The 169,464-nt window shown below is 72.3% G+C and carries 174 protein-coding genes, 1 tRNA gene, 1 rRNA gene and 2 pseudogenes; 79 read left to right on the forward strand and 99 right to left on the reverse strand.

The genetic code is table 11. The features are described 5' to 3' along the window. Positions 1-709: 709 nt before the first annotated feature. Entirely contained in the window at positions 710-1,708 is a 999-nt protein-coding gene (gene trpS, locus ACFV3E_RS20885) for a tryptophan--tRNA ligase (RefSeq protein WP_500535975.1), read from the forward strand. Between the two features lie 48 nt (positions 1,709-1,756). Here the strand turns inward: trpS and proC are convergent, their stop codons facing one another. The 3 genes from proC to ACFV3E_RS20900 form a co-directional block, all read right to left on the reverse strand. Next, positions 1,757-2,566, reverse strand: coding sequence for a pyrroline-5-carboxylate reductase (gene proC / locus ACFV3E_RS20890; RefSeq protein WP_499513254.1), 810 nt, complete (start codon positions 2,564-2,566; stop codon positions 1,757-1,759). 67 nt (positions 2,567-2,633) lie between these two features. Further along, complete coding sequence (locus ACFV3E_RS20895) at positions 2,634-3,371, reverse strand: ABC transporter permease (RefSeq protein ID WP_500535976.1); 738 nt, start codon at positions 3,369-3,371, stop codon at positions 2,634-2,636. Further along, a complete protein-coding gene (locus ACFV3E_RS20900) occupies positions 3,368-4,156 on the reverse strand; it encodes an ABC transporter ATP-binding protein (protein ID WP_500535977.1) in 789 nt (262 codons plus the stop codon). Before ACFV3E_RS20900 ends, ACFV3E_RS20895 begins: the two co-directional genes overlap by 4 nt. A 200-nt stretch (positions 4,157-4,356) precedes the next feature. Here ACFV3E_RS20900 and ACFV3E_RS20905 point away from each other — a divergent pair, with 200 nt between their 5' ends. From ACFV3E_RS20905 to ACFV3E_RS20915, 3 genes are all read left to right on the forward strand, one after another. After that, positions 4,357-4,707 (forward strand): hypothetical protein, encoded by a 351-nt coding sequence (locus tag ACFV3E_RS20905; protein ID WP_500535978.1) that lies wholly within the window; start codon positions 4,357-4,359, stop codon positions 4,705-4,707. Positions 4,708-5,061: 354 nt separating this feature from the next. Beyond that, the gene (locus ACFV3E_RS20910) at positions 5,062-6,540 is read left to right on the forward strand and encodes a SulP family inorganic anion transporter (protein ID WP_500535979.1); all 1,479 of its coding nucleotides are present in this window, start codon (positions 5,062-5,064) and stop codon (positions 6,538-6,540) included. A gap of 142 nt (positions 6,541-6,682) precedes the next feature. Further along, positions 6,683-7,120, forward strand: a complete 438-nt coding sequence (locus ACFV3E_RS20915) for a hypothetical protein (RefSeq protein WP_500535980.1) — start codon at positions 6,683-6,685, stop codon at positions 7,118-7,120. Positions 7,121-7,159: 39 nt separating this feature from the next. Here ACFV3E_RS20915 and ACFV3E_RS20920 read toward each other — a convergent pair whose 3' ends face one another. The 5 genes from ACFV3E_RS20920 to ACFV3E_RS20940 all read right to left on the reverse strand — a co-directional run bounded on the left by ACFV3E_RS20920 (position 7,160) and on the right by ACFV3E_RS20940 (position 9,391). Further along, a complete protein-coding gene (locus ACFV3E_RS20920; RefSeq protein WP_500535981.1) occupies positions 7,160-7,936 on the reverse strand; it encodes a class I SAM-dependent methyltransferase in 777 nt (258 codons plus the stop codon). Between the two features lie 52 nt (positions 7,937-7,988). Continuing rightward, a complete protein-coding gene (locus ACFV3E_RS20925) occupies positions 7,989-8,300 on the reverse strand; it encodes an SH3 domain-containing protein (protein WP_500536105.1) in 312 nt (103 codons plus the stop codon). 100 nt (positions 8,301-8,400) lie between these two features. Beyond that, positions 8,401-8,778 (reverse strand): SH3 domain-containing protein, encoded by a 378-nt coding sequence (locus ACFV3E_RS20930; RefSeq protein WP_500535982.1) that lies wholly within the window; start codon positions 8,776-8,778, stop codon positions 8,401-8,403. Positions 8,779-8,809: 31 nt separating this feature from the next. Then, complete coding sequence (locus ACFV3E_RS20935; protein WP_500535983.1) at positions 8,810-9,031, reverse strand: peptidase; 222 nt, start codon at positions 9,029-9,031, stop codon at positions 8,810-8,812. A 39-nt stretch (positions 9,032-9,070) separates the two neighbouring features. Next, the gene (locus ACFV3E_RS20940; RefSeq protein ID WP_500535984.1) at positions 9,071-9,391 is read right to left on the reverse strand and encodes an SH3 domain-containing protein; all 321 of its coding nucleotides are present in this window, start codon (positions 9,389-9,391) and stop codon (positions 9,071-9,073) included. A 109-nt stretch (positions 9,392-9,500) separates the two neighbouring features. On the opposite strand from ACFV3E_RS20940, the gene ACFV3E_RS20945 reads away from it, so the two are divergent. Beyond that, positions 9,501-11,690 carry a serine/threonine-protein kinase gene (locus ACFV3E_RS20945; RefSeq protein ID WP_500535985.1) on the forward strand — a complete coding sequence of 730 codons (2,190 nt, stop codon included), beginning with the start codon at positions 9,501-9,503 and terminating at the stop codon, positions 11,688-11,690. 51 nt (positions 11,691-11,741) lie between these two features. On the opposite strand, the gene ilvD is transcribed toward ACFV3E_RS20945, so the two are convergent. From ilvD to ACFV3E_RS20965, 4 genes are all read right to left on the reverse strand, one after another. After that, positions 11,742-13,595 (reverse strand): dihydroxy-acid dehydratase, encoded by a 1,854-nt coding sequence (gene ilvD / locus ACFV3E_RS20950; protein WP_500367452.1) that lies wholly within the window; start codon positions 13,593-13,595, stop codon positions 11,742-11,744. A gap of 195 nt (positions 13,596-13,790) precedes the next feature. Then, complete coding sequence (locus ACFV3E_RS20955) at positions 13,791-14,423, reverse strand: TetR/AcrR family transcriptional regulator (protein WP_500535986.1); 633 nt, start codon at positions 14,421-14,423, stop codon at positions 13,791-13,793. After that, positions 14,423-15,226 carry a sugar phosphate isomerase/epimerase family protein gene (locus tag ACFV3E_RS20960; RefSeq protein WP_500536106.1) on the reverse strand — a complete coding sequence of 268 codons (804 nt, stop codon included), beginning with the start codon at positions 15,224-15,226 and terminating at the stop codon, positions 14,423-14,425. The genes ACFV3E_RS20955 and ACFV3E_RS20960 overlap by 1 nt, the downstream gene beginning before the upstream one ends. A 177-nt stretch (positions 15,227-15,403) precedes the next feature. Continuing rightward, entirely contained in the window at positions 15,404-16,342 is a 939-nt protein-coding gene (locus ACFV3E_RS20965) for a Ppx/GppA family phosphatase (RefSeq protein ID WP_500535987.1), read from the reverse strand. A 101-nt stretch (positions 16,343-16,443) separates the two neighbouring features. Between ACFV3E_RS20965 and ACFV3E_RS20970 the strand changes: the two genes are divergently transcribed. Continuing rightward, entirely contained in the window at positions 16,444-17,283 is an 840-nt protein-coding gene (locus ACFV3E_RS20970) for a DUF3109 family protein (RefSeq protein ID WP_500535988.1), read from the forward strand. On the opposite strand, the gene ACFV3E_RS20975 is transcribed toward ACFV3E_RS20970, so the two are convergent. Beyond that, positions 17,280-18,959 (reverse strand): BACON domain-containing protein, encoded by a 1,680-nt coding sequence (locus ACFV3E_RS20975; RefSeq protein ID WP_500535989.1) that lies wholly within the window; start codon positions 18,957-18,959, stop codon positions 17,280-17,282. The two genes, ACFV3E_RS20970 and ACFV3E_RS20975, sit on opposite strands and share 4 nt — an antisense overlap. Before the next feature lie 215 nt (positions 18,960-19,174). Between ACFV3E_RS20975 and radA the strand changes: the two genes are divergently transcribed. Continuing rightward, complete coding sequence (radA, locus tag ACFV3E_RS20980; protein ID WP_499513239.1) at positions 19,175-20,563, forward strand: DNA repair protein RadA; 1,389 nt, start codon at positions 19,175-19,177, stop codon at positions 20,561-20,563. 66 nt (positions 20,564-20,629) lie between these two features. Further along, positions 20,630-21,760 carry a DNA integrity scanning diadenylate cyclase DisA gene (gene disA, locus ACFV3E_RS20985; protein WP_500367461.1) on the forward strand — a complete coding sequence of 377 codons (1,131 nt, stop codon included), beginning with the start codon at positions 20,630-20,632 and terminating at the stop codon, positions 21,758-21,760. A 57-nt stretch (positions 21,761-21,817) separates the two neighbouring features. Here disA and ACFV3E_RS20990 read toward each other — a convergent pair whose 3' ends face one another. Beyond that, positions 21,818-22,657 carry a hypothetical protein gene (locus tag ACFV3E_RS20990; RefSeq protein ID WP_500535990.1) on the reverse strand — a complete coding sequence of 280 codons (840 nt, stop codon included), beginning with the start codon at positions 22,655-22,657 and terminating at the stop codon, positions 21,818-21,820. Between the two features lie 171 nt (positions 22,658-22,828). Here ACFV3E_RS20990 and ACFV3E_RS20995 point away from each other — a divergent pair, with 171 nt between their 5' ends. The 5 genes from ACFV3E_RS20995 to ACFV3E_RS21015 all read left to right on the forward strand — a co-directional run bounded on the left by ACFV3E_RS20995 (position 22,829) and on the right by ACFV3E_RS21015 (position 27,076). Next, entirely contained in the window at positions 22,829-23,716 is an 888-nt protein-coding gene (locus ACFV3E_RS20995) for an HhH-GPD family protein (protein ID WP_500535991.1), read from the forward strand. Positions 23,717-23,859: 143 nt separating this feature from the next. Then, the gene (locus ACFV3E_RS21000; protein WP_500367465.1) at positions 23,860-24,429 is read left to right on the forward strand and encodes a SigE family RNA polymerase sigma factor; all 570 of its coding nucleotides are present in this window, start codon (positions 23,860-23,862) and stop codon (positions 24,427-24,429) included. Next, positions 24,414-25,118, forward strand: a complete 705-nt coding sequence (locus ACFV3E_RS21005; RefSeq protein ID WP_500535992.1) for a hypothetical protein — start codon at positions 24,414-24,416, stop codon at positions 25,116-25,118. Before ACFV3E_RS21000 ends, ACFV3E_RS21005 begins: the two co-directional genes overlap by 16 nt. Further along, entirely contained in the window at positions 25,111-25,794 is a 684-nt protein-coding gene (cseB, locus tag ACFV3E_RS21010) for a two-component system response regulator CseB (protein WP_500535993.1), read from the forward strand. Before ACFV3E_RS21005 ends, cseB begins: the two co-directional genes overlap by 8 nt. Beyond that, positions 25,715-27,076, forward strand: a complete 1,362-nt coding sequence (locus ACFV3E_RS21015) for a sensor histidine kinase (protein ID WP_500535994.1) — start codon at positions 25,715-25,717, stop codon at positions 27,074-27,076. The genes cseB and ACFV3E_RS21015 overlap by 80 nt, the downstream gene beginning before the upstream one ends. Positions 27,077-27,208: 132 nt before the next feature. On the opposite strand, the gene ACFV3E_RS21020 is transcribed toward ACFV3E_RS21015, so the two are convergent. After that, a complete protein-coding gene (locus tag ACFV3E_RS21020) occupies positions 27,209-28,753 on the reverse strand; it encodes an MDR family MFS transporter (protein WP_500535995.1) in 1,545 nt (514 codons plus the stop codon). Positions 28,754-28,877: 124 nt separating this feature from the next. Here ACFV3E_RS21020 and ACFV3E_RS21025 point away from each other — a divergent pair, with 124 nt between their 5' ends. Then, complete coding sequence (locus ACFV3E_RS21025) at positions 28,878-29,462, forward strand: TetR/AcrR family transcriptional regulator (RefSeq protein WP_500535996.1); 585 nt, start codon at positions 28,878-28,880, stop codon at positions 29,460-29,462. Here ACFV3E_RS21025 and ACFV3E_RS21030 read toward each other — a convergent pair. Next, entirely contained in the window at positions 29,444-30,154 is a 711-nt protein-coding gene (locus ACFV3E_RS21030) for a M23 family metallopeptidase (RefSeq protein WP_500535997.1), read from the reverse strand. The genes ACFV3E_RS21025 and ACFV3E_RS21030 overlap by 19 nt on opposite strands. Positions 30,155-30,517: 363 nt before the next feature. Here ACFV3E_RS21030 and ACFV3E_RS21035 point away from each other — a divergent pair, with 363 nt between their 5' ends. Continuing rightward, positions 30,518-33,265: an NACHT domain-containing protein gene (locus ACFV3E_RS21035; RefSeq protein ID WP_500535998.1), complete on the forward strand. Its 2,748-nt coding sequence runs from the start codon at positions 30,518-30,520 to the stop codon at positions 33,263-33,265. Here the strand turns inward: ACFV3E_RS21035 and ACFV3E_RS21040 are convergent. Together ACFV3E_RS21040 and ACFV3E_RS21045 are read right to left on the reverse strand one after the other, a co-directional pair. Next, complete coding sequence (locus ACFV3E_RS21040; protein WP_500535999.1) at positions 33,253-35,010, reverse strand: ricin-type beta-trefoil lectin domain protein; 1,758 nt, start codon at positions 35,008-35,010, stop codon at positions 33,253-33,255. The genes ACFV3E_RS21035 and ACFV3E_RS21040 overlap by 13 nt on opposite strands. Positions 35,011-35,343: 333 nt before the next feature. After that, on the reverse strand, positions 35,344-37,860 hold the full coding sequence (locus ACFV3E_RS21045) for an ATP-dependent Clp protease ATP-binding subunit (RefSeq protein WP_499513226.1): 2,517 nt from the start codon (positions 37,858-37,860) through the stop codon (positions 35,344-35,346). A gap of 432 nt (positions 37,861-38,292) precedes the next feature. Here ACFV3E_RS21045 and ACFV3E_RS21050 point away from each other — a divergent pair, with 432 nt between their 5' ends. Next, positions 38,293-38,820: an SCO3374 family protein gene (locus tag ACFV3E_RS21050; protein ID WP_500536000.1), complete on the forward strand. Its 528-nt coding sequence runs from the start codon at positions 38,293-38,295 to the stop codon at positions 38,818-38,820. Here the strand turns inward: ACFV3E_RS21050 and ACFV3E_RS21055 are convergent. The 12 genes from ACFV3E_RS21055 to ACFV3E_RS21110 all read right to left on the reverse strand — a co-directional run bounded on the left by ACFV3E_RS21055 (position 38,751) and on the right by ACFV3E_RS21110 (position 48,488). Then, positions 38,751-39,092 (reverse strand): histone-like nucleoid-structuring protein Lsr2, encoded by a 342-nt coding sequence (locus ACFV3E_RS21055; RefSeq protein WP_499513224.1) that lies wholly within the window; start codon positions 39,090-39,092, stop codon positions 38,751-38,753. The two genes, ACFV3E_RS21050 and ACFV3E_RS21055, sit on opposite strands and share 70 nt — an antisense overlap. Positions 39,093-39,257: 165 nt before the next feature. After that, on the reverse strand, positions 39,258-39,776 hold the full coding sequence (locus ACFV3E_RS21060; protein WP_431962047.1) for an amino-acid N-acetyltransferase: 519 nt from the start codon (positions 39,774-39,776) through the stop codon (positions 39,258-39,260). A 9-nt stretch (positions 39,777-39,785) separates the two neighbouring features. Then, on the reverse strand, positions 39,786-40,190 hold the full coding sequence (locus ACFV3E_RS21065; protein ID WP_499513223.1) for a BlaI/MecI/CopY family transcriptional regulator: 405 nt from the start codon (positions 40,188-40,190) through the stop codon (positions 39,786-39,788). Between the two features lie 55 nt (positions 40,191-40,245). Next, positions 40,246-40,434 (reverse strand): hypothetical protein, encoded by a 189-nt coding sequence (locus ACFV3E_RS21070; protein WP_500367481.1) that lies wholly within the window; start codon positions 40,432-40,434, stop codon positions 40,246-40,248. 136 nt (positions 40,435-40,570) lie between these two features. Beyond that, on the reverse strand, positions 40,571-41,470 hold the full coding sequence (locus ACFV3E_RS21075; protein ID WP_500536001.1) for a hypothetical protein: 900 nt from the start codon (positions 41,468-41,470) through the stop codon (positions 40,571-40,573). 21 nt (positions 41,471-41,491) lie between these two features. After that, on the reverse strand, positions 41,492-42,286 hold the full coding sequence (locus tag ACFV3E_RS21080) for a hypothetical protein (RefSeq protein WP_500536002.1): 795 nt from the start codon (positions 42,284-42,286) through the stop codon (positions 41,492-41,494). 111 nt (positions 42,287-42,397) lie between these two features. Next, entirely contained in the window at positions 42,398-43,072 is a 675-nt protein-coding gene (locus tag ACFV3E_RS21085; RefSeq protein WP_499513220.1) for a hypothetical protein, read from the reverse strand. 104 nt (positions 43,073-43,176) lie between these two features. Next, positions 43,177-43,974 carry a type III pantothenate kinase gene (locus ACFV3E_RS21090; protein ID WP_499513219.1) on the reverse strand — a complete coding sequence of 266 codons (798 nt, stop codon included), beginning with the start codon at positions 43,972-43,974 and terminating at the stop codon, positions 43,177-43,179. After that, on the reverse strand, positions 43,974-44,978 hold the full coding sequence (gene nadC, locus ACFV3E_RS21095) for a carboxylating nicotinate-nucleotide diphosphorylase (RefSeq protein WP_500536003.1): 1,005 nt from the start codon (positions 44,976-44,978) through the stop codon (positions 43,974-43,976). The genes ACFV3E_RS21090 and nadC overlap by 1 nt, the downstream gene beginning before the upstream one ends. Then, the gene (locus ACFV3E_RS21100; protein ID WP_500536004.1) at positions 44,975-46,705 is read right to left on the reverse strand and encodes an L-aspartate oxidase; all 1,731 of its coding nucleotides are present in this window, start codon (positions 46,703-46,705) and stop codon (positions 44,975-44,977) included. The genes nadC and ACFV3E_RS21100 overlap by 4 nt, the downstream gene beginning before the upstream one ends. Next, positions 46,702-47,556 (reverse strand): pantoate--beta-alanine ligase, encoded by an 855-nt coding sequence (gene panC, locus ACFV3E_RS21105; protein WP_500536005.1) that lies wholly within the window; start codon positions 47,554-47,556, stop codon positions 46,702-46,704. Before panC ends, ACFV3E_RS21100 begins: the two co-directional genes overlap by 4 nt. After that, positions 47,553-48,488, reverse strand: coding sequence for a Rossmann-like and DUF2520 domain-containing protein (locus tag ACFV3E_RS21110; protein ID WP_500536006.1), 936 nt, complete (start codon positions 48,486-48,488; stop codon positions 47,553-47,555). The genes panC and ACFV3E_RS21110 overlap by 4 nt, the downstream gene beginning before the upstream one ends. A 102-nt stretch (positions 48,489-48,590) precedes the next feature. Between ACFV3E_RS21110 and ACFV3E_RS21115 the strand changes: the two genes are divergently transcribed. After that, positions 48,591-49,724, forward strand: a complete 1,134-nt coding sequence (locus ACFV3E_RS21115) for a threonine aldolase family protein (protein ID WP_500536007.1) — start codon at positions 48,591-48,593, stop codon at positions 49,722-49,724. 626 nt (positions 49,725-50,350) lie between these two features. Here ACFV3E_RS21115 and ACFV3E_RS21120 read toward each other — a convergent pair. From ACFV3E_RS21120 to cdgB, 3 genes are all read right to left on the reverse strand, one after another. Next, complete coding sequence (locus ACFV3E_RS21120; protein WP_500536008.1) at positions 50,351-51,043, reverse strand: response regulator; 693 nt, start codon at positions 51,041-51,043, stop codon at positions 50,351-50,353. 43 nt (positions 51,044-51,086) lie between these two features. Further along, positions 51,087-52,280, reverse strand: a complete 1,194-nt coding sequence (locus ACFV3E_RS21125) for a sensor histidine kinase (RefSeq protein ID WP_500536009.1) — start codon at positions 52,278-52,280, stop codon at positions 51,087-51,089. A gap of 134 nt (positions 52,281-52,414) precedes the next feature. Continuing rightward, the gene (gene cdgB / locus ACFV3E_RS21130; protein WP_500330202.1) at positions 52,415-54,061 is read right to left on the reverse strand and encodes a diguanylate cyclase CdgB; all 1,647 of its coding nucleotides are present in this window, start codon (positions 54,059-54,061) and stop codon (positions 52,415-52,417) included. A 436-nt stretch (positions 54,062-54,497) separates the two neighbouring features. Here cdgB and ACFV3E_RS21135 point away from each other — a divergent pair, with 436 nt between their 5' ends. Further along, entirely contained in the window at positions 54,498-54,971 is a 474-nt protein-coding gene (locus ACFV3E_RS21135) for a flavin reductase family protein (protein ID WP_500333838.1), read from the forward strand. 40 nt (positions 54,972-55,011) lie between these two features. Here the strand turns inward: ACFV3E_RS21135 and arfB are convergent, their stop codons facing one another. Then, positions 55,012-55,455, reverse strand: coding sequence for an alternative ribosome rescue aminoacyl-tRNA hydrolase ArfB (gene arfB, locus ACFV3E_RS21140; protein ID WP_500330255.1), 444 nt, complete (start codon positions 55,453-55,455; stop codon positions 55,012-55,014). Positions 55,456-55,614: 159 nt separating this feature from the next. On the opposite strand from arfB, the gene ACFV3E_RS21145 reads away from it, so the two are divergent. The 6 genes from ACFV3E_RS21145 (at position 55,615) to ACFV3E_RS21170 (ending at position 60,194) form a co-directional block, all read left to right on the forward strand. Further along, positions 55,615-56,190 (forward strand): TerD family protein, encoded by a 576-nt coding sequence (locus ACFV3E_RS21145; protein WP_499513210.1) that lies wholly within the window; start codon positions 55,615-55,617, stop codon positions 56,188-56,190. Positions 56,191-56,260: 70 nt separating this feature from the next. After that, positions 56,261-56,809 carry a GNAT family N-acetyltransferase gene (locus ACFV3E_RS21150; RefSeq protein ID WP_500536010.1) on the forward strand — a complete coding sequence of 183 codons (549 nt, stop codon included), beginning with the start codon at positions 56,261-56,263 and terminating at the stop codon, positions 56,807-56,809. Beyond that, on the forward strand, positions 56,806-57,300 hold the full coding sequence (locus ACFV3E_RS21155; protein WP_500536011.1) for a hypothetical protein: 495 nt from the start codon (positions 56,806-56,808) through the stop codon (positions 57,298-57,300). Before ACFV3E_RS21150 ends, ACFV3E_RS21155 begins: the two co-directional genes overlap by 4 nt. Before the next feature lie 55 nt (positions 57,301-57,355). After that, the gene (locus tag ACFV3E_RS21160; protein WP_500536012.1) at positions 57,356-57,757 is read left to right on the forward strand and encodes an SHOCT domain-containing protein; all 402 of its coding nucleotides are present in this window, start codon (positions 57,356-57,358) and stop codon (positions 57,755-57,757) included. A gap of 82 nt (positions 57,758-57,839) precedes the next feature. Continuing rightward, positions 57,840-58,814, forward strand: coding sequence for a zinc-binding dehydrogenase (locus ACFV3E_RS21165; RefSeq protein ID WP_500536013.1), 975 nt, complete (start codon positions 57,840-57,842; stop codon positions 58,812-58,814). Positions 58,815-58,979: 165 nt separating this feature from the next. Next, entirely contained in the window at positions 58,980-60,194 is a 1,215-nt protein-coding gene (locus tag ACFV3E_RS21170; protein WP_500536014.1) for a GDSL-type esterase/lipase family protein, read from the forward strand. Here ACFV3E_RS21170 and ACFV3E_RS21175 read toward each other — a convergent pair. Together ACFV3E_RS21175 and ACFV3E_RS21180 are read right to left on the reverse strand one after the other, a co-directional pair. Continuing rightward, entirely contained in the window at positions 60,181-61,524 is a 1,344-nt protein-coding gene (locus ACFV3E_RS21175; RefSeq protein ID WP_500536015.1) for an FAD-binding oxidoreductase, read from the reverse strand. The genes ACFV3E_RS21170 and ACFV3E_RS21175 overlap by 14 nt on opposite strands. Beyond that, positions 61,521-62,408 carry an LLM class flavin-dependent oxidoreductase gene (locus tag ACFV3E_RS21180; RefSeq protein WP_500536016.1) on the reverse strand — a complete coding sequence of 296 codons (888 nt, stop codon included), beginning with the start codon at positions 62,406-62,408 and terminating at the stop codon, positions 61,521-61,523. Before ACFV3E_RS21180 ends, ACFV3E_RS21175 begins: the two co-directional genes overlap by 4 nt. Positions 62,409-62,472: 64 nt before the next feature. On the opposite strand from ACFV3E_RS21180, the gene ACFV3E_RS21185 reads away from it, so the two are divergent. The 4 genes from ACFV3E_RS21185 (at position 62,473) to ACFV3E_RS21200 (ending at position 69,398) form a co-directional block, all read left to right on the forward strand. Further along, entirely contained in the window at positions 62,473-62,841 is a 369-nt protein-coding gene (locus ACFV3E_RS21185) for a winged helix-turn-helix transcriptional regulator (RefSeq protein ID WP_500367509.1), read from the forward strand. A gap of 82 nt (positions 62,842-62,923) precedes the next feature. Then, entirely contained in the window at positions 62,924-63,394 is a 471-nt protein-coding gene (locus ACFV3E_RS21190; RefSeq protein ID WP_500536017.1) for a hypothetical protein, read from the forward strand. A gap of 246 nt (positions 63,395-63,640) precedes the next feature. Then, complete coding sequence (locus tag ACFV3E_RS21195; protein WP_500536018.1) at positions 63,641-65,686, forward strand: glycosyl hydrolase family 28-related protein; 2,046 nt, start codon at positions 63,641-63,643, stop codon at positions 65,684-65,686. 553 nt (positions 65,687-66,239) lie between these two features. Continuing rightward, positions 66,240-69,398, forward strand: coding sequence for a phosphodiester glycosidase family protein (locus tag ACFV3E_RS21200; protein ID WP_500536019.1), 3,159 nt, complete (start codon positions 66,240-66,242; stop codon positions 69,396-69,398). 46 nt (positions 69,399-69,444) lie between these two features. On the opposite strand, the gene ACFV3E_RS21205 is transcribed toward ACFV3E_RS21200, so the two are convergent. Both ACFV3E_RS21205 and ACFV3E_RS21210 read right to left on the reverse strand, forming a co-directional pair. Next, positions 69,445-69,774, reverse strand: a complete 330-nt coding sequence (locus tag ACFV3E_RS21205; RefSeq protein ID WP_500536020.1) for a hypothetical protein — start codon at positions 69,772-69,774, stop codon at positions 69,445-69,447. A 226-nt stretch (positions 69,775-70,000) separates the two neighbouring features. After that, complete coding sequence (locus ACFV3E_RS21210) at positions 70,001-70,738, reverse strand: MerR family transcriptional regulator (protein WP_500536021.1); 738 nt, start codon at positions 70,736-70,738, stop codon at positions 70,001-70,003. A 54-nt stretch (positions 70,739-70,792) separates the two neighbouring features. On the opposite strand from ACFV3E_RS21210, the gene ACFV3E_RS21215 reads away from it, so the two are divergent. After that, entirely contained in the window at positions 70,793-71,062 is a 270-nt protein-coding gene (locus ACFV3E_RS21215; RefSeq protein WP_500536022.1) for a hypothetical protein, read from the forward strand. 94 nt (positions 71,063-71,156) lie between these two features. Here ACFV3E_RS21215 and ACFV3E_RS21220 read toward each other — a convergent pair whose 3' ends face one another. From ACFV3E_RS21220 to ACFV3E_RS21230, 3 genes are all read right to left on the reverse strand, one after another. Beyond that, complete coding sequence (locus ACFV3E_RS21220; RefSeq protein WP_500536023.1) at positions 71,157-71,888, reverse strand: hypothetical protein; 732 nt, start codon at positions 71,886-71,888, stop codon at positions 71,157-71,159. A gap of 88 nt (positions 71,889-71,976) precedes the next feature. Then, complete coding sequence (locus tag ACFV3E_RS21225) at positions 71,977-73,176, reverse strand: WD40 repeat domain-containing protein (RefSeq protein WP_500536024.1); 1,200 nt, start codon at positions 73,174-73,176, stop codon at positions 71,977-71,979. Further along, a complete protein-coding gene (locus tag ACFV3E_RS21230) occupies positions 73,173-73,739 on the reverse strand; it encodes a SigE family RNA polymerase sigma factor (RefSeq protein ID WP_500536025.1) in 567 nt (188 codons plus the stop codon). Before ACFV3E_RS21230 ends, ACFV3E_RS21225 begins: the two co-directional genes overlap by 4 nt. Positions 73,740-74,060: 321 nt before the next feature. On the opposite strand from ACFV3E_RS21230, the gene ACFV3E_RS21235 reads away from it, so the two are divergent. Together ACFV3E_RS21235 and ACFV3E_RS21240 are read left to right on the forward strand one after the other, a co-directional pair. Then, positions 74,061-74,483 carry a hypothetical protein gene (locus tag ACFV3E_RS21235; protein ID WP_500536026.1) on the forward strand — a complete coding sequence of 141 codons (423 nt, stop codon included), beginning with the start codon at positions 74,061-74,063 and terminating at the stop codon, positions 74,481-74,483. Positions 74,484-74,842: 359 nt separating this feature from the next. Continuing rightward, positions 74,843-75,211: pseudogene (locus ACFV3E_RS21240) on the forward strand (tyrosine-type recombinase/integrase); the annotation flags it as partial. A 78-nt stretch (positions 75,212-75,289) separates the two neighbouring features. On the opposite strand, the gene ACFV3E_RS21245 reads toward ACFV3E_RS21240, so the two are convergent. Further along, positions 75,290-75,365 (reverse strand) — tRNA-Thr (locus tag ACFV3E_RS21245). Positions 75,366-75,587: 222 nt separating this feature from the next. On the opposite strand from ACFV3E_RS21245, the gene ACFV3E_RS21250 reads away from it, so the two are divergent. From ACFV3E_RS21250 to ACFV3E_RS21260, 3 genes are all read left to right on the forward strand, one after another. Beyond that, positions 75,588-76,706 carry an ABC transporter ATP-binding protein gene (locus ACFV3E_RS21250; protein WP_499513192.1) on the forward strand — a complete coding sequence of 373 codons (1,119 nt, stop codon included), beginning with the start codon at positions 75,588-75,590 and terminating at the stop codon, positions 76,704-76,706. Positions 76,707-76,952: 246 nt separating this feature from the next. Next, on the forward strand, positions 76,953-77,366 hold the full coding sequence (locus ACFV3E_RS21255; protein ID WP_500536027.1) for a hypothetical protein: 414 nt from the start codon (positions 76,953-76,955) through the stop codon (positions 77,364-77,366). Positions 77,367-77,396: 30 nt separating this feature from the next. Beyond that, on the forward strand, positions 77,397-78,134 hold the full coding sequence (locus tag ACFV3E_RS21260) for a nucleotidyltransferase family protein (RefSeq protein ID WP_500536028.1): 738 nt from the start codon (positions 77,397-77,399) through the stop codon (positions 78,132-78,134). A gap of 141 nt (positions 78,135-78,275) precedes the next feature. On the opposite strand, the gene ACFV3E_RS21265 is transcribed toward ACFV3E_RS21260, so the two are convergent. The 6 genes from ACFV3E_RS21265 to ACFV3E_RS21290 all read right to left on the reverse strand — a co-directional run bounded on the left by ACFV3E_RS21265 (position 78,276) and on the right by ACFV3E_RS21290 (position 84,570). After that, positions 78,276-79,949: a DoxX family protein gene (locus tag ACFV3E_RS21265; protein ID WP_500536029.1), complete on the reverse strand. Its 1,674-nt coding sequence runs from the start codon at positions 79,947-79,949 to the stop codon at positions 78,276-78,278. 106 nt (positions 79,950-80,055) lie between these two features. Further along, positions 80,056-81,012, reverse strand: a complete 957-nt coding sequence (gene rlmB / locus ACFV3E_RS21270; RefSeq protein WP_499513188.1) for a TrmH family RNA methyltransferase — start codon at positions 81,010-81,012, stop codon at positions 80,056-80,058. Between the two features lie 67 nt (positions 81,013-81,079). Further along, a complete protein-coding gene (cysS, locus tag ACFV3E_RS21275; protein ID WP_500536031.1) occupies positions 81,080-82,474 on the reverse strand; it encodes a cysteine--tRNA ligase in 1,395 nt (464 codons plus the stop codon). A gap of 145 nt (positions 82,475-82,619) precedes the next feature. Beyond that, positions 82,620-83,144 carry a 2-C-methyl-D-erythritol 2,4-cyclodiphosphate synthase gene (gene ispF / locus ACFV3E_RS21280; RefSeq protein WP_500536032.1) on the reverse strand — a complete coding sequence of 175 codons (525 nt, stop codon included), beginning with the start codon at positions 83,142-83,144 and terminating at the stop codon, positions 82,620-82,622. Further along, the gene (gene ispD, locus ACFV3E_RS21285; RefSeq protein WP_499516900.1) at positions 83,134-83,859 is read right to left on the reverse strand and encodes a 2-C-methyl-D-erythritol 4-phosphate cytidylyltransferase; all 726 of its coding nucleotides are present in this window, start codon (positions 83,857-83,859) and stop codon (positions 83,134-83,136) included. The genes ispF and ispD overlap by 11 nt, the downstream gene beginning before the upstream one ends. Before the next feature lie 228 nt (positions 83,860-84,087). Continuing rightward, on the reverse strand, positions 84,088-84,570 hold the full coding sequence (locus tag ACFV3E_RS21290; RefSeq protein ID WP_018559600.1) for a CarD family transcriptional regulator: 483 nt from the start codon (positions 84,568-84,570) through the stop codon (positions 84,088-84,090). Positions 84,571-85,185: 615 nt separating this feature from the next. Here ACFV3E_RS21290 and ACFV3E_RS21295 point away from each other — a divergent pair. After that, the gene (locus ACFV3E_RS21295; RefSeq protein WP_500536034.1) at positions 85,186-85,773 is read left to right on the forward strand and encodes a DUF461 domain-containing protein; all 588 of its coding nucleotides are present in this window, start codon (positions 85,186-85,188) and stop codon (positions 85,771-85,773) included. 80 nt (positions 85,774-85,853) lie between these two features. On the opposite strand, the gene phoP is transcribed toward ACFV3E_RS21295, so the two are convergent. Next, complete coding sequence (gene phoP, locus ACFV3E_RS21300; RefSeq protein ID WP_475986601.1) at positions 85,854-86,534, reverse strand: two-component system response regulator PhoP; 681 nt, start codon at positions 86,532-86,534, stop codon at positions 85,854-85,856. Continuing rightward, on the reverse strand, positions 86,531-87,811 hold the full coding sequence (gene phoR, locus ACFV3E_RS21305; protein ID WP_499513184.1) for a sensor histidine kinase: 1,281 nt from the start codon (positions 87,809-87,811) through the stop codon (positions 86,531-86,533). The genes phoP and phoR overlap by 4 nt, the downstream gene beginning before the upstream one ends. A gap of 207 nt (positions 87,812-88,018) precedes the next feature. On the opposite strand from phoR, the gene phoU reads away from it, so the two are divergent. After that, complete coding sequence (gene phoU, locus ACFV3E_RS21310) at positions 88,019-88,699, forward strand: phosphate signaling complex PhoU family protein (RefSeq protein WP_499513183.1); 681 nt, start codon at positions 88,019-88,021, stop codon at positions 88,697-88,699. A gap of 167 nt (positions 88,700-88,866) precedes the next feature. Continuing rightward, positions 88,867-89,037 (forward strand): hypothetical protein, encoded by a 171-nt coding sequence (locus tag ACFV3E_RS21315; protein ID WP_158689751.1) that lies wholly within the window; start codon positions 88,867-88,869, stop codon positions 89,035-89,037. 90 nt (positions 89,038-89,127) lie between these two features. Here the strand turns inward: ACFV3E_RS21315 and ACFV3E_RS21320 are convergent, their stop codons facing one another. After that, a complete protein-coding gene (locus ACFV3E_RS21320; RefSeq protein ID WP_500536036.1) occupies positions 89,128-89,607 on the reverse strand; it encodes a VOC family protein in 480 nt (159 codons plus the stop codon). A gap of 181 nt (positions 89,608-89,788) precedes the next feature. Between ACFV3E_RS21320 and ACFV3E_RS21325 the strand changes: the two genes are divergently transcribed. Further along, positions 89,789-90,556: a CDP-alcohol phosphatidyltransferase family protein gene (locus tag ACFV3E_RS21325; protein WP_500536038.1), complete on the forward strand. Its 768-nt coding sequence runs from the start codon at positions 89,789-89,791 to the stop codon at positions 90,554-90,556. Here ACFV3E_RS21325 and ACFV3E_RS21330 read toward each other — a convergent pair. Beyond that, positions 90,495-91,214 (reverse strand): class I SAM-dependent methyltransferase, encoded by a 720-nt coding sequence (locus tag ACFV3E_RS21330; protein ID WP_500536039.1) that lies wholly within the window; start codon positions 91,212-91,214, stop codon positions 90,495-90,497. The genes ACFV3E_RS21325 and ACFV3E_RS21330 overlap by 62 nt on opposite strands. A 19-nt stretch (positions 91,215-91,233) precedes the next feature. Next, positions 91,234-92,142 carry a hypothetical protein gene (locus ACFV3E_RS21335; RefSeq protein WP_500536041.1) on the reverse strand — a complete coding sequence of 303 codons (909 nt, stop codon included), beginning with the start codon at positions 92,140-92,142 and terminating at the stop codon, positions 91,234-91,236. Between the two features lie 103 nt (positions 92,143-92,245). Between ACFV3E_RS21335 and ACFV3E_RS21340 the strand changes: the two genes are divergently transcribed. Continuing rightward, on the forward strand, positions 92,246-92,449 hold the full coding sequence (locus ACFV3E_RS21340; protein WP_500536043.1) for a hypothetical protein: 204 nt from the start codon (positions 92,246-92,248) through the stop codon (positions 92,447-92,449). 26 nt (positions 92,450-92,475) lie between these two features. Here the strand turns inward: ACFV3E_RS21340 and ACFV3E_RS21345 are convergent, their stop codons facing one another. Next, positions 92,476-92,811 (reverse strand): DUF6087 family protein, encoded by a 336-nt coding sequence (locus tag ACFV3E_RS21345; protein WP_500536044.1) that lies wholly within the window; start codon positions 92,809-92,811, stop codon positions 92,476-92,478. A gap of 74 nt (positions 92,812-92,885) precedes the next feature. Continuing rightward, entirely contained in the window at positions 92,886-93,059 is a 174-nt protein-coding gene (locus ACFV3E_RS21350) for a hypothetical protein (RefSeq protein WP_500536045.1), read from the reverse strand. 314 nt (positions 93,060-93,373) lie between these two features. On the opposite strand from ACFV3E_RS21350, the gene ACFV3E_RS21355 reads away from it, so the two are divergent. Further along, positions 93,374-93,583, forward strand: coding sequence for a hypothetical protein (locus tag ACFV3E_RS21355; protein WP_500536047.1), 210 nt, complete (start codon positions 93,374-93,376; stop codon positions 93,581-93,583). 1,213 nt (positions 93,584-94,796) lie between these two features. Here the strand turns inward: ACFV3E_RS21355 and ACFV3E_RS21360 are convergent. Then, positions 94,797-95,309 (reverse strand): hypothetical protein, encoded by a 513-nt coding sequence (locus ACFV3E_RS21360; protein WP_500536049.1) that lies wholly within the window; start codon positions 95,307-95,309, stop codon positions 94,797-94,799. Between the two features lie 305 nt (positions 95,310-95,614). Between ACFV3E_RS21360 and ACFV3E_RS21365 the strand changes: the two are divergent. Both ACFV3E_RS21365 and ACFV3E_RS21370 read left to right on the forward strand, forming a co-directional pair. Then, a pseudogene (locus ACFV3E_RS21365) lies at positions 95,615-95,827 on the forward strand (hypothetical protein); the annotation flags it as partial. Beyond that, positions 95,781-96,056: a ribosomal protein L7/L12 gene (locus ACFV3E_RS21370; RefSeq protein WP_500536051.1), complete on the forward strand. Its 276-nt coding sequence runs from the start codon at positions 95,781-95,783 to the stop codon at positions 96,054-96,056. The pseudogene ACFV3E_RS21365 and the gene ACFV3E_RS21370, both read left to right, overlap by 47 nt. A 103-nt stretch (positions 96,057-96,159) precedes the next feature. Here ACFV3E_RS21370 and ACFV3E_RS21375 read toward each other — a convergent pair whose 3' ends face one another. Beyond that, positions 96,160-96,921 (reverse strand): phosphoglyceromutase, encoded by a 762-nt coding sequence (locus tag ACFV3E_RS21375; RefSeq protein WP_500536053.1) that lies wholly within the window; start codon positions 96,919-96,921, stop codon positions 96,160-96,162. Between the two features lie 115 nt (positions 96,922-97,036). Here ACFV3E_RS21375 and ACFV3E_RS21380 point away from each other — a divergent pair, with 115 nt between their 5' ends. Further along, positions 97,037-98,347, forward strand: coding sequence for an MDR family MFS transporter (locus ACFV3E_RS21380; protein WP_500536054.1), 1,311 nt, complete (start codon positions 97,037-97,039; stop codon positions 98,345-98,347). Between the two features lie 131 nt (positions 98,348-98,478). Here ACFV3E_RS21380 and ACFV3E_RS21385 read toward each other — a convergent pair whose 3' ends face one another. Together ACFV3E_RS21385 and mshA are read right to left on the reverse strand one after the other, a co-directional pair. Then, on the reverse strand, positions 98,479-98,994 hold the full coding sequence (locus ACFV3E_RS21385) for a YbjN domain-containing protein (protein WP_500367549.1): 516 nt from the start codon (positions 98,992-98,994) through the stop codon (positions 98,479-98,481). After that, positions 98,987-100,339 carry a D-inositol-3-phosphate glycosyltransferase gene (mshA, locus tag ACFV3E_RS21390; protein ID WP_500367551.1) on the reverse strand — a complete coding sequence of 451 codons (1,353 nt, stop codon included), beginning with the start codon at positions 100,337-100,339 and terminating at the stop codon, positions 98,987-98,989. The genes ACFV3E_RS21385 and mshA overlap by 8 nt, the downstream gene beginning before the upstream one ends. 154 nt (positions 100,340-100,493) lie before the next feature. Between mshA and ACFV3E_RS21395 the strand changes: the two genes are divergently transcribed. The 3 genes from ACFV3E_RS21395 (at position 100,494) to ACFV3E_RS21405 (ending at position 104,170) form a co-directional block, all read left to right on the forward strand. Further along, entirely contained in the window at positions 100,494-101,294 is an 801-nt protein-coding gene (locus ACFV3E_RS21395) for a class I SAM-dependent methyltransferase (protein WP_500536055.1), read from the forward strand. A 264-nt stretch (positions 101,295-101,558) separates the two neighbouring features. Next, positions 101,559-102,587 (forward strand): C40 family peptidase, encoded by a 1,029-nt coding sequence (locus tag ACFV3E_RS21400; RefSeq protein ID WP_500536056.1) that lies wholly within the window; start codon positions 101,559-101,561, stop codon positions 102,585-102,587. Positions 102,588-102,901: 314 nt separating this feature from the next. After that, positions 102,902-104,170, forward strand: a complete 1,269-nt coding sequence (locus ACFV3E_RS21405; protein WP_500536057.1) for a PP2C family protein-serine/threonine phosphatase — start codon at positions 102,902-102,904, stop codon at positions 104,168-104,170. A 42-nt stretch (positions 104,171-104,212) separates the two neighbouring features. On the opposite strand, the gene ACFV3E_RS21410 is transcribed toward ACFV3E_RS21405, so the two are convergent. From ACFV3E_RS21410 to ACFV3E_RS21420, 3 genes are all read right to left on the reverse strand, one after another. Next, the gene (locus ACFV3E_RS21410; RefSeq protein WP_499513161.1) at positions 104,213-104,545 is read right to left on the reverse strand and encodes a DUF2516 family protein; all 333 of its coding nucleotides are present in this window, start codon (positions 104,543-104,545) and stop codon (positions 104,213-104,215) included. Between the two features lie 88 nt (positions 104,546-104,633). After that, the gene (locus ACFV3E_RS21415) at positions 104,634-105,266 is read right to left on the reverse strand and encodes a hypothetical protein (protein ID WP_500367561.1); all 633 of its coding nucleotides are present in this window, start codon (positions 105,264-105,266) and stop codon (positions 104,634-104,636) included. A 76-nt stretch (positions 105,267-105,342) separates the two neighbouring features. Beyond that, the gene (locus ACFV3E_RS21420; RefSeq protein ID WP_500536058.1) at positions 105,343-105,837 is read right to left on the reverse strand and encodes a helix-turn-helix domain-containing protein; all 495 of its coding nucleotides are present in this window, start codon (positions 105,835-105,837) and stop codon (positions 105,343-105,345) included. Between the two features lie 157 nt (positions 105,838-105,994). Between ACFV3E_RS21420 and ACFV3E_RS21425 the strand changes: the two genes are divergently transcribed. The 4 genes from ACFV3E_RS21425 (at position 105,995) to ACFV3E_RS21440 (ending at position 109,053) form a co-directional block, all read left to right on the forward strand. Continuing rightward, positions 105,995-106,453 (forward strand): bacteriocin immunity protein, encoded by a 459-nt coding sequence (locus ACFV3E_RS21425; protein ID WP_500536059.1) that lies wholly within the window; start codon positions 105,995-105,997, stop codon positions 106,451-106,453. Positions 106,454-106,548: 95 nt separating this feature from the next. Continuing rightward, positions 106,549-107,628 (forward strand): MerR family transcriptional regulator, encoded by a 1,080-nt coding sequence (locus tag ACFV3E_RS21430; RefSeq protein WP_500536060.1) that lies wholly within the window; start codon positions 106,549-106,551, stop codon positions 107,626-107,628. A 9-nt stretch (positions 107,629-107,637) separates the two neighbouring features. Then, positions 107,638-108,417 carry a 2-phosphosulfolactate phosphatase gene (locus ACFV3E_RS21435; RefSeq protein WP_500536061.1) on the forward strand — a complete coding sequence of 260 codons (780 nt, stop codon included), beginning with the start codon at positions 107,638-107,640 and terminating at the stop codon, positions 108,415-108,417. Positions 108,418-108,504: 87 nt separating this feature from the next. Next, positions 108,505-109,053 carry a DinB family protein gene (locus ACFV3E_RS21440; RefSeq protein ID WP_500367569.1) on the forward strand — a complete coding sequence of 183 codons (549 nt, stop codon included), beginning with the start codon at positions 108,505-108,507 and terminating at the stop codon, positions 109,051-109,053. 4 nt (positions 109,054-109,057) lie between these two features. Here ACFV3E_RS21440 and ACFV3E_RS21445 read toward each other — a convergent pair whose 3' ends face one another. The 3 genes from ACFV3E_RS21445 to ACFV3E_RS21455 form a co-directional block, all read right to left on the reverse strand. After that, complete coding sequence (locus tag ACFV3E_RS21445; protein WP_500536062.1) at positions 109,058-109,885, reverse strand: MerR family transcriptional regulator; 828 nt, start codon at positions 109,883-109,885, stop codon at positions 109,058-109,060. 129 nt (positions 109,886-110,014) lie between these two features. Beyond that, entirely contained in the window at positions 110,015-111,043 is a 1,029-nt protein-coding gene (locus ACFV3E_RS21450; RefSeq protein WP_500536063.1) for an aspartate-semialdehyde dehydrogenase, read from the reverse strand. Then, complete coding sequence (locus ACFV3E_RS21455) at positions 111,040-111,912, reverse strand: dihydrodipicolinate synthase family protein (protein WP_500536064.1); 873 nt, start codon at positions 111,910-111,912, stop codon at positions 111,040-111,042. Before ACFV3E_RS21455 ends, ACFV3E_RS21450 begins: the two co-directional genes overlap by 4 nt. A gap of 103 nt (positions 111,913-112,015) precedes the next feature. Here ACFV3E_RS21455 and ACFV3E_RS21460 point away from each other — a divergent pair, with 103 nt between their 5' ends. Continuing rightward, positions 112,016-112,435 carry a GNAT family N-acetyltransferase gene (locus ACFV3E_RS21460; RefSeq protein ID WP_500536065.1) on the forward strand — a complete coding sequence of 140 codons (420 nt, stop codon included), beginning with the start codon at positions 112,016-112,018 and terminating at the stop codon, positions 112,433-112,435. A gap of 27 nt (positions 112,436-112,462) precedes the next feature. Here ACFV3E_RS21460 and ACFV3E_RS21465 read toward each other — a convergent pair whose 3' ends face one another. From ACFV3E_RS21465 to ACFV3E_RS21485, 5 genes are all read right to left on the reverse strand, one after another. Next, on the reverse strand, positions 112,463-113,323 hold the full coding sequence (locus ACFV3E_RS21465; RefSeq protein ID WP_500536066.1) for a winged helix-turn-helix domain-containing protein: 861 nt from the start codon (positions 113,321-113,323) through the stop codon (positions 112,463-112,465). A 48-nt stretch (positions 113,324-113,371) separates the two neighbouring features. Further along, positions 113,372-114,016, reverse strand: a complete 645-nt coding sequence (locus ACFV3E_RS21470) for an HAD family hydrolase (protein WP_500536067.1) — start codon at positions 114,014-114,016, stop codon at positions 113,372-113,374. A gap of 58 nt (positions 114,017-114,074) precedes the next feature. After that, complete coding sequence (locus ACFV3E_RS21475; RefSeq protein ID WP_500536068.1) at positions 114,075-115,145, reverse strand: phosphotransferase; 1,071 nt, start codon at positions 115,143-115,145, stop codon at positions 114,075-114,077. A gap of 302 nt (positions 115,146-115,447) precedes the next feature. Further along, positions 115,448-116,197, reverse strand: coding sequence for an HAD family hydrolase (locus ACFV3E_RS21480; RefSeq protein ID WP_500536069.1), 750 nt, complete (start codon positions 116,195-116,197; stop codon positions 115,448-115,450). Positions 116,198-116,207: 10 nt separating this feature from the next. Then, entirely contained in the window at positions 116,208-117,065 is an 858-nt protein-coding gene (locus ACFV3E_RS21485; RefSeq protein ID WP_500536070.1) for a winged helix-turn-helix domain-containing protein, read from the reverse strand. A gap of 336 nt (positions 117,066-117,401) precedes the next feature. On the opposite strand from ACFV3E_RS21485, the gene ACFV3E_RS21490 reads away from it, so the two are divergent. Then, on the forward strand, positions 117,402-117,569 hold the full coding sequence (locus tag ACFV3E_RS21490; RefSeq protein WP_392614338.1) for a hypothetical protein: 168 nt from the start codon (positions 117,402-117,404) through the stop codon (positions 117,567-117,569). 58 nt (positions 117,570-117,627) lie between these two features. After that, positions 117,628-117,807 carry a hypothetical protein gene (locus ACFV3E_RS21495; protein ID WP_500536071.1) on the forward strand — a complete coding sequence of 60 codons (180 nt, stop codon included), beginning with the start codon at positions 117,628-117,630 and terminating at the stop codon, positions 117,805-117,807. A 6-nt stretch (positions 117,808-117,813) separates the two neighbouring features. On the opposite strand, the gene ACFV3E_RS21500 is transcribed toward ACFV3E_RS21495, so the two are convergent. Both ACFV3E_RS21500 and ACFV3E_RS21505 read right to left on the reverse strand, forming a co-directional pair. Beyond that, positions 117,814-119,055 carry a GNAT family N-acetyltransferase gene (locus ACFV3E_RS21500; RefSeq protein WP_500536072.1) on the reverse strand — a complete coding sequence of 414 codons (1,242 nt, stop codon included), beginning with the start codon at positions 119,053-119,055 and terminating at the stop codon, positions 117,814-117,816. A gap of 65 nt (positions 119,056-119,120) precedes the next feature. Then, entirely contained in the window at positions 119,121-119,693 is a 573-nt protein-coding gene (locus ACFV3E_RS21505; protein ID WP_500367593.1) for an RsiG family protein, read from the reverse strand. 171 nt (positions 119,694-119,864) lie between these two features. Here ACFV3E_RS21505 and dtd point away from each other — a divergent pair, with 171 nt between their 5' ends. Further along, on the forward strand, positions 119,865-120,290 hold the full coding sequence (dtd, locus tag ACFV3E_RS21510) for a D-aminoacyl-tRNA deacylase (protein ID WP_500367595.1): 426 nt from the start codon (positions 119,865-119,867) through the stop codon (positions 120,288-120,290). Positions 120,291-120,300: 10 nt separating this feature from the next. On the opposite strand, the gene ygfZ is transcribed toward dtd, so the two are convergent. The 7 genes from ygfZ to ACFV3E_RS21545 all read right to left on the reverse strand — a co-directional run bounded on the left by ygfZ (position 120,301) and on the right by ACFV3E_RS21545 (position 126,243). After that, positions 120,301-121,281: a CAF17-like 4Fe-4S cluster assembly/insertion protein YgfZ gene (gene ygfZ, locus ACFV3E_RS21515; protein WP_500536073.1), complete on the reverse strand. Its 981-nt coding sequence runs from the start codon at positions 121,279-121,281 to the stop codon at positions 120,301-120,303. Between the two features lie 10 nt (positions 121,282-121,291). Further along, entirely contained in the window at positions 121,292-121,744 is a 453-nt protein-coding gene (locus tag ACFV3E_RS21520) for a Fur family transcriptional regulator (protein WP_499513135.1), read from the reverse strand. A gap of 79 nt (positions 121,745-121,823) precedes the next feature. Continuing rightward, positions 121,824-122,387 carry a heme-binding beta-barrel domain-containing protein gene (locus tag ACFV3E_RS21525; protein WP_500536074.1) on the reverse strand — a complete coding sequence of 188 codons (564 nt, stop codon included), beginning with the start codon at positions 122,385-122,387 and terminating at the stop codon, positions 121,824-121,826. Between the two features lie 245 nt (positions 122,388-122,632). Continuing rightward, positions 122,633-123,706 carry a hypothetical protein gene (locus tag ACFV3E_RS21530; protein ID WP_500536075.1) on the reverse strand — a complete coding sequence of 358 codons (1,074 nt, stop codon included), beginning with the start codon at positions 123,704-123,706 and terminating at the stop codon, positions 122,633-122,635. Then, positions 123,703-124,632, reverse strand: a complete 930-nt coding sequence (locus ACFV3E_RS21535; protein WP_500536076.1) for a hypothetical protein — start codon at positions 124,630-124,632, stop codon at positions 123,703-123,705. Before ACFV3E_RS21535 ends, ACFV3E_RS21530 begins: the two co-directional genes overlap by 4 nt. Beyond that, positions 124,629-125,423: a hypothetical protein gene (locus ACFV3E_RS21540; protein WP_500536077.1), complete on the reverse strand. Its 795-nt coding sequence runs from the start codon at positions 125,421-125,423 to the stop codon at positions 124,629-124,631. Before ACFV3E_RS21540 ends, ACFV3E_RS21535 begins: the two co-directional genes overlap by 4 nt. Positions 125,424-125,496: 73 nt before the next feature. Beyond that, positions 125,497-126,243, reverse strand: a complete 747-nt coding sequence (locus tag ACFV3E_RS21545; protein WP_500536078.1) for a hypothetical protein — start codon at positions 126,241-126,243, stop codon at positions 125,497-125,499. A gap of 127 nt (positions 126,244-126,370) precedes the next feature. Between ACFV3E_RS21545 and ACFV3E_RS21550 the strand changes: the two genes are divergently transcribed. Beyond that, positions 126,371-126,733 (forward strand): DsrE family protein, encoded by a 363-nt coding sequence (locus ACFV3E_RS21550; RefSeq protein ID WP_500367610.1) that lies wholly within the window; start codon positions 126,371-126,373, stop codon positions 126,731-126,733. A 34-nt stretch (positions 126,734-126,767) separates the two neighbouring features. Here ACFV3E_RS21550 and ACFV3E_RS21555 read toward each other — a convergent pair whose 3' ends face one another. The 8 genes from ACFV3E_RS21555 to ACFV3E_RS21590 all read right to left on the reverse strand — a co-directional run bounded on the left by ACFV3E_RS21555 (position 126,768) and on the right by ACFV3E_RS21590 (position 131,540). Beyond that, the gene (locus tag ACFV3E_RS21555) at positions 126,768-127,001 is read right to left on the reverse strand and encodes a hypothetical protein (RefSeq protein WP_499516897.1); all 234 of its coding nucleotides are present in this window, start codon (positions 126,999-127,001) and stop codon (positions 126,768-126,770) included. Between the two features lie 122 nt (positions 127,002-127,123). Next, complete coding sequence (locus tag ACFV3E_RS21560; protein ID WP_499513128.1) at positions 127,124-127,414, reverse strand: DUF1416 domain-containing protein; 291 nt, start codon at positions 127,412-127,414, stop codon at positions 127,124-127,126. 33 nt (positions 127,415-127,447) lie between these two features. Continuing rightward, complete coding sequence (locus ACFV3E_RS21565; protein WP_500536079.1) at positions 127,448-128,293, reverse strand: sulfurtransferase; 846 nt, start codon at positions 128,291-128,293, stop codon at positions 127,448-127,450. A 144-nt stretch (positions 128,294-128,437) separates the two neighbouring features. Beyond that, positions 128,438-128,518 (reverse strand): putative leader peptide, encoded by an 81-nt coding sequence (locus ACFV3E_RS21570; protein WP_360910367.1) that lies wholly within the window; start codon positions 128,516-128,518, stop codon positions 128,438-128,440. A 160-nt stretch (positions 128,519-128,678) separates the two neighbouring features. Beyond that, a complete protein-coding gene (locus ACFV3E_RS21575) occupies positions 128,679-129,392 on the reverse strand; it encodes an LmeA family phospholipid-binding protein (RefSeq protein WP_500536080.1) in 714 nt (237 codons plus the stop codon). Positions 129,393-129,437: 45 nt separating this feature from the next. Beyond that, complete coding sequence (locus ACFV3E_RS21580; protein WP_500536081.1) at positions 129,438-130,319, reverse strand: hypothetical protein; 882 nt, start codon at positions 130,317-130,319, stop codon at positions 129,438-129,440. Positions 130,320-130,323: 4 nt separating this feature from the next. Then, positions 130,324-130,587 carry a MoaD/ThiS family protein gene (locus ACFV3E_RS21585; RefSeq protein ID WP_500330746.1) on the reverse strand — a complete coding sequence of 88 codons (264 nt, stop codon included), beginning with the start codon at positions 130,585-130,587 and terminating at the stop codon, positions 130,324-130,326. 110 nt (positions 130,588-130,697) lie between these two features. Then, positions 130,698-131,540, reverse strand: a complete 843-nt coding sequence (locus tag ACFV3E_RS21590) for an alpha/beta hydrolase (RefSeq protein WP_500536082.1) — start codon at positions 131,538-131,540, stop codon at positions 130,698-130,700. Positions 131,541-131,718: 178 nt separating this feature from the next. Here ACFV3E_RS21590 and ACFV3E_RS21595 point away from each other — a divergent pair, with 178 nt between their 5' ends. The 6 genes from ACFV3E_RS21595 (at position 131,719) to ACFV3E_RS21620 (ending at position 137,349) form a co-directional block, all read left to right on the forward strand. Further along, entirely contained in the window at positions 131,719-132,480 is a 762-nt protein-coding gene (locus ACFV3E_RS21595; RefSeq protein ID WP_500536083.1) for a response regulator transcription factor, read from the forward strand. A 66-nt stretch (positions 132,481-132,546) separates the two neighbouring features. Beyond that, positions 132,547-133,569, forward strand: a complete 1,023-nt coding sequence (locus ACFV3E_RS21600; RefSeq protein WP_499513121.1) for a LacI family DNA-binding transcriptional regulator — start codon at positions 132,547-132,549, stop codon at positions 133,567-133,569. Between the two features lie 182 nt (positions 133,570-133,751). Continuing rightward, complete coding sequence (locus tag ACFV3E_RS21605; protein WP_500536084.1) at positions 133,752-134,825, forward strand: S1C family serine protease; 1,074 nt, start codon at positions 133,752-133,754, stop codon at positions 134,823-134,825. Between the two features lie 29 nt (positions 134,826-134,854). Continuing rightward, positions 134,855-135,040, forward strand: a complete 186-nt coding sequence (locus tag ACFV3E_RS21610; protein WP_499513119.1) for a hypothetical protein — start codon at positions 134,855-134,857, stop codon at positions 135,038-135,040. A 72-nt stretch (positions 135,041-135,112) separates the two neighbouring features. Next, on the forward strand, positions 135,113-135,850 hold the full coding sequence (locus ACFV3E_RS21615; protein WP_500536085.1) for a response regulator transcription factor: 738 nt from the start codon (positions 135,113-135,115) through the stop codon (positions 135,848-135,850). Further along, positions 135,850-137,349: a sensor histidine kinase gene (locus ACFV3E_RS21620; protein ID WP_500536086.1), complete on the forward strand. Its 1,500-nt coding sequence runs from the start codon at positions 135,850-135,852 to the stop codon at positions 137,347-137,349. The genes ACFV3E_RS21615 and ACFV3E_RS21620 overlap by 1 nt, the downstream gene beginning before the upstream one ends. 27 nt (positions 137,350-137,376) lie before the next feature. On the opposite strand, the gene ACFV3E_RS21625 is transcribed toward ACFV3E_RS21620, so the two are convergent. The 4 genes from ACFV3E_RS21625 to ACFV3E_RS21640 all read right to left on the reverse strand — a co-directional run bounded on the left by ACFV3E_RS21625 (position 137,377) and on the right by ACFV3E_RS21640 (position 142,762). Next, the gene (locus ACFV3E_RS21625; RefSeq protein WP_500536087.1) at positions 137,377-139,032 is read right to left on the reverse strand and encodes an RICIN domain-containing protein; all 1,656 of its coding nucleotides are present in this window, start codon (positions 139,030-139,032) and stop codon (positions 137,377-137,379) included. Positions 139,033-139,338: 306 nt separating this feature from the next. Then, positions 139,339-140,523, reverse strand: a complete 1,185-nt coding sequence (locus ACFV3E_RS21630) for a glutathionylspermidine synthase family protein (RefSeq protein WP_500536088.1) — start codon at positions 140,521-140,523, stop codon at positions 139,339-139,341. Next, the gene (locus ACFV3E_RS21635) at positions 140,523-140,819 is read right to left on the reverse strand and encodes a hypothetical protein (protein WP_500536089.1); all 297 of its coding nucleotides are present in this window, start codon (positions 140,817-140,819) and stop codon (positions 140,523-140,525) included. The genes ACFV3E_RS21630 and ACFV3E_RS21635 overlap by 1 nt, the downstream gene beginning before the upstream one ends. A 143-nt stretch (positions 140,820-140,962) precedes the next feature. Beyond that, positions 140,963-142,762 carry a bifunctional metallophosphatase/5'-nucleotidase gene (locus ACFV3E_RS21640; RefSeq protein ID WP_500536090.1) on the reverse strand — a complete coding sequence of 600 codons (1,800 nt, stop codon included), beginning with the start codon at positions 142,760-142,762 and terminating at the stop codon, positions 140,963-140,965. Between the two features lie 216 nt (positions 142,763-142,978). On the opposite strand from ACFV3E_RS21640, the gene ACFV3E_RS21645 reads away from it, so the two are divergent. From ACFV3E_RS21645 to pstB, 9 genes are all read left to right on the forward strand, one after another. Beyond that, positions 142,979-144,175, forward strand: coding sequence for an MFS transporter (locus tag ACFV3E_RS21645; protein ID WP_500536091.1), 1,197 nt, complete (start codon positions 142,979-142,981; stop codon positions 144,173-144,175). Then, positions 144,172-145,116: a mycothiol synthase gene (gene mshD / locus ACFV3E_RS21650; RefSeq protein ID WP_500536092.1), complete on the forward strand. Its 945-nt coding sequence runs from the start codon at positions 144,172-144,174 to the stop codon at positions 145,114-145,116. The genes ACFV3E_RS21645 and mshD overlap by 4 nt, the downstream gene beginning before the upstream one ends. Positions 145,117-145,411: 295 nt before the next feature. Beyond that, entirely contained in the window at positions 145,412-147,736 is a 2,325-nt protein-coding gene (locus ACFV3E_RS21655; protein ID WP_500536107.1) for an RNA degradosome polyphosphate kinase, read from the forward strand. After that, positions 147,699-148,973, forward strand: coding sequence for a CHAD domain-containing protein (locus tag ACFV3E_RS21660; RefSeq protein WP_500536093.1), 1,275 nt, complete (start codon positions 147,699-147,701; stop codon positions 148,971-148,973). The genes ACFV3E_RS21655 and ACFV3E_RS21660 overlap by 38 nt, the downstream gene beginning before the upstream one ends. Positions 148,974-149,096: 123 nt before the next feature. Further along, entirely contained in the window at positions 149,097-149,474 is a 378-nt protein-coding gene (locus tag ACFV3E_RS21665; RefSeq protein ID WP_500372695.1) for an NUDIX hydrolase, read from the forward strand. 213 nt (positions 149,475-149,687) lie between these two features. Next, the gene (gene pstS, locus ACFV3E_RS21670) at positions 149,688-150,827 is read left to right on the forward strand and encodes a phosphate ABC transporter substrate-binding protein PstS (protein ID WP_500536094.1); all 1,140 of its coding nucleotides are present in this window, start codon (positions 149,688-149,690) and stop codon (positions 150,825-150,827) included. Between the two features lie 100 nt (positions 150,828-150,927). Beyond that, positions 150,928-151,917, forward strand: a complete 990-nt coding sequence (pstC, locus tag ACFV3E_RS21675) for a phosphate ABC transporter permease subunit PstC (RefSeq protein WP_500536095.1) — start codon at positions 150,928-150,930, stop codon at positions 151,915-151,917. Then, positions 151,914-152,987 (forward strand): phosphate ABC transporter permease PstA, encoded by a 1,074-nt coding sequence (pstA, locus tag ACFV3E_RS21680; RefSeq protein ID WP_500536096.1) that lies wholly within the window; start codon positions 151,914-151,916, stop codon positions 152,985-152,987. The genes pstC and pstA overlap by 4 nt, the downstream gene beginning before the upstream one ends. A gap of 43 nt (positions 152,988-153,030) precedes the next feature. After that, positions 153,031-153,807 carry a phosphate ABC transporter ATP-binding protein PstB gene (pstB, locus tag ACFV3E_RS21685; RefSeq protein WP_500367642.1) on the forward strand — a complete coding sequence of 259 codons (777 nt, stop codon included), beginning with the start codon at positions 153,031-153,033 and terminating at the stop codon, positions 153,805-153,807. Positions 153,808-153,949: 142 nt separating this feature from the next. Here the strand turns inward: pstB and ACFV3E_RS21690 are convergent, their stop codons facing one another. Together ACFV3E_RS21690 and ACFV3E_RS21695 are read right to left on the reverse strand one after the other, a co-directional pair. Further along, entirely contained in the window at positions 153,950-154,948 is a 999-nt protein-coding gene (locus ACFV3E_RS21690) for an inorganic phosphate transporter (RefSeq protein ID WP_499513103.1), read from the reverse strand. Positions 154,949-154,953: 5 nt separating this feature from the next. Beyond that, positions 154,954-155,574 (reverse strand): DUF47 domain-containing protein, encoded by a 621-nt coding sequence (locus ACFV3E_RS21695; RefSeq protein ID WP_026251102.1) that lies wholly within the window; start codon positions 155,572-155,574, stop codon positions 154,954-154,956. Positions 155,575-155,768: 194 nt separating this feature from the next. Between ACFV3E_RS21695 and ACFV3E_RS21700 the strand changes: the two genes are divergently transcribed. Beyond that, on the forward strand, positions 155,769-156,143 hold the full coding sequence (locus tag ACFV3E_RS21700; protein ID WP_500536097.1) for a metal-sensitive transcriptional regulator: 375 nt from the start codon (positions 155,769-155,771) through the stop codon (positions 156,141-156,143). Here ACFV3E_RS21700 and ACFV3E_RS21705 read toward each other — a convergent pair. Then, complete coding sequence (locus tag ACFV3E_RS21705) at positions 156,140-156,346, reverse strand: hypothetical protein (protein WP_499513101.1); 207 nt, start codon at positions 156,344-156,346, stop codon at positions 156,140-156,142. The genes ACFV3E_RS21700 and ACFV3E_RS21705 overlap by 4 nt on opposite strands. A 71-nt stretch (positions 156,347-156,417) precedes the next feature. After that, positions 156,418-157,272, reverse strand: coding sequence for an SCO4651 family lipoprotein (locus tag ACFV3E_RS21710; protein ID WP_500536098.1), 855 nt, complete (start codon positions 157,270-157,272; stop codon positions 156,418-156,420). 87 nt (positions 157,273-157,359) lie between these two features. Between ACFV3E_RS21710 and ACFV3E_RS21715 the strand changes: the two genes are divergently transcribed. Both ACFV3E_RS21715 and ACFV3E_RS21720 read left to right on the forward strand, forming a co-directional pair. Next, positions 157,360-157,515 (forward strand): hypothetical protein, encoded by a 156-nt coding sequence (locus tag ACFV3E_RS21715; protein ID WP_500536099.1) that lies wholly within the window; start codon positions 157,360-157,362, stop codon positions 157,513-157,515. A 103-nt stretch (positions 157,516-157,618) separates the two neighbouring features. Further along, on the forward strand, positions 157,619-159,178 hold the full coding sequence (locus tag ACFV3E_RS21720) for an FAD-binding oxidoreductase (RefSeq protein WP_500536100.1): 1,560 nt from the start codon (positions 157,619-157,621) through the stop codon (positions 159,176-159,178). Between the two features lie 39 nt (positions 159,179-159,217). Here ACFV3E_RS21720 and ACFV3E_RS21725 read toward each other — a convergent pair whose 3' ends face one another. After that, entirely contained in the window at positions 159,218-159,910 is a 693-nt protein-coding gene (locus ACFV3E_RS21725) for a phosphatase PAP2 family protein (protein ID WP_500536101.1), read from the reverse strand. Between the two features lie 200 nt (positions 159,911-160,110). Continuing rightward, entirely contained in the window at positions 160,111-161,049 is a 939-nt protein-coding gene (locus ACFV3E_RS21730) for a C40 family peptidase (protein WP_500536108.1), read from the reverse strand. A 391-nt stretch (positions 161,050-161,440) separates the two neighbouring features. Here ACFV3E_RS21730 and ACFV3E_RS21735 point away from each other — a divergent pair, with 391 nt between their 5' ends. From ACFV3E_RS21735 to ACFV3E_RS21760, 6 genes are all read left to right on the forward strand, one after another. Beyond that, positions 161,441-161,749, forward strand: a complete 309-nt coding sequence (locus ACFV3E_RS21735) for a DUF8827 family protein (protein WP_319140882.1) — start codon at positions 161,441-161,443, stop codon at positions 161,747-161,749. Positions 161,750-161,879: 130 nt separating this feature from the next. After that, on the forward strand, positions 161,880-162,701 hold the full coding sequence (locus ACFV3E_RS21740) for a DUF8175 domain-containg protein (protein WP_500367657.1): 822 nt from the start codon (positions 161,880-161,882) through the stop codon (positions 162,699-162,701). After that, positions 162,691-163,977 (forward strand): hypothetical protein, encoded by a 1,287-nt coding sequence (locus ACFV3E_RS21745; RefSeq protein WP_500536102.1) that lies wholly within the window; start codon positions 162,691-162,693, stop codon positions 163,975-163,977. The genes ACFV3E_RS21740 and ACFV3E_RS21745 overlap by 11 nt, the downstream gene beginning before the upstream one ends. Beyond that, positions 163,974-165,524, forward strand: coding sequence for an SCO6880 family protein (locus ACFV3E_RS21750; protein ID WP_500536103.1), 1,551 nt, complete (start codon positions 163,974-163,976; stop codon positions 165,522-165,524). The genes ACFV3E_RS21745 and ACFV3E_RS21750 overlap by 4 nt, the downstream gene beginning before the upstream one ends. Before the next feature lie 157 nt (positions 165,525-165,681). Beyond that, positions 165,682-167,067, forward strand: a complete 1,386-nt coding sequence (locus ACFV3E_RS21755; RefSeq protein WP_499516895.1) for a putative type IV secretion/conjugal transfer ATPase — start codon at positions 165,682-165,684, stop codon at positions 167,065-167,067. A gap of 14 nt (positions 167,068-167,081) precedes the next feature. Then, the gene (locus ACFV3E_RS21760; protein WP_500536104.1) at positions 167,082-168,650 is read left to right on the forward strand and encodes a type IV secretory system conjugative DNA transfer family protein; all 1,569 of its coding nucleotides are present in this window, start codon (positions 167,082-167,084) and stop codon (positions 168,648-168,650) included. A gap of 8 nt (positions 168,651-168,658) precedes the next feature. On the opposite strand, the gene ACFV3E_RS21765 is transcribed toward ACFV3E_RS21760, so the two are convergent. Together ACFV3E_RS21765 and rrf are read right to left on the reverse strand one after the other, a co-directional pair. Beyond that, a complete protein-coding gene (locus ACFV3E_RS21765) occupies positions 168,659-169,168 on the reverse strand; it encodes a GNAT family N-acetyltransferase (RefSeq protein WP_500367663.1) in 510 nt (169 codons plus the stop codon). 68 nt (positions 169,169-169,236) lie between these two features. Next, positions 169,237-169,353: ribosomal RNA gene (rrf, locus tag ACFV3E_RS21770) — 5S ribosomal RNA — on the reverse strand. Positions 169,354-169,464 lie beyond the last annotated feature (111 nt).

The following is a 169,464-nucleotide window of genomic DNA, read 5'->3' on the forward strand; positions in this document are numbered from 1 at the left end:
TCCTGAGCCAGGATCAAACTCTCCGTGAATGTCTTCACGAGAGCGGCACCATCGGGAGGAATAATCCCGACGTGCCCAGCGTCCTCGCTGTGTTTTTTACAAAGGAACCTCGTCCGAGATGGACGGGGTATCAACATATCTGGCGTTGACTTTTGGCACGCTGTTGAGTTCTCAAGGAACGGAAGCTTCCTTCGAGACCGTTTCACCGGCCCCTCCGGGCTTTCCCTTCGTTGTCTCCAACCTTACCAGATCCGTTTCGCGTTTCCGCTCTTCGTTTCCGGCCCCCTATTGGAGCGGGGTTTTTCGTTTCGCGCCTTCCGGCGTGTCCACTACGTTAGCGGATTTCCCCGGCGGTTCATAATCGAGCCATTCGGATCTGATTTCGGCATGCCGAAATCGTCCCCGAGGGGAAGTCGTGCAGTAGTGGTTTGCCGCCGGGCGGCTTGAGTGGCCACCTCTGGAAGGTGACCCGTCCGAGGCAGCTTGAGAACACTACACCACGCCCAGGGGTGCTTCAAACCTGTGGCCGTCAACAGGTTTGCGCGTTACCTTCGGGGCATGACCGAGCATGCGCACTCGTACCTGTGGTGGGCCGCCTGACGGCGGCCGACGCTCAGCGCATGCATCCAACGGCCGCCGCTTCGGCGGCCGTACGTGTTTCTGCTCCGGCTCGCCGACCGCGGTGGTCCCACAGCCGGGAGGAACAGCGATGACGAGGGTCTTCAGCGGGATCAAGCCGACGGGGCACCTGACCCTGGGCAACTACCTGGGCGCCGTGCGGCAGTGGGCGGCGGTGGACCAGCACCGGGCCGAGTCGCTGTTCTGCGTCGTGGACCTGCACGCGCTGACCGTCGAGCACGACCCGGCGCGGGTGCGGCGGCTGAGCCGCCAGGCGGCGACGCTCCTGCTGGCGGCCGGCCTCGACCCGGGGGTCTGCACGCTCTTCGTGCAGAGCCATGTGGACGAGCACGCCCGCCTGGCGTACCTCCTCGAATGCACCGCCACGGACGGGGAGATGCGCAGGATGGTCCAGTACAAGGAGAAGGCGGCCCGTGAGCAGCGGCGGGGCGGCAGTGTGCGGCTGTCGCTGCTGACGTACCCCGTGCTGATGGCGGCGGACATCCTGGCGTACGGGGCGGACGAGGTGCCCGTCGGGGACGACCACGCGCAGCACGTGGAGCTGACGCGGGATCTGGCGGTGCGGTTCAACCACCGTTACGGGCATGTGTTCACCGTCCCCCAGGCGGTGCTGCCGCAGGTGGCGGCGCGGGTGATGAACCTGCAGGACCCGGGGTCGAAGATGGGGAAGTCGGAGGACACCGGCCCGGGGATCGTCTACCTGCTCGACGAGCCCGACGTCGTCCGCAGGAAGGTGCTGCGGGCGGTGACGGACAGCGGGCAGGACGTGGCGTACGACCCGCAGGAGCGGCCCGGGGTGGCGAACCTGCTGGAGATCCTGTCGGCGTGCACGGGCCGGGCGCCGCAGGACCTCGCGGCGGGGTACGACTCGTACGGCGCCCTGAAGAAGGACACCGCCGAGACCGTCGTGGAGGAGCTGCGGCCGTTGCGGGAACGGCACGCGGAGCTGGTGGCCGACCCCGGCTACGTGGACGGGGTGCTCAGGGACGGTGCCGCGCGGGCGCGGGCCCTGGCCCGGCCGACGGTGGACGCGGCCTACCGGGCGATCGGGCTGCTGCCGCCGGGCTGAGGTCGTGCTGACGGCGGCCGGGGCCGCCGACCCCGGCCGGCCGGTCGGTCAGCCGTTGCCGGAGGCGAGCTCGCGGCTGCGGTCGCGGGCGGCCTCCAGGGCGGCGATCAGGGCGTGGCGCACGCCGTGCTTCTCCAGTTCCCGGATGGCGTTGATGGTGGTGCCGGCCGGGGAGGTGACGGCCTCGCGGAGCTTGACGGGGTGCTCGCCGCTGTCGCGGAGCATCACGGCGGCGCCGATCGCGGACTGCACGATCAGGTCGTGGGCCTGGGCGCGCGGCAGGCCGAGGAGGATGCCGGCGTCGGTCATGGCCTCGACCAGGTAGTAGAAGTACGCGGGTCCGGAGCCGGAGAGGGCGGTGGCGGCGTCCTGCTGGTACTCGGGGATGCGCAGGGTCTTGCCGACCGGCTGGAAGATCTCCTCGGTGCGCAGCAGGTGCTCCTCGGCCGCGTGGCTGCCGCCGGAGATGACGGACATGCCCTCGTCGACCAGGACGGGGGTGTTGGGCATGACGCGGACGACCGCGATGCCGTCCGCGAGGCGCTCCTCGAAGAAGGAGGTCGGGACGCCGGCCGCGGCGCTGATGATCAGCCGGTCGGCGGCGACGTGCGGGGCGAGCTCCTCCAGGAGGGCGGACATGTCCTGCGGCTTCACGGCGAGGATGAGGGTGTCGGCGGTCTTGGCCGCCTCCTCGTTGGAGACCGATTCGACGCCGTAGCGGGCGTGCAGCTCCTGGGCGCGCGCCGGGCGGCGGGCGGTCACGAGGAGGTTCTCCGGCTGCCGGCCGGCACGGAGCATGCCCGACAGAAGGGCCTCGCCGATCTTGCCGGTGCCGAGCACCGCGACTTTCTGCGTCATAGGGGTCATCCTCGCACCGTGGGCGGCCCGGAGGCCGTGCCGTCCACGGTGCGGTCACCCTGGGGGATCAGGCCGTACGGCGGCGGAGCGTGGCCGCGCCGAGGGCGAGTGCGAGCGCGGCGCTGCCGGCGACGACGGCGAGGTCGCGGACGAAGTCACCGGTGACGCCCGTGTGGGTGAGGACCTCCTGCATGCCGTCGACGGCGTACGACATGGGCAGGACGTTGGAGATGGCCTCCAGCACCGGCTGCATCCGGTCGCGCGGCATGAGCAGTCCGCAGAGCAGGATCTGCGGCAGCAGCACGGCGGGCATGAACTGCACGGCCTGGAACTCGCTGGCGGCGAAGGCGCTGACGAAGAGCCCGAGGGCGGTGCCCAGGCAGGCGTCGGCGAGGGCGACCAGGAGCAGCAGCCAGGCGGAGCCGGTGACGTCGAGGCCGAGGGCGAGGACGGCGAGCCCGGTGGCGAGGGCGGCCTGGACGACGGCGATGGCGCCGAAGGCGAGGGCGTACCCGGCCAGCAGGTCGCCCTTGCCCAGCGGCATGGACAGCAGGCGTTCCAGGGTGCCGGAGGTGCGTTCGCGCAGCGTCGCGATCGAGGTGACCAGGAACATCGTGATGAGCGGGAAGATGCCCAGCAGCGAGGCGCCGACGGTGTCGAAGGTGCGCGGGCTGGCGTCGTACACCCAGGACAGCAGGGTGAGCAGGACGCAGGGCACGACGACCATCAGGGCGATGGTGCGCGGGTCGTGGCGCAGTTGCAGCAGCACGCGGCGGGCGGTGGCGAGGGTGCGGCGCGTGCTCATCGGACGGGCTCCTCGGTCTGGTGGGGGAGCTTCCCGGCGGCCTCGTCGACGAGGCGGAGGAAGGCGTCCTCGACGGTGGGGGCGCCGGTGCCTGCGCGCAGCTCGTCGGGTGCGCCCTGGGCGAGGATGCGGCCCTCGCGCATGAGCAGCAGCCGGTGGCAGCGCTCGGCCTCGTCCATGACGTGGCTGGAGACGAGGAGGGTGGCGCCCCGTTCGGCGGCGAGGCGGTGGAAGAGCTCCCACAGGTCGCGGCGCAGGACGGGGTCGAGGCCGACGGTGGGTTCGTCGAGCACGAGGAGTTCGGGGGTGCCGAGCAGCGCCACGGCGAGGGAGACGCGGCCCAGCTGTCCGCCGGAGAGGTTGCCGGCGAGGGCGGTGGCGTGGGAGGCCAGGTCGACGTCGGCGATGGCGCGTTCGACGTGGTCGGGCGCGTCGCCGCCGAGGACGGCGGCGAAGTACGCGAGGTTCTGGCGGACGGTCAGGTCGAGGTAGACGGAGGCGGCCTGGGTCACGTAGCCGATGCGGGGGCGCAGGTCGCGGTGGCCGGCGGGCAGGCCGAGGACGTCGAGGGTGCCGGTGACGGCCGCCTGGGTGCCGACGACGGCGCGCATGAGGGTCGACTTGCCGCAGCCGCTGGGGCCGAGCAGGCCGGTGATCTCGCCACGGGGGACGGCGAACTCCAGGGCGTCCAGGACGGTGCGGCCGCCGCGGACGACGGTGAGCCCGGAGGCGTGCACGGCGGGTCCGGGGCCCGGTTCTCCGGGCTCCTCGGCTTTATTCATCATGCGGTGAATAATGCTCCGGGGCGCGTCGGGACGTCAAGGAGCGGCGGATGCATTCGTTTGAGTGACGGATCATTTACACTCCGTTTGCTTAAAGAGCTTGCAAAATGGAGTGGCTGTCTGCGCAAAATGGAGGGCGGCTACGCATCGGAACGGGGGCACCTGTGGTATCGGCCAAGGGAGTTGCGCGTGCTGTCGCCGGAATGGCGGCACTGCTGCTCTCCCTGTTCGCGGCGATAGGCTGCGCCGCCGCCGAGCCCGTTCCCGTCTCCGGCCGTGGCGCGGGCACGACGGTGGCGCGCGTGGAGCCCGAGACCCGGAACTGCCTGGCACGCAGGCACGGGAGCAACGGCATACGCCTGGTGCTGCCCGGGACCGTGAGCGTCCCGGCACCGGCACCGGCACCACGGGGCGGCACCGGGACCGATGAGACGGTCCCGGCGGAAGGCGCCCAGGTGTCCGCCGCCGTGACGGCGCCGCGGACCGCCCGGCAGGCGGTACCCCTCTCCAGATCCGGAGAACTACCGATCGCCCTCGGCGCGTTCCGCTGCTGAGGCACGGCCTGCCGCCAGCCCTTCCCTCCTGACCGCGGTCGTCGCCCGCGGCCCGGGCCCGACCCCGGCCCGAGCCCGCGCCGGCGCCCGCGCGTCCACGTGCACGCACATGCACTCGTACGCGGCGCCCGCGGTCCGGGAGAACCGTCCCCCCACACTGCTCGACCACGTACGCCCCCGCCCACACCGGCGCCGGGGCGCAATGGAGGACACCCGCGTGAAGACCTTCATCCCCCCATCCCCCACCTCTTGTTCCGCCCTCCCCCCACCAGCCGCCCTCCCCCCACCAGCCGTCCGGCCCCTCCGGCCCGTCCGCGGCTCCCTCACCCCCGCCCCCGCGCGGTGAGCCGCCTCATGCGCGCCGCGTCGCGACTGCCCCGCCCGCAGTCGCTGCGCGCCGACGTCACCGCCTCCCTCGTCGTCTTCCTCGTCGCCCTGCCGCTGTGCGTGGGCGTGGCCGTCGCCTCGGGGGTGCCGGCCGAACTCGGCCTGGTCACCGGCATCGTCGGCGGGATCGTGACCGGCCTGCTCCCCGGCAGCAGCCTCCAGGTGTCCGGCCCGGCCGCCGGACTCACCGTCCTGGTCTACGAGGCGGTCCAGGAGTTCGGACTGCCCTCACTGGGCGTGCTCGTGTTCTGCGCGGGCGGGCTGCAGCTCGCCATGGGCGTGCTCCGGCTGGGCCGCTGGTTCCGGGCCATCTCCGTCGCCGTCGTCCAGGGCATGCTGGCCGGCATCGGCCTGGTGCTGATCGCCGGACAGGTCTACGCGCTCACCGACACCGCGGCACCGGCAGGCGGCGTCGCGAAGATCGCCGGATTACCCGGACTGGTCGCGGGCACCGTCGCCTCGCCCACGGCGCTCACCGCGCTCGCGGTCGGCGGCGGCACCATCGCGGTCCTCGTGCTGTGGCCCCGCATCCCGCGTGCCGCGCGGCTGCTGCCGGGGCAACTGGCCGCGGTCGCGCTGGCCACGGGCGCGGCCGTGCTGTTCGGCCTGCCGGTCCAGCGCGTCGAGGTGGCCGGACTGCTCGACGTCGTCCAGCCGCCGGGTGCCGGACAGTTCGCGGGGCTGGCGAGCCTGTCCATGATCGGCACCGTGCTGGCCTTCACGCTGATCGCCTCCGCCGAGAGCCTGTTCAGCGCCGCGGCGGTGGACCGGCTGCACGACGGGCCGCGCACGGAGTACGACAAGGAACTCATCGCGCAGGGCGCGGGCAACGCCGTCTGCGGGGCGCTCGGGGCCCTGCCGATGACCGCGGTGATCGTCCGCAGCGCGGCCAACGTGCAGGCGGGCGCCCGTACGAAGGCGGCACGCGTGCTGCACGGCGTGTGGCTGCTGCTGTTCGCCGCGCTGATCCCCGGCGCCCTGGGGGTGATCCCGGTGGCCGCGCTGGCGGGTGTGCTGGTGCACGCGGGCTGGAAGCTCGTACCGGTGAAGGAGCTCGTGCCGCTGTGGCGCGCGCACCGGGGCGAGGCCGTCGTCCTGGTGGTGACCGCGACGGCGATCGTGGCCACCAACATGTTCGAGGGGGTCCTCATCGGGCTGCTCACGGCCGTGGTCAAGGCGGCCTGGGAGACCTCGCAGACGCATGTGGAGATCCACGACAAGGGCGAGGGCCCGATCGTCGTCCGCGTCCTGGGCAACGCCACCTTCCTGCGGCTGCCCAAGCTGCTGGACCAACTGGAGGCCCTGCCCCGCGACCGCCCGATGGAACTCGACCTGCGCCGGCTGCGGCACCTCGACCACGCCTGCGGCATGGCCCTGCTCGGCTGGGCCGAGCGGCACAACGAGGAGGGGGTGACGCCCGTCCGGGTGCAGGGCGCACCGGTGTGACGCGGCGGCCCGGGACCGGGCGGGACGGGGCGCCGCCCCTGACCCACGGTTCCGGGCCGTCTCAGGGTCATCCCCTATGGCTTCGGGAGCGGAGCGGAGTGACCGTGGCCATATGAGGCGTTCTACCGATGTATCCCGGGACGTGACCGGAGCCGAGAAGCGGCAGCTCGCGGTGGCCTCGGCCACCCTCGGCCCCTGGCGCCCGGCGGCGGCGGTCGGCGCGATCGGCGGCGGGGTCTCCCTCGCCGCCTCCGCCCTGAGCGGCGACTTCGGGCTCGGCGTCGTCGCCGGCGCCGTGTCCGTCGCGCTGATGCTCTTCTTCCTCGTCGGCGGCGCCGGCGCGGTGACCGGGCGCGGCCCGCGCGCCGACCGCCGCATCCGCCGCTGGGCGGCCGCCCACCCATGGCGCGTCGCGCTGGTCCCGGCGGGGATGCTGCTCGTCACCGACGTCGTGATGCGCCAGATCCTGACCTCCGAGGGCTTCTTCGGCAGCCTCTGGGACGGCCTGTGGCGAGGGGTCCTCGTCGCGGGCGTGGTCGGCGTCGTCGGTTCGGTGGCCGGGAGGCGGCGGGCCGGCTAGGGCCGGCCGCCGGGCCTTGCCCCCCTCGGTCCTTGACCGTCAGTCCTTGACCGCCACCGTGAGGTCGACCTTGTAGGGCTCGACCACGTGACCGTCCGGGAAGAGCGCCAGCAGCGCGCGCCGCTCGTCATCGAGGATGCGGCGGGCGGTGTCCGGGGCGAGCACGGCGAAGTAGGAACGGCTGCCGAGCATCGCGAGGTGCGTGTCCAGCGCGACGGTGCGCGTCCAGTGCAGGACGCGGGTCTCGGTGCGCATCCCCAGGCGGGAGCCGAGCGAGCGGAGGATGTCCTCCGCCGTCCCCGTCAGGCCGTTCTCGTGGTAGCGGGGGACCGCGCGGGCCAGCCGCTCCTCCTGCTCCCGCACCCAGGCGACGCCCATGTCCGGCACGTTCCACCACAGCGCGAGCGCACCGCCGGGCCGCAGCACCCGTGCCGCCTCGGGGGAGGACTTGGCCGCGTCCGTCCAGTGCCACGCCTGGGCGTACGTCACGAAGTCCGCCACCCCGGACGCGAACGGCAGCGCGTCCCCGTCCCCGCGTACGAGCGGCACGTCCGGCTGCCCCGCCCGCAACTGCGCGGCCATCCCCGCCCCGGGCTCCACGGCTGTCACGTTCGCCCCGCGCGCCCGCAGCAGCGCCGTGGCGATCCCCGTCCCGGCCCCCACGTCCAGGACCGCGGCCCCGGCGAAGGGACGGCCGCTGATCTCCTCGACGGCGTCGAACAGCTCCCCCGGGTAACCGGGGCGGGCCGCGGCGTACTGCGCGGCGACGGTGTCGAACGACTGGGCGAGCACGCGGTGGGCCGGGTGTGTGGTCATGGGGGTTGTCCTTCCCCGTGGGACGCGGGCGCGACCCACCGCGTGGGCTCGGTCAGACGCAGCTTCCGGCGACGTACCCGTCGCTGCCGGTGTGCACGTAGGTGTCGGAGACGTACTGCCCGGGACCGATCCGGTCCCAGATGTTGCTCGTCCCGTAGTAGCCGCTGACCGTCTCGCCCGGGGTCTGGCAGAAGATCGGCACCTTGACGTCATAGGGCAGGAGCCTGACGATCTGGTAGTTCGTGCCGGGGCCGGTACGGACGTTGAGCCGTACGTCGGGGGCGACCGGGTAGTACACGAGATCCGCGGACGCCGCGGTCGCTTCGGCGGCACCCCCCAGCACGAGGAACACCGCCCCGGCCATCGTGGCCGCACCGGCCGCCAGTGCGGCACGCCTGCTCTTGCTCAACACGTTCCTCCCGCGAGACGAATCCAAGGCATGGGCTTGACGAGATGTTGATGCGTCAGCTGCAGCGCGACGCGACGTACCCGTCGCTGCCGGTGTGAACGTAGGTGTCGGAGACGTACTGGTTGGTGCCGATGCAGTCCCAGATGTTCGAGGTGCCGTAGTAGCCGCTCTCCGTCGTGCCCGGGGTCTGGCAGAAGATCGGCACCTTGGCGTCGTAGGGAAGGACCTTCACGATGTGGTAGCCGGTGCCCGGCCCTGAGCGGACGTTGAGGCGCACGTCCGGCGCGACCGAGTAGTAGATGAGATCGCCCGAGGCCGAAGCCGTGGCCGCCGCGGCATCGCCGGCGCCCCCGAGCACGGGGAAGGCCGCCCCGGTCAACGCGGCCGCGCCGGAGAGGAGTAACCCGCGCCTGCTCTTGCCCTCGCTCAACATGCCCTCCTGATGGATGAAGAACCGCGGACGCTCATCCGCAGTGCGCAGCGACGTAACCGTCGCTGCCGGTGTGCACGTACGTGTCGGAGACGTATTGGCCGGGACCCATCCGGTCCCAGATGTTCGACGTCCCGTAGTAGCCGCTGACCGTCGTGCCGTCGGCCTGGCAGTAGATGGGGACACGCGCGTCGTAGGGCAGGACCTTCACGATCTGGTAGCCCGTTCCGGGTCCGTTCCGGACGTTGAGGCGCACGTCAGGCGCGACCGGGTAGGTGACACCGAAGGGCGGCGCTCATCCGCAGCGACCCGCCACGTACCCGTCACTACCGGTGTGCACATAGGCGTCGGAAACGTACTGGCCAGGAGCGATCCGGTCCCAGATGTTGGAGGTCCCGTAGTAGCCGTCGACCGTCGTACCCGGGGTCTGGCAGATGATCGGCACCTTGACGTCGTAAGGAAGGACCTTGACGATCTGGTGGCCGGTGCCAGGACCCGTGCGAACGTTGAGGCGGCAGCCCGGAGCCACCGAGTAGTACACAAGGCCGGATGCCGCGGTCGACCGCGCGGCTTCTGCCGAATCGTCGAGATTTTTCTCGTCCACTAGGCCCCCCATAACGGTTCACGCTCTGTTAGGTGCAGGCTAGCAATCCGAACCGCCGCCGTTACGGGGATCCACTAGGCTCACCAAGTTGCGGCTGCGGACGAACACACGGGGGTGGGTCATGCCGCCACTGCGGGGACCCGGGACCGACCCGGAAGCGGAACATCCGGAATACGCGGGGCAGTACCGGCTCGAGAGCCGGCTCGGCTCAGGTGGCATGGGCGTGGTGCATCTGTCGCGCTCCACCTCGGGCATGCGACTCGCCGTCAAGGTCGTGCACGAGGAGTTCGCCAAGGACCCCGAGTTCAGGGCACGTTTCCGGCAGGAGGTCGCTGCCGCCAGACGCGTGAGCGGGGCCTTCACCGCCTCCGTCGTGGACGCCGATCCCGATGCCGAGCGGCCGTGGATGGCCACGCTCTACATACCCGGGCCGACGCTCGCCGAGTTCGTGAAGCGGAACGGGCCTGTCTCGCCGGCCCAACTGCGGTACCTGGTGGCCGGCCTCGCGGAGGCGTTGCGGGACATCCACCGGGCGGGCGTGGTCCATCGCGACCTGAAGCCGAGCAATGTGCTTCTGGCCGCGGACGGTCCCAAGGTGATCGACTTCGGCATCTCACGGCCGTCGGACAGTGACCTGCGGACCGAGACCGGCAAGCTCATCGGGACGCCCCCGTTCATGGCACCTGAGCAGTTCCGCAGGCCACGAGCGGTGGGGTCGGCCGCCGATGTCTTCGCGATGGCCAGCGTGCTCGTGCATGCGGCAACGGGGCGCAGCCCGTTCGACTCCGACAGTCCTTACATCGTCGCCTACCAAGTGGTTCACGACGAGCCGCAGTTGGAGGGGGTCCCAGCGGATCTCCGACCGCTGATCGAACGATGTCTCGCGAAGGACCCGGACGACCGTCCGACGCCCGATGCGATGATGACGGAGCTGAGGTCGATCTCGGCTTCCTACGACACACAGACCTTCAGCGCCTTCGACATCGACACCGAAGCGGAAGGCCTGATTCCGACTCCTCGACGACCGCCGGGCGCAGAAGTCGTCATAGGGGCGTCCGGGTCGTATTCTCCCCTGCGACGACCCGAGAAAGGACGGACGACCGCCTCCTGGTGGCGCGCCCGGCGCCTTGTCGTGGCCGTCTCGACGCTGCTTGCCGTGGGAACGGCAACCGTATGGGGCGTCCAGCACCAGGGTCAGGGGGACACAGCGAGCGCCCGCGACCGGGGAGCCCAGTCGACTGCCGGGTTCCGTCCCTGGACCACCGTTCTCCGCAGCGACGAGCGGCCCAGTGACACCGCCGCCTGCTCGTACGCGGTCGGAGCCCTGTACTGCAGTCAGCGCGGTGTCGCGGCGGCAAGGATCAACCCCGGAAGCGGCGTCCTGCAGTGGTCGGTCCGCAGCCCGGACAGGGAAACCGACGCCTTGTCGAGTGCCCCGGTGGCGGCGGGAGGTGTCCTGCGCGTCACGAGCAAGGACGGCAACAGGTTGTCCGCGCTGGAGACATCCACAGGGCGAACCCGGTGGACACTGGACATCTCCGCTTACCAGGGCGCCTACTACAGCCTGGGCACAACGGTCCTCTTGGTGAGCAAGAGTGCCGATGTCACCGCGGTGGACGGAACGACGGGCCGCGAACGCTGGCACGCCAGGCTGAAGGGCGAATCGCTTCCGGTCTTCGCGGAGTACGACGGCTCCGGCATGGCCTACGCCATGTCCGGCGACGGCAAGCACACGACCGTGGCTGCGATCGACCTGGAAGACGGAACCGTCCGACGCAAGCACCGGTTCGACGGGGATCTCAGCCCCATCGGGGTTTCCGGGCACCACCTTTTCCTGACAGCAGCCGACGGGTTCTCCCGCGCCGCCTGGATCGTGCGCATCGACACCACCGACTGGTCGGAGCGTCGTGTGCGGCTCGTCGTTCCCATGGTGGGGGTGCAAGCAGCGATACGCGGGGACACCGTTTTCCTGCTCGAGTACGGAGGCGCTCTCGTCGCGGTCGACACCAGGCGCCGGGACATCGAGCCGACGGCCGCGCAGCAGTGGCGCGTTCAGACGTCAGTGACCGAGGCCTCGCGGCCCGTGCTCGCGGGTGAGCGCGTGTTCCTGACCACCGCGGACGGACGGTTGCTGGCGATCGACACCGCGCGCGGCGCACTGCTGGGCCAGACCGAGCCGCGGCCCGATGCGGACTCCAGTGTCACCACGGGGGCCCCGCCCTCCCCCGTCGTCGCCGACGGGAAGGTGTTCGCGACCGCGCCCGACGGCAGTGTGTTCGCCGTGGACGCGAAGGACCCCTCCCGCTGGTGATCGCGGGGATCGGCGGAAGGGGTCTCGGGGACGACGGGGCCGGGGCCGGGCTCAGCCCTCGAGCTTCGTGACGTCGCGGACGGCGCCCTTGTCGGCGCTGGTGGCCATCGCGGCGTAGGCCTTGAGGGCCAGGGAGACCTTGCGGTCGCGGTCCTTGGGGGCGTAGACGCCGCCGAGGGCGGCGCGGCGGGCGGCCAGTTCCTCCTCGGGGACGAGGAGTTCGATGCTGCGGCCGGGGATGTCGATGCGGATGCGGTCGCCGTCCTCGACCAGCGCGATCGTGCCGCCGGACGCCGCCTCGGGGGAGGCGTGGCCGATGGACAGGCCCGAGGTGCCGCCGGAGAAGCGGCCGTCGGTGACGAGGGCGCAGGCCTTGCCGAGGCCGCGGCCCTTGAGGAAGGAGGTGGGGTAGAGCATCTCCTGCATGCCGGGGCCGCCCTTGGGGCCCTCGTAGCGGATGACGACGACGTCGCCCTCCTTGACCTCCTTGCGGAGGATCTTGTCGACGGCCTCCTCCTGGGACTCGCAGACCACGGCCGGGCCCTCGAAGGTCCAGATGGACTCGTCGACGCCGGCGGTCTTCACCACGCTGCCGTCCACGGCGAGGTTGCCGTGGAGCACGGCCAGGCCGCCGTCCTTGGAGTAGGCGTGCTCGGCGGAGCGGATGCAGCCCTCGGCGGCGTCGAGGTCGAGGGCCTCCCAGCGCTCGGACTGGGAGAAGGCCTCGGCGGAGCGGACGCAGCCGGGGGCTGCGTGCCAGAGTTCCTCGGCCTCGGCGGAGGGGGAGCCGCCGCGGACGTCCCAGGTCTTGAGCCAGTCGGCGAGCGACGGCGAGTGGACGGAGTGGACGTCCTCGTTGAGCAGGCCGGCCCGGTGGAGTTCGCCCAGCAGGGCGGGGATGCCGCCGGCCCGGTGCACGTCCTCCATGTAGTATGTGCGGCTCTTCGCGACGTTGGGGGCGACCTTGGCCAGGCACGGCACGCGGCGCGAGACGGCGTCGATGTCGGTGAGGCCGAAGGGGACGTCGGCCTCCTGGGCCGCGGCCAGCAGGTGGAGGATCGTGTTGGTGGAGCCGCCCATGGCGATGTCCAGGGCCATGGCGTTCTCGAAGGCCTCGAAGGTGGCGATGGAGCGCGGCAGCACGGACTCGTCGTCCTGCTCGTAGTAGCGCCGGGTGATGTCCACGACCGTGCGGCCGGCGTCCTCGTACAGCGCCTTGCGGGCGGTGTGGGTGGCCAGGACCGAGCCGTTGCCGGGCAGCGACAGGCCCATCGCCTCGGTGAGGCAGTTCATCGAGTTGGCGGTGAACATGCCGGAACACGAGCCGCAGGTGGGACAGGCGTTCTCCTCGATGCGGAGGATGTCCTCGTCGGAGATCTTGTCGTTGACGGCGTCGGCGATCGCGTCGATCAGGTCGAGGGTGCGCACCGTGCCGTCGACGAGGGTGGCACGGCCGGCCTCCATGGGGCCGCCGGAGACGAAGACGGTGGGGATGTTGAGGCGCAGGGCGGCCATCAGCATGCCCGGGGTGATCTTGTCGCAGTTGGAGATGCAGATCAGCGCGTCGGCGCAGTGCGCCTCGACCATGTACTCGACGGAGTCGGCGATCAGGTCGCGGGAGGGCAGCGAGTAGAGCATGCCGCCGTGGCCCATGGCGATGCCGTCGTCGACGGCGATCGTGTTGAACTCGCGCGGCACGGCGCCCGCGGCCTTGATCGCCTCGCTGACGATGCGGCCGACGGGCTGCAGGTGGGTGTGCCCGGGCACGAACTCCGTGAAGCTGTTGGCCACCGCGATGATCGGCTTGCCGATGTCCTCGCTCGCTACGCCCGAGGCGCGCATGAGGGCGCGGGCGCCCGCCATGTTGCGGCCGTGGGTGACTGTGCGGGACCTCAGCTCGGGCACGGGGACCACTCCCTACGTTTCCATCTCGGAGCCTTCGAGCGTACGCCCCCGGTCGCGGTACGCGGCGGTGTGTCCGTATTGCGGACGGCGAGTCCACGGTGTGGATGGCGATCCGGTACCGGAACCGACGGGTCCGCAGCGGGCCGGCGACGGGGCTCTCTCCCCCATTGTCGACCCGTTTGCCATGCGGCCGGCTCATCCCGTGACGGGCCCCGGATCGGTCAGGTAGCGCTGGAGGGTCGGCGCGATGAGGGCGATGACGTCCTCCATGTCCGCCGACGCCAGCGGCTCGATCTTGATGACGTAGCGCATCATCACGATGCCGATCATCTGGGCGCCCGCGAGTTCCGCGCGGAGCCGGGGGTCGGGGACCTTCAGTTCCGACGCGACGCGCTCCAGCAGCCGCCGCAGGACGATGCCGCGCAGCACGCCCGCGGCGGTGTCGTTGGTCACGGCGGAGCGGACGATCGCCAGCATGGGGGCCCGGGAGACCGGGTTCTCCCATATGGCGACGAAGAAGCGGGCCAGCCGCTCGCCGACGCCCTCGGGACCGGTCGCGAGGACGTCGGGGACGCCGAAGGCGGCCTCGAAGCTCAACTCGATGGAGGCGGCGAAGACCTGCTCCTTCGCCCCGAAGTAGTGGTGCACCAGCGCCGGGTCCACGCCCGCGGACTTGGCGATGGAGCGGATCGAGGTCTTGTCGTAGCCGCGGGCGGAGAACTCCTGCCGGGCCGCGGCGAGGATCAGCTCGCGGGTCTCGGCGGTGCCCGAGCGGCTCCCGGCGGGGCGGCCGCGGCCGCGCCTGCCGGTCCCGTCCTCCGGAGCCATCAGCGCACCCGCGCGGCCGCGGCGAGGTGCAGCCGGGTGAAGGCCAGCGCCTCGGCGAGGTCCGCCTCGCGCTCGGCGGCCGACATCGCGCGCCGGGTGTTCACCTCGATCACCACATGGCCGTCGAAGCCCCGCGCGGCCAGGCCCTCCAGCACCTCCGCGCAGGGCTGGTTGCCGCGTCCGGGCACCAGGTGCTCGTCCTTGCCGGAGCCGCTGCCGTCGGCCAGGTGGACGTGACCGAGCCGGTCGCCCATGCGGTCGAGCATCTCCAGCGTCCCGGTCCTGGCCGTGGAGGTGTGCGACAGGTCGATGGTGAAGTGCCGGTAGTCGTCCTTGGTGGGGTCCCAGTCGGGGGCGTACGCGAGCATCTCCCGGTCGCGGTAGCGCCACGGGTACATGTTCTCGACGGCGAACCGGACGTCGGTCTCGTTCGCCATCCGCCAGATGCCGGCGACGAACTCCCGCGCGTAGCTGCGCTGCCAGCGGAACGGCGGGTGGACGACCACGGTCGAGGCGCCCAGCTTCTCCGCCGCCGTCTGGGCCCGCTGCAGCTTCACCCAGGGGTCGGTCGACCACACCCGCTGGGTGATCAGCAGGCAGGGGGCGTGCACCGCCAGGATCGGGATGCCGTGGTAGTCCGACAGGCGGCGCAGCGCCTCGATGTCCTGGCTGACCGGGTCGGTCCACACCATCACCTCGACGCCGTCGTAGCCCAGCCGGGCCGCGATCTCGAAGGCCGTCGCCGTGGACTCGGGGTAGACCGAGGCCGTGGACAGCGCGACCTTCGCGTCCGGTACGCGCACGGTGTGTCCGTTCGGGTCCACAGGGTCAGGGGCTGCCACGGGGAACAGCGTACGGCGGCCGGTCGGCCCGACGGCACATCGCACCCGGCCGACGTGACGCGATCGACACGCGGGGCGGCGCGGGGCGGCGCGGGGCGGCGCGGCGCCCGCACGGCGGCGTTACGCCGTGCGCCTCGTTCAGCCCCGGTCGCTCGTCATCAGGTCGAGGCGCCGCAGGATGACGCCCTCGCGCAGCGCCCACGGGCAGACCTCCAGCTCGGTGACCCCGAACAGGTCCATCGCCGCGTCCGCGACCAGCGCCCCGGCCAGCAGCTGGCGGGCCCGGCCCTCCGACACGCCCGGGAGGTCCCGGCGGGCGCCCTCCGTCATGGCGGCCAGCCGCGGCACCCACTCCGCCAGCGCCTTGCGGCTCAGCGTGCGCTGCACGTACAGGCCCTCGGCGGAGCGGGCCGCGCCCGCGATCCGGGCCAGTTGCTTGAAGGTCTTGGAGGTGCCCACCACGTGGTCGGGCCCGCCGAGCCGGCTGAACTCCGCCACGGTGCGGGCGATCTCGGCGCGCACGTGCTTGCGCAGGCCGCGCACGTCGTCGGGGGTGGGCGGGTCGCCGGGGAGCCAGCCGCTGGTGAGCCGGCCGGCGCCGAGCGGCAGGGAGACCGCGGCGTCCGGGTCCTCGTCCATGCCGTACGCGACCTCCAGGGAGCCGCCGCCGATGTCCAGCATGAGCAGCCGGCCGGCGGACCAGCCGAACCAGCGGCGGGCGGCGAGGAAGGTGAGCCGCGCCTCGTCCTCCCCGGACAGCACGGTCAGGGCGACCCCGGTCTCGGCGGCGACCCGGGCGAGCACCTGCTCGCCGTTGGCGGCCTCGCGCACCGCGCTGGTGGCGAAGGGCAGGACGTCCTCCACGCCCTTGTCCTCCGCGACGACCAGGGCCTCGGCGACCTGGGCGACCAGCCGCCGCACGCCGTCCTCGCGGATCGCGCCGTCCTCGTCCAGCAGCTCCGCCAGCCGCAGCTCCGCCTTGTGGGAGTAGGCGGGGAGCGGACGCGCGCCGGGGTGCGCGTCCATGACCAGAAGGTGGACGGTATTCGAACCCACGTCGAGGACACCGAGTCTCATGCCCGGAACGCTACTGCGCCGCGCCTTGACCGGGGACATGCGGGGTATGGGCACATGCGCGGGTGACCACTGGAGGAGCTTCACATGCTTACCCTGACATCGTGGCGAAGGTGAAAAAGGCGACGAAGCGGCAGCATCACCCGGACGTGTCGGACGAGGTCGGGCTCGATTTCCCGCGCGCGTGGGTCGAGTTCCCCGATCCGGCGGACGAGGAACAGGTCTTCCGGTGCGACCTGACGTGGCTCACCTCACGGTGGAACTGCGTCTTCGGCCGCGGCTGCGAGGGCATCCAGGCGGGCCGGGCGGACGACGGCTGCTGCACCCTCGGCGCGCACTTCTCGGACGACGACGACGAGAAGCGCGTCGCGCGGCACGTGGAGCGGCTCACCCCGGAGCTGTGGCAGTTCCACCCGGTCGGAGAGGAGGGCGGCTGGGCCGAGGTCAACGAGGACGGCGACCGGCAGACCCGGCGGCACCAGGGCGCCTGCATCTTCCTCAACCGCCCCGGCTTCCCCGCGGGCGCCGGCTGCGCGCTGCACACGCTCGCGCTCAAGGAGGGCCGCGAGCCGCTGGAGACCAAGCCGGACGTGTGCTGGCAGCTGCCGATCCGGCGGACGTACGACTGGGTGGACCGGCCCGACGACACGCGCGTGCTGATGATCTCGATCGGCGAGTACGACCGGCGCGGCTGGGGCCCCGGCGGTCACGACCTGCACTGGTGGTGCACGGGCGCGCGGTCCGCGCACGGCGCGGGCGAACCGGTGTACGTCTCGTACCGGGCGGAGCTCACGGAGCTGATGGGGGCGCAGGCCTACGACCGGCTCGTCGAGCTGTGCGAGCAGCGGCTCGCCTCCCTGCTGCCGATGGCGCCGCACCCCGCGGACCCGGTGCCGGGCTCCCGCGGTGAGGGTCCGGGGCAGGACGAGGGCGAGGACGCCTAGTCGTCGCCCTGGTCGTCCCCCTGGGCGGAGGACGGGGAGGGCGAGGGGCTCTGGCTCGGCGGGTCGCTCGGTGACGGGTCGGGGGCGGACGGGGTCGGAGAGGGGTCGGGGGAAGGCGACTGCCTCCCCCTCCCCTCGATCGTGACGACCGCGCCCGACGGGTCGAACCAGATCCGTGCCGTCCACGGCCCCACGGGCTCCCGCGAGCGGTCCACGGAGACCGTCAGCGTCATGCTCTGGCCGGGCCGCAGCCTGCCGTGGCTCCGGCTCAGCCGCAGCCACGGCTCGGAGGTGGCCGCCCTCCAGCGGACCGGCGCCGCGCCCTCGGCGGTGAGGGTGACGACGGTGACGTGACCGCGCGAGCGGGCCTCGACGAGCAGCCGGCCCGGGCGGGGCACCGAGCGGTCGTCGCCGTCCGTGGCGTCGCCCGGCGGCGAGGCGGAGCCCCGGGCACCGGCCGAGGCGGAGGCGGCGGCGGACGCCGAGGGGGCGGCGGACACGACGGAGACCGACAGACGGCCCTGGCCGCCGCGCGTGGAACGCCCGCGCGCGTCGGCCGCGCCCGCGACACCGGCCTTCTCGTACTGCACGCCGTCGAGGCCCTCGCCGGCGCTGAAGGAACCTTCCCCCTTGTGCTCGGGCGCCAGCGGCGCTCCGTGGTACGCCGCCCACAGCGCCAGCACCGGTGCCGCGACGACGGCCGCGACCACCGTGGAGGTCACCGCGCGGTGCCGCATCCGGGCCCGCCGCGCCATCCGCTCCTTCAGGTCCATCGGGAAGCCGCGCCGGTCGAAGCGCGGGGTGCCCTGGCGGGCGCGCCCGACGCCGCCCTGCATGGCGTGCAGCAAGGCGGCGTACGCGGCGGAGCGGGGCGCCTCGACCGTCGACAGCACGGCCGTCGCGGCGGTGGTGGCCAGGCCCGGCCACGGTCCCGTCGCCACGGCGCGCTCGGCCGTGACCCGGCAGTGCGCGCACACGTCGACGTGGGTCACCAGCTCGCGGCGGAGCGCCGAGCCCAGCAGCACCCGGGCGTCACCGGCGAGGCGGGCGACCGCCGCGCAGTTGCCGAGCTCGACCACGGCGAGCGCCGCCCGGGTGCGCTCCACCTCGCAGGCCGCCTGGGCGAGCAGCGCGCGCGTCGCGTCCGGCTCCCGCCCGACGACCAGGGCCACCTCGTGCGGCGCCAGCTGGTGCCGGACGGCGAGCTCCAGCGCCTCGCGCTGCTCGGGGGTGGTGCCGGCCGCCTCGGGCCAGGCGAGCGCCGCCAGTTCCCCGCGTCTGCGGGCGGCCACGTCCGCCGAGGCCTGCACCGACACCGGCCGCCCTTCGGCCAGGGTGCGCAGGCAGGCCCAGCGGGCCAGCGCGTACAGCCAGGGCCTGCGCAGCTCGGTGTCGCGCAGCCGGGCGCGCTGGCGCTCGGCCACGGCCAGCACGTCGCCGAGGGCGGCGGCGGCGGAGTCGTGCTCGCACAGCACGGAGAGGCAGTAGGTGAACAGCCCGTCCAGGTACGGCTCGTAGTGCGCCGGGGGCTGCGCGGGCAGGGTCCCCTGCGGGCGCGGCCGCCGCCGCGCCGGGGACCCCGTGGTCCCCGGCGCGGCGCGGCCACGCTGGACCGGCGCGCGGTGTCGGCGGTGCGCGCCGGTTGTCTGGGAGGGTGTGTCAGACCTGCTGCTCATCACTCCGTGACGGTAGGACCACGACCCGTACACCCCCAGGCATCACGGCGGGCTTTAATCCAAATGGGTGGTGATCCCGCCCGAAAGAGCACACGCCGCTCACCCCGTCGGGTGACCCTCCGGCCACGTGCGCGAGCCATTTCCGGAGCGGGACGGCAAGGGCCCGCGCCCCGGGCCGTGCGGCGTTGTCGGTGGCACCCGATAGCGTGCGGCACATGGCTGCCCGTACCCGCCCCGCTTCCAAGGACCGTCCGTCGTACCGCTGCACGGAGTGCGGCTGGACGACCGTCAAGTGGCTCGGCCGCTGCGGCGAGTGCCAGGCGTGGGGCACGGTCGAGGAGTACGGCGGCGCATCCCCGGTGCGCACGACCGCGGCCGGCCGGGTGACGACGCCGGCCAAGCCGATCGGGCAGGTGGACGGCCGCCAGGCCACCGCGCGCGGCACGGGCGTGCCGGAGCTGGACCGGGTCCTGGGCGGCGGGCTGGTGCCCGGGGCCGTGGTGCTGCTCGCGGGGGAGCCGGGCGTCGGCAAGTCGACGCTGCTGCTGGACGTCGCCGCGAAGGCGGCCGGGCCCCAGGCGCGCACGCTCTACGTGACCGGTGAGGAGTCCGCGTCGCAGGTGAGGCTGCGGGCCGACCGCATCGGCGCCCTGTCCGACCACCTCTACCTCGCCGCCGAGACCGACCTGTCGGCGGTGCTGGGGCATCTGGACGACGTCAAGCCCTCGCTGCTGATCCTGGACTCGGTGCAGACGGTCGCCTCCCCCGAGATCGACGGAGCCCCCGGCGGCATGGCCCAGGTCCGCGAGGTAGCGGGCGCGCTGATCCGCGCCTCGAAGGAGCGCGGCATGTCGACGCTGCTCGTCGGCCACGTCACCAAGGACGGCGCGATCGCGGGCCCCCGGCTGCTGGAGCACCTGGTGGACGTGGTGCTGTCCTTCGAGGGCGACCGCCATGCCCGCCTGCGGCTGATCCGGGGCATCAAGAACCGCTACGGCGCCACCGACGAGGTCGGCTGCTTCGAGCTGCACGACGAGGGCATCACGGGCCTGGCCGACCCGTCCGGACTCTTCCTGACCCGGCGCGACGAGCCGGTCCCGGGCACCTGCCTGACCGTCACCCTGGAGGGCAAGCGCCCGCTGGTCGCCGAGGTGCAGGCGCTGACCGTCGACACCCAGATCCCCTCCCCGCGCCGTACGACCTCCGGCCTGGAGAACTCCCGGGTGTCGATGATGCTGGCGGTGCTGGAGCAGCGCGGCCGGATCAAGTCGATCGGCAAGCAGGACATCTACACGGCGACCGTCGGCGGCGTGAAGCTCGGGGAGCCGGCCGCCGACCTGGCGGTGGCGCTCGCCCTGGCCAGCGCCGCGATCGACACGCCGCTGCCGAAGAACCTGGTCGCGGTGGGTGAGGTGGGCCTGGCGGGCGAGGTCAGGAGGGTCACCGGGGTGCAGCGCAGGCTCGCCGAGGCGGCCCGGCTGGGCTTCACCCACGCCCTCGTGCCGCCGGACCCGGGGAAGATCCCGTCGGGGATGAAGGTGACGGAGGTGGCGGACATAGGGGACGCCTTGCGCGTCCTGCCCAAGAGGGCCCCACGTCCCTGACCCTTCCGACGGTAAACTTTGCCCTGGTCTCGCCCATCCGGGCATCCGTACGACCGGAGGAGAGCAGTGGCAGCCAACGACCGGGCGTCAGCTCCCGGCAAGGCCTGGAGTCGCGAGGGCTCGGGCGGTGAGGGTCTGATGCGCGCCTCCCTGAGCGCCGTGGCCCCCGGCACCGGCCTTCGGGACGGCCTCGAGCGGGTCCTGCGCGGCAACACCGGCGGCCTCATCGTGCTGGGCATGGACAAGACCGTCGAATCACTGTGCACCGGCGGTTTCGTGCTGGACGTCGAGTTCAGCGCCACCAGGCTGCGCGAGCTGTGCAAGCTCGACGGCGCCCTCATCCTCGACCGGGACATCACCAAGATCGTGCGGGCCGGGGTCCAGCTGGTGCCGGACGCGGCGATCCCCACCGAGGAGACCGGCACCCGCCACCGCACCGCGCAGCGGGTCTCCATCCAGACCGGCTTCCCGGTCGTCTCCGTCAGCCAGTCGATGCGGCTGATCGCCCTGTACGTGGCCGGTCAGCGCCGCGTCCTGGAGGACTCGGCGGCCATCCTCTCCCGCGCCAACCAGGCGCTGGCCACCCTGGAGCGCTACAAGCTGCGCCTGGACGAGGTCGCGGGCACCCTCTCCGCCCTGGAGATCGAGGACCTGGTCACCGTCCGGGACGTCACGGCGGTCGCGCAGCGCCTGGAGATGGTGCGCAGGATCGCCACGGAGATCGCGGAGTACGTGGTCGAGCTGGGCACCGACGGCCGGCTGCTCTCCCTGCAGCTGGACGAGCTGATCGCGGGCGTCGAGCCCGAGCGCGAGCTGGTCGTCCGCGACTACGTGCCGGAGCCGACCGCCAAGCGCAGCCGCACGGTCGCCGAGGCGCTCACCGAACTGGACTCGCTGCCCCAGGGCGAGCTGCTCGAACTCCCCACCGTGGCAAGGGCGCTGGGCTATGCCGGCTCCCCCGAGGCGCTGGACTCCGCGGTCTCGCCGCGCGGTTACCGGCTGCTGGCAAAGGTGCCCCGGCTGCCGAACACGATCGTGGAGCGGCTGGTCGAGCACTTCGGCGGGCTGCAGAAGCTGCTCGCCGCGAGCGTGGACGACCTTCAGACGGTCGACGGCGTCGGCGAGGCCCGGGCCCGCTCCGTCCGCGAGGGGCTGTCGCGCCTCGCGGAGTCCTCCATCCTGGAACGCTACGTCTGAGGCCCGGGGGTCCGGCCCCGGGCCGGACGTCCGGGCGTCCTGGCCGCCCCGGACGTCCTAGACGTTCTTCAGGACGAAGGACGTCTGCTTCGCGGAGCGGCCCGGGAGCTTCACCTCGAGCAGGTAGGTGCCGTACGGGGCCGCCCCGCCCTTGGGCGTGGCGCACTGCGGGGAGCTCGTCCGGCGGTCCCACTCGACGTCGTACGAGGTCGAGCCGCCCGCCGGGACCTGCAGCAGGTACGAGGCACGGCTCTTGGGGCAGTCGTCGCTGGCCCACACATGGTGGTCGTTGACGTCGCTGATGGAGAAGACCGCCGAGTCCGGGCCGAAGTCCAGCTTGCAGGCGGTGGCGGAGGGGTTGGTCGCGGTCAGCGTGAACCGCGGCCGCTCACCGGGCTCGTAGGCGTTGTCGGTGCTGCGCACGCTCAGCGAGACGCCTGGCCCGCAGTTCGGCAGCGAGGAGCCCGCGGGCAACTGCGCACCGCCGCTGCCGCTCCCACCGCCACTGCCGCCGGAACCACCCGCGTCCGCGGCGCCCGAGGCACCGGCGTCCGTACCACCGTCGGTGGCACCGGAGTCGGCGCCCTGCGAACTGCCGTCCGTGGCGCCGGAGTCGCCGCTGCCGCCGTCCGTGGCGTCACCGCCGTCGTCGCCGCCGGAGCCACCGCCGACCGAGCCGCCCGGGCGGGAGCTGTTGAGCGGACCGCTCGCGGACGGGCCGGGGGTGATGGACGGCGCGGGTGAACGGCCGTCCGGCCCGTTGGCGCTGTTCCCCCCGCCGTCACGGGAGTTGACGGCCCATACGACCAGGACGGTGAGCAGCCCGACCAGGAGCAGCACAACCGCCCGTCGCCGCCAGTAGATGGAGGACGGGAGAGGTCCCACGGGATTGCGCATTGAGCCCACGCGCAAACCTTATGCGGTTTCCCTTGAATCGGACCAAGGCACGCGCGGCACGCTGGCAACTTGTGTGATTGATCAGCAGATCTCCCCTCCGTTCCGGGGAGCTCCCCCACCCGTTCGCGCTGCCCGCCACGGCGGTCCCGGGGACGTAGGATCGGAGGCGCTATGAACGACGACCGCGACCACCAGCAGCTGCACTCCCCCGTGATCGACTGGTTCGACGACAACGCCCGGGACCTGCCGTGGCGCCGTCCCGAAGCGGGCGCCTGGGGCGTCATGGTCAGCGAGTTCATGCTGCAGCAGACCCCGGTCAGCCGGGTCCTGCCGGTGTACGGGGCGTGGCTGGAGCGCTGGCCCACGCCCGGCGCCCTCGCGGCGGAGCCCTCCGGCGAGGCGGTCCGCGCCTGGGGCCGGCTCGGCTATCCGCGCCGGGCGCTGCGACTGCACGCCGCGGCGACCGCGATCGCCCAGCTGCACGCCGGCGAAGTGCCGACGGAGCACGCCGAGTTGCTGGCCCTGCCGGGGGTCGGCGAGTACACGGCCGCCGCGGTGGCCTCCTTCGCGTACGGGCAGCGGCACGCGGTGCTGGACACCAATGTGCGCCGGGTCTTCGCGCGCGCCGTGACCGGTGTGGAGTACCCGCCGAACGCGACGACCGCCGCCGAGCGCCGGATCGCCCACCGGATGCTCCCCGCCGACGAGGCCACCGCCGCCCGCTGGGCCGCGGCCACGATGGAACTGGGCGCCCTGATCTGCACCGCCCGCGGCCCCGAGTGCGTGCGCTGCCCGATCGCCGGGCAGTGCGCCTGGCGGCTGGCCGGCTCCCCCGCGCACGAGGGCCCGCCCCGCCGCGGCCAGACGTACGCCGGTACCGACCGCCAGGTCCGGGGCAGGCTGCTGGCCGTGCTGCGCGAGGCCACGGAGCCGGTGGCGCAGGCCGAGCTGGACGCCGTGTGGCACGAGCCCGTCCAGCGCGCCCGGGCCCTGGACGGCCTGGTCGCCGACGGCCTGGTGGAACCCCTCGAGGACGGTCTGTACCGGCTGCCCGGCTGAGCGGCGCACACTCCGGACGGCCCTGTCGTTACACAACCGATGGGTGGCTGTGGGTCCGCTGTGCGGCGGTGGTCGCGAAAGCCGTACATCCGCTCCGTAGCGTCGACCAGGTCGTAATCAAGCGCGCCGGACGGAGGGACGCCATGGCGGCGAACGCCCAGGGGACAGCCCAGGTCATGGACTTCGAGGAGTACGTGCGGAACCGGCAGGAGGCCCTGCTGCGCAGCGCGCGCCGGCTCGTCCCCGACCCGATCGACGCCCAGGACCTGGTGCAGACGGCGCTGGCCCGCACCTACCCGCGCTGGGGCGACATCGCCGACAAGAACCTGGCCGACGCCTACATGCGCCGGGTGATGATCAACACCCGTACCGAGTGGTGGCGCGCCCGCCGGCTGGAGGAGGTGCCGACCCCCGAGCTGCCGGAGGGTTCCGTGGACGACGGCGCCGACCAGCGGGCCGACCGGGCGATGCTGCTGGACGCGCTCGGCATGCTGGCCCCCAAGCAGCGCCAGGTGGTGCTGCTGCGCCACTACCGGCAGCTCAGCACGGAGGAGACGGCGCACGCGCTGGGCATGTCGGTGGGTACCGTGAAGAGCACCCTGCACCGGGCGCTGGCGCGGCTGCGCGCCGAGCTCGAGCGGCAGAGCAACGGATACGGAAGGCCCGTGGAGCCCGTCACGGGCAGGACGGAGGGCGTGTGCGCCGCAGCGTAGTCCCGGTGGGTACCGCCGCCGCCGCTGTCGCGGTGTGCGGGGCACTCGTCGCCGTGACCAGCTGCCGCGACGCCGGCGGCGTGCGCGAGGAGGGCACCGCCGCGGTCGCCTCCCCGGCCCTGCCGTCCCCCTCGGTGTCGGCGCCGGTACCTGACGCCCGCACGCTGGACGGCGGGCGGTCGGCGGACCCGCGGGCGGTGGACGCCAAGGCCACCGCGGACGTGGTGCGCCTGGTGAAGCACGACCCGAAGGTGGCCCGGGACATCCGGGACAGCCTGGTGGCCTGCGCCGCGCCGTCCACGGGTGCGGGGACCCGCCCGAAGCCCGCGCAGCAGCCGTACCCGGTGGACCGCCGCTCGGGCCGGCTGACCGGCGGGGACGGCACGGACCTGGTGGTCACCGTCTCGACCTGCGCGGACAGCGTGGGCATCGGGACCTACGTCTACCGCCGTGTGGACGGCGCGTACGTCAACGTCTTCGCCGACGAGCAGCCCCCCGTCTTCGCCGAGATCGGCGACGGCACCCTGAAGGTGACCCACCAGGTGTACGAGCCGCAGGACGCGGTCTCCAACCCCTCGGGCGAGGACGTGACCACGTACCGGTGGAACGGCTCCCGCTTCGAGGAGGTCTCGTTCTCCCACCGCGACTACGAGACGGACGACGACACCGGGAGCGGTCCGCATGGCTGACACGCACGTCCTGTTCGTCGAGGACGACGACGTCATCCGCGAGGCAACGACGCTGGCGCTGGAGCGCGACGGCTTCGACGTGACCGCCGTGCCGGACGGCCTGGCCGGGCTGGAGGCGTTCCGGGCCCGGCAGCCTGACCTGGCGCTGCTGGACGTGATGGTGCCGGGCCTGGACGGGGTGAGCCTGTGCCGGCGCATCCGGGACGAGTCGACGGTGCCGGTGATCATGCTCTCGGCGCGGGCCGACGCGATCGACGTCGTCCTGGGCCTGGAGGCGGGTGCCGACGACTACGTCACCAAGCCCTTCGACGGGGCCGTGCTGACCGCCCGCATGCGGGCGGTGCTGCGGCGCTTCCGGGTGGCCGCGGCGGACGAGCCCCCGGCCGGGGCCGGGGTGCTGGCCTTCGGGGACCTGGAGGTGGACCCGGAGGGGATGGAGGTGCGGCGCGCCGGTGACCGCCTGGCGCTGACGCCCACGGAGATGCGGCTGCTGCTGGAGTTCTCGGCGGCGCCGGGGACGGTGCTGTCCCGGGACCGGCTGCTGGAGCGGGTCTGGGACTACGAATGGGGCGGCGACACCCGGGTGGTGGACGTCCATGTGCAGCGGCTGCGGGCGAAGATCGGGCAGGAGCGCATCGAGACGGTGCGCGGCTTCGGCTACAAGCTCAGGGGCTGACGCGGTGACCGCGCGTCCCGGGGGCCCCGCGGCGAGGAGGCCCCGTCCGCTGCCGAAGATCGGGCTGCGCTGGAAGGTCTGCGTGGCGATCGCCGTGGTGTCGGCGCTGGTCGCGCTGGTGCTGAGCCTGGTGGTGCACAACGCGGCCCGGGCCAGCATGATCGACAACTCCCGTGACGTGCAGAACGAGCGGGTGCAGTTCGCCCAGCGGATCTACGAGTCCACCGGCCGGCTCACCTTCGACGCCCGGCTGGACGACCCGGACCTGCCCGCGCCGCTGAAGCGGCTGGCCCGGGAGGGCAAGCGCGCCACCTACGTCTCCGACACCGGCGGCGCGCCCGTGGTGTGGGCGGAGACCCCGCTGGCGGACGGCAAGGTCCTGTCCCTCAATTCGGCGTTCACCGACCGCTTCTCGGTCCTGGAGGACCTGGACCAGGCGCTGGTCATCGGCTCGTCGGCGGTCGTCGTGGGCGGCACGGCGCTGGGCGTGCTCATCGGCGGGCAGCTGTCCCGGCGGCTGCGCAAGGCGGCCGAGGCGGCCGGCCGGGTGGCCGACGGGGAGACGAACGTACGGGTGCGCGACGCGATCGGCGGCCGGGTCCGGGACGAGACGGACGAGCTGGCGCGCGCCGTGGACGCCATGGCGGACGTCCTGGCCGGCCGGCTGGAGGCGGAGCGCCGGGTCACCGCGGACATCGCCCACGAGCTGCGCACCCCGGTGACGGGGCTGGTCACCGCGGCCGAGCTGCTGCCGCCGGGCCGCCCCTCCGAGCTGGTCAGGGACCGCTCGCAGGCGCTGCGCACGCTCGTCGAGGACGTCCTGGAGGTCGCCCGGCTGGACGGCGCCGCCGAGCAGGCCGACCTCCAGGACGTGGCGCTCGGCGACTTCGTGCGGCGCAGGGTCGCGGCCGCCGCTCCCGAGGCGACCGTGACCGTCCGCGACGACGCCGTCGTCCGCACCGACCCGCGCCGGCTGGAGCGCGTCCTGGGCAACCTGCTGGCGAACGCCGGGCGGCACGGCCGCCCGCCGGTCGAGGTCACCGTCGACGGCCCGTACGTGGAGGTCCGCGACCACGGCCCGGGCTTCCCCCGCGACCTGCTCCGCGACGGCCCGAGCCGCTTCCGCACGGGCAGCAGTGACCGGGCCGGCAGCGGCCACGGCCTGGGGCTGACCATCGCCACCGGTCAGACCCGCGTCCTCGGCGCCCGCCTCACCTTCCGCAACGTGCCCGAGGAGGAGGGCGGCGGCGCGGTCGCCCGCTTGCTGCTGCCCCGCGAGTGACGGCGGGTCCGACGCAGCCGTCCCACGCCATGGGCCGCAGGTTGTCCGCCGAACGGACGATGCCCGCACGCGGGTCGGACGACGACCCCCGTGCGAGCATCGGCAGCGGGTGGAGCGGGGTGGGCCGGTGGCTCAGACGACCTCGACCGCGGCGACCGCTTCCTCGGTGCTGGGCGTGGCCGGCGCCGAGCGCAGCGGGATCTCCTTGACGAAGAAGGCCAGCAGGAAGCCGATGACGCTGACCGCCGCGCCCCACAGGAAGACGTGGTGCGTGCCGCCGGCGACGGCGTGGAGGTAGGCGTCCTTGACGGCCGGGGGCAGCTTGGCCAGGCCCGCCGGGTCCAGCTGGGCGGAGCCGGACGCGGCGCCCGCGGCGGCGTCGCCGAGGCGGTCCGTCATGGTGTTCTGCACCTGGTGGGTGAAGATCGCGCCGAAGAGGGCGACGCCGAAGGAGCCGCCGATCGTCCGGAAGAGGGTGGAGGACGAGGAGCCGACGCCCATGTCCTTCATCTCGACGCTGTTCTGCGCTATCAGCATCGTGATCTGCATCAGGAAGCCCATGCCCGCGCCGAGCACGGCCATCCACAGGCCGGAGACGAAGCGGGTGGTGCCGGTGTCCATCGTGGACAGCAGGTAGAGGCCGACGGTCATCAGGCCGCCGCCGACGATGGGGAAGATCTTGTACTTGCCGGTCTGGGTGGTGATCCGGCCGGCGATCAGCGAGACGACCATCATCGCCAGCAGCAGCGGCAGCAGCAGGAGGCCGGAGTTGGTCGCGGAGGCGCCCTGGACGGTCTGCTGGTACAGCGGCAGGAAGGTCATCGCGCCGAACATCACGAAGCCGACCAGGAAGCCGATCACCGAGATCAGCGAGAAGTTGCGGCTGTGGAAGATGTGCAGCGGGATGACGGGCTCCGCGACGCGGTTCTCCACGAAGAGGAAGGCGGCCAGCGCGGCCAGGCCGAGCACCAGCAGGCCCAGGATCTGCGGCGAGCCCCACGCGTACTGGTTGCCGCCCCAGGTGGTGAGCAGGACCAGCGAGGTGATGCTGACGGTGAGCAGCACCGTGCCGAGGTAGTCGATGCTGGTCTTGATCTGCTTCTTCGGCAGGTGCAGCACCGCCGAGATCATGAACAGGGCGACCACGCCGAGGGGGAGGTTGATGTAGAAGCTCCAGCGCCAGCCCCAGTTGTCGGTGATGCTGCCACCGACGAGCGGTCCGCCGATCATGGCGACCGCCATGACGCCGGCCATCATGCCCTGGTACTTGCCGCGCTCCCGCGGCGGGATCAGGTCACCGATGATCGCCATCACGCCGACGATCAGACCGCCGGCGCCCAGGCCCTGCACGGCGCGGAAGGCGATCAGCTGGCCCATGTCCTGCGCCATGCCGGACAGCGCCGATCCGATCAGGAAGATCACGATCGACGACATGAAGATGCCCTTGCGGCCGTACAGGTCGCCGAGCTTGCCCCAGACGGGCGTCGATGCGGCGGTGGCCAGCGTGTACGCGGTGACCACCCACGAAAGGTGCTCCAGGCCGCCCAGCTCGCCCACGATGGTGGGCATCGCGGTGCCGATGATCATGTTGTCCAGCATCGCGAGCAACATCGCGATCATGAGCCCGAACAACACCACGCGCACGCTGCGCTGCGGGGTGTCGGCGGTGTCCGCCATCACAAGCTCCCCTACTTGTTTCTTGCCTGTCTTCGGTTGCTTACCTGCCGCCCGGCTAGTTGCCTGGGGCACCCTGACAGTATGCGGCTTACTAGCCGGGCGTCAAGTAAGTTAAAGTTCGCCCATGGCAACGCCCCACGCACGCAGAGGTGATACGCGACGCCGCATCCAGGACGTCGCGCTGCAACTCTTCGCCGAGCAGGGATACGAGAAGACGTCCCTGCGCGAGATCGCCGAGCACCTGGACGTGACCAAAGCGGCGTTGTACTACCACTTCAGGACCAAGGAGGACATCCTCAACAGCATCGTCGAGGACCTCGCCTCACCGGTCGACGAGCTGATCGCCTGGGCCACGGAGCAGCCGCGCACCCTGGAGACCAAGTGCGAGGTGCTGCGCCGCTACGCGGACGCGCTGTGGAGCGCCGGACCGCTGTTCCGCTTCATCCAGGAGAACCAGGCCACCGTCCGCGACCTGAGCATCGGCGAGACCTTCAAGACCAAGCTGCTCGCCGTCCACTCCCTGCTCAAGGACCCGGACGCGCCGCTGACCGACCAGGTGCGCTCCATCACCGCGGTCTTCGCGATGCACGCGGGGATGTTCGCCATGCAGAACCTCGAGGGCGACCCCGAGGAGAAGCGTGCCGCCGTCCTCGAGGTCGCCCAGGAACTGATCGCCCAGACCTACCGGGGTCAGACCGACACGCCGTGAGCCCGCAGGTAGGGCAGCGGGTTGACGGACGAGCCGTAGTACGGGGTCTTGCGGATCTCGAAGTGCAGGTGGGGGCCGGTGCTGTTGCCGGTGTTGCCGGACAGCGCGATCTGCTGGCCCTGGCCGACGTGCTGGCCGATGCGCACCTGCATCTTCGACAGGTGGCCGTACTGCGAGTACATGCCGTTGGCGTGGCGGATCACGATGTTGTTGCCGTAGGCGCCGCCCCAGCCCGCCTCGACCACGGTGCCGGCGCTCACGGCGTGGACGTTGGTGCCGATCGGCACGGCGAAGTCCTGGCCGGAGTGCTTGTGGGCCCAGCGGGCGCCGTTCTGCATGTAACCGGCGGACAGCGCGTACTTCTTGACCGGGACCGACCAGGCGCTGTTGCTGCGGCTCTGCTGCTGCGGGGCGCTCTTCGCGGACTGCGCCACGTGGTTCCGGTGCTTCCAGTGCAGCTCGGCGCGCGCGTGACGGTCGGCCTTCACGGCGGCGGCACGCTGCTGCACGTCGGCCTGAGCCCGGGTGACGTCCGCCAGCTTCCCGGCCGCGCCGAGGCCCAGCAGGCTCCCGTCCCGCGTCTCCGCCATGGCCGTCCCTGCCGCACCGAGTGCCAGCGAGGCGCAGACGCCGGCGGTGACGACGGTGCGACGGCCGCGGAAGACGGAGTTCGAGATCTTGGGCATACGCATTCGGAATTACCTCGCGGAAATAGCCGGACAAGTACATTGCGACGTGTTCGCCGCGATCCCTTGGTAACCCGACATTCCAGCCCCGGACAAACCCCCCCGATTACTACCGTCTTTCGTAGGTTGCACCGCCCGTGCCCCGCTTCCCCGCCTGCGGCAAGGGTTCTGTCCCCTATGGTGATTCGTACGTGGCCCAGGTCACGTGGGTCACGTCACCGGCCCCGGGACCAAAGGGAATTGCCCTTCGGGACCTAGGTCCCGTGGCCCGGGTCACACGGAATGGGAAATCCGGGAGCACGCGGAGCGCGGGAAAGGGAAAACCGCGCGAACCGCGCGACGGGGGGCGGGAACGTGGATCCTTCTGCCGTGGGCGTACGGCTGGCGTCGGCTGTCGCGGGGCCACTGCTCAAGAGGCTCTTCGTGGCCGAGGGCCCCGGCGCGGGCCTCGTGGACCGGCCGGTCCGCATCTCCTCCCGCGTCTCCTTCAGGGGCGAGAAGCGCACCCTCACCGACGCGGACCTGCGCGCCCTGGCCGCCAAGCTGGTGCACCAGGCCCTGCGCACCGGGGAACGCCCCGTCGGCGCCGACGAGGAGACCGCCGTCGCGGACGCCCTCGCGGCCTCCCTGCGGGCCCTGGGCGACCTCGACCTCACCGACCTGCAGGCCGTGGGCCTCGGGCACACCGCGTTCGCCCGCGCGCTGCGCCGTGCGGCCGGGTCCCCGGAACGGGAGCTCAGCGCCGACGGGGCGCACTTCCACGAACGGCTGCTCGACACGGCCTGCCTGCACATCCTGCACTTCTTCACCCAGCGCTCGACCTTCGTCGCCGCCACCCTGGTCGAGCAGAGCCGGACGCTGGGCGACCTGACCGCCCGCGTCGACGAGCTCATCGCCCGCACCCCGCTGCCGGGCGGCGAGGACGCGGCCTTCGAGCGGCGCTACCTGGCGTACGTCGCGAAGAAACACGGCCGGCTCACGATCCACGGCCTCGACCTGGCGGACACCCCGGACCGCTGGCCGCTGGACACCGCCTACCTCAGCCTGGAGGCGGCACCGTCCGCCGGGCCCCCGGTGGGCGGGCCCCCGGACGGCGGGCCTCAGGACGGCGGGACGGAGGGGCCCGGGGGACCCCGCGCCGCCGACCGTGCGCTCGCCGCGCACGAGCGGGTCCTGCTGCGCGGCGAGGCCGGGTCGGGGAAGACCACGCTCGTGCAGTGGCTGGCGATCGCCTGCGCGCGCCAGGACCCGGACGAGGGCATGGCGTACCTGGAGGACCGGATCCCTTTCGTCCTCCCGCTGCGCACCCTCACCCGCCACGGCGAACGCCTGCCCGCGCCCCCCGGCTTCCTCGCCGCCGCCGGCTGCCCGCTCGCCGGCACGCAGCCCGCCGGCTGGGAGACCCGGGTCCTGACGGAGGGCCGCGGGCTGCTGCTGGTCGACGGCATCGACGAGATCCCCGAGTCCGAGCGCCGCCGCGCCCGGGCCTGGCTCCGCGACCTGCTCGACGCCCATCCCGGCAACCGCTGGCTGGTCACCTCCCGCCCCTCCGCCGTACGGGAGGACTGGCTGGCCGGGGAGGGCTTCACCGAGCTGGCCCTGACCCCCATGGGCCCCGCCGACGTCGCCGCCTTCGTCCGCCGCTGGCACGCCGCCGCAGGGCCGGAGGCGGCCGGGTACGCCGACGGGCTGCTGAGCGCCGTACGAGCCGAGCCGGACCTCGGCCGGCTCGCCACCAACCCCCTGATGTGCGGCCTGATCTGCGCCCTGCACCACGACCGCCGCGGCTACCTCCCGCGGGCCAGGAAGGACCTGTACGCCGCCGCCCTGTCGATGCTGCTGGTCCGCCGGGACCGGGAACGGGAGGCGGCGGTCGTGCCGCTGCGCGAGGAGGCGCAGATCGAGCTGCTGCAGCGGCTGGCGCACTGGCTGGTCCGCAACGGCCGCACCGAGATGGACCTCGACCGGGCCGAGGCCGTCGTCGCGCGGGCACTGCCCGCCGTGCCCGAGGCCGCCGCGCTCGGCGACGCCGCCGCCGTCCTCACCCACCTCCTCGACCGAGGCGGCGTGCTGCGCCGGCCCGCACCCGGCACGGTCGACTTCGTGCACCGCACCTTCCAGGACTACCTGGGCGCCCGCGCCGCCGTCGAGGAGGGCGACTTCGGGCTGCTCGCCGCCCACGCCGCCGACGACCGGTGGGAGGACGTCCTGCGCATGGCCGTCGCGCTCGCCCGCCCGGGCGAGCGGGTCGCGATCCTCCAGGACCTCCTCGACCGCGGTGACCTCGCCGCGGACCGGCGCACCCGGGCACGGCTCCACCTGCTCGCCGCCGCCTGCCTGGAGCACGCCACCGCACTCGACCCGGCCGTGCGCGGGGCCGTGGAACGCCGCGCCGCCGCGCTGGTCCCGCCCGCCGACGCGGCCGAGGCCCGCGCCCTGGCGGAGGCCGGACCGCTCGTCCTGGACCTGCTCCCCGGCCCCGGCGGGCTCGGCGACGAGGACGCCCTCCACGTCGTGGTCACGGCCTGCCACCTGCCCTCGGACCGGGCCGCCGGCTATCTGGGCCGCTTCGCCGCGCACCCGTCCGTGCGTGTCCGCGCCCAGCTGATGTGGTCCTGGCACCGCTTCGACTGCGCCGTGTACGCGCAGGAGGTCGTCGCCCGTCTCGACCCGGAAGGCCTGGACTTCACCGTCCGCTCCGCCGACCAGCTGCGCGAGCTGCGCAGGCTCGGTCTGCGGCCCACCCGCCTCGACCTGCGGGGCGACCTGCCCGTGGACGAGCTGACCGGGTACGTGGCCGGGCTCGCCCTCACCGAGGTCAGGCTGAAGGACTGCGCGCTGCCCGACCTGCGCTTCCTGGCGGGCCAGCGGGGCCTGCGCAGGCTCGCGCTGCTCGGTCCGGGCACGCCCGCCGACTGGGGGTCGATCGGCGGGCTGCCCGCGCTGCGGGAGCTGCAGCTGGCCGCCCCGGCCGACGGACGGTTCGACCTGTCACCGCTCGCGGCCCACCCCGGGTCGCTGACCGTGCGCATCCCGCTGCCGGCCGACCGCCTCGCCGGGGCCGACCGGCTGCCCGCGCACGTGACCGTCGTCCCGGGACCGGGTCAGGGGCGGTAGCCGCCGTCCCGGTCCCCCCAGCCGTCCCAGCCGCCGTGGCCCCGGCCGTCGCCGCCGCCGTCGCAGTCCCCCTCGCAGGGCTCCCCGCCGGGGGCCGGGGAACCGGTGGCCGTGGGCGTCGGGCTCGGCGGCGCCGAGGGCGGCGCGGCCACCCGGGTCGAGCCGGCGAGCAGCTGCGAGCCGGTGGTGTACGCCACCGACTGGAAGCGGGGCGGGGCGACGGAGGTGTCGAAGGTCCAGCGCTGGACGGGCCGGCCGTCGCGGGGCCGCAGGACGACCTCCGCACCCGGCTCGCGGCCCTCGGGGGCGACCGCGAGCTGCTGGTTCCAGCGGGGGATGAGGTCCCCGGTCAGGGTGAGGTCGTAGCGCACGTCCTCGGCGCCGGTGACGAAGGACGCCGTGCACAGACCCAGTTCCAGCGCGGGGCCGCGGTGGGAGTTGAGGCAGTACGCGGGCTGGGCGACGCTCCGCATCAGCCCGTCCGGCTCGTACGACCAGAACTGCGTGGCACCGGAGTCGCAGCGCGCGGTGGCCGCCCCGGTGCCGATCACGGTGCGGCGGCCGGACAGGTCGATGCACAGGTCGTCGCCGTTGTTCCGGAGCCGGCCGCGGAGCCCGTCGGTGGGGGCGGGGTCGGCGGTGACCGTGCCCGGCGCGGTGTCCGAAGTGGTGACCGAGGCCGAGGCGGTGGGGGACGCCGTGGCCGCGGTGGGCGCCGTACCGGAGGCACGGTCGTCGCTGCCGCCGTCGCCGGTGGTGAGGCCGACCACCAGGGCGGTCACCAGGGCGCAGCCGCCGATGCCCAGCAGGGTCGCGGCGAGCCCCCGGCGGCCGCCGCTCGCGGCGCGGCGCCTGCGGCCGCCGTGGCGCCGCCCGGGAGAACCGCCGGAGCCCTTCTCGGCATCGTTGTCACGCGCCGCCCGGCGGGTGGGGCGGGAGTCGAAGTAGCCCCGCGCCTCCCAGACCAGCACCGCCTCGGCGATCAGCACGCCGAGCCGGTCCCCGGAGTGGTCGAGTTGCTCGGCCGCGTACCGGCAGTGGTCGCACCGGGCGATGTGCCGCTGCAGGTCGGGTACGAGACCGGCGCCCCCGCGGTGGATGGAGATGTCCAGCAGACGGCTGAACTGCAGGCAGGCCTCGTACGGCGCGAGGTCCCGGTGCGCCTGGACGCAGGCCTCGCGGAAGCGGGTGCGGGCGAGCTCCAGCTGCGCCGCCGCCCGCTCCGGGTCGATGCCCAGCAGCCCGGCCGGCACGTCGAGCGGCTCGGCGTCGACCTCGGCGTGCCAGAGCAGGCAGCGGGCGGGCTCGGGCAGCCGCATGAAGGCCCGGTTCGCCAGCCGGCGGTTCTCCGGTACCGCCAGGCGGGTGTCGGTCTGGTCGGGCCGGGGACGCAGCCGCCGGTGGAGCCAGGCGCGGCGGCGGTCGACGGCCCACTCCTCGGCGATCTTGTGGACGGTGATCAGGAGTTCGGGGCGCCAGGCCGCCGAGGGCCCGGTCAGCCGCAGGGTGTCGACGAAGACCCGGGTGAACGCGGCCGCCGCGAGGATACCGGCGGCGTGTCCGGAGACCGTGCACAACTCCGCGTACTCGGAGACCGGCCGCCAATGGCGGGCCAGCAACTCCTCGAACGGCTGGTGCGCGCCTTCCTTTCCCAGGGACTTTCCGATCTCTCCGGACAACGCCTCGTCCGGTACGCCGAACAGCCGGCCTGGGTGCGCGGAATTCGGGTGCGGGGATTCCTTCAACGAGAGTTTCCTTCCGCGTTCGCCCCGCCGGGAAAAGTACGAACCAATGTGCCGGCGCGGGACGCAGCTACGTGGGGGGAGGTGAGGCCGGGGCGCCGGTGAAGGGGCAAGGTGGCCTCTCCTCACTCTCGGCTGATCTTTTCGAATGCCTGCCGGAATGACGGCACGACACCGGCCGGAGCACGGAGAAGGAGGAGTCCGTGCTGAACATCGCTCACCTTTCCACAAATGCAACCGGCGCAACAAGGGTGGGTTCATGGGGAACGCAAAACGCGACGACCCCGCCCGCACTAATGTGCGGACGGGGTCGGCTCGCTGTGCGATTACTTGCGGTTACGCTTCCTTGCTGAGGTTCGGCCCGCCGGCCGCCTCGACCGGAGGCGCGTCGGCGACGGCGACCTTCTCCTCACCCCGGAAGGTGAACTTGATGTTCTCGCCCTCGCCCTCGGTGCCCACGACCACGATGTGACCGGTGCGCAGCTCGCCGAAGAGGATCTTCTCGGAGAGCACGTCCTCGATCTCGCGCTGGATCGTCCGGCGCAGCGGCCGGGCGCCCAGCACGGGGTCGTAGCCGCGCTTGGCGAGCAGCGACTTGGCCTCGGGGCTGAGCTCGATGCCCATGTCCTTGTCCCTGAGGCGCTCGTCCACCCGGGCGATCATGAGGTCGACGATCTGGATGATGTCTTCCTCGCTGAGCTGGTGGAAGACCACGATGTCGTCGACACGGTTCAGGAACTCGGGGCGGAAGTGCTGCTTGAGCTCCTCGCCGACCTTGGCCTTCATCCGCTCGTACCCGGTCTTGACGTCACCCGCGGCCGCGAAGCCGAGGTTGAAGCCCTTGGAGATGTCCCGGGTGCCGAGGTTGGTGGTCATGATGATGACCGTGTTCTTGAAGTCCACGACCCGGCCCTGGGAGTCGGTCAGGCGACCGTCCTCCAGGATCTGCAGCAGGCTGTTGAAGATGTCCGGGTGGGCCTTCTCGACCTCGTCGAAGAGGACGACCGAGAACGGCTTGCGGCGCACCTTCTCGGTGAGCTGGCCGCCCTCCTCGTAGCCGACGTATCCGGGCGGGGAGCCGAACAGCCGCGAGACGGTGTGCTTCTCGCTGAACTCGGACATGTCGAGCTGGATCAGCGCGTCCTCGTCGCCGAAGAGGAACTCGGCGAGCGTCTTGGAGAGCTCGGTCTTACCGACCCCGGACGGGCCGGCGAAGATGAACGAGCCACCGGGGCGCTTGGGGTCCTTCAGACCGGCCCGCGTACGGCGGATGGCCTGCGAGAGGGCCTTGATCGCGTCCTTCTGGCCGATGACGCGCTTGTGCAGCTCGTCCTCCATGCGCAGCAGACGCGAGGACTCCTCCTCGGTGAGCTTGAAGACCGGGATGCCCGTGGCGGTGGCCAGGACCTCGGCGATCAGCTCCTCGTCGACCTCGGCGACGACGTCCATGTCGCCGGCCTTCCACTCCTTCTCCCGCTTGGTCTTCGCGGAGAGCAGCTGCTTCTCCTTGTCGCGGAGGGAAGCGGCCTTCTCGAAGTCCTGCGAGTCGATCGCGGACTCCTTCTCCCGGCGCACGTCGGCGATCTTCTCGTCGAACTCGCGCAGGTCCGGCGGAGCGGTCATCCGGCGGATGCGCATCCGGGAGCCGGCCTCGTCGATCAGGTCGATCGCCTTGTCCGGCAGGAAGCGGTCCGAGATGTAGCGGTCGGCGAGGGTCGCCGCGGCCACCAGGGCGGCGTCCGTGATGGACACGCGGTGGTGGGCCTCGTAGCGGTCCCGCAGGCCCTTGAGGATCTCGATGGTGTGCGGCAGCGACGGCTCCGCGACCTGGATGGGCTGGAAGCGGCGCTCCAGGGCCGCGTCCTTCTCCAGGTGCTTGCGGTACTCGTCGAGCGTGGTGGCGCCGATGGTCTGCAGCTCGCCGCGGGCGAGCATCGGCTTGAGGATCGAGGCGGCGTCGATCGCGCCCTCGGCGGCGCCCGCACCCACCAGGGTGTGGAGCTCGTCGATGAACAGGATGATGTCGCCGCGGGTGCGGATCTCCTTGAGCACCTTCTTCAGGCGCTCCTCGAAGTCACCGCGGTACCGGGAGCCGGCCACCAGGGCGCCGAGGTCCAGGGTGTAGAGCTGCTTGTCCTTCAGCGTCTCCGGGACCTCGCCCTTGACGATGGCCTGGGCCAGGCCCTCGACGACGGCGGTCTTGCCGACGCCGGGCTCGCCGATGAGGACGGGGTTGTTCTTGGTGCGGCGCGACAGCACCTGCATCACGCGCTCGATCTCCTTCTCGCGCCCGATGACCGGGTCGAGCTTGGTCTCACGAGCGGCCTGCGTGAGGTTGCGGCCGAACTGGTCCAGGACGAGCGAGGTCGAGGGGGTGCCCTCGGCCGGACCGCCGGCGGTGGCGGCCTCCTTGCCCTGGTAGCCGGAGAGCAGCTGGATGACCTGCTGCCGCACCCGGTTGAGATCGGCGCCCAGCTTCACGAGGACCTGGGCGGCGACGCCCTCGCCCTCGCGGATCAGGCCGAGCAGGATGTGCTCGGTGCCGATGTAGTTGTGGCCGAGCTGGAGGGCCTCGCGGAGCGACAGCTCCAGGACCTTCTTGGCCCGGGGGGTGAAGGGGATGTGGCCGGACGGGGCCTGCTGCCCCTGTCCGATGATCTCCTCAACCTGCTGGCGGACCGCCTCGAGCGAAATCCCGAGGCTCTCCAGGGCCTTAGCGGCGACACCCTCACCCTCGTGGATAAGGCCCAGGAGGATGTGCTCGGTGCCGATGTAGTTGTGGTTGAGCATCCGGGCTTCTTCCTGAGCCAGGACGACAACCCGCCGCGCGCGGTCGGTGAACCTCTCGAACATCGTTAATCGCTCCTCAGAGCGGTCGGGCAGTTAGGGGCGTGTCCCCTCCCTGTCCTTCCGCATGCTAGTCCCGCACAGCGGGGCAGCTCACTTCAACCGTCGACACCTTGCGAGGTCGTTAACCCCCGCGCCGTCGACAACAGCCTCAACCCGATGGTGCGAGACGATGTTCCCGCAGGCCAGGCGGATAGCCCTTTATCCAGTACGCCGAGGGCGAACGCCCCGCCTGTCCGACATGGCCGTCGTCCGTTCCCACTAGGTATTTCTTACCCGCCCGCACGGACAGTCCATGCCGGGAGCACGCCCGCTGTCTGCTATAGGCGAACAGACTTGCGTCCTGGGGATTCACGGAGGGTGACGGGAACCGGCCGGCCGGGCACTCCCGGTGACCCGCCTCGTAACCCGGGACCCCCGGGGAGCGTTGCGCAGGGCATGCAGGCCTCACGGGTCCCGGCGACCCTGGAACACGCGGACGCCCTCGACGTCCCCGCGCAGGCGGGGCACGAGGTGCTCGGCCGCTTCCCGGCGCCCCGGACGGGACCGGTCGCCCTGGCGGGGTACCGGATGCGCTTCTTCGTCGCCCCGGGCAGCGCCGAGGAACTGCCCGGCCTGCTGGACTGGCTGGAGTGGAGCGGCATCCCGCTCGACCTCGTACCGCTGTGCGGGCGGGAGGCCGCCTACGACGACGGCGCGCAGGCCTGGCTCCGGCCGCCCGTTCCGGACGGCGGGCGCCACGCCGGCGCGCCGTTCTCCTTGCCCGCCATGACGCTCGGCACGCAGCCCAACCCCGCGGCGGACGGACGCTCCGGAGGGACCGTGGGCCTGACGGCCCTGGTCTCCGCGCTCGCGACCGCCTGCCACCGGGTCCGGCTGCGTGTCGCCCGGACCGATCAGCCGTGCGCCTTCTCGTACGCCTCGCGGATCTGCGCGGGGACACGGCCGCGGTCGTTGACCTCGTAACCCTCTTCCTTGGCCCACGCGCGGATCTTCGCGGTGTCCTGGCTCGCGGCGCCCCCACGGGAGGCGCCCTTCGCGGCGCGGCCCCGGCCGGCGCGGCCACCGGTACGGCGGCCGTTGTCCACGTACGGGCCGAGGAGACCACGCAGCTTGTCGGCGTTGTCGGTGGTGAGGTCGATCTCGTACGTCACTCCGTCGAGTGCGAACGTCACGGTCTCATCCGCCTCGCCGCCGTCGAGGTCGTCAACAAGAAGGACCTGAACCTTCTGTGCCACCGGCTTCCCTTTCATCGAATACGGATAACCGGTAAAAGCAAACCGCCTTTTCCCGGAAAACTCAAACCCCTTGCCCGAACTGCTCCCGGCCGGCCACCATCCCCGCGGCCTTCCGCGGGAACGTTTCGGACATACTGTTGTGCCGGACGGACGCCGTGGGCAGCCTCACAGATGCAACAGCATCCGGCTGTTGCCCAAGGTGTTCGGTTTCACTCGTTCGAGGTCGAGGAACTCGGCCACGCCCTCGTCCTTTGACCGCAGCAGCTCACCGAAGACATCACCGTCGACCGGCGTCTCGCCGATCTCCACGAAGCCGTGCTTCGCGAAGAAGTCCACTTCGAAGGTGAGGCAGAAAATTCGCCGCACTCCCAGCCACCGCGCGGTCTGCAGCAGCTTCTCCAGCACGAGATGCCCGACGCCCTTGCCGTGCTGCGCCGGATCGACCGCGAGGGTGCGCACCTCGGCGAGGTCCTCCCACATCACGTGCAATGCGCCGCAAGCCACCACTTCGGCGTCCTGGTCGTGTTCGGCCACCCAGAACTCCTGGATGTCCTCGTAAAGCGTCACCGTCGGCTTGTCGAGCAGGATGCGGTCGCGGACATAGGCGTCGAGCAGTCGCCGGACAGCCGGCACGTCGGCCGTCCGGGCCCGGCGGATGGTGACGTCATTTGATGCGGCGCGCATGTGCGGACGCTATCGCCCGTCCGATCCGCCCGTCTCCCCGGGGTCACCCGGATCAGCGGATTGCACCACCCGCATTGCGTCACGGAGGGCTTCTCGCTGTTCCGCCGACATCATGCCGAAGAAGGCGACAAGGGCCGCCGCGGGGTTGTCGCTGGCGGCCCACGCCTCGTGCATGAGTGCCGCCGAGTAAGCGGCCCGAGTGGAAACCGCCTCATAGCGATAGGCGCGTCCTTCGGCTTCCCGCCGGAGCCAGCCCTTCTGATGAAGGTTGTCCATTACGGTCATGACCGTCGTGTACGCGATCGAGCGCTCCCGGCGGAGATCCTCCAGCACCTCGCGCACCGTCACCGGGCGGTTCCAGCGCCACACCCGGCTCATCACGGCGTCTTCGAGGTCTCCCAATGGACGGGGCACACCCGAATACTAGTTGCTTACGGGCACAATGCCCGGAATGCCGGAAATCCCGAGGTCACACCCGGGGCTTCTCGATGCCGCCCGACCGCTGGGCCGGGGGCTGCGCGCCGGACAGCGCGGCGTCGACCACCGCGTCCTCCTTGGCCTTGTTGACCCCGCCCTGGCTCCTGATCAGCGTCCGGATGAGGAAGGTGAACGCGATGGCCATCACGGTGGGGGGCACGAGCGCGGAGACGTAGTCCATGGCACCAGGGTAGCCACGCCCCCTGCCGCGCCCCGCGGCGGACCACCACCGGGGGACGTATCCCCCCGGTCGGGCGAAGCCGTGGCCCCGGTCCGCGTCGTCGCGGGCCGGGGCCACGGTCGTCGCTGAGGGGCGGCTACGCGCCCGTACGCGCCCTGCGGCGGACCGCCGCCATCAGGAGGGCGCCCAGGACGGCGCAGGCCGCCGAGCCGGCCGCCAGGGGACGTACAGGCCCCGCGCCGGTGGCGGCGAGGGAGCCCGTCCCGCCGGCCGGAGCCACGCCGGAACCGCCCGAGGTGCTCCCGCCGGAGCCGGACGACGCCTCGGCCGTGACCGTGAGGACGCCCGCGTTGTTCTTCTGGCCCTTGCGGTCGACGCCGTAGTCCGAGGCCGCGAAGACCAGGCCGGTGGCCCCTTCCAGTGCCCGGTCCGCGACGAGGGTGAAGGAGAAGGTCTGGGAGGTGCCGGGCTCGATCGAGTGGCGTGTGTGGCAGTAGTAGATCGTCCCGGTCGGCACGGGCGCGACGTCCTGCGGGTCGTCGCCGAAGGTGACGCCGCCCGGGTAGTCGTCCCAGTCCGCGCTCGTGGTCAGCCTGCAGGCGCCGTCGCGCGCCGTGACCCGCACCCCGCGGGGGATCTCCACCGCGACCCAGGTGGCCGGCCCGGTCCCGCTGGTGCCGCGTGCCCGCACGGCCTCGTCGCCCTCGTTGCGCAGGCCCACGACGGCCTTCGTCCGCTCGCCGACGGTCGCCCGGACCGTGTCCCCGATCGCGACCAGGTCCGCCCCGCGGTGGCCGGGGGCCGGGCCCTCGGGGTCGTACATCGTGACGTCCAGGCCGCCGAGGTTGTCGGTGTAGTCGACGTCCCAGCCCTCCTGCGCGGCGAGCTTCCGGGCCGCCGTCCCGGGGCCGCGCGTGTCCTTCGCCGCCGGGGCGGACGTCTTGCGGACCAGGGTGAGCGGCGCCCCGGTGCCGGGGGTGCCGAGTTGTGCGTCGTCGTCGAGGTTTCCGCCGATCAGGTCGGCCTGGTAGCCCACCCTGCCGTCGGTGGCGCCGGACTAGACCTCGATCTTCAGCGGCTGCGCGAGTTCCCACACCTCGCCCGGGGCGATGTCGGTGGCGAAGTGGCAGACGAAGGCGTCCTCCGGCTGGCCCACCGGGGCGTGGCGGCAGTTGCCGAAGTCGTCCGCCATCACCAGGCCCGTGCCGAAGGAGCGGGTGAGGTTGGTCCGCACCAGGACGGAGACGCCGCCGCGGGTGGGCCGGTCACCGGCGTTGGCGATGACGACCGGCAGGTCGAGGGTGTCGCCGGGCCGCACGTCGGAGGCGGTGGACGACTTCGGCACGACGAGGTCCGGGCCGCTGCCGACCGTGATCCGGGTGGCGGTCATGCTGTCGGGATCCGGCCCGGCGTCCTTGGCGCTCACCGAGTAGCGCAGCGTCGCGGCGTCGTCGGTCCTGGAGCCGGAGGCGGCCCGCATCCTCACGGGTATCGCGGTGCCGGCGTGGTCGACCGTGCCCAGCGAGCAGGTGGCCGTGGCGCCCGAGGTGGTGCACAGGTCCGCGGGGAGCGCCACGTCCACGACGCCGGCCAGGGCGGCGAGGTCCATGGTGACGACGACCTCGTGGGCGGGCTCCGGCACCTGCCCGTCGTCGAAGCGCTGGACCAGGGCGGTGATCTCGAACGTCTTGTACGCGGTGCTCGTCGCCGCCACCCCGACGTCGCCGGGTGCGGTCAGGTGCAGTTCGGCTCTGAGGGGCTCGGCCGAGGCCGCGCCCGCCATGACGGCGGATCCCGCCGTCGCGGTCATGACGGCGGCCGCGGTGCAGACCGCGAGCCGGATGAGTCTCATGCCGGGTTCCCCCTGAGGAAGTCGACGGTCAGGTGGCGCACCCGTGAACGCACGGGAGACGTCACGGGAAGGACCCGTGACGTCTCCGGAAGGTTGTGCGGTGACCCGGCGTCAGCCCGTGGCCCGCTCCTCGGGGGGCGGCGGCGTGCGGCGGCGCGGCGGGAAGATCTCGGCTGGCGTGGGCACCTTGCGCTTCTCCTCACCGGGGTCCGGCGCGGCCGGCTCGGCGGGGGGCGTCTTCGGCTCGGGCTTGGGGCCCGGCTTGGGATCGTCGGAGGCGGCCCGTCCGCCGGGCAGCGCGCGCAGCCGGGCCCTGCCGGTGGAGGGCGTGCCGCAGGGCTGTGAGGGAGCGGGGATGCGCGCCTCCAGGCGGGCGCGCACGTCGAGTTCCGCCAGGTGCTCGCAGCGGCGCAGCACGGCCCGCCTGCGGTGCGCCTCGGCGTCCGTGCACGGCGCGTCGTGCAGTCGGCGCAGCGCGGCGAGGTCGTCCGGCAGGGGCACGTAACCGGTGTCGAGCGCGCCTGTCAGCCGCTCGAGGTAGCCGGCGGCGCTGCCCGGCAGCGCCGCGCGGTACCGGGCGAGTTCCGCGAGCTGGAAGGTCCGCAGCCGCCCGCCCTCGCGGGCCGCCTCGTCGATGTCCTCGGCGAGGCGCAGATAGTCCCTGACCTCGTCGGGGGTGGGGATCATGGTGCTGGACTGGAGGGCCGCTGAGAGGGCGCGCCGGAGCACGCGCAGTTCATCCGCGCTGAACGCCATTCCGCCTCGGGACCCGTGTGGCGTGGGCATGGTCTGACTTTACGTACTAAGCGAACAAAATACGCGTAACCAGATATGGCCGGGCGCGCCGCGTGCCTCCCCCGTCCGCCTGCCGGGCCGCGCCCGCCGGGCCGTCAGGTCGTCGACACGTTCCGCTCGTAGACCAGCCGGAGGCCTATCAGGGTCAGCCAGGGCTCGTGGACGTCGATGACCGCCGACTCACCCAGCACCAGCGGCGCCAGCCCGCCGGTGGCGATGACCGTGACGTCGTCCGGGTCGTCGGCGAGCTCCCGCGCCATCCGCTCGGCCACGCCGTCCACCTGGCCGGCGAAGCCGTACAGGATGCCGGACTGCATGGCCTCGATGGTGTTCTTGCCGATGACGCTGCGCGGGCGGGTCAGCTCCACCTTGCGCAACTGGGCGCCGCGGGCACCCAGGGCGTCCACGGAGATCTCGATGCCGGGGGCGATGGCACCGCCGGCGTACTCGCCGCGCGTCGTGACCGCGTCGAAGGTGGTGGCCGTGCCGAAGTCCACCACGATGCACGGCCCGCCGTAGAGGTGGACGGCGGCGAGGGAGTTGATGATCCGGTCGGAGCCGACTTCCTTGGGGTTGTCGGTGAGCACCGGGACGCCGGTCTTGACGCCGGGCTCGACGAGGACCGCCGGCACGTCGCCGTAGTAACGGCGCGTCACCTCCCGCAGCTCGTGCAGCACCGAGGGGACGGTGGAGCAGATGGCGATCCCGTGGATGTTGTCGCCCAGCTCCTCGCCGAGCAGCGGGTGCATGCCCATCAGGCCCTGCATGAGGACGGCCATCTCGTCCGCCGTGCGGCGCGCGTCGGTGGAGACCCGCCAGTGCTCGACGATCTCGTCCCCGTCGAACAGCCCCAGGACGGTGTGGGTGTTGCCGACGTCGATGGTGAGAAGCATCAGTCCCGCTCCGACCCCTCGGACCGCAGGTCCAGCCCGATGTCGAGGATCGGCGAGGAGTGCGTCAGGGCGCCCACGGCGAGGTAGTCGACGCCGGTCGCGGCGTAGGCCCGGGCGTTGTCCAGGGAGAGCCGGCCGGAGGACTCCAGCAGGGCGCGGCCCGCGACGATGGCGACCGCCTCCTCCGTCTCGGAAGGGGTGAAGTTGTCCAGCAGGATCAGGTCCGCGCCCGCCTCCAGGACCTCGCGGACCTGGTGCAGGGTGTCGGCCTCGACCTCGATCGCCAGCTCGGGGAACTCTTCGCGGACGGCCTTGAAGGCCGCCGCCACGCCGCCCGCGGCGACCACGTGGTTGTCCTTGACCAGGGCCGCGTCCGACAGCGACATGCGGTGGTTGACGCCGCCGCCGCAACGGACCGCGTACTTCTCCAGCGCGCGCAGGCCCGGGGTCGTCTTCCGGGTGTCGCGGACCTGCGCCTTGGTGCCCTCCAGCGCGTCGGCCCAGCGGCGCGTGGTGGTGGCGATCCCGGACAGCCGGCACATCAGGTTGAGCGCGCTGCGCTCGGCGGTCAGCAGGTCCCTCGTACGGGTGCGCACGGAGAGCAGCACTTGACCCGCCTCGACCCGGTCGCCGTCCTCGACGTGCCGCTCGACCTCGAACTCGTCGGTGCACACGATGGACAGGACCGCCTCGGCGACCCGCAGCCCGGCGACCACGCCGGCCTCGCGCGCGGTGAAGTCACCGGTGGCCAGGGCCTCCTCGGGGATGGTGGCCACGGTGGTGACGTCCACCCCGCCGTCCAGGTCCTCCTCGATGGCCATGTGCGCGACGTCCTCGACCAGCACCGGGTCCAGCCCGGCGTCGACGAGCAGCCGCGCGAGGTCGGGGTCGAGACCGCACTCGTTCGGGTCGTGCGCGTAGTCGTCGCCGGCACCGCAGCCGCAGCCGTCGCCGCAGCCACCGCCGCCGCCGATCTGCAGGAGGGGGAGGTCGGGCGTGCTCATCGCAGGTGCTCCGTTCCAGGACGGGTGGCGGGAAGGTCCGCTGTGGGGGTGGTGCGGATGGTGAGACTAGTGGGTGCCGCGGGCAGCCCCGCACCACCGGCGGGGAGCCGGACGACGATGTGCCGGCGCCAGTTCTCGTCGTCGCGCCCGGGCCGGTCCTCGCGCCAGTGGCAGCCGCGGGTCTCCTCACGGCGGCGGGCCGCCTCGACCAGGACCCGGGCGACCAGGCAGAGGTTGGTCGCCTCCCAGGTCTCCACGCAGGGCTCGGCCGTCTTGCCGTCGCGCTCCAGCAGTTCCTCGGCGTCGGCGTACATCCGGCTCAGCGCCGCCGCCGCGCCGTCCAGGCTGTCCGCGCTGCGCAGCACTCCGGCGCCGCGCGTCATGATCCGCTGGATCGCGAAGCGGGCCTCGGAGGGCAGCAGCGGGGAACGGCCCGGTTCCGGGACCACCGGGGCGCCGGGGGCCGCGGGGTGCTCGGCGATGTCGGCGGCGATGCGCTCGGCGAAGACCAGCCCCTCCAGGAGGGAGTTGGACGCCAGCCGGTTGGCGCCGTGCACGCCCGTGCAGGCGACCTCGCCGCACGCGTACAGGCCGGGCACCGTGGTGCGGCCGTGCAGGTCGGTGCGGACGCCACCGGAGGCGTAGTGCGCCGCGGGCGCCACCGGGATCGGCGTGGTGACCGGGTCGATGCCGTTGGCGCGGCAGGCGGCCAGGATCGTCGGGAACCGCTGCTCCCACATCCGCGCGCCGAAGTGCCGGCCGTCGAGGTACATGTGCTGGGCGCCGGTCTCCTGCATGCGGCGCATGATGCCCTTGGCGACGATGTCGCGCGGCGCCAGCTCGGCCAGCTCGTGCTGGCCCTGCATGAAGCGCACCCCGTCGGCGTCCACGAGGTACGCGCCCTCCCCGCGCACGGCCTCGGAGACCAGCGGCTGCTGGCCCTCCGCGTCCGCGCCGAGGAAGAGCACCGTCGGGTGGAACTGCACGAACTCCAGGTCCGAGACCTCCGCGCCGGCGCGCAGCGCGAGCGCCACCCCGTCGCCCGTGGACACCGCCGGGTTGGTCGTGGCCGAGAAGACCTGCCCCATGCCGCCGGTGGCCAGCACCACGGCGCGGGCCCGCACGGCGCCGACGCCGTCACGCTGCCCCTCGCCCATGACGTGCAGGGTGACGCCCGCGGTACGGCCTTCGGCGTCGGTCAGCAGGTCGAGCACGAGCGCGTTCTCGATGAACTCGATCCTGGCCTCGCGCACGGCCTCGATCAGCGCCCGGGAGATCTCCAGGCCCGTCGCGTCGCCGCCCGCGTGGGCGATCCGGCGGCGGTGGTGGCCGCCCTCCCGGGTCAGCAGGATCTCGCCGGTGGCCTCACTGGTGTCGAAGTGCGCGCCCGTCGCGATCAGCCGGCGGACGGCGTCTGGGCCCTCGGTGACCAGGGTGCGCACCGCCTCCTCGTCACAGAGGCCGGCGCCCGCCACAAGGGTGTCGTCCAGGTGCTGCTCCGGGGTGTCGCCCTCGCCGAGGGCGGCGGCGATGCCGCCCTGCGCCCAGCGCGTGGAGCCGTCGTCGAGCCGCGCCTTGGTGACGACGGTGACCTTGGCGCCCTGCGCGGCGCAGCGCAGCGCCACCGTCAGCCCGGCGACGCCGGAGCCGACCACCACCACGTCCGCCTCGTGCGCCCAGCCGGGCGCGGGGGAGTGCAGCCGTATGCCTGTACCTGTGCCGCTCATCGGCGGGCTCCGAACTCCAGGGGGATGTTGTCGATCAGCCGGGTCGTGCCGACCCTGGCGGCGACCGCGAGCACCGCCGGCCCGGTGTGGCCGGGGGCGGCCTCGGTGAAGTCGCGCGGGTCGATCAGGGCGAGGTAGTCCACGGCGAGGCCGTCGCCCTTCTCCAGCACCGTCCGCGCCGCGGCCCGTACGGCCTCCGGCCCGTCGTCCAACGCGTCGCGCCCGGCGAACAGGGCGCGGGAGAGGGTCAGGGCGGTCCCGCGGTCGCCGTCGGAGAGGTACCGGTTGCGGCTGGACAGGGCCAGGCCGTCCGGCTCGCGGACCGTGGGCACGCCGACGATCTCGGCCGGGAAGTCCAGGTCCGTCACCATGCGGCGGATGAGGGCCAGTTGCTGGGCGTCCTTCTGGCCGTAGAAGGCGACGTCCGGCCGGGTCAGGTGGAGCAGCTTGGCGACGACGGTCAGCATGCCGTCGAAGTGGCCGGGGCGAACGGCGCCCTCGTAGCCCTCGCCCATCGGCCCGGCGCTGATCCGCACCTGCGGCTGCCCGCCGGGGTAGACCTCGTCGGCGGCGGGCGCGAAGACGAGGTCGGCGCCGGCCCGCCCGGCGGTCTCGACGTCGGCGTCGAGGGTGCGCGGGTAGCGGTCGAAGTCCTCGTCCGGCCCGAACTGCAGCGGGTTGACGAAGACGGTGACGACCACGGTGCCGTCCCCCACCCGCTCGCGGGCGGTGCGCACGAGGGTCGCGTGCCCCTCGTGCAGCGCGCCCATGGTCATGACGACCCCGACCTCGCCGGGCCGGCCCTCGACGGCCGCCCGCAGCTCGCGCGCGGTGTGCACCAGCCTGGTCATCGCTTTCCCCCCTCGGCGCCGTCCGCCAGGACGCCCAGCAGCGCCTCCGCGAACTCCGGCTTCAGCATCCCGCCCGCCAGGGCGCGGTCCGCCGTGGCGCGGGCCATCGCGACGTACGGGGCCACCATCTCCGGCGCGTGCCGGCGCAGCTCCGCCAGGTGCGCCGCGACCGTGCCCGCGTCGCCGCGGGCGACCGGGCCGGTGAGGGCCGCGTCACCGGAGCGCAGGGCGTTGTCCAGGGCCGCGCCGAGCAGCGGGCCCAGCATGCGGCCGGGTTCGGCGACGCCGGAGGCGCGCAGCAGCTCCATGGACTGGGCGACCAGGGTGACCAGGTGGTTCGCGCCGATCGCCAGGCCCGCGTGGTAGAGCGGGCGCGCCGACTCCTCGATCCACTCGGGCTCACCGCCCATCTCGATCACCAGGGCCTCGGCCGCCATCCGCAGCTCCACCGGTGCCGTGACGCCGAACGAACAGCCGGCCAGCCGCTGCACGTCGACGGAGGTGCCGGTGAAGGTCATCGCGGGGTGCAGGGCCAGCGGCAGCGCGCCCGCGCGCAGGGCCGGCTGCAGCACGCCGGTGCCGTACCGGCCCGAGGTGTGCACCAGCAGCTGGCCCGGCCGTACGGCTCCGGTCTCGGCGAGGCCGGTCACGAGCTCCGGCAGCGCGTCGTCCGGCACCGTCAGCAGGACGAGCTCGGAGCGGGCCAGCACCTCGGCCGGCTCCACGAGCGGCACGTCGGGCAGAAGGGCGGCGGCACGGCGGCGTGAGGCGTCGGACACACCCGACGCCGCGACCGGGTGGTGCCCGGCGAGCTTCAGCGCGGCCGCGAGCGCGGTACCGACCCGTCCCGCGCCGACGACGCCGACCGTGAGCCGCGCGGGGCGGGCCTCCACGTCGGGGGGCAGGGGCCCCGGGGTGTGCGATGCGTTCACGCTGCGCTGGCCTTCCGTTCCAGTCCTCACGGGGGTACCGGACGTTCTCGTCAATGCTACGCGAATGTTTCCCCGCGCCCTCCGGGGCGGCAGGATCGGTCCATGACCTCTGCCGATGACGAGAAGGCGCGGCGCATCGCCGCCGTACGCGCCTGCGACCGCGTGCTGTCCCACGGGAAACCCGCCACGATGCGGGAACGGCTGGCCAGACTGGCCGGCCGGGACGGCCTGGAGCGCCCCGTGGACATGTACGGCGACGGGATCGTCGCCGAACTGGAGCACCGGGTGGCCGGGTTGCTCGGCACGGAGGAGGCCGTCTGGTTCCCCACCGGGACGATGGCCCAGCAGGTCGCCCTGCGCTGCTGGGCGGGACGCACCGGCAACCCGGTCGTCGCGCTGCACCCGCTGGCCCACCCCGAGGTGCACGAGCGCGGCGCGCTGTCCGCGCTGAGCGGGCTGCGGACCGTCCACCCCACCACGGCCCGCCGCATACCGGACGCGGACGAGGTGCGCGGCATGGACGAGCCCTTCGGCACGCTCATGCTGGAGCTGCCGCTCCGGGACGCCGGCTTCGTCCTCCCCACCTGGGACGAACTCACCGCCACCGTGGCCGCGGCACGCGAGCGCGACGCCGTCGTCCACTTCGACGGCGCCCGCCTGTGGGAGTGCCCGCCGCACTTCGGGCAGCCCCTGGGCGAGATCGCGGGGCTCGCCGACAGCGTGTACGTCTCCTTCTACAAGTCCCTCGGCGGCGTCTCCGGCGCCGCCTTGGCCTGCCCCGCCGACCTCGCCGCCGAGGCGCGCACCTGGCGGCACCGCTACGGCGGGCTGGTCTTCCAGCAGTGGCCGGCGGTGCTGGCGGCACTCGACGGGCTCGACCACGAACTGCCGCGCCTGCCGGAGTACGTGGCCCACGCGAAGGTCGTCGCGGCGGCCCTGCGGGACGCACTCGCGGCGGGCGCGGGCTGGGTCCGGGTCCACCCGGACGTGCCGCACACGCACCAGTTCCAGGTGTGGCTCGCACAGTCCCCGGACCTCCTCAACGAGGCCGCGGTGCGGCAGGCCGAGGAGACCAAGACGGCGCTCTTCGGCCGCTGGGCGGAGGCGGAAGTGCCGGGGGTCGCCATGACGGAGGTCACGGTGGGGGCGTCCGCCCTCGAGTGGGACGCCGCCGCCGTGGGGGACGCCGTCGCGGACTTCCTCCGTCTCGTCGACGTCGCCCGTGGCACCGCCTGACGGCTGCGCCGGGCCGCCCGGGTTTTTGTGTGCGAGTCGTTTGCGCCTGCGGCGGGCGGTTCCCCGCCCGCCCCCCTCCCCCAGCCTTCGGCCGGGGGGACCCCCATCCGGCGCGGTCAGTGCGGGTCTCGCACCATGTGCCTGGGTCGGGGCCGCGCCGGCGCACGTCCTCAGCCTTCGGCCGGGGGGACCCCCACAGCGCTCGCGGTTTGGCCCTACATCGTTCGGCGCTGGGTCCGCCGCTCGTCTCCCCCAGCCTTCGGCCGGGGGGACCCCCATGGGCGCACCCCGCCACACCCCCTCCTGCCGTATGGGCGACTAACGGCCGGAGGGGGTGAGAGAGCCGTCCGGGGTCGCCGCAGGTGCCTTACTCACCCTCCACCAGCCGTCATGCGCCGCGACATCGGGAGGGGGTGTGGCGGGGTGCGCCCGGAAGCGACGAGCGGCGAACCCGGCGCCGAACGATGTCGGGGTAAACCGCGAGCGCTGAGGACGTGCGCCGGCGCGGCCCCGACCTCACGCCAACGGAGCGCAGGCCCGCACTGACCGCGCCGGGCAATCGGGCGGGCGGCGGGGAAACCCCCAACCGCAACCGCAACGCACCCGCACACGACAACGCGCAACCGCTACGCGGCGCCGCCGCTGCCGGCGCGGACGAGCCCCGTCTCGTACGCGAGGACGACCGCCTGCACCCGGTCCCGCAGATCCAGCTTCGTGAGGATGCGCCCGACGTGCGTCTTCACCGTCGCCTCGCTGAGCACCAGCTTCGCCGCGATCTCCCCGTTCGACAGCCCCTGGGCGACCAGCAGCAGCACCTCCCGCTCGCGGTCCGTCAGCCGGTCCACCTCCTTGTGCGTCGGCTGGCTCGTGCTCGGCAGCAGGGGGGTGAAGCGGTCGAGCAGGCGCCGCGTGGTGCTGGGGGCGACGACCGCGTCGCCGCTGTGGACGGCGCGGATCGCCGTGAGCAGCTCGTCCGGGGGCACGTCCTTGAGCATGAAGCCGCTCGCGCCGGCCTTGAGCGCGGAGAAGGCGTACTCGTCGAGGTCGAAGGTGGTCAGGATGAGCACGCGGGGCCCGCCGTCGTCGGGGGTGCGGTCGGGGGCGCCGCAGATCTGGCGGGTGGCCTCGACGCCGTCCAGGCGGGGCATGCGGACGTCCATGAGGACCACGTCCACCGGGGTGGTGCGCAGGGTCGCGACGGCTTCCGCGCCGTCCCCCGCCTCGGCGACGACCTCCATGTCGGGCTGGGCCTGCAGCACCATGCGGAAGCCGGTGCGCAGCAGCACCTGGTCGTCGACGAGCATCACGCGGATCGCCATGGGTCCGGTCCTCTTTCCCTCTTCTGTCGTCATTCGGTTCCCGCTAGCGGGAAGCCTTCACCGGGAGCACCGCGCTGATCCGGAAGCCTCCACCGGGGCGCGGGCCGGCGTCCAGGGAGCCGCTGACCATGCCGACGCGTTCGCGCATGCCGATGAGGCCCTGGCCCTGGCCGTCCTCGCCGCCGCCTTCGTAGAGCTCCTGCTGGGCGCCGCGGCCGTCGTCCTCGATGAGGAGGCTGAGGTCGCCGTCGCCGAAGGTGAGCCGGACCTTGGCGCGCGCCTCGGGCCCGCCGTGCTTGCGGGTGTTGGTGAGCGCCTCCTGCACGATGCGGTACGCGGTGAGCTCGACGCCGCTGGCGAGCGGCCGGGACTCCCCCTCGACCTCGAAGGCGACCGGCAGGCCGGCGCCCCGGACCTGCTCTATGAGGTCGGTCAGCTGGTCGACGCCGGGCTGCGGCACGTACTCGCCGCCCCCGTCGTCGCCGGCGCGCAGCACCCCGAGCAGGCGGCGCATCTCGGTGAGCGCCTGGCGGCCGGTGGTGGAGATGGTCTCCAGTGCCTGCTTGGCCTGCTCCGGGGAGGCGTCCAGCACATAGGCGGCGCCGTCGGCCTGGACGACCATGACGGAGACGTTGTGGGCGACGACGTCGTGCAGTTCGCGCGCGATCCGGGCGCGTTCGGCGGCGACCGCGGCCTTGGACTGGGCCTCGCGTTCGCGCTGCAGGCGGGCGGCGCGTTCCTCCAGCTCGGCGTAGTAGGCGCGGCGGGTGCGGAGGCTGTCGCCGATCACCCAGGCGAGCAGGAAGGGGACGGCGAGGAAGACGGCGGAGACGGCGTCGGCCCATTGGCCTTCGGTCTCGTTGGGCCAGCGCAGCGTGGAGATGGTGGAGGCGACCAGGCCGCCGGCGAGGGCGAGCCGGGACGCCCAGCGGGCGCCGTTGGCCGCGACGGTGTAGATGATCACCAGCATGGCGAAGTCGCCGGGGTTGACCTGGACGTCCAGCAGCAACTGGAGCGCCCCGACGAGGACGGCGAGCAGCAGCATCTTCTCCGGCATGCGGCGGCGCAGCGCGACCACGGCGGACAGCGCGAGGACCAGCGGCACGGCGGCGACCCGGGAGTGCGCGTGCAGGTCGTCGGCGACGATCCACAGGGAGGAGATCCCGAGCAGGACGAGGGCCCAGAAGCCGTCGACCCAGGTCGGGTGCCTGCGGAGGAAATCGTAGAGACGCTGCACGTAACCCAGCGTAGGCATCCCGGATGCGTGCGGGAGTCAACCGGAGGAGCGATCCGGGGTACTCCCCAGGGTGGACGCGCGCCCTCCGCCGAGGATGAGGCCACCGGGCCGCCGGGGGTGCGTCCTCCGTACGGTCAGCCCGCGGCGCGGCGGTGGCTGCGGGTGCCGTTGCGGGAGCGCTTCTCGATGTACATGCGCTGGTCCGCGGATTGCAGCACCTCGTCCGCGGTCATGCCGCAGCCGGCCCAGCCGATGCCGAAGCTCGCCCCGACCCGGACCGCGCGGCCCTCGAAGCGGATCGGCGGGATGATCGCGTTGCGCAGGCGGACGGCGAGGTCCTCGGCGTCCTCCCGGCCGAGGCCGTCGGCGAGGACGACGAACTCGTCGCCGCCCAGCCGGGCCACGGTGTCGCCGTCCCGCACCGCGCTGGTGAGGCGGCGGGCGACCTCGATGAGCACGGCGTCGCCGGTGTGGTGGCCGAAGCGGTCGTTGATCGACTTGAAGCCGTCCAGGTCGCAGAAGAGCACGGCCAGGCCCTTGCCGCCGTCCGCGTCGTCGGAGGGCGCGACGGTGTGGGTGTGGTGGTCGAAGCCGGACAGCCGGGCGGCGCTTTCGATCGGGTCGTAGTCGTAGGTGTAGGCGAACTCGTCAGTGCCCGCGTGGGCGGCGGTGTGGCCGTCGGCGTCCGGGGCCTGCGGACGGGCGCAGATCTTGCCGGACAGCCGGGCGCGCAGTTCGGCGCTGTTGGGCAGGCCGGTGAGCGAGTCGTGGCTGGCCCGGTGGGCGAGGGCGATCTCGCGGCCCTTGCGCTCCTCGATGTCCTCGACGTGGGTGAGCAGGAAGCGCGGCCCGTCGGCGGTGTCGGCGACGACGGAGTTGCGCAGGTTGACCCACACGTAACTGCCGTCGCGGCGCTGCAGCCGCAGTTCGGCGCGGCCGCCCTCGGCGCTGGTGCGCAGCAGGACGCCGACGTCCTCGGGGTGGACGAGGTCGGAGAAGGAGTGGCGGCGCAGCACCGCGGCCGGGCGGCCGAGCAGCCGGCACAGCGCGTCGTTGGTGCGGACCAGCTTGCCGTGCTGGTCTCCGCCCATCTCGGCGATGGCCATGCCGCTGGGGGCGTACTCGAAGGCCTGCCGGAAGCTCTCCTCGCTGGCCCGCAGCGCCTGCTGCTCGCGCTCCAGACGGACCAGGGCGCGTTGCATATTTGCACGTAGACGCGCGTTGCTGATGGCGATGGCGGACTGGAAGGCGTACATCTGCAACGCCTCGCGGCCCCAGGGGCCGGGCCGGCGGCCGCCCACGGGACGGTCGACGGAGATGACGCCGATCAGCTCGCCCCCGCCGGCCGGGTTGGCGTACATGGGGGCGAGGAGGCGGTCCTCGGGGTGCCACTCGTCGGGGAAGCGGGGCGGCGGGCCGTCGCCGGGCCAGCTGGGGACGTCGTCGCCGTCCAGGACCCAGCCCTCGTGGTGGGGTATGAAGCGCAGGGTGCCCCAGCGCTCCCCCATGGTGAGCCGGCGCTCCCAGGAGGCGCGCGAGCCGACCCGGCCGGCCATCAGGGCCTCCGCGGCGGCACTCCCGGCGACGGCGGCGACGACCAGGTCACCGTCCGGGCGTACGAGGTTGACCACGGCCAGTTCGAAGCCGAGGCCCTTGACGACGCCGTCGGCCACGGCCTGCAGGGTGTCGGCGAGGCTGCGCGCGCAGTTGAGGTCGGCCACGACCTGGTGCACCTGGCGCAGGGTCGCGAGGCGGACATACGGCTCCGACTCGGTGTCCATGCGCTCTCCCCGGGCCCTCGACGACAACTCCTGAGACTGCTTGTGGTCCGTTGTGGTCCAATTCCCACCGCAACTGAATCACAGCGAGCAGTTCGACCGGTACACAGGGTCAACAATTCATGCCCCTTGTGACTCAAGTCACATCCGATTGTCGTGTTCCGATCACGCAGCGTAGAGCAGGCCGGTGTTCCGCCTTCACCCATTGAACACAATCGAGCAGGTGAGCGGGGGTCGTACGACCGGAAGCGGGCGTGGCCGGGAGGTCCTAGGACCTGGCTCGATCCGAAGTCCGATGCGGGTGGTGCGGCAGTCCGGCTAGCGTCGGGGCGTGTCACAGTCAATCACCTCCGCGCCCCGCATCCCGCATCCTGGGACCGTGCCCGACGGTTCCGAGCCACCCCTCACGGGCGTGGACAGCGATGCCTTCCGCGCCGCCATGAGCCGCCTCGCCGCGGGGGTGGTCCTGGTGACCGCCCACGACCCCGAGGACGGCCCGCGGGGCGAGGACGTCGGCATGACCGCGACCGCCTTCGTCTCGGTCTCCCTGGAGCCGCCCATGGTGCTCGTGAGCCTGCGCGAGGGGTCCCGCATGGACGAACTGCTGGAGCGCCGGCGGCGCTGGGCGGTGTCCGTGCTGAGCGAGAGCCAGCGGCACATCGCCGGGCGCTTCGCCATGCGCGGCCGCATCAGCGACCGGCTGCTCTTCGAGGACGTCGCCTACTACCGCGGCGAGGTCTCGGGGGCTCCGATACTCGGCGGCGGCCTGGCCGTGCTGGAGTGCGAGACCGAGCAGCGCGTCCCGGCGGGTGACCACACCCTGGTGATCGCCCGCGTGCTGACCGCGCGCACCCCCAGCGCCGACGGCGCGCCGCTGATGTACTTCCGGGGCCGCTACCGGCACCTCGGCTGAGGAGCCCGGCAGGGCCGCGCGCGGAGGACGCCGCCAGGGCTCAGGACCAGCCCCGCGGGTCCCGGCCGCGCTTGGTGTCGCCGCGGCGCTTCTTCTCCCGCAGCCGCCGCTCGTTGATGCCGCGCGGGATCTTCGTGGGCCTGCGCACCTTCGGCGGCGGCGCCGTCGCCTCGGCGAGCAGCGCCGCCAGGCGCGTCATCGCCGCCTCCCGGTTGCGCCACTGCGAGCGGTGCTCGGAGGCCCGCACGACCAGGACGCCGCCCACCAGGCGGGAGGCGAGCCGCTCCAGGGCACGCTTCTTCCACACCGGGGGCAGCGACTCGGAATTGGCGAGATCGAATCGCAGCTCGACCTGGCTGTCGGAGGTGTTCACGTGCTGGCCGCCCGGTCCGGACGACCGGGAGAAACGCCACATCAGCTCGGCCTCCGGAAGGGAGACCGAGCCGCGGACGACGAGAGGGGGCGGCCCGGACATGTCCCCCATGATCCCGCCGACGGCCGCCGGAGTCACAGGATTTTCCGGGACATGGCCCGGGAGGCGTTTTTCGCCGTAAAGGAACCATGCCGGCCTCTCACGACGTTCCCCCCTGTGAAGGTAGCGTCGTCGTCGGCACGAATGACCGACATCACGGAGGGGACTCCCATGGCTGTAAGCCTGTCGAAGGGCGGCAACGTCTCGCTCACCAAGGAAGCACCGGGCCTGGCGGCCATCACGGTGGGTCTTGGCTGGGACGTGCGCACCACCACCGGCACCGACTTCGACCTCGACGCGAGCGCCATCGCGCTCAACCCGAGCGGCAAGGTCTACGCGGACGCCTACTTCGTCTTCTTCAACAACAAGCAGACGCCGGACCAGAGCATCGTCCACACCGGCGACAACCGCACCGGCGAGGGCGCGGGCGACGACGAGGCGATCAACGTCAACCTGGCGGGGCTGCCCGCCGACATCGAGCGCATCGTCTTCCCCGTCTCGATCTACGACGCCGAGACCCGCAGCCAGAACTTCGGCCAGGTCCGCAACGCCTACATCCGCATCGTCAACCAGGCCGGCGGCGCCGAGATCGCCCGCTACGACCTCAGCGAGGACGCCGCCACCGAGACCGCCATGGTCTTCGGCGAGCTCTACCGCAACGGTGCCGAGTGGAAGTTCCGCGCGGTCGGCCAGGGCTACGCCTCCGGCCTCGCCGGCATCGCCACCGACTTCGGCGTCGGCCTCTGACACCCGTCGGGTCCCGCGAGCCTCACTTAATGAGGCGCTCCGTGCCCCGCACGCGACTAGCGTGCGGGGCATGCTGGTGCTCGAACCCCTACTGCCGGTGGACGGCTCCCTCCCGCCCGGCGTCCTCGCCGGGCTGACGGAGCTGTACGCCTCCAACCCCGCCTTCCACCGCGCCACCGGTGACTTCCCCGACCCCGGGTCCGTCACGGCGGACCAGGTCGCGAGCAGCGTCAACGCCGAACTGGCGCACCCCGCCACCGAAGTGCTGCTCGCCCGCGACGGCGCCGACGGGAACCTGGCAGGCCTCGCCGTCACCCTTGCCGAGCACCCGGATCCTCTCGACCCCTACCCCTGGATCGGCCTGCTGATGGTGCACGGCGGCCGGCACCGCTCGGGGCTGGGACGCGAACTCGCCGGGCTGGTCGAGGAACGGCTGCGCGCGCGGGGACGGGACGGCGTGCGTTTGGCGGTGCTCGACAGCAACCCCGGCGCGCTGGCGTTCTGGCGGACGCTCGGCTACCGGGTGATCGACCACCGCGAGGACCGGCAGATGGGCCGCCCCTGCTCCGTCCTCCACAAGGACCTGCCGCCGGGGCCGCCGCGTACCATCGGCGGGTGATCGACCTCGGCTACTCGCTCTCCCGCCGCTTCCCCGACCCCCCGCAGACCGACTACCGCACCGCCGACGTACGGGCGCTGCGCCACGACCTGTTCTGCGGGGACGTCTACCTGGCGGACGTGACGGCCGACCGCGAACTGTCCACAGCCTGGGGATGGGTGCCGGTCCTCGACTTCGCGTGGGCGCTGTGCGACATCGTCGAGCAGCTGGACCGCGACCCGCTCGGCAGCCGCGCGGCCCGCCCCCAGTACGCCGAGCTGGACTTCACCGAGTCCACCGACCGGCTCCGCTTCCAGCGCCGCTTCGGTTTCGTCGACGTCGGCGCCGACTGGGCGCCGGACGACCGGCCGCTCTCCTTCCCCCACGCCGAGCTGCGGGGCGAGGCCCGCGACTTCCTGCACGACCTCGTCGCCGACCTGACGGACATGCACGACGGCCTGGACGCCAACCCCGCGATCTGGGACCTGACGGCGCGGTTCCCCCGCCTGTAGCCCGAACGGCGCAATCCCAGGTGCGGGACCCGTACGGCCGCCGTCCACTTGGGGCATGGACGACTACCCTCTGCTGAACCTCTTCTGGACGATGCTCCTGATCTTCTGCTGGGTGCTGTGGTTCTTCCTGCTCTTCAGGATCATCGGTGACCTCTTCCGCGACCACACGGTCGGCGGCTGGGCCAAGGCCGGCTGGATCATCCTGCTGATCTTCCTGCCCTTCATCGGCGTGCTGATCTACGTCATCGCCCGGGGCAAGGGCATGGCCGAGCGGGACCAGAAGCAGGCGAAGGAAATGGACGCGGCCTTCAAGCAGTACGTGCGGCAGGCCGCCGCGGGCGAGGGCGGAACGGCTGACGGCAACGTCGACCAGCTGTCCAAGCTCGCCGAGCTCAAGAGCCAGGGCCACATCACCGACGAGGAGTACACCAAGGCGAAGGCGAAGCTCCTCGCTTGACCTCAACCCCGGTTGAGGTCGGACAGTGGGCGGTGCGGATCATCCGACCGCCCACTGTCGTCGTGTCCAGGGGGAAAGCACCGTGCACGCCATCCGTCTCCACGCGTTCGGCCCGGCCGGGAACCTGAGCTACGAGAGGACCGAGGACCCGGAGCCCGGCCCCGGCGAGGTGCGCATCGCCGTCGCCGCCGCCGGCGTCCACGTGATCGACACCGCCATCCGCTCCGGCGACCCCAAGGGCCCCTACCCGCTGCCCGAGCTGCCCACGGTCCCCGGCCGCGAGGTGGCCGGCACCGTGGAGGCCGCCGGGGAGGGCGTCGGCCCCGAGTGGCTCGGCCGGCGCGTCGTGGCCCATCTGGGCATGGCGCCGGGCGGCTACGCCGAACTCGCCGTCACCGCCGTCGAGAAGCTCCACGTGCTGCCGGACGGCAAGGACGCCGCCGAGGCCGTCGCCATGATCGGCACCGGCCGCACGGCCCTGGGCATCCTGCGCCAGACACCGCTCGGCCCCGCCGACACGGTCGTGGTCACCGCGGCGGCGGGCGGGCTGGGCAGCCTGCTGGTACAGGCCGCGCGCACCGCGGGCGCCGTCGTCCTCGGGCTCGCGGGCGGGCCGGCCAAGACCGCGCGCGTCCTGGAGCTGGGCGCGGACGCCGCCGTCGACTACTCCGCCGAGGACTGGACGGACACCGCCCGGGCGGTGCTCGGCGGGCGGCCGGGCACGGTCGCGCTCGACGCGGTCGGCGGCGACCTCGGCCGCGGGGCGGTTGACCTGCTGGGCCCCGGCGGGCGGCACGTGGTCTACGGCTGGGCGTCCGGCGGCCCGCTGGAGTTCACGCCCGGCGAACTGGCCGCGCGCGGCATCACCTCCCAGGTCGTCCTCGGTCCGGCGATGCTGCGGTTCGGCCTGCGGACGCTGGAGGAGGAGGCCCTCGCCGCATGGGCGGCCGGGCGGCTCACCCCCGCCGTGCAGCGCTTCCCGCTCGCCGAGGCCGCCGCGGCGCACAGGGCCCTGGAAGGCCGCGGCACGATGGGCAAGGTCGTCCTGGTTCCGTAGGGGCCGCCGGCGACGGGGATCCGCTCACGCCCCCGGCCGTCCCGCGCCCGCGGGCGCCTCCGGCGGCGCCCGGACACCGGCGCCCATCGGCGCGGGCACGGCACCGGATGCCGGATCCGATGGCGCGGCCGTGTGCCGACGGCCGGTCCCGGGCAGGGAGAAAACGTGACAACAGCGACGCACGCCCTGCACGCGGTCCCGCTGACCGGGGGCCCGGTGGAGATCCGCGGCGCGCTCGACCTGGAACGGACGAGGGCCGGGCTGCTGCCGCGGCGTCTCCCGGCGTGGACGCGGGCGCAGTACCCGGACGTCCTGATGGACGAGATGACCGCCCTGCCCTCCGGCGTACGGCTGGCGTTCCGGACCGCCGCCCGGGTGGTCGAGCTGGAACTGCTGACCTCGGTCTGGCAGCTGGCGGGGACCTCGGAGCCGCTGCCCGCCGGGGTCGTCGACCTGGTCGTCGACGGCAGGCGCGCCGGCAGCGTCCCCGCGCCGCCAGGGGACGTCCTCCACAAGCCGGACCTGTTCGCCGAGCCCTCCCGGCGCGAGCCGGGGGCGCCGGGGCGGGTCCGGTTCCACGACCTGCCCCGGGGCGAGAAGGACGTCGAGCTGTGGCTGCCGCAGCAGACCCGCACCGAGCTGGTCGGGCTGTGGGCGGACGCCGAGGTGCTGCCGCCGCGCCCGACCGGCCGGCGGCGCTGGATCCACCACGGCAGCTCCATCAGCCACTGCGCCGCGGCCGAGTCCCCGACCGCCACCTGGCCGGCGCTCGCCGCGGCCCTGGCCGGGGCCGAGCTGCTCAACCTGGGGCTCGGCGGCAACGCGATGCTCGACCCGTACGTCGCCCGGACCATCCGGGACCTGCCGGCCGACCTGATCAGCCTCAAGCTGGGCATCAACATCGTGAACCGGGACGCCTTCCGGCTGCGCTCCTTCGGCCCGGCCGTGCACGGCTTCCTCGACACCGTCCGCGACGGGCACCCGGACACCCCGCTGCTGGTCGTGTCGCCCATCAGCTGCCCGGTCGTGGAGACCACCCCCGGCCCGACCGCGCCCGACCTGTCGGCCCCCGTCCCGCGGGTGGTGGCCATGGGCTCTCCGGCGGACGTCCCCGGCGGCGCGCTCACGCTCACCGTCATCCGGGCCGAGCTGGCCCGGATCGTGGCCGCCCGGGCCGCCTCCGGCGACCGTAACCTGCACTACCTGGACGGCCGCCGGCTCTTCGGGCCCGGCGACGTCGCCGACCTGCCCGACGACCTGCACCCCAACGCCGCGGGCTACCGGCGGATGGGCCGGCGCTTCGCGGCGCTGGCCTTCGGACCGGGCGGCCCGTTCGCCGAGCGCCGCCGGTCCGGCCCGGGCGCGGTCAGCCGGGGGTGAGCGGGCGCAGGACGCCGTCCGGGTCGTGGCGCCGCCACAGCGCGCGCACCCGCGCACCGGTTGCGCCCGGGTAGGCGCGGTCGAAGACGCCGGGCCCGGTGCCGCTCTCGAAGTTCACGTAACTGCCGTCGCCGAGCTCACGGACCGGCGTCCACAGGCGGTGCAGGTCGTCCGGCCCGTGCGGCGGGAAGAGGTTGCCCTGCGCCAGGACCTGCTGGGTGCGGTGGGCGTAGGCGGTGGCGTCGGCCGGGACGTCGTTGATCGCGCCCCCGAGCGAGCGCAGCTGGACGAAGGCCGGCCGGCGCCGGTCGCCGGCGGTCGCCATGACGGCGCGTGCGGCGTCCCGGGTCATCGTGGGCAGCAGCGAGTTGGTGCTCACCACGGGCTGCTGACCGGTGTTGGCGTGCTGGTGGGCGGTGGAGACCAGCGCGGTGTACGGGGCCATCTGTGCCGTCGCCTGGAGCGGGCGGTGCCGCCCGGCCAGCAGGGGGCCGAGTGCCTCGCGGACGCGGTCGGGGTCGTCGTCGGCCACGGCGACGGTGACGGAGAGCGCCAGGGCCGGACCGTCGGACAGGAGGTGGGCGGCGGAGGTGAGCGTGCGCGGCGCGGCGGCCATCGCGGCCGCCCACTGCGCGAGGGCGCCGCCCGCGCGGTCGGCCTCGAAGACCAGTTGGGCCACGCCGATGTCCCCCAGGGCCATCGCCTCGATCTCGAAGGCGGTCACGATCCCCACGCCCGCGCCCGCCCCCCGCACCGCCCAGAACAGGTCCGGGTGGTGCGTGGCGTCGGCCCGCAGCGCGGTCCCGTCGGCCAGGACGAGCTCGACGGCGCGGACCCGGTCGACGGTCAGCCCGTACGTACGGGCGAGCCAGCCGATGCCGCCCGCGATGGCCAGGCCACCGGCCGCCACGTTGCCGTGGTCGCCCGAGCTGACGGCCAGCCCGTGCGCCGCGAGCGTGGACGCCACCCGGCCCCAGCGGGCGCCCGCACCGACCCGCACCAGGCGGGCCGCCCGGTCCAGGACCCGGACCTCGTCGAGCCCGGAGAGGTCGATGACGACCCCGCCGTCGTTGGACGACCGGCCGGACAGCCCGTGGCCGCCGGAGCGCACGGCGACGGGCAGTCCCTGCGTACGGGCCGCGTCGAGGGCGGCGGCGATGTCGCCGGGCCCGCGGACGAGGACCACGGCGGCGGGGCGGGCGACGGTGGTGTAGGTGGAGCGCAGCATCGGGTAGCGGGGGTCGCCGGGGAGCACGGTCCGCTCCGCCAGGGCGGCGGGCACCGCGAAGGCGGCGGCCGGGACGGTGCCGGGGCCGGGGCCGGGCGTCATCGGGCCACCCGCTCGCGGACGGCCGGCACGACCTCGCCGGCGAAGACCTCCAGCTGCTGCCGGTGCGCGGTGACGGGCCAGAAGACGAAGGTGTCGAAGCGCAGCACGGTCGCCCACTCGGCGAGGGTGTCGGCCCACCGGCCGACGTCGCCGTTGAGGCCGGGGGCGCCGGAGCCGCCGATGACACCGATCACGTTGTAGATGCGGCGGACGCGCGCGGGATCGCGCCCGGCGGCGCGGGCCGCCTCGTCGACGACGCGCTGACGCTCCGGCACCTCCTGCGGCGGCACGTAGATGTTCAGCGGCGAGATCCAGCCGTCCGCCGCCCGGCCCGCGACCGCCAGCATCCGCGGCCGCTGCCCGCCGAGCCACAGCTCGACCCGGCGCGGCGGCACCGGGCCGGCCTGGTAGCCGGGCACCGCGAGCACGTCGCCACGGTGCCGCACGGGCCCGCCGTCCAGCGCGGTCCGCATGATCCGCAGCGACTCCTCCGTGTACGCCACGACCTCGCGGGGCGGCATCGGCGCCGCCCCCATCGAGCCGATCGCCTCCGGTATGCCGCCGCCGCCCACGCCGAGCTGGAAGCGGCCGCCGGACGCCGCCGACAGGCTCGCGGCGGTCTTGGCCAGCATGACCGGGGGCCGCAGCCGCAGGTCCGCGACGTCGGTGAAGACGCAGATGCGCGAGGTGCGGGCCGCGACCAGGGCGGACAGCGTGAGCGCGTCGAGGTGCCCGGGCTGGTACGGGTGGTCCTGCAGGGCGAGCAGGTCCAGCCCCGCGGCGTCCGCGGCGGCGGCCAGCTCCAGCGTCTCCGGCAGACGGCCGGCGTCCGGGTCGAGGCTCAGCCCAAAGCGGAGCCGCTGTGCACGGTCGGTGGTGTCCATGGCTTCAGCGTCGGGGGGCCGGGACCTTCGGCAAAGGCGAAGATTAGCCGCTAATCTCGGGTAAGTGACTTCCCGCGAGACCACCGAGCCCGACATCGACGCCGAGGCCTGCACCGCCTTCCAGGCCGTCCTCGAACAGGTCGGCCGCCGCTGGACCGGTGCCGTCCTGCTGGCCGCCGCCCGCGGCGCCCGGCGGTTCACCGACTACCGCCGCATGGTGCCGGGCATCTCCGACCGGCTGCTCTCGCAACGCCTCAAGGAGATGGAGCACCTCGGCCTCATCGGCCGCGAGGTCATCCCGAGCACCCCCGTGCAGATCCTCTACCACCCCTCCGCCCGGGGCACCGAACTCCTCGCCGCCCTCGAACCCCTCATCGCGTACGGGCTGCGCCACGCGCCCGGGCCACCCCCCGCGGCCGCCCCGGCCGGCTGACCCTCCCGCCGGGGTGGACAGCGGCGCCGGGCTCGGCCAGGCTGCGTCGGCGATCATGCGCCGGCAAGGGGTGGGGAGTTCGATGGAGCGCGTCCGTTTCCGGCTGACCTGGTACCAGAGGGTGATGCCGATGGTGCCCGCCGCCGTCCTCGTCACGGCCCTGGCGATCGCCGAACCGCTGATCTTCCCCGACTCGTCCGGCGCCGGGTTCGCGTTCCCGGCGGGTGTGTGGCTCGCGCTGCCGGCGGGGCTGCTCGGTTCCGCGCGGTTCGGCGTCACGCTCACCCCGGCGGCCGCGGTGGTGCACAACCTACGGCGCAGGACGGTCCGCTGGGCGGACGTCCAGGGCATCCGGGTCGAGTCGAACATGGGCGTGCGACGGGTGGTGATCTGCGAGGCGGACGGCCGCCTCACCCGCCTGCGGGCGCCCATCACCGGCTTCATGAGCCGGGACGCCGCCTTCGAGGAGAAGTTCCGGACCATCGGCGAGTGGTGGCTGCACCACCGCGGACCGCAGTGGGTCCCGCTGCCCCGGCCCTGGCCGGGCCGGTAAGCCGCCCCCACCAACCCCTGGCCCCGCTCGGCCCGGGGCGCGCTTCACGTTGTCCGCTTCCGCAACGAGTGACGCAAGCAGCGCAAAAAACAAACAGACAGACGCACTTGACCATCATCATGCCGAAAACATCACGCATGAGCCTTGTGGAGCGGCCTGACGGGTCCTTACTGTCTCCTCACCTCACGACGCCCGCTCCGCCTCGAACGTCCCGGGCGGTCGCGCCTTACGAGAGAAGAGCTGGGGATGACACGGAGCAGCAGGAGTGCCTGGCGAAGAGCCGTGGCGGTGGTCGCGGTGGCGGCCGGCCTCGGCGTCGGCATCGGCCCGGTCGGCGCCACGGCGCAGGCCGGTACCGCGACGGCGAAGGGCGCGGCCCGGCCGGTCGTGACGCGGGCGGCACTGGACCCGGCGCTGGTCAAGGGCCGTGGCGCGGACCTCGGGTTCGTGGAGCAGGAAGCCGAGAACGCCGTCACGGACGGCGAGGTCATCGGCCCCGACCGGAGCGCCTACACGCTCCCCGCGGAGGCGTCCGGGCGCAAGGCGGTGACCCTGCGGCGCGGCCAGTACGTGGAGTTCACGCTGCCGAGCGCCGCCAACGCGATCACCGTGCGGTACAGCGTCCCGGACGCGCCCGGCGGGGGCGGCATCACCGCGCCGCTCGACGTGACGGTGGGCGGCCGCGCCCGCACGACGATGACCCTGACCTCGCAGTACGCCTGGCTCTACAACCAGTACCCGTTCTCCAACGACCCGCAGGCCGGGCTGCTCCACGACGACTGGTGGATCACCGAGTGCGGCTGCGTGCCCAACGCGACCACCCCGGCGCCGGTGATCTCCAAGCCCTTCCGGCCGAACCACTTCTACGACGAGCAGCGCCTCCTGCTGGGCCGGACGTACAAGGCGGGCGACAGGATCCGGCTCACCGTCCCGGCGCGCTCCGGGGCCGTCCCGACGACCGTCGACCTCCTCGACTCCCACCTGGTCGCCCCGCCCCGCGTCGCGCTCCTCGCGGCGAACGTCCTCGCCTTCGGCGCCGACCCGACAGGCCGCCGGGACTCCGCCAAGGCCCTGGACAAGGCGATCGCCTTCGCCCGCCGCGCGCACCTGAAGGTCTACATCCCGCCGGGCACCTACCAGGTCAACCGGCACATCGTCGTGGACGACGTGACGATCGAGGGCGCCGGCAGCTGGTACACGATCATCAAGGGCAAGGAGGTCGCGCTCGACTCTCCCGCGCCCGATGGCTCCGTGCACACCGGCGTCGGCTTCTACGGCAAGGACGCGGCGGACGGCGGCAGCCACGATGTCCACCTGTCGGGCTTCGCGATCGAGGGCGACGTCCGCGAACGCATCGACACCGACCAGGTGAACGGCGTCGGCGGGGCGATGAGCGACTCCACCATCGAGGGCCTGTACATCCACCACACCAAGGTGGGCATGTGGTTCGACGGCCCGATGTCGAACCTGCGGATCACCGGCAACGTCATCACCGACCAGATCGCCGACGGCCTCAACTTCCACACCGGCGTGACCGATTCGGTCGTCCGCAACAACTTCGTCCGCAACTCCGGCGACGACGGGCTGGCGATGTGGTCGGAGAAGACGGGCAACGCCCGCAACACCTTCGACCACAACACCGTGCAGACGCCCGTGCTCGCCAACGGCATCGCGATCTACGGCGGCACCGACACCACGGTCTCCGGCAACCTGATCGCCGACCCCGTCCGCGAGGGCAGCGCCCTCCAGGTGGGCTCCCGCTTCGGCGCCCAGCCGTTCACCGGGCACCTGTGGATCACCGACAACACCACGGTGCGGGCGGGCACGTACGAGCTGAACTGGAACATCGGCCTCGGCGCGATCTGGTTCTACGCCCTGGAGAGGAACATCGACGCCGACATCCGCGTGACCGGCGACCACTTCCTCGACAGCACCTACAACGCGATCATGCTGGTCGCCGACTGGCCGGTGAAGGACACCTACTCGATCACGAACGTGCACTTCAAGGACATCCGGGTGGACGGCACCGGCACCTCGGTCGTCAGCGCCAGGGTCGCCGGCTCGGCGTCCTTCGAGAACGTCGACGCCCGCAACGTCGGCGCGGTCGGCGTCAACAACTGCGGCTCCTTCAACTTCCCCGCCGCCGGCTCCGAGTTCTCCCTGACCGACCTCGGCGGCAACGACGGCGGCGGCACCACGGGCCCCTGGCTGGGCGCGTGGGAGCTGCCCAACACCATCACCTGCGACGACCGTCCCCCGGTCGTCGCGCCCCCGGGCCCCGCCCCCTGGTGACGGGCACCCGTACCTGACCCGAGGGACCCACGGAACCGCCCCGGCCGATGCCCGGCCGGGGCGTTCCGCACGTCCGCGCGGGTACGGCAGCGGAACGGTGCGCCCGGCGGACCCCCTTCAGCGGCGACGACTTGACCGAATCCATAACCCCGCACCCCCTGCGGGTCACCCGCCGATCCGCAACCGGAAACCTGGGCGTCGCCGAACGGGTGTCGGGTGGACGGGGGCCGGCGACCAGCCGGCACATCACCCATAAGGAACACTCCATGACACTTCGCGGGAAGAGGACCCCGGGGACCGGCGCACGCCGCACCGCCGTGGTCACCGCGCTGGCACTGGCGCTGACCGGCGCCGTGGGCGGGGCCGTGGCCACCGCCTCGGCACCGGCGGGCGAGGAGGCCCTCCAGGGCCACGCGCCCGACCGTGACTGGTTGCCGGAGACTCCGCAGAACTGGCCGCTCGTGGTGGACTACACCGCAACCCCCGCAGAGACGGTCACGCACGGTCTGCAGCACTACAGCGAGACCTACGACACCGTCGGCGGCACATCCAGGTGCTCTCCGCCGACCTCGACGACCCGAACCTCCGGGTCGGCATGGTCCAGGCCGGTGACACCATCACCAACCCGGCCGACGAGACGCCGTCCTCGATGGCGCACCGCACCCACGCGGTGGCGGGCGTCAACGGCGACTACTTCGAGATCCACGCCAGCGGCCGTCCGCTCGGCGGCATCATGACCGACGGGCGCCTGCTGAAGAGCCCCAAGCCGGGCTTCGCCTCCCAGTTGGGCGTCAAGCCGGACGGAACCATCGTGATGGGCCCGCAGACCTTCTCCGGGACGATCACCGCCGGCTCCGCGATCCGCGCGCTCACCTCGGTGAACACCGTGAACGACGTGACGTCCGGCGGCATCACCGAGGTCACCCCCGACCTCGGCGAGACCCCCGGCCTGCCCAAGGCCTCCGTCCTGGTGCTCGGCCACGTCACCGACGGCGGCTTCGTCGTCGACGACGTGCGGACCGGCGTCACCGCCGTGCCGCGCCTCGCCGACGGCCGACTCGGTCTGCTCGGCGCCGGCGACGGCGGGCAGTGGCTGACCGACACCCTGCACGGCGGCGACACGGTGGGCATCGCCACCCGGCTCTCGCCCGACAACGATGTCACCCAGCTGATCAGCGGCGTCGACACGCTGGTGAAGGACGGCCAGGTCTACAAGGACCCGACCGGCACCCCGCCGAGCGGCGCCAACCCGGAGACCGCGGTCGGCGTCACCAAGGACGGCAAGCACGCCATCGTCATCGCCGTCGACGGCCAGGGCGGCGCCACCACCGCCTTCGGCGTGACCCGTGACCAGGCCGCCGGCTACATGGTCGCCCACGGCGCCTACGACGCCATGCTCTTCGACGGCGGCGGCTCCACCGGCATGGTCAGCCGCGCCCCCGGCGCCGACCGGGCCGAGATCGTCAACAAGCCCTCCGACCAGCCCGGCAACACGGAGCGTCCGGTCGCCAACGGCATCTTCTTCTACTCCACCGCCAAGGAGGCCGGCCCGGCCGTCAAGGTCGTGGTGAACGGCGGCGAGCAGGTCACCACCGTCGCGGGCGGCACCATCCCGCTTCCGGTGCACTCCGTCGACCGGCTCGCGAACCCGGCGGCCGGCCAGGTCCACGTCCGCGTCGTGCCCGCGTCGCTGGCCTCGTACGAGGACGGCAAGCTCACCCCGCACCGCACGGGCTCGGGCCGGATCATCGCCTCGAACGGCCGCGCCTCCACCTCGGAGAAGCTCGAGGTCGTCAGCAGGCTCAAGACCCTCACGGTCTCGCCCGACAAGGCCGACCTGGACAACGGCGCCACCCAGCAGCTCGCCCTGTCCGGCACCGTCAAGGACGGCGGCGCGGTGCAGATCCCCGCCGAGGCGGCCGCCTGGAAGGTCACCCCGGAGAACCTGGGCACCGTCGACGCGCACGGCCTGTTCACCGCGAGCACCGACAACGGCGGTCTGGCCGAGGTCAGCGCACAGGTCGCGGGCACGACCGCGACCACGTCGGTCGCCGTGGGCCGGGTCAGCAAGGTCATCGACCCGATCACCAGCCTGGACGTGTGGCGGCTCAGCAACAACACCACCGGCAAGCCCGCCACCCTGACCGCGGACCCGGGCGTCGTCCCGCCGGGCTCCAACGAGTCGGGGTCCCTGCGGCTCGACTACTCGATGCCGGCCGCCTCCGGTGTCAAGCAGTTGGTGCTCTCGCCGAAGGTCACCCTGAAGACCGACACCGACAACGGCCAGGTCCCCACCGCCATCGGCGTGTGGATCAAGGGTGACGGCAACGGCATCGAGCTCGCCGAGAAGTACATCGGCGTCAACGGCTCGTCGACCACGCTGTACCCGACGTTCGTGACGTGGAAGGACTGGCACCTGGCGGTCGCACAGCTGCCGGCGGGCATGCAGTTCCCGCTGACCATCAGCTTCATCGACTTCCTGGCGATCAGCCCCAGCACCGCCTACAGCGGTTCGCTCAACGTCGCGGGCCTGCAGGCCCTGTACTCGCCGCGTCCGGTCACGGTGCCCGAGTACCGCGCGATCCCGCAGAACCCGAAGTGGCTGTCCTTCGAGGAGGACTCAGCCGACTTCGCCAAGCGCGGCACCACGATCCTCACCGGTGACGACGCGCACATGCTCGCGAGCGACCCGGGTTCGGTCAGCAGCAACGTGATGGACTCCATCGCCGAGCGGCTGCCCACCCTGACCCCGCAGGCACGCCCGGACTCCGCCCAGTTCCTCGGCGACATGCCCGACGACGGCAAGCTGGTGGACCTGCGGTACGCGAAGTCCAAGATGGACGCCCTCGGCATCCCCGAGCGCGACATCGTCGGCAACCACGAGATCACGCAGGGCGCCGACTCCGAGAACGGCAACTTCAGCGACACCTTCGGTGAGACCCACTACGCGTACGGCCAGGGCGCGGCGCGGATGATCGTCACCGACAACTCGCACGGCAGCCTGCAGTCCTCGGACCCGTTCCAGAACCCCGAGGGCGTGCAGTACCCGTGGCTCGTCCAGCAGCTGACGGACACCACCGCCAAGGACGTGCTGGTCATCACCCACATGCCCGCGTACGACCCGCACCCGGCCGCGAACAGCCAGTTCACGGACCGCTGGGAGGCGCGGATGTACCTGCGGCTGGTGCAGCGCTACCAGGAGACGCACCCCGAGCAGCACGTGATCATGATGTACGGCCACGCGCGCGGTTTCGCGGAGCAGATCCTCGACCCCGAGGGCCGGAGCGTGACCACGGACGAGGGCGGCATCCCGCAGTTCACCTTCGCGGACCTCGGCATGCCCGCCTACGCCCCGGCCGACCAGGGTGGCATCTACCACTTCGGTCTCGTCCGGATCGGTGACGACGGCAACCTGCAGTACACCGTCGAGCCCGCGCTGGCCTCGATCGAGGTCACGGGCCCCAAGGACCCGATCACCCGCGGCGACCGCCTCACCCTGACCGCGACCGGCGACCAGATCGCCGGTGACAACATCGCACCGCTCACGATCCCGATCGCGGACCCCGCGTCCCACGTCTGGACGTCGGGCAACCCCAAGGTCGCCTCGGTGGACCCGTCCACCGGCGCCCTGACCGCCCACCGCTCCGGCACCGCGACCATCACGGTGACCAGCGGCGGCGTCACGGGCACGACCCAGGTCACCGTCCGCTGACCCGTAGGGGTGCCCGCCCCGCGCGGGCGGGCACCCCTCCGCGGCCCTACAGCCACTGCCCCCATCCGAACGCGAAGCGGTAGGCGCCACCCGCCGCCTCCTTCCCCCGGAGTCCTCCCAGCAGCATGACCGTGAGGGCGGCCAGGAACAGCGCGGCGAAGGCACCCGCGATCAGCGCGCCGACAGCCGGACCCGCGGACGCCCCCACGATGCCGCTGGTGACCACCACCGCGCCCAGCCCCATGTGCGCGTCCTTCCGGTCCGCGCGCAGCACTTCGCGCACCGCCCCCCGATCGCTCCGCAGGTCGGCCTCGTACCGCTCCCGCGCCGCCCCCGGATCCGCGTCCGGTCCCTCCGGCCAGTCCCCGTCCGTCACCCCTGCCCGCCCCTTCCTTGCCCGGTCCCCGTGTGATGAGCATCTTGACCGGTGCACAGGGCGCGGACGCCCCGGGGTGGGTCGAGGATGCCGCGCGATGCACGCGGGAACGGGGTCCGAGATCGGCGATCACCTCAGCCATGCGGCGTCCCGGGACCGCTACGGGCCGGGGCCGAGTTCCGGATGGGCCGCATCGGCCTCAGGGACCCCGGGCCCTTCGAGCGGCTCACGGCGCCGCGCCCAGCCCCGCCCGGATCAGCGAGTCCAGCCGCCGCCAGGCCGGGGATGCGGCGTTGACCGTGCTCTGGATGAGGGCGGGGATGTCCGAGGCCACGTCCACCTCGGGGGGCGGGCTCGATCCGTAGCGGCTCCGGGTCGCCTCGACGATCCGCTGCGCCAGGTCGTCGATGCGGGGGTCGCCGGGATCGAGGCCGTACGCGTGGTCGTACCGCAGAAAGAGCCGGCGCAGCGCGGGCTCGGACAGCGTCTCGCCCTGGTCCTGGAAGAGGGCCCCCGCCTGGTCCGGGTGGGTGGCGAAGACGAGGATCCACAGGTCTCGCTGGAGGTCCACCCACCGGGGGGTGAATCCCCAGCGCCGCAGGTCCTCCAGATGCGCCCGGACCCGGGCGGGCAGCAGCGTCGGCTCCCCGGAGGCGAGCTCGCGCAGGCGCGCCCGTGTGGCCTGCAGTCCGCGGATCCGCTCGGCCAGTCGGCCGTCGATGTCGTGGAGCGCCCGGCGGAACTCCTCTTCGCCGGCCGCCCTCAGTTCCTGGATGCGGGCCAGGGGGACACCCGCTTCGGCGAGCGTCCGGATCTTGATCAGGGCGACGACGTCGTCCGCGCCGTAGCGCCGGTAGCCGGAGGTGTCGCGGCCGGGCTCGGGAAGCAGGCCTTTGGCGTGGTAGACGCGGATGGTCTTGATCGACACTCCGGCGTACGCCGCGAGCTGACCGATGGTGATCACCCGGCAATCGTGGCACTTGACCCTGCCCCAGGGGCAGGGTTGCACCCTGACGCCATGGTGAACACGAACTTCGACCGCGAGACCCTGCGCGAGCTGGCCGACGCCGGGAACGAGAGCGCCCTGGACCGGCTGGCCGACCTCGCCGACGCCGCCGGGGACATCGAGGAGCTGAGCGAACTGCTGGACGAGGGCTCCACGCACGCGGGGTTCCTGCTGACCCGCCGCGCCGCCGCCGGGGGCGACCTGCGCGAACTGCAGCGGATCGCCGACGCGGGGTACGAGGAGGCCGAGACGGAGCTCTCGCGACTGCTGGGCGGCGCCTAGTCCGGTGTGCTCCGCCCTGCGCCCCATCGCGCAGCCGCCGCGGGACCCCGGATTCCCCCGGATCCCTACGACGGCCCCATGCGAGGCCCCGGGATCAGTCGTGCAGAAGGCCGAGTCGCTCGGTGGCCCGTTGCCATCCCGCCGCCTCCGCCTGGGCGCGGGTCCGGAGCTCCGTCACCAGGTGCCCGGGCCCGGCCCCGGCGCCGTCCGTCGCCCGGACCAGCGCGAGGTCCTCCGCCTGGTGCCGTGTCTCGGCGCCCGGTCCCGGCAGCCGGGGATCGTGCTGGTCCGCGGCCATGGCGGTGTACTGCAGGCACCGGAGGGCTCCGTCCCAGGGGCCTCCGGCACAGGCCGCAGCCGCCTCCCCTATCGCCGTGAGCGCGTCCAGATGCATCATCACCGCACCCTCGGGTTCCGCCTCCTCCAGGAATTCGTCCAGGTCGGGGACCTCATCGTCGGGATCCCCGTCCGTGTCGGCGGCGAACGGCCCGTACGAGTGGAACAGCTCGGTCATCGAGAGCGTCTGGTAGTCCGCGCAGTGGGCGGCCAACCGGTCGGCCAGGTCCCGTATCCGGGCCGCCGCAGATCCATCCCCGCCCTGGGCGCAGGACCAGCACTCCTGCAGCAGGTCCCGCGCCGCTTCGGCCGCCGAGGCACCGTGGCGGCGGAAGCGCTCGTCGCCCAGGCACCCCGCTATGCGCTCGGCCGCCGCAAGGCCGACCAAGGCGGCCGCCCTTGGGTCGAGGGCGCCCAGGGCTGCTTGCCACTCGCGGAAGTCCCAGTTCTCCATGCCCACCCCTGATTCGACGCGTGCGCGTCGCGTCATCTTGGCAGCACGACGCGACGTCCCGGGGCGCGGCCCAGCGGAGGCCCGAGGCGGCATGGCGGAAACGAGCGGCCGGCGGGCCGCCTGATCAGCGTTCGGCGAAGATCGGCGTCCAGTGCCCGGCCGCACCGTCGAGTCCCTTGCTGAAACCGCTCAGCGGTACGACCTTGTCGCTGCCGATCGTGACGAGCACGAGCCGGAGGGAGTGCGACTTCAGGTCTGACGTGAAGTCCCAGGCGATCAGGTGCTTGTTGTCGACCCAGGTGAGCAACTCCTCACCGCGCACCGTGGTGACCTGCTTGCCGGTGTAGGGGTCGAGGAGCTTGGAACGGGACTGCTCGATGGGGCGGGTGCCCCGCAGGTAACCGCCCCCGACGAACTTGCCGTCCGGGGACAGCCCCGACTCATTGCGCCAGGACGCGTACGCCTCGTTCGCGGGCGCGGCGACCTGGTTGCCCGCGAAGTCGTAGTACTGCCTGTAGGGAGGCCGGAAGAGCCCGGATTGGAGCAGCTTGCCGTCACGGCTGAAGGCGAAGTCCTGGCGGATGCCGAGTTGGTCGACGGCGGCCTCGCTCCAGGATCCCTTCCCGGAGGCCACGTCCAGGATGTAGAAGCCGGTCCTGCTCGACTGGCCGGGGGCGTCGGGCTCCAGCGTCCAGTCCTTTTCGCCGTCGCCGTCGTTGTCGTACTTCGCCTTCTTGTACCTCAGGTCGGGGTTCTCGCTGTACGTCGTCACGACGAGCTTGCTGCCGTCGGGCGAGAACTCCACGCCCGCGACGCCGCGGTCGACCGGGATCCAGCGCTCGACCTCGCCGGTGCGCAGGTCGAGCAGGCCGATCCGCTTGGCGGGCAGGTTCCTTTCGAGGACGGCGGCGGTCCGCATACCAGGAGCGACGGCGACCCGGGACCACGTGGTCGTCTTCACGTACGTGCCGGTCTTCGGATCGAGGAGCCGGTAGGCGCGGACGGCGACACCACGGGCGTCGGTCTCCCAGGTGTAGTAGGCAGCCAGCGCGACGCCCCCTGCCGCGATCATGTCGCGCGGCGGCGTCTGGTCCGGGTGGGCGGAGACGTTCGCGAGGCGCGCGTCGTCCTTGCCGGCGTCCAGGAACGGGACCGCCACCGCGACGGCGACCACGACGGCGGTGGCCGCCGCGACGGACGCCAGCGCCCGCGTCCGACGACGCCGTCGGACCGCAAGCACCCGCTCGGCGAAGCCCGGTCCCAGCGCAGGCTGTTCGGCGGCCTGTTCGCGCAGCGAGGCGCGCACCAGCTCATCGACGTTCACGGACGCACCTCCACAGGCGAGAAGTCACGGGACGGCTGCTGCTCGGCGTCCGCGGGGCCGAGTGCGGCCAGTTCGGGGGCCAGGCTCCGCAGCCGGGTCAGGGAGCGATGCGTGGTGGACCGCACCGTGCCGACCGAGCAGCCCAGCAGACGGGCGACGTCGGCCTCGGGCAGGTCCTCGAAGTACCTCAGGACCAGGACGGTGCGCTGACGGGCGGTGAGCCGGGCCAGTGCGGCACGCATGACGATGCGCAGATCGGCCGCGCCGGGCCCGTCGTCGGCGCCGTGGCGCACCGGGCTCTCCCGCGGCTCGGGAACGCTCAGTTCGCGCCGCGGCCACTTCAGCCGCCACCGGCTCACCTGCTGCCGGTAGAGGATCTGCCGTACGTACGCCTCGGGCTCCTCGATGCGGTGCCACCGTCCCGCGGCCTTGATCAGCGCGTTCTGCAGCAGATCCTCGGCCGCATGCCGGTCACCACCGCTGAGCAGGACGGCGGTCTTCAGCAGCGCGGACGACCTGCTCTCCACGAACTCCCTGAAGTTTTCCTGGCCCTCGGCATCCATCGTCACCTTCTCTAGACGTTCTGGGATCTTCCTCGGCGGGCTTGCTGTCCTTGATGACGTGTGCGGTGGGCGCCCGCTATGCCTGTGTGCACGCAAAAAATCAGCGGGCGGCCCGCACCGCGATCCGGACGCCGTCGGCGAATCCGGGGCCTGCGCGTCGACGGCACTGGGGTACGGCGACCGGGCGGGCAATCACCGCTTCAGGAGTGAGGCCTGGGGACCGTAGGCGTGACCTGCGGATTCCCCCACCTCGCCGGACCCTGCGCTCGCGGTCCTGCCGCTTCGGTGATGTTGCGTGGTTGCTGCTCCTACGCTGCGTCCATGAGGACCGTGTTCATGTTCCCCGTTGGTGATCGCGCCGACACCGTGGCCTGCCTTGACCGGCATCTGGTGGGGGGCGACGGATCGTGGACGTTCGCCGAACGCGTCTACCTCGTGATCGATGACGAGAAAACGGGCTGCTTGTTCCGAGACTGGGAGCCTGACGAGGTGGCCCTCCTTGAGGCAGCCCTTGGGTATCGCCCAACGTGGGCAGTGTGCGTTGACATATCGGGACGCATCGATGGAACTGCTGAGGTGCGCCACCTTGCCACCCTGTTGTTGCGGCAAGGTGGTGTCGCGTTCGATGACTACTCCGAGCACGCCTGGACATTGGGGGAGATCGAGTCAGGGACTGCGATTGAGGGTCTCCGCTTTTTCGACTTCCGCGCTTACTACGAACGCCACCGTCAACCTACGGAGTGAGTTCGGCGAAGCGGCTTTGAGCGGGAGCAGGAGCAGGAGCGTCGGCCCGGGGCGCCGGGCCGCGCGCCGCCGCGCCGCTCTGCGCGGCGCGATCCGCGCGTGGACGGTCCGCTGAAGTTCCTTGTCGCACGCGGCAACGAATGCGCGCTGCCGCCGGACCCGGCGCAATCGGCCGTCGGGCTAGCGGCCGGCCTCTCCCGCCCCGCCCCCGGAATGAACCAGCGCCCCGCCGGGGCCTCGTATCCGTCGGCGTCCCGGCATCACACCGGACGTCCGCGCGCACGTGACATCGGACACACAGCGTGAGCCCATCAGCCACATGGACCGTCCGCTCGGGCGCCGCCCCGACCGTGAGTGTTGCGGCCCTGCGCTGGCACCGGCTGCGGCAGACCGAGGCGGCACGGCGGAAGGGCACTGACCTGGCCCCCTCGTCGTACGTCTTCACCACCCGCACGGGGCGCCCGGTCGAGCCGAGGAACATCAATCGGTCGTTCTTCCGGCTCGCCGCTTCGGCCGGCCTTCGGCGGATCCCTCTGCACGATGCCCGGCACGGTTGCGCGACGCTGCTGACGGCGGCCGGTGTGGCTCCCCGTGTGGTCATGGAGATCCAGGGTCACAGCCAGATCAGCATCACGATGGACGTCTACACGCACGTGACATCGGACACACAGCGTGAGGCCATCAGTCACATGGACCGCCTGCTGAGGCGACGCCTCGACCGTGAGTGACCGCCCCCGTTGATGTCACCCGTGGATGTCAAACGCCCCGGACCGATCATGGTCCGGGGCGTCGTCGCTACTCCCAACTGGAGCCGCCTGTCGGGTTCGAACCGACGACCTTCGCTTTACAAGAGCGGTGCTCTACCAGCTGAGCTAAGGCGGCACGGCACCGTCCGCGCTCCGGGGTGCCCGGGAGACGGGTGGGGCCACGAGAAGTGTACCCAGGCGGGGAGGGGGGAGGGTCCGGGAATTGGCCGCCGGGAGGGTACTGACAAAGCGGGGCGGGCCAGGTAGCGTCACGGAAGGTCCACATCCTGTGGACTAGACCTTTTTCCTTTACTCGGATCGTCCGGCACGTTCCTGCCGGTGAAGGGACCACTGCACCATGGCTACTGTCACTTTTGACAAGGCGACCCGGATCTACCCCGGGACCGAGCGCCCCGCCGTCGACGCGCTGCAGATCGACATCGCGGACGGCGAGTTCCTCGTCCTCGTCGGCCCCTCGGGCTGCGGGAAGTCGACCTCGCTCCGCATGCTGGCCGGCCTGGAGGACGTCAACGCCGGCGCCATCCGGATCGGTGACCGGGACGTCACCCACCTGCCGCCCAAGGACCGGGACATCGCCATGGTGTTCCAGAACTACGCGCTCTACCCGCACATGACCGTCGCGGACAACATGGGCTTCGCCCTGAAGATCGCGGGCGTCAACAAGGCCGACATCCGCAAGCGTGTCGAGGAAGCCGCCAAGATCCTGGACCTCACCGAGTACCTGGGCCGCAAGCCCAAGGCGCTCTCCGGTGGTCAGCGCCAGCGTGTGGCGATGGGCCGCGCGATCGTCCGTGAGCCGCAGGTCTTCCTCATGGACGAGCCGCTGTCCAACCTGGACGCCAAGCTCCGTGTCCAGACCCGTACGCAGATCGCCTCGCTGCAGCGCCGCCTCGGCACCACCACGGTCTACGTCACCCACGACCAGACCGAGGCCATGACCATGGGCGACCGCGTGGCGGTCCTCAAGGACGGTCTGCTGCAGCAGGTCGACACCCCGCGCCACATGTACGACCGGCCGGCCAACCTCTTCGTCGCGGGCTTCATCGGCTCCCCGGCGATGAACCTGGTCGAGGTGCCGATCACCGACGGCGGCGTGAAGTTCGGCAACTCCGTGGTGCCGGTCGAGCGCGACGCGGTGCAGGCCGCGGCGGACAAGGGCGACCGCACGGTCACCGTCGGCGTCCGCCCGGAGCACTTCGACATCGTCGACGGCGACGGTTCGGGCCTGTCGAAGGACGAGCCGGCCGGTCTGGCCGTGACGGTGAACGTCGTCGAGGAGCTGGGCGCGGACGGTTTCGTCTACGGCTCGGCCGAGGTCGGCGGCGAGCACAAGGACCTGGTCATCCGCGTCGGCGGCCGCCAGGTGCCGGAGAAGGGCTCCGTGCTGCGCGTCGTGCCGCGCGCCGGCGAGAGCCACGTCTTCTCCACCTCCACCGGTGAGCGACTGAGCGACTGAACGACCGAGTGATCGGGTGACCGGGCATCCGGTCCCCCGACCGCCCGCGGACACACCCGGCCCGGCCCCCGCGCAAGGGGGGCCGGGCCGCGGCCGTTCCAGGGGTCGAATCACCCCACATTTCCGCTCATACAATGGCGTTTCGACCATGTTCGTCAATGCGCCCGTAGTCGATCAAGGGGCATTCATCACTCATCAGAGTGGCTAAATGTCGCCAAATCATCACTCCTCGCTACCATCACTGCCGTGAACCAGGTAGCCCGCCGCATCGGCAAGTCACTCGCCCTCGTCCTCCCGGTCGTCCTCGTGCTCTCCGGCACCCTCGCCGTCACCCGCGTCCCGTGGGCGACTTCGGCGTCCGACGCCCAAGTCCTCACCGCCTCGCACCAGAAGGAGGCGGCGTCCCAGCGGTCGGCCCCGCAGGAGGTGCTCCGCCGCAAGCTGCTGGGCGAGCTGCAGGAGAAGAACCCCGGCATCGCCCTGACGCACCTGCAGCGCGAGATGAACGAGCGGCCTTCGCTGGCGCAGTACTGCGGTTCGATCGCCCGGTCCCTGGGCCGCGCCGCGGTCGCCAAGTACGGCTCGGTGCACCGCGCCCGGGCCTGGTCGCGTCCGGTCTGCGACACCGCCTTCGCGACGGGCGTGGCCTCGCTCGGATGACCCGACGCGCGGGTCGCGTAGGGTGCGCCCATGACCGGCACGCCCGCGACCTCCCCGGCGGTGACCCAGGCCGTCCTCCTCGCCGGAGGACAGGGCTCCCGCTTGAGGCCCTATACCGACACCCGCCCCAAGCCGATGATCGAGATCCCCGGAACCGGGATCCCGATCATCGGCCATCAACTTGCCTGGCTGGCCGCCGAGGGCGTCACCGACGCCGTGATCTCGTGCGGCCATCTCGCTGAGGTCCTCCAGGAGTGGCTCGCCGACGCGGCGGCCGACCTGCCGCTGCGGGTGACCACGGTCGTCGAGCGCGAACCGCTCGGCCGCGGTGGCGGCCTGAAGCACGCCGCGGCCTCCCTGCCCCGGCCCCAGGAGCCCTGGTACGCCACCAACGGCGACATCTGGACGCGCTTCTCGCTGCGGGAGATGGCCGCCTTCCACGTCGAGCGGGCCGCGGTCGCCACGCTGGCGCTGGCCCGTCCGCGCATCCCGTGGGGCGCCGTGGAGACCGACGAGTTCGGCCACGTCCTGGACTTCATCGAGTCCCCGCCCTCACCGTTCCTCATCAACGCGGGCGTCTACGTCTTCTCCCCCGAGTTCACCGGGCTGCTCCCGGAGCGCGGTGACCACGAGCGCACCACCTTCCCCCAACTCGCCCGGGAACGGCGGCTCGCGGGCTTCCCGCTGCCCCAGGGGGCGTACTGGCGGGCCATCGACACCGCCAAGGACCTGGCCGAGGCCGCGAAGGAACTCGCCTCGCAGCCCTGAGCGCACCGACCGCGGCACCGACCGCGGCACGGCTCGGGCAAGGCCGCCCCACAGGCAGCGCCACAGGCGCCGCAGGGAACGACGAAGAGGCGGCCGGAGGGTGGAACCTCCGGCCGCCTCTTCCCGTGTGCCGTACGGGCGTTACGCGAACTTGCCCGAGCCGTGCCGCGTTGGGGCCCCGAGCAGCCAGCCGGAGGTCTCGCCGCTGCCCAGCAGCCCGCCGAGCGCGCCGCCGCTGTCGGAGGAACCGCCGCCGGTGCCGCCGGTGCCGTTGCCGCCGCCCTGCGTGGGCGGGTTGCTGGGCATCGTGGGACGGGACGGGACGGACGGCACGGTCCGCGCGGGCCCGTCGCCGGTGCCGCCGCCACTGCCGGTGTTCGCCGAGGACGACCCGGGACGCGACTGCGTGGCGTTCGGCGCTGAGGACGCCGCCCCCCGCGCCGACGGCGAGGAGGACGGGGAGGACGAGGGACCACCGGAACGGCCCGCCGAGGGGGCCGTGGAGGGCCGGGACGACTTCTCACCGGGCACCTCGGGCAGCGGGGAGCCCTCGAGGTTGTTGGTCGGGACGTCGGTCGGGGCGGGGAGCTGCGAGCGCGGGCCGGTGGACCGCACGGCGGTCCCGAGGGTGGCACCGACCACGAGCGAGATCCCGACCAGCACCGTGGCCAGCACCGCGCCGCGCCGCAGCACGCGGCTGCGCAACTCCCCCAGCGGGGCGCGCGGGCCCAGCTTGCGCCAGGCCTCGCTCGCCAGTCGGCCGTCGGCGGAGTAGACCGGCGCCCCCGCGATGACCAGCGGGCTCCAGGCGGCGAGCAGGATGATGTCGGGCGTGTCGTACGCCGGGACGGTCCGCCAGCTCACCGTCACCAGCAGTGCCGCCGACAGCAGGGCGCCGATCGACGCCGCGAACCGCTGCCAGAGCCCGAAGACCGTGAGCACACCGGCGATCACCTGCAGGAAGGCCACCGTGAGTCCGGCGCCGATGGGGTGCGCGAGGGCGAGGTCGCGCAGCGGCTCGGCCAGCCCCCACGGGTGGAGCGAGGCGAGCCAGGTCACCATCGAGCCGCGCTTGCCGCCGTCGAAGTACACGGGGTCGCAGAGCTTGCCCATGCCGGCGTAGATGGAGATGAAGCCCAGGAAGATGCGCAGCGGCAGCAGCACGATGCCGAGGTTCATCCGGCGGCCGGGGTAGTAGGCGTGCCGGATGGGCTCGGCGCGATCGCGGTTGCGGGCGCGGCCGTACTCCTCGTCGGGATCCCCGTACGGATCGAAGTCGGGGTCCTCGTCGACGGGGCCGGCGGGCGGCGCGGCGTACGCGAACTCGCTGGTGTCCTCGTGGTCGGGGTAGTCGTCGTAGGCGCCGCGCGCGGGGCGGATGCCGCCGAGCATCTCGCCGGGCGCCGGCGGCCGGCGCGGCGGGCCGACGACGGGCTGCGGCGGCTCCTCGATCCGCGGCAGCACCTGCGTCGCGGTGCCGAGGTCGAGGCCGTCCACCTGACCGTGGCGCACCGCGGCGAGCAGGTGGCCGGCAGCGGCGTCGCCGGGTTCGCTGCGCCCGGACCACACCAGGGGCGCACCGCGCCGCTGTGCGGCCGCGGAGGGGCGGACGGAGGTCGGAATGACGGGGACGCGCTGGGTCCTCGTCAGGGCACGGCCCGACGCCGCGCCGAACTGCACGCGGAAGCTCGCGTGATTGACGATGACCTGGGCCGGGTCGGAGGAGACCTTATGCATGTTGAGCACAGGCTCGTCGGTGACCGCCGACGACCGTCCCCCCGGAGGAGTGCGGGGTGTTCTGGTGTCCACACTCATCTAACCGAGTGACACCCGATAAGGACACTGTGTGACGGGCCCCGTTGTGTCCGAGGCCCGTCAATCAGGGGTTGTCGCCGGGGCGCGCACGGGGCCCGCCCGGGGTTCAGGCCCGGCGGCGCGCCGCCTCGTAGAGCACGATGCCCGCGGCGACGCCCGCGTTCAGCGACTCGGCGCCGCCCGGCATCGGGATGCGCACCCGCAGGTCGCAGGTCTCCCCGACGAGCCGCGACAGGCCCTTGCCCTCCGAACCCGCGACGACGACGACCGGCCCGGCCAGCGCCTCGAGGTCCTGCAGCTCGGTCTCGCCGTCGGCGGTCAGGCCGACGACCGTGAGGCCCGCCTTCTGGTAGGCCTCGAGCGTGCGGGTGAGGTTGGTGGCGCGGGCGACCGAGACGCGCGCGGCGGTGCCGGCCGAGGTCTTCCAGGCGCCCGCGGTCATCCCGGCGGCGCGGCGCTCGGGCACGACGACCCCGTGGCCGCCGAAGGCGGCGACGGAACGGACGACGGCGCCGAGGTTGCGCGGGTCGGTGACCCCGTCCAGCGCGACGATCAGCGGGTCCTCGCCCGCGTCGAAGGCCTCGGCGGCGAGGTCCTCGGGGTGGGCGTACTCGTACGGCGGGATCTGCAGCACCAGGCCCTGGTGGTTGAGCCCGTTGGTGATGCGGTCGAGCTCCGGCCGCGGGGCCTCCATCAGCGGGATGCCCCGGTCGGTGGCGAGCTTGATCGCCTCGCGCACGCGCTCGTCGTTGTCGATGAACTGCTGCACGTAGACCGCCGAGGCCGGGATGTCGGCGCGCAGCGCCTCCACCACCGGGTTGCGCCCGGCCACCAGCTCCGAGGTGGACTTGGAGCCCCGGCCGGACGGGCGGCGCGACTGCGTGGACGCGGCACGCTTCACCTTGGCGTTCGCGGCACGCTGCTTGGCGTGCCCCTTGCGCGCCTCCGCGGGCGGGGTGGGGCCCTTGCCCTCCAGGCCCCTGCGCCGCTGCCCGCCGCTACCGACCGTGGCGCCCTTCTTGTTGGACGTGCGGCGGTTCCTGCGCTGGCTGTTGCCGGCCATGGGTCACCTGTTTCCTGCTGCTACTGCGTGAACGTACGTACGTGTCAATGATGACGCGGACGCCCGGCTACCGGGAGCCGAGCGTCCAGCGCGGCCCGGAGGGGGTGTCCTCGATCTCCAGCCCGGACTGCTGGAGCCGGTCGCGGATGGCGTCGGCGGTCGCGTAGTCCTTGCGCCCGCGGGCCGACTCCCGCTGCTCCAGCACCAGCCGGACGAGGGAGTCCACGACCCCGTGCAGGTCCTCCCCGCGACCGTCGCCGGACCAGTGCGCGTCCAGCGGGTCCAGGCCCAGGACGCCGAGCATCGCGCGCACCTCGGCGAGGCGGGCGACGGCGCTCTCCTTGTCGTCCGCGGTGAGCGCCGAGTTGCCCTGCCGGACGGTGGTGTGGACGATCGCCAGCGCCTGCGGGACGCCCATGTCGTCGTCCATCGCCTCGGCGAAGGCCGGCGGCACCTCGGCGGCCGGCTCGACCGGGCCCGCCATCTCGACGACCCGCTGCACGAAGCCCTCGATCCGCGCGAACGCCGACTCGGCCTCGCGCAGCGACTCCTCGCTGTACTCGATCATCGAGCGGTAGTGCGGGGTACCGAGGTAGTAGCGCAGCACGATGGGCCGCCAGCGCTTGGTCATCTCGCTCACGAGCACCGAGTTGCCGAGCGACTTGCTCATCTTCTCGCCGCTCATCGTGACCCAGGCGTTGTGCACCCAGTACTGCGCGAAGTCGTCGCCGAAGGCCTTGGCCTGGGCGATCTCGTTCTCGTGGTGCGGGAAGATCAGGTCGATGCCGCCGCCGTGGATGTCGAAGGCGGTGCCCAGGTACTTGTGGGCCATCGCGGAGCACTCCAGGTGCCAGCCGGGACGGCCACGGCCCCACGGGGTCCCCCAGGACGGCTCGCCGGGCTTGACGGCCTTCCACATCGCGAAGTCGCGGGCGTCCCGCTTGCCGGTCTCGCCCTCGCTCTCCGGCTGGCGCAGGTTGTCGAGCTCCTGGTTGGACAGCTCCAGGTAGTCCGGGAAGGAGCGGACGTCGAAGTAGACGTTGCCCTCGGACTCGTAGGCGTGGCCGCGCTCGATGAGACCGCGCATCATCTCGATCATCTCGGGCACGTGGCCGGTGGCACGCGGCTCGTACGTGGGCGGCAGGCAGCCGAGCGCGTCGTAACCGTCGTTGAAGGCCCGCTCGTTCCCGTAGCCGATCGCCCACCAGGGGCGGCCCTGCTCGCCGGACTTGGCGATGATCTTGTCGTCGATGTCGGTGACGTTGCGGACGAACGTGACGTCGTAGCCCCGGTAGGCGAACCAGCGGCGCATGATGTCGAAGTTCAGTCCGGACCGGATGTGCCCGATGTGCGGGGCTGCCTGCACGGTCGCGCCGCACAGGTAGATCGAGACGCAGCCCGGCCGGAGCGGGGTGAAGTCACGGACCTGGCGCGCGTCGGTGTCGTACAGGCGAATAGTCACGCATCAAGGGTAGTGGTCCCGGGTGCGTGCGCCGTCCGCTCCACGGGAGCTTCATGGGGTTGTGACGTCCGGAGGGCGGGCGCTTCACCCGTACGGCGGACGGCACGGCCCTGCGGGCGCCGGGTCAACTTCTCGGCACCGCCGGTCACTTCGCGCGGCGGACCACCAGCGCGGTCGCCACGGCCGCCAGTCCCTCGCCGCGCCCGGTGAAGCCCAGACCGTCGGTCGTCGCGCCGGAGACCGCCACGGGGGCGCCCACCGCGGCGGACAGGATCTTCTGGGCCTCGTCGCGGCGCTTGCCGATCTTGGGGCGCGGACCGATGACCTGGACGGCCACGTTGCCGATGTCGTAGCCCGCCTCGCGGACGATCCGGGCGGCCTCCGTGAGCAAGGTCACACCGGGCGCGCCCGACCACTCCGGGCGCCCGGTGCCGAAGTGCGCGCCGAGGTCGCCCATGCCGGCGGCGGAGAACAGCGCGTTGCAGGCGGCGTGCGCGACGACGTCGGCGTCGGAGTGCCCGGCCAGGCCGTCCCCCTCGCCCTCCCACAGCAGACCGGCGACCCACAGTTCGCGGCCCGCCTCGAAGGCGTGGATGTCGGTGCCGATGCCCACCTGGGGCAGCACGGGGACGTGGGGGGCCGGGGCGGCGCCCGTCGGCTCAGTAGTCATCGGTGGCCCTCCTGCGGGCGAGGACGGCCTCGGCCAGGACCAGGTCCAGCGGGCGGGTGACCTTGAAGGCCTCCTCGTGCCCCGGCACGACCAGCACCGGGACTCCGAGCCGCTCGACCATGCTCGCGTCGTCCGTGACCGGCCCGGTGACCGTGGTGTGCGCCTTGAGCAGCGTCGCCCGGTCGAAGCCCTGGGGGGTCTGGACGGCGCGCAGCAGCGAGCGGTCCGGGGTGCCGACGACGGCGTCGGTCGCCGGGTCGATCTCCTTGACCGTGTCGGCGAGGGGCAGCCCCGGGACGACGGCCGAGGCACCGTCCCGCACGGCGGCGGCGACGGCGTCGACCATGTCGACCGGCACCAGCGGGCGGGCGGCGTCGTGGACGAGCACCACCTCGACCTCGTCCGGCAGCGCGGCCAGGCCCAGCCGTACCGAGTCCTGCCGGCTCTCGCCGCCGGCGACGACCCTTATGTCCTTGGCCTCGGGCAGGCCGTTGCTGTCGAGCAGCGCCCTGACCTCGGCGACCCCGTCCGGGGGCGCCACGACGACGACCAGTGACACCGCGCGGGCGCGGGTCATGGCACGCACGGCGTGCACGAGGATGGGGACGCCGCCCAGGGTGCGCAGCGCCTTGGGCGCACCGGGGCCGAGCCGGACTCCACGTCCGGCGGCGGGAATGACTGCCGCGGTAGTCAGGTTTGTGTCCTTGGCCGAAATGGGTATCGCCTCAACGTGCCGGGCGCGAAGCCCCTGTCGGACCCTTCCGTGACACCGACAGGGCCAGCTGCCCGGGCCCGGCACCCAGTATGCAGGGGGAAGCGACGCGCGAACGAAGACGAGGGGGATCCTCGGCGTCGTCGAAGTGCCAGGCCACCGTGAGGGCGCCCCGGCATGCCGCAGTGCCCGGCGTATGGAACGCACCGGGCACCACGGCGGAAATCCGCGTCAGGACGCGAGGACCTCGTCGAGGAGGGTCTCGGCCTTGTCCTCGTTGGTGTTCTCCGCGAGCGCGAGCTCACTGACCAGGATCTGGCGGGCCTTGGCGAGCATGCGCTTCTCGCCGGCCGACAGCCCGCGCTCCCGCTCGCGACGCCACAGGTCACGCACGACTTCCGCGACCTTGATGACATCGCCGGAGGCGAGTTTCTCCAGATTCGCCTTGTACCGGCGGGACCAGTTGGTGGGCTCCTCGGTGTACGGTGCGCGCAGCACCTCGAAGACCCGGTCCAGCCCTTCCTGACCGACCACGTCGCGCACGCCGACGAACTCCGCATTGTCCGCGGGCACGCGTACCGTCAAGTCGCCCTGGGCGACCTTGAGCACCAAGTAGGTCTTGTCCACGCCTTTGATCTGGCGAGTTTCGATGGCCTCGATCAGCGCGGCCCCGTGATGGGGATAGACCACGGTGTCGCCAACCTTGAACGTCATGTGACAGGTACCCCTTCCGTGGCTATCCAGGGTAACACGGGAACGGCTGGTTCTGAATGGCGTTTTCGCAGGTCAGGGCATATCTCGGGGCTTGACAAGTGCGCCCGGAACGTGCTGCGGGAGGGGAGCGGAGGGCGGTATTCGCAGGTCGGAGTGGGTGTCGAGGGGCCCTGAAACGCCGCCGTTACACCCTTCGGAGGGCCAGGACAAGGGGAGGAACATCCCGATTTGTCGCTCTCTTGCGGGGGGTCTCTCGCTACTCCGTTCGGCCGCCACGGGCTTGATGTGATCCATTTTCGCACCACGCCGGATTTCCGTCCGGCGGATGAACGGTAAATGGATCTTGCCGGTGTGGCGGGAATCGTTCGGCGGAATCCCGTAATGGATTCCGCCGCGCCCGCGCCGTTCCGCCCGGAGCCCCGTGGAAGGCCTCCGGCGGCCCCCTGGAACGCCTCCCGGACACCCGGGTGGGTGAAGCCCCGGCCCGCCGGGGGGTGGCCCGGTGCGGGCGCACGAGACAGGCTCGGTAACCTAATCCAGCACCAGGTAACCCGTAAGTCCCGTACGTCCGTACCTCCGTACCTCCCGTACCCCGCCCAAGGAGATGCCGCCGCCGTGAGCAGCAGCCTTCGACGCGGCGCTCTCGCCGCCGCCCTTGCACTCTCGCTCGTCCCGCTCGCCGCCTGCGCTGCCGGGAACAGCGCGGAGACGCTGCGCGTCAGGCCGGACAACGCCGCGACCAGCGTCGGCGACATCGAGGTCCAGAACGTCGTCGTGCTCACCCAGGCCACCTCCGACGGTTCCTCGTCGGTGACGGCCAAGATCTTCAACAACGGCGACGAGTCGCAGACCCTGGACTCCGTGAAGGTCGGCTCCCTGGACGCCGACCTGTCCGGCCCGATCACCCTGCCCGGCCACAGCTCCGTGCTGCTCGGCGGTGACGGCAACCCGTCCGCCCTGTTCAAGGGCGGCTCCGCGAGCAAGACCGACGGCGACTTCAAGGACGTCGTCTTCGACTTCAGCAAGACCGGCGAGGTCTCCCTGCAGAGCCTCGCGCTGCCCGCCGCCGGCTACTACGCCTCCTTCGGGCCGAGCGAGAAGCCCTCGCCCACGAAGACCGCGAGCCCGGGCGAGTCGCCCGCCGAGGGCGCCACGGCCTCGCCGACCGAGACCGAGACGATCACCGAGTCGCCCGCCGGCTGAGCCGGCTGAGCACACCCCGGCACGCGAAGGGGCCCCGGGAGCACATCGCCCCCGGGGCCCCTTCCTGTCCGGTCACCGGTTTACGGCTCGAACTTGTAGCCCAGGCCGCGGACCGTCACCAGGTAGCGCGGCGCGCCCGGGTCGGGCTCGATCTTGGCGCGGAGGCGCTTGACGTGGACGTCGAGGGTCTTGGTGTCGCCGACGTAGTCGGCGCCCCAGACCCGGTCGATGAGCTGCATGCGGGTGAGGACGCGGCCCGCGTTGCGCAGCAGCATCTCCAGGAGGTCGAACTCCTTGAGCGGCAGGTCGACCTTGCCGCCGCCCACCGTCACGACGTGCCGGTCGACGTCCATGCGGACCGGGCCGGCCTCCAGCGCCGACGGCGAGATCTCCTCGGGCTCGCCGCGACGGCGCAGCACCGCCCGGATGCGGGCGACCAGCTCGCGGGAGGAGAAGGGCTTGGTGACGTAGTCGTCCGCTCCTATTTCGAGACCGACAACCTTGTCGATCTCGCTGTCCTTCGCGGTGACCATGATCACCGGGACGTTGGACTTCAGCCGCAGCTGGCGGCAGACCTCCGTGCCGGGCAGACCCGGCAGCATCAGGTCGAGCAGGACCAGGTCGGCGCCGTTGCGCTCGAACTCGTCCAGCCCGTCGGGCCCGGTCGCCGCGATGGCGACCTCGAAGCCTTCCTTGCGGAGCATGTACGACAGGGCATCACTGAAGGACTCTTCGTCCTCGACGACGAGTACTCGGGTCACGGGAGGACCTCCGGGGCGGGGATGTGATCGGGGAACGTCTCGTAGAGGGCGGAAGAGGACCCGGAGCCGGGCCCGCCGTCCTCCACCGCCACGGCGGTGGAGCGGTCCCGGCCGTCCCGGGACGCCGCGGCTTCGGGCAGCCGCAGGGTGAAGGTGGAGCCCTGGCCTTCGGCGCTCCACACCGTGACCTCCCCGCCGTGGGAGGCGGCCACGTGCTTGACGATGGACAGACCGAGGCCGGTGCCGCCCGTGGCGCGCGAGCGCGCCGGGTCGACCCGGTAGAACCGCTCGAAGACGCGGTCCCGGTCCTTCTCGGAGATGCCGATCCCCTGGTCGGTCACGGAGATCTCGATCAGGTCGCCACTGGGTGCGGCGACCCTGCGGCCCGCGATGCCCACGCGGGTGCGGACCGGGCTGTAGTTGACCGCGTTCTCGACGAGGTTGCCGAGCGCGGCCGCGAGCTGGCCACGGTTGCCCCAGATGTACAGCTCGGGGGCGCCGCCGGTGGCCATGGTGATCTGCTTGGCGTTCGCCGGGTGGCGGCAGCGGTCGACCGCCTCGGCGACGAGGTCGTCGACGGCGACCGGCTCGGCGTCGTCGAGGGGGTTGTCGTCCTGGACCCGGGAGAGGTCGATGATCTCCTGGACCAGGCTGGTCAGCCGGGCGGCCTCGATCTGCATCCGGCCCGCGAAGCGCTCGACGGCCTCGGGGTCGTCGCTGGCGTCCATCACCGCTTCGGAGAGCAGCGACAGCGCGCCGACCGGGGTCTTGAGCTCATGGCTCACGTTGGCGACGAAGTCGCGCCGCACCGCCTCGATGCGCCGGGCGTCGGTCAGGTCCTCGACCAGGAGCAGCACCAGGCGCGAGCCCAGTGGTGCCACCCGGGCGGAGACCGCGAGGCCCTCGCCGCGGCCGGCGCCCCGGCGCGGCAGGTCCAGTTCCACCTGCCGTATCTCGCCGTCCCGCCGGGTCTCCCGGGCCATCTGCAGCATCTGGTCGACGGCGAGCCTTCCGCCACGAACCAGCCCGAGGGCGTACGCCGCCGAGCTTGCCTTGACCACCGTGTCGCCCTCGTCGAGGACGACGGCCGACGAGCGCAGCACGGAAAGCACCGTGTCCACGCCCGGCGGTAGAACGGCTGCGGCGTCGGGCCGCAGGGATGTGCGCGTCGGGCGGGCCTGTTCCCGCTCGCTCCAGCGGAACGCGAGCACAGCGATCACACCGGTGCAGAGACCGGCGATCGCACTGGCTGCGGCGACTGCCGCGTTCACGTCCATACCCCCAGGTTAGGGGGACGGAATGAGTGACCCACAGCGGTCGGAGCGTCTTCTCGAACGCGCGTTGCCAAGAGTTCACCGTGGTGTCAGCACCGGTTCATTCCCGATGCTCGAGCGGTACGCGTGTGCGCGCGAGGTTGGGGAGCGTGTCAGCGTGGGAGGACAATCCTCTTTTCGAACGGCTGAAGCGGCAACGGAAGGATCGCGATGCGCGACGCATATCACGAGGAACTCGACTCGATCGGTGACGGCCTGGTCGACATGGCCCGGCTGGTCGGCTCCGCGATCGGGCGGGCCACCACGGCGCTGCTCGACGCGGACCTCAAGCTCGCGGAGAGCGTGATCGCCGCCGACGAGAAGGTGGACGACCTGCAGCGCGAGCTGGAGAACCGGGCCATCACTCTGCTCGCCCGCCAGCAGCCCGTCGCGACCGACCTGCGGATCGTCGTCACCAGCCTGCGCATGAGCGCGGACCTGGAGCGCTCCGGCGACCTCGCCCGCCATGTGGCGAAGCTCGCACGGCTGCGGTTCCCCAACACCGCCGTCCCGAGCGACCTGCACGCCACGATCCTGGAGATGGGCCAGCTGGCGCAGCGGCTGATGGCCAAGGCCGCCGAGGTGATCATCAGCAAGGACGTCGACGACGCCCTGCAGCTGGAGGCGGACGACGACCGCATGGACGAGCTGCACCGCACGCTCTTCCAGCACCTGCTCGACGACCGCTGGAAGCACGGCATCGAGACGGCCGTGGACGTCACCCTCGTCGGCCGTTACTACGAGCGCTTCGCCGACCACGCGGTCTCGGTCGCCAAGCGCGTCGTCTACCTCGTAACGGGCGAGCACGCGGACGAGCTGTCCCCGCCTCCCACCCCGATGCCGGCGGACTAGCAGCCGCAACAGCCGTACGGCGCGGCACGACCCGGCGCGCGGGGCGGGTGCGCCCCCGGGGCGGAACGCTTCCGCGCGCCGTTGATGCGCCGGTGGGGGATGTCGTTCACTGGTGGCAGGCATGCAGGCATGCAGGCAGCCGTCACCAACGGCATAGGAGGGTAACCATGCCCGAGTCCCCCACGTCGCCCACCGCCCGCGACCAGCCGTCCCCCGAGGGGACCCCGCAGTCCCCCGGCATCCGTGAGCTGCCGCTGCTCGGAGCGTGCGGCTGCGGTTCGGGCTGCGGATGCGGCTGCCAGTCCGGAGCGCCCTGCCGCTGCGGCGGCAGCTGCTGACTCCACCGAGTCCACGCCACCCGCGTTCCTCACGCTCGGGGGCCCGTCCGGTCGCTCCGGACGGGCCCCCGACGCCGTGTTCCCCCCGGGTCACCCGCCGTCGTACGCGCGCCGCAGCGCGGCGAGGTCCATCTTCTTCATGGACAGCATCGCCTCCGTGGCCCGCCTGGCCTTCTCCGGGTCGGCGTCCCCGACCATCTCCAGCAGCACCTCGGGGAACACCTGCCAGGACACCCCGTACCGGTCCTTCAGCCACCCGCAGGGGCCCTCCTCACCGCCGTCGGTGAGCTTCTCCCAGTAGTAGTCGACCTCGGCCTGGTCGGAGCAGCGGATCTGGAACGAGACCGCCTCGTTGAAGGTGAAGTGCGGACCGCCGTTCAGCGCCACGAACTTCTGCCCGTTGGCCGTGAACTCAACGGCCAGCACGGACCCCGCGGGGCCGGGCCCGGCCTCGTTGTACCGGCCGATCGTGCCGATCGCGGAGTTCTTGAAGATCGAGACGTAGTGGTTCGCCGCCTCCTCGGCCTTCCCGTCGAACCACAGGCACGTGGTGAATCCGTCGGTGGTCATCGCTGCCTCCTCCTGACGCATGGGCGCGTACGTCCTAAGGACGGTCCCGGCGGCGGAAACTCATCGGCGTACGGCCATGTGCCGGTTCGCCATCGCGGGGCCCCCGACGGGCGTCGCGGAGGCGTCCCCTAGCCTGTGCCGATCACCTCGGTGCGCGGTGATCAGTTGGGAGGAGATCGTCATGGTTGCTGCCCCGGCACTGGCGGAGCTGCGCGAGGTCTGCCAGCCGCAGGCGAAGCTGCGGAGCCGCAACGGCGAGCATTGGGCGGGCCGCCTCTACATGCGGCGCGTTTCGCTCCGCATGACCCGGCAACTGGTGCGGACCCGGATCTCCCCCGACACGCTGACCTGGACGATGGTCGTGTGCGGTGTCGGCGCGGGCGCCGCCCTTCTCATCCCCGGGCTCACCGGGGCCGTGCTGGCCGCCGTGCTCTTCCAGCTCTTCCTGCTCTTCGACTGCGTGGACGGCGAGGTCGCCCGCTGGAAGGGGCAGAACAGCGCGACCGGCATCTACGTCGACCGTCTCGGCGCCTACCTGGCCGACGCGGCACTGCTGACCGGGGCCGGTTTCCGGGTGGCCCACGACGGGTCCGCGTACTGGGCCTCGGTCGGCCTCGCGACGGCCCTGGGCGTCGTGCTGCTGAAGGCGTCCACCGACCTCGTCGACGTCGCCCGCGCCCGCCGGGGCCTGTCCGTCGCCGACGACGAGGCTGCCAGGCCCCGTTCCGAGGGCGTCGCCACCGTCCGCCGGCTCGCCTCCGCCCTCAAGATCCACCGCCTCACCAACGGCATCGAGGCCTCCCTCGTCCTCCTCGCCGCGGCCGTCGCGGACGCCCTGACCGGCAGTCCCGCCCCCACCGCTTGGACGCTCGCCGCGCTGGCGGTGATCACGTGGCTGATGGTGGTGGCCCACCTGGCATCGATCCTGTCGTCCTCGCGGCTGCGCTGACGCCGGGTTCGGTCGGCCGGGCCCTGGTCATCAGCAGGTGGCCCCTGCGGAAGCGTTCGTCCGGTCCGGGCTCCCGGAGCATGCGGCCGGTTTCGGTGAAGCCGGCGGCCGCCGCCAGGGCGGCGAGGTCGTCGATCGGCCACCGGTAGGCCGTCGTCACCTTGTGGTCGAACGCCTCGAGGGGGCCGCCGCCGGATTCGAAGAAGCCCAGCAGGAGATGGCCGCCCGGGGCCAGGGTCCGGCGGAACTCGTCGAAGTACGGGGGCAGTTCGGCGGGCGGTGTGTGGATGACGGAGTACCAGGACACGATGCCGTCCAGCTCGCCGTCGGCGACGTCGTCCAGGGCGTCCATCGAGCCGACGTCGAAGCGCAGTTCCGGATGCGCCTCGCGGGCGAGGCCGATCATCACCGGCGACAGGTCGACGCCGAAGGCCTCCAGCCCCAGGTCCCGCAGGTGCGCGGTGAGGTACCCCGGACCGCAGCCGAGGTCGGCGACGCTCCTCCCGCCGGCCGCCCGCACGGAGTCGGCGAAGGCCGCGATCATCGCGCGGTCCAGCGGGAGCGAGCCGAGCGAGTCGCGGAACAGTTCCGCGTAGAGGACGGCGACGGCGTCGTACGCGCCGGCCGTCGAGACGGGATGGGAGGAGGGGTCGGTCATGGGGCTCGACCCTGGACCCCTAGGAATCGGCGAACCAGGCACCGATGGACTCCCACTGGAAGGCGTCCCGCCAGGCGACACCGCCCGCCGTCCAGCCCTGAAGGGCCGCGACGACCTTCTCCGCGGACGCCGTTCGCGTCCGGTAGTGCTCGGCGGGGGCGCGGTCGCGGTACTCGAGCTGGTACGTGCCGTCGGGGCGGCGCCACACCTGGGCGTAGCACTGCTGGTCCGCGGCGCACTCCATGACCAGGTGCCCGTCACGCGGGAGGTTCAGCACCGCCTTCTCCAGCTCGGCGCCACGGGGGCTGTTGTCATCGAGGCGGTGACCGGGGTGCGCGAGAGGGTCGGTGTCCACGGGGTCTTCTCCTTCCGGTCGGACGGGCGGCAGTCCGCAAGCGTCGATCAGTTCGAAGAACAGGTCCTCCACGAACGGGTCCGCCCGTTTGGCGAGCACCTCGCGCAGCGTGTCACGGTCCGCGGTGAACCCGGCCTCGGCGGCCCAGCCGGCGATCTCCTCCGCGGTCCCCGGCACCTCCGCGAGCATCCAGCGGACGTTCCGCTCCTTCTCGCTCTCCCCCGGAGGCGCGTCGTCCACGGCCGGCGGCGACCCGGCGATCTCGTAGTCGGCGGCCATCTCCGGGTCGAGGAAGGCGGACCAGACCGCTCCGGAGGGCGTGAGGCCGCGTACGAGGCAGACGTCGCTGTCGAAGACGCTCGCGATCAGGACGGGCGAACCGGTCGCGGCCACCAGCCTCTCCAGCCATCGGTCGTCGTCGCTGTCCGGAAGCGAACGGTCGAATTGCAGCGTCTGCCAGCCCCCGGGACGCGGCACGCACACGTTCAGGTCGTCGGCGGACTCCTCGAACCCGCGCGTCCGCTCCAACGGCGCGTCACTCCGCGCCAGTACGAAATCGCCGGTGTACCCCATGGCTCCCTCCCCGAAGGCTGCCGCCGATGCTAGCGGCGGCCACCGACACCGCTCGGCGCGGCCGCTCTGCCCTGCTGCGGGGACAGCGACTTTCGGAGGGACCGTGACCGCACTGCCGGCGAGCGTGGACCGCGACATCCTCGATCACCGGATCATGTTCGCGGTGCGGACGATCCGGGAAACCCTGGGCTGCTCGATTCACGAGGCCATCGACGTGGTCGCCGTCCGGCACGAGGAACTGCGCCGGGAGCGCCCGGACGACTTCAGCTTCGGGCTCGAGGAGTTCGGCCGGGGCTTCTACTCCTGAGCGGCGGTGCGCGTGCCGAGGCCCGGCTATTCGTCCAGCAGTGCCCGCAGCCGTGCCTCCCGCCGGTCGGCGGCCGCAGCGGGAGGGGGCGGGACCGCGCGCTTTCCCCCGTCCGGGGGCCCGGCCTGCCGACCGCGCCGGGCCGCGTTCAGCAGGGCCCGGGCTTCCGCCAGGCCGGAGACCACGGCGACCGGTTGCCATGCGTAGCCGTCCCATTGCGAGATGAGACGTGGGGCGTCCGGATCCACGTGAGCGCCCCGTGGCGGCCCCGACGCAAGGGTGCCGGCACGAAGCCGGCCCTTCCTGCGTGCCTGCCGTTCCTCGCGGCGCTCCACCCATTGCTCCAGGGGCTCGTCCTCCATGCGCACAGCATGTCCCGGCAGGCCCCGGGACACCACAGCCGCGCGGAACCGAACCCGCCGGCGTTCGGCCTCCCCTAACCGCGCGGAGCGGGAACCTGCTTCCAGCCCTCGACGGACCGGGTCAGGAAGAACACCCGGTAGACGTCCCGCGTCCACACGCTCGCGCCGTCCCCGTACTCGTGAAGCTCCTCGAACGCCTCTTCCTCGGAGTCGTAGCTGTACTTCCGCCCCTTCGCGTCCCGGATCATCCACTCTCTGCCGGGCAACCCTGCAAGCCCCATCGCCATGGTGACGTCCCTCCCTCGATGTGACCGAGATCGTAGCCACATCCCGTCGGCCCCGGAGCGCCAACAGGCTCCTACTCGCGGAGAATCCGCAGGCAGGGGCTTGATCGGTAAGGGTTACTCCTTCTTCGTTCCAGGGCCTGTCCGACGGATCGCGTCATCGACCCCGCACCCGACAGCGCCGCCACCCGAATGGCGCAACATGACGTGCCACCCACATGGGTGAAGATCAAGCTGACCAGTGCCCCAACCGAGGCAGTGCGCGAAGGGGGAACCACATGCGCATTCGACGAATCCTCGCCGCCGTCATCGCCACGGCAGCCCTCACCGGACTCGGCCTCACAGGCGCCGCCACCGCCACCGCCGCACAGGGTGCCGCATCCTACGTCACCCCTTCCGAGTGCAAGGAGGGCGGCGGAACGCCCGCGATCAACGAAGAGGGCAGCTGCTGCAAGGGCGGTACGCACGACGGGGAGCAGGTCGACTAAACCCCACAAGGCGCCCCGCAGCCACGCGCCGCGGGGCGCTCCCGCGCGAGCGCAGCCGGGCGAATCGCAGGGACTGAGCCGACCCGTCGGGCACGCCAGGTCCGAGTCGGTCCGGAAGCACGCGGCGGGCGGGAGCTCCCGAACGGCGTCGCACGCGAGCGCAGCGAACTGCCAAGATTCGCGCGGCCGTAGGCCGCACCTCCTGTTACCGAGGCAAGAAGCCGGAGGTTCCTTGCCCGAGCTCGCGGAGGCGAGCGAGGTAGTCCTGAGCGGCAGGCTCGGCCGCCTATCGGTTCCTCAAGATCACACGGGCTCAGGTCCCAGGGAGGTCCCAGCCCGCGAAAATGCCCCCGATCCACACCGAAAGCGCAGATCAGGGGCATGATCACGAAATCCACTTGTTCTTGCCCCGGGTCTTGCCCGAGAAGTCGGCGACCTGCGTTTTCGCTGGTCCGAGCGGAGCCCCGCGGCGCCTGAGTGGGTGTCATTGGTCGTCGTTGGCCGCCGTTGAGCAACCTCGCACGGCCCAGAGTCGGCCCAGGGAGCCCGGCCCTCCGCCACGCCGCACCTTCTGATCCGTAGCTAGGGTCGAATCGGTCCACGGCGGTCATACCAGTCGCCGCAAGGCCACAGAGAGGTGGTGCGGGGCGGGCAAGGTCTCCATAGTTGCTGTACTTCCGTGCTGTACAGCTCGCCTTGACGCCGCGTTCTGGGTGCGCGTTCACGACGCAGCCGACGCTCATAGCCAGCGACCGCTCGGGGGGCGGATTCGGTCGGAAGAAGGCCTTGAGGTACTCGGGTTGCGGGCTAGGTGTTGCGGCTACGTTCGCGCCACTGGCGTCTCTTGTCCGCCGCGACTGCGCCCTCAGCGGTAGTCCTCCGGTACGCGGCCCGCTTCGCCAATTCGCGCCCACAAAGGATTCCCCACAGCGCGAGACTCGACGCCCCCAGGAAACGACTGATTGCATCGTCCTCGGAGGTCACGAATATTAGCTGCGGCACCATGATCACCAGGTACCAGACCGGATGGTTCTGCCATTTTGGTTTGTCCGTCACTCCTGCCCCTCCCACAAGGCGCACACTAGCCCGCCGCCTGGTGGCGGCTGCGCTGGGGGCTCGTCGACCGAGGGTGCCTAGGGCGCTCGATCAGTGGTGCGGCTGGTCGACGCTGTCTTCGCCTGTCACCATTGGCCAGCCTCGGACGGCCCGGCGTCTACGCAAGCGGCAACGTCATGTCATGCGGAAGCTCGCACTGATCGTGGTGCAGGTGCAGCCTGCGTAGGTCCTGGAGAGCGGCGACGGGATAGGGATACCTGATCCACTTGGCCATGTAGCCGTCTTCGCCATGTTCCTTCAGAACCTGTTGCGCGGTGGCGAGAACAACATGAGCCAACTCGCTGAGGGGCTTAGTGGCAGTCCATGCCAGGCGGCCGTCCGAGTCCGGCAGATCAGGGCTGATACCGACGTCGGGAAACGTGTAGATCGCAATGGCGACGTCGGCTCCTTCTCTCCGCAGAACCCACCGAACCTCCATCGGCTCGGAGTCGAAGAAGAACCGCTCCACATGGCTCACCCCGTAAAGCCCGCCAACACCAGACAAGAGATCTGCCAAGCCATCGGTGCAGTAGCTGACATAGAACGTGGCGTTCGCCGTTCCCTCGGCGATTCGACAGACGGCCCAACCGTTATCGCGCAAGTCCCACTCAAGCTGAAGACGGCCAGCCATCCGCCCCTCCCGTGATCGACAACTTGCACCGTACCGCCCGGTCGGCGCGTAGAGGCTTTGGGCTGGAGCTGCCGTGGGGCGGGAGATCGGGGCCCGTACGCTGGCCGCGAATCGGGCTGGCTCCTCGCCTGCCCGCAATAGCCCGATGTGGGCCCCGAGATTCGGGGCTCGCCCCATGGTGCCTGCGTAGAGCCGCGGAGCCGACCGCCCCAGCCACAGCGGGGTTCTCCTCGGCAACCCTCCGCCGTCTGGCGGGCGGCCGGACGCGGGCCGCGCGCCCGGCGGAGCGTGAGCGACGACGGGACGGCCACTCGGACCCTGGGCTGACGCTCCGGGTGTACGCACACCTCCTGCCGTCGAGCCAGGAGCGCACTCGAAAAGCCGTGGCCGCCGTCTTCGACGCCACCGAATTGACGCGACGCAGCACTTCAGGGCTCGTAGGCTCCGAGCCGGAGAGAGGTGGGGGGAGCGATGACGGACGAGTACGTGGAGCTGGTGTGCGACGACGTGCCTCATGACGCGGTGCTCACCGATCCGGGCGTCCGCGTGCTGGATGTCGCGCAGGTCGTGCGTCGGCTGAAGGGGCTGAGCCTCTGGCACAGCAAGGTTCTGGTGACGCAGGTTCCCGCCGCGATTCTCGCCGGCGTGCCCGAGGAAGACGCTGCGGCAGCCGTCTCGGCCCTCCGCGAGGTGGGAGCACAGGCGGAGACGAGAGAACGGCCGGATCCGGAGTTCCTGAAGGACTGAGCACGGCCCGATCAACCGGCTGACGGCCCAGAGACGGCCCCGGAGCAGCAACAAGCCCCCTCCCCGCGGAGAAACCGCAGGCAGGGGGCTTGATCGTGTCTGATTACTTCTTCTTGCCCTGGTTCTTCACGGCCTCGATCGCCGCCGCGGCCGCCTCGGGGTCGAGGTAGCGGCCGCCCGCCGTGACGGGGCGGAAGTCGGCGTCGAGCTCGTAGGCGAGCGGGATGCCGGTGGGGATGTTCAGGCCCGCGATGTCGGCGTCGGAGATGCCGTCGAGGTGCTTGACGAGGGCGCGCAGGCTGTTGCCGTGGGCGGCGACCAGGACGGTGCGGCCGGTGAGGAGGTCGGGGACGATGCCGTCGTACCAGTACGGCAGCATGCGGTCGACGACGTCCTTCAGGCACTCGGTGCGCGGGCGCAGCTCCGGCGGGATGGAGGCGTAGCGCGGGTCGTCGCTCTGGGAGAACTCGCTGCCGTCCTCGATCGGCGGCGGCGGGGTGTCGTAGGAGCGGCGCCAGAGCATGAACTGCTCCTCGCCGAACTCGGCGAGGGTCTGCGCCTTGTCCTTGCCCTGGAGGGCGCCGTAGTGGCGCTCGTTGAGGCGCCAGCTGCGGTGGACGGGGATCCAGTGCCGGTCGGCGGCCTCGAGGGCCAGCTGCGCGGTGCGGATCGCGCGCTTCTGGAGGGATGTGTGGACGACATCGGGGAGGAGTCCGGCGTCCTTCAGCAGCTCGCCGCCCCGGACCGCCTCCTTCTCGCCCTTTTCGTTCAGGTTGACGTCAACCCAGCCAGTGAAGAGGTTCTTAGCGTTCCACTCGCTCTCGCCGTGGCGGAGGAGGATCAGCTTGTACGGAGCTTCAGCCATGGCAAGGAGTCTAAGAGAAAACCCTTTGGTGCCCTCCGGAGGGCCGATGTAAGCTGCGCAGGCCATCCTGGCCCATTACGCCTACGACGCCCCGACGCCGCGAGGAGCAGCCGCCGTGCCCGATGTCAGACGTGCCGTACGGGAGACCGTCTCGGGACTCCCCCGGACCTTCTGGTGGCTGTGGACCAGCACACTGGTCAACCGGCTCGGCGGCTTCGTCGTCACCTTCCTCGCGCTCTACCTCACCCTCGACCGGGGCTACTCCGCCACCTACGCCGGTCTCGTCGCGTCCCTGTACGGCCTCGGCGGCGCCGTCGGCGCGGTCGTCGGCGGGGTGCTGACCGACCGGCTGGGGCGGCGCTCGACGATGCTGCTGGCGCAGGTCGCGGCCGCGGCCGGCACGGCGACGCTGGCCTTCATGGACGGGCAGGCGGAGATCGCGGGGGTGGCCACCGTGATCGGCGTGGCGAGCAGCGCGTCGCGGCCCGCGGTGCAGGCGATGATGGCGGACGTGGTGCCCGCCGCGGACCGGGTGCGGGCGTTCTCGCTCAACTACTGGGCCATCAACATCGGCTTCGCCGTCTCCTCGGCGGCGGCCGGCCTCATCGCCTCGCAGGGCTACCTCTGGCTCTTCCTCGGCGACGCGTTCATGACGGTGCTCTGCGCGCTGGTGATCTACGCCAAGGTGCCGGAGTCCATGCCGGGCCGGGAGCCCGCGAGCCCGGGGCGGTCCGCCGGGGCGGCCAGGGCGGCCGGAGCGGCCGGGGACGGGAAGTCGCGGGTCGGCCTCGGGGTCGTCCTGCGCGACCAGCGCTTCATGTGGTTCGTCGCGCTGACGTTCCTGCTGGGCACGGTCACCCAGCAGGGTTCGACGACGCTCTCGGTCGACATGGGCCGCCAGGGCTTCTCCGCGAGCCAGTACGGCCTGATCATCGGGCTCAACGGCCTGCTGATCGTGCTCCTGCAGATCCCGCTCACCCGGCTCGTCGAGCAACGGAGCGTGGCGGCGCTGCTCACCGCCGGCACGCTGCTGATGGGCTGGGGCTTCGGGCTCACCGCCTTCGCCGGTTCGGTCCCCTTCTACGCGCTGACGGTGGCGGTGTGGACGATCGGCGAGATCCTGCACGCGCCGGCCTCGATGTCGCTGGTCGCCGACCTGGCGCCGGCCCACGCCCGGGGGCGCTACCAGGGCATGTACTCGCTCGCCTGGCCCGCGGCGTCCTTCGCCGGGCCGCTGCTGGGCGGCGTGGCGCTGGACCGGTGGGGCGGCGGCGTGGTGTGGGGTGCCTGCGCCGTGGTCGGCACGGTCGCCGGCGCCGGCTACTGGCTGCTGCTGCGGGAGCGCGGGGCGCAGGCCGAGCCGGTGGAGGCGGTGCCGCCGGCCCCGGTACGGATACCGGAGCCGGAGCCGACGGCGGACTGCTAGCGCGGGAGGCGCAGGGCGCGCTGCGCCTCGTACAGCGCGAGGCGCGCCCCGTACAGCGGTCCCGCCGACGCGTCGCCGCCGTGGGAGCCGTCGTGGTCGAAGACCCCGGTGACGCTCAGGCGGCGGTGACGCTACTCGGCACGCTTGCCGGCCTTGCCGATCAGATGGGTGAACGCGTCGAGGTTGCGCGTGGACTCGCCCCGCGCGGTCCGCCATGCGTGCTCCTTGCGGATCGCGTCGGCGAAGCCGAGTTCCAGCAGCGTGTTGAAGCTGCCGTCCGCGTTCTCGAGGACGGCGCCCAGCAGCCGGTCGACCTCCTCGGGCGTCACCGCGACCAGCGGCAGCCGGCCGGAGAGGTAGACGTCGCCGAGCGCGTCGATGGCGTAGGCCACGCCGTACAGCCGGGTGTTGCGCTCCAGGAGCCAGCGGTAGAACGCCTCGTGGTTCTCGTCGGGGCGGCGCACGACGAAGGCGTTGACCGTCAGGGTGTGCCGTCCCACGGCCAGGGCGACGGTGGTGGACAGCTTGCGCGTGCCGGGGAGCTTGACGACGTACTCGCCCCCGGCGCCGGTCTCCCAGCCGAGTTCCGCGTCCTCCAGTGCCCGCTCGACCGCCGCGCGCGCCGCCGTCTGCTCCCGCTCACCCATGCGGCGATCGTAGGCGACGCCGCCGCTCGGCCATCGCACCCGCGTACACCTCGGCGGTCCTGGTGGCCGCCGCGTCCCAGCCGAAGCACCCCGCGTGCCGGGCGGCGGCCCCGCCCATGGCGGGCACCAGCTCCGGGTGCTCGACGAAGCGGCGCAGGGCGCGCGCGTAGTCGGCCGGGTCGTGGCCCGCGACGAGGAAGCCGGTCTCGCCGTCCTTCACGGCCACCGGCAGTCCGCCGACCGAGGCCGCCACCACCGGCGTGCCGCAGGCCTGCGCCTCGATGGCGACCAGCCCGAACGACTCGCTGTACGAGGGCATGACCAGCACGGACGCGGCCCGGTACCAGTCCGCGAGCCGGTCCTGGGCGACCGGCGGCTGGAAGCGCACGAGGTCGGAGATGCCGAGCCGGGCGGCGAGCTTCTGCAGGCGCTCGGGCTTGGCCAGGCCGCTGCCGCTCGGCCCGCCGACGACCGGGACGACGAGGCGGTCGCGCAGCGACGGGTCCTCCGCCAGCAGGATCGCCGCGGCGCGCAGCAGGATGTCCGGCGCCTTGAGGGGCTGTATCCGGCCGGCGAAGAGCGGGATCACCGCGTCCTGCGGCAGGCCGAGGCGCGCGCGGGCCCCGGCGCGGCCGCCGTGGGCGTCCGGCCGGAAGCGGTCCAGGTTCACCCCGGGGTGGACGACGGCGACCTTGCCGGGGTCGGCCTCGTAGTGCCGGATGAGTTCGTCCGACTCCTCGGCGGTGTTGGCGATCAGCCGGTCGGCGGCGTTGACGATCTGCGTCTCGCCGATGACCCGGGCCGTGGGCTCGGGGGTGTCGCCCTCGGCGAGCGCCGCGTTCTTGACCTTGGCCATGGTGTGCATGGCGTGGACGAGCGGGACGCCCCAGCGCTCGGCGGCGAGCCAGCCGACGTGGCCGGAGAGCCAGTAGTGCGAGTGCACCAGGTCGTAGTGGCCCTGCCGGTGGCTGGCCTCGGCGTGCATCACGCCGTGGGTGAAGGCGCACAGCTGCGCGGGAAGGTCCTCCTTGGCCAGGCCCTCGTACGGGCCGGCGTCCACGTGCCGCACCAGGACCCCGGGGGCCAGCTCGACCGTGGGCGGCAGGGCGGCCGTGGTGGCGCGGGTGAAGATCTCGACCTCCACGCCGGGGCCCTCCGCGAGCCGCTTGGCCAGCTCGACGATGTAGACGTTCATACCGCCCGCGTCCCCGGTGCCGGGCTGGTGGAGGGGCGAGGTGTGCACGCTGAGCATGGCCACGCGCCGCGGACGGCGTCCACCGACGCCATGGCGGCGCAACCGGCGATGGGCACCACCGGCCAGGACCTTCGCCACGTACTGGCTCACGTCGCGTCCTCCACTTCTGCGACGGGCGGCCGAGCGGAGGCCGCCCCTGAACGGTGACAACCAGTGGAAGGCCTAGATCCATTTCCGCTTTGCCAAAGCGTGACCGTCGACACGGCCCGGATCCGGCGCCCGCGGGCTCGCATAGGCTCGGCGCATGCGCGCGACACGGCCGGTCGGAGAGGTGACCCGGGGGACGACCAACCCCAACCGGCTGCGCCGCATGGACCGCTGGATCGCGGCGCGGCACGGACCCGCGCTGCGGCGCAGCGACGACCCACTCGCCGTGGACCTGGGCTACGGCGCCGCTCCCTGGACGGCCCTGGAGCTGCTGGGAAGGCTGCGCACCGCGCGCCCCGACGCCGAGGTCGTCGGCATCGAGATCGACCCGGCCCGGGTGGCCGCCGCCCGGCCGTACGCCCGTGAGGGGCTCTCCTTCGCGCACGGCGGATTCGAAGTGCCCCTCCCGGACGGCCGCAGGCCGGCCCTGATCCGGGCGGCGAACGTGCTGCGGCAGTACGACGAGGAGCGCGTCGCCGAGGTGTGGACGCGCCTGCGGTCCCGGCTCGCGCCGGACGGGCTGCTGGTGGAGGGCACCTGCGACGAGATCGGCCGCCGCCACGTGTGGGTGGCGCTCGGCCCCGAGGGCCCGCGCACGGTGACCTTCGCCACCCGGCTCGGCTCGCTGGAGCGCCCCTCCGACCTGGCGGAGCGGCTGCCCAAGGCGCTGATCCACCGCAATGTGCCGGGCGAGCCCGTGCACGCGTTCCTCACCGACTTCGACCGCGCGTGGGCGGCCGCCGCGCCCTTCGCCTCCCTGGGCGCCCGGCAGCGCTGGATCCGCACGGTGCGCAGCCTGGCGGGCCCGGGCGGCTGGCCCGTCACCGACACCCCGTCCCGCTGGCGCCAGGGCGAGGTGACCGTCCGCTGGGAGGCCCTGGCCCCGGCACCGGACTGATCCCCGCGGCCGCGGTCGCCACGCCGCCCGGACGGTGCGCGGGACCCGTGTCGGATCCGTACACGACGACGCGGGCACCCCGCCGGACCGGGCCGATCGCGCCCGCCGACGGCAGCCGTCCACAGCCACCGAACACGTCCCGGGCCGGGCCGACATGGCGCCGGAGGGCGATGCACAGGCCCGCGGCTCTGGCCGATTCGCCTCTTCCGTGGCACCATCCACAGCCATGTGACGGACCGTCAGATACGCTGCGGAGGTGCCCGCATGAAGCGTACGGCCTGCCTGGCCTGTGCCGCGCTGCTGCTCCTCGCCGCCCCCGTGCCGGTCGCGCACGCCGATCCGCCCCGCCCGCCCCGTACGCTCCGGGACGTACGGGCCGAGGTCGGCACCCTCTACCGGCAGGCCGAACGCGCCACCGACACCTACAACGCCGCGCACGAACGGGTCCTCGCCCAGCAGAAGGAGATCGTCGCACTCGCCCGCGTCATCGACCGGGAGCGGATCCGGCTGCGCACCCTGACCGCCCAGGCGGGCGCGCTCGCCCGCGCCCAGTACCGCGGCGGCGGCATCGGCCCCGGGCTCGACCTGCTGCTCAGCGACGACCCGGACGCCTTCCTGGACGGGCTCACCCTCGCCGACCGGGGCGCCCAGGCCGCCGACACCACGATCGAGCAGCTGCGCACCACCACGGGGGAGCTGGGCGCCTACGCCCACTCCGCCACCGTCGCCTGGGAGCGCCTCATGGCCGACCAGAAGGAGGCGGCCGACGCCGAGCGGGAGGTCACCGCGCGTCTGACCCGGGCGAAGCGCCTGCTCGCCGGCCTGGAGGCCCGGGAGCGGGCACGGCTGGAACGGCTGGAGGACGAGGCCGCCTACCGTTCCCAGGTCGCCTGGCTGCGCACCGACGCCGCCACCCGCCTGCGCCGCGACGCCGCGGGCGCCACACGGCAGGGCGCCGCCGCGGTCGCCTTCGCCGCGGCGCAGATCGGCAAGCCCTACGGATGGGGGGCGGACGGCCCGGCCGCGTACGACTGCTCGGCGCTGACCCGGGCCGCCTGGCGCGCCGGCGGGGTCGGCATCCCGCGCACCTCGCAGGAGCAGTGGCGGCTCCTGCCGCACGTCCCCGTGGCGGCGATGCGCCCGGGCGACCTGGTCGTCTACTTCGACGACGCCAGCCATGTCGGCATCTACGTGGGCGACGGCGCCATCGTCCACGCGCCGCGCCCCGGGCGGCGGATCACGATGGCGGGGGCAGGGTCGATGCCCGTCCTCGGCGTCGTGCGCCCCGGATGACCGCACGCGGCCGTGCCGGGCGGCCCGGTGGGCTGCCGCCGCGCTGTGACCTGCGTCCTGTGACCCCGGCCGCGTGACCCGTACCACCCCGCGTCCGAGCAAACGTGACGTTGGTCATGCCCGCTTCGTCCCTCCGCGGCCGAAATCCCCAGCTCAGAACCGCATATGACACGGGCGGTTTACCAACAGGGCCTCCCCCGCCGCCGGGCGCTACCGCTATGGTCGCCCTTCAGTGTTCTCGGAGCTGAGCAACCGATCCGACCGATCCGACCGCTCCGGGACGTTGCCCTCGGGGGGAGGGAAGGAATTGTCCGATGTCGCCGATGTCCGCGACCGAGCGGCGCACCGACCAGTACGCCGCCGTGCCGGGGCCGCGCCAGGAAACCATCCTGGCCGACGGCCGGACCTCCCCTGCCCTGACCCTGCTCGTCATCGGTGAGGACCCGGTCGGTGCCTTCACCGTCCCCGACCTGCTGGACGTCTCCGGCACACGGGTCCGCATCCGCCGCGCCCGCAACCTGACCGAGGCCGAGCGGCTCCTCAGGGACGACGTCAACTGCATCCTGCTGGAGCTGTCCGCCCCCGCCGCCGAGGGCGTCTCCGACGGGCTGGACAGCCTGCGGCAGCTCCTGCGGCTCGCCCCGCGCACCGCCGTGCTGGTGCTGACCGCCGGCACGGACACCGACGCCGAGCGCGCCGCCGAGGCCGTCCGCGTCGGCGCCCAGGACCATCTGACCCCGGCCGACCTGGACCCGTCCCACCTGACCCGGGCCATCCGCTACGCCGTGGAGCGCAAGCGCGCCGACGTCGCCCAGCGCCAGCTGACCGAGACCCGGCTGCTCGCCCAGGAGAACTCGCGGCTGGAACGCGGGCTGCTCCCCACGCCGCTGCTCCACGACGCCGACCTGCGCTTCGCCGCCCGCTACCGGCCCGGCCGCAGCCGGGCCCTGCTCGGCGGCGACTTCTACGACACCGTCCGCACTCCGGACGGCACCGTGCACGCGATGATCGGCGACGTCTGCGGCCACGGCCCGGACGAGGCCGCCCTCGGCGTCGAGCTGCGCATCGCCTGGCGCGCGCTGACGCTGGCCGGACTGTGCGGGGCCGCCCTGCTGGGCACCCTGCAGGAGGTCCTGGAGCACGAGCGGTCCGACGACGAGATCTTCGCGACCCTCTGCCAGGTCGACATCAGCCCGGACGGCCGCGCCGCCGACCTCTGGCTGGCCGGTCACCCGGCGCCGCTGGTGTCGCTGTCCGGGATGGCACCGCAGCTGCTGCCGTACGAGCACGGCGGCCCGGCGCTCGGGCTGCTGCCCCAGCGGGACTGCTGGGAGGGCGCGCGCTTCGAGCTGGGCGAGGCGTGGAGCCTGATGCTCTACACCGACGGGCTCATCGAGGGCCGGATCGGCCTGGGCGCGCAGCGGCTGGGCCAGGACGGCATGGTCGAGCTGGTCGGGCGGCAGCTGTCCGCCGGACTCGCCGGCGAGGAGCTGCTGGACGCGGCCATGACGGAGGTACGGGAGCTCAACGGCGGGGAGCTGACGGACGACGTCGCCCTCATGCTCCTGGAGTCGGGCGCCTGATCCGCGGGCCCGGCCGGTCCGCCGGCCGGGGGGAACTCCGCCTCAGCGGTTGAAGGGGCCGTACGGGCCGTCGCTGCTGCTGCCACCGCCGCGCCGCCGCGGACCGGACACCTGCTTGAGGGCGGGACGCACGTCCACCGTGTAGACGATCACCGCGATCAGGCCGATGACCGGCAGGAACGACATGATCGGCAGGATCGCGATCAGCGCCGCCGCCACGGCGAGGATGATCAGCCAGAAGGCCTTGGTCTTCTTGTCCGCCGCCCGGTAGGCGTCCTCACGCCGGATGGCCGCGTCGACCAGCGCGAACAGCGCGAAGACCAGCAGGGCGATGGAGATCCAGCCCAGCAAGTTGTAGAAGCCCTGCACCAGCATTGCCGTCCACCTCCGTCATCGGCTCCCACCGTACCGGCACAACGAGCCGGGCACGCCGCGCGTGCCCGGCCCGTGATGTTCCGGCCGCTCAGGAAGCGGGCTTGCCCGGCGTCGCGGGCTTCTTGGCCACGGGGGCCTTCTTGACCGGGGCCTTCTTCGCCTGGCTGTCCTGCACCGGCGCCGGGGCCGGGGCCGGGGCCGGAGCCGGGGAAGGAGCCGGGGCGGGCTTGATGTCCGCGACCGGCGCCTGACGCGCGGCCGGGACGGGCTCGGGCTCGATCGCGACCGCGATGTCCTCGACCTGGTCGGCGGCCTCGCCGCGCCAGGTCGCGACCGCGTCCTTGCCGCGCTCGGCCAGGCCGTCGTAGGCCTCCTTGGCGCGGACCGCGTACTCGGCGGCACGGCCCACCTGCTGCAGCGCGAAGTCCTGCGCGGAGTCACGCAGCTTGCGCAGGTCGCCGTCGATGGTGCCCAGGAGCTCGTTGACCTTGGCCTGCGCCTTGGTCTGGGCGTCCTTGGCCTGCGCGGTCACCTTCTCCTGCACGGCCTTGGGGTCGGTGCCGCGGATCTTCTCGATCCGCTCGGGGGCCTCGGCGCGGATCTTCTCGATCAGCGGCGGGACCTCCTTGAGCTTCTCGGCCGCGAGGTCCGCGGTCCCGGCCAGCGCGTACAGCGGGGTCGGGTCCTTGAGGGTCTTGACGATGTCTTCGGTGATCGCCATGAGGGTTTCTCCCGTTTGAGGATGGTGGCGTGTACGTCTGTTCAGTCGCTCGTTCCGCGCGACCGGGCGCAGCCGGTCACCCGGCGGCCGCGGCGTCGTCGCCGCTGCCCGGTCCGGCCGGTCCGGACGCGTTCGGCTTCAGCACGGCGACAGCCTTCTTCGCCGCTTTCTTCGCCACGTGCTCGCGCGGCGCGGCGGGCTGCTCGTCAAGAGCTTCCTCCACTGCGGCGTTCTCCTTGCGGAACGACTCGTAGATCTGCAGGAGGACTTGCTTCTGCTTCTCGTTGATCGCCGTGTCGGCCAGGATGGCGGTCCGCACCTCCATCCCTCCGCCCTGGTCCCGCTCGTCGAGGATCCCCGCCTGCACGTACAGGGTCTCGGCGGAGATGCGCAGCGCCCTGGCGAGCTGCTGCAGGATCTCGGCACTGGGCTTGCGCAGCCCGCGCTCGATCTGGCTGAGGTAGGGGTTGGACACCCCCGCGGCGTCGGCGAGCTGACGCAGGGACAGCTGCGCGTTGCGGCGCTGCTCCCGCAGGTACTCGCCGAGGGTGCCGACGTTCAGTGAAGCCATGCCTCCGAGGATGCCGCGCGGTGCTAACTTTTGCAAGCAAGGTGCTTGCAAAAGTCTCGTTACGGCGATGTGACATCCCCCGCACGGCCCAGCCGGCCGCGGCGAACCCATGACGCCGCCCGGGCCCGCTGTCGGCCCCGGCGCGCATAATGCCGCGGTGGACCTGCGCGCCGAACTGCTCCCGCCGCCCGTCAGCCCGGAACGACTGGCGGAGGTCGCGCGTGAGATCGAGCGCATCGCGGACCTGGCCGGGTCCGGCGAACCGGCGGAGAAGGCCGTGGCCGCCTTCAACGAGCGCACGGGCCATGCGTACCTGTCGTCCGTCTTCGCCTGGTACGACGCGTCGCGCGGCCTGGAGGAGTTCGCCCGGGAGGCCGCCCGGCCCGCCCGGCCGCGGGTGGCGGACATCACGCGCGAGGAACTCGTCGAGATCGTCCGTCGTGTCGACGCCGACCCGGCCGGCGAGGACACCGACTACTACCTGCGACTCTTCGACTGCAACACCCCGCACCCCCGGGCCTGCGACCTGCTCTTCCACCCGCCGGCCGGCCTCGAGGACGCCCCGCCCGGGCGGATCGTCGACGCCGCGCTCGCCTACCGGCCGATCGCCCTGTGAACCGGGCCCCGGTGGCCGGTTGACCTTGCCCCTGGGGCAGGCCACAGCATCGAAGCGGCCGGGCGGCGTGCCCGGCCCGAGGGAGGGAGCCCGCCATGGACTCGCTGACGATCGGGGCGTTCGCGAAGGCGTCCCGGCTGTCACCGAAGGCGCTGCGGCTGTACGACGAGCTGGGGCTGCTGACGCCCGCGCGGGTCGATCCGCTGACCGGCTACCGCCACTACGCGCCCGCCCAGCTGGAGCGCGCCCGGCTCGTGGCGTGGCTGCGGCGCCTGGGTATGCCGCTGGCCCGCATACGTGAGGTGTGCGCGCTGGACGCGCCCGCCGCCGCGCGGGAGATCCGGGCGTACTGGGCGCAGGTCGAGGCCGCGCACGGCGCGCGGCGGGACCTGGCCGCCTTCCTCGTCGATCACCTGTCCCGGAAGGACTCCGTTGTGAACGACGCGAACGACGCGAACCGCTCCCTGGAACTGCGCTACGCCGCCCTGTCCGACGCCGGCCTGGTCCGCCCCGGCAACCAGGACACCGCCTACGCCGGCGCCCGGCTGCTGGCGGTGGCCGACGGCTTCGGGGGCGAGGGGGCGCCGGCGGGCGCCGCCGCCGTCGACGCGCTGAAGGAGCTCGACGCCGCTGCCGCCCCCGGCGGTCTGCTGGACCTGCTGCAGGACGCCCTGGACCGGGCCGACGAGACCGTGCGCGGCTTCGCGGACTCGGGCACCACGCTCACCGCGCTGCTGTGGTCCGGGGAGCGGCTGGCCCTCGTCCACATCGGGGACTCACGGGCGTACCTGCTGCGCGACGGCGAGCTGTTCCGGATCACGCACGACCACACGATGGTGCAGTCGATGGTGGACGAGGGCCGGCTGACCGAGGCCGAGGCCGCCTCGCACCCCCAGCGGTCGCTGCTCGTACGGGCGTTGGGTTCCGGCACCCGCCCCGCCGGGCGCCTGCCCGACCTGCGGCTGCACGACCCGCGCCCCGGCGACCGCTACCTGCTGTGCACGGACGGCCTGTCCACCGTCGTCCCGGACGACGAGCTGCGCCGGGTACTCGCCTCCGGCGCCGGCCCCGGGGAGACGGTGCGCACGCTGGTCGGGCTGGCCAACGCCGCCGGCGGTCCGGACAACGTCAGTTGCGCGGTCGCCGATGTACAGGAGAGGTCCGCGGCGGCATAGTCCTCGCCCATGAGCGAGGAATGGTTTCTGCAGACACGCCACGGGGTGCGGTTCGAGTGGGGACCGGAAGGCGCCCGGCGGATCGGGGCGCACGTGGCGTGCCTGGTCGTCGTCGACGTCCTGTCCTTCACCACCGCGGTGACCGTGGCCGTCGAGGCGGGCACCGCGGTGCACCCGTACGCCTGGCGCGACGCGACGGCGGCCGCGTACGCGCGGCGGGTCGGGGCGCGGCTGGCCGTGGGGCGGCGGGAGGTCAGCGACCGTTCGCCGTGGTCGCTGTCCCCTGCCGCCCTGCGCCGTGCGCCGTACACCCCGCGGCTGGTGCTGCCCTCGCCCAACGGATCGACGATCGCCGCGGCGGCCGGGGAGGCGGCGACCGTCGTCGCCGCCTGCCTGCGCAACGCGACCGCCGTCGGCGCGTGGCTCGCCCGGCACGGCTACGGCGTCCGGGACCGCCCCGTCGCGGTGATCGCCGCGGGTGAGCGCTGGCCCGACGGGACCCTGCGGCCCGCGCTGGAGGACCTGCTCGGCGCCGGTGCGGTCGTCGCCGCGCTGCGGGGGCACGCCCCCGCCGTGACGCTCTCCCCCGAGGCGTGCGCCGCGGCGGCCGCCTTCACCGGGGCGCCCGACCCGGCCGGCACCGTCGCGGCCTGTGCCTCCGGGCGCGAACTCAGCGGCGGCGGTTTCCCCGAGGACGTCGCGATCGCCACCGAGTTCGACGCCGCCTCCGTCGTCCCGGTCCTCTCCGAGGGAGCCTTCTCCTCGCGGCCCATCGCGGACCGGAACTGACCGCATGGGTGCGTAACGTCGAAGACATCGAAGGACGCCGGAACACCGGCGCCCACGACCGAGGCCCATGGCCAAAGGGAGCGCGCGATGCCGACGGTGGTACGGAACGAGACGGGCGAGCGGGACGCGCTGCTGGCGTACCTGGAGGCGCAGCGCGGCGGGATGCGCCGCGCGGTGCTCGGGCTCACCGACGAGCAGGCCTCCTCGCGGCCGAGCGTCAGCGAGATGAGCCTCGCCGGGCTGGTCAAGCACGTCGCCAGGACCGAGGAGTCCTGGGTGCAGGGCCTGCTGCTGGGCCACGAGGACAAGAAGGGCACCGAGGCGGACTACCTCGACGGGTTCCGGCTGCTGGAGGGCGAGACCCTCGCCGGCTGGCTGGAGGAGTACGCGCGGATCGGCCGGGAGACCGAGGAGGCCGTCCTGGCGCTGCCCGACCTGGACGTCGTGGTGCCGCTGCCGGACGCGCCCTGGAACCCGCCGGGCATGAAGGTCAGCGCCCGCTGGATCCTGCTCCACCTGATCGAGGAGACCGCCCGGCACGCCGGGCACGCGGACGTCATCCGCGAGTCCCTGGACGGCCGGACGGCCTTCGAGCTGGTCGCCGAGGCGGCTCAGCAGGGGAAGCCGATGGGCTGACCGGTCACGCCCCGGTGGCCACCGGTTCCTGCAGCTCCGTCACCCATGTGTCGGGATGCCCCTCGCACTCCAGGTACAGCTCCCGGGGGTAGCCGAGGGACCGGTGGCCCTGGGCGTCGATCCCCCGCGCCAGGGCCTGGGCGCTGCGCAGGACGTCGTCCATGGAGCCGCGGTGCACGATCGTCGCCGCGCTCTCCAGCTCCGGCAGGTCGACGACCGCGAAGTCGTACCCGCCGTCCGGCTCGGCCGCGACCTGCAGCCCGGCGTGGACGAGGATCGCGCCCTCCCCCTCCGGGGCGTCCTCGTAGTACGCGATCCCCGGCCCGACGGGCCGCACGCCCGCCGCGTCCAGCCGCCGGCACAGCTCGTCGTACAGCGGCTGGATGACGGGCCCGATCTGCGTCGGCTCGAACCCCGCCGCGGTCGCCGTCAGCTCCGCGAGCCGCACCGCGGGCACCCTCTTGATCACCACGTCGTCGGTGGACATCCGTCCCTCGCTCTCGATCGTCCGGAGCCTCGCCTCGACGCCCGCCAGCCGGGCCGCGTCCGCGGCCATCGCCGCCGCGAGCTCGGCGCGGCGCAGCCGCAGCATGCCGCGCAGCTGCTCCGCGCTCACCTCCTCGTCGAGGATCGACCGCACCTGTTCGAGCGTGAAGCCGAGGTCCTTGAGGGCGATGATGCGGTTGAGCCGGGCGAGCTGCCCGGCGGCGTAGCTGCGGTAGCCGGTGGCGGGGTCGACACGGTCGGGGCGCAGCAGTCCGACGGCGTCGTAGTGACGCAGCATGCGGACCGACACGCGGCCGTGCCTGGCGAAGTCTCCGATTCCGAACATGACGTCTCCGAGTCCAGCGCCTCACACGGTGTGAGGGTCAAGCGGGACGGCGGATGCCCCGGCGCGCGGTCGGCGCCGGGGCATCTCGGGGGATCCGGGGGATCCGGGGGATCCGGGGGGCGAGCGGGGTCAGCCGCGCAGCTCGGCGGCGACCAGCTCCGCGATCTGGACGGCGTTGAGCGCGGCGCCCTTGCGGAGGTTGTCGTTGGAGAGGAAGAGCGCGAGGCCGTGCTCGACGGTCTCGTCCACCCGGATCCGGCCGACGTAGGAGGGGTCCTTGCCCGCGGCCTGCTGCGGGGTGGGGATCTCCGACAGCTCCACGCCCGGGGCCGCGCTCAGCAGCTCGTACGCGCGCGCCACGCTGACCGCACGCTCGAAACGTGCGTTGACCTGCAGCGAGTGCCCGGAGAACACGGGCACGCGGACGCAGGTGCCGGACACCTTCAGCTCCGGGATGTCCAGGATCTTGCGGGACTCGTTGCGGAGCTTCTGCTCCTCGTCGGTCTCGAACCGGCCGTCGTCGACGATCTTGCCGGCCAGCGGGACGACGTTGAACGCGATGGGCCGCTGGTAGACCGCGGGCTCGGGGAAGTCCACGGCCTCGCCGTCGAAGGTCAGCTCGGTCGCCCGGTCGGCGACCTTGCGCACCTGGCCGTCGAGCTCGGCGACACCGGCCAGACCGGAGCCGGAGACCGCCTGGTAGGTGGTGGCGACCAGCGCGGTCAGCCCCGCCTCCTCGTGCAGCGGGCGCAGCACGGGCATGGCCGCCATGGTGGTGCAGTTCGGGTTGGCGATGATGCCCTTGGGCCGGTCGGCGATCGCCTGCGGGTTGACCTCGGCGACGACCAGCGGGACCTCGGGGTCCATCCGCCAGGCGGAGGAGTTGTCGATCACGACCGCGCCCGCGGCGGCGACCTTGGGGGCCAGCGCCTTGGAGGTGGCGCCGCCCGCGGAGAACAGGACGATGTCGAGACCGGTGTAATCGGCGGTGGCGGCGTCCTCCACCGCGATCTCGCCGTCCTTCCACGGCACGGTGCGCCCTGCCGAACGAGCCGACGCGAACAGCCGCAGCTGCTCCAGCGGGAAGTCGCGCTCGGCCAGCACCTTGCGCATGACACCGCCGACCTGGCCGGTGGCTCCGACGATTCCGATCCTCATCCGGTCTCTCCGATCAGTGCGTACGTACGGTCCCGAGTATCCCCCGATGCGGCGAGTGCCCGGAGCGCCGTCTCGAGCGACGGTCGCCCGGCGGGCAGCAGCGGCAGCCGCACGTCCGGGGTCGGGATGCGTCCCTGGGCGTGCAGCACCGCCTTGATCACCGTGGGGTTCGGCTCGGCGAAGCAGGCGGCGGCGAGCCTCGCGAGCGCATGCCCGCGCTCCGCGTCATGGAAACGGGCCTCCTCCACCCACCGCTCGGTGGCCAGGTGCGCGGACGCGGCGATCGCCCCCTGCGCGCCCAGAGCGAGCAGCGCCGGCGCGAAGACGTCGTCCCCGGCGTACAGCGGCACCTCCCGCACCAGCAGCACGGTGTCCTGGTCGATGCCGCCGACGGCGTGCTTGAAGCCCGCGACCCCGTCGATCGCAGCGATCGCGCGCACGGTGTCCGCGGTGAGGGCGAGCCCGGTGCGGTAGGGGATGTTGTAGACGACCAGCGGCACCGCCGACGCCCGCGCCAGGGCCTCGAAGTGCGCGACGACCCCGTCCTGCGAGGGCCTGACGTACGACGGCACGGACACCAGCGCGGCGTCCGCGTCCAGCTCCGCGAGCTCCGCCGCGGCCCTGCGCGTGTCCGTCCCCCCGGCGCCCACGGTGTACCGCAGCCCCCGCTCCCGGCACACCCGCCCCACGGTCTCCCGGACGACCGCCTTCTCGGCCTCGTCCAGCATCACCGCCTCGGCGGTCGTCCCCAGCGCCACCAGCCCGGCGACACCCCCGTCGGCCACCTCGTGCGCCAGCCGCTCCAGCGCGCCGGCGTCCACGCGGCCGGCCTCGTCGAAGGGCGTGATGAGCGGTACGTGAATACCCATGCCATCGAGCGTGGGCCACGGCACCCTCAAGGTCCAGTTAATAGTCCTTCATCGCACCGGTAAGCAGTGCTGCACGAAGCCCCATCCCCTACCCTCAGGCCCCATGAGAGACGACCGGTACGAGATCTCCGCCGACCCCGCCCGTATAGACGCCGCCCTGGTTCACCACTGGCTCTCCACTGACGCCTACTGGGCCCTCGGCCGCCCCCGTGCCGTCCAGGACGCCGCGATCGCCGCCTCCCTCAACTTCGGCGCGTACGACAAGGAGACCGGCACCCAGGTCGCCTGCGCCCGCGTCGTCACCGACCACGCCACCTTCGCCTGGCTCTGCGACGTCTACGTCACCCCCTCCGCCCGCGGCCACGGCCTCGCCACCGCCCTGGCGACCGCTGCCCGCGGCCACCTGGAGGGCCTGGGTGTCCGGCGCGTGCTCCTCGCGACGCACGACGCGCATGGGGTGTACGCGAAGGTGGGGTTCGAGCCGCTGGAGGTGCCGGGGCACTGGATGTCACTGGTGATGTGAGGCCCGCGCTCTGATCGGCGGTGACCGTCAGACGGGCTTGGCGAGCCTCGTCCACAGGGAGTCGAACCATTCCTGGGAAAGTTCCACACGTTCCGGCGGCTGTGGATAGAGCTTGGCCCCGACGCCCAGGACGTCATGGATCTTGATAGTCGCATCGCCGACGTTGACGACGTTGTCGGTGACGACGTACATGCCGTCGAGGGCCAGGTCTCCATTGATCAGATAGAGCTTGTGCAGAGGTGTGACCGGAACCAGGCGCACTTCGACCTTCACCTCGGGTACGGCGCCCTGACCGGCCAGGTTCTCCAGGTTCCTCAGGGCCCGGATGTGAGCCGCGGACAGACTGTCGAGCCGTGCCATAGGCCGATCGTCATCGGGGTCCTCGATGTTGCGCGGAACGGCGAGTCGTACGTCGGTGCGCGGCAGCAGCAGGCGCAGGTGGATCGAGGACGGCCGGATTTCGCCGCGGATGATCCGTTTGACCTGCTGCACGACGGCCGCGTTGAGCGACTCGGCGGTCAGGCAGTACGCGTCGATCGTGACGCGCTCCGCCTCGAACGCCTCCGCGATGGCGTCATCCAACTCGATGCCGCTGGCTCTCGCGGTGCCCGCGGCAGTCCCGTTGGCGTGGGCTGCGACGGCGGACTTACGCCAGTCACAGGCGAAGACCCCCTTGCCCTGGGCCGACTCCACGTAGCCCTTGCCCTCCAGCGCCTTGATCGCCCTCTGGACGGTGGCACGGGAGACGTCGAAGCGATCCACCAGCTCAGCATGTGTGGGGAGTCGTTCACCCGTGGCGATGTCGCCGTTCTCGATCTCGTGACGCAACGCATCGGCCACGCGCTCGTACTCGCGCCTGGCCCTGCCGAAACTGCGATCGCCCGACATGCCCCCGAGCGTACAACCTGACCGTTTATCGGCGCAGTTGATCCCCGCCTACACCGGCACTGCTACCGCTGACAGATGTTCCAAGGACGCCACGACATGCCTTGCTCCGGCCTGGCGAAGACTCAACGCCTTACGCTCGTCACGGGCGAAGCCGAGGAACGCCACACCCGCGCTCTCAGCGGCCAGGAGGTCGCTGGGGGAATCCCCAATCATCAAGCAGCTCTCGGGCGGTTCTCCCGTGCAGGCCATGGCACGCGTCAGGCAGTGGGGATCCGGCTTCAAGAGTCCGGGGTCGGCCGCCCGCCCGTAGACATGGGCGCCGAAGTACCGCGACAGCCCGCGTCGGTGCAGATAGGCGGTTGCCGCCGCCGCGGAGTTGTTGGTGGTGACGGCGACCGTCCGGCCGCTCTTGGCAAGGGAACACACCAGACGGCCGGCATGTGGTGTCGGCAGAGCGGTCTCCGCAGCCAGGACCTCCTCCTGGGCCAGGCGCTCCTCCAGTTCCGACGTGACACGACCGGACGCATCGTGTTCCGCGGCGATCCGCAGGACCCGCAGGGGGTCGCTGACGCCGCTCAGCTCAACAAGCGGCACACCCAGGTCCACTGCTCGGACCCGAAGAGCCTCAGCGATGCGGGCAGCCGGGCGGCGGGCGAAAAGGTCCGCGAGGGGACCGTCGAAGTCGAAGAGCACGCAGCTCGCGCGTCCCAGTAGCGCCGACGCGCCGTCGACGGCCTCCGGGGCCGTGGCGCTAGAAGGCATGGGCCTGGCTGCGGGCCCGCCTCTCCACGAAACCCCACCTCCGGCGCCGCTCGGGGTAACGCCGGGCATGCCACTCGTTCAGCGCGGTCTCGACCTCGTGCTCCCCGGGGACGGATGCGAGTCCGAAGGGAACCTGGGCTCGCTGCAGCGCCCGCAGGACCAGGCTGACGGAAGGACCGAGCAGCGGACTCCCGGGAACCTCCCCTAGCCTGAGGGCGGCCCGGACCACGTCGGCGTAGACGGACTGGGCGTACTCGAAGTCGACGTAAGCCTGCAGGTCCGTCGCCATTCCGGCGGTCATCGCCGAATGGCCGCGCAGGTTGAGGGTCCTCTCCCACTCCCGTTTCATCCGCTCGCGCTCGCGGTCGGTGTACTCCATCCGGACCAGATGAGTCGCAAGATCATGGAGAGGGTCGCCGAACGTGGCGAGCTCCCAGTCGAGGATGAAGAGGCTGCTGTTCTTGAGCAGCACGATGTTGTCGCGGTGAAGATCGGTGTGCAGCAACGAGTAGGGCCGCGGGTAGAGCGCTCCGATCCGCTGCCGCACCCCTTGCCGAAAACGGTCCAACGCGTCCACCGGCACACCGAGGGCGTCGAAGAGGCTGCCGTACGCAGGACGGTGGTCCTGGTGCACCCGATCCGCGTACTCGACCAGGAGGTCCAGGAAGCCCTCGCTGTCCTTGTCGCCCGGCCATCGCGCCGGCAGCTTCGGCAACTGCTCGCGCGTGACCGTCGCCGCGTAGGCGAAGACCTCCGCGATGTCCCGCAGCCGCTTCTCGCCGATCGGAGCGCCGGAGGGTGCCTCTTGGGACAGCGCCTTCCCGTCCACGAATCGGTGCAGGGACGCCCGCCCGAAGGTGACCAGGCACTGCGGGATACCGAAGTTCGGCCGGAGCTGCTGCCCTGAGACGGCCTCGTTCAGCGCCGCCAGGACCTCGGCCTCGTCCGGCCACGTGCGCATGACGACCTTGGGCGTCGCGAGCGGCACCCGCAGCTTGATGCGTGCGGCCTCGTCCAGCGTCACTTGGGCCAGCCAGGCGAGCCGCCTGTCCAGCGTCACCACTTCATTGGAATTGTGATGACCCGTCAGGATCAAGGACTCCCCGTCACGCTTCCGGCGGTTGTAGTGCCAGCGCACAAAAGGCTCGTGCAGCCGACTGCGCACGATGTGGCGCGAGGGCGCTGTGCCGGCACCCCGGGCACTCGTAGGCGCAGCCATCGTCATAAGTTGCACCGACCGTTTGAGATCGACCCAGCAGGGAATCACCACTTGATACGGTGTGGATGACGGCTGAGCCTATACCGGTTTCCCGCGTGACGCGAATCGAAACTTCGAGTTCTGTCAATCGAAATTTCTGCGCATCACTCCCTCACAGGAGCGCCCCGACAGCCGAGATCGGCCCGGGAGAAAGCTTCCGTCACCTCACGCATGTCACTGACCAGGAAATCCGCACCGGCCTCCAATAGCCGTTTGCCGCGCTCCGGATCGCGCTCATCATGGGCGGCATATGCCAAAAATCTGACCCCCGCACTGCTGGCGGCCTTCAGATCGCGCACGGAATCACCAATCATGAGGCAATTGCCCGGGTCGCCGTCCGCTCCGATGTGCCGCATGGCCATGAGGAGGCAATGGGGGTCCGGTTTCATGAGATGGGGAGCCTCCCGGCCAAAGATTCTTTCGCCGAATGGGCGGGCCAGCTCATGTTTCTTCAAGTAGACCCGAACCGCTGCCACAGAATTGTTCGTCGTGATCGCGATCGGCAGCCGCGCTCGGGCCAGGAGCTCCACGAGTTCCGCCGCGCCCTCTGTGGGGCGCGCCACCTTCGCGGCCCGCCGCTCGGCCCGCACTAGCACCCTGTCGAGGCCGCGGCCTATGCGGCCGGGTATGTCGTCCCGCTCCGCGACGTCATACAGCAGTTGGTGCGTATCCGTGTACGAGGCGAAATCCGTCAGGAGTCGTTGCCTGCGACCCAGATACCTCTTCATGCGCTTGGCCACTGCTTCGGACGTGTACACGGCGAATAGGTCACAAAGCGGCCCATCGAAGTCGAACAGGACGACGTTGACGCCTCGCACTCGGCTCAGGAGCCGCTCAGGGTCGATCGAAGCCATTCAGTGAGTGTCACACCGATTCGGCGATTGTGTGCCACAAGGAGTCGAACCACTGCTGGCACTCAGCCCGTTGCTCGGGCCCCTGAAGATACAGCCGTGCCCCCAGGCCCAGTACGTCGTAGATCTGGGCGCTCTCGCCGTCCGGGAGGTCCACGGTGTTCGCCTCGACCTTGTAGAAGCCCATGAGCCCCTGATGCCCATTGAGCAAGTAGTACTTGGCCACCGGCGTGATGGGGACGGTCCGTATGTCGGCGGCCACGTCGACGTTCCGTCTGCCCAGGTCCTCCAGCAGGTTGCGCAAGGTGAACGCGTGGCGCTCGATCAGCTCGGACAGCCGGTCGAGCGGCCTGGTGTCCTCCGGGTTCCCCACGATACGGGGGATCGCCAAGTGCGCACCGGGACGGGCCAGCAGGAGTCGGACCTGAATCGACGAGGGCCGGAGCTCTCCCCTGAGGATGCGGCGCGCCTGCGGCACGATGGCCGCGTTGAGCGACTCGGCAGTCAGGGAGTAAGCGTCGATCGTGATGTGCTCCGCCTCGAAAGCCTCGGCGATGGCGGCGTCCAGCTCCACACTGCCGGCCCCACCGGTCGCCGTGGCGGTCCCGTTGACGTGGGCGCCGGCGGACTTACGCCAGTCGCGGGCGAAGACGCCCTTGCCCTGGGCCGACTCCACGTAGCCCTTGCCCTCAAGCGCCTTGATCGCTTTCTGGACGGTGGCACGGGAGACATCGAAGCGGTCCACCAGCTCTGCGTGCGTGGGCAGTTGTGCGCCCGCCGCGATGTCGCCGCCCTCGATTTCGTGACGCAACGCATCGGCCACGCGCTCGTACTCGCGCCTGGCCCCACCGGCGGTGCGGTCGTTGCTCACGTGACCCACACTACAGCTTCACGCCAGGCAAGTGGAGTTGACTGCATGGAGTTTAGGGATCTGCAGTCAGCGGCAACATGACCATAGAGGAATGCAGTCAACTGGTCCGATCGACAGTCAAGTTGGACCAGTTGACGCCACCGGAGGCCGCAGCCTCTCCGTCCCGATGACGCGCCGGGGATGGCCGCGGGTGACAGTGCAGCGCCATGTCGCATCGCACGCATCAGCATCGAGCTTCCGCTTCTGTCCCATGCCGACCCCACGGGTCAAATCTGCCCCCTCCGCGCTCTACGCGCGGAGGGATCGGTCCCACGCGCCTCGAAGGAGTGAATCGCTATGCCCGCTATCGCTCTGTGTGCCTTCGCGTTCGAGCAGCTCGTCCAGTGGCGGTACGGCGCGGCCGGCGCCTTCGCCGTCGGACTGTTCACGGTGGGCCACAAGGCCCGGAACACGACGTTCACGTGCGTCGGACTCGCGGTGATCGCGCTGCTCCTGGCCCAGTAGGGGCAGGACGGCAGCGGGCCCGCGCCTTGCGGTCGGCCACCTGGGAAGGGGGTGGGTCATGCTGTGGAGCCATGTGACGGCGGCACTGCTGGAGCAGTACCTGGCGTGGCGGTACGGCCCGTTGATGGGGCTGGGCGTACTGCTGGTGGGTGTCGGGCTCAAGGCCCGTTCCAGCTATGCGATGTGCGTCGGCGGGGTACTCGTCCTCCTGGTGCTGGTGTCCTACGGACACCACTGACAACGGCTAGAACGTGTCGATCGGCCACGGCCTGCGCGCGGTGCGGAACAGCGCGTCGAGGCGGGCCACGCCGCCCGGGCCGGTTTCCGTGGCGCCGCCGGTGATGGTCAGGCGGGCCGCGGACTCGTCGCCGAGGTAGAGGGAGGCGAGGGCGGCGGCGGTGAGGGAGACGTCCGGGGCGGCGGAGGGGGCCGCCTCGGCGATGGCGGTGCCGTCGGCGGCGGCTTCGAGGCGGAAGCGGCCGGCGGCGTGGCCGTCGGGGTCGGCGACGTCGAGGACGACGGAGCCCGGGGCCGCGTAGGTGCGGGCGGACAGGGCGCGGGGGACGTCGAGCAGGCGCAGCCACAGGAAGTCGCTGGTGGAGTGGACGTGGGCGGCGCGTGGGTCACCGAGCAGCAACGGCAGGACGTCGTCAGGGCCGCGGAAGCCGGTGCGTACGGTGGCGACCCAGTCGATGGCGAGCAGGTAGCGCCACAGGGCGCGTTCGGCCTCGGGGGTGGCGGCGAACAACTCCCGCACGGTGAGCGGGACCTTGGGGAACATCCCGTGCCAGGTGTCCTCGGCCGTGTACGCGGCCAGGCCGTCGACGCGGCCGGAGGCGTCGCGGTAGAGGACGAAGATCGGTTCCTTCCAGGGGAAGGCGGGGTTGACCACCGCCCCCGTGGCGTACTCCCAGAAGCGCTCGGTGCGGTTGATCGCGCCGGGATGGCGCAGCCGCACCCGGTCGTGGAGCTGGGGGCCGAGCTTGAGGACCTCGGACGGGTCCGCCAGGTCGATGCGGCCGCTGTCGGACGGCGCTCCCTGGGGGCGGCCCGCGCGGGCGGTGTCGACCTCCCACTCGGTGACCCCCGCGGCGGGGCCGAAGCCGAAGCGGCCGTAGATCCGGTACTCGGCGGCGACGAGGATCGCGACCGGCTCGCCGCGGCGCACGGAGGCGTCGAGTTCCGCGGCCATCATGCGGGAGGCGAGGCCGCGGCGGCGGTGCGTGGCGGTGACGGAGACGTTGGTGATCGCCGAGGCGGGCAGCACCGCACCGCCGGGCACGGTGAGTTCACGGGGCATGCTGCGGAAGGTGGCCACGCAGCGGCCCTCGTCGAACGCGCCCTGGGTGCGGTCCAGGTCCGTCTGGGAGCGGCGGAGGGCGATCTCCTCCTCGGTCACCGACGGCGGCCGGTGGAAGCCGGTGTTGACGGCGCGCAGCCAGCCGGGGAAGTCGGACTCGCCGATCGTACGGACCTCAAGGCTCATGTCCCGCACGGTAGGCGGACCCCCCGCCCGGCCGCATCCCGTTTTCCCGGTCCCGTCCGGCGGGCTCAGTCCCCCGCCAGCAGGTCGTCGACCCGGGCCTCGCCCTCGCGGTAGCGGCGGGCGATCTCGGTGCTGCAGCCGTCGACCGTCCGCTGCAGGGACTGCCGGCAGCGCGAGACCTGCTGCTCGTGCCGGACCAGCCGGCCCATCGCGTCGTGGAGTTCCTGGTCGGTGCGGGCCTCGAGGTCGGAGAGCTGGACCTCGGAGAGCATCTCCTCGGCGAGCTGCCGGTAGCGCTCGCTGTGCGGGGTGCCCAGGGTGACGTGGCGGGCGGAGGTGCGGTGCCGGGACGGGGTGTCGGTGAGGATCTCGGAGAGCCGGTCGAGCACGGGGGCGTCCGGGGCGGTGCGCCGGGCGAGTTCGGCGCGGAGGATGTCGATCCGGCCCTGGAGGAGCCGCCGCAGGTAGGAGAGGTCGGCCTCCTCCAGCTGGGCCTCGCGGCGCGCGGTGCGCAGCCCTTCGAGGGTGAGGTCGGCGAAGTCGGGCTGGGGGGTGCCGGCGGTGAGGGGGGAGCGCGGGCCCGGTGCCTTGAGCATGCGATCGCCTTCCGCCGTGCCGGTCGTGATGCTGTGCTTCATCGCTGTCCGTCCCCTCGTCCCCCACGTCGGGCAGATCTCGATCGTGCCACCGAGCAACTGCGTCGCGCAGGCACCTGCACCCGAACGGCGGCTCCGGACAGTTGTGCGTGAGTCCAAGCGGGCGTACGGCCCGGGTGCCGCGCGCCCCCACCGACCCGGGACAATGGCGGCATGCGTGCGGTGGCCCAGCGGGTGAGCGAAGCGAGTGTCGTGGTGGACGGCGAGACGGTCGGCGAGATCGTCGGTCCGGGCCTGTGCGTGCTGGTGGGGGTGACGCACGACGACACCGCGGAGAAGGCGGCCCAGCTGGCGCGGAAGCTGTGGGGGCTGCGCATCCTGCCCGGGGAGAAGTCCTGCTCGGACATCGCCGCGCCGCTGCTCGTGATCTCCCAGTTCACCCTCTACGGTGACGCCCGCAAGGGGCGCCGCCCCACCTGGAACGCGGCGGCGCCCGGCCCGGTCGCCGAGCCGCTGGTGGACGAGGTGGTGGCACAACTGCGGGCGCTGGGCGCGCACGTGGAGACGGGCCGCTTCGGAGCGGAGATGAAGGTCTCGCTCACGAACGACGGCCCGTTCACGGTCGTGCTGGAGATGTGAGGCGCGTCCCTCAGGGTTCGACGACCGTCTCCTGGTTCGCCGTCGTCCCGTCCGCGAGCAGCACCGCGTCCACCGGGGTGTTGCGCTTGATCACGGCGAGGGCGATCGGGCCGAGTTCCCAGTGCCGGGCGGAGGAGGTGACGGTGCCGACCGGGCGGCCGTCCGGTCCGTCCGCGGCGAGCCGTACGGGCGCGCCGTGGCCGGGCAGCTTGACCTCGCTGCCGTCCAGGTGGAGGAAGACCAGGCGGCGCGGCGGCCGGCCGAGGTTGTGCACCCGGGCGACGGTCTCCTGGCCGCGGTAGCAGCCCTTGTCGAGGTGGACGGCGGTGTCCAGCCAGCCCAGCTCGTGCGGGATGGTGCGGTGGTCGGTCTCCAGACCGAGCCGCGGCCGGTGCCCTTCGATCCGCAGGGCCTCCAGGGCCAGCACGCCGACGGGGGTGCCGACCTGCCGGGCGTAGTCCTCCAGTTCGCCGCGCGGCACGAACACGTCGCGGCCGTAGGGGACCTCGCGCACCGGCCAGTCCCCGGGGACGGCGGCGATGCTGCCCGCCGGCAGGTGCACGACGGCGTACTCGCCGGTCCGGTCCGAGACGTCGACCTGGTAGAAGAACTTCATGCTCTCCAGGTACGCGATCAGCTCGGCCTGCGTGCCGGGCTCGACGTGCATCCAGGTGGCCGTGCCGTCGTCGACGAGGTAGAGGGCGTGCTCGATGTGGCCGTGGGCGGAGAGGACCAGCGCCTCGGTGGCCCGGCCGGGCGGGAGGTCGCTGACGTGCTGGGTGAGCAGCAGGTGGAGCCACGCGAGGCGGTCCTGGCCGGTGACGGCGACGACGCCACGGTGGGAGAGGTCGACGAATCCGTTGCCGTCCGCCAGGGAGCGCTGCTCGCGGAAGAGGTCTCCGTAGTGCGCCGCGACTCCCTCGTCGGGGCCTTCCGCGGGAACGGCGCCGGGGAGCGACAGCAGGGGACTGGTCGTTGTTTGTCGCTGCATGCCCACCAGCCTACGTCCGGTTACTTGAACCCTCAGGCGTTCGGGGCTTCCCCGCGCAGTCCGCGCACCGGCCGAAGATCGCGAAGTGCTTCATGTCGGTCTCGAAGCCGTACGTCTCGCGCAGCCGCGCGGTCAGCGGCTCGGCGACGGACACGTCGGCCTCGATGACCGACTCGCAGTCCCGGCACACCAGGTGCATGTGGTGGTGCCGGTCGGCGAGGTGGTAGGTGGGGGCGCCGTGCCCGAGGTGGGCGTGGCTGACCAGGCCCAGTTCCTCCAGGAGCTCCAGGGTGCGGTAGACCGTGGAGATGTTGACGCCCGAGGCGGTCCTGCGCACCTCGGTCAGGATGTCGTCCGGCGTCGCGTGCTCCAGCGTGTCGACCGCCTCCAGGACAAGCTGCCGCTGCGGCGTCAGCCGGTAGCCGCGCTGCCTCAGGTCGCTCTTCCAGTCCGTGGTGACCACGAGGACAGTCTAGGCAAGGGAAAGGGGGATCACGGAGTCGTGATCCCCCTCGGGGGTCGCGCGGGACCCGCGGGGCGGCTCAGCGGAAGAAGGCGATGCCGTCGTCCGGGAGGTCCTTGAGGTCCTTGGCCCACTCGCTGGGGTTGACGACCTTCTTCAGGTGCGCCGACATGTAGGGGCGCAGCGGCACCTCGGGGGTGGCCTTCTCCCCCACCCACATCAGGTCGCTCTTGACGTAGCCGTACAGGCGCTTGCCGCCGCTGTACGGCGGCGCGTCGCCGAGCCGGGCCACGGCGTCGGTGACCAGGTCGATCTGCGGCTTGCCCTCGGCGAGCTCGCCGTACCAGATCTCGATCACGCCGTCGTCGCGGGTCATGGTGATCTCGACCTTGCGGTCCTTGTCGATCCGCCAGAAGCCCGACTCGCTCTCCAGCGGCTTCACCGGCTTGCCCTCGGCGTCCAGCACCCAAGACTTGGAGGTGTACTCCAGGAACGGCCGTCCGTCGTGGCTGAAGATCACTTCCTGCCCGAAGTTGCACTTCTCGGCGCCGGGGAAGTCGAAGACGCCCACACCCTCCCAGGTGCCCAGGAGGAAGGCGAGCGGGACCAGCTCGGGATGCAGGTCGGAGGGGATCTCGATCATGTTCAGCGCTGTCCCTGGTAGAGCTTCTTCACGGCCAGAGCGGAGAACGCGATGACGCCAAGGCAGACCAGGACGAGCAGGGTGTCGAAGAAGAACTCAATGGCGCTCACGAGCGTGCTCCTCGGGCAGGCGCGGACGGTCGGCGGCCCGGTGGGCCAGCTACGAGTCTAGTGGTCGGGTGCGGGCGCGGCCGCGTGAGGTCCGCCCCACGCGCCGCGCCCGCCCCCGATGCCCCGGTGCCCTCGTCAGCCGAGCAGCTGCGCCTGCAGCAGCACGGCCTGGTGGAACGGGACGGCCGGCTGGGTCCCGGCCTTGGAGAGCACGACCATGGCCAGGACGTCGCCGGACTGGACGTAGCCGTACCGGACGTGCTCGGCGCCGCGCGGCTTGTCCTCGTCGTAGAGGGACAGGTGCAGCTCGGAGTCGTCGAGCGACGTCGAATCCCAGTCCGTGTCGTAGTCGGCCGCCTCGGCCTTGGCGAGGGTGCCGTCGTCGATGAGCGCGTCCTTGACGTCGCTCGAGTACCCCCAGGTCGCGAACTGCAGCAGGTAGACCTCCGCGCGGGTGCCGTCGCCCATGGTCCAGGCGCGGGCGGCGATGTGCCGGAGGGTGTTCTGCTCGAGCGTCCCGGTCAGCTTCTTGCGGTCGTCCTCGCGGAAGACCTCCAGGAAGTCGCGGGTCGGCAGCCACCCGGTGGCGCCCGGGAAGGTCTTGTCGGCCTTGGCCCCGGCGGGCGCCGGCAGCAGCAGGGTGCGGATGTCCGCGTAGTGCCGGCGGGGCGGGTTGTGGTCCCCGTCCAGCGGCCGGGGCGCCCCGGCCGGCAGCTTGGGCAGCTTCAGGGCGGGGTAGGTCCACCGACCGTCGTCCGGGGTCCGCAGGCCCGGGATCTCGGTCCGCTCGGGCTGCGTGACGGCGTACGCCGCGGCCCCGCCGAGGGCCGCGAACGCCACGACCGCGGCGGTCCACCGCACGGCGGCACGCAGCCCCCTGCGCTCCCGCAGCCGCTTCCGCGGGCGGGGCGCGGCAGGCTCCGCGGAGACGGCCTCCGAGACGGCCTCCCCGGGCACGGGCTCCACCGCGGCTTCCGACGCGGCCTCGCCGGAGGCGGTCCCGGCGGGCTCCACCAGGGCGTTCTCCGCCGACACGGTCTCCGTCGCGGCTTCGGCGACGACGGGCTCGGCGGCCTCCGCAGGCACGACCTCCGCCGCGTCGTCCCCGGAGGGAGCCGCCTCGGGGGCGGCGTCCGTGAGGGTCTCCTCCGCCGGGGCGGCGGCCTGCGCCGGGATCTTCACGTCGTCGCTCTGGGTCTGCTCGGTCATGCGGCCTCTCCCGGGTCCTGTACGCGGTCGAGCTGCTGCTTGAACAGATCCGCGGCGTCGTCCTTCTTCAGCGGCGAGGCGCCCGAGACGGACATGCGGATGGTCAGGTCGCCCTCGGTCGCCTCGCAGATCATGGTGTCGAGCTTCGCGCCGGGCTTCTTGGGCGGCAGGACGCAGCGCGCCTTGGCGTGGCCCTCGATCTTCGGCCCGTTCCTGAAGACTCCGAGCGCCTTGGTGAACTCGGTGAAGAACTCGGTGCCGGCGCGCGCCGCGCGCTTGTTCTTCATCTGGACGATCTGCGTCTCGAAGACGGCCTCGCCCGACACCTCGCGGTACGTCCGCAGGCCCACGCCCTGGATGTGCAGCCCCGCCACGGCCTTGTGCAGACGGTCCCGCTGCTTCTTCGGCAGCCCGGCGAGGTCGCCCTCGAAGACGGCCACGGCCTCCTTGCCGGTGAACTCCGCGTCGTTGCCGTACTCGCCCACGTCCGGGCCCGGCATGTACGCATCGGGCACGGGCAGCAGCAGCTTGCCGAGCGCGCCGTAGTGGCTGCCGCCGGACTGGCTGCCGTACTCGCCGGTCTTCTTCGGCTCGGGGGCCTTCCAGGTCCGCGGGCTCGCCTGCTTGCCGTCGTCCTTCTGGTGCTGCAGCACGGCGACGCCGATGCCACCGCCCGCGACGACGGCGACCAGCGCGGCCGCGATGCCCAGGGCGAGGCCACGGCGGCCGCGGCGGGGCGTGGGAATGGTCTCGGGCCCGGTGGTCCCGTCCGCGGGCGGAAGCCCGGGGAGCGGTGCCGGCTGGGCATCGGGCTCGGCCGACTGGCCCTGGGGCTGGTCCGGCTGCGGCCCGGGCCGCGTCGCCGGGGCCTCGGGGCGGACCTCGGGCTGCGGCTCCGCGGGGACCGGGGTGTTCTCGTCGCTCACAGCCGCTCCCACTGCCGCTCGGCCAGGGACATGATGGTGGACTTCTTGATCGGCCGGTCCGAGTGCACCCAGATGTCCATCATGACCGTGCCCTTGCGGGCCAGGGCGCGCGCCGTGTACAGGGGCAGGTAGCCCGGCTTCGTCCAGGGCTTGGAGTACACCCACGCCCTGCCGTCGAAGGCGCCGGGGACGGCCGTCCCCTTGTTGCCCGCGTACTTCTTCCCGGCCATGTAGCTCTGCTGTCCGTCGAGCATCTCGTCGGTGAAGGTGTCCGCCTCGTCGCGGAACTGGATCAGACGGACCTCGGTGGTGACGGCCGTGGCGTAGCCACCGGTCCGCCACATGGAGACGGCCGCCCTCCGGAAGTCGTTGCCGTTCAGCTCGCTGAACATGCCGTCCGGTTCCTCGAAGGTGTCGGCGTAGTCGTACAGCGAGAGCCAGTGGTCGGCGCCGTACGTGCCGTCGAGGTCCTTGGCGCCCTTCGGCTTCTTCACCAGCAGCTTGCGCAGGTCCCCGTCGTACTTGGCCAGCGTGTCCTCGGTCGCCGCGAGCGGCTTCGCCGCGGGGGCGGCGCCCTTGGGCTGCGGGAGCTTCGGCTGGGCGAGCGGGGGGAGCGGCGTCTCGGGGCGGTCGTACTGGATCTGGTACCCGGCGCCGGCGCCCGCGAGGACGCCGAGGACCGCCGCGCAGGCGATCAGCAGGGTGGTCCGGCCGCGTCTGCGCGGCGGGCGGACGGGGGGCCCGTCCGGAACAGGGGTGTCCTGTTCCGGGACGGGGGTGTCCTGGGACAAAGGGTTCTCCACTGGGGTGTCCGTGGGTGGGTGCGGCCGGCGCGCGGGCCGGCCGGTGACTTCGGTGTGCGGCTCAGCGGCCGGTCTTCAGGCGCCGGTACTGCTGGTCGAGGAGCCGGGCGAGCAGGGCCTTGCCCGGGGTCTTCGCCCCGGTGACCGAGAGGGTGACGTGCACGTCGCCCTGGTGGGACAGGACGATCACCGAGCCGGTGCTCTCGGCGGAGGAGGACGACAGCCGGTAGGCCTTGGCGGGGCTGCCCGACGAGGGGAGCGTGATCCGCGTGCCCTGGTAGTAGAAGGCGTTGTAGTAGCCGGTGGCGGAGCCGGCGCTCGCGAAGCGGACGAGCTGCGCGGAGACCTCGTACTCGCCGTCGCCGGTGAGGTAGGTCCGCTGGGCCGCCGCCTTGAAGCCGTAGGTGGCCAGGGCCTGCTTGACGTCGGCGGAGTCGGCGACCTCGGAACGGGAGAGCTCGGTGCCCTCCTCGTCGCCGTAGACCTCGGCGTCCGCCGGCGGGACGAGCAGGAAGTAGCGCAGGTCGCCGCGGTGCTTCCCGTCGTGCACGGAGCCCTTGAGGGTGCCGGCGGGCGAGGGCGCCGCCGTCGCGCCGCGGCTCGGGGACGCCGTCGCTGACGGCGTCGCGGGGTCCGTCGTCTCCGGACTCCGGCTGCTCGGCTCGGCCCCGCCCGGCGACGCGGACGCGGTCGACGAGGACGAGGAGCCGAACGCCACGACGGCCCCCGCGGTCAATGTCGCGAGCACAACAAGTCCGACGATCGTGGCGATCACGACGCCGGTACGCGAATCGGTACGCGCTTCCACAAGCCCCCCCGGGCAGAAATCCGCGGCCGGCGCGCTGATCGCACCTACGCGGCCAACGCATTATGCCGAGCACTGGTAAACGCTCCCAGTGTTTTTCCTGTGAGACGGGCCACCCTAAGGTATGACCATGGCGAAGAAGCTCGTGATCAAGGTAACCGCAGGTGCGGACGCTCCCGAACGGTGCTCCCAGGCGTTCACGGTGGCGGCGGTGGCGGTCGCCAGCGGCGTCGAGGTGTCGCTCTGGCTGACCGGCGAGTCCTCGTGGTTCGCGCTGCCGGGACGGGCCGCGGAGTTCGAGCTGCCGCACGCCGCGCCGCTGCCCGAGCTGATCGAGGGGATCCTGGCGGGCGGCCGGATCACGCTGTGCACGCAGTGCGCGGCGCGCCGGGACATCACGGAGAAGGACGTGCTGGACGGAATCCGGATCGCCGGTGCGCAAGTCTTCGTCAGCGAGGCCATGGCCGACGGCACGCAGGCGCTCGTCTACTGAGCCCGGCCGGCCCGGCTCAGGGCGCGCGGGCGCGTCAGCGCTGGTCGCGGTGGTCGTCGCGGCGGTCCAGCTCGCGCCACCACTCGTCGGACTTGGGGTCTCCGGTCTCGTCCCACCAGTGCTCGTCCGGGCCCCTGCGGTTCGCCACGACGGCGGCTATCGGCGGGATGACCATGGCCACCACGCACATCCCCACGGCCACCGGCACCGACCACAGGCGCACGAGGCTCCACGCCAGGACGAAGAGCAGCACGCAACTGCCCATCATGGCGTAATACCAGCGACGACGCCGCCTCGTGGACACCCTTCCACGGTACGACCCGAAGGGCCGCACTCCCAGTCGGTGGCCCGGTGGGATTGCGGCCCTTCGTCGTACGCGCGGTCGCCGGGTCAGACGGCGATGGCGACCTCGGTGAGGTCGCCCTGCTGGGCCACGACGGAACGGTCCACCGTCGCGCCCGGCACGAGGGCGCGCAGCGTCCACGAGCCCGGGGCCGCGAAGAAGCGGAACTGGCCGGTCGCCGAGGTCGGGACCTCGGCCGTGAACTCGCCGCCGCCGTCCAGCAGCCGGACGTAGCCGGTCACCGGCTCGCCGTCGCGGGTCACGGAACCCTGGATGATCGTCTCGGTCGCCACGTCGATGCCGGCCAGGTCCGGGCCGCCGGTCTTCGCTCCACACATGGTGCTGTTCCTCCGGGTCGGGGGTCTGGGGGCTTACTTGGCGGCGCCGAGCTCGATCGGCACGCCGACGAGGGAGCCGTACTCGGTCCAGGAACCGTCGTAGTTCTTGACGTTGGGCTGGCCGAGCAGCTCGTGCAGCACGAACCAGGTGTGCGCGGAGCGCTCGCCGATGCGGCAGTAGGCGATGGTGTCCTTGCTCAGGTCCACGCCCTCGCCCTCGTACAGCTCCTTGAGCTCGTCGTCCGACTTGAACGTGCCGTCGTCGTTGGCCGACTTCGACCACGGGATGTTGCGGGCGGTCGGGATGTGGCCGGGGCGCTGCGACTGCTCCTGCGGCAGGTGCGCCGGGGCGAGCAGCTTGCCGGAGAACTCGTCGGGCGAGCGGACGTCGACGAGGTTGAGGCTGCCGATGGCGGCGACCGCGTCGTCGCGGAAGGCGCGGATCGAGGCGTCCTGGGCCTGGGCCGTGTACTGCGTGGCCGGGCGGACGGGCACCTCGGAGCCGTCGACCAGGTCGCGGGAGTCCAGCTCCCACTTCTTGCGGCCGCCGTCGAGGAGCTTGACGTCCTGGTGGCCGTAGAGCTTGAAGTACCAGTAGGCGTAGGACGCGAACCAGTTGTTGTTGCCGCCGTAGAGCACGACGGTGTCGTCGTTGGCGATGCCCTTGGCCGACAGCAGCTTCTCGAAGCCGGCCTGGTCGACGAAGTCGCGGCGCACCGGGTCCTGGAGGTCGGTCTTCCAGTCGATCCGGACGGCGTTCTTGATGTGGTTCTTGTCGTACGCCGACGTGTCCTCGTCGACCTCGACGATGACCACCTTCGGGTCGTCGATCCGGGCCTGGACCCAGTCGGCGTCCACCAGGACGTCACTGCGGCTCATTGCTGTTCTCCTCCGGGGCAGTTGCGGATGTCTCGGCGCACGGACGGGTGCGCACAGGTGCCGGGGCGCTGCACGGGCGCGTCGCGGCTTTTGCGCGGGGAAGGGCGGGGCTGCGTGCGGCGCCGGAAGACGGCGCGGGGGCCCCTACGGGATGCGACAGAGCATGGCGGCGACACGGCACAGGTCGACTGCCCGCCGCTTCGTGAGATCCGCCTGTCGCTTCATGGGCTCGATCGTAGGGAAGGGGACCGGCCGATGTCACCGGCGGTCCGCATCCCGAGATAAGATTGTCCGTACTACGAGATGAACATCAGGTGCCGGGCGGCCGCGCGGCCGCCCCGCCCCCGCCTGGTGCCGCCCCGACTGCGGAGCGGACACCCTCGTCTCACTGGGCGAGAACGACCTTCTTGCCCGTCGCCGCGATGCTGATGCCGTCGGCGTTCACGCTCACCGACGTGAGCTCGATGCCCTCCGGCAGGCCCGACAGCGCACGGGTGAAGTCGATCCGCTCGCGGACCAGGTCCTCCACGACCGGGGGCAGCGAGTCCAGGTCCGGTATCTTGCCCGCGCTCAGCTTGATGCTGTCCTTGCCGGCCAGGCTGATCCCGCTCACCACGCTGCGCTTGATCGAGCCGACCGGGGTGGAGACCTCGACCCCCACCTTGATCTGGCCCTTGCCGTCCGCCGAGGTGCCCCCGTAGCCGATGGTCACGCCGCTCGGGGCGGCCTTGGCGAGGTCCTCGTAGCTGACGAGGGCGGTGCCCTCGGCGGTGTCGGCGACCGCGCTGCTGAAGCCGCTGCCCAGGTCCACCCCGTGCAGATCGGCCTGGAAGCGGGTGACCCGCAGCGTCTGCCCGCCGGTGCCGGCGGCCTGCACGCCGTCCGCCGTCACCGCGACGTCGTCCAGCTTCTTGGCCAGCAGCTGCGTGAGGAACGGGAAGCCCTTGATGTCGATCCCCGGCGGGGAGGTCAGCCCCAGCGTCGTCTTCGCCCGGTCCGCCGCCTCGGACTCCGCGAAGTGCACGGCGATCCGGTCCGCGGCGACGAACAGGCCGCCGAGGAGCACGACGAGGACGAGCAGGACCTTCAGAGCGCGCATCGGACAACCCCCGAGTCGGTGTTCGGACCGACCCTAGTCGGTGTGTCAGCCCAGCAGTGCCCGGGTCATGACGTAGACGCCCGGTGCCGCGGCGGTCAGCGGCAGCGCCACACCGGCCGTGAAGTGGACGAACCGGGACGGGAAGTCGTAGCTGGCCACCCGCAGGCCGATCAGCGCGCACACCCCGGCGGCCAGCGCGACCAGGGCCGCGTCGGAGGTCTCCAGCCGTCCGAGGGCGATGCCGCCGCCGGTGGCGGCGGCGAGCGCCACGGCCACGGAGACGACGCCGGGCAGCGGGACCGCCCGGGCGAGCGTCGCGACGGCGACCGCGACCACCGCGGTCACGACGGCGTCGGTGCCCCGCGGGTCCGCCGTGGTCGCCAGGAACCCGGTGGCCAGGATCGTGATGAGCGTCGAGGCGGTGGTCGCGGTCAGCGAGGAGAGCCGCTCCTCGGGACTGCCGCGGTGGCGCAGCTGCAGGACGAGGACGAGCAGCAGCCAGACGCCGAGGGTGCCCACGATCACCGCCGGGGCGTTGTCCGCCCCGTCGATCAGCACCGCTGCCTCGGCGGTGACGCCCGCCAGGAAGGCCAGCACGATGCCCTGCCTCGCCGGCCACATGCCGTTCAGCCGGAACCAGCCGGCCGCGGTGACCGCCTGCAGCACCACGCCCGCGGCGGCGAGCGCGGGGCGGCCCAGCAGCGCCCCGCCGGCCAGCAGCAGCGCCAGGGCGGCCGTGACGAGGGCGGGCTGCATGCCGGGGGCGATGATCGGCGAGCCAGTGCGGGACGCCTGCCGGCGCCGGGCGGCGCGGCCGCCGTCCGGGGGCGGCTGCGGGGCGTCCCCGACGGGCGGGAGGACGGCGGTGGCGTCGTGCGCGGGCATCGCGCCCGCGCCGCGGTCGTACCAGTCGTGGTTGTCGGTCACGTGCTCATCCTCCCGCGAACGGCGGGAGCACCTCGACGGTGCCGCCGTCGGCCAACCGCACCCCGGTGTGGTCCCGGGTGCCGACGGGGTTGCCGTCGACCAGGAACGAACAGTTCGCCAGTACGCGGGCGAACTCGGGGCGCGACGCGTGGCGCTCGCGCGCCGCGTCCAGCGCCTCGGCGAGGGTGCCCTCCCGGTACGGCTCCTCCGCGGCGCCGGCGGCGGCCTTGGCCGCGGCCCAGTACCGGATGGTTCCGTGTGCCGCCATAGCGGTCCTTCCGTTCGCCCGTGCGGGTCCTGCCGCCGTCCATGATGGCGCAGCGCGGGCGCCGCGACGTGGCCGGGCCCCGGCGTGCGGGCCGCGGCGTGCGGGCCGGGTCAGCCGGGCGTGCCGGCGGGGCGGGCCCGCTCGGCCGCCCACACCGCGATGCGGCGCAGGAGGGCGGGCGCCGCGGCGTTCTCGGCGTGGCCGAATCCGGGCTCGATCCAGAGCTCGGCCGCCGCGCCCGCGGCGTCGGAGAGGGAGAGCGGGTGGTCGAGCGGGAAGTAGCCGTCCCGGTCGCCGTGCACGATGAGCAGCGGGGTCGGCGCGATGGACCGCACCGCCTCGACCGGGGCCACGGGCACGGGGTCCCAGTCCTTGTCGTGGATGCGCGTGTGCAGCAGCCCCCGGGAGACCAGGCGTCCCGCGGGCCGGGTGATGGCCCAGTGGACCCGGCGCATCGGCGCCGTACCCCGGTAGTACCAGCGCGCGGGCGCACTCACCGAGACCACGGCGTCAACGTGCGCCCCGTCGTGCGCCGGTTTGCGCCCCGCATGCCGCAGGACGACGGAACCGCCCATGGAGAAACCCACCGAGGCCACCGCGGGGTGGCCCAGCCGTCGTGCCCAGCGCACCGCGGCGTCCAGGTCCCAGACCTCGCGGTCGCCGACCGTGGAGCGCCCGCCCGAGCGGCCGTGCCCCCGGAAGGAGAAGGTCACCACACCGCCGACGCCGTCCACCCGCGCGAAGATCTCCGCCGCGCGGCGCACGGCCGGCCGTTCCAGGGCGCCGGTGAAGCCGTGCGCGACCACGATCGCGAGCCCTCCGGGCGTCGCTCCGGGCAGGTACGCGGCGTCGATCGGCACCCGGTCCTCGGCCGTCAGCACCGCTCGCAACCCACCGGAAATGATCGACGGGACACACGACCGCGCAACCGCGGACTCACTTACGGACTCCATGTGGGCTATTCTCTTGGGTCAAGAGGATCCGGGCAGCGTCGCCCCCGGGTCCTTTCGTGCTTTCCGGGCGACCGGAGCGCACACGTCGGCGGACGCACACGTCCTCGCAGGGACCGAGGAGGGTCGCAATGGGCAAGCGGAACACGCATGACCGGACGATGAACGACGGGAGAAGCCGGTGAGCTCTCTCCTCCTCCTGACCAACGCCCTCCAGCCGTCCACCGAGGTGCTCCCCGCACTCGGACTGCTGCTGCACAACGTGAGGGTGGCCCCGGCCGAGGGCCCCGCGCTGGTGGACACCCCCGGCGCCGACGTGATCCTCATCGACGGCCGCCGCGACCTGCCGCAGGTCCGCTCGCTGTGCCAGCTGCTGCGCTCCACCGGACCCGGCTGCCCGCTGGTCCTGGTCGTGACCGAGGGCGGCCTGGCGGCCGTCACCGCGGACTGGGGCATCGACGACGTCCTGCTGGACACCGCGGGGCCCGCCGAGGTCGAGGCGCGGCTGCGGCTGGCGATGGGCCGGCAGCAGATCAGCGTCGACGACAGCCCGATGGAGATCCGCAACGGGGACCTGTCGGTCGACGAGGCCACGTACAGCGCGAAGCTCAAGGGCCGGGTCCTGGACCTGACCTTCAAGGAGTTCGAGCTGCTCAAGTACCTCGCGCAGCACCCGGGCCGGGTCTTCACCCGCGCCCAGCTCCTGCAGGAGGTCTGGGGCTACGACTACTTCGGCGGCACGCGCACCGTGGACGTGCACGTACGGCGGCTGCGCGCCAAGCTCGGTCCCGAGCACGAGTCCCTGATCGGCACCGTCCGCAACGTCGGCTACCGCTTCGTCACCCCGGAGAAGGGCGAGCGGACGGCGGAGGAGCCGGCGCCGTCGCCGACCGAGGAGGCACCCGGGCAGGGGACGGCCGTCACCGCCTCCCGGAACGGCTGATCACGCGGTGGTCACGCCTGTGGACAGACGGTGGGACGCACGGGTGTACCCGCGTAGACTCGGCCCGTGGCAAAGGTGACGCGTGACGATGTGGCAAGGCTTGCGGGGACCTCGACCGCAGTCGTCAGCTACGTCATCAACAACGGACCCCGGCCGGTCGCACCGGCCACCCGCGAGCGTGTCCTCGCGGCGATCAAACAACTGGGCTACCGCCCCGACCGGGTGGCCCAGGCGATGGCGAGCCGTCGCACGGACCTCATAGGCCTGATCGTGCCGGACGCCCGGCAGCCGTTCTTCGCGGAGATGGCGCACGCCGTCGAGAGGGCGGCCGCCGAGCGCGGCAAGATGGTGCTGGTCGGCAACTCGGACTACCTCGACGAGCGCGAGGTGCACTACCTGCGTGCCTTCCTCGGCATGCGGGTCTCCGGGCTGATCCTCATCAGCCAGGGCCTCAGCGAGCACGCGGCGACGGAGATCGACGCCTGGGACGCGCGGGTCGTGCTGATGCACCGGCGGCCCGAGGCGATCGACGACGTCGCGGTCGTGACGGACGACGTCGGCGGCGCCCAGCTCGCCACCCGGCACCTGCTGGAGCACGGGCACGCGTACGTGGCCTGCCTCGGCGGCACCGAGGTCACCCCGAAGCACGGCGACCCCGTCACGGACCACATCGAGGGCTGGCGCCGCGCCATGCAGGAGGCGGGGCTCCCCGTCGACGGCCATCTGTACTCGTCCCCGTACAACCGCTACGACGCCTACGAGGTCGGCCTGGAACTGCTCTCCCGGCCCGACCGGCCGACCGCCATCGTGTGCGCGACCGACGACCAGGCCATCGGCCTGCTGCGGGCGGCCCGCGAACTGCGGATCGACGTGCCCGGCGAGCTGGCCGTGGCCGGCTTCGACGACGTCAAGGAGGCGGGGCTGACCGACCCGCCGCTGACGACGGTGGCCTCGGACCGCGAGGCGATGGCCCGTGCGGCGGTGGACCTGGTGCTGGACGACGGGCTGCGGGTCTCCGGCTCGCGGCGTGAGCGGCTGCGGCAGTTCCCGTCCCGGCTGGTCGTGCGGCGCAGCTGCGGCTGCCACTGACCGTTCCGCCGGGGGGGGGGGGGGGGGGCCCCCCCCCCCCCCCCCCGGCGACCTGTCTACGGGCCGTGTAAGCCTAGGCCCTGACCTGGCGCTTCGTTCTTTATATCGGGCATACGGAACTCTGCCCCGGTTCTCAGGTCACGCTCAGGAAGCTCTCATGTTCCGCGAGCACAGTCATAGGCATGAACGAGAGCACCCGTCACGACGACGCCTACGACCCGCAGCAGCCGCAGCAGTCCCCCGGCGCCGGCGGGTACCCGTCCCGGCCGCCGTACGAGCCGCACGTCCCATACGGACACCCGGCGCCCTACGCCTCGCAGCCCCAGCCCCAGCCCCAGCCCCAACCGCAGCCCACGCCGGCGCCCGCGACCGGGATCCCCAAGCAACGCACGCGACGCCCCGTGGCCCTGGTCGCCTCCGTGGCGCTGGTGTCCGCGCTGATCGGCGGCGGGGCGGCCGCCCTGGTGGGGCGGGCGACCACCTCGCCGTCCGTGGCGGGCACCACGACCAAGGTGATCGGCACCAGCAGTTCGGGCAGCACCGGCGTCGCGGCCGTCGCCGCCGCCGTCAGCCCGAGCATCGTCGAGATCAGCGCGACGTCCGGCGCCGGGGAGTCGACCGGTTCGGGCGTGGTCGTCACCGGTGACGGTGAGATCGTCACCAACAACCACGTCGTCTCCGGAGCGGACTCGATCAAGGTCACCTTCAGCTCCGGCAAGACGGTCACCGCAGCCGTCGTCGGCACCGACGGCGACAAGGACCTCGCGCTGGTGAAGGCCGAGGGCGTGAGCGGCCTGCCGGTCGCGTCGCTGGGCGACTCCAGCCGGGTCTCGGTCGGCGACCAGGTCGTCGCCATCGGCTCCCCCGAGGGCCTGACCGGCACGGTCACCAGCGGCATCGTCTCCGCGCTCGACCGCGACGTGACCATCTCCACCGGCCAGGGCCAGGGACAGCGACCCGGCGGCGGCACCGGCCGGTGGCCGTTCGAGTTCGGCGGCGGCCAGTACAACGGCGACGTCGGCTCGTCCACGACCACGTACAAGGCGATCCAGACCGACGCCTCGCTCAACCCCGGGAACTCCGGTGGCGCCCTGATCAACATGAACGGCGAGATCATCGGCATCAACTCGGCCATGTACTCCGCCGCTTCCTCCTCCTCCGGCCAGGCCGGCAGCGTCGGCCTCGGCTTCGCCATCCCCGTCAACACCCTCAAGGCAGACCTCGACACCCTGCGCAACGGCGGCGGCGACAGCTGACCGCACCGCATCGAAGGGACGTGGGCACCATGAACGTCTTCCTGAGCACCTCCCTCCACCCCGCCGGAGTCCCGTCCGGCCCCTCCGACCGCGCGCTGATCCCCTACCGGGAGCCGGCCGCCCGCGAGCCGGAGATCGCGACCACCCGCCGGTACGCGCGCCGCTACGCCCGCCGGGCGATTGCGGCCCACCGCCTCGCCGCCGTGCGAGGCTAAGAACCGGAGCACCCCGCCGCACCCCCGGCGGCACCCACCGCCCCCGACCCTCATCCCGCGAGGTGGAAGACCATGAGCCCCGGCGAGAACGGCGAGGCCCCCGCCCGCGTCCTGATCGTGGACGACGAGCCCGCGGTCCGCGAAGCACTCCGGCGCAGCCTCGCCTTCGAGGGATACGAGACCGAGCTGGCGGAGGACGGCCTGGCCGCCCTGGACCAGGTCGCCTCCTACCGGCCCGACGCGATCGTCCTCGACGTCCTCATGCCGCGCATGGACGGCCTCACCACCGCCCGCAGGCTCCGGTCCGGCGGCACCACCACACCGATCCTCATGCTCACCGCCCGCGACACGGTGGGCGACCGGGTCACCGGTCTCGACGCGGGCGCCGACGACTACCTCGTCAAGCCCTTCGAGCTGGACGAACTGCTGGCCCGGCTGCGGGCCCTGCTGCGGCGCAGCGCGTACGCGACGGTGCCGGGCGGCGACCACGGCGAGGAGAGCGTGCTGTCCTTCGCGGACCTGCGGATGGACACCTCGACCCGCGAGGTCACCCGGGCCGGCGTGCCGGTCGAGCTGACCCGCACCGAGTACACCCTGCTGGAGATGTTCCTCGCGCACCCGCGCCAGGTGCTGACCCGGGAGCAGATCCTCAAGGCGGTCTGGGGCTTCGACTTCGAGCCGAGCTCCAACTCCCTGGACGTGTACGTCATGTACCTGCGGCGCAAGACCGAGTCCGGCAGCCTGCCCCGCCTGGTCCACACCGTGCGGGGCGTCGGCTACGTGCTGCGCTCCGCGGAGGGCAAGGGCTGATGCCGCGCATCCCGCGCTTCCGTTCCCTGCCGCTGCGATCCCGGCTGGCGATCCTCACCGCGGCCGCCGTGGCGGCCGCCGTGGCCGCGTGCGCGCTGGCCTGCTGGTTCATCGTGCAGAAGCAGCTGATGGACCAGCTGGACGAGTCGCTGCGCGCGCCGGGCAACGCGGCCCCCGCCGCCCGGAGCGTGCTCGGGGACTACGGATGCCTGAGCAAGCCCCAGAACGACACGTCCGACGGGGCGCTCGCCTTCAACCCCAACCACTCGTCCGTGCTGCTCGTCACCGAGGACGGCACGGGGTGCTGGGTGCTCGGCGACGAGATGCTCCCGGTGAGCGAGGCCGACCTGGCCGTGGTCCGGGGTGACGCGTCGGAGTCCCTGCAGACCGTGACCACCAAGGACGGCACGGAGATGCGGGTGCTGACGCGGCCCGCCCAGATCGAGTACTCCCGCCAGCGGACGGAGCGGGCCGCGATCTCGGTCGGCCGCCCGCTCAGCGAGGTGACCGGGCCGCTGAACACCCTGGCCGTGATCCTGCTGGCCGTCAGCGGGATAGGGGTGGTCGGCGCCAGCGTCGCCGGACTCGGGGTGGCCCGCGCGGGGCTGAAGCCGGTGGACCGGCTCACCGACACCGTGGAGCACGTCGCCCGCACCGAGGACCTGAGCGTCCGCATCCCGGTCGAGGGCCGCGACGAGATCGCCCGGCTGTCGGCCTCCTTCAACTCCATGACGGCCGCGCTGTCCTCCTCCCGCGAGCTGCAGCAGCAGCTGATCGCGGACGCCGGTCATGAACTGCGCACCCCGCTCACCTCCCTGCGCACCAACATCGAACTGCTGGAACGCAGCGAGCTGACCGGCCGGGAGCTGCCACCGGAGGACCGCCGGGAGCTGATGCTGTCGGTGAAGGCGCAGATGAGCGAACTGGCGGCGCTCATCGGCGATCTGCAGGAGCTGTCCCGCCCCGACGCGGCACCCGGCGGGTCGCCCCCGCAGACCGTGGCGTTCCACGAGGTCGTGGAGGCGGCGCTGGAGCGGGCCCGGCGCCGTACCGGTCCCGACCTGAAGATCACCACCGAGCTGGCCCCCTGGTACCTGCGCGCCGAGCCGTCCGCCCTGGAACGGGCGGTGATCAACCTCCTGGACAACGCCGTGAAGTTCAGCCCGCCGGCCGGCACGATCGAGGTCGACCTGCACGGCGGCGAGCTCACGGTCAGGGACCACGGCCCGGGCATCCCGCCGGAGGACCTGCCGCACGTCTTCGAGCGCTTCTGGCGTTCGGCCTCCGCCCGCAGCCTGCCCGGTTCGGGCCTCGGCCTGTCGATCGTGGCCCGAACGGTGCAGCAGCTCGGCGGCACCATCGCCCTGCACCCCGCGCAGGGCGGCGGCACCGTGGCGGTCGTACGGCTGCCCGGGGCGCAGACCCCGCCGCCCGAGGCGCCGGAGACGCCCGAGACGCCCGGGACACCGGAGATGCCCGGGACACCCGAGACCGTCTGAGACCGCCTGCGCGACCGCCCGGGCCGGCTACCCGGCGTGCCAGCGCTGCGCGTCGCCGCTGCCGGCGGAGGCGAAGGAGAGGGTGGAGCCGGGGGTCGAGCCGTCCGGCTGCATCGCGGTGCCGAGGTCGATCTGCGGGCGGACCCGGCCCAGGGAGTCGACCAGGAACTGCAGGTTCCGCGCGTTCCTGCCCTCAACCGACGAGCAGGCCCAGATGCCGAGGCCGCGGTCGGTGTCACCGCGTGAGTCCAGGCAGAACGAGGAGTCCGCGCCGTTGACCAGCAGCCCGCGGGAGTCCACCCGCCACTGCTGGGAGGCCGAGCCGTAGTCGCAGCCCGCGACGATGACGTCGTCGCCCTTGTCGAACTCCTCGTCCCGTACGTCCAGGCAGAGGCCGGACGCGTCGTTGACGATCTGGGCGTAGCTGCCGCCCGGCACCCTCCGCGGCGGGCCCGCGCTCGGCGTGCGCGTCGCCGGGACCTGTTGGGTGGCCCCGGCGCCGGGCCGCGTGGGCGAGCGGGTGGCGGAGGCGCTCGGGGTCCCCGCTGGGCTCGGGGTGAGTGTCTGCGTGGCGGTGGCGGTGGCGGTCGCGGTGACCGTGACCGAGCCCGTGGGCGGCTGGGGCAGTGCCCTGTTGCTGCCGGTCGGCGCGGGGTCGTCACCCGTCGCGTACACCAGGCCGGTGGCCGCCAGGCTGGCGGCGGCGACCAGCACCAGGGAGACCAGGGGCGAGGGGTGGCGGGCGCGCAGGTTCAGCAGCCGCTCCAGCGGTCCGGGCCGCCGGCGCCGGCGGGACGTCGGGGGCGGAGCCGGCGGAACGGGTGCGGTGGCGGGAAGCGCCGGGGCGGACCGGGCCGCCAGGTAGGCGGGCCCTGCCCATCCGAGCAGGGCCGTGGCGAGCAGCGGCCGGGGGTCGCGTTCGAGGACGATCAACGTCTGAAGCGCACCGGAACAGCCCTGGCAGTGCGCGAGGTGCCGCTCCACGTCCTCGTTCTGCCGGGCGTCGTCACGGCGGGCGGCGGCGTCGAGGAGGCGGCCGAAGCCCTTGCACCGGGGGTCCTCGCTGCGCTCCAGATACGTCCGCAGGTACGCCTCGCGCAGCGCGTCCCGGGCCCTGGCGGTCAGGTCGGGCACCTCCGGGGCCCTGTCGCCGGTCCACCGGGCGACGTCGGCGTCGCCCTCCCGCTCGACGACCGCGTGCCACAGCACGCCCTGGGTGTGCTGCGGCAGGACGGCGAAGGCGCCGCACAGCACGGAGCGTTCGGCCAGGTGGAGCCGGGGGTGGACGGGCAGGCCCGGGAGCCCGGGGACGCGCTGCTCGGCGCCGCGGATGTCGTCGATGAAGGCGGCGTACGCGTCACCGAGCCGTTCGCGGCGGCTGCCGCCCGCCCACAGGGCGGCGGCCTGGTGGACGAGCATCAGCAGCCGGTGCCGCCAGGGACCGCGCGGGTCGACCCCCCGGTGCACCTCCTGCCAGGCCAGCGCGAAGGCCTGCGCGGCGAGTTGGTCGGCGGCGGACTGTCCGCGGACGCACAGCCGTGCGTAGCAGACGACGGCCGGGAGGTGACGGCGACGCAGTTCCTCGGTCGCCGGGTAGGCGGTCGGTGCGCCGGCCCGTACCCGCTCGGTGAGAGCGGCGTCGGACAACTCGTCGTAGACGGGCGCTTGGTGCGTTTGGGACACGGCGGACCACCCGGACACGTCGATGGGTCTGGAGGGACAGGGTTGCCCATGGTGGGCCACAAGTTACTGCCGAGGAAAGTGTTTCCGCTGGTAACTCCCCGGCCCGGCAAGGGGTAAGCGCCTTCAGCCCACGCGCTGCGGCCGACGGGTCACCCTGTGCCGCCGCTCCGTCGGTTCCGCGGCGGGGCGGGTCGTGACGGACCGGTCCCAGCGGCGCCGCGTCACGGGGACGGCGTCACCCGGCCCGGCGTGGAACGTCCGGTGGACGCGCCGGACCGCGACCCCTACCGCCGAGGTCGCGCCCGCTCAGCGGATGACGTGCGGCAGGAAGCGCGCGTACGTGTCGGTGACCAGGCCCGCCGACTCGCGGATGCCGAGCCCGGCCGGTTCGTCCGCCACGACCCATGCGCCGAGCACCACGTGGTTGCCGTCGAACACGGGCAGCGGGGCCAGTTCCTGGTAGCAGCAGGGTTCGCCGGCGCGCGGCGCGGCGGCCTCGCCCGCGCGGTGCACCGTGACGCCCGCGCCCTCGCGGCCGAGCAGCGGCTTGGCGACCCAGCCGGTGGTCCGGGCGAGGTCGCGGGGACCGTCGAGGTGGGCGGCGAGGAGGTTGGGGTGGCCCGGGTAGAGCTCCCACAGGACGGCCAGGAGCGCCTTGTTGGACAGCAGCATCTTCCAGGCGGGCTCGATCCAGCAGGTGGTGCCGGTGCCGCCGCCGTTGTCGAGGGTGTCCAGGACGTGGCCGCCGAAGGGGTCGCCGGCCAGCCATTCCCAGGGGTAGAGCTTGAAGCAGCTGCGGATGAAGCGCATCCGGTCGTCGACGAAGCGGCCGGACAGCTCGTCCCAGCCGATCGCCTCGACGGACAGGGCGTGGGTGTCGAGTCCGGCCTGTTCGGCGGTCTCCCGCAGGTAGGCCACCGTCATCAGGTCCTCGCCGAGCTCGTCGGCCTCGGTGTGCGCGAAGTGCACCGGGCCGGGCGGCAGCAGCGGGGCCTGGCGCCGCCACGCGTCGACGAGGCGTTCGTGGAGGGAGTTCCACTGGTCGGCGCCGGGGAAACGGTCCTCCATCCAGAACCACTGGGCGCCGGCCGCCTCCACCAGCGAGGTGGGGGTGTCGGCGTTGTACTCCAGCAGCTTCGCCGGGCCGGTCCCGTCGTAGCGCAGGTCGAAGCGGCCGTAGAGGGAGGGGAGTTCTGTGCGCCGCCGCCAGGACTCGGCGATCCGCCCCGCCAGGCGCGGGTCGTGGACGCCGAGCTCGGCGAAGCGGTCCTCGGCCACGATGTGCTCCGCGGCGGCCAGGCACATCGCGTGCAGTTCCGCGACGGTCTCCTCCAGGGCCTCGACCTCCGGGAGCGAGAACGCGTAGTACCCGCTCTCGTCCCAGTACGGCCGCAGGGAGCCGTCGGGGTAACGGGTCAGCGGGTAGACCACGCCCTGGTCCTCCACGATCCGCTGCCAGCCCGGGCGCGGCTCGACGGCGTACCGGCGCATCAGCCGCCGCCGGACCCGTGGCCCGAGCCGTGGCCGCCGAAGCCCCCGGTCTTCACCGACGACTTGTCGAAGCTGCCGCCCTTGGCCTTCCCGTTGCGGACGCTGCCGCCGTAGTAGTAGCGGCCGTGGCCGCTGTCGTCGTCGCACTCCTTGACCGGGAGCGTCCGGTACGTGTCCGGGTCCACGCAGCGCTTGTCGGGGTCGGAGCCGCACGCGGTCAGCGCGGCGGCCAGCACGCCCATGCCGCCGAGGATCACCGTGCCGGACCTGAACCGCCGTCGCTCCGTGGTCGTCATGTCCACAGCGTAGGCAGCACGGGCCGGCGCCCCGAGAGCGGGGTCGCGGGCGGCCCGCCGCGAAGGACGGGGGCGGCCGCCGGTGTCGACGGCCGCCCCCGGGGCGGAGCACGGTCGCGGGACCCGCCCGCTCGTGCCGCGTACTACTGGACGATCGTGATGCGGTTCGCCGCCGGGGCCGCCAGCGGCGCGGAGGCCGAGGAGTTGGCGGTCAGGTAGGCGTTGAGCGCGGCCAGGTCGTCGCCGCCGACGAGCTCGTTGGTGCCCTTGGCCAGCTCGCCGAAGCCGTCACCGCCGCCGGACAGGAAGGAGTTCATCGCGACGCGGTAGCTGCCCGCCGGGTCGATCGGGGCGCCACCGAGACGGATCGAGTCGGTCACGACACGGGCGGCACCGGTCTTGGTGAGGTCCAGCGTGTAGGTCAGGCCGCTGGAGATCTGCAGGATCTTCGGGGCGGCCTCGTTGCTGCCGCTGACCTGCTGCTGGAGCACGGTGACCAGCTGGGCGCCGGTCAGCGTCCGCAGGTTGACCGTGTTGCTGAACGGCTGGACCGCGAAGCCCTCGGCGTAGGTGACGACGCCGTCGCCCTCGCTGCCGGTGGCCTTGTGCACCAGGTCGGTGCGGATCCCGCCGGGGTTCATCAGCGCGATCGTGGCCGAGGTGTCGAGGGTCTTGGCGTACGCGAGCTGCGCGTCGGCGATGAGGTCGCCGAGGGCGGACTCGTTGCCGGCCCGGGTGATGTCCTGCGAGATGTAGCCGACGGTGCGGCCCGCGACCGGGGCGGCCAGCGTCTGCCAGCGGCTGATCAGCGAGGTCATGTCCGCGGCCTTGGTCTGGGTGCGGTCCACGACGTGGTTGGAGCCCTCGACCGAGGCGCGCACGATGTCGTGCGTGCGCAGGTCGTACTTCATGTCGAGCTCGGTGAAGAGCCGGCCGAAGGACGCCGCGCTGGTGACCAGGCGGTCGTTGCCCTTGGGGTCGGGGATGGTGCAGACGTACGCGTTGTGGGTGTGGCCGGTGACCAGCGCGTCGACGTCCGCCGAGGTGTTCTTGGCGATGTCGACGATCGGGCCGGACAGACCGGTGCCCGCACCGCCCGCGTCGCAGTCGTAGTTGTACGCGGAGGAGGCGGGGAAGCCGCCCTCGTGCACGAGCGCGACGACGGCGTTGACGCCCTTGCGCTTGAGCTCCTTGGTGTACTTGTTGATCGTCTCGACCTCGTCGAGGAACTTCAGGCCCTTGACGCCCTCGGCGGTGACGATGTTCGGGGTGCCCTCGAGCGTGACGCCGATGAAGCCGACGCGGACGCCCTTGACGTTCTCGATGGTGTAGGGCTTGAGCAGCGGGCGGCCGGTCTTCTCGTTGACGACGTTCGCCGAGAGGATCGGGTAGTCCGCGCCCTTGAACGTGCGGCCCTTCTCGTAGCAGCCCTCGGTCGGGTGGCAGCCGCCGTTCTGCAGACGGAGCAGCTCGTCCTTGCCCTCGTCGAACTCGTGGTTGCCGACGCCGGTGACGTCCAGGCCCAGCTTGTTCATGGCCTCGACGGTGGGCTCGTCGTGGAACAGGCCGGACAGCAGCGGGCTGGCGCCCACGATGTCGCCGGCGGCGACGGTGAGCGAACGCTCCTGCCCCTTGCGGGCGGTGCGCAGGCTGGAGGCCAGGTACTCGACGCCGCCGGCGTCGACGGTCTTGGTGGTGCCGTCCGCCTGGAGCTCGGTGACGCGGCCGGAGGAACCGGCCGGGGGCTCCAGGTTGCCGTGGAAGTCGTTGACGGCGAGCAGCTGGAGGTCGACGGTACGGCTGCCGTGGCCGTGACCCCCGTGGTGGGTCTCGTGGGCCTGGGCGGCCGGGCTCGCTATCGCGAGCACACCGACCGCCGCCAGACCGGCGGTCGCGGCGGCGACGCGGCGTGCGGCACGGCGACGCGGGTGGGTCACTGACATGGGTCCCCTTGGACGTGAACGATGGATGGAGGCGGAGGACGGCCGCAGCCTATTGTCAACGCGCGTAGTTGTCAGTGGCTTTGCGGTTACGGGCAGGTTTCGACTGATCGGTACATGACGGGCAGCCGGGATCCTGTCTCACCCATCGGAATGATCTGTCTCGCCATTCAAACAAGCGACATAGTTGGATCCACCACCGACCGAGGAGGTGCACCCATGCCCCGTCGCTGGCTGATGCTCGCCCTGGGCACCGCCGCACAGACCGCCGCCTGCGCCTTCGTCTACGGAGTCCCCTATCTGGCCGCCACGTTGCGGGACACGGCGCACCTGACGCTGCCGCAGATCGGGCTGCTCATCGCCTGCCCCACCGCCGGCCTGGTGGCCGCCCTCGTCGTGTGGGGCGCCGCCGCGGACCGGTACGGCGAACGCGTCGTCATCGCCACGGGGTTGGGCGGCGCCGCCGCGCTGCTCGCCGTCGCGGCCGGTGCGGTGGGTGCCGGAGGCGGCACGACGGCGCTGGGCGCGCTGCTCGCCCTGGCGGGAGCGGCGGGGGCCTCGGTGTACTCCGCGAGCGGACGCCTCGTCATGGGCTGGTTCTCCGCCGGGGAACGCGGGCTGGCCATGGGCATCCGGCAGACCGCCACCCCGCTGGGCATGGGCGTGGCCGCGCTGACCATGCCCCCGCTCGCCGCCGCGTACGGGGTGCACGGCGCCTTCGGCTTCCTGGCCGCCGTGTGCGGGGTCGTCGCCTGCCTGGTCGCACTGTTCGCCGTCGACCCGGTACGCCCGCGGACCGGTCCCGGCGCGACGCCGGCCGCCAACCCCTACCGGGGCTCGGCGACCTTGTGGCGGATCCACGGCGCGGGCGCGCTGCTGGTCGTACCGCAGTTCACGGCGGGGGCCTTCGCCCTCGTGCTGCTGGTGGACACCCGGGGCTGGTCCCCGGTCGGCGCCGGCCGGCTGATCGCCCTCGCACAGGTGCTGGGGGCCTGCTTCCGGATCGCCGCCGGGCGCTGGTCGGACCGGGTCGGCAGCCGGCTGCGGCCGATGCGGCAACTCGCCGTCGCCACCGCCGTGGTGGTCGCCGCGGCGGCCGTGACCGCGGCCTTCCCCTCCCCGGTGACCGCCGCCGCCCTCGTACTGTCCATAGGGATCACCGCCAGCACCAACGGCCTGTCCTTCACCGCCACGGCCGAACGCGCCGGCCCGTCCTGGTCCGGCCGTGCCCTCGGCGTCCACAACACCGGCCAGAACCTGACCGCCGCCGTCGTCCCGCCGCTGAGCGCCGCCCTCATCTCGGCCACCGGCTACTGGCCCGCCCTCGCCGCCGCGGCGGCCGTGGCCTGCGGTGCGGCGGTACTGGTGCCGATGGACACCTCCCGCACCCCCACGGCCGTAAGCTCGGTCCCATGACCGACGCAGCAGCGCAGCAGACCGCCGTGGGCCCCCGCAGGATCGAGACCCTCGACGCGCTGAGCCCCGGCCGCGCCGAGGCGGTCCTGGCCCTGATCGAGGCGGCCGCGGCGGTCGACGGCCAGGCCGCGGTCTCCGAGCAGGGCCGGCTGAACCTGCGCGGCGGCGCCCGTGAGGGCGTACGCCACCTGGTGGTCGAGAGCGACGGCGTGCTCGTCGGGTACGCCCAACTGGAGGACACCGACCCGGTCGAGGCCCCCGCCGCCGAGATGGTCATCCACCCCGCGTACCGCGCGCAGGGGCACGGCCGCGCCCTCGGCCACGCACTGCTCGCCGCCTCCGGCAAACGGCTGCGCGTGTGGGCGCACGGCGGCCACCCCGCCGCCCGCCACCTGGCCGGGCTGCTCGGCCTCGCCCTCTTCCGCGAGCTTCGGCAGCTGCGCCGCCCCCTGGAGGAGGGCGCCGGCGCGCCCCCGCTGGGCGAGCCCGTGCTCCCCGCCGACGTCACCGTGCGCGCCTTCGTCCCCGGGCAGGACGACGCCGCCTGGCTGGCGGTCAACGCCGCGGCCTTCGCGCACCACCCCGAGCAGGGCAGCCTCACCCAGCGCGACCTCGACGACCGCAAGGCCGAGCCCTGGTTCGACCCGGCCGGCTTCTTCCTCGCCTTCCGTGGCGACCGGCTGGCCGGCTTCCACTGGACGAAGGTGCACGAGCGCGAGCGCCTCGGCGAGGTCTACGTCCTGGGCATCCACCCCGAGGAGCAGGGCGGCGGCCTGGGCCGGGCGCTCACCCTCATCGGGCTGCGGCACCTCGTGCACGACCGCGGCCTGCCCACCGCGATGCTCTACGTCGACGCGGACAACGCCCCCGCCCTCGCCGTCTACGAACGTCTCGGCTTCACCACGCACGAGGTCGACCTGATGTACCGGACGGAGACCTGAGGCTCCCGCGGGCGGGCGATCGGGCCTCCGGCGGAGTCATCCGGGTGCCCGTCCGGACACGGCCGGTACGTACGGCGATTTCCTGACCGCCACCTGCCCGTTACCGGCGATTCAAACTCGCTTGCGAGCATCTGTGAATGCAGACGCCCGCCGCGACCCACCTCCCCCCTCTCGACCTGCCGGTATCCCGGCGCGCCGGGGACAATGGAGGCATGGTCGGTGGCCGGGTTCCGTGCGCCGCCGTCCACGTGAACGACGTGCCGGATCCGGAGGAGGGCTCGCACCCATGGCCTCGATGAATTTCCCGACGAACGCCCGGACCGAGCGGTCCGGCTCCGGTGCTCCCACCGCGTCCGAGACCCCGGCGGAACAGCCCCCGGCGGAACAGCCCCCGGCGGAGCAGTCCCCGGCCTACGGCCGCCCGCACGTCGTCCCGCCCCTGCACCCCGAGCTCAAGCGCCTGGACGGCCTCGCGACCGTGCCGCGGCCCGCGGAGAAGTCGGGCGAGGCCCTTCCGGCCGACGCGGCGGTGGACGAGGGCACGGACGAAGAACTCCCGCTGAACCGTTTCCTTGACCGCGAGCAGAGCTGGCTGGCCTTCAACGAGCGCGTGCTGGAACTCGCCGAGGATCCGGGCACCCCCCTCCTCGAACGGGCCAACTTCCTCGCGATCTTCGCCAGCAACCTGGACGAGTTCTTCATGGTCCGCGTCGCCGGCCTGAAGCGCCGCATCACCACCGGCGTGGCCCAGCGCTCGGCCTCCGGCCTGTCGCCCAGCAAGGTGCTGGAGAACATCCTCACCCGCGCCCGCGAGCTCATGGCCCGGCACGCCGCCTGCTTCCAGAACGACGTGGCCCCGGCGCTCGCCGAGGAGGACATCCACATCATCCGGTGGAGCGACCTCACCGAGAAGGAGCAGGCCCGGCTCTTCACGCTCTTCCGCAACAAGATCTTCCCGGTCCTGACCCCGCTGGCCGTCGACCCGGCGCACCCGTTCCCGTACATCTCCGGCCTGTCCCTGAACCTGGCCGTCACCGTGCGCAACCCGGTCTCCGGTCACGACCACTTCGCCCGTGTGAAGGTCCCGCCGATCCTGTCCCGGTTCCTCGAGGCCGGCCCGCAGCGCTTCGTCCCGCTGGAGGACGTCATCGCCGCGCACCTGGAGGAGCTGTTCCCCGGCATGGAGGTGCTGGACAGCCACATGTTCCGGGTGACCCGGAACGAGGACCTGGAGGTGGAGGAGGACGACACGGAGAACCTGCTCCAGGCCCTGGAGAAGGAGCTGCTGCGGCGCCGCTTCGGTCCCCCGGTCCGCCTGGAGGTCGAGGAGTCGATCTCCCCGCAGGCCCTGGACACCCTGGTCCAGGAGCTGAACATAGAGGACGCCGAGGTCTACCCGCTGCCCGGACCGCTCGACCTGACCGGGCTGTTCGCGATCGCCGCGCAGGACCGTCCGGAGCTGAGGTTCCCGAAGTTCGTCGGCGGCACCCACCCGGACCTGGCCGAGGTCGAGTCCGCGCACGCCACCGACGTCTTCGCGGCGCTGCGCGAGCGCGACGTGCTGCTGCACCACCCCTACAACTCCTTCTCCACCTCCGTGCAGCGGTTCCTGGAGCAGGCCGCGCAGGACCCGGACGTCCTGGCCATCAAGCAGACGCTGTACCGCACCTCCGGCGACTCGCCGATCGTGGACGCGCTGATCGACGCCGCCGAGGCCGGCAAGCAGGTGCTGGTGCTGGTCGAGATCAAGGCGCGCTTCGACGAGCAGGCCAACATCAAGTGGGCCCGCAAGCTGGAGGAGGCCGGCTGCCACGTCGTCTACGGCCTGGTCGGGCTGAAGACGCACTGCAAGCTGTCGCTGGTGGTCCGCCAGGAGGGCGACACCCTGCGCCGCTACAGCCACGTCGGCACCGGCAACTACCACCCGAAGACCGCCCGGCTCTACGAGGACCTCGGGCTGCTGACCGCCGACGCGCAGGTCGGCGCCGACCTGTCCCACCTGTTCAACCGGCTCTCCGGCTACTCGCGCCGCGAGACCTACAACCGCCTGCTGGTGGCCCCGCGCAGCCTGCGCGACGGGCTGGTCTCGCGGATCCTCGCGGAGATCGCCCACCACCGCGAGGGCCGGCCCGCGTACATCCGGATCAAGGCCAACTCGATGGTCGACGAGGCGATCATCGACGCCCTGTACCGGGCCTCCATGGCCGGCGTTCCCGTCGACGTCTGGGTGCGCGGCATCTGCGCGCTGCGCCCGGGGGTGCCGGGGCTGTCGGAGAACATCCGGGTGCGCAGCGTGCTCGGCCGCTTCCTGGAGCACTCCCGGGTCTTCGTCTTCGGCAACGGAGGCGACCCCGAGGTGTGGCTCGGCAGCGCCGACATGATGCACCGCAACCTCGACCGCCGGATCGAGGCGCTGGTCCGGGTCGCCGACCCGGCGCACCGCGCCTCCCTGAACCGATTCCTGGAGACCGGAACCTCGGACTCCACCTCGTCCTGGTGGCTCGGCCCGGACGGGGACTGGACCCGGCACAGCACCGACGCCGAAGGGCGTCCGCTGCCCCACATCCAGGAGATGCTCATCGATGCGCGGAGGCGCCGGCGTGGCCCAGCGACACCCTGACACGGCAGCGACGCCCGCCGGCCTGACCGCCGGTGGGCTCCCCGACCGTGAGGCCGGTGCGGTCCTCGGACAGTACCTGCGGGAGGAGGCCACGGCCTTTCTGCGCGCACTGGCACCACGTGAGGGCGAACCCGGCCGGCCCCAGGACGACACCGCCGAGAGCGGCCGCCAGATGCGCCGCTCGGCCCGCCGCATCGCCGGCACCCTGCACACCTTCGGGTCGCTCACCGACCCGGGCTGGGCGGACCCCCTGCGGGCCGAGCTCGGCTGGCTCACCGACACCCTCGGCCGCGAGCACCGCTACGCCGCCCGGCTCAGCCGGCTGATCGGCGCACTGCAGCGGCTGGCCTCCGCGGAGGACACCGGGGGCATCCCCGCCGCTCCCGCCGACGACGACCTCGGCCTGTGGCTGCCGGTGCCCACCGCGCCGGACCCGGCGGCCGCGGTGTCCGAACCGCCCCGCGAGCGCCTGGGCGGCGTCGCAGAGACCCCGCGCGGCACGGCGGCCGCGCCCCAGGCGCCCGCCGAGCTCCCGGAACCGCTGACCGCGGTGGCCCACGCCGCCGGGACCCGTCGCTCCCCCGCTCCGCCGCAGGCCGCCGAACGCGGCGGCGCCGCGAGCGGCCCGCTCGCCGTGGGCGCCGCCCGGGCCGGTGCCCTGCTGGAACGTCAGCTCACCCTCGCCCGGACCCGGGCGCACTCCGCCGCCCTGCAGGCCATGGGCTCCTCGCGGTTCCACGCGGTGGTGGACGCGGTGGCGGTGCTCGCCTCCGAGGTGCCGCTGTCCCCCGCGGCGCGCAAACCCGCCGCCACCGTGCTGCCGCTGCTGGCGGAGCAGGCCCACGCCCGGCTCACCGAGACCGCGGCCGCGCTGCCGCTGACGCGCGCACGGCACCCGTACAACGGCGAGACGCTCCACGCCGCGCTCGCCGGCGAACTGCCCGCCGAACGCCAGGACGCCGCGTGGAACCGGGTCCGCGTCCTGCTGCGCCTGCGCCGTTACGCCCAGGAGGTGCTGGCCTACGACGACGGGGACTCCGCCGCCCGGCTGGCCGCCGCGGCGCGGGTGCTGGAGCAGCACCGCGAGGCCTCGGAGGCGGCGACCGCCGTCACCGCCGCCGCACGCACCCCGCGGATCGCCCCCGCCACCGCCTACGCGCTGGGCGTGCTCCACGCCGACCAGCGCCTGGAGGTGGAGGCGGCCCGGTACGCCTTCGCCCACCTGTGGTCGCGCTGACGGTCGCACCGGCCGTCCGGCCCTTCCGCGGGAGCGGCCCGTGACCCGCAGCCCCGCCCGGAAAGGAGCACCGCCATCGCCTCCACCGGAACCGCCGACACCCCGATCCTCGCCGCCGGAGCGGTGCTGTGGCGCCGCTCCCCGTTCGACGACGGCCTGGAGATCGCGCTGATCCACCGCCCCAAGTACGACGACTGGTCGCTTCCCAAGGGGAAGTTGAAGCGCGGGGAGACGGCGCTGGACGGCGCGCTCCGCGAGGTCAAGGAGGAGACCGGGCTCGACTGCGTGCCCGGGCGGGTGCTCCCCTCCTCCACGTACGTCGTGGAGGGGCGCACGAAGATCGTGCGTTACTGGGCCGCCGAGGCCCGCGAGGGCTCCTTCGCCCCGAACCACGAGGTCGACCGGATGGTCTGGCTGCCGCCGGCCGCCGCGCGCAACCGGCTCACCCATGAGCGGGACCGTGCCGTGCTCGACGCGTTCCTGCGCGGAACGCGCAGGTGACGGTGGCACGCTGAGACGTACGCCACTCGGTGTGGGCTACAGCACCGCACTGATATGCGAGGTTCACCTTGCGTTCACCCTTGGCCGTCGACCACTTCACCTGATCTGCCTAATTTCGGCCTTACCGGTGAGCGAGCAGCCGCCGGGTGGATGCAGAAATCCATACCTCTGCTTCGCCGTCCACCGGCGGGCTTCAGGAAGGAATCACCAAAGGTGAAGCTTCAGCGTAAGAGCGGGCTCCGCGCCCTGGCCGTCGGCGCGGTCGCGGTCTCCGGTGCCCTCATGCTCACTGCGTGCGGTTCGGACGACAACACGAACGCGGGCGGCGACAGCAGCAAGGCGCCCACCTCGTCCAGCAGCATCAAGTGCGCGGACAAGGGCGGCCAGCTCCTCGCTTCGGGCTCCTCGGCGCAGCAGAACGCCATGGACGCCTGGGTCAAGAACTACCAGCAGGCCTGCGCCGACGCCCAGATCAACTACAAGGCGTCGTCCTCCGGTGAGGGCATCATCGACTTCAACAACGGCACGGACGGCTTCGCCGGCTCCGACTCGCCGCTGAAGCCCGAAGAGGTCGAGGCGTCCAAGAAGGTCTGCACCGACGGCACCGGCATCAGCATCCCGATGGTCGGCGGCCCCATCGCCATCGGTTACAACGTCTCCGGCGTGGACAACCTGGTCCTGGACGCCCCGACCCTGGCCAAGATCTTCGACTCGAAGATCACCACCTGGGACGACAAGGCGATCAAGGCGCTGAACCCGGACGCCAAGCTCCCCAGCTCCAAGATCCAGACCTTCCACCGTCAGGACGAGTCCGGCACCACGGACAACCTCACCAAGTACTTCAACGGTGCCGCCAAGGACGCGTGGCCGTACGAGCACGCCAAGGCGTGGGCGGGCAAGGGCGGCCAGTCCGCCGCCAAGTCCGCCGGTGTCGCGGCCCAGGTCAAGCAGGTCAACGGCTCGATCGGTTACTTCGAGCTCTCCTACGCGACCGCCAACAGCATCAAGACGGTGAAGATCGACACCGGCGCCTCCGCCCCGGTCGAGGCCACCGCCGACAACGCCTCCGCCGGCATCGCGCAGGCGAAGGTCGTGGGCACCGGTGCCGACCTGTCCCTGGACATGTCCGCCGCGTACACCACCAAGGCCGACAACGCCTACCCGATCGTCCTGGTGACCTACGAGATCGCCTGCGACAAGGGCAACAAGGCCGACACCCTGCCGCTGGTGAAGTCCTTCCTGGGCTACACCGCCTCCGAGGAGGGCCAGTCGATCCTGTCCGAGGCCGGCTACGCGCCGCTCCCGGCCGAGATCGCCACGAAGGTCCGCTCCACCGTGGACGCCCTGTCCTAACCCAGTCGACCGGCCCCGCGACGCACGTCGCGGGGCCGGTCGCACTTCCGGTGCACCGCCGCCGGGGGAGCGATCCCCCACCCAGACCGGAGAAAAACCGATGGCTATAACTACACAGAACCCCACCCCGCCACCGTCCGCGAAGCACGCCGGGGCGAACGTCACGCGCGCCGGCGACAAGATCTTCTCGGGCCTCTCCCGTGGTTCCGGCATCCTGCTGCTGGTGATCATGGCGTCGATCGCGATCTTCCTGACGATCCGCGCGATCAACGCGATCTCCAAGGACCAGGGCAACTTCCTGACCACCTTCGAGTGGAACGCCGGCGCGAACCCGCCGGTCTTCGGCATCGCCGTGCTGGCCTACGGCACGATCGTCAGCTCGATCATCGCGATGGTCATCGCGGTCCCGATCGCCGTCGGCATCGCGCTGTTCATCTCGCACTACGCGCCGCGCCGCATCGCCTCCCCGCTGTCGTACATCGTCGACCTGCTCGCCGCCGTGCCCAGCATCATCTACGGCCTGTGGGGCGCGCTCTTCCTGGTCCCGCACCTGGTCGGCCTGAACATGTGGCTGGACGAGTACCTCGGCTGGACCGTCGTGTTCGAGAAGGAAGACCCGCAGGGCGCGGCCCGCTCGATCTTCACCGTCGGCATCCTGCTGGCGATCATGATCCTCCCGATCATCACCAACGTCAGCCGCGAGGTCTTCCGCCAGGTGCCGCGGATGCACGAGGAGGCCGCCCTGGCCCTCGGCGCGACCCGCTGGGAGACCATCCGCATGTCGGTGCTCCCCTTCGCCCGGTCCGGCATCATCAGCGCCTCGATGCTCGGCCTCGGCCGCGCGCTCGGCGAGACGATGGCCGTCGCCACGGTGCTGTCCGCCGCGCCCATCCTGTCGGTGCACGTCCTGGACCCGGTCGGCGGGACCTTCTCCCAGAACATCGTCGCCAAGTTCGGCGAGGCCAACGAGTTCGGCCGTGACGCGCTGATCGCCTCCGGTCTGGTGCTCTTCGTCATCACCCTGCTCGTCAACGGTGCCGCCCGCGCGATCATCGCCAAGCGCAAGGAATACTCGGGGGCCAACGCATGAGCCACGCAGTAGCAGACAAGCGCTCCGCCCCCGCGGTGCCGCAGCGTGCCCTGGCCCAGCGCCGGCTCCCCACGTGGGCTCCCGCGGGCATAGCGGCCGGCGCGCTCGTGCTCGCCGTCGGCATCGGCCTCGGCGCGAGCCTGGACAGCAAGATCCAGTGGGGTCTGATCGCCGTCCTGCTGTTCGTCCTCGGCACCTACGCGATCGCCGCGATGGTCGAGGGCCGCCGCCAGGCCAAGGACCGGGTCGCCACCAGTGTCATCTGGGCGTCCTTCGTCCTCGCCGCGCTTCCCCTGTACTCGCTGATCCAGACCACGGTCAGCAAGGGTGTCAAGATCCTCGACGGCGCCTTCCTGTCGCACTCCATGAACGGCGTGCTGACCATCGGCGAGGGCGGCGGTGTCTACCACGCCATCATCGGCACCCTGGAGCAGGTCGGCATCGCCACCGCCATCGCGGCCCCGATCGGCATGATGACCGCCGTCTACCTCGTCGAGTACGGCAAGGGCCGGCTCGCCACGGCGGTGACCTTCTTCGTCGACGTCATGACGGGCATCCCGTCGATCGTCGCCGGTCTGTTCATCCTGTCGACCTGGAACCTGCTGCTGGGCTTCGGCCCCTCGGGCTTCGCCGGCGCCATGGCCCTGGCCATCCTGATGATGCCGGTGGTCGTCCGCTCCACCGAGGAGATGCTCAAGCTCGTCCCGAACGAGCTGCGCGAGGCCTCGCTGGCGCTCGGTGTCCCCAAGTGGCGCACCATCGTGAAGGTGGTCATCCCGACCGCGATCGGCGGCATCACCACGGGCGTCATGCTCGCGGTCGCCCGCATCGCCGGCGAGAGCGCCCCCATCGCGCTGTTGGTCTTCGGCAACAACCTGATCAACAACGACCCGTTCAACGGCCCTCAGGCCTCGCTGCCGTTCTACATCTACCAGCAGTACCAGAACGGCAACGAGCCGAGCTACGACCGGGCGTGGGCGGCGGCACTCGTGCTGATCGCCTTCGTCATGATCCTCAACCTTGTGGCGCGCAGCATCGCGCGCTGGAAGGCCCCGAAGACCGGTCGCTGACGCGGCCAACATCAGCGACCCAAGGATTGCGAGCATCACCACCATGGCCAAGCGAATCGACGTCAGCGGACTCTCCGCGTACTACGGCGGCTTCAGGGCGATCGACGACATCTCGATGAACATCGAGCCGCGCACGGTGACGGCCTTCATCGGCCCGTCCGGCTGCGGCAAGTCCACCTTCCTGCGCACCCTCAACCGCATGCACGAGGTCACCCCCGGCGGCCGCGTCGAGGGCAAGGTGCTCCTGGACGACGAGAACCTCTACGGCCCCGGCGTGGACCCGGTCTCCGTGCGCCGCACGGTCGGCATGGTCTTCCAGCGCCCCAACCCGTTCCCGACGATGTCGGTCTACGACAACGTCGCGGCCGGCCTGAAGCTGAACGGCGTCAAGAAGAAGAGCGACCTCGACGCGATCGTCGAGCGGTCGCTGCGCGGCGCCAACCTCTGGAACGAGGTCAAGGACCGCCTCAACAAGCCCGGCTCCGGCCTGTCCGGCGGTCAGCAGCAGCGTCTGTGCATCGCCCGCGCCATCGCGGTCGAGCCCCAGGTCCTGCTCATGGACGAGCCCTGCTCCGCGCTCGACCCGATCTCCACCCTCGCCATCGAGGACCTGATCGGTGAGCTCAAGGAGCGCTTCACCATCGTCATCGTGACCCACAACATGCAGCAGGCCGCGCGCGTCTCCGACCGCACCGCCTTCTTCAACCTGTCGGCGGTGGGCCAGCCCGGCAAGCTGATCGAGATCGACGAGACGGAGCGCATCTTCTCCAACCCGTCCGTCCAGGCGACCGAGGACTACATCTCCGGCCGCTTCGGCTGATCCGTCCCGCAGCCGGCCACAGCCGTCCTGCGGTGCTGCATGGCGGTGCCACCGCAAGGCGAAGGGCCCGCCCCCCGTACGGGGGGCGGGCCCATTTGCGTCGTACCCGGGGGCGCGTACCCGGGGGCGGGCCGCTCCCGGCTCAGCCGAAGGCCACGTGCACCACGGCGTAGACGAGCGCGGCCACCAGCGCCGCGGCCGGCATGGTGATGAACCAGCCGGTCACGATGTTCTTCGCGACGCCCCAGCGGACCGCGTTGACCCGCTTCGTCGCACCGACGCCCATGATCGCCGAGGTGATGATGTGGGTCGTGGAGATCGGCGCCTTGAAGATGTAGGCGGTCGTGTAGAGGATCGACGCCGCCGTGGTCTCGGCGGCGAAGCCCTGCGGCGGGTCCAGCTCGATGATCTTGCGGCCGAGGGTGCGCATGATGCGCCAGCCGCCGGCGTACGTACCGAGCGAGAGCATCGCCGCGCAGGCGAACTTCACCCACAGCGGGATCCCGTCGCCCTCCTCCTGGACGTCGGCGATGGTCAGCGCGAGCACGACGACACCCATCGTCTTCTGCGCGTCCTGCAGGCCGTGGCCGAGCGCCATGCCCGCGGCCGAGACGGTCTGCGCGATGCGGAAGCCGCGCTTGGCCTTGTGGGGGTTGGCCTTGCGGAAGATCCACAGGATGGCCAGCATCACCAGGTAGCCGACGACCAGGCCGACGACCGGCGACAGGAACATCGGCAGGATGACCTTGTCCACCACCCCGGACCAGATGACCCCCGTGCCCCCGGCCAGCGCCGCCCCCACCAGACCGCCGAAGAGCGCGTGGCTGCTGGAGGAGGGCAGGCCGTAGTACCAGGTGATCAGGTTCCAGACGATCGCCCCGACCAGCCCGGAGAAGAGGATCGCCATGCCGGTCTGCCCGTGCGGCGTCTCGATCAGGCCCTCGCTGACGGTGTGGGCGATCCCGGTGCCGAGGAAGGCCCCGGCGAGGTTCATCACCGCGGCCATCGCCAGCGCGGCCCGCGGGGTCAGCGCCCGGGTGGACACGGAGGTGGCGATGGCGTTCGCGGAGTCGTGGAAACCGTTGGTGTACGTGAAGAAGAGCGCGACGCCGATGGTCACGACCAGAGAGAACGTCTCCACCGGGGTCAGGACTCCTTGACCGCGATGGTCTCCACGGTGTTGGCCACGTGCTCGAAGGCGTCCGCCGCCTCCTCCAGGACGTCCACGATCTGCTTGAGCTTGAGCACCTCGATGGCGTCGTACTTGCCGTTGAAGAGGTGGGCCAGCAGCTTGCGGTGGATCTGGTCCGCCTGGTTCTCCAGCCGGTTGACCTCGATCCAGTACTCGGTGAGGTTGTCCATGGTCCGCAGGTGCGGCATCGCCTCGGCGGTCAGCTCGGCAGCCCTGGCCAGCACCTCGATCTGCTGCTCGACCCCACGGGGCAGTTCCTCGACCTGGTACAGCACCACCAGGTCGACGGCCTCCTCCATGAAGTCCATGATGTCGTCGAGGGACGACGCCAGGGAGTAGATGTCCTCCCGGTCGAAGGGCGTGATGAAGGAGGAGTTCAGCTGGTGGAAGATCGCGTGCGTGGCATCGTCTCCCGCGTGCTCCGCGGCACGCATCCGTTCCGCGATCTCCGAGCGGGTGGCCGAATCGGCCCCGAGCAGTTCCATGAGGAGCTTCGACCCTGTGACGATGTTGTCCGCGGATGCGGCGAACATGTCGTAGAAGCTCGTCTCCCTGGGGGTCAGACGAAAGCGCACGTGAAGTCCTCGGAATACATCGGTTTCGGTCGCATTGATGCTAGGCGCATCATCCGGCAACAGCTAACCGGCGTCCTACAGTGTCGCTCATCGCCGCGGGTGCGCCCCAGCTGGGGTTCTGCGCGCACCCTCGCACATTGGGGCGAATTCGGTACGATATACCCTGCCGGGGTATAGGGGGCAGGAGGGACATCATGACGGTCATCGAGACCGGTGGCGCCGAGGAACAGGCGCAGTCGCCGGCGGACGACGCCGGGGACGCTCCGGAGCACGGGCACGAGGCGCACCAGCACGGCTACGCCAAACAGAAGGACCAGCACCTCAAGCGGCTGCGCCGCATCGAGGGCCAGATCCGCGGTCTGCAGCGGATGGTCGAGCAGGACGTGTACTGCATCGACATCCTCACCCAGGTGTCGGCCGGTACGAAGGCTCTGCAGTCCTTCGCTCTCCAGTTGCTGGAGGAGCACTTGCGGCACTGCGTCGCGGACGCCGCGGCGAAGGGCGGACCGGAGGCCGACGACAAGGTGGCCGAGGCCACCGCCGCCATAGCCCGGCTGCTCCGGAGCTAGCGACCGGCCCCTGCCGACCACCGGGTCCCCTGCGCGGGCACGCGGGGGCTCACGTTCAGCACCTCGTCGATGCGCTCGGAACTCAGCCGTTCCTCGGTCGTCGCCGACGCCGCGATCATCAGCTCGCAGCACAGCTCGATCTCCGCGAGGGCCACGTGGACCTGGTCGTCCTGGTCCAGGAGCCACACCGCCACGTGCACCACCTCCTCCCCGCCCAGCGTAGGGACTGATGCACGGTCCGTGCATGACACGGACGGGCCATTTCGGCAAGCCCTCAGGGGCCGGTCGCAGAAACGATCTTCCCCGTGTAGATGTCGGTCTCCCGGGGCAGCGTGACCCGCACCGGCACCCCGAATCCGTACATCCCGGTCGTCGAGACCACCGTGACCTGCGCCGGCGCGCTCCGCACGCCCGCGCCCCCGCCGTTGCTGAAGGTGAAGCGCTGCCGCACCTTGCGCAGCCGGCCGTCCTCGTCGAGCCAGACGTCGAACGGGACCCGGGTCACGGTGAAGCCCTCCGCCGCGGCCGCGAGCTCCGCCCGCACCAGCGGTGAGGCGACGCGTGCGGCGTCCGCGATGTCCGTGACCCCCTGGTAGTGGCGCACCCGCACCCCGTCCAGGGTCTGCGTCCCGGTCTGCCGCACCTCCCGCGCCCCCCGCAGCAGCTCCACGGCCACCAGGGGGTCCGTCGCGCCCCCCGTGACGAGGTTGCCGTCCGGCAGCCTGGTCGTGTCGACCCGCACCCACTTGTCGGCTGGCACGCCCTCGCCCCGGTTCTTCATGTAGAGGGCGCCGGGCGTCAGCAGCTCCGTGACCGGCTCGTGCTCGGCGTCCCCGGCCGCGTCCGGCGGCAGGACCACCTGGAGGCTGCCGCGGCGCTCGGCGTAGTCGAAGGAACCGGTGCCCCTGATGGCGATCTTCGTGCCGCCGCTGGCCATCTCCATCGACGTGACGATCTTCGAGCTGCCCGCGGCGGCCAGGGAGTCCACCGCCTGCCGCAGCGTCTCCCCGGCGTCGACCGGGACGCTGTCCACCTCGACGGCCTCACCGGCGGCCGAGCATCCCGCCACCGCCAGCGCGCACAACCCGAGACCCACGGCTGCCACAGTCGCCCGACCGAGCTGCCCCATCTCCGCCAACCCCCTGCACCCGCGCCTCGGACGTCGTCGGGCATAACGAGGGTCAGGGCACCGCGTCACGGCCGGTAGCTTTGTTCCGTGCCTCCCAGCGATCCACCCCCGCCCGCCCACCGGGCGACCACCACCGAGCAGGGCGCCTTCTCCCGCGCGACCTGCGTCTGCGGCTGGCGGGGCCCGGCCCGCCGGGCGCGCGACCGCGCCCGGCGCGACGCCACCGACCACGAGCAGGGCTGACGACGGCCCGGCGGACGTCACATCCCCCACCCGCAACCGGTCACCTGTTCCCCACCGTCCTCACGGACGACCACACGGGGGAAGCGGAGCGGGAGGCCCCACCTTGAACCGACGAACTTTGATCCGCGGCGGCGCCGGCGTCGCCGCGGCGGGCTGGCTGGCCACGGCCTGCACCCCCGAGGGCGGCCGCCCCGCGCACGCGGGCAGCGCCGCGCCCGGCACCCCCGGCACCGCCACGACGGCCGGCAGCGCCGCGTCCCCCAGCGCCTCGCCGACCGCCCGCCCCGACTGGAAGGCCCTCGGCCGCACCCTGGACGGCAGCCTCGTCCTGCCCGACGACGCGGACTACGCCACCGCACGCCTGCTGTACAACACCCGCTTCGACGGGCAGCGCCCCGCCGCCGTGGCGTACGTCTCCGGCACCGAGGACATCCGGGCGTGCCTGGACTTCGCCCGCCGCACCGGCGTCCCCGTCTCGGTCCGCAACGGCGGGCACTCCTACGCCGGCTACTCCGGCGGCAAGGGCCGGCTCGTCCTCGACGTCTCGTCCATGGCCTCGGTGAGCCTGTCCGGCGGCACCGCGACCATCGGGGGCGGGGCGAAGCTCATCGACGTCTACACCAAGCTCGGCGCGAGCGGACGCACCCTGCCGGCCGGCTCGTGCCCGACGGTCGGCATATCCGGCCTCACCCTGGGCGGCGGCCACGGGGTGCTCAGCCGCGCGTACGGGCTGACCTGCGACAGCCTCACCGGCGCCGAGATCGTCACGGCGGGCGGCCGGGTGCTGCGCTGCAGCGCCGGCGAGAACCCGGAGCTGTTCTGGGCGCTGCGCGGCGCGGGCGGCGGCCAGTTCGGCGTGGTCACCCGGCTGACCTTCGACACGCAGGCCTCACCGCAGGTCGTCACCGGCTACCTGACCTGGCCCTGGAGCAAGGCCGCCGCCGTCCTGCGCGCCTGGCAGGAGTGGGGGCCCACCCAGCCCGACGAGATCTGGTCCGCTCTGCACCTGGACAAGTCGGGCACCGGATCCCCGCAGATCAGCATCGCCACCGTGGGCATCACCTCACGCGACGGGCTCGCGAACGCCGTCGACCGGCTCGCCGACACCATCGGTGCCCCCGCGACGAGCGTCTCCTTGCACCCGCGCTCCTACCTCGACGCCGCCCTCGCGTACGCGGGCTGCTCGAACCTGAGCACCGCCCAGTGCCACCTGCCCGGCACCACCCCCGGTCGCAGCCCCTCCGGCCGGCTCGGCCGGGAGACCTACGCGGCCCGCTCGGACTTCTACGACCGCTCGCTCTCCGCCGCCGGCATCCAGACCCTCCTGTCCCAGGTGGAGGGGCTCCGCTCCGGCTCCGGCAGCGTCTCCCTCACCGCGCTGGGCGGCGCCGTCAACCGTGTCGCGCCCACGGCCACCGCCTTCGTGCACCGGCGCTCGCGCTTCCTGGCGCAGTACATAGAGAACCCCGGCACCACGGGCTGGCTGACCGGGCTCCACGCGGCCATGCGCCGCCACGCCTCCGGCGCCGCCTACCAGAACTACACCGACGCCACGCTGACCGACTGGCGCACCGCCTACTACGGCTCGGCCGCCGAGAAGCTGACCCGCCTGAAGACCCGCTACGACCCCTCGCGGCTGTTCAGCTTCCAGCAGGCCCTGTAACGAGGCCCTGTAACGAGGCCCGTCCGCCGGCGGCGGCCGTCAGGCGGCCAGGTCCTTGTCGACCGCCGACGGCTCCGGGTAGGGCTCGCCCCGGCGGGCCTCCGGCCGGCCCGGGGCCGCCTGCACGAGCACGCCGATGCGGGACCCCGCCACGGCCTTCGTCAGCGGTGTCAGCAGGGCCAGCGCCGCCGGGGCCAGCAGCAGCGCGACGGCCGTGCCGAGGGCGAAGCCGCCCAGGACGTCGGTGGGGTAGTGCACGCCCATGTAGACGCGGCAGAAGCCCTCGGCCAGCGCGACGGCGATGGCCGCCAGGCCCCACTTGCGGCTGACCATGAACAGGCCCATCGCGACGGCCATCGTCAAGGTGGCGTGGTCGCTGACGAAGGAGAAGTCGGTCTTCCCCTTCACCAGGACGTCGATGCCCTCGTGCTCCACGAAGGGCCGGGGCCGGTCCACGAAGTTCCGCAGCGGGATGTTGAGCGCCAGCGCGATCGACGCCGCCAGCCCGGACCAGATCACACCCGCCACGGCCGTCGGCGCCTCCGCGCCGCTGCGGCGCGCCACGCGCCACCAGCACCAGCCGGCGATCAGCACCATGAGCAGGATCAGGCCGTACTCGCCGACGGCCTCCATCACGCGGTCGAACCAGCGCGGGGCGTCCTTCGCGAGCCCGTTGATGTCGCGGAGCAGACTGACGTCGGGGTTCGAGCCGTCCAGTGAGAGCTCTGCCACCGGTGTCCCCTCATTCTCTTCCGCCGCACCCCCGTGCACGTCCGTGTGGGAGTTGATTCTCCCCCGTCCAACGGACGGCACGGTACGTCGCGTTCCGGTCTCCACCGGATGATCACCAAGGTGTTATCGAAGGGAGACACGTTCCCGCATGCCGGGGCCGGGTGTTCACCCACAGCGACGCCGCGGCGGGCGCGCGACGGTCACACCGCCGCCGCGCCCGCCGCCGTCACGCGCGTCGCCCCGATGTAGTCCGGGGTGTCGATCTTGTCGAAGCGGATCACCGCGCCCGTGTAGGGAGCGTTGATCATGTAGCCGCCGCCGACGTAGATCCCCACGTGGTGGATGGACCGCGGGTCGGTCAGGTCGTACGCGAAGAAGACCAGGTCGCCCGGGAGCAGCTCGTCCCGCTTCGGGTGCGGTCCGGCGTTCCACTGGTCGTTGGCCACGCGCGGCAGCTCGATCCCCACCGAGTGGTACGCCGCCTTCGTCAGGCCCGAGCAGTCGAACCGGCCGCCCTGCTCCGGCGTGCCGTTGCCGCCCCACAGGTACTTCGTCCCCAGCTTCTGCTGGGCGTAGTAGATCGCGCCCGCCGACTGCCGCGACGGCCCCACCGGGCCCACGGGCGCCGCGAAGCTCTTCTGCAGGGTCGTGATGATCCGGACGTAGTTCTGCGTCTCCCGGATCCGCGGCACCCCGCCGGCCTGGATGACCCGGTACGCACCCGCGTTGTACGCGGCGAGCATGTTCTCCGTCGGGTCCCCCGGCACGTCCTTGACGTAGCCGGCCAGCTCGCAGTCGTACGAGGCGGCCGAGGGGATGGCGTCCGCCGGGTCCCACACGTCGCGGTCCCCGTCACCGTCCCCGTCCACGCCGTGCGTCGCCCACGTCCCGGGGATGAACTGCGCTATCCCCTGCGCCTGCGCCGCGCTCTGCGCCTTCGGGTTCCAGCCGCTCTCCTGGTAGAGCTGGGCCGCCAGCAGCGCCGGGTTGATGGCCCCGCAGAGGTTCCCCCACTTCTGCACCAGGCCCTGGTATGCCGCGGGCACCGCCCCCGTGGCGAGCGTCACCGCCCCGCCCCCGCCCGCCAGCTTCGCCGCCACCAGGTACGTACCGACCACGAGCAGCATGACGAACGACATGAAGAGGCCACCCACGACCCCCGACACCAGCCAGGCCTTCCGCGCGGTCCGCGAAGCCGCCGTCACCCGCCCCACCCCTTCGTCACATCACCCTGCCCGGCACGGAAGGTGACGGTGCGCCAGGCCCTGGGGAGCATCCCCACCCGCAGCGCCGCCAATCGTTGCCCTCCGCTCACCACCGTGATACACAGAGTAGTCAACAAAGTCCCATCGAACACCGGATCGCACGCCAGTGTGTCCAGTCTGGCGGTTGCGGCCCGGATCACACCGGGGAATCGGCTGAGAAAGTCGCCGAGTCGACATACGACGGCGACATCCTCCGCCAAGATAGACCTTGGCTCCTTGCGCCCCGTCGAGGACGCCAACTGATCTAGCGTGGTGGTGAGTTCTCATGTTCCTGGCTGCCGACAAGGGCGACATCAACACCATCATCGGTGGTATCGCCCCGGACTGGGGGCCTTTCGGCTCTCTGGGGAACGAAGCACGCGTCATGATCGAGGTGGTCATGGCAGTGGCGATCCTGCTCTGCCTGGCCATCGCGATCTGGGGCGCGGCGAAACAGCGCATCGGAGCCACGGCGCTCCGCGACACCTTCAGTGCGGAGCAGGGCAAGGGACTGATCATCGCCGGCCTGACCGGCGTGTTCATCATCGGCTCCCTCGGCACGCTCTTCACCATCGTCTACGGGATGGCGGTCTAGCGACCACGCGTCGGAGTCCGCCCCATCCCCTGCGCACTGTCCCCGAGGGGCCCGTCCCGGCCCCGCACCCCACCCGAGGCTGTCTGCTGATGCCCACTCACCCGATGACCCCCGAGGGGGCGAGCCGCCGATGAGCCTCGGCCAGGACGGCCCCCCGACCCGTACCCGTCTCCCCGAGCCCCCGCCCGGCACCGGCGGCCCCTCCCGCCGCCCGCAGCGCTCCAGCCGCAGCCTCGTCACGGTCGTCGGCGTCGTCGTGCTCCTCATCGCCGCCATCGCCTTCGCCAACCGCGGCGGCGGCTCCCCCTCCGACTCCCCCGGCGGCGGCAGCCAGAGCGGCGGCTCCTCCAACGGCGCCCGTTCCCAGCCCACATCCCCCACCGGCACGAAGCCGGTGAACGGCAAGGACGCGGGCATCCCCACGGGTTACGCCCGCACCGACCAGGGCGCGCAGTCGGCGGCCGCCAACTACGCGGTGGCGCTGGGCTCCGACGGCATGTTCGACGAGGCCCGCCGCCACACGATCGTCGCGGCGATCCACGCCCCCCAGGTCGTCGACCGCCTCCAGGGCGACCTCGACCGTGCCTACTCGCCCGGTTTCCTCGCCAACGTGGGGCTCAACGAAGACGGAAGCGTGCCGGACGGCTACACGTTCGTCTCCCGCACCGTCCCCGTGGGCACCCGCGTGACGGGCTTCTCCAAGAACGCGGCGACCGTCGAGGTGTGGAGCACGGGCCTCGTCGGCCTGGCCGGGGAGGGCTCGACGAAGCCCGTGAGCCAGACGTGGTTCACCATCACCGAGCAACTGGTCTGGGTTGACGGGGACTGGAGAATCGAGACGTCCGGCCAGAAGGAGGGACCCGCGCCCGTCAACGGCGACAACCGCGCGGCCGACGCCGAGGAAATCGCCAACGCGGTCCAGGGTTACGGAGGGTTCACGTATGCCAGGTAGCCACCGGCGCCGCGCGCTGTCCCTGACCGCCCTGGTCGCGGCTGCCCAAACGACCCTCGTCCTGGCCGCCTCACGCGCGGTGGCCGCCCCCGGCCCCACCCCCAGCCCGAGCGGCAGCAACAACCCGTGCGACCTGATCGTGGGACAGGCCCGCGACTACTGCGAGGGCGGCACAGGGTCCAAGAACACCCCCTCCGTGGCGGACCCCCTCGACCCCCTGGACTCGCTCGCGCGCGGCTGCGCCGACGCCGCCGCCTGGGTCATCGACGGCCTCTCCAAGGCAGTCAACAAGACCGCGGCCGTGGACTTCACCAACAAGGCGTTCCTCACCCAGTACGCCGTCGTCTTCGCCGCCTCCACCTTCCTCACGCTCCTCCTGTGGCTGCTGGCCGTCGCCAAGCGCGCCGTGCGCGGGGTGCCCCTCACCGAGGCGCTGACCGAGGCGGTCGGCTTCCTCTGGCTCACCGTGATCGCCTCCGCCTTCACGCCGCTGATCCTCTACACCGTCGTGTCGGCCACCGACGGCATCACGGAGGTCATCGCGTCGGGCACCTCCGCCGGCACCGACACGTTCTTCGGCTCGTTCCAGGACGCGTTGACCAAGGACTCCGACATCGGCGGCGGCCCGATCATGCTGATCGTGGTCTCCCTGGTGTCCGTGCTCGCCGCCGGCGTCCTGTGGCTCGAACTCGTCATCCGTGCCGCCCTGCTGTACGTCGGCGCGCTGCTCGGCACCGCCGTGTACTCGGGCCTGGTCGACAAGAACATGTGGCACCACGTGCGCCGTTGGGCCGGGATCATGATCGCGGTGATCCTCGTCAAACCGGTGATCGTGGTCGTGCTGGGCCTCGCGGGCGCGCTCAGCGGCTCCGACGGGCCCACCGCGTTCGGCGCCGTCGTGTCGGGTCTGGCCATCATCCTGCTGGCCATCTTCGCCAGCGCGATGATCTACCGCTTCGTCCCCGGCTTCGGCGACGACGTGGCCAGCCTCCGCAGCAACCGCAAGGCGAGCGCCGAGTCCCAGGCCGCCGCCGTCATCTCCTCCCCGGCCGCGCTGGTGAAGCAGGGCATCAAGACGCACAGCACCCGCGGCGGGCCCCAGGAGCAGGCCTCGGGCGGTGGCGCACAGCCCACGAACGCCGTGCCCAGCGGCATCGCCGCGCACAGCAGCCGCAACGGCACCGCGCCGGCACCGGCCCCCGCGCCGCGCACGAACCCTGACCGCGGCAACGGCGGCGGAACCACCAGCAAGACAGCAGGAGGCGAAAGCCGGTGACGTCCCAGCCCTACGCCGCACCGCAGCAGCGCCGTACGTACCTGATCGGCAAGGCACGTCCCAACGCCATCGTCGGCAAGAACCGCGAGACCGGTGAGATCGCCCTGATCATCGTCGGCGCGTTCCTCGGCATGATGAGCGGCCTGCTGATCCCCGTGCTGCCGCTGCGCATCCTCGGCCTGACGGGCTGGCCGCTGCTCGCCTTCGCCGCCGTCTACATGCCCTACCGGCGCCGCACCTTCTACCGCTGGTTCGAGATCAACCGCAGCTACCGCCGCACGCTGCGGTCGGCCGCGACCTACCGCTCCACCGCCGCCGAGTCCGGCACCCGGCTCGACGGCCGCGAGGTGGAGATCGGGCCGCCCCCCGGCATCGGCCGCATCACCTGGCTGTCGGCGCCCTTCGGCCCGGACGAGATCGCCGTGCTGCTGCACGTCGACCGGCGCACCGTGACCGCCGCCATCGAGATCGAGGGCCCCGGCGTCGGCCTGCGCGACAGCGAGGACCAGGAGGCCCTGGTCGAACGCTTCGGCACCCTGCTGAAGCACGTGGCCAACGGCGACGGCTTCGTCACCCGGCTGCAGATGCTCGCCCGTACCCTCCCCGCCGACCCCGACGCCCACGCCAAGGACGTCGCCCAGCGCGGTGACGACCGGGCCGAGCAGTGGCTGAAGGACTCCTACGACCAACTGCAGTCGATGGTGTCGACCTCGTCCGAGCAGCACCGCGCCTACCTCGTCGCGTGCATGCACTACAGCCGCGAGCTCGCCGCCGAGGGCAACGCCATCGCCCGCGCCGCGGGCGGCGCCCGCAAGTCCCTCGACAAGGACGCCGGCATCGCCGCCGTCATGGCCCGTGAGCTCACCGACATCTGCGCCCGCCTCACCGAGGCCGACATCCGGGTCCGCCAGCCGCTCGGCCAGGCGCGGCTGGCGTCGCTCATCCACTCCATGTACGACCCGGACCACCCGATCGACCACATCCAGGCGATGACCCGCCGCAACGCCTGGCCGGCCGAACTGGACGCCACCGAGCCGACCTTCCTCCAGGCCAAGACCCGCGAGTCGGCCACCCGCGCGCCCTGGTGCCACTCCACGGCCTGGGTCAAGGAGTGGCCGCTGACGCCGGTCGGCGTCAACTTCATGGCCCCGCTGCTGGTCCACACCCCGGACGTGATCCGCACCGTCGCCGTCTGCATGGACCTCGAGCCGACCGACGTCGCCATCGAGCGCATGCTCACCGAGAAGACCAACGACGACGCCGAGGCCAGCCGCGCCGCCAAGATGAACCGCGTCGTCGACCCCCGCGACCTCGCCCACCACACCCGCATCGACCAGCGCGGCGAGGACCTCGCCTCCGGCGCCGCGGGCGTCAACCTGGTCGGCTACATCACGGTCTCCTCCCGCTCCCCGGAAGCCCTTGCGCGCGACAAGCGCACGATCCGCGCCTCCGCGGGCAAGTCGTACCTCAAGCTGGAGTGGTGCGACCGCGAACACCACCGGGCGTTCGTCAACACGCTTCCGTTCGCGACCGGCATCCGCCGCTGAGGGGCCTGGAGGTAGCACCATGCGCCTGTGCGCACTTGACGCTCCGTCTCCAGGGACGGCGCTAATGGGAAGGACGACAGGGACAACGATGCCACGCCGGAGCCTGCGCCCCAGGCGCGACGACCGCTGACGCCGAGGAGGCTCTCCACCCATGGCCATGCTGGACCCCCTCGCAGCGATCACCGACGCCTTCACCAGCTTCCTGTTCGGCAAGGTGGAGTCCACCCGACTCCCCGTCCGCACCTCCACGGGCCAGGCCCAGGCCGTCTACATGCCGACCGCCGCACCCGGCCTCGGCGACTCCGGCGTGATCATCGGCCGCGAGGTCTACTCCGGCAAGGGCTACATCTACGACCCGTTCCAGCTGTACGGACAGCAACTCCCCGCCCCCCACTGGCTGGTCCTCGGCGAGTCCGGCAACGGCAAGTCCGCCCTGGAGAAGACGTACGTCCTGCGGCAGCTGCGCTTCCGCGACCGCCAGGTCGTCGTCCTGGACGCGCAGGGCGAGGACGGCGTCGGCGAGTGGAACCTCATCGCCAAGGCCCTCGGAATAACTCCCATCCGCCTGGACCCGATGGCGGCCCTCGACGGGGGCATCAAGCTCAACCCGCTCGACCCGGCGATCACCACCACGGGCCAGCTCGCCCTGCTCCGCACGATCATCGAGGTCGCGATGGGCCGCGGCCTGGACGAGCGCTCCGGATTCGCGCTGAAGGTCGCCCACGCGTACGTCCACGAAACGGTCACCGACCGCCAGCCGATCCTCACCGACATCGTGGACCGGCTGCGGCACCCCATGGCCGACTCGGCCGAGTCGATGAACGTCGACCTGGAGGACGTCCGCGCCTGGGGCCTGGACGTGGCCCTCGTCCTGGACCGGCTCGTCGACGGCGACCTGCGGGGCATGTTCGACGGCCCGACGACCGCCGGCATCGACCTCGACGCCCCGCTCATCGTCTTCGACCTGTCCCACATCGACCGCAACTCCATCGCCATGCCGATCCTCATGGCGATCGTCGGCGTCTGGCTGGAGCACACCTGGATCCGCCCCGACCGGAAGAAACGCATCTTCCTGGTCGAGGAGGCCTGGCACATCATCAACAGCCCGTTCGTCGCGCAGCTCTTCCAGCGGCTGCTGAAGTTCGGCCGCCGACTCGGCCTGTCCTTCGTCGCCGTCGTCCACCACCTGTCCGACGTGGTGGACGGCGCCGCCGCCAAGGAGGCCGCGGCGATCCTCAAGATGGCCTCCACGCGCACCATCTACGCCCAGAAGGCCGACGAGGCGCGCGCGACCGGCCGGGTGCTGGGCCTGCCCCGGTGGGCGGTGGAGATCATCCCCACCCTCACCCCCGGCATCGCCGTCTGGGACGTCAACGGCAACGTGCAGGTCGTCAAGCACCTCATCACGGAGACCGAACGGCCGCTGGTCTACACCGACCGCGCCATGACCGAGGCCTCGGCCGACGAGGACGACCGGGCGGACGGGTTCGACGAGCCACGGGTCTCCCTCGACAAGCAGCTGGCCGACGACGCGGTGGCCTGAACGGGGACCTGACCATGGCCAGAGCGCAGCACCACGGACAGGAGCGCGAGGGCGGCATCCCGGACGGGCTGATCCTCGGCGTCATGGGCTTCCTGCTCGGCATGACCGTCCTGGTGTGGACGGGCACCGGGATAGCCGGCCTCGTCTCCCACGGGGCGTGGCCGGCCGAGGTCCACTTCACGCGCACGCCCGTGGCCATGCGCCACCTCATCGCCGACCCCCACGACATCGCCGGTGCCTGGCGGCCCGCCCCGCCGGCGGGGCTGCCCGGCTCCGGGTTGTTCTGGGGTGTGTTCATCGGGCAGTTGATGGTGCTCTTCGTCCTCACGGTCTTCGTGATGGGCGTCGTCGCGCGCACCCGTTTGCGCCGCGCGGCACGCCGTACGGCCGCCCAGAAGGCCGCGGAGGCTGCCGTGGAGCCCGAGACCCCGGTCCGGCCCCGGCAGGCCGCGCAGCGGCCCGTGGAGGCCCCTGAGCCGGCCGCCCCCGAGCCTGAACCCCTACCGGTGGGACCTGCCACCGGCGTCCCCGCCGCCGGCCCCGCGGCTCCGTCGGTGACCATCGACCGCGAACTCACCCGCACCTACGCCGCCTTCGCCGCCCTCCGCAGCGACAAGGGCAAGCGCCTCGTCCAGCCGTCCGTCCTCAACGCGGCGGGCCCGGTCCTCGTCACCACCGCCGACCCGGACACCTTCCACCAGACCGTCGGCAACCGCGCCAAGCTCGGCCCGGTCCACGTCTACGACCCGGCCCACCTGGTCGACACCCCGGCCCGGCTCCGCTGGGCCCCGCACTCGGGCTGCGAGGACGTCCCCACGGCCGTCACCCGCGCCCGCGCCCTGCTCTTCCCGGTACGGCCGCGCGCCGCGGTCGACGCCGCGATGTTCGACGCCGCCGAGACCCTCCTGCGCTGCTGGCTGCACGCCGCCGCCGTCGACGGCCAGCCCTTCCGCCAGGTGCACCGCTGGGCGGGCGGCACCTCCGGCCAGGACGCCGTCCGCATCCTGCGCACGCACTCCAAGGCCGCCTCCGGCTGGAGCGGGGAGCTCGAGTCCGTCCTCCACGCCCACACCCACCGCCGCGACGCCGCCCAGGCCCTCGTCCACCGCGCCATGGAGTCCCTCAACTCCGTCCACATCCGGGACGCCTGCAATCCCGGACGCGCCGACGGCCTCGAGCTGGAGTCATTCCTCAAGGATCTGGGCACGCTCTATGTGGTGGGCGAGCCCAACGAGGACCCTCGAACCCACCCGGGTGCGATGCCGTTGCTCACCGCACTCGTCTCCAGCGTGGTCGAGCACGGCCGGCGCATGGCCGCAGGGTCATCCTCCGGTCGGCTCGACCCACCAATCACCCTCGTGCTGGACGACATCGCCGCCCTCGCGCCGATCCCGGAACTCCCCGACCTCCTGGCCACCGGCACCTCAGCCGGCCTGCCCACCCTGGCCGTGCTCCGCTCCCCCGAACAGGCCCGCGACCACTGGCGAGGGCCGCTGTGGCAGCGCGCCGACGCCCGCATCGTCCTCGGCACCCAACCGCCCGCGCTCCTCGAAGAGGTCCCGGACGCGGTGCGGTTGCCCTAGCCCACTCCCTACGGCCGCTCCAGCTCCATCTCGTACTCGGTCTGCGATTCGTCCAGCGGGAACGCCATCGTCCTCCCCGTCCTGACGAAGCCGAGCCGCTTGTAGAAGGCCTGCGCCCGGTGGTTGTCCTCGTGCACCCACAGCCGTACGCGCCGCACCTGCTCCGGCAGCTCCCATGACCACGCGATCGCCGCCCCCAGCAATTCCGCGGCCAACGCGCCGCCCCGGAACTCCGGCCGTACGTAGACACCGACCAGATGCGTCTGGGGCACGGCGAACTCCTCGCCCGTCTCCACGAGTACGGCCACATTCGCGACGCGTTCGCCGGCCTCGTCCTCCGCGATGAACGCCTGCGTCTGCCCCCGCTGCTGCCACACCTCGTCGGTGAACGCGGCCTCGGTGTCGTGCGTGTTGACGAAGGCCACGCTGCTGGCGGGGTCCTTGAGCGCCTCCAGCCGCAGGGCCCGCTGGGCACGCCACTCGTCGGGGCGGGACGCACGTATCGTGTAGCTCGTCATAACGCGATCGTACGCAAAAAAGCCCCGGCTCCCGAGTGATTAAACTCGGGAGCCGGGGCTCAAAATTTGTTCGGCGGCGTCCTACTCTCCCACAGGGTCCCCCCTGCAGTACCATCGGCGCTGAAAGGCTTAGCTTCCGGGTTCGAAATGTAACCGGGCGTTTCCCTAACGCTATAACCACCGAAACACTATGAAACCATACGAACCAACGGTTCGTTGTTTCAGAACTACACAGTGGACGCGAGCAACCTATGGACAAGCCCTCGGCTTATTAGTACCGGTCAGCTCCACCCATT

The sequence above is a fragment of the Streptomyces sp. NPDC059718 genome (assembly GCF_042733315.1).
Lineage (GTDB): Bacteria > Actinomycetota > Actinomycetes > Streptomycetales > Streptomycetaceae > Actinacidiphila.

Coding starts and splice junctions, on each gene's coding strand:
- ACFV3E_RS21555 (WP_499516897.1), bottom strand. CDS start 127,001: ATGATGGGCAGTTGCGTGCTGCTCTTCGTCCTGGCGTGGAGCCTCGTG.
- cdgB (WP_500330202.1), bottom strand. CDS start 54,061: ATGGACACCGAGTCGGAGCCGTATGTCCGCCTCGCGACCCTGCGCCAG.
- radA (WP_499513239.1), top strand. CDS start 19,175: ATGGCTGCCCGTACCCGCCCCGCTTCCAAGGACCGTCCGTCGTACCGC.
- ACFV3E_RS21370 (WP_500536051.1), top strand. CDS start 95,781: ATGACGGACGAGTACGTGGAGCTGGTGTGCGACGACGTGCCTCATGAC.
- ACFV3E_RS21220 (WP_500536023.1), bottom strand. CDS start 71,888: ATGACGCGACGCGCACGCGTCGAATCAGGGGTGGGCATGGAGAACTGG.
- ACFV3E_RS21315 (WP_158689751.1), top strand. CDS start 88,867: ATGCCCGAGTCCCCCACGTCGCCCACCGCCCGCGACCAGCCGTCCCCC.
- ACFV3E_RS21020 (WP_500535995.1), bottom strand. CDS start 28,753: ATGGCGGACACCGCCGACACCCCGCAGCGCAGCGTGCGCGTGGTGTTG.
- ACFV3E_RS21415 (WP_500367561.1), bottom strand. CDS start 105,266: ATGGCGATCACCGAAGACATCGTCAAGACCCTCAAGGACCCGACCCCG.
- ACFV3E_RS21115 (WP_500536007.1), top strand. CDS start 48,591: ATGACCTCTGCCGATGACGAGAAGGCGCGGCGCATCGCCGCCGTACGC.
- ACFV3E_RS21260 (WP_500536028.1), top strand. CDS start 77,397: ATGACCGGCACGCCCGCGACCTCCCCGGCGGTGACCCAGGCCGTCCTC.
- ACFV3E_RS21335 (WP_500536041.1), bottom strand. CDS start 92,142: ATGGGGTACACCGGCGATTTCGTACTGGCGCGGAGTGACGCGCCGTTG.
- ACFV3E_RS21730 (WP_500536108.1), bottom strand. CDS start 161,049: ATGTCGTTCGTCATGCTGCTCGTGGTCGGTACGTACCTGGTGGCGGCG.
- ACFV3E_RS21180 (WP_500536016.1), bottom strand. CDS start 62,408: ATGGACACCACCGACCGTGCACAGCGGCTCCGCTTTGGGCTGAGCCTC.
- ACFV3E_RS21360 (WP_500536049.1), bottom strand. CDS start 95,309: ATGGCTGGCCGTCTTCAGCTTGAGTGGGACTTGCGCGATAACGGTTGG.
- ACFV3E_RS21585 (WP_500330746.1), bottom strand. CDS start 130,587: ATGGCGGCACACGGAACCATCCGGTACTGGGCCGCGGCCAAGGCCGCC.
- ACFV3E_RS21100 (WP_500536004.1), bottom strand. CDS start 46,705: ATGAGCGGCACAGGTACAGGCATACGGCTGCACTCCCCCGCGCCCGGC.
- ACFV3E_RS21080 (WP_500536002.1), bottom strand. CDS start 42,286: ATGAGACTCATCCGGCTCGCGGTCTGCACCGCGGCCGCCGTCATGACC.
- ACFV3E_RS21030 (WP_500535997.1), bottom strand. CDS start 30,154: ATGCGTATGCCCAAGATCTCGAACTCCGTCTTCCGCGGCCGTCGCACC.
- ACFV3E_RS21505 (WP_500367593.1), bottom strand. CDS start 119,693: ATGAAGCACAGCATCACGACCGGCACGGCGGAAGGCGATCGCATGCTC.
- ACFV3E_RS21045 (WP_499513226.1), bottom strand. CDS start 37,860: ATGTTCGAGAGGTTCACCGACCGCGCGCGGCGGGTTGTCGTCCTGGCT.
- ACFV3E_RS21620 (WP_500536086.1), top strand. CDS start 135,850: ATGCCGCGCATCCCGCGCTTCCGTTCCCTGCCGCTGCGATCCCGGCTG.
- ACFV3E_RS21330 (WP_500536039.1), bottom strand. CDS start 91,214: ATGACCGACCCCTCCTCCCATCCCGTCTCGACGGCCGGCGCGTACGAC.
- ACFV3E_RS21050 (WP_500536000.1), top strand. CDS start 38,293: ATGCAGGCCTCACGGGTCCCGGCGACCCTGGAACACGCGGACGCCCTC.
- ACFV3E_RS20945 (WP_500535985.1), top strand. CDS start 9,501: ATGCCGCCACTGCGGGGACCCGGGACCGACCCGGAAGCGGAACATCCG.
- ACFV3E_RS21655 (WP_500536107.1), top strand. CDS start 145,412: ATGAATTTCCCGACGAACGCCCGGACCGAGCGGTCCGGCTCCGGTGCT.
- ACFV3E_RS21455 (WP_500536064.1), bottom strand. CDS start 111,912: ATGGGTATTCACGTACCGCTCATCACGCCCTTCGACGAGGCCGGCCGC.
- pstA (WP_500536096.1), top strand. CDS start 151,914: ATGAGCCACGCAGTAGCAGACAAGCGCTCCGCCCCCGCGGTGCCGCAG.
- ACFV3E_RS21160 (WP_500536012.1), top strand. CDS start 57,356: ATGGACGACTACCCTCTGCTGAACCTCTTCTGGACGATGCTCCTGATC.
- ACFV3E_RS21000 (WP_500367465.1), top strand. CDS start 23,860: ATGGCGGCGAACGCCCAGGGGACAGCCCAGGTCATGGACTTCGAGGAG.
- ACFV3E_RS20900 (WP_500535977.1), bottom strand. CDS start 4,156: ATGATGAATAAAGCCGAGGAGCCCGGAGAACCGGGCCCCGGACCCGCC.
- ACFV3E_RS21465 (WP_500536066.1), bottom strand. CDS start 113,323: ATGTCGGGCGATCGCAGTTTCGGCAGGGCCAGGCGCGAGTACGAGCGC.
- pstC (WP_500536095.1), top strand. CDS start 150,928: ATGGCTATAACTACACAGAACCCCACCCCGCCACCGTCCGCGAAGCAC.
- ACFV3E_RS21435 (WP_500536061.1), top strand. CDS start 107,638: ATGAGCGAGGAATGGTTTCTGCAGACACGCCACGGGGTGCGGTTCGAG.
- ACFV3E_RS21060 (WP_431962047.1), bottom strand. CDS start 39,776: ATGCGCGCCGCATCAAATGACGTCACCATCCGCCGGGCCCGGACGGCC.
- ACFV3E_RS20955 (WP_500535986.1), bottom strand. CDS start 14,423: ATGGCTCCGGAGGACGGGACCGGCAGGCGCGGCCGCGGCCGCCCCGCC.
- ACFV3E_RS20930 (WP_500535982.1), bottom strand. CDS start 8,778: ATGTTGAGCGAGGGCAAGAGCAGGCGCGGGTTACTCCTCTCCGGCGCG.
- ACFV3E_RS21460 (WP_500536065.1), top strand. CDS start 112,016: ATGAGAGACGACCGGTACGAGATCTCCGCCGACCCCGCCCGTATAGAC.
- ACFV3E_RS21590 (WP_500536082.1), bottom strand. CDS start 131,540: ATGGAGTCCGTAAGTGAGTCCGCGGTTGCGCGGTCGTGTGTCCCGTCG.
- ACFV3E_RS21085 (WP_499513220.1), bottom strand. CDS start 43,072: ATGCCCACGCCACACGGGTCCCGAGGCGGAATGGCGTTCAGCGCGGAT.
- ACFV3E_RS21480 (WP_500536069.1), bottom strand. CDS start 116,197: ATGGCTTCGATCGACCCTGAGCGGCTCCTGAGCCGAGTGCGAGGCGTC.
- ACFV3E_RS21410 (WP_499513161.1), bottom strand. CDS start 104,545: ATGCTGGTGCAGGGCTTCTACAACTTGCTGGGCTGGATCTCCATCGCC.
- ACFV3E_RS21450 (WP_500536063.1), bottom strand. CDS start 111,043: ATGAGGATCGGAATCGTCGGAGCCACCGGCCAGGTCGGCGGTGTCATG.
- proC (WP_499513254.1), bottom strand. CDS start 2,566: ATGACGCAGAAAGTCGCGGTGCTCGGCACCGGCAAGATCGGCGAGGCC.
- ACFV3E_RS21175 (WP_500536015.1), bottom strand. CDS start 61,524: ATGACGCCCGGCCCCGGCCCCGGCACCGTCCCGGCCGCCGCCTTCGCG.
- trpS (WP_500535975.1), top strand. CDS start 710: ATGACGAGGGTCTTCAGCGGGATCAAGCCGACGGGGCACCTGACCCTG.
- ACFV3E_RS20910 (WP_500535979.1), top strand. CDS start 5,062: ATGCGCGCCGCGTCGCGACTGCCCCGCCCGCAGTCGCTGCGCGCCGAC.
- arfB (WP_500330255.1), bottom strand. CDS start 55,455: ATGGGGGACATGTCCGGGCCGCCCCCTCTCGTCGTCCGCGGCTCGGTC.
- ACFV3E_RS21740 (WP_500367657.1), top strand. CDS start 161,880: ATGAGCCTCGGCCAGGACGGCCCCCCGACCCGTACCCGTCTCCCCGAG.
- mshD (WP_500536092.1), top strand. CDS start 144,172: ATGACCGACGCAGCAGCGCAGCAGACCGCCGTGGGCCCCCGCAGGATC.
- ACFV3E_RS21235 (WP_500536026.1), top strand. CDS start 74,061: ATGAGGACCGTGTTCATGTTCCCCGTTGGTGATCGCGCCGACACCGTG.
- ACFV3E_RS21190 (WP_500536017.1), top strand. CDS start 62,924: ATGGAGCGCGTCCGTTTCCGGCTGACCTGGTACCAGAGGGTGATGCCG.
- ACFV3E_RS21135 (WP_500333838.1), top strand. CDS start 54,498: ATGAGCCGCCTCGCCGCGGGGGTGGTCCTGGTGACCGCCCACGACCCC.
- ACFV3E_RS21150 (WP_500536010.1), top strand. CDS start 56,261: ATGCTGGTGCTCGAACCCCTACTGCCGGTGGACGGCTCCCTCCCGCCC.
- cseB (WP_500535993.1), top strand. CDS start 25,111: ATGGCTGACACGCACGTCCTGTTCGTCGAGGACGACGACGTCATCCGC.
- ACFV3E_RS21250 (WP_499513192.1), top strand. CDS start 75,588: ATGGCTACTGTCACTTTTGACAAGGCGACCCGGATCTACCCCGGGACC.
- ACFV3E_RS21530 (WP_500536075.1), bottom strand. CDS start 123,706: ATGACCGAGCAGACCCAGAGCGACGACGTGAAGATCCCGGCGCAGGCC.
- ACFV3E_RS21495 (WP_500536071.1), top strand. CDS start 117,628: ATGCTGTGGAGCCATGTGACGGCGGCACTGCTGGAGCAGTACCTGGCG.
- ACFV3E_RS21230 (WP_500536025.1), bottom strand. CDS start 73,739: ATGGATGCCGAGGGCCAGGAAAACTTCAGGGAGTTCGTGGAGAGCAGG.
- ACFV3E_RS21430 (WP_500536060.1), top strand. CDS start 106,549: ATGGACTCGCTGACGATCGGGGCGTTCGCGAAGGCGTCCCGGCTGTCA.
- ACFV3E_RS21755 (WP_499516895.1), top strand. CDS start 165,682: ATGCTGGACCCCCTCGCAGCGATCACCGACGCCTTCACCAGCTTCCTG.
- ACFV3E_RS20920 (WP_500535981.1), bottom strand. CDS start 7,936: ATGACCACACACCCGGCCCACCGCGTGCTCGCCCAGTCGTTCGACACC.
- ACFV3E_RS21440 (WP_500367569.1), top strand. CDS start 108,505: ATGCCGACGGTGGTACGGAACGAGACGGGCGAGCGGGACGCGCTGCTG.
- ACFV3E_RS21735 (WP_319140882.1), top strand. CDS start 161,441: ATGTTCCTGGCTGCCGACAAGGGCGACATCAACACCATCATCGGTGGT.
- ACFV3E_RS21290 (WP_018559600.1), bottom strand. CDS start 84,570: ATGACGTTCAAGGTTGGCGACACCGTGGTCTATCCCCATCACGGGGCC.
- ACFV3E_RS21615 (WP_500536085.1), top strand. CDS start 135,113: ATGAGCCCCGGCGAGAACGGCGAGGCCCCCGCCCGCGTCCTGATCGTG.
- ACFV3E_RS20965 (WP_500535987.1), bottom strand. CDS start 16,342: ATGAGACTCGGTGTCCTCGACGTGGGTTCGAATACCGTCCACCTTCTG.
- ACFV3E_RS21525 (WP_500536074.1), bottom strand. CDS start 122,387: ATGATCGAGATCCCCTCCGACCTGCATCCCGAGCTGGTCCCGCTCGCC.
- ACFV3E_RS20990 (WP_500535990.1), bottom strand. CDS start 22,657: ATGCGCAATCCCGTGGGACCTCTCCCGTCCTCCATCTACTGGCGGCGA.
- ACFV3E_RS21700 (WP_500536097.1), top strand. CDS start 155,769: ATGACGGTCATCGAGACCGGTGGCGCCGAGGAACAGGCGCAGTCGCCG.
- panC (WP_500536005.1), bottom strand. CDS start 47,556: ATGACCAGGCTGGTGCACACCGCGCGCGAGCTGCGGGCGGCCGTCGAG.
- pstB (WP_500367642.1), top strand. CDS start 153,031: ATGGCCAAGCGAATCGACGTCAGCGGACTCTCCGCGTACTACGGCGGC.
- ACFV3E_RS21635 (WP_500536089.1), bottom strand. CDS start 140,819: ATGACGACCACGGAGCGACGGCGGTTCAGGTCCGGCACGGTGATCCTC.
- ACFV3E_RS21765 (WP_500367663.1), bottom strand. CDS start 169,168: ATGACGAGCTACACGATACGTGCGTCCCGCCCCGACGAGTGGCGTGCC.
- dtd (WP_500367595.1), top strand. CDS start 119,865: ATGCGTGCGGTGGCCCAGCGGGTGAGCGAAGCGAGTGTCGTGGTGGAC.
- ACFV3E_RS21550 (WP_500367610.1), top strand. CDS start 126,371: ATGGCGAAGAAGCTCGTGATCAAGGTAACCGCAGGTGCGGACGCTCCC.
- phoR (WP_499513184.1), bottom strand. CDS start 87,811: ATGGACGTGAACGCGGCAGTCGCCGCAGCCAGTGCGATCGCCGGTCTC.
- ACFV3E_RS20895 (WP_500535976.1), bottom strand. CDS start 3,371: ATGAGCACGCGCCGCACCCTCGCCACCGCCCGCCGCGTGCTGCTGCAA.
- nadC (WP_500536003.1), bottom strand. CDS start 44,978: ATGAGCACGCCCGACCTCCCCCTCCTGCAGATCGGCGGCGGCGGTGGC.
- ygfZ (WP_500536073.1), bottom strand. CDS start 121,281: ATGCAGCGACAAACAACGACCAGTCCCCTGCTGTCGCTCCCCGGCGCC.
- ispF (WP_500536032.1), bottom strand. CDS start 83,144: ATGACTACTGAGCCGACGGGCGCCGCCCCGGCCCCCCACGTCCCCGTG.
- ACFV3E_RS21610 (WP_499513119.1), top strand. CDS start 134,855: ATGAACGTCTTCCTGAGCACCTCCCTCCACCCCGCCGGAGTCCCGTCC.
- ACFV3E_RS21630 (WP_500536088.1), bottom strand. CDS start 140,523: ATGCGCCGGTACGCCGTCGAGCCGCGCCCGGGCTGGCAGCGGATCGTG.
- ACFV3E_RS20940 (WP_500535984.1), bottom strand. CDS start 9,391: ATGGGGGGCCTAGTGGACGAGAAAAATCTCGACGATTCGGCAGAAGCC.
- ACFV3E_RS21645 (WP_500536091.1), top strand. CDS start 142,979: ATGCCCCGTCGCTGGCTGATGCTCGCCCTGGGCACCGCCGCACAGACC.
- ACFV3E_RS21565 (WP_500536079.1), bottom strand. CDS start 128,293: ATGAGCCGCAGTGACGTCCTGGTGGACGCCGACTGGGTCCAGGCCCGG.
- ACFV3E_RS21195 (WP_500536018.1), top strand. CDS start 63,641: ATGACACGGAGCAGCAGGAGTGCCTGGCGAAGAGCCGTGGCGGTGGTC.
- ACFV3E_RS21395 (WP_500536055.1), top strand. CDS start 100,494: ATGCGCGCGACACGGCCGGTCGGAGAGGTGACCCGGGGGACGACCAAC.
- ACFV3E_RS21325 (WP_500536038.1), top strand. CDS start 89,789: ATGGTTGCTGCCCCGGCACTGGCGGAGCTGCGCGAGGTCTGCCAGCCG.
- ACFV3E_RS21345 (WP_500536044.1), bottom strand. CDS start 92,811: ATGGAGGACGAGCCCCTGGAGCAATGGGTGGAGCGCCGCGAGGAACGG.
- ACFV3E_RS21015 (WP_500535994.1), top strand. CDS start 25,715: ATGTGCAGCGGCTGCGGGCGAAGATCGGGCAGGAGCGCATCGAGACGG.
- ACFV3E_RS21265 (WP_500536029.1), bottom strand. CDS start 79,949: ATGAGTGTGGACACCAGAACACCCCGCACTCCTCCGGGGGGACGGTCG.
- ACFV3E_RS21375 (WP_500536053.1), bottom strand. CDS start 96,921: ATGGCTGAAGCTCCGTACAAGCTGATCCTCCTCCGCCACGGCGAGAGC.
- ACFV3E_RS21745 (WP_500536102.1), top strand. CDS start 162,691: ATGCCAGGTAGCCACCGGCGCCGCGCGCTGTCCCTGACCGCCCTGGTC.
- ACFV3E_RS21320 (WP_500536036.1), bottom strand. CDS start 89,607: ATGACCACCGACGGATTCACCACGTGCCTGTGGTTCGACGGGAAGGCC.
- ACFV3E_RS21660 (WP_500536093.1), top strand. CDS start 147,699: ATGCGCGGAGGCGCCGGCGTGGCCCAGCGACACCCTGACACGGCAGCG.
- ACFV3E_RS20905 (WP_500535978.1), top strand. CDS start 4,357: ATGGCGGCACTGCTGCTCTCCCTGTTCGCGGCGATAGGCTGCGCCGCC.
- ACFV3E_RS21350 (WP_500536045.1), bottom strand. CDS start 93,059: ATGATCCGGGACGCGAAGGGGCGGAAGTACAGCTACGACTCCGAGGAA.
- ACFV3E_RS21500 (WP_500536072.1), bottom strand. CDS start 119,055: ATGAGCCTTGAGGTCCGTACGATCGGCGAGTCCGACTTCCCCGGCTGG.
- ACFV3E_RS21385 (WP_500367549.1), bottom strand. CDS start 98,994: ATGGGTGAGCGGGAGCAGACGGCGGCGCGCGCGGCGGTCGAGCGGGCA.
- ACFV3E_RS21445 (WP_500536062.1), bottom strand. CDS start 109,885: ATGTTCGGAATCGGAGACTTCGCCAGGCACGGCCGCGTGTCGGTCCGC.
- ACFV3E_RS21640 (WP_500536090.1), bottom strand. CDS start 142,762: ATGTCAGTGACCCACCCGCGTCGCCGTGCCGCACGCCGCGTCGCCGCC.
- ACFV3E_RS21025 (WP_500535996.1), top strand. CDS start 28,878: ATGGCAACGCCCCACGCACGCAGAGGTGATACGCGACGCCGCATCCAG.
- ACFV3E_RS21070 (WP_500367481.1), bottom strand. CDS start 40,434: ATGGACTACGTCTCCGCGCTCGTGCCCCCCACCGTGATGGCCATCGCG.
- ACFV3E_RS21145 (WP_499513210.1), top strand. CDS start 55,615: ATGGCTGTAAGCCTGTCGAAGGGCGGCAACGTCTCGCTCACCAAGGAA.
- phoU (WP_499513183.1), top strand. CDS start 88,019: ATGCGCGACGCATATCACGAGGAACTCGACTCGATCGGTGACGGCCTG.
- ACFV3E_RS21400 (WP_500536056.1), top strand. CDS start 101,559: ATGAAGCGTACGGCCTGCCTGGCCTGTGCCGCGCTGCTGCTCCTCGCC.
- ACFV3E_RS20995 (WP_500535991.1), top strand. CDS start 22,829: ATGAACGACGACCGCGACCACCAGCAGCTGCACTCCCCCGTGATCGAC.
- ACFV3E_RS21355 (WP_500536047.1), top strand. CDS start 93,374: ATGCGCATTCGACGAATCCTCGCCGCCGTCATCGCCACGGCAGCCCTC.
- ACFV3E_RS21710 (WP_500536098.1), bottom strand. CDS start 157,272: ATGGGGCAGCTCGGTCGGGCGACTGTGGCAGCCGTGGGTCTCGGGTTG.
- ACFV3E_RS21605 (WP_500536084.1), top strand. CDS start 133,752: ATGAACGAGAGCACCCGTCACGACGACGCCTACGACCCGCAGCAGCCG.
- ACFV3E_RS21570 (WP_360910367.1), bottom strand. CDS start 128,518: ATGAAGCGACAGGCGGATCTCACGAAGCGGCGGGCAGTCGACCTGTGC.
- ACFV3E_RS21215 (WP_500536022.1), top strand. CDS start 70,793: ATGGTGAACACGAACTTCGACCGCGAGACCCTGCGCGAGCTGGCCGAC.
- rlmB (WP_499513188.1), bottom strand. CDS start 81,012: ATGGCCGGCAACAGCCAGCGCAGGAACCGCCGCACGTCCAACAAGAAG.
- ACFV3E_RS21120 (WP_500536008.1), bottom strand. CDS start 51,043: ATGGCGATCCGCGTGATGCTCGTCGACGACCAGGTGCTGCTGCGCACC.
- ACFV3E_RS21490 (WP_392614338.1), top strand. CDS start 117,402: ATGCCCGCTATCGCTCTGTGTGCCTTCGCGTTCGAGCAGCTCGTCCAG.
- ACFV3E_RS21760 (WP_500536104.1), top strand. CDS start 167,082: ATGGCCAGAGCGCAGCACCACGGACAGGAGCGCGAGGGCGGCATCCCG.
- ACFV3E_RS21405 (WP_500536057.1), top strand. CDS start 102,902: ATGTCGCCGATGTCCGCGACCGAGCGGCGCACCGACCAGTACGCCGCC.
- ACFV3E_RS21090 (WP_499513219.1), bottom strand. CDS start 43,974: ATGCTTCTCACCATCGACGTCGGCAACACCCACACCGTCCTGGGGCTG.
- ACFV3E_RS21575 (WP_500536080.1), bottom strand. CDS start 129,392: ATGCGCGCTCTGAAGGTCCTGCTCGTCCTCGTCGTGCTCCTCGGCGGC.
- ACFV3E_RS21420 (WP_500536058.1), bottom strand. CDS start 105,837: ATGGCTTCACTGAACGTCGGCACCCTCGGCGAGTACCTGCGGGAGCAG.
- ACFV3E_RS20975 (WP_500535989.1), bottom strand. CDS start 18,959: ATGAGCAGCAGGTCTGACACACCCTCCCAGACAACCGGCGCGCACCGC.
- ACFV3E_RS21560 (WP_499513128.1), bottom strand. CDS start 127,414: ATGTGTGGAGCGAAGACCGGCGGCCCGGACCTGGCCGGCATCGACGTG.
- ACFV3E_RS20925 (WP_500536105.1), bottom strand. CDS start 8,300: ATGGCCGGGGCGGTGTTCCTCGTGCTGGGGGGTGCCGCCGAAGCGACC.